Origin of the sequence: Pseudomonas sp. BIOMIG1BAC, assembly GCF_001705995.2 — a bacterium.
GTDB classification, from domain to species: domain Bacteria; phylum Pseudomonadota; class Gammaproteobacteria; order Pseudomonadales; family Pseudomonadaceae; genus Aquipseudomonas; species Aquipseudomonas sessilinigenes.
Map to the genome: position 1 here is coordinate 1,486,269 of NZ_CP049045.1, position 224,331 is coordinate 1,710,599.

General features: G+C 60.1%; 232 protein-coding genes, 2 tRNA genes and 5 pseudogenes (2 of these 239 running past the window's edge). 163 read left to right on the plus strand and 76 right to left on the minus strand.

Annotated features, from left to right (window positions below; genetic code table 11):
- The 4 genes from ATY02_RS06760 to ATY02_RS06775 form a co-directional block, all read left to right on the plus strand.
- A protein-coding gene (locus tag ATY02_RS06760) for a TetR/AcrR family transcriptional regulator (protein WP_068583701.1) crosses the window boundary here: on the plus strand, positions 1–370 show its 3' portion. The gene continues 347 nt to the left of window position 1, outside the view; the window shows 370 of its 717 coding nt (coding positions 348–717); its start codon lies beyond the left edge, outside the window; its stop codon occupies positions 368–370.
- A gap of 135 nt (positions 371–505) precedes the next feature.
- Complete coding sequence (locus ATY02_RS06765) at positions 506–1,783, plus strand: flavohemoglobin expression-modulating QEGLA motif protein (RefSeq protein ID WP_068583704.1); 1,278 nt, start codon at positions 506–508, stop codon at positions 1,781–1,783.
- Between the two features lie 131 nt (positions 1,784–1,914).
- Positions 1,915–2,841, plus strand: coding sequence for an alpha/beta hydrolase (locus tag ATY02_RS06770; RefSeq protein WP_068583707.1), 927 nt, complete (start codon positions 1,915–1,917; stop codon positions 2,839–2,841).
- Entirely contained in the window at positions 2,838–3,164 is a 327-nt protein-coding gene (locus tag ATY02_RS06775; protein ID WP_068583710.1) for a hypothetical protein, read from the plus strand. Before ATY02_RS06770 ends, ATY02_RS06775 begins: the two co-directional genes overlap by 4 nt.
- 86 nt (positions 3,165–3,250) lie before the next feature.
- Here ATY02_RS06775 and ATY02_RS06780 read toward each other — a convergent pair whose 3' ends face one another.
- The 3 genes from ATY02_RS06780 to ATY02_RS06790 all read right to left on the minus strand — a co-directional run bounded on the left by ATY02_RS06780 (position 3,251) and on the right by ATY02_RS06790 (position 5,124).
- Complete coding sequence (locus tag ATY02_RS06780; protein ID WP_068583713.1) at positions 3,251–4,033, minus strand: OmpA family protein; 783 nt, start codon at positions 4,031–4,033, stop codon at positions 3,251–3,253.
- Between the two features lie 49 nt (positions 4,034–4,082).
- Entirely contained in the window at positions 4,083–4,496 is a 414-nt protein-coding gene (locus ATY02_RS06785; RefSeq protein WP_068583715.1) for a DUF4398 domain-containing protein, read from the minus strand.
- Positions 4,497–4,779: 283 nt separating this feature from the next.
- A complete protein-coding gene (locus tag ATY02_RS06790; protein WP_068583718.1) occupies positions 4,780–5,124 on the minus strand; it encodes a pilin assembly protein in 345 nt (114 codons plus the stop codon).
- A 205-nt stretch (positions 5,125–5,329) separates the two neighbouring features.
- Here ATY02_RS06790 and ppc point away from each other — a divergent pair, with 205 nt between their 5' ends.
- From ppc to ATY02_RS06825, 7 genes are all read left to right on the plus strand, one after another.
- Positions 5,330–7,960: a phosphoenolpyruvate carboxylase gene (ppc, locus tag ATY02_RS06795; RefSeq protein WP_068583720.1), complete on the plus strand. Its 2,631-nt coding sequence runs from the start codon at positions 5,330–5,332 to the stop codon at positions 7,958–7,960.
- A gap of 289 nt (positions 7,961–8,249) precedes the next feature.
- On the plus strand, positions 8,250–8,897 hold the full coding sequence (gene adk, locus ATY02_RS06800) for an adenylate kinase (protein WP_068583723.1): 648 nt from the start codon (positions 8,250–8,252) through the stop codon (positions 8,895–8,897).
- Between the two features lie 90 nt (positions 8,898–8,987).
- On the plus strand, positions 8,988–9,662 hold the full coding sequence (tsaB, locus tag ATY02_RS06805) for a tRNA (adenosine(37)-N6)-threonylcarbamoyltransferase complex dimerization subunit type 1 TsaB (RefSeq protein WP_068583726.1): 675 nt from the start codon (positions 8,988–8,990) through the stop codon (positions 9,660–9,662).
- Between the two features lie 187 nt (positions 9,663–9,849).
- On the plus strand, positions 9,850–10,149 hold the full coding sequence (locus tag ATY02_RS06810; RefSeq protein WP_068583729.1) for a hypothetical protein: 300 nt from the start codon (positions 9,850–9,852) through the stop codon (positions 10,147–10,149).
- The gene (locus ATY02_RS06815; RefSeq protein ID WP_068583774.1) at positions 10,146–11,006 is read left to right on the plus strand and encodes a DUF72 domain-containing protein; all 861 of its coding nucleotides are present in this window, start codon (positions 10,146–10,148) and stop codon (positions 11,004–11,006) included. The genes ATY02_RS06810 and ATY02_RS06815 overlap by 4 nt, the downstream gene beginning before the upstream one ends.
- Positions 11,007–11,036: 30 nt before the next feature.
- Positions 11,037–11,870, plus strand: a complete 834-nt coding sequence (locus tag ATY02_RS06820; RefSeq protein WP_068583732.1) for an isocitrate lyase/PEP mutase family protein — start codon at positions 11,037–11,039, stop codon at positions 11,868–11,870.
- 12 nt (positions 11,871–11,882) lie between these two features.
- Positions 11,883–12,581, plus strand: coding sequence for an extensin family protein (locus ATY02_RS06825; protein ID WP_068583736.1), 699 nt, complete (start codon positions 11,883–11,885; stop codon positions 12,579–12,581).
- 9 nt (positions 12,582–12,590) lie between these two features.
- On the opposite strand, the gene ATY02_RS06830 is transcribed toward ATY02_RS06825, so the two are convergent.
- Positions 12,591–13,208 (minus strand): energy transducer TonB, encoded by a 618-nt coding sequence (locus ATY02_RS06830; protein ID WP_068583739.1) that lies wholly within the window; start codon positions 13,206–13,208, stop codon positions 12,591–12,593.
- Between the two features lie 94 nt (positions 13,209–13,302).
- Here ATY02_RS06830 and ATY02_RS06835 point away from each other — a divergent pair, with 94 nt between their 5' ends.
- On the plus strand, positions 13,303–14,085 hold the full coding sequence (locus ATY02_RS06835; protein WP_068583742.1) for a class I SAM-dependent methyltransferase: 783 nt from the start codon (positions 13,303–13,305) through the stop codon (positions 14,083–14,085).
- A gap of 21 nt (positions 14,086–14,106) precedes the next feature.
- Here the strand turns inward: ATY02_RS06835 and ATY02_RS06840 are convergent, their stop codons facing one another.
- Positions 14,107–14,751 (minus strand): TetR/AcrR family transcriptional regulator, encoded by a 645-nt coding sequence (locus ATY02_RS06840; RefSeq protein ID WP_068583744.1) that lies wholly within the window; start codon positions 14,749–14,751, stop codon positions 14,107–14,109.
- A gap of 93 nt (positions 14,752–14,844) precedes the next feature.
- Here ATY02_RS06840 and ATY02_RS06845 point away from each other — a divergent pair, with 93 nt between their 5' ends.
- Together ATY02_RS06845 and ATY02_RS06850 are read left to right on the plus strand one after the other, a co-directional pair.
- The gene (locus tag ATY02_RS06845; RefSeq protein WP_068583747.1) at positions 14,845–15,933 is read left to right on the plus strand and encodes an efflux RND transporter periplasmic adaptor subunit; all 1,089 of its coding nucleotides are present in this window, start codon (positions 14,845–14,847) and stop codon (positions 15,931–15,933) included.
- A gap of 6 nt (positions 15,934–15,939) precedes the next feature.
- On the plus strand, positions 15,940–18,996 hold the full coding sequence (locus ATY02_RS06850) for an efflux RND transporter permease subunit (RefSeq protein WP_068583750.1): 3,057 nt from the start codon (positions 15,940–15,942) through the stop codon (positions 18,994–18,996).
- 49 nt (positions 18,997–19,045) lie between these two features.
- On the opposite strand, the gene ATY02_RS06855 is transcribed toward ATY02_RS06850, so the two are convergent.
- The 3 genes from ATY02_RS06855 to plsB are packed head-to-tail and all read right to left on the minus strand — an operon-like array spanning position 19,046 to position 22,714.
- Positions 19,046–19,735, minus strand: a complete 690-nt coding sequence (locus ATY02_RS06855; RefSeq protein WP_068583754.1) for a DUF4197 domain-containing protein — start codon at positions 19,733–19,735, stop codon at positions 19,046–19,048.
- A 24-nt stretch (positions 19,736–19,759) separates the two neighbouring features.
- Entirely contained in the window at positions 19,760–20,158 is a 399-nt protein-coding gene (locus ATY02_RS06860) for a YbaY family lipoprotein (RefSeq protein ID WP_068583757.1), read from the minus strand.
- A 51-nt stretch (positions 20,159–20,209) separates the two neighbouring features.
- Positions 20,210–22,714: a glycerol-3-phosphate 1-O-acyltransferase PlsB gene (gene plsB, locus ATY02_RS06865; protein WP_068595522.1), complete on the minus strand. Its 2,505-nt coding sequence runs from the start codon at positions 22,712–22,714 to the stop codon at positions 20,210–20,212.
- A 247-nt stretch (positions 22,715–22,961) separates the two neighbouring features.
- Between plsB and ATY02_RS06870 the strand changes: the two genes are divergently transcribed.
- Entirely contained in the window at positions 22,962–23,171 is a 210-nt protein-coding gene (locus tag ATY02_RS06870) for a cold-shock protein (RefSeq protein WP_022642562.1), read from the plus strand.
- Positions 23,172–23,265: 94 nt separating this feature from the next.
- On the opposite strand, the gene ATY02_RS06875 is transcribed toward ATY02_RS06870, so the two are convergent.
- The 4 genes from ATY02_RS06875 to ATY02_RS06890 all read right to left on the minus strand — a co-directional run bounded on the left by ATY02_RS06875 (position 23,266) and on the right by ATY02_RS06890 (position 28,476).
- The gene (locus tag ATY02_RS06875; protein ID WP_068583779.1) at positions 23,266–23,643 is read right to left on the minus strand and encodes a hypothetical protein; all 378 of its coding nucleotides are present in this window, start codon (positions 23,641–23,643) and stop codon (positions 23,266–23,268) included.
- Between the two features lie 85 nt (positions 23,644–23,728).
- Complete coding sequence (locus tag ATY02_RS06880) at positions 23,729–24,538, minus strand: putative RNA methyltransferase (protein ID WP_068583788.1); 810 nt, start codon at positions 24,536–24,538, stop codon at positions 23,729–23,731.
- Positions 24,538–25,689, minus strand: coding sequence for a succinyl-diaminopimelate desuccinylase (gene dapE, locus ATY02_RS06885; protein ID WP_068583793.1), 1,152 nt, complete (start codon positions 25,687–25,689; stop codon positions 24,538–24,540). Before dapE ends, ATY02_RS06880 begins: the two co-directional genes overlap by 1 nt.
- Positions 25,690–25,884: 195 nt before the next feature.
- A complete protein-coding gene (locus ATY02_RS06890; RefSeq protein ID WP_068583796.1) occupies positions 25,885–28,476 on the minus strand; it encodes a glycosyltransferase in 2,592 nt (863 codons plus the stop codon).
- A 219-nt stretch (positions 28,477–28,695) separates the two neighbouring features.
- Here ATY02_RS06890 and tcdA point away from each other — a divergent pair, with 219 nt between their 5' ends.
- A complete protein-coding gene (tcdA, locus tag ATY02_RS06895; protein WP_068583815.1) occupies positions 28,696–29,505 on the plus strand; it encodes a tRNA cyclic N6-threonylcarbamoyladenosine(37) synthase TcdA in 810 nt (269 codons plus the stop codon).
- A 138-nt stretch (positions 29,506–29,643) separates the two neighbouring features.
- Here tcdA and ATY02_RS06900 read toward each other — a convergent pair whose 3' ends face one another.
- The 4 genes from ATY02_RS06900 to ATY02_RS06915 form a co-directional block, all read right to left on the minus strand.
- Positions 29,644–30,051 (minus strand): SufE family protein, encoded by a 408-nt coding sequence (locus ATY02_RS06900; RefSeq protein ID WP_068583799.1) that lies wholly within the window; start codon positions 30,049–30,051, stop codon positions 29,644–29,646.
- Complete coding sequence (locus ATY02_RS06905) at positions 30,048–31,253, minus strand: aminotransferase class V-fold PLP-dependent enzyme (RefSeq protein ID WP_068583801.1); 1,206 nt, start codon at positions 31,251–31,253, stop codon at positions 30,048–30,050. Before ATY02_RS06905 ends, ATY02_RS06900 begins: the two co-directional genes overlap by 4 nt.
- 81 nt (positions 31,254–31,334) lie before the next feature.
- Entirely contained in the window at positions 31,335–32,369 is a 1,035-nt protein-coding gene (gene dapD / locus ATY02_RS06910) for a 2,3,4,5-tetrahydropyridine-2,6-dicarboxylate N-succinyltransferase (RefSeq protein WP_068583804.1), read from the minus strand.
- Between the two features lie 33 nt (positions 32,370–32,402).
- Entirely contained in the window at positions 32,403–32,711 is a 309-nt protein-coding gene (locus ATY02_RS06915; RefSeq protein WP_241108959.1) for an arsenate reductase, read from the minus strand.
- 288 nt (positions 32,712–32,999) lie between these two features.
- Between ATY02_RS06915 and ATY02_RS06920 the strand changes: the two are divergent.
- Positions 33,000–33,206: pseudogene (locus ATY02_RS06920) on the plus strand (cation:proton antiporter); the annotation flags it as partial.
- A 318-nt stretch (positions 33,207–33,524) separates the two neighbouring features.
- Here ATY02_RS06920 and ATY02_RS06925 read toward each other — a convergent pair.
- From ATY02_RS06925 to ATY02_RS06945, 5 genes are all read right to left on the minus strand, one after another.
- Entirely contained in the window at positions 33,525–34,505 is a 981-nt protein-coding gene (locus ATY02_RS06925; RefSeq protein WP_010466230.1) for an IS5-like element IS1384 family transposase, read from the minus strand.
- A gap of 122 nt (positions 34,506–34,627) precedes the next feature.
- Positions 34,628–36,610 (minus strand): DUF3732 domain-containing protein, encoded by a 1,983-nt coding sequence (locus ATY02_RS06930; RefSeq protein ID WP_068576813.1) that lies wholly within the window; start codon positions 36,608–36,610, stop codon positions 34,628–34,630.
- On the minus strand, positions 36,610–37,116 hold the full coding sequence (locus ATY02_RS06935) for a three component ABC system middle component (RefSeq protein WP_068576815.1): 507 nt from the start codon (positions 37,114–37,116) through the stop codon (positions 36,610–36,612). Before ATY02_RS06935 ends, ATY02_RS06930 begins: the two co-directional genes overlap by 1 nt.
- 42 nt (positions 37,117–37,158) lie before the next feature.
- Positions 37,159–38,313: an ABC-three component system protein gene (locus tag ATY02_RS06940; protein ID WP_068576816.1), complete on the minus strand. Its 1,155-nt coding sequence runs from the start codon at positions 38,311–38,313 to the stop codon at positions 37,159–37,161.
- A gap of 391 nt (positions 38,314–38,704) precedes the next feature.
- Positions 38,705–39,187 (minus strand): helix-turn-helix domain-containing protein, encoded by a 483-nt coding sequence (locus tag ATY02_RS06945; RefSeq protein ID WP_228022253.1) that lies wholly within the window; start codon positions 39,185–39,187, stop codon positions 38,705–38,707.
- A gap of 802 nt (positions 39,188–39,989) precedes the next feature.
- Here ATY02_RS06945 and ATY02_RS06950 point away from each other — a divergent pair.
- Positions 39,990–40,487, plus strand: coding sequence for a hypothetical protein (locus tag ATY02_RS06950; RefSeq protein WP_068576818.1), 498 nt, complete (start codon positions 39,990–39,992; stop codon positions 40,485–40,487).
- Positions 40,488–40,555: 68 nt separating this feature from the next.
- Here ATY02_RS06950 and ATY02_RS06955 read toward each other — a convergent pair whose 3' ends face one another.
- From ATY02_RS06955 to ATY02_RS06970, 4 genes are all read right to left on the minus strand, one after another.
- Positions 40,556–40,942, minus strand: a complete 387-nt coding sequence (locus ATY02_RS06955) for a hypothetical protein (protein ID WP_083235634.1) — start codon at positions 40,940–40,942, stop codon at positions 40,556–40,558.
- Positions 40,943–40,997: 55 nt separating this feature from the next.
- A complete protein-coding gene (locus ATY02_RS06960) occupies positions 40,998–41,240 on the minus strand; it encodes a hypothetical protein (RefSeq protein WP_068576822.1) in 243 nt (80 codons plus the stop codon).
- A gap of 105 nt (positions 41,241–41,345) precedes the next feature.
- A complete protein-coding gene (locus ATY02_RS06965; RefSeq protein ID WP_141698176.1) occupies positions 41,346–42,494 on the minus strand; it encodes a hypothetical protein in 1,149 nt (382 codons plus the stop codon).
- Positions 42,495–42,556: 62 nt separating this feature from the next.
- Positions 42,557–43,165, minus strand: coding sequence for a hypothetical protein (locus tag ATY02_RS06970; protein WP_068576826.1), 609 nt, complete (start codon positions 43,163–43,165; stop codon positions 42,557–42,559).
- A 305-nt stretch (positions 43,166–43,470) separates the two neighbouring features.
- On the opposite strand from ATY02_RS06970, the gene ATY02_RS06975 reads away from it, so the two are divergent.
- Entirely contained in the window at positions 43,471–43,917 is a 447-nt protein-coding gene (locus ATY02_RS06975; protein WP_223290639.1) for a hypothetical protein, read from the plus strand.
- A gap of 87 nt (positions 43,918–44,004) precedes the next feature.
- On the opposite strand, the gene ATY02_RS06980 is transcribed toward ATY02_RS06975, so the two are convergent.
- Positions 44,005–44,973, minus strand: a complete 969-nt coding sequence (locus ATY02_RS06980; RefSeq protein WP_068576828.1) for a toll/interleukin-1 receptor domain-containing protein — start codon at positions 44,971–44,973, stop codon at positions 44,005–44,007.
- Positions 44,974–45,376: 403 nt separating this feature from the next.
- Between ATY02_RS06980 and ATY02_RS06985 the strand changes: the two genes are divergently transcribed.
- The 6 genes from ATY02_RS06985 to ATY02_RS07010 all read left to right on the plus strand — a co-directional run bounded on the left by ATY02_RS06985 (position 45,377) and on the right by ATY02_RS07010 (position 52,423).
- Positions 45,377–46,327: an ATPase gene (locus ATY02_RS06985; RefSeq protein WP_068576830.1), complete on the plus strand. Its 951-nt coding sequence runs from the start codon at positions 45,377–45,379 to the stop codon at positions 46,325–46,327.
- Positions 46,328–46,471: 144 nt separating this feature from the next.
- Positions 46,472–47,503, plus strand: coding sequence for a hypothetical protein (locus tag ATY02_RS06990; protein WP_064378992.1), 1,032 nt, complete (start codon positions 46,472–46,474; stop codon positions 47,501–47,503).
- 294 nt (positions 47,504–47,797) lie between these two features.
- Complete coding sequence (locus tag ATY02_RS06995) at positions 47,798–50,596, plus strand: SEC-C metal-binding domain-containing protein (protein WP_068576832.1); 2,799 nt, start codon at positions 47,798–47,800, stop codon at positions 50,594–50,596.
- A gap of 146 nt (positions 50,597–50,742) precedes the next feature.
- Positions 50,743–50,967, plus strand: a complete 225-nt coding sequence (locus ATY02_RS07000) for an MbcA/ParS/Xre antitoxin family protein (protein ID WP_083235635.1) — start codon at positions 50,743–50,745, stop codon at positions 50,965–50,967.
- A 133-nt stretch (positions 50,968–51,100) separates the two neighbouring features.
- Positions 51,101–51,973: a restriction endonuclease gene (locus ATY02_RS07005; protein ID WP_068576835.1), complete on the plus strand. Its 873-nt coding sequence runs from the start codon at positions 51,101–51,103 to the stop codon at positions 51,971–51,973.
- 84 nt (positions 51,974–52,057) lie between these two features.
- Positions 52,058–52,423: a histone-like nucleoid-structuring protein, MvaT/MvaU family gene (locus tag ATY02_RS07010; RefSeq protein ID WP_083235636.1), complete on the plus strand. Its 366-nt coding sequence runs from the start codon at positions 52,058–52,060 to the stop codon at positions 52,421–52,423.
- A 210-nt stretch (positions 52,424–52,633) separates the two neighbouring features.
- Here ATY02_RS07010 and ATY02_RS07015 read toward each other — a convergent pair whose 3' ends face one another.
- On the minus strand, positions 52,634–53,596 hold the full coding sequence (locus ATY02_RS07015; RefSeq protein WP_068576838.1) for a YiiX/YebB-like N1pC/P60 family cysteine hydrolase: 963 nt from the start codon (positions 53,594–53,596) through the stop codon (positions 52,634–52,636).
- Between the two features lie 61 nt (positions 53,597–53,657).
- Between ATY02_RS07015 and ATY02_RS35905 the strand changes: the two are divergent.
- From ATY02_RS35905 to ATY02_RS07025, 3 genes and pseudogenes are all read left to right on the plus strand, one after another.
- A pseudogene (locus ATY02_RS35905) lies at positions 53,658–53,771 on the plus strand (hypothetical protein); the annotation flags it as partial.
- A 52-nt stretch (positions 53,772–53,823) separates the two neighbouring features.
- Positions 53,824–53,907: pseudogene (locus ATY02_RS35910) on the plus strand (DUF4113 domain-containing protein); the annotation flags it as partial.
- A gap of 179 nt (positions 53,908–54,086) precedes the next feature.
- Complete coding sequence (locus ATY02_RS07025) at positions 54,087–55,103, plus strand: hypothetical protein (protein WP_141698177.1); 1,017 nt, start codon at positions 54,087–54,089, stop codon at positions 55,101–55,103.
- A 444-nt stretch (positions 55,104–55,547) separates the two neighbouring features.
- Here ATY02_RS07025 and istB (ATY02_RS07030) read toward each other — a convergent pair whose 3' ends face one another.
- Both istB (ATY02_RS07030) and istA (ATY02_RS07035) read right to left on the minus strand, forming a co-directional pair.
- Complete coding sequence (gene istB / locus ATY02_RS07030) at positions 55,548–56,351, minus strand: IS21-like element helper ATPase IstB (RefSeq protein ID WP_020300922.1); 804 nt, start codon at positions 56,349–56,351, stop codon at positions 55,548–55,550.
- Complete coding sequence (istA, locus tag ATY02_RS07035; protein ID WP_115284415.1) at positions 56,344–57,843, minus strand: IS21-like element ISPpu27 family transposase; 1,500 nt, start codon at positions 57,841–57,843, stop codon at positions 56,344–56,346. The genes istB (ATY02_RS07030) and istA (ATY02_RS07035) overlap by 8 nt, the downstream gene beginning before the upstream one ends.
- Positions 57,844–57,896: 53 nt before the next feature.
- Between istA (ATY02_RS07035) and ATY02_RS07040 the strand changes: the two genes are divergently transcribed.
- Positions 57,897–58,865 carry an IS5 family transposase gene (locus tag ATY02_RS07040; RefSeq protein WP_228022309.1) on the plus strand — a complete coding sequence of 323 codons (969 nt, stop codon included), beginning with the start codon at positions 57,897–57,899 and terminating at the stop codon, positions 58,863–58,865.
- Between the two features lie 910 nt (positions 58,866–59,775).
- Entirely contained in the window at positions 59,776–61,185 is a 1,410-nt protein-coding gene (locus tag ATY02_RS07045; RefSeq protein WP_141698205.1) for a hypothetical protein, read from the plus strand.
- A 147-nt stretch (positions 61,186–61,332) separates the two neighbouring features.
- Here ATY02_RS07045 and ATY02_RS07050 read toward each other — a convergent pair whose 3' ends face one another.
- The gene (locus ATY02_RS07050; protein ID WP_068585693.1) at positions 61,333–62,103 is read right to left on the minus strand and encodes a hypothetical protein; all 771 of its coding nucleotides are present in this window, start codon (positions 62,101–62,103) and stop codon (positions 61,333–61,335) included.
- 387 nt (positions 62,104–62,490) lie between these two features.
- Here ATY02_RS07050 and ATY02_RS07055 point away from each other — a divergent pair, with 387 nt between their 5' ends.
- Positions 62,491–64,134 (plus strand): Na+/H+ antiporter, encoded by a 1,644-nt coding sequence (locus ATY02_RS07055; RefSeq protein ID WP_068585690.1) that lies wholly within the window; start codon positions 62,491–62,493, stop codon positions 64,132–64,134.
- Positions 64,135–64,460: 326 nt separating this feature from the next.
- On the opposite strand, the gene istB (ATY02_RS07060) is transcribed toward ATY02_RS07055, so the two are convergent.
- The 3 genes from istB (ATY02_RS07060) to ATY02_RS07070 form a co-directional block, all read right to left on the minus strand.
- Positions 64,461–65,201 (minus strand): IS21-like element helper ATPase IstB, encoded by a 741-nt coding sequence (gene istB / locus ATY02_RS07060; protein ID WP_034055855.1) that lies wholly within the window; start codon positions 65,199–65,201, stop codon positions 64,461–64,463.
- Complete coding sequence (gene istA / locus ATY02_RS07065; protein ID WP_052169361.1) at positions 65,198–66,742, minus strand: IS21 family transposase; 1,545 nt, start codon at positions 66,740–66,742, stop codon at positions 65,198–65,200. Before istA (ATY02_RS07065) ends, istB (ATY02_RS07060) begins: the two co-directional genes overlap by 4 nt.
- A 265-nt stretch (positions 66,743–67,007) precedes the next feature.
- Positions 67,008–67,313, minus strand: a complete 306-nt coding sequence (locus ATY02_RS07070; protein WP_068585687.1) for a hypothetical protein — start codon at positions 67,311–67,313, stop codon at positions 67,008–67,010.
- 113 nt (positions 67,314–67,426) lie between these two features.
- On the opposite strand from ATY02_RS07070, the gene ATY02_RS07075 reads away from it, so the two are divergent.
- Entirely contained in the window at positions 67,427–68,497 is a 1,071-nt protein-coding gene (locus ATY02_RS07075; RefSeq protein WP_068585684.1) for a hypothetical protein, read from the plus strand.
- Positions 68,498–68,644: 147 nt separating this feature from the next.
- Here the strand turns inward: ATY02_RS07075 and ATY02_RS07080 are convergent, their stop codons facing one another.
- Positions 68,645–69,130, minus strand: a complete 486-nt coding sequence (locus ATY02_RS07080; RefSeq protein WP_034055851.1) for an Lrp/AsnC family transcriptional regulator — start codon at positions 69,128–69,130, stop codon at positions 68,645–68,647.
- Between the two features lie 224 nt (positions 69,131–69,354).
- Between ATY02_RS07080 and ATY02_RS07085 the strand changes: the two genes are divergently transcribed.
- From ATY02_RS07085 to ATY02_RS07100, 4 genes are all read left to right on the plus strand, one after another.
- Complete coding sequence (locus tag ATY02_RS07085; RefSeq protein WP_034055849.1) at positions 69,355–69,717, plus strand: Dabb family protein; 363 nt, start codon at positions 69,355–69,357, stop codon at positions 69,715–69,717.
- 32 nt (positions 69,718–69,749) lie between these two features.
- Entirely contained in the window at positions 69,750–70,172 is a 423-nt protein-coding gene (locus tag ATY02_RS07090) for a DUF2000 domain-containing protein (RefSeq protein WP_034055847.1), read from the plus strand.
- A gap of 13 nt (positions 70,173–70,185) precedes the next feature.
- The gene (locus ATY02_RS07095; RefSeq protein WP_228022254.1) at positions 70,186–70,710 is read left to right on the plus strand and encodes a hypothetical protein; all 525 of its coding nucleotides are present in this window, start codon (positions 70,186–70,188) and stop codon (positions 70,708–70,710) included.
- Positions 70,711–70,779: 69 nt separating this feature from the next.
- Positions 70,780–71,400 carry a LysE family translocator gene (locus tag ATY02_RS07100; protein ID WP_034055845.1) on the plus strand — a complete coding sequence of 207 codons (621 nt, stop codon included), beginning with the start codon at positions 70,780–70,782 and terminating at the stop codon, positions 71,398–71,400.
- Between the two features lie 5 nt (positions 71,401–71,405).
- Here the strand turns inward: ATY02_RS07100 and ATY02_RS35915 are convergent.
- The 3 genes and pseudogenes from ATY02_RS35915 to ATY02_RS07110 form a co-directional block, all read right to left on the minus strand.
- Positions 71,406–71,571, minus strand: a pseudogene (locus tag ATY02_RS35915) (IS481 family transposase); the annotation flags it as partial.
- A gap of 175 nt (positions 71,572–71,746) precedes the next feature.
- Positions 71,747–72,052: a hypothetical protein gene (locus tag ATY02_RS07105; protein WP_068585681.1), complete on the minus strand. Its 306-nt coding sequence runs from the start codon at positions 72,050–72,052 to the stop codon at positions 71,747–71,749.
- Positions 72,053–72,099: 47 nt separating this feature from the next.
- The gene (locus ATY02_RS07110; RefSeq protein WP_068605482.1) at positions 72,100–73,575 is read right to left on the minus strand and encodes a hypothetical protein; all 1,476 of its coding nucleotides are present in this window, start codon (positions 73,573–73,575) and stop codon (positions 72,100–72,102) included.
- 28 nt (positions 73,576–73,603) lie between these two features.
- Between ATY02_RS07110 and ATY02_RS07115 the strand changes: the two genes are divergently transcribed.
- On the plus strand, positions 73,604–74,632 hold the full coding sequence (locus tag ATY02_RS07115) for an IS30-like element ISPsp8 family transposase (protein WP_058182715.1): 1,029 nt from the start codon (positions 73,604–73,606) through the stop codon (positions 74,630–74,632).
- An 11-nt stretch (positions 74,633–74,643) separates the two neighbouring features.
- Here ATY02_RS07115 and ATY02_RS07120 read toward each other — a convergent pair whose 3' ends face one another.
- Genes ATY02_RS07120 through ATY02_RS07130 form a run of 3 tightly spaced genes read right to left on the minus strand, consistent with a single transcriptional unit; the run spans position 74,644 to position 78,467 of the window.
- A complete protein-coding gene (locus ATY02_RS07120) occupies positions 74,644–75,198 on the minus strand; it encodes a hypothetical protein (protein ID WP_068605590.1) in 555 nt (184 codons plus the stop codon).
- Positions 75,195–77,078 (minus strand): hypothetical protein, encoded by a 1,884-nt coding sequence (locus ATY02_RS07125; RefSeq protein ID WP_068585674.1) that lies wholly within the window; start codon positions 77,076–77,078, stop codon positions 75,195–75,197. Before ATY02_RS07125 ends, ATY02_RS07120 begins: the two co-directional genes overlap by 4 nt.
- On the minus strand, positions 77,079–78,467 hold the full coding sequence (locus ATY02_RS07130) for a site-specific integrase (RefSeq protein ID WP_164823630.1): 1,389 nt from the start codon (positions 78,465–78,467) through the stop codon (positions 77,079–77,081).
- 73 nt (positions 78,468–78,540) lie between these two features.
- Between ATY02_RS07130 and ATY02_RS07135 the strand changes: the two are divergent.
- Positions 78,541–79,986 (plus strand): annotated as a pseudogene (locus ATY02_RS07135) (Na+/H+ antiporter); the annotation flags it as partial.
- Positions 79,987–80,092: 106 nt separating this feature from the next.
- Here ATY02_RS07135 and ATY02_RS07140 read toward each other — a convergent pair.
- On the minus strand, positions 80,093–81,223 hold the full coding sequence (locus tag ATY02_RS07140) for an AAA family ATPase (RefSeq protein ID WP_228022255.1): 1,131 nt from the start codon (positions 81,221–81,223) through the stop codon (positions 80,093–80,095).
- 114 nt (positions 81,224–81,337) lie between these two features.
- Between ATY02_RS07140 and ATY02_RS07145 the strand changes: the two genes are divergently transcribed.
- Positions 81,338–82,366 carry an IS30-like element ISPsp8 family transposase gene (locus tag ATY02_RS07145; RefSeq protein WP_058182715.1) on the plus strand — a complete coding sequence of 343 codons (1,029 nt, stop codon included), beginning with the start codon at positions 81,338–81,340 and terminating at the stop codon, positions 82,364–82,366.
- On the opposite strand, the gene ATY02_RS07150 is transcribed toward ATY02_RS07145, so the two are convergent.
- From ATY02_RS07150 to ATY02_RS07160, 3 genes are read right to left on the minus strand one after another with little or no spacing between them, the layout of a single operon-like run.
- Positions 82,355–82,819 carry a hypothetical protein gene (locus ATY02_RS07150; protein WP_228022256.1) on the minus strand — a complete coding sequence of 155 codons (465 nt, stop codon included), beginning with the start codon at positions 82,817–82,819 and terminating at the stop codon, positions 82,355–82,357. The genes ATY02_RS07145 and ATY02_RS07150 overlap by 12 nt on opposite strands.
- A gap of 26 nt (positions 82,820–82,845) precedes the next feature.
- Positions 82,846–83,373, minus strand: a complete 528-nt coding sequence (locus ATY02_RS07155) for a 4Fe-4S single cluster domain-containing protein (protein WP_068580433.1) — start codon at positions 83,371–83,373, stop codon at positions 82,846–82,848.
- The gene (locus ATY02_RS07160; protein WP_068580431.1) at positions 83,374–84,003 is read right to left on the minus strand and encodes a DUF2997 domain-containing protein; all 630 of its coding nucleotides are present in this window, start codon (positions 84,001–84,003) and stop codon (positions 83,374–83,376) included.
- Between the two features lie 352 nt (positions 84,004–84,355).
- On the opposite strand from ATY02_RS07160, the gene ATY02_RS35920 reads away from it, so the two are divergent.
- Positions 84,356–84,589 (plus strand): hypothetical protein, encoded by a 234-nt coding sequence (locus tag ATY02_RS35920; protein ID WP_068607865.1) that lies wholly within the window; start codon positions 84,356–84,358, stop codon positions 84,587–84,589.
- Between the two features lie 116 nt (positions 84,590–84,705).
- Here ATY02_RS35920 and ATY02_RS35925 read toward each other — a convergent pair whose 3' ends face one another.
- The 4 genes from ATY02_RS35925 to map form a co-directional block, all read right to left on the minus strand.
- Entirely contained in the window at positions 84,706–84,987 is a 282-nt protein-coding gene (locus ATY02_RS35925; RefSeq protein ID WP_228022257.1) for a hypothetical protein, read from the minus strand.
- Positions 84,988–85,406: 419 nt separating this feature from the next.
- Positions 85,407–86,606: a succinyldiaminopimelate transaminase gene (gene dapC / locus ATY02_RS07170; RefSeq protein ID WP_068580429.1), complete on the minus strand. Its 1,200-nt coding sequence runs from the start codon at positions 86,604–86,606 to the stop codon at positions 85,407–85,409.
- Positions 86,607–86,645: 39 nt separating this feature from the next.
- Positions 86,646–89,348: a [protein-PII] uridylyltransferase gene (locus tag ATY02_RS07175; RefSeq protein WP_068580427.1), complete on the minus strand. Its 2,703-nt coding sequence runs from the start codon at positions 89,346–89,348 to the stop codon at positions 86,646–86,648.
- A gap of 48 nt (positions 89,349–89,396) precedes the next feature.
- Positions 89,397–90,179, minus strand: coding sequence for a type I methionyl aminopeptidase (gene map, locus ATY02_RS07180; RefSeq protein ID WP_068580424.1), 783 nt, complete (start codon positions 90,177–90,179; stop codon positions 89,397–89,399).
- A 405-nt stretch (positions 90,180–90,584) separates the two neighbouring features.
- Here map and rpsB point away from each other — a divergent pair, with 405 nt between their 5' ends.
- From rpsB to ispD, 23 genes are all read left to right on the plus strand, one after another.
- Positions 90,585–91,322: a 30S ribosomal protein S2 gene (gene rpsB / locus ATY02_RS07185; RefSeq protein WP_058434568.1), complete on the plus strand. Its 738-nt coding sequence runs from the start codon at positions 90,585–90,587 to the stop codon at positions 91,320–91,322.
- 202 nt (positions 91,323–91,524) lie between these two features.
- On the plus strand, positions 91,525–92,391 hold the full coding sequence (tsf, locus tag ATY02_RS07190; protein ID WP_022642576.1) for a translation elongation factor Ts: 867 nt from the start codon (positions 91,525–91,527) through the stop codon (positions 92,389–92,391).
- 208 nt (positions 92,392–92,599) lie between these two features.
- Positions 92,600–93,343, plus strand: a complete 744-nt coding sequence (pyrH, locus tag ATY02_RS07195; RefSeq protein WP_007924076.1) for a UMP kinase — start codon at positions 92,600–92,602, stop codon at positions 93,341–93,343.
- Positions 93,340–93,897: a ribosome recycling factor gene (frr, locus tag ATY02_RS07200; protein ID WP_022642578.1), complete on the plus strand. Its 558-nt coding sequence runs from the start codon at positions 93,340–93,342 to the stop codon at positions 93,895–93,897. Before pyrH ends, frr begins: the two co-directional genes overlap by 4 nt.
- Before the next feature lie 16 nt (positions 93,898–93,913).
- A complete protein-coding gene (uppS, locus tag ATY02_RS07205) occupies positions 93,914–94,669 on the plus strand; it encodes a polyprenyl diphosphate synthase (protein WP_068580422.1) in 756 nt (251 codons plus the stop codon).
- The gene (locus ATY02_RS07210) at positions 94,669–95,475 is read left to right on the plus strand and encodes a phosphatidate cytidylyltransferase (RefSeq protein ID WP_068580420.1); all 807 of its coding nucleotides are present in this window, start codon (positions 94,669–94,671) and stop codon (positions 95,473–95,475) included. The genes uppS and ATY02_RS07210 overlap by 1 nt, the downstream gene beginning before the upstream one ends.
- Complete coding sequence (gene ispC, locus ATY02_RS07215) at positions 95,472–96,662, plus strand: 1-deoxy-D-xylulose-5-phosphate reductoisomerase (protein WP_068580418.1); 1,191 nt, start codon at positions 95,472–95,474, stop codon at positions 96,660–96,662. The genes ATY02_RS07210 and ispC overlap by 4 nt, the downstream gene beginning before the upstream one ends.
- 49 nt (positions 96,663–96,711) lie before the next feature.
- Positions 96,712–98,064, plus strand: a complete 1,353-nt coding sequence (gene rseP / locus ATY02_RS07220) for an RIP metalloprotease RseP (protein ID WP_068580415.1) — start codon at positions 96,712–96,714, stop codon at positions 98,062–98,064.
- A gap of 74 nt (positions 98,065–98,138) precedes the next feature.
- Positions 98,139–100,529: an outer membrane protein assembly factor BamA gene (gene bamA, locus ATY02_RS07225; RefSeq protein ID WP_068580413.1), complete on the plus strand. Its 2,391-nt coding sequence runs from the start codon at positions 98,139–98,141 to the stop codon at positions 100,527–100,529.
- A gap of 45 nt (positions 100,530–100,574) precedes the next feature.
- Positions 100,575–101,078: an OmpH family outer membrane protein gene (locus tag ATY02_RS07230; RefSeq protein WP_068580411.1), complete on the plus strand. Its 504-nt coding sequence runs from the start codon at positions 100,575–100,577 to the stop codon at positions 101,076–101,078.
- 3 nt (positions 101,079–101,081) lie between these two features.
- On the plus strand, positions 101,082–102,137 hold the full coding sequence (gene lpxD, locus ATY02_RS07235) for a UDP-3-O-(3-hydroxymyristoyl)glucosamine N-acyltransferase (RefSeq protein WP_068580409.1): 1,056 nt from the start codon (positions 101,082–101,084) through the stop codon (positions 102,135–102,137).
- A gap of 109 nt (positions 102,138–102,246) precedes the next feature.
- Positions 102,247–102,687, plus strand: a complete 441-nt coding sequence (fabZ, locus tag ATY02_RS07240; RefSeq protein WP_068580407.1) for a 3-hydroxyacyl-ACP dehydratase FabZ — start codon at positions 102,247–102,249, stop codon at positions 102,685–102,687.
- Positions 102,684–103,460 (plus strand): acyl-ACP--UDP-N-acetylglucosamine O-acyltransferase, encoded by a 777-nt coding sequence (lpxA, locus tag ATY02_RS07245; RefSeq protein ID WP_068580405.1) that lies wholly within the window; start codon positions 102,684–102,686, stop codon positions 103,458–103,460. The genes fabZ and lpxA overlap by 4 nt, the downstream gene beginning before the upstream one ends.
- A 2-nt stretch (positions 103,461–103,462) precedes the next feature.
- A complete protein-coding gene (lpxB, locus tag ATY02_RS07250) occupies positions 103,463–104,593 on the plus strand; it encodes a lipid-A-disaccharide synthase (RefSeq protein ID WP_068580403.1) in 1,131 nt (376 codons plus the stop codon).
- An 11-nt stretch (positions 104,594–104,604) separates the two neighbouring features.
- Positions 104,605–105,237, plus strand: coding sequence for a ribonuclease HII (gene rnhB / locus ATY02_RS07255; RefSeq protein WP_068580436.1), 633 nt, complete (start codon positions 104,605–104,607; stop codon positions 105,235–105,237).
- 205 nt (positions 105,238–105,442) lie between these two features.
- Entirely contained in the window at positions 105,443–108,967 is a 3,525-nt protein-coding gene (gene dnaE / locus ATY02_RS07260) for a DNA polymerase III subunit alpha (protein ID WP_068580402.1), read from the plus strand.
- Between the two features lie 139 nt (positions 108,968–109,106).
- Positions 109,107–110,054, plus strand: coding sequence for an acetyl-CoA carboxylase carboxyltransferase subunit alpha (locus tag ATY02_RS07265; RefSeq protein WP_068580400.1), 948 nt, complete (start codon positions 109,107–109,109; stop codon positions 110,052–110,054).
- 134 nt (positions 110,055–110,188) lie between these two features.
- Positions 110,189–111,505: a tRNA lysidine(34) synthetase TilS gene (gene tilS / locus ATY02_RS07270; protein WP_068580398.1), complete on the plus strand. Its 1,317-nt coding sequence runs from the start codon at positions 110,189–110,191 to the stop codon at positions 111,503–111,505.
- Positions 111,506–111,779: 274 nt separating this feature from the next.
- Positions 111,780–113,411 (plus strand): CTP synthase, encoded by a 1,632-nt coding sequence (locus ATY02_RS07275; RefSeq protein ID WP_068580396.1) that lies wholly within the window; start codon positions 111,780–111,782, stop codon positions 113,409–113,411.
- 5 nt (positions 113,412–113,416) lie between these two features.
- Positions 113,417–114,262, plus strand: a complete 846-nt coding sequence (kdsA, locus tag ATY02_RS07280) for a 3-deoxy-8-phosphooctulonate synthase (protein ID WP_068580435.1) — start codon at positions 113,417–113,419, stop codon at positions 114,260–114,262.
- A 155-nt stretch (positions 114,263–114,417) separates the two neighbouring features.
- A complete protein-coding gene (eno, locus tag ATY02_RS07285) occupies positions 114,418–115,707 on the plus strand; it encodes a phosphopyruvate hydratase (RefSeq protein ID WP_068580395.1) in 1,290 nt (429 codons plus the stop codon).
- A gap of 172 nt (positions 115,708–115,879) precedes the next feature.
- Positions 115,880–116,158 (plus strand): cell division protein FtsB, encoded by a 279-nt coding sequence (gene ftsB, locus ATY02_RS07290; RefSeq protein WP_068580393.1) that lies wholly within the window; start codon positions 115,880–115,882, stop codon positions 116,156–116,158.
- The gene (ispD, locus tag ATY02_RS07295) at positions 116,155–116,862 is read left to right on the plus strand and encodes a 2-C-methyl-D-erythritol 4-phosphate cytidylyltransferase (RefSeq protein WP_068580390.1); all 708 of its coding nucleotides are present in this window, start codon (positions 116,155–116,157) and stop codon (positions 116,860–116,862) included. The genes ftsB and ispD overlap by 4 nt, the downstream gene beginning before the upstream one ends.
- 26 nt (positions 116,863–116,888) lie before the next feature.
- Here the strand turns inward: ispD and ATY02_RS07300 are convergent, their stop codons facing one another.
- Positions 116,889–117,788: a LysR family transcriptional regulator gene (locus ATY02_RS07300; RefSeq protein ID WP_068580386.1), complete on the minus strand. Its 900-nt coding sequence runs from the start codon at positions 117,786–117,788 to the stop codon at positions 116,889–116,891.
- 108 nt (positions 117,789–117,896) lie between these two features.
- On the opposite strand from ATY02_RS07300, the gene ATY02_RS07305 reads away from it, so the two are divergent.
- From ATY02_RS07305 to rpoS, 8 genes are all read left to right on the plus strand, one after another.
- Positions 117,897–119,009, plus strand: a complete 1,113-nt coding sequence (locus ATY02_RS07305) for an S-(hydroxymethyl)glutathione dehydrogenase/class III alcohol dehydrogenase (RefSeq protein ID WP_068580384.1) — start codon at positions 117,897–117,899, stop codon at positions 119,007–119,009.
- 90 nt (positions 119,010–119,099) lie between these two features.
- Positions 119,100–119,945 carry an S-formylglutathione hydrolase gene (gene fghA, locus ATY02_RS07310; protein ID WP_068580382.1) on the plus strand — a complete coding sequence of 282 codons (846 nt, stop codon included), beginning with the start codon at positions 119,100–119,102 and terminating at the stop codon, positions 119,943–119,945.
- Positions 119,946–119,996: 51 nt separating this feature from the next.
- Entirely contained in the window at positions 119,997–120,470 is a 474-nt protein-coding gene (ispF, locus tag ATY02_RS07315) for a 2-C-methyl-D-erythritol 2,4-cyclodiphosphate synthase (RefSeq protein ID WP_068580380.1), read from the plus strand.
- Positions 120,467–121,525 carry a tRNA pseudouridine(13) synthase TruD gene (truD, locus tag ATY02_RS07320; protein ID WP_068580377.1) on the plus strand — a complete coding sequence of 353 codons (1,059 nt, stop codon included), beginning with the start codon at positions 120,467–120,469 and terminating at the stop codon, positions 121,523–121,525. Before ispF ends, truD begins: the two co-directional genes overlap by 4 nt.
- On the plus strand, positions 121,513–122,262 hold the full coding sequence (surE, locus tag ATY02_RS07325) for a 5'/3'-nucleotidase SurE (RefSeq protein ID WP_068580375.1): 750 nt from the start codon (positions 121,513–121,515) through the stop codon (positions 122,260–122,262). Before truD ends, surE begins: the two co-directional genes overlap by 13 nt.
- 41 nt (positions 122,263–122,303) lie before the next feature.
- Positions 122,304–122,939, plus strand: a complete 636-nt coding sequence (locus tag ATY02_RS07330) for a protein-L-isoaspartate(D-aspartate) O-methyltransferase (protein ID WP_176719770.1) — start codon at positions 122,304–122,306, stop codon at positions 122,937–122,939.
- A gap of 208 nt (positions 122,940–123,147) precedes the next feature.
- A complete protein-coding gene (locus ATY02_RS07335) occupies positions 123,148–124,020 on the plus strand; it encodes a peptidoglycan DD-metalloendopeptidase family protein (protein WP_083235831.1) in 873 nt (290 codons plus the stop codon).
- 105 nt (positions 124,021–124,125) lie between these two features.
- On the plus strand, positions 124,126–125,133 hold the full coding sequence (gene rpoS / locus ATY02_RS07340) for an RNA polymerase sigma factor RpoS (protein ID WP_068580372.1): 1,008 nt from the start codon (positions 124,126–124,128) through the stop codon (positions 125,131–125,133).
- A gap of 526 nt (positions 125,134–125,659) precedes the next feature.
- On the opposite strand, the gene fdxA is transcribed toward rpoS, so the two are convergent.
- Positions 125,660–125,983 carry a ferredoxin FdxA gene (gene fdxA / locus ATY02_RS07345; RefSeq protein ID WP_007924025.1) on the minus strand — a complete coding sequence of 108 codons (324 nt, stop codon included), beginning with the start codon at positions 125,981–125,983 and terminating at the stop codon, positions 125,660–125,662.
- Between the two features lie 143 nt (positions 125,984–126,126).
- Positions 126,127–128,706, minus strand: coding sequence for a DNA mismatch repair protein MutS (gene mutS / locus ATY02_RS07350; protein WP_068580370.1), 2,580 nt, complete (start codon positions 128,704–128,706; stop codon positions 126,127–126,129).
- Between the two features lie 186 nt (positions 128,707–128,892).
- Here mutS and ATY02_RS07355 point away from each other — a divergent pair, with 186 nt between their 5' ends.
- From ATY02_RS07355 to ATY02_RS07695, 69 genes are all read left to right on the plus strand, one after another.
- Positions 128,893–129,636 carry a LexA family transcriptional regulator gene (locus tag ATY02_RS07355; protein WP_068580368.1) on the plus strand — a complete coding sequence of 248 codons (744 nt, stop codon included), beginning with the start codon at positions 128,893–128,895 and terminating at the stop codon, positions 129,634–129,636.
- 522 nt (positions 129,637–130,158) lie between these two features.
- Positions 130,159–130,509 carry a phage holin family protein gene (locus tag ATY02_RS07360; RefSeq protein WP_068580367.1) on the plus strand — a complete coding sequence of 117 codons (351 nt, stop codon included), beginning with the start codon at positions 130,159–130,161 and terminating at the stop codon, positions 130,507–130,509.
- Between the two features lie 95 nt (positions 130,510–130,604).
- Positions 130,605–131,216, plus strand: a complete 612-nt coding sequence (locus ATY02_RS07365) for a hypothetical protein (protein ID WP_228022258.1) — start codon at positions 130,605–130,607, stop codon at positions 131,214–131,216.
- A complete protein-coding gene (locus tag ATY02_RS07370; protein WP_068580363.1) occupies positions 131,213–131,803 on the plus strand; it encodes a phage baseplate assembly protein V in 591 nt (196 codons plus the stop codon). The genes ATY02_RS07365 and ATY02_RS07370 overlap by 4 nt, the downstream gene beginning before the upstream one ends.
- 43 nt (positions 131,804–131,846) lie before the next feature.
- Positions 131,847–132,032, plus strand: coding sequence for a hypothetical protein (locus ATY02_RS07375; protein ID WP_022643381.1), 186 nt, complete (start codon positions 131,847–131,849; stop codon positions 132,030–132,032).
- A gap of 4 nt (positions 132,033–132,036) precedes the next feature.
- Complete coding sequence (locus ATY02_RS07380; protein WP_022643382.1) at positions 132,037–132,363, plus strand: GPW/gp25 family protein; 327 nt, start codon at positions 132,037–132,039, stop codon at positions 132,361–132,363.
- Positions 132,360–133,241 carry a baseplate assembly protein gene (locus tag ATY02_RS07385; RefSeq protein WP_068580361.1) on the plus strand — a complete coding sequence of 294 codons (882 nt, stop codon included), beginning with the start codon at positions 132,360–132,362 and terminating at the stop codon, positions 133,239–133,241. The genes ATY02_RS07380 and ATY02_RS07385 overlap by 4 nt, the downstream gene beginning before the upstream one ends.
- Before the next feature lies 1 nt (position 133,242).
- Positions 133,243–133,848 carry a phage tail protein I gene (locus tag ATY02_RS07390; protein WP_068580359.1) on the plus strand — a complete coding sequence of 202 codons (606 nt, stop codon included), beginning with the start codon at positions 133,243–133,245 and terminating at the stop codon, positions 133,846–133,848.
- Positions 133,845–135,284 (plus strand): phage tail protein, encoded by a 1,440-nt coding sequence (locus ATY02_RS35930; protein WP_068580357.1) that lies wholly within the window; start codon positions 133,845–133,847, stop codon positions 135,282–135,284. Before ATY02_RS07390 ends, ATY02_RS35930 begins: the two co-directional genes overlap by 4 nt.
- Positions 135,285–135,293: 9 nt before the next feature.
- Positions 135,294–135,683, plus strand: a complete 390-nt coding sequence (locus ATY02_RS07400) for a hypothetical protein (protein ID WP_068580355.1) — start codon at positions 135,294–135,296, stop codon at positions 135,681–135,683.
- Between the two features lie 80 nt (positions 135,684–135,763).
- Entirely contained in the window at positions 135,764–136,930 is a 1,167-nt protein-coding gene (locus ATY02_RS07405; protein ID WP_068605581.1) for a phage tail sheath family protein, read from the plus strand.
- Positions 136,931–136,942: 12 nt separating this feature from the next.
- A complete protein-coding gene (locus ATY02_RS07410) occupies positions 136,943–137,452 on the plus strand; it encodes a phage major tail tube protein (RefSeq protein ID WP_022643387.1) in 510 nt (169 codons plus the stop codon).
- Positions 137,453–137,464: 12 nt separating this feature from the next.
- Complete coding sequence (locus ATY02_RS07415) at positions 137,465–137,770, plus strand: phage tail assembly protein (RefSeq protein ID WP_068580448.1); 306 nt, start codon at positions 137,465–137,467, stop codon at positions 137,768–137,770.
- Positions 137,771–137,905: 135 nt separating this feature from the next.
- A complete protein-coding gene (locus tag ATY02_RS07420; protein WP_068580451.1) occupies positions 137,906–140,494 on the plus strand; it encodes a phage tail tape measure protein in 2,589 nt (862 codons plus the stop codon).
- 9 nt (positions 140,495–140,503) lie between these two features.
- Positions 140,504–141,349: a phage tail protein gene (locus ATY02_RS07425; RefSeq protein ID WP_068580453.1), complete on the plus strand. Its 846-nt coding sequence runs from the start codon at positions 140,504–140,506 to the stop codon at positions 141,347–141,349.
- On the plus strand, positions 141,324–141,530 hold the full coding sequence (locus tag ATY02_RS07430) for a tail protein X (RefSeq protein ID WP_022643394.1): 207 nt from the start codon (positions 141,324–141,326) through the stop codon (positions 141,528–141,530). The genes ATY02_RS07425 and ATY02_RS07430 overlap by 26 nt, the downstream gene beginning before the upstream one ends.
- Positions 141,531–141,588: 58 nt before the next feature.
- Complete coding sequence (locus ATY02_RS07435) at positions 141,589–142,632, plus strand: phage late control D family protein (protein WP_068580454.1); 1,044 nt, start codon at positions 141,589–141,591, stop codon at positions 142,630–142,632.
- Between the two features lie 87 nt (positions 142,633–142,719).
- Positions 142,720–143,871 carry a glycosyl hydrolase family 18 protein gene (locus ATY02_RS07440; RefSeq protein ID WP_228022259.1) on the plus strand — a complete coding sequence of 384 codons (1,152 nt, stop codon included), beginning with the start codon at positions 142,720–142,722 and terminating at the stop codon, positions 143,869–143,871.
- 51 nt (positions 143,872–143,922) lie between these two features.
- The gene (locus ATY02_RS07445; protein WP_068580456.1) at positions 143,923–144,114 is read left to right on the plus strand and encodes a hypothetical protein; all 192 of its coding nucleotides are present in this window, start codon (positions 143,923–143,925) and stop codon (positions 144,112–144,114) included.
- A 91-nt stretch (positions 144,115–144,205) separates the two neighbouring features.
- Positions 144,206–144,697 carry a phage tail tube protein gene (locus ATY02_RS07450; RefSeq protein WP_068580458.1) on the plus strand — a complete coding sequence of 164 codons (492 nt, stop codon included), beginning with the start codon at positions 144,206–144,208 and terminating at the stop codon, positions 144,695–144,697.
- Positions 144,698–144,705: 8 nt separating this feature from the next.
- On the plus strand, positions 144,706–145,053 hold the full coding sequence (locus ATY02_RS07455; RefSeq protein WP_068580459.1) for a phage tail assembly chaperone family protein, TAC: 348 nt from the start codon (positions 144,706–144,708) through the stop codon (positions 145,051–145,053).
- Between the two features lie 29 nt (positions 145,054–145,082).
- Positions 145,083–145,337 carry a hypothetical protein gene (locus tag ATY02_RS07460; protein ID WP_031321344.1) on the plus strand — a complete coding sequence of 85 codons (255 nt, stop codon included), beginning with the start codon at positions 145,083–145,085 and terminating at the stop codon, positions 145,335–145,337.
- A 57-nt stretch (positions 145,338–145,394) separates the two neighbouring features.
- Positions 145,395–146,810, plus strand: a complete 1,416-nt coding sequence (locus ATY02_RS07465) for a phage tail tape measure protein (RefSeq protein WP_068580462.1) — start codon at positions 145,395–145,397, stop codon at positions 146,808–146,810.
- Between the two features lie 38 nt (positions 146,811–146,848).
- Complete coding sequence (locus tag ATY02_RS07470) at positions 146,849–147,187, plus strand: phage tail protein (protein WP_022643403.1); 339 nt, start codon at positions 146,849–146,851, stop codon at positions 147,185–147,187.
- Entirely contained in the window at positions 147,184–148,989 is a 1,806-nt protein-coding gene (locus ATY02_RS07475; RefSeq protein ID WP_068580465.1) for a pyocin knob domain-containing protein, read from the plus strand. Before ATY02_RS07470 ends, ATY02_RS07475 begins: the two co-directional genes overlap by 4 nt.
- A 51-nt stretch (positions 148,990–149,040) precedes the next feature.
- Positions 149,041–149,259: a hypothetical protein gene (locus ATY02_RS07480; RefSeq protein ID WP_068580466.1), complete on the plus strand. Its 219-nt coding sequence runs from the start codon at positions 149,041–149,043 to the stop codon at positions 149,257–149,259.
- Positions 149,260–149,406: 147 nt separating this feature from the next.
- Positions 149,407–150,759: a pyocin knob domain-containing protein gene (locus ATY02_RS07485; RefSeq protein ID WP_068580468.1), complete on the plus strand. Its 1,353-nt coding sequence runs from the start codon at positions 149,407–149,409 to the stop codon at positions 150,757–150,759.
- Entirely contained in the window at positions 150,759–151,145 is a 387-nt protein-coding gene (locus ATY02_RS07490; RefSeq protein WP_068580470.1) for a hypothetical protein, read from the plus strand. Before ATY02_RS07485 ends, ATY02_RS07490 begins: the two co-directional genes overlap by 1 nt.
- Positions 151,111–151,281, plus strand: coding sequence for a hypothetical protein (locus tag ATY02_RS07495; protein WP_164823631.1), 171 nt, complete (start codon positions 151,111–151,113; stop codon positions 151,279–151,281). The genes ATY02_RS07490 and ATY02_RS07495 overlap by 35 nt, the downstream gene beginning before the upstream one ends.
- 62 nt (positions 151,282–151,343) lie before the next feature.
- A complete protein-coding gene (locus ATY02_RS07500) occupies positions 151,344–152,027 on the plus strand; it encodes a phage minor tail protein L (RefSeq protein ID WP_053134540.1) in 684 nt (227 codons plus the stop codon).
- Between the two features lie 2 nt (positions 152,028–152,029).
- Positions 152,030–152,806, plus strand: coding sequence for a C40 family peptidase (locus ATY02_RS07505; protein ID WP_068580472.1), 777 nt, complete (start codon positions 152,030–152,032; stop codon positions 152,804–152,806).
- A gap of 55 nt (positions 152,807–152,861) precedes the next feature.
- Positions 152,862–153,497, plus strand: a complete 636-nt coding sequence (locus ATY02_RS07510) for a tail assembly protein (protein WP_022639480.1) — start codon at positions 152,862–152,864, stop codon at positions 153,495–153,497.
- 64 nt (positions 153,498–153,561) lie between these two features.
- A complete protein-coding gene (locus tag ATY02_RS07515; protein ID WP_068580474.1) occupies positions 153,562–154,170 on the plus strand; it encodes a tail assembly protein in 609 nt (202 codons plus the stop codon).
- Positions 154,171–154,230: 60 nt separating this feature from the next.
- Entirely contained in the window at positions 154,231–157,326 is a 3,096-nt protein-coding gene (locus ATY02_RS07520) for a host specificity protein J (protein WP_068580476.1), read from the plus strand.
- A gap of 286 nt (positions 157,327–157,612) precedes the next feature.
- Complete coding sequence (locus ATY02_RS07525; protein WP_141698276.1) at positions 157,613–157,969, plus strand: hypothetical protein; 357 nt, start codon at positions 157,613–157,615, stop codon at positions 157,967–157,969.
- Positions 157,970–157,982: 13 nt separating this feature from the next.
- Complete coding sequence (locus tag ATY02_RS07530) at positions 157,983–158,330, plus strand: hypothetical protein (RefSeq protein ID WP_141698275.1); 348 nt, start codon at positions 157,983–157,985, stop codon at positions 158,328–158,330.
- 245 nt (positions 158,331–158,575) lie between these two features.
- Positions 158,576–159,151, plus strand: a complete 576-nt coding sequence (locus tag ATY02_RS07535; RefSeq protein WP_068580478.1) for a hypothetical protein — start codon at positions 158,576–158,578, stop codon at positions 159,149–159,151.
- A complete protein-coding gene (locus ATY02_RS07540; protein WP_022642608.1) occupies positions 159,148–159,330 on the plus strand; it encodes a DUF2635 domain-containing protein in 183 nt (60 codons plus the stop codon). The genes ATY02_RS07535 and ATY02_RS07540 overlap by 4 nt, the downstream gene beginning before the upstream one ends.
- Entirely contained in the window at positions 159,330–160,826 is a 1,497-nt protein-coding gene (locus ATY02_RS07545; protein WP_068580480.1) for a phage tail sheath subtilisin-like domain-containing protein, read from the plus strand. The genes ATY02_RS07540 and ATY02_RS07545 overlap by 1 nt, the downstream gene beginning before the upstream one ends.
- A gap of 63 nt (positions 160,827–160,889) precedes the next feature.
- The gene (locus tag ATY02_RS07550; RefSeq protein ID WP_022642610.1) at positions 160,890–161,237 is read left to right on the plus strand and encodes a phage tail tube protein; all 348 of its coding nucleotides are present in this window, start codon (positions 160,890–160,892) and stop codon (positions 161,235–161,237) included.
- Positions 161,234–161,530 carry a phage tail assembly protein gene (locus ATY02_RS07555; RefSeq protein WP_031321005.1) on the plus strand — a complete coding sequence of 99 codons (297 nt, stop codon included), beginning with the start codon at positions 161,234–161,236 and terminating at the stop codon, positions 161,528–161,530. Before ATY02_RS07550 ends, ATY02_RS07555 begins: the two co-directional genes overlap by 4 nt.
- A gap of 130 nt (positions 161,531–161,660) precedes the next feature.
- Positions 161,661–163,622 (plus strand): phage tail protein, encoded by a 1,962-nt coding sequence (locus tag ATY02_RS07560; RefSeq protein WP_164823632.1) that lies wholly within the window; start codon positions 161,661–161,663, stop codon positions 163,620–163,622.
- Positions 163,609–164,847 carry a DNA circularization protein gene (locus ATY02_RS07565; protein WP_068580484.1) on the plus strand — a complete coding sequence of 413 codons (1,239 nt, stop codon included), beginning with the start codon at positions 163,609–163,611 and terminating at the stop codon, positions 164,845–164,847. Before ATY02_RS07560 ends, ATY02_RS07565 begins: the two co-directional genes overlap by 14 nt.
- A 3-nt stretch (positions 164,848–164,850) precedes the next feature.
- Positions 164,851–165,891: a phage baseplate assembly protein gene (locus tag ATY02_RS07570; protein ID WP_068580486.1), complete on the plus strand. Its 1,041-nt coding sequence runs from the start codon at positions 164,851–164,853 to the stop codon at positions 165,889–165,891.
- Positions 165,892–165,974: 83 nt separating this feature from the next.
- A complete protein-coding gene (locus tag ATY02_RS07575) occupies positions 165,975–166,484 on the plus strand; it encodes a phage baseplate assembly protein V (RefSeq protein ID WP_068580487.1) in 510 nt (169 codons plus the stop codon).
- A complete protein-coding gene (locus tag ATY02_RS07580; protein WP_022642616.1) occupies positions 166,484–166,882 on the plus strand; it encodes a phage GP46 family protein in 399 nt (132 codons plus the stop codon). The genes ATY02_RS07575 and ATY02_RS07580 overlap by 1 nt, the downstream gene beginning before the upstream one ends.
- The gene (locus tag ATY02_RS07585; RefSeq protein ID WP_068580489.1) at positions 166,872–167,912 is read left to right on the plus strand and encodes a baseplate J/gp47 family protein; all 1,041 of its coding nucleotides are present in this window, start codon (positions 166,872–166,874) and stop codon (positions 167,910–167,912) included. Before ATY02_RS07580 ends, ATY02_RS07585 begins: the two co-directional genes overlap by 11 nt.
- Entirely contained in the window at positions 167,900–168,499 is a 600-nt protein-coding gene (locus tag ATY02_RS07590) for a YmfQ family protein (RefSeq protein ID WP_068580491.1), read from the plus strand. The genes ATY02_RS07585 and ATY02_RS07590 overlap by 13 nt, the downstream gene beginning before the upstream one ends.
- 10 nt (positions 168,500–168,509) lie before the next feature.
- On the plus strand, positions 168,510–169,451 hold the full coding sequence (locus ATY02_RS35935) for a hypothetical protein (protein WP_068580493.1): 942 nt from the start codon (positions 168,510–168,512) through the stop codon (positions 169,449–169,451).
- 2 nt (positions 169,452–169,453) lie between these two features.
- On the plus strand, positions 169,454–169,852 hold the full coding sequence (locus ATY02_RS07600) for a phage tail assembly chaperone (protein WP_164823633.1): 399 nt from the start codon (positions 169,454–169,456) through the stop codon (positions 169,850–169,852).
- Between the two features lie 13 nt (positions 169,853–169,865).
- Positions 169,866–170,786 carry a hypothetical protein gene (locus ATY02_RS07605; protein ID WP_068580496.1) on the plus strand — a complete coding sequence of 307 codons (921 nt, stop codon included), beginning with the start codon at positions 169,866–169,868 and terminating at the stop codon, positions 170,784–170,786.
- Positions 170,786–171,304, plus strand: a complete 519-nt coding sequence (locus ATY02_RS07610; protein ID WP_068580498.1) for a phage tail assembly chaperone — start codon at positions 170,786–170,788, stop codon at positions 171,302–171,304. The genes ATY02_RS07605 and ATY02_RS07610 overlap by 1 nt, the downstream gene beginning before the upstream one ends.
- A gap of 138 nt (positions 171,305–171,442) precedes the next feature.
- Positions 171,443–172,372: a phage tail protein gene (locus tag ATY02_RS07615; protein ID WP_068580500.1), complete on the plus strand. Its 930-nt coding sequence runs from the start codon at positions 171,443–171,445 to the stop codon at positions 172,370–172,372.
- Positions 172,373–172,864: a hypothetical protein gene (locus tag ATY02_RS07620; protein ID WP_068580502.1), complete on the plus strand. Its 492-nt coding sequence runs from the start codon at positions 172,373–172,375 to the stop codon at positions 172,862–172,864.
- 82 nt (positions 172,865–172,946) lie between these two features.
- The gene (locus tag ATY02_RS07625) at positions 172,947–173,987 is read left to right on the plus strand and encodes a phage tail protein (protein WP_068580504.1); all 1,041 of its coding nucleotides are present in this window, start codon (positions 172,947–172,949) and stop codon (positions 173,985–173,987) included.
- Between the two features lie 7 nt (positions 173,988–173,994).
- Entirely contained in the window at positions 173,995–174,603 is a 609-nt protein-coding gene (locus tag ATY02_RS07630; protein ID WP_068580506.1) for a tail fiber assembly protein, read from the plus strand.
- A 12-nt stretch (positions 174,604–174,615) separates the two neighbouring features.
- Positions 174,616–175,179 (plus strand): glycoside hydrolase family 19 protein, encoded by a 564-nt coding sequence (locus ATY02_RS07635; RefSeq protein WP_022642626.1) that lies wholly within the window; start codon positions 174,616–174,618, stop codon positions 175,177–175,179.
- 30 nt (positions 175,180–175,209) lie between these two features.
- A complete protein-coding gene (locus ATY02_RS07640; RefSeq protein WP_053135643.1) occupies positions 175,210–175,725 on the plus strand; it encodes a hypothetical protein in 516 nt (171 codons plus the stop codon).
- Between the two features lie 18 nt (positions 175,726–175,743).
- A complete protein-coding gene (locus ATY02_RS07645) occupies positions 175,744–176,268 on the plus strand; it encodes a hypothetical protein (RefSeq protein ID WP_068580509.1) in 525 nt (174 codons plus the stop codon).
- A gap of 3 nt (positions 176,269–176,271) precedes the next feature.
- Positions 176,272–176,883, plus strand: a complete 612-nt coding sequence (locus tag ATY02_RS07650; RefSeq protein WP_068580511.1) for a phage baseplate assembly protein V — start codon at positions 176,272–176,274, stop codon at positions 176,881–176,883.
- A 10-nt stretch (positions 176,884–176,893) separates the two neighbouring features.
- The gene (locus ATY02_RS07655) at positions 176,894–177,226 is read left to right on the plus strand and encodes a phage baseplate protein (RefSeq protein ID WP_053135635.1); all 333 of its coding nucleotides are present in this window, start codon (positions 176,894–176,896) and stop codon (positions 177,224–177,226) included.
- Positions 177,223–178,218 (plus strand): baseplate J/gp47 family protein, encoded by a 996-nt coding sequence (locus ATY02_RS07660; protein ID WP_068580513.1) that lies wholly within the window; start codon positions 177,223–177,225, stop codon positions 178,216–178,218. The genes ATY02_RS07655 and ATY02_RS07660 overlap by 4 nt, the downstream gene beginning before the upstream one ends.
- The gene (locus tag ATY02_RS07665; protein ID WP_068580516.1) at positions 178,215–178,949 is read left to right on the plus strand and encodes a phage tail protein I; all 735 of its coding nucleotides are present in this window, start codon (positions 178,215–178,217) and stop codon (positions 178,947–178,949) included. The genes ATY02_RS07660 and ATY02_RS07665 overlap by 4 nt, the downstream gene beginning before the upstream one ends.
- Positions 178,946–179,482 carry a phage tail protein gene (locus ATY02_RS07670; protein WP_068580518.1) on the plus strand — a complete coding sequence of 179 codons (537 nt, stop codon included), beginning with the start codon at positions 178,946–178,948 and terminating at the stop codon, positions 179,480–179,482. Before ATY02_RS07665 ends, ATY02_RS07670 begins: the two co-directional genes overlap by 4 nt.
- 107 nt (positions 179,483–179,589) lie before the next feature.
- Positions 179,590–180,342: a hypothetical protein gene (locus tag ATY02_RS07675; protein WP_068580520.1), complete on the plus strand. Its 753-nt coding sequence runs from the start codon at positions 179,590–179,592 to the stop codon at positions 180,340–180,342.
- Positions 180,343–180,353: 11 nt separating this feature from the next.
- Positions 180,354–180,590: a tail fiber assembly protein gene (locus tag ATY02_RS07680; RefSeq protein ID WP_053135617.1), complete on the plus strand. Its 237-nt coding sequence runs from the start codon at positions 180,354–180,356 to the stop codon at positions 180,588–180,590.
- Between the two features lie 87 nt (positions 180,591–180,677).
- Positions 180,678–180,881: a hypothetical protein gene (locus ATY02_RS07685; RefSeq protein WP_022642635.1), complete on the plus strand. Its 204-nt coding sequence runs from the start codon at positions 180,678–180,680 to the stop codon at positions 180,879–180,881.
- 2 nt (positions 180,882–180,883) lie between these two features.
- Complete coding sequence (locus ATY02_RS07690; protein WP_022642636.1) at positions 180,884–182,050, plus strand: tail protein; 1,167 nt, start codon at positions 180,884–180,886, stop codon at positions 182,048–182,050.
- Positions 182,050–182,556 carry a phage major tail tube protein gene (locus ATY02_RS07695; protein WP_068580522.1) on the plus strand — a complete coding sequence of 169 codons (507 nt, stop codon included), beginning with the start codon at positions 182,050–182,052 and terminating at the stop codon, positions 182,554–182,556. Before ATY02_RS07690 ends, ATY02_RS07695 begins: the two co-directional genes overlap by 1 nt.
- A 27-nt stretch (positions 182,557–182,583) precedes the next feature.
- Here the strand turns inward: ATY02_RS07695 and ATY02_RS07700 are convergent, their stop codons facing one another.
- Positions 182,584–182,805 (minus strand): hypothetical protein, encoded by a 222-nt coding sequence (locus ATY02_RS07700; protein ID WP_068580523.1) that lies wholly within the window; start codon positions 182,803–182,805, stop codon positions 182,584–182,586.
- On the opposite strand from ATY02_RS07700, the gene ATY02_RS07705 reads away from it, so the two are divergent.
- The 13 genes from ATY02_RS07705 to recX all read left to right on the plus strand — a co-directional run bounded on the left by ATY02_RS07705 (position 182,804) and on the right by recX (position 191,301).
- The gene (locus tag ATY02_RS07705) at positions 182,804–183,373 is read left to right on the plus strand and encodes a phage tail assembly protein (protein ID WP_068580526.1); all 570 of its coding nucleotides are present in this window, start codon (positions 182,804–182,806) and stop codon (positions 183,371–183,373) included. The genes ATY02_RS07700 and ATY02_RS07705 overlap by 2 nt on opposite strands.
- A complete protein-coding gene (locus tag ATY02_RS36325; RefSeq protein WP_022642640.1) occupies positions 183,370–183,495 on the plus strand; it encodes a hypothetical protein in 126 nt (41 codons plus the stop codon). Before ATY02_RS07705 ends, ATY02_RS36325 begins: the two co-directional genes overlap by 4 nt.
- 6 nt (positions 183,496–183,501) lie before the next feature.
- A complete protein-coding gene (locus ATY02_RS07710) occupies positions 183,502–185,838 on the plus strand; it encodes a phage tail tape measure protein (protein ID WP_068580528.1) in 2,337 nt (778 codons plus the stop codon).
- Complete coding sequence (locus tag ATY02_RS07715) at positions 185,838–186,221, plus strand: phage tail protein (protein ID WP_068580530.1); 384 nt, start codon at positions 185,838–185,840, stop codon at positions 186,219–186,221. Before ATY02_RS07710 ends, ATY02_RS07715 begins: the two co-directional genes overlap by 1 nt.
- Positions 186,214–186,426 (plus strand): tail protein X, encoded by a 213-nt coding sequence (locus ATY02_RS07720; RefSeq protein ID WP_022642643.1) that lies wholly within the window; start codon positions 186,214–186,216, stop codon positions 186,424–186,426. The genes ATY02_RS07715 and ATY02_RS07720 overlap by 8 nt, the downstream gene beginning before the upstream one ends.
- 9 nt (positions 186,427–186,435) lie before the next feature.
- Positions 186,436–187,446 carry a contractile injection system protein, VgrG/Pvc8 family gene (locus tag ATY02_RS07725; protein WP_068580532.1) on the plus strand — a complete coding sequence of 337 codons (1,011 nt, stop codon included), beginning with the start codon at positions 186,436–186,438 and terminating at the stop codon, positions 187,444–187,446.
- Positions 187,447–187,510: 64 nt separating this feature from the next.
- Positions 187,511–187,687, plus strand: a complete 177-nt coding sequence (locus ATY02_RS07730; protein WP_083236101.1) for a Com family DNA-binding transcriptional regulator — start codon at positions 187,511–187,513, stop codon at positions 187,685–187,687.
- A gap of 17 nt (positions 187,688–187,704) precedes the next feature.
- Positions 187,705–188,067 carry a hypothetical protein gene (locus tag ATY02_RS07735; RefSeq protein ID WP_176719837.1) on the plus strand — a complete coding sequence of 121 codons (363 nt, stop codon included), beginning with the start codon at positions 187,705–187,707 and terminating at the stop codon, positions 188,065–188,067.
- 248 nt (positions 188,068–188,315) lie between these two features.
- Positions 188,316–188,498, plus strand: coding sequence for a hypothetical protein (locus ATY02_RS07740; RefSeq protein ID WP_068580533.1), 183 nt, complete (start codon positions 188,316–188,318; stop codon positions 188,496–188,498).
- A 213-nt stretch (positions 188,499–188,711) separates the two neighbouring features.
- Positions 188,712–189,074, plus strand: coding sequence for a hypothetical protein (locus tag ATY02_RS07745; RefSeq protein WP_068580535.1), 363 nt, complete (start codon positions 188,712–188,714; stop codon positions 189,072–189,074).
- Positions 189,075–189,188: 114 nt separating this feature from the next.
- Positions 189,189–189,689, plus strand: a complete 501-nt coding sequence (locus ATY02_RS07750) for a CinA family protein (protein WP_068580537.1) — start codon at positions 189,189–189,191, stop codon at positions 189,687–189,689.
- A gap of 83 nt (positions 189,690–189,772) precedes the next feature.
- Positions 189,773–190,825, plus strand: coding sequence for a recombinase RecA (gene recA / locus ATY02_RS07755; protein ID WP_068580539.1), 1,053 nt, complete (start codon positions 189,773–189,775; stop codon positions 190,823–190,825).
- Between the two features lie 8 nt (positions 190,826–190,833).
- Positions 190,834–191,301, plus strand: a complete 468-nt coding sequence (gene recX, locus ATY02_RS07760; protein WP_068580541.1) for a recombination regulator RecX — start codon at positions 190,834–190,836, stop codon at positions 191,299–191,301.
- A gap of 38 nt (positions 191,302–191,339) precedes the next feature.
- Here the strand turns inward: recX and ATY02_RS07765 are convergent, their stop codons facing one another.
- A complete protein-coding gene (locus ATY02_RS07765; RefSeq protein WP_068580543.1) occupies positions 191,340–192,458 on the minus strand; it encodes a TIGR00730 family Rossman fold protein in 1,119 nt (372 codons plus the stop codon).
- A 451-nt stretch (positions 192,459–192,909) separates the two neighbouring features.
- Here ATY02_RS07765 and ATY02_RS07770 point away from each other — a divergent pair, with 451 nt between their 5' ends.
- Positions 192,910–193,104: a hypothetical protein gene (locus ATY02_RS07770; protein WP_068580545.1), complete on the plus strand. Its 195-nt coding sequence runs from the start codon at positions 192,910–192,912 to the stop codon at positions 193,102–193,104.
- On the opposite strand, the gene ATY02_RS07775 is transcribed toward ATY02_RS07770, so the two are convergent.
- On the minus strand, positions 193,105–193,530 hold the full coding sequence (locus ATY02_RS07775) for a quorum-sensing-regulated virulence factor family protein (RefSeq protein WP_068580547.1): 426 nt from the start codon (positions 193,528–193,530) through the stop codon (positions 193,105–193,107). It lies immediately after the preceding gene.
- A 190-nt stretch (positions 193,531–193,720) separates the two neighbouring features.
- Between ATY02_RS07775 and ATY02_RS07780 the strand changes: the two genes are divergently transcribed.
- Complete coding sequence (locus ATY02_RS07780) at positions 193,721–194,431, plus strand: tRNA-uridine aminocarboxypropyltransferase (RefSeq protein WP_068580549.1); 711 nt, start codon at positions 193,721–193,723, stop codon at positions 194,429–194,431.
- On the opposite strand, the gene ATY02_RS07785 is transcribed toward ATY02_RS07780, so the two are convergent.
- Positions 194,415–195,323, minus strand: coding sequence for a DMT family transporter (locus ATY02_RS07785; RefSeq protein ID WP_068580552.1), 909 nt, complete (start codon positions 195,321–195,323; stop codon positions 194,415–194,417). The genes ATY02_RS07780 and ATY02_RS07785 overlap by 17 nt on opposite strands.
- A 237-nt stretch (positions 195,324–195,560) precedes the next feature.
- Between ATY02_RS07785 and erdR the strand changes: the two genes are divergently transcribed.
- Complete coding sequence (gene erdR / locus ATY02_RS07790; RefSeq protein ID WP_068580553.1) at positions 195,561–196,211, plus strand: response regulator transcription factor ErdR; 651 nt, start codon at positions 195,561–195,563, stop codon at positions 196,209–196,211.
- 68 nt (positions 196,212–196,279) lie between these two features.
- Positions 196,280–196,648 (plus strand): diacylglycerol kinase, encoded by a 369-nt coding sequence (locus ATY02_RS07795; RefSeq protein ID WP_176719838.1) that lies wholly within the window; start codon positions 196,280–196,282, stop codon positions 196,646–196,648.
- Here ATY02_RS07795 and ATY02_RS07800 read toward each other — a convergent pair.
- Positions 196,645–197,571 (minus strand): LysR family transcriptional regulator, encoded by a 927-nt coding sequence (locus tag ATY02_RS07800; protein WP_068580557.1) that lies wholly within the window; start codon positions 197,569–197,571, stop codon positions 196,645–196,647. The two genes, ATY02_RS07795 and ATY02_RS07800, sit on opposite strands and share 4 nt — an antisense overlap.
- A 119-nt stretch (positions 197,572–197,690) precedes the next feature.
- Here ATY02_RS07800 and fpr point away from each other — a divergent pair, with 119 nt between their 5' ends.
- Positions 197,691–198,470, plus strand: a complete 780-nt coding sequence (fpr, locus tag ATY02_RS07805) for a ferredoxin-NADP reductase (protein ID WP_003198368.1) — start codon at positions 197,691–197,693, stop codon at positions 198,468–198,470.
- A 67-nt stretch (positions 198,471–198,537) separates the two neighbouring features.
- Here the strand turns inward: fpr and tsaA are convergent, their stop codons facing one another.
- The 5 genes from tsaA to rimO form a co-directional block, all read right to left on the minus strand.
- Positions 198,538–199,233: a tRNA (N6-threonylcarbamoyladenosine(37)-N6)-methyltransferase TrmO gene (gene tsaA / locus ATY02_RS07810; RefSeq protein WP_068580559.1), complete on the minus strand. Its 696-nt coding sequence runs from the start codon at positions 199,231–199,233 to the stop codon at positions 198,538–198,540.
- A 12-nt stretch (positions 199,234–199,245) separates the two neighbouring features.
- The gene (locus tag ATY02_RS07815; RefSeq protein WP_068580561.1) at positions 199,246–199,707 is read right to left on the minus strand and encodes a DUF1456 family protein; all 462 of its coding nucleotides are present in this window, start codon (positions 199,705–199,707) and stop codon (positions 199,246–199,248) included.
- A 61-nt stretch (positions 199,708–199,768) separates the two neighbouring features.
- Entirely contained in the window at positions 199,769–200,479 is a 711-nt protein-coding gene (locus ATY02_RS07820; protein WP_068580563.1) for an rRNA pseudouridine synthase, read from the minus strand.
- 82 nt (positions 200,480–200,561) lie between these two features.
- Entirely contained in the window at positions 200,562–201,035 is a 474-nt protein-coding gene (locus ATY02_RS07825) for a GNAT family N-acetyltransferase (RefSeq protein WP_068580565.1), read from the minus strand.
- 108 nt (positions 201,036–201,143) lie between these two features.
- Positions 201,144–202,481 (minus strand): 30S ribosomal protein S12 methylthiotransferase RimO, encoded by a 1,338-nt coding sequence (rimO, locus tag ATY02_RS07830; protein ID WP_068580567.1) that lies wholly within the window; start codon positions 202,479–202,481, stop codon positions 201,144–201,146.
- Positions 202,482–202,838: 357 nt separating this feature from the next.
- Between rimO and ATY02_RS07835 the strand changes: the two genes are divergently transcribed.
- On the plus strand, positions 202,839–204,680 hold the full coding sequence (locus ATY02_RS07835; protein ID WP_416220675.1) for a potassium transporter Kup: 1,842 nt from the start codon (positions 202,839–202,841) through the stop codon (positions 204,678–204,680).
- A 282-nt stretch (positions 204,681–204,962) separates the two neighbouring features.
- Here the strand turns inward: ATY02_RS07835 and ATY02_RS07840 are convergent, their stop codons facing one another.
- The 4 genes from ATY02_RS07840 to ATY02_RS07855 all read right to left on the minus strand — a co-directional run bounded on the left by ATY02_RS07840 (position 204,963) and on the right by ATY02_RS07855 (position 209,521).
- Entirely contained in the window at positions 204,963–206,255 is a 1,293-nt protein-coding gene (locus ATY02_RS07840) for an AcvB/VirJ family lysyl-phosphatidylglycerol hydrolase (protein ID WP_068580570.1), read from the minus strand.
- The gene (mprF, locus tag ATY02_RS07845) at positions 206,255–208,894 is read right to left on the minus strand and encodes a bifunctional lysylphosphatidylglycerol flippase/synthetase MprF (RefSeq protein ID WP_068580572.1); all 2,640 of its coding nucleotides are present in this window, start codon (positions 208,892–208,894) and stop codon (positions 206,255–206,257) included. The genes ATY02_RS07840 and mprF overlap by 1 nt, the downstream gene beginning before the upstream one ends.
- 277 nt (positions 208,895–209,171) lie before the next feature.
- Positions 209,172–209,248 (minus strand) — tRNA-Met (locus tag ATY02_RS07850).
- Between the two features lie 196 nt (positions 209,249–209,444).
- A tRNA-Met gene (locus ATY02_RS07855) sits at positions 209,445–209,521 on the minus strand.
- Between the two features lie 297 nt (positions 209,522–209,818).
- Here ATY02_RS07855 and dinB point away from each other — a divergent pair.
- Positions 209,819–210,883 (plus strand): DNA polymerase IV, encoded by a 1,065-nt coding sequence (dinB, locus tag ATY02_RS07860; RefSeq protein WP_068608071.1) that lies wholly within the window; start codon positions 209,819–209,821, stop codon positions 210,881–210,883.
- A gap of 45 nt (positions 210,884–210,928) precedes the next feature.
- Here the strand turns inward: dinB and ATY02_RS07865 are convergent, their stop codons facing one another.
- The 4 genes from ATY02_RS07865 to ATY02_RS07880 all read right to left on the minus strand — a co-directional run bounded on the left by ATY02_RS07865 (position 210,929) and on the right by ATY02_RS07880 (position 215,707).
- Positions 210,929–211,882 (minus strand): hypothetical protein, encoded by a 954-nt coding sequence (locus tag ATY02_RS07865; protein ID WP_068595828.1) that lies wholly within the window; start codon positions 211,880–211,882, stop codon positions 210,929–210,931.
- A 17-nt stretch (positions 211,883–211,899) separates the two neighbouring features.
- A complete protein-coding gene (locus ATY02_RS07870; protein WP_068581826.1) occupies positions 211,900–213,615 on the minus strand; it encodes a proline--tRNA ligase in 1,716 nt (571 codons plus the stop codon).
- A 128-nt stretch (positions 213,616–213,743) separates the two neighbouring features.
- Positions 213,744–215,309 carry an AmpG family muropeptide MFS transporter gene (locus tag ATY02_RS07875; protein WP_068581829.1) on the minus strand — a complete coding sequence of 522 codons (1,566 nt, stop codon included), beginning with the start codon at positions 215,307–215,309 and terminating at the stop codon, positions 213,744–213,746.
- Between the two features lie 44 nt (positions 215,310–215,353).
- Positions 215,354–215,707: an MGMT family protein gene (locus ATY02_RS07880; protein ID WP_068581832.1), complete on the minus strand. Its 354-nt coding sequence runs from the start codon at positions 215,705–215,707 to the stop codon at positions 215,354–215,356.
- A 160-nt stretch (positions 215,708–215,867) separates the two neighbouring features.
- Between ATY02_RS07880 and ATY02_RS07885 the strand changes: the two genes are divergently transcribed.
- On the plus strand, positions 215,868–216,875 hold the full coding sequence (locus ATY02_RS07885) for a DUF481 domain-containing protein (protein WP_068581835.1): 1,008 nt from the start codon (positions 215,868–215,870) through the stop codon (positions 216,873–216,875).
- Positions 216,876–216,968: 93 nt separating this feature from the next.
- On the opposite strand, the gene ATY02_RS07890 is transcribed toward ATY02_RS07885, so the two are convergent.
- Positions 216,969–217,178 carry a cold-shock protein gene (locus ATY02_RS07890; protein WP_017902777.1) on the minus strand — a complete coding sequence of 70 codons (210 nt, stop codon included), beginning with the start codon at positions 217,176–217,178 and terminating at the stop codon, positions 216,969–216,971.
- A 351-nt stretch (positions 217,179–217,529) separates the two neighbouring features.
- Between ATY02_RS07890 and dcd the strand changes: the two genes are divergently transcribed.
- Positions 217,530–218,096 (plus strand): dCTP deaminase, encoded by a 567-nt coding sequence (dcd, locus tag ATY02_RS07895; protein WP_012313046.1) that lies wholly within the window; start codon positions 217,530–217,532, stop codon positions 218,094–218,096.
- 105 nt (positions 218,097–218,201) lie between these two features.
- Complete coding sequence (locus ATY02_RS07900) at positions 218,202–218,414, plus strand: hypothetical protein (RefSeq protein WP_083235678.1); 213 nt, start codon at positions 218,202–218,204, stop codon at positions 218,412–218,414.
- A gap of 56 nt (positions 218,415–218,470) precedes the next feature.
- On the opposite strand, the gene ATY02_RS07905 is transcribed toward ATY02_RS07900, so the two are convergent.
- From ATY02_RS07905 to ATY02_RS07930, 6 genes are all read right to left on the minus strand, one after another.
- A complete protein-coding gene (locus tag ATY02_RS07905; RefSeq protein WP_068581838.1) occupies positions 218,471–219,235 on the minus strand; it encodes an ABC transporter ATP-binding protein in 765 nt (254 codons plus the stop codon).
- Positions 219,236–219,248: 13 nt separating this feature from the next.
- Positions 219,249–220,367, minus strand: coding sequence for a succinylglutamate desuccinylase/aspartoacylase family protein (locus ATY02_RS07910; protein WP_068581840.1), 1,119 nt, complete (start codon positions 220,365–220,367; stop codon positions 219,249–219,251).
- Between the two features lie 24 nt (positions 220,368–220,391).
- On the minus strand, positions 220,392–221,102 hold the full coding sequence (locus ATY02_RS07915) for an ABC transporter permease (protein WP_068581843.1): 711 nt from the start codon (positions 221,100–221,102) through the stop codon (positions 220,392–220,394).
- The gene (locus ATY02_RS07920; RefSeq protein WP_068581847.1) at positions 221,099–221,827 is read right to left on the minus strand and encodes an ABC transporter permease; all 729 of its coding nucleotides are present in this window, start codon (positions 221,825–221,827) and stop codon (positions 221,099–221,101) included. The genes ATY02_RS07915 and ATY02_RS07920 overlap by 4 nt, the downstream gene beginning before the upstream one ends.
- A 56-nt stretch (positions 221,828–221,883) precedes the next feature.
- Entirely contained in the window at positions 221,884–222,666 is a 783-nt protein-coding gene (locus tag ATY02_RS07925; RefSeq protein WP_031321029.1) for a transporter substrate-binding domain-containing protein, read from the minus strand.
- Between the two features lie 327 nt (positions 222,667–222,993).
- Positions 222,994–224,331, minus strand: partial view of a penicillin acylase family protein gene (locus ATY02_RS07930; RefSeq protein WP_068581851.1) — the 3' portion only. Its footprint extends 1,092 nt past the window's final position; the window shows 1,338 of its 2,430 coding nt (coding positions 1,093–2,430); its start codon lies off the right edge, out of view — the gene reads right to left on this strand; its stop codon occupies positions 222,994–222,996.

A 224,331-nucleotide genomic window follows, 5' to 3' on the forward strand; every position in this document is an offset into this window, starting at 1 on the left:
CGACGGCAGCCTGGCTTGCCGTTCGCAACTGGCCGACGATATCGCGCGCATGACCGCCGACTACGTGCAGCGCCAGCTCAGCACTCGCCGCGAGCACTTGATGGCCGAGCAGGCATTTCGCCAGGAGGCGTTGCTCAACCCGCGCCTGGCGCAGCTGGTGCGCTCGCACCAGCAGATCCTGCTGCAGGGCACTTGCCAGTTCTTCCAGGTCCTGGGGTCGCGGGAGCCACAGCAAGACGCCAAGGTGTTGACGTCTATAATCGGCCGAATGGAATATCAGGGCCTGCTCAACGACGCCGAGCCACTGGCCGACGAGGAAATGCTCGGTATCCTGACCCGCTACATGCACCTGGTGCTGGCTTCCGTGTGAGGTAGCAGTCCCGACCGGGAACGGATCAACCAGGCTCCAGGTCAATTCAGGACCGGTAAGGTCTTTGTCGCAGCGGTACGCGTTCAGCGGGCCGCCCAGTCACAGGTTCGAGCGATTCAACAGAGGGAATTTCGGGTGGACGATTACCAGCAGACGATACGCACTTTGTCCGATCGCATAGTGCTGGCACAGACACCGATTCGCGTCCTGGATGCGGTGAAATGGGACGAAAGCATTCGCAAGGGATTTCTCAAGGCCAAGGGCAAGGAAATGCCGGCGGTGGACCGCGCCTATTACGAGGGGCGCCCGTTGTCCTTCGACTCCGGTGCGGTGAAGCTGGAGTTCCAGAACATCGAGCGCGACATCACGCGTCAACTGGGCCAGTTCAGCCCGGTGGGGCAGATCATGCGCCGCATGTGCAAGGAATACCGCATGGTGGTGCGCATGCTGGAGGCGCGGGGTACGGGTGATTTCGGCCTGATTTCCCAGGAGTTGTATGGTGCCGCCTCCGACGCCTTCCATGCTGGCGACCCGACCCTGGCGGACCTGGGCCTGATGATGTCCGACTACCTGAACAACATCGACGGGCGCGGCGATCTCAAGGACGAACCCAAGACCTTGAGCGCCAAGGATGCCGTCGGCTTGCTGCAAGGCCGGTTGAACAAGGTGTTCGGCGAAGCCGAGGAAACCATCCGGGTCTTCGAGTCCGACGGTATCGTCGCCGATGCGGCGGCAGGGGCCGACTACATCAAGATCCGCAGCGATGCGATGTTCAACGATCGTGATGTGCGCGCCCTGGAAGTCCATGAAGGCCTGGTGCATGTAGGCACCACCCTGAACGGCCTCAACCAGCCGATCTGCACCTTCCTGGCCAAGGGCCCGCCCTCGTCGACGGTGACCCAGGAAGGCCTGGCGATCCTCATGGAGATCATTACCTTCGCCTCCTACCCGAGCCGCCTGCGCAAGCTGACCAACCGTACTCGGGCGATCCATATGGTGGAGGAGGGGGCGGATTTCCTGCAGGTGTTCGAGTTCTTCCGCGAACAGGGTTTCGAGATGGCCGAGAGCTACGGCAACGCCAGCCGGGTGTTCCGTGGTTCGGTGCCCAATGGGTTGCCTTTTACCAAGGACTTGTCCTATCTCAAGGGCTTCATCATGGTTTACAACTACATTCAGCTGGCTGTACGCAAAGGCAAGCTGGAGCAGGTGCCGTTGCTGTTCTGCGGCAAGACCACCCTCGAGGACATGCGCACCCTGCGGCAGCTGGTCGATGAAGGGCTGGTGGTGCCTCCCAAGTACCTGCCCGAGCAGTTTCGCGACATGAATGCGCTGTCGGCGTGGATGTGTTTCTCCAACTTCCTCAACCACTTGAGCCTGGATCGGATCGAGGCGGACTACTCCAATATCCTGTAGACCTGCATGGGGCCGAACATGGATGTACTCACAGATACCTGTCGCTGCCGCAAGGCCTCGCAGGATGTTCCGCGACTTGCACGATGGCGTTCGTGTCGCGTTCGCTCGCCGCTCGCGACAAGAAATGCCCGATGAGCAGATTACTCAAGTGCTGTGCGGTTCTTGCCCTGTTGTTGGGCCTGCAGGGGTGCAGTTCGCTGCTGTTCTACCCGGAGCCTGGCCTGCCATTCACTCCCCAGCGAGCCAAGCTCGAGTACCGCGACGTGACCCTGACCACCGCCGACGGCCTCAAGCTGCGTGCCTGGTGGCTGCCTGCCAAGGCCGGAGTAGCGGTCAAGGGTACGGTGCTGCACCTGCATGGCAACGGTGGCAACCTGGCTTGGCACCTGGGTGGCAGCTGGTGGTTGCCGGAGCAGGGTTATCAGGTCCTGTTGCTGGACTATCGCGGCTATGGGGTGTCCGAGGGGGAGCCATCCCTCCCGGCGATCTACCAGGACGTCGACGCGGCCTTCAAGTGGCTGGACCAGGCCCCAGAGGTCCAGGGCAAGCCGCTGGTGGTGCTGGGTCAAAGCCTGGGCGGTGCGTTGGCCATTCACTATCTGGTGGAGCATCCAGAGCGCCAGGGCCAGCTCAAGGCGCTTGTCCTCGATGGCGTACCGGCCAGCTATCGGGATGTCGGGCGCTACGCCCTGAGCACCTCCTGGTTGACCTGGCCCTTGCAGGTGCCGTTGTCCTGGCTGGTGCCGGACGCCGACAGCGCCATCTACTCCATGCCGCGCCTGACAGGCGTGCCCAAGCTGATCTACCACAGCCTCGATGATCCGCTGGTGCCTCTTTCCAATGGCATCCGTCTGTATCAAGCTGCGCCGCCGCCACGGGTCCTGCAACTGACCCGTGGCGACCATGTGCAAACCTTTGCCGATCCGACCTGGCGCAGCGTCATGCTGCGCTACCTCGATGATCCGCAGCATTTCGACGGGTTGCGCCGCCTGGGGGAGATCCCCAATTACCCGGCGACACCGAATTCAGCAGTTGAACCTCCAGAGAGTCCGCAATGAGTGAAGAACGCAACGCCATCCCCATGATCATCACCGGTATCTGCAGCATCCTCGGCACCGTGGCCTGCCTGTGGTACTACGGCTACCTGCATTTCGCCAAGCCGGAGGATGCGTTGTTGCTCAACGACTTCACCATGCTCAAGACCGTGCCCGGCGAGGATTACAAGATCTCCCTGCAGCCCGCTGCCGAAGTGGCGCAGTGCATGGATGGCGTGCTGGTGTTGTTCGATACCCAGCAAAAAGGCCTGACTGGAGTTCTGGTCAACAACAAGAAGCAGGCTGTGCGCTGCATGGGCCAGGAGACGCCGCAGCTGGAGCAATGATCCTGGCTTGCGGGAATGAAAAACGCCGCGGACCTCAAGGTCCGCGGCGTTTTGTTTTCTCTGCCTCTATATAGGCAAAGGCAGGATCAGCGCACCGAAGAGCGCGGCGCCACAGGCTGGTTGTCGTTGGAAATGGTCACTTCCACGCGACGGTTCATGGCCCGGCCGGATACGCTGCCGTTATCGGCTACCGGGTATTCCTTGCCATAGCCCTGGGAGACGATGCGCGCAGGATCGACACCCATGCGGATCAGGGCCATCTGCACGGAACCGGCACGGCGCTCGGACAGCGACTGGTTGTAGGAGTCGCGACCGGTGCTGTCGGTATAGCCTTCGACGATCACCTTGCGATCCGGGTTCTGCTGGAGGAACTGCGCCAGTTTGGTGATGTTGGCCAGGCCGCTGGGCTTGAGGTCGGATTTGTTGAGGGCGAACAGCACGTCACCGAACGTCACCAGGGTACCGCGGTCGGTCTGTTTGGCGTTGAGGCTGGCCTGCAGCTGCTTGATCTGTGCATCGCGGGCGTCGAGGATGGCGCGGGCGCGTTGGTCACCGGCGTCCTTGAGCTTGATCTCGGCGGTGCGCAGGGCGATGGTTTCCTTGGCAACCTCAACCCGCTGGTTGGTCAGGTAGGCCAGCTGGTCGACCTTCTTCTCGTTTTCCTTGTCCAGATAAGCCTTGTCGGCCTTGTCCATCCAGTCGGAGGCGTCCTTGGTTTCCAGGGCGGCAAGCTTGCTGGCCTGTGGGTTGGCCTGCAGGGCCGAGAAGTTGGTGCGGGCATTTTCCAGGTTGGCGTTCGGCGGGGTGGAGCAGGCCGCCAGGGCTACGCTCATGGCCAACAGGGCAGGGATCATCAGTTGTTTGCGCATAATGTTCGTCCTTTCAATCGATTACGAGTACGTGGGAGTCGGCGGCGGCTTACTGCACGCTGCGCATACCTTCCTGACGCAGTTCCTGAACGCCTTTCTGCGAGTCCTTCAGCGCTTGCTCGGCCTTGGCGGCCTGGGCCTTGCGCTCGGCGACCCGGGCGTCCCACTCGGCTTGTTCTGCCAGGCGGCGAGCGTCGTCGTACTTCTTGTCATGCATGGCAATCTCGGCTTGCTTGAGCTTGTCCTGCGCCGATTTCATTTCTACAGCGGCAAATTCGGTGCCGCCCGCGCTCACTGCGCTATTGACCGCCGATTGGGTAACCGCGTACTGCTCGGAGGGCGGATTCCCGGCACAACCGGCCAGTACCATGCTGCTACCGAGGGCCAGCGCGGCCAGTTTCAGCCCGCGCAGAGAGGTGAACGAGGATTTGGCAGTGCTGATCTTCATGGTCTTCAACTCCATTGGGTAACTCCTGGGAAACATCAAAATCCACCCTGGTCCTGCGCCGTGACGCTGAGTGACTACAAGCGCTGATGGCAAAATTTGAAACGGCCGTTCCAGTGATGGCTAATGGGTGTGACCTGAGGCTTTTTTGAATAGTTCAGAGAAAGATGGCGACTGGCCCAAAAAAAATCTGACTGCTAGGACAACCCCAAAAACCGGGAACTTTTGCCGAGCGCAGGGGTATCCCCGGCACCTTTGAGTGCCGGGAATCAGGCTTTCAAGAAGTGAAAAGCATGGCCAGTCAGTGCTTCGGTTTATCGGCCTGGCTCGACATCAGGTGCAGGTGCTGGCGAGACAGGGCGAGGAAGCGCGGGGTCGGACCGATGTCCTCGTACAGCGGGTCGCCTTCCTCGTCGGTGGCGACCACATGCTGGCCCTGGACATAGGGGAAGCTGGCTTCGAGCTCTTCCAGGGCGGCACCGATCAGTTCTCCCAGCAGCTCCTCGGGCTGGCGCTTGGGGTACATCTCGGCAAGGGCCGCCAGGCGCGCGGCGGCCTCCATGTCCAGGTGGATCCGGTAGCCGGTCCGGCTCAGGCGGCCCTTGGCGTTTTCTTCCCAATGTTGCGCAAGTTCACGGATTTTCATGGTGACCTCAAGAAACCCCCGCTCGTGGCAGGATGAGTTGAGTGGCCCGGTGGGTGCCGGTGCATGGCCCTTGTACGGCCTATTCTTGAGACTAGCTCCGTTGCCGAAGCTTGGCGCCGGCTCGTCCCATGCTTGCTAAGGGGCGCGTGCTAGCGGCACTCTTGAGCCTTCCGTGCTGCCTTCTTGTCTGCTGGAGAACACCTCGATGACCGATATTGATGCGCGCTTGCGCGAAGACGTTCACCTCTTGGGGGAACTGTTGGGCAATACCATCCGGGATCAGTACGGGGAGGGCTTCCTCGACAAGATCGAGCAGATCCGCAAGGCGGCCAAGGCCGACCGGCGTGGCTCGACGGGCGCCGAGTTGAGCGCCAGCCTCGATCCGTTGCGCGACGATGAACTGCTGCCCGTGGCCCGGGCGTTCAACCAGTTCCTCAACCTGGCGAACATCGCCGAGCAGTACCAGTTGATCCATCGTCGCGATGAGTCCCAGCCTGCACCGTTCGAGGCCCGGGTGCTGCCGGAGCTGTTGAGCCGCCTGCGGGCCGAGGGGCATTCGGCCGAATCCTTGGCCCGGCAACTGGGGCGCTTGGAAATCGAACTGGTGCTGACGGCGCATCCCACCGAAGTGGCGCGTCGGACGCTGATCCAGAAGTACGATGCCATTGCGGCGCAACTGGCGGCCCAGGACCACCGTGACCTCAGCAGCGCCGAACGAGGGCAGATCCAGGAGCGCCTGCAACGCCTGATCGCCGAAGCCTGGCATACCGAGGAGATTAGGCGGACCCGGCCGACGCCCGTGGATGAGGCCAAGTGGGGCTTCGCGGTGATCGAGCATTCCCTGTGGCAGGCGATTCCCAACTACATGCGCAAGGCCGACAAGGCGTTGTTCAACGCGACCGGGCTGCGCCTGCCACTGGAGGCGGCGCCGATCCGCTTCGCGTCGTGGATGGGGGGAGACCGCGATGGCAACCCCAATGTCACGGCGGCAGTGACTCGCGAAGTCTTGTTGCTGGCACGCTGGATGGCGGCCGACTTGTACCTGCGGGATATCGATCACCTGGCTGCCGAGTTGTCCATGCAGCAGGCCAGTGCCGCGCTGTTGGCCAGGGCGGGGGATAGCGCCGAGCCTTATCGGGCATTGCTCAAGCAACTGCGCGAGCGCCTGCGGGCCACACGCAATTGGGCCCATGCGGCACTCAGCGCACCGGTGCCGGCGGGTGCCGAGGTGCTGCAGCACAACCGTGACCTGCTGGAGCCGTTGCAGCTGTGTTATCAGTCGCTGCATGAGTGCGGCATGGGGGTGATCGCCGATGGCCCGCTGCTCGATTGCCTGCGTCGGGCCGTGACCTTCGGCCTGTTCCTGGTACGCCTGGATGTGCGCCAGGATTCCAGCCGGCATAGCGCGGCCATGACCGAGATCACCGACTACCTGGGCCTGGGGCGCTACGAGGACTGGAGCGAGGAGGATCGCATCACCTTTTTGATGCGCGAGTTGGGTAATCGGCGCCCGTTGTTGCCCGGGTATTTCAAGCCCTCGGCGGACACTGCCGAGGTACTTGCGACCTGCCGCGAGATTGCCATTGCCCCGGCGGCGTCCCTGGGGTCCTACGTGATCTCCATGGCCGGTGCGGCCTCCGATGTGCTGGCGGTGCAATTGCTGCTCAAGGAGTCCGGAGTACTGCGACCGATGCGCGTGGTGCCTTTGTTCGAGACCCTGGCGGACCTGGATCATGCCGGGCCGGTCATGGAGAAGCTGCTGCACCTGCCAGGTTACCGCTCGCGCTTGCAGGGCCCGCAGGAGGTGATGATCGGTTACTCCGACTCGGCCAAGGATGCTGGCACCACCGCCGCTGCCTGGGCCCAGTACCGGGCCCAGGAGCGGCTGGTGGATATCTGCCGCGAGCAACAAGTGGAGCTGCTGCTGTTCCACGGCCGTGGTGGCACCGTGGGACGTGGTGGCGGCCCGGCGCATGCGGCGATCCTGTCGCAGCCGCCCGGGTCGGTCGCGGGGCGTTTCCGTACCACCGAACAGGGCGAGATGATCCGCTTCAAGTTCGGCCTGCCGGATATCGCCGAGCAGAACCTCAATCTCTACCTGGCAGCGGTGCTGGAGGCCACCTTGCTGCCTCCGCCCCCGCCGGAGCCGGCATGGCGCCAGATGATGGACGAACTGGCCAGCGATGGGGTGCATGCCTATCGCGCCGTGGTACGGGACAACCCGCAGTTCGTCGAGTACTTCCGCCAGTCCACGCCGGAGCAGGAGCTGGGCCGGCTGCCCTTGGGCAGTCGGCCAGCCAAGCGCCGGGCCGGAGGCATCGAAAGCCTGCGGGCGATTCCGTGGATCTTCGGCTGGACCCAGACCCGCCTGATGCTGCCGGCCTGGCTGGGCTGGGAGGCAGCCCTGAGCAAGGCGCTGGCCCGCGGCGAAGGCGAGTTGCTGGCGCAGATGCGTGAGCAGTGGCCGTTCTTCCGTACTCGTATCGACATGCTGGAGATGGTCCTGGCCAAGGCCGATGCGGATATTGCGCAATCCTATGACGAGCGTCTGGTGGAGCCGGAGCTGCTGCCGTTGGGGGTGCATTTACGCGACCTATTGTCGCAGGCGTGCGCGGTGGTCCTGGGCCTGACCGGGCAGTCGCAGTTGCTGGCCCACAGTCCCGAGACCCTGGAATTCATCCGCCTGCGCAATACCTACCTCGATCCCCTGCATTTGTTGCAGGCCGAACTGCTGGCGCGCTCGCGCAAGGAGGAGGCGCCCCAAGGAAGCCCCGTAGAACAGGCGTTGCTGGTCTCCGTGGCCGGTATCGCCGCTGGCCTGCGCAATACCGGCTGAGGGAGCAGGGGGCTGTCGGGCTATATAGGCAAGGCCCTTGTCGGGGTAAATCCAAGGTGTCGCTCAGATTCATCTGGCGACACTTTGTTATGGGGTTGCGACTTGTCCTACCTGGCCAAGCGGGCACGAAAACGCCGGGTTCTTCCGACTTTCGACTGCTTGTGTGGGCTGTGTCGGCTGTGTATCTTGATCAGCCTTTGGCCGTTTGGGCGGCTTTAACCCGATTTTTGAGATTGGCCCGACGAGGCGAATCCGAGCGTTTCTAAATAAAAAATTGAGGAGCACATCGATGCGCGTAATTCTGCTGGGAGCTCCCGGGGCCGGTAAAGGTACTCAGGCAAAGTTCATCACCGAGAAGTTCGGCATTCCACAGATCTCCACCGGCGACATGCTGCGTGCTGCGGTCAAGGCGGGCACCGAGCTGGGCCTGAAGGCCAAGAGCGTGATGGACAGCGGCGGCCTGGTTTCCGATGACCTGATCATCAACCTGGTCAAGGAACGCATCAGCCAGCCTGACTGCGCCAAGGGTTTCCTGTTCGATGGCTTCCCGCGCACCATTCCCCAGGCCGAAGCCCTGGTGAAGGCCGGTATCGAACTGGACCACGTGGTGGAAATCGCCGTCGACGACGAAGAGATCGTCCAGCGTATCGCCGGTCGCCGTGTGCACGAGGCGTCGGGCCGTGTGTACCACACCGTCTACAACCCGCCGAAGATCGCCGGCAAGGACGACATCACCGGTGAAGACCTGGTGCAGCGCAAGGACGACACCGAGGAAACCGTGCGTCATCGCCTGTCGGTCTACCACTCCCAGACCAAGCCGCTGGTGGAGTTCTACCAGCAACTGGCCGCCGCCCAGGGCAAGCCGAAGTACAGCCATATCCCTGGCGTGGGTTCGGTGGAAGTGATCACCGCCAAGGTGCTCGAAGCCCTGAGCTGAATGACCTGATCGTTTGATCGTTCAACGGCCCGCTTGCGGGCCGTTGCTGTTTATAATGCGTCACTTTTTTTCAATGCTATGGAACCCCCGATGAGCACCTTGCTGGCCCTGGACACCGCGACTGAAGCTTGCTCCGTTGCTTTGCTGCATGACGGCAAGGTCACGAGCCATTACGAGGTGATCCCGCGCCTTCATGCGCAGAAGCTGTTGCCGATGATCAAGGAGCTGCTGGCCAACGCAGGCACCACATTGCAGGCGGTGGATGCCATTGCTTTTGGCCGTGGCCCGGGAGCCTTCACCGGCGTGCGGATCGCTATTGGCGTGGTACAGGGGCTGGCCTTTGCCCTGGATCGCCCGGTGTTGCCGGTGTCCAACCTGGCGGTACTGGCCCAGCGTGCCTTGCGCGAGCATGGGGCGACCCAGGTCGCGGCAGCCATCGACGCCCGCATGGACGAAGTCTATTGGGGCTGCTACCGGGAAGTCGCCGGTGAAATGCGCCTGGTAGGTAACGAAGCGGTGCTGCCTCCCGAGATGGCCGCCCTGCCTGAAGGCAGTGGCGGCGACTGGTTCGGTGCTGGCACCGGCTGGGGTTATGCCGAGCGGATCGGCGTCGACCCCATAGGCCAGGACGCGAGCATGTTGCCCCATGCCCAGGACCTGCTCACCCTGGCCCGGTTCGCTTGGGAGCGGGGCGAGGCGATCCTTGCCGATGAAGCACAGCCGGTCTACCTGCGGGACAAGGTAGCCACTCCCAAGGCCCGCTGAATATCCCAACAGGCATGGGACGATGGGCTGGCTGACCTGCGCGGCCAGCGCCAATCGTCCGGTTTTTGACGCGGATCCTGCCCGGATTCAAACCTTTTGGCTTTTCTGTGTTCTAGTTAACACTCAGGCATTTGCTAAGTCGAAGCGGTGCCGCTAAATTGCCATCATCGACCCCGGGCTTTTCAGTATGCGCATAGACGGCATCTCATCCAACTCCTACCCCATCAAGCGCAAGCCTCGCAAAGGCCGGGTGCAGGTAGACGAGTCCCTGGACGATATCGATGCCGCCGATGTCCAACCCGAACCCGCCGCCCAAGGGCGCTCCCAGTCAGCCTCCCGTACCAGCAATCTTCCCGCCCGTCCCCAGGACATGATCTTCCAGCGCGCAATGAAAAGAAGCGTGGCCAATGCCCTGGCCAGCTACCTGACTACCGCCGGTTTCGTCGAGTGGGACATGGAAGTCGTGGGCCTCGACCTGCACATCTGATGCTGCCTTATTTTCTCGGTTGCCCTTCCTGGAGCGAAAACGCCTGGCGCGAGTACCTGTACCCGGAAGATGCCCGGCCCAATGATTTCCTCGGCCTGTACTGCCAGGTGTTCAATGCCGTCGAGGGTAATACCACCTTCTATGCCCGGCCCGCGCCCGCCACGGTGGAACGTTGGGCGCAGATCATGCCGGGGCATTTTCGCTTCACCGCCAAGTTCCCGGGTGATATCAGCCATGGTGGCGACCTGCGTGAGCAATTGCCGGCCGCCGAGAGTTTCATCCAGTTGCTCAGCCCCCTGGGTGAGCGGGTGTCGCCCTTGTGGCTGCAACTGCCGGCCACCTTCGCGCCACAGCGCCTGGGCGAACTGATGGAGTTCATCGATGGCCTGCAACGACCGTTGGCGGTGGAGGTCCGTCATCCGGAGTTCTTCGCCAAGGGCGATGCCGAGCGCATGCTCAACCGCTTGCTGCGCGAACGCGGTGTGGAGCGCATCTGCCTCGATCCACGAGCCTTGTTCAGCTGCACTTCCACGGCGCCCGCAGTGCTGCATGCCCAGTCCAAGAAGCCCAAGGTGCCGCCGCGCCCTGCGGCGTTCACCCAGTTTCCCCAGGTGCGCTTCATCGGCCATCCCGAGCTTGAAGCCAACGATCCGTTCCTGGTGCCCTGGCTCGATAAGGTCGCCGGCTGGATCGAAGAGGGGCGTACGCCGTATGTTTTCCTGCACACCTCCGACAACCGCATGGCCGCCGAACTGGCCCGGCGTTTTCATGCGCGCCTGATGCAACGTTTGCCTGGTTTACCCGCCTTGCCTGAGTTATACAGGGAACCCGCCGCGGAGCAGCTTGGCTTGCTCTGAGGTGCTTTCACAGCCTTCGAGGAGCGAGTAATGGACTGCGCACAAACCCTTCGTGCCAACGCTTTCAAGGCCCTGCATGAGCGTGCCGGGGCTTTCGTCATTCCCAATCCGTGGGATGCCGGTTCCGCCAGGTTGCTGGCTGGCCTGGGCTTCGAGGCCCTAGCCACCACCAGTGCCGGTTATGCGTTTTCCCTCGCGCGTCCGGATGCCGAAGGCGCCTTGAGCCTGGCCGATACCCTGGCCAATGTGCGCGGCATCGTCGGTGCCAGTGAGTTGCCGGTGGCCGTGGACCTGGAGAACGGTTTTGCCGACAACCCAGGGGAGTGCGCCCAGGCCCTGCTGCAAGCGGCGGCTAGTGGCGCGGTGGGTGGTTCGATCGAGGACGCCACCGGCCGTGCCGAAGAGCCCATCTACGATTTCCAGCTGGCAGTGGAGCGCATCGAGGCCTGCGTCGCGGCGGTGCGCAGCCTGCCGTTCACCTTCACCCTGACCGCCCGGGCGGAGAACCAGTTGCACGGCTGCAATGACCTGGCGGACACCATCCGCCGCCTGCAGGCCTATGCCGAGGCTGGCGCCGACGTGCTCTATGCCCCGGCGCTGCGCAGTGCGCAGGAGATCAGCCAAGTGGTGCGGGCGGTGGCGCCCAAACCGGTGAACGTGCTGATGTCCGGCGGCCTGGACCTGAGTGTGGCGCAATTGGCGGAACTGGGCGTCAAGCGCATCAGTGTCGGTTCGGCCTTGGCCCGGGCGGCCTATGGCGCGTTCTACCAGGCGGCGCAGGAGATCCGTGACCAGGGTCGCTTCGATTTCGCCGAGCGGGCGATTCCCTTCGGGCAGATCAATCAATTGTTCAAGCAGTCGTAAAAAGGAATTGGCGTGAGGGCAAGGAAGGTTGTGGGCGCCCTGGTGTTGCTGGGCGCCCTGTTGTTGATTGGCGTTCGGTTGGGCTGGCTGCCGCTGGCCGATGCCTGGAATCCCTGGGCGCCGCTGGATGTGCGGGCCAAGCCCAATCTGTTGACCCGCTTCAAGCTGTCACGACTGCAGGATGACCCACAGCTGTGCGACCAGGCCCTCGCGACCTCGGGCTTGCGCACCAGTCGGCAACCGGACAGTCGTGCCGACGTAGACTGCCCCTTGAGCAATACGGTGCGGGTGCAGGGCGGCGATATCGCCCTGAGCAGCAGCTTTCTAGCCAGTTGCCCACTGGCGGTGGCCTTTGCCCTGTATCAGCGTCATGGCTTGCAGCCGGCGGCGCAGCAGGTGTTTGGCCAGAGGGTGGTGCGTGTCGATCACCTGGGCAGTTTTGCCTGCCGCAACATGTATCACCGCAAGATTGGCTGGCGCAGCGAGCATGCCAGCGCCAATGCCCTGGATATCGCCGGTTTTCGCCTGAGTGACGGGCGCAGTATCAGCGTGCTCAAGGATTGGCCGAAGGACAGTGCTGAGGGGCGGTTTCTGCGGCTGGCCAGGGACGGCGCCTGCGACGCCTTCAATGTGGTGCTGGGGCCTGAATTCAACAGCGCCCATCGCAACCACTTTCATCTGGACCTGGGGCCACTCTGGCGTTGTCGATGAGGGGGTGGGTCAGGCGGCGATCCGCAGGTTCTGCAGGATCAATGGGCGGGCCCAGCCCATGTCGAAGTCCATCTGCCGCTGTTGCTCGATGAGCTCGTGCGCTGGGTAGGGTTCGGCCGGCTTGTCCAGCAGGTCCATCTCGAACTCGGCGATCGGCAGGTGCAGCGGTCGCGGTTCCGGTGCCGGGCCTGGAGCGGGTACGGGCTGGCCGGCGTTGAGCACGATCGGACGGACCCAGCCACTCTCGAAATCCTGCTGGCGTTGCTGGGCAATGATTTCTTCAGGCGGGAAGGGCGGGGCTGGCTTGTCCAGCAATTCCATTTCGAATTCGGCGATCGGCAGGAACAGTGGCTCGGGCGGACGTATTTCGGTGTCCTGCACATCGCAGCCACGTTGATTGACGATCTGGGCCAACAGTTGGGTGCCCCCAGTAGGCTCTACCGGCCCATCGACAGCCACCACAGGTGCTGCTTCAACGCTCGCGCCCTCTCCCCGTTGCTCGGCCAACGCCTGGGCAAAGAAGTCCTGCCACAGATGGCTGACGCCGCTCAGTGCCTGGGAATTGCGCAGGCCATAATCGCCGTGGGGCGAGATGTAGCCTATCGATGTGCGTTGAATGTCTGACATTGCTCTCGGTCGACGCTTGAGCTCTGGCAAAATGGCCGATAGTCCTGTTATCGGCAGTTTTTGCCGATCATTAATTTTTTGAGTGTGTTTTCAGATGAGTGAGCAACCTGCGGCCTGCCGCATCAACGTCGAGGCCCTGGATGCCGGGTTCGAGTCCGAGGCCCGGCAGTGGGCCGAGCGCCTGGGCCTGCCGTTGCAGATCGAGGACGCCGAGTTCGCCTTGCAGGTGGGCCAGCAGGGGTTGCAACTGCAGCAACTGGGGCCCGAAGCGCCAGGACCGGTACGGGTGGACTTCGTCGAAGGTGGAGCCGCTCACCGACGCTTGTACGGTGGCGGAAGCGGGCAGATGATCGCCAAGGCGGTGGGCGTGGCCCAGGGCATACGCCCACGGGTGCTGGATGCCACGGCGGGCCTGGGCAAGGATGGTTTCGTCCTGGCAACCCTAGGGTGCGAGATGAGCCTGATCGAGCGCCAACCCTTGATTGGCGCGTTGCTCGAGGATGGCCTGGCCCGTGCCGCACAGGACGCCGAAGTAGCGCCGATCGTTGCACGAATGCACTTGCTCAAGGGCAACTCCATCGAGTTGATGCGCAACTGGGAGGGGGAGCCGCCCCAGGTGATCTACCTCGATCCGATGTTCCCCCACCGGGAGAAAAGCGCCCTGGTGAAAAAGGAAATGCGCCTGTTTCGTCCACTGGTAGGGGATGACAACGACGCTCCGGCGTTGCTGGAGGCGGCTCTGGCGCTGGCCAGCCATCGGGTCGTGGTCAAGCGTCCACGCAAGGCGCCGTGCATCGACGGGCCCAAGCCCAGTCATGGCCTGGAAGGCAAGTCCAGCCGCTACGATATCTACCCGAAGAAGGCTCTCAAGGCCTGAGCCTCATCGCCGGGCCGGGGATCAGTCCGGCCCTGGACGATAGGCACGCATGAACAGCTCCACCACTTCCCTGACGTGCGCCTCCGCGGCAGCCCCGGTCAGTGGCTGGCCACAGCCGAAGAGCACGCGAAAATTCGCCCCGCCCTTGAGCATGCAGAAAAAGTGCTCGGCCGCATTGCGTGGCTTGTCGATGCGCAGGGTGCCCAACTGGTCGATCTTGCCCAGCAGCCGCTCCATGCCTTGCAACACCCGCTCGGGTCCTGCCTGGATGAACATCTGCGAGAGCTTGGGGTCCTGGCTGCCCAGCGCCATGATCAGGCGGTGCAGGTTGACCGACTCGTCGCTGTTGACCAGTTGATGAAAGCCCCGCCCGATGCTCAAGAGCAGGTTTTCCACGGAGGTGTCGGGTGGCAGCTCGAAGATCAGCGTAGGCAGCTGTTCCTCGCACTTGGCCACGACGGCGGCGGAGAACAGCGTCTCCTTGTCATTGAAGTGGCTGTACACCGTGAGCTTTGAAACGCCGGCCTCGGCGGCGACCGCATCCATGCTGGTACTGGCGTAGCCGTTGCTCAAGAACAGCTTCTTCGCTGCGTCGAGAATGGCTTGGCGTTTTGCCAGATCCTTGGGCCTGCCTGGCCCAACGTGTGCGGCATTATTGTCGGACATTTTTCGCTGTTAATACTGGACTGGTGAGTTTGCTATTAATAACATACTGGCCAGTATAAATATTCCAAGCACCATTAGCGAAAGGTCGCCGCCATGTTCCGCTATGCCCTGCCAGTCAGCCTGGCTTTTTTTCTGTCTGCTTGTGGGCACGAAGAGCCCGTCCAAATTGGCATCCGGCCAGCCATGGTGGTCCAGCCGGAGCCTTCGGCAAGGGCATTGGACAGCTATCCCGGCGAGGTGCGGGCCCGCTATGAGCCGGACCTGGCATTCCGTATCGGCGGCAAGGTCAGCCGACGGCTGGTAGAGGAGGGTGAGCGGGTCAAGGCCAATCAGCCCCTGGCCGAACTCGACCCGCAGGATGTACGCCTGCAACTGGAGGCGACCCGGGCCCAAGTCACCGCTGCCAGCGCCAACCTCGACCTGGTGCGTGCCGAGCGCGATCGCTACAAGGCCCTGCTGGACCGGCAGATGGTCAGCCGTTCCCAATACGATAATGCCGAGAATCTCTACCGCTCCGGCGAAGCGCGGCTCAAGCAGATCAAGGCCGAATTCGACGTAGCCAACAACCAGGCCGGTTACGCCGTGCTGCGCGCACCTCAGGATGGCGTGGTCGCCAAGCGTGCCGTGGAGGTGGGGCAGGTAGTGGCGGCGGGGCAGACGGTCTTCACCCTGGCCACCGATGGCGAGAGGGAGGTGCTGATCAGCTTCCCTGAACAGAACTTCGGTCGGTTCAAGATCGGCCAGCCGGTATCGGTGGAGCTGTGGACCCAGCCAGGGCAGCGCTTCGACGGACAGATCCGTGAGTTGTCCCCGGCTGCCGACCCACGCTCGCGAACCTTCGCCGCGCGCATTGCTTTCAACACGGGCAAGGTCCCGGCGGAACTGGGCCAGAGTGCCCGGGTATTCGTCCAGAGCGGCGAGCAAGTGTCGCTGTCGGTACCGCTGTCGGCCTTGACCGCCGAGGGCGGCGCCACCTACGTCTGGCGGATCGACGCCAATAACACCCTGCACAAGACCCCGGTACGGGTCGGCGCCTTCAACGAGAAGACCGTGCCGGTGCTCGAAGGCCTGAGCCCCTCCGACTGGGTAGTGGCGGCGGGCGTGCATGTGCTTCACGAGGGCCTGCAAGTGCGCCCAGTGGATCGCTCCAACCGTGTGGTCAACCTGGCGGCGAAGGAGTAATCCCCGATGGGTTTCAACCTTTCCGCCTGGGCGTTGCGCAATCGCCAGATCGTGCTGTTCCTGATGTTGCTGCTGGCCATTGTCGGGGCACTGTCCTATACCAAGCTGGGCCAGAGCGAAGACCCGCCCTTCACCTTCAAGGCCATGGTGATTCGTACCAGTTGGCCGGGGGCCACGGCCCAGGAAGTCTCGCGCCAGGTCACCGAGCGCATCGAGAAAAAACTCATGGAGACCGGCGAGTACGACCGCATCGTGTCGTTCTCTCGGCCCGGGGAGTCCCAGGTGACGTTCATCGCCCGCGACTCGATGCATTCCAACCAGATCCCCGAGCTCTGGTATCAGGTGCGCAAGAAGATCAGCGATATTCGCTACACCTTGCCACCCGGGATCCAGGGCCCGTTCTTCAACGATGAGTTCGGCACCACCTTCGGCAATATCTACGCCCTGACAGGCAAGGGCTTTGACTACGCCGTACTCAAGGACTACGCCGACCGCATCCAGATCCAGCTGCAACGGGTCAAGGACGTGGGCAAGGTGGAACTGCTCGGCCTGCAGGACGAGAAGATCTGGATCGAGTTGTCCAACGTCAAGCTGGCGACCCTGGGCCTGCCCCTGGCAGCGGTGCAGCAAGCCCTGGAAGAGCAGAACGCGGTATCCACCGCCGGGTTCTTCGAGACGCCCAGCGAGCGGGTGCAACTGCGGGTTTCCGGCAACTTCCAGACGGTGGAACAGATTCGCAATTTCCCGATCCGGGTCGCCGGGCGGACTTTCCGCATCGGCGATGTCGCCGACGTTCGCCGAGGTTTCAACGACCCGCCCGCGCCGCGCATGCGTTTCATGGGGGAGGACGCTATCGGCCTGGCCGTGGCCATGAAGGAAGGCGGTGACATCCTGGTTCTGGGCAAGGCCCTGGAGGGCGAGTTCGCGCGGCTGCAGAAAACCCTGCCGGCGGGCATGGAGCTGCGCAAGGTCTCCGACCAGCCGGCGGCGGTGAAGACTGGGGTCGGCGAGTTCGTCCGGGTACTGGCCGAGGCGCTGATCATCGTACTGCTGGTGAGTTTCTTCTCCCTGGGCATCCGCACCGGGATGGTGGTGGCCCTGGCCATTCCCCTGGTACTGGCGATGACTTTCGCCACCATGTATTACCTGGGCATCGGCCTGCACAAGATTTCCCTCGGTGCCCTGGTCCTGGCCCTGGGGCTGCTGGTGGACGACGCGATCATCGCGGTGGAGATGATGGCGATCAAGATGGAGCAGGGGTTCGACCGGATCAAGGCCGCCAGCTATGCCTGGACCAGCACCGCGTTCCCGATGCTGACCGGCACCCTGATCACCGCGGCGGGCTTCTTGCCGATCGCCACGGCCCAGTCGGGCACGGGCGAGTACACCCGTTCGATCTTCCAGGTGGTGACCATCGCCCTGGTGACCTCGTGGATCGCCGCGGTGGTGTTCGTGCCCTACCTGGGCGAGAAGCTGCTGCCGGACTTGGCCAAGCTCCATGCGGCCAAGCATGGCGCCGAGTCCAATCCCCACGGTACGCCGTTCTACCAGCGCGTACGTCGGGTGGTGGGCTGGTGCGTGGAGCGGCGCAAGACGGTGATCGTCCTGACCATCCTGGCATTCGTCGGCTCGGTGCTGTTGTTCCGCTTCGTCCCGCAGCAGTTCTTCCCGGCCTCGGGCCGCCTTGAATTGATGGTCGACCTGAAGCTCGCGGAAGGGGCTTCGCTGAGCAACACCGCCGATGAGGTCAAGCGCCTGGAGGCGATGCTCAAGGAGCATTCGGGCATCGATAACTACGTGGCTTACGTCGGTACTGGTTCACCGCGCTTCTACCTGCCGCTGGACCAGCAGTTGCCGGCCACCAGCTTTGCCCAGTTCGTGGTCCTGGCCAAGAGCATCGAAGACCGCGAGAGCCTGCGCAGCTGGTTGATCGACACCCTCAACGAACAGTTCCCGGCCTTGCGTTCACGGGTCACGCGCCTGGAGAACGGTCCACCGGTCGGCTATCCGGTGCAGTTCCGGGTGACCGGCGAGCACATCGAGGAAGTCCGAGCCCTGGCCCGCAAGGTGGCGACGAAGGTGCGGGACAATCCCCATGTGGTCAACGTTCACCTGGACTGGGAAGAGCCGAGCAAGGTGGTCTACCTGAACGTCGATCAGGACCGGGCCCGGGCCCTTGGCGTGAGCACCGCCAACTTGTCCAAGTTCCTCCAGAGCTCGTTGATCGGCTCGACCGTCAGCCAGTATCGCGAGGATAACGAGCTGATCGAGATTCTCCTGCGTGGAACCCGCGAGGAGCGTACCGAGCTGTCGTTGCTGCCGAGCCTGGCGATACCCACCGACAATGGCCAGAGCGTGTCGCTGTCCCAGGTAGCGACCCTGGAATATGGCTTTGAAGAAGGGGTGATCTGGCACCGTAATCGGCTGCCCACCGTGACCGTGCGGGCCGATATCTATGGCAAGGAGCAACCGGCGACCCTGGTCCAGCAGATCCTGCCGACCCTGGAACCGGTCCGTGCCGAACTGCCGGATGGCTACCTGCTGGAGGTCGGCGGAACCGTGGAGGATTCGACTCGCGGCCAGAACTCGGTGAAAGCCGGCGTACCGCTGTTCATCGTGGTGGTGCTGACCTTGCTGATGGTCCAGCTGCGCAGTTTCTCGCGCACGGCCATGGTGTTCCTCACCGCGCCGTTGGGCCTGATTGGCGTGACGCTGTTCCTATTGGTGTTCCGCCAGCCCTTCGGCTTCGTGGCGATGCTGGGCACCATCGCCTTGTCGGGGATGATCATGCGCAACTCGGTGATCCTGGTGGATCAGATCGAACAGGACATCAAGGCCGGGCAGAAGCCCTGGGATGCGATCATCGAGGCGACGGTACGGCGTTTCCGGCCTATCGTGCTGACTGCCCTGGCGGCGGTGCTGGCGATGATCCCGCTGTCGCGCAGCGTGTTCTTCGGGCCGATGGCGGTGGCCATCATGGGAGGGCTGATCGTTGCTACGGTGCTGACCTTGCTGTTCCTGCCGGCACTGTATGCGGCATGGTTCAGGGTCAAGAAGACGTGAGAGCGAGTAACAGGAGCCGGCAGTCCGGCTCCTGTGGGTGACGCGGGGGTTACAGGCTGCCGAAGACTTTCTTGGCCAGGCTGGTGGCTGCGGCGGCCGGGTTCTGGCGAATGGTTTCTTCCTGCTTGCCGATCATCTCGAACAGGCCATTGAGCGCCTGCTCGGTGACATAACCTTCGATATTGGCGTTCTTGGCGTCCAGCACGCCCAGGGTTGCAGCCTGGCCCGCGAAGGAGTTGTACTGCTTGGCCAGGCCGACCTGGTCGGTGGCCTGCTTGACGATGGGCAGGAACTTGGCGCGGATCTGCTCGCGGCTGCTCTTGTCCAGGTACTGGGTGGCGGAATCCTTGCCGCCGGCGAGGATGCCCTTGGCATCGGCCACGGTCATTTTCTTCACTGCATCCACCAACAGGGCCTGGGCCTGCGGCACCGCGGCTTCAGCGGCCTTGTTCATACTGGTTTCCAACTGCTCGACCTGTTCGCCCATGCCGAACTGCTTCATCTTTTTTGCCACTTTGCCGAGGTTGCCCGGCAACTCGATGCGTACATCGGGGTTGTTGCTGAAGCCGCCGGGGGTGCCCAGCTGCTTGACGGCGATCTGCGCGCCCTGGGTCAGGGCATCCTTGAGGCCGCCGTTGGCGTCACCCTGGGACAGGTCGCTCAGGGACAGGGCCAGGGCACTGGCGGAGATCATCAGGCCAGCGCACAGGCTGGTGAAACGGAGCGAGGTACGGAGCATGGCGGCTTCCTTGTGCGGTGAGGATTAACGGACAGCGTCGACACGGAGTTTCAATGGCTGCGCATCGCTGCCATCGAGTTTGACCCCGTTGTGTTCGGTGGTGATGAAGATCAACTGGCCATCGACCTCGATGCGCGCGCTGATCGAATAGGTATGGCCAGGCTTGACCTGGGCCGGATCGTAGTCGAGATGGAAGGGCAGTGGTACCTGGCCCTTGACCGGCCCTCGTTGCTCGGCCAGTACCCGTGCTGGCGCATCGGCCAGGGAGACGTCCTGCAGGGTCACGCTGAGCGTGGCGGCAGGCGGCAGGGCGATCCGTTGCAGGTAGAACACCTCACCGTCGAGGCTGGCCTTGGCCGCTGGCGATGTGGACTGACAGGCTCCCAGCAGTGCGGCAGTGGCCAGCAGGATGAGTCTTTTCATTGCGGTTCTCCCTCTTGAAGGCGCCGCCGATCAGGCGGCGCGGATCAGTATCTAGTCAGGCTGGGCCTCGGCTGCGTCCTGCTCGGCAGCATCTTCGCTGCGGTGCAGGGCGACCTGGCGGATCGACAGGCGAATCTCCGCGGGCAATACGCGCTTGGCGGCCCCTTCGGCCAGTTCTCCCAGCAAGTCGTGGTAGCTCAGCTTGCCGGCGTCGTCGCGCCGCAGCACATCCTGGTCCAGCAGGGTTTGGATGAAATGGCGGAACAGGCTCTTGTCGAAGAACTCCGGAGCGTTCAACCCATGCAGGATCGACAGGCGCTGGGCCATGACGGTACACAGGTCTTCGAGTTCTTCGGCGCTGATGCTGTTCTGGCCGCTGTTGAGCAACAGCGAAATGGCCATGTAGAAGCGCTGTAGGGTCTGGGCGATGCTCTTGGACAACAGGGTCAGCAGGACGAAGTGTCGCGAGCTGGGCGCCGGGCGCTGGTACATCTCTTTCTCGAAGCGCAGCAGGCCTTGTTCGACGAAGGCTTCCAGCCACTGGTCCACCACCGCGTCCAGTTCCTCCAGGGGCCAGCGGATGAACAGCTCGGCCTGCAGGTAGGGATACAGGGCCCGGGTGTAGCGCAGGATCTGCTCGCGGCTCATGCGCGAGGAGCTCTGGAAGAAACTCGCCAGCAAGGCCGGCAGGGCGAAGATGTGCAGCACGTTGTTGCGGTAGTAGGTCATCAGGACGGCGTTCTGCTCGTCCAGATAGAGGATCTTGCCCAGGGCGTCGCTCTGCTCGGCCAGCAACTGCATGTCTTTCACATGCTGGATCAGCGCCCGGCCATCACCTTCGGGCAGTGTGGTGTGGGGCGAGTAGGGCACGCGCCGCAGCAGGGCCAGGTACAGGTCCAGGACCCGGGCCATGGCACGGTCGTCCAGGGCCAGGCGGCTGGTGGAGAGCAGAGCCAGGGCCACCAGGTTCACCGGGTTGATCGCGGCGGCTTCGTTAAGGTGCTGCGCTACCCGTTCGCCCAGGCGATTGGTGGTTTCGTTGAGCCAGGCCGGGCGGTATTGCGGGCCCAGTTCCTGCGCGCGCCAGCCCGGTTGTTCCTGGTCGAGGAACTCTGCCAGCTTGATCGGTTCGCCGAAGTTCACCGCCACTTGGCCGAAACGCTGCTTGAGCGCGCCAATGACCTTGAAGATGTCGAAGATCGACTCCTTCTTCTTGCTGGCACCGCGCAGTTCGCCCAGGTAGGTCCGTCCTTCCAGCACGCGCTCGTAGCCGATGTACACCGGCACGAAGACGATGGGCATGCGCGAGGAACGCAGGAAACTGCGCAGGGTGATGGCCAGCATCCCGGTCTTGGGTTGCAGCATGCGCCCGGTACGCGAGCGGCCGCCCTCGACGAAGTACTCCACCGGGAAACCCTTGGTGAACAGGGTGTGCAGGTACTCGTTGAACACCGAGGTATAGAGCGGGTTGCCCTTGAACGTGCGGCGCATGAAGAACGCACCGCCGCGCCGCAACAAACCACCGATCACCGGCATGTTGAGGTTGATGCCGGCGGCGATGTGGGGAGGTGTCAGGCCATTGCGGAACAACAGGTAGGACAGCAACAGGTAATCGATATGGCTGCGATGGCAGGGCACGTAGATCACTTCGTGGCCCTGGGCGATCTTCTGCACGCCTTCGAGGTGGTTGACCTTGATCCCGTCGTAGATCTTGTTCCAGAACCAGCTCAACACCACTTCCAGGAAGCGGATCGCGGTGTAGGTGTAGTCCGAGGCGATCTCGTTGCCATAGCGCAGGGCCTGGGCCTTGGCCTTTTCCGGGGAAATCTTTTCGCGTTCGGCCTCATCCTGGATCGCCTGCTTCACCAGGGGCTGGTTGAGCAGGCCCTTGACCAGGTTGCGCCGGTGGGAAATATCCGGGCCGATGACCGCGGCCTTGAGGTTGCGAAAGTGTACCCGCAGGATGCGCTGGGCCATGCGTACGGTGCGCTCGTGACCCTTGTTGTGCTCGATCAGCTCCCGCAGATTGATTGGTGCCGAGAACTGCACCCGGGTCTTGCGCCCCAGGATCATGATGCTCAGCAGGCGACGCAGGCGCCCGGTGACGGCCCAGCTGTCGGCGAACAGCAGTTTCCAGGGGCTCGATTCGCTGTCCGGGGACTGGCCCCAGAACACGCTGACCGGAATGATCTGAGCGTCTTCGGCGGCATTCTGGGTCAGGGCACTGACCAGGCGGGTCAGGGTGGGCGGGGCTCCGCGCTTGTCCTGGCGGCCGAGCCAGTCCGGCTCCGGGGTCAGGTAGAAGAAGGCCGCAGGCTCCAGCAGAGTGCCCACCGACACGGGCAGCACTGGGCGGGGCAACCCGGCCTTGGTGCATTCGGTATCCACCACCGCAAGGTCGCTCAGGGATGGGTTTTGCAGGACGTAGAACACCGGCCGGCTGCGATCCAGGTCAAGGGTGAAGGACGACTGATTGATGGTTTCCGAGCGCACCCAGAGGTACAGCAGGCGGCGCAGGGTGCCAAACACGAGACGGCGGATCGGGGAGCGGGTCATACGGTTTCTGCGTGAGTGAATAGAAAACCGAGCAAGCGCTCGGGGAGAGTAGTGTGCCGGATTCGTCGAAAATCGGCAAAAACGCCGCTAAACAAGATTGAGTTGAGAGTTTTTGCGCCTGTCATATACTCGGCCAACTCTCCCGCGGTCTTGACGCTTGCACTCATAGAGAAGCACTCCAAGGGAAAGTTCTCCAGGTTTGGCGGCATAGCGCCAATCCAATAATAAAAAATTGAGGGATGGATTCATGACTACTCGTGAGACTGGCAGCGTGAAGTGGTTCAACGACGCCAAGGGCTACGGCTTTATCCAACGTGAAGGTGGCGCGGACGTGTTCGTCCACTACCGAGCGATTCGCGGTGAAGGCCACCGCTCGCTGACTGAAGGCCAGCAGGTGGAATACGCTGTGGTGGAAGGTCAGAAAGGTCTGCAAGCCGAAGACGTCGTCGGCCTGTAAGGGCTATGCCCTGTAGGAGCGAGGCGTGCTCGCGATAAACGCTATCGCGGGCAAGCCTCGCTCCTACCGAAATTGGAATCAGGCCTAAGCGCAATCAGGCGGTGCGCCAGGTAATCTCTTCCTCTCCATCGGCGCTGATGCGAATCCAGCGATCGGCGGACTCCTCACCTTCTTCCTCGACCCAACTGCCCGGCGCACAGCGCACTTCGACGTTGAGTGCGGCAAAGGCGGCGCGAGCGCAAGCGATGTCGTCATCCCAGGGTGTCTGGTCGCTTTCCAGGTACAGGCTGTTCCATTTGCCCACGGCCTTGGGCAACCACGTCACCGGAACCTCGCCAGCGGTGCATTTGTAGGTCTGGCCTTTCTGGACCCAGGCGCTGCAGGGGCCAAGCACGGTGCCGAGCCAGGCGGCGATGGCCTTGTAGTCGACGTCGGCGTCTTTCAGGTAAATCTCGATATCGGGCTGGCGCATGGATGTCCTCATTGCCGGTCTGAAAATCCATTCGCGGATTCATTCGACCCCGGGTCCATGCCCGAGGCCTTGGGTTCAAATAGGGTTATTGCAACACGAAGTAATCGTAGCGCATCGATACGCTGACCTCGAAAGGCTGCGGCTGTTCGATCACCGCGGCCCGGCGTTCGGCACTGGCGCGCCAGCCATGGGGCGTCATCGCCAGCAGGTTGGCGCGATCTTCCGGCCGTTCCAGGCTTAGCTTGAACTCCAGAACCTCGCTATGGGCCAAGGCCATGCCCTGTGGCACCAGGGCCAGGTGCTTGTCGTCAGTGTATTCACGGACTTCGTCGTACAGGCGTTCGCGCAGTTCCATCAGGTGGCCGCTGGTTGGCCCGACCTTCATCAGGCCGCCACCAGGGCTCAAGAGGCGCTTGGCTTCCTGCCAGTCCAGGGGACTGAAGACGCTGGCCAGGAACTGACAGCTGGCGTCGGCCAGGGGAATGCGCGCCATGCTGGCGACCATCCACGTCAGTTGCGGCGCCCGGCGACAGGCGCGCTTGACCGCCTCCCGGGAGATATCCAGGGCGTAGCCATCGGCGTCGGGCAGGGCCTGGGCCAGCTGCGCGGTGTAGTAACCCTCGCCACAGCCGATGTCGACCCAGCGCTGTGGTGCCCGTTCGGCAGCCAGCTCGGCCAGGCGCGCGGCCACCGGAGCGTAGTGCCCGGCGTTGAGGAAGTCGCGGCGGGCCTCGACCATGGCCTGGTTGTCGCCCGGGTCGCGGCTGTTCTTGTGCTGCACCGGCAGCAGGTTCAGGTAGCCCTGGCGGGCACGGTCGAAGCGATGCCCGGCCGGGCACACCACGCCGTTATCTTGGGTGTTCAGCGGTGCGCTGCAAAGAGGACAGGCAAGCATCAGGCGAGCAACCGGACCAGGGTCTGGTAGTAGATCTCGGTCAGCACGTCGAGGTCGCTGGCCAGGATCCGCTCGTTGACCTGGTGAATGGTGGCGTTGACCGGCCCCAGCTCCACGACCTGGGTGCCCAGGGTGGCGATGAAGCGGCCATCGGATGTACCGCCGCTGGTGGAGGCCTTGGTCTGGCGGCCGGTGACCTGCTTGATACTGGCCGATACCGCGTCCAGCAGGGCGCCGGGCTCGGTGAGGAACGGCAGGCCGGACAGCGCCCACTCCACATGCCAATCCAGCCCGTGCTTGTCGAGGATCGCCGCGACCCGCTGCTGCAGGCCTTCGACGGTGGACTCGGTGGAGAAGCGGAAGTTGAACAGGGCCACCAGTTCACCGGGGATCACGTTGGTGGCGCCGGTGCCGGAGTTGAGGTTGGAGATCTGGAAGCTGGTGGGCGGGAAGAAGGCGTTGCCGTCGTCCCAGTGCTCGGCCGCCAGTTCCGCCAGGGCCGCGGCGGCCAGGTGGATCGGGTTCTTGGCCAGGTGCGGATAGGCCACGTGGCCCTGGACCCCGCGGACCGTGAGCTTGGCGCCCAGGGAGCCGCGACGGCCGTTCTTGACAACATCGCCCACCAGGCTGGTGCTCGACGGCTCGCCGACGATGCACCAGTCCAGGCGCTCCTTGCGTGCCGCCAGGCGTTCGACCACGGCCTTGGTGCCATGGTGCGCCGGGCCCTCTTCATCGCTGGTGATCAGGAACGCCACCGAACCCTTGTGGTCCGGGTAATCGCCGACGAAGCGCTCGGCGGCCACCAGCATCGCCGCCAGGCTGCCTTTCATGTCCGCCGCGCCACGGCCGCAGAGCATGCCGTGTTCGTCGATCAGGGCCTCGAACGGATCGTTCTGCCAGGCCTGGACCGGGCCGGTGGGCACCACGTCGGTGTGGCCGGCGAAGCACAGCACCGGGCCCTCGTGCTTGCCATGGGTGGCCCAGAAGTTGTCCACGTCCTCGATGCGCATCGGTTCCAGCTGGAAACCGGCATCACCCAGGCGCTGCATCATCAGTTTCTGGCAGTCGGCATCGACCGGGGTCACCGAAGGGCGACGGATCAGGTCACAGGCAAGTTGCAGGGTCGGCGAAAGCTCGGCATGGGCCGTCATGGGAAACTCCGGAGACGTTATAGGTAGGAGCGAGGCTGGCCCGCGATGGTCGCGAAGCGGTTTGCCCAAGGCGCCGCAAAGGTTTCATCGCGGGTAAGCCTGGCTCCTACTGTAATGGGGGCAAGGCGCGCAAAATGGCGGATATCTTAAAGCAAAACGGCGGCCTCAGGCCGCCGTTTAGTGCTTTGCGTCGATTCAGGCCGCAGGGGCCGGTTCAGGCTCCGGCGCCGGCTTGGGCAGCGACGACAGGAAGGCCATGACCAGTGCCGCCACGTAGGGCAGCGACTGCACCAGGAGCATGGTCACCCAGAAGCGCATGTCGTTGCTCGGCAGGCCCTGGACCAGGAAGATCCCCAACGCCGCGCCCCACAGCAGCAGCATGATGAACAGCTCTTCCCGAGCCTCGGAAATCGCCACCCAGAAACCATGGCTGTTGGCGTTCTTCGGCGTGCGGAAGAACGGGATGCTGCTGGTGAAGAAACCGTACAGCACTGCCTTGGCGATGGTATGGGACAGGGCCAGGCCGGCCAGGGCCGCGCAGAAGGCATCCTTGAGGTTCACGCCTACCGCACGGCGGTAGAGGAAGATGATCTTGCCGACCTTGAACACGAACAGCGCCAGGGGCGGGATGGCGAAGATCAGCAGCGGCGGGTCCACCTGCTTGGGCACGATGATCATCGCCGCCGACCACAACAGTGCGCCGATGGTGAAGAAGATGTTCATGCCATCGGCCACCCACGGCAGCCAGCCCGCCAGGAAGTGGTAGCGCTGGCCACGGGTCAGTTCGGTGTCCTTGCCGCGCAGCAGGCTGGCGGTGTGGCGCTTGATGATCTGGATCGCGCCATAGGCCCAGCGGAAACGCTGCTTCTTGAAGTCGATGAAGGTGTCGGGCATCAGGCCCTTGCCGTAGCTTTCGTGGTGGTAGGCGGCCGACAGGCCCTTCTCGAACACCCGCAGGCCCAGCTCGGCGTCCTCGCAGATGCACCAGTCGGCCCAGCCCAGCTCTTCGAGCACCGAGCGCCGGGTCATGGTCATGGTGCCGTGCTGGATGATGGCGTCCCGGTCGTTGCGGGTGACCATGCCGATATGGAAGAAGCCCTTGTATTCGGCGTAGCAGAGCTTCTTGAAGGTGCTTTCGTTCTGGTCGCGGTAATCCTGGGGCGACTGCACGATGGCGATCTTCGGATCGGCGAAGTGCGGCACCATGTGCTTGAGCCAGTTGCGCTCCACGCAGTAGTCGGAGTCGATGACCGCGATCACCTCGGCGTCCTTGGCGGTATGCGGGATCAGGTAGTTCAGCGCGCCGCCCTTGAAACCGGCCAGGGGCGAGACATGGAAGAAGCGAAAGCGCGGGCCCAGGGTCTGGCAATAGGCCTGGACCGGTTCCCAGACGGCCGGGTCCTTGGTGTTGTTGTCGATGATCAGGACTTCGTAGTCCGGGTAATCGAGGTTGGCCAGGGCATCCAGGGTCTGCTTCACCATCTCTGGTGGCTCGTTGTAGCAGGGCACGTGGATCGAGACTTTCGGCCGGTAGCCGGAATCGCCTTCCACCGGCAGGAACTCGCGCCGGCGCTTGCGCACCCACACGGCCTCGGCCAGTTCGTGAGCCTCGGTGAGCAGGACGATGAACACCCCCAGGGCGCCCAGGGCCAGGAGGAAGCCCACGGTCAGGCTGAACCAGGTGCTGTATTGCTGGCTGTAGTCATAGCCGATCCAGACCAGCACCGAACCGCAGAGGAAGGCGATGAAGGTCAGGAACGTCCGGCCACGCTGGCGCAGGGCCGAGCCGTCGATCAGCAGGATTGCCAGGGACAGCATCGCCAGGACCACCGAGCCGATGGCCAGTACCCGCCATTGCGGGATGGCAACGACCGGGCCCTCGAAGTTGAATTTCTGTTGGCGGGAGGCGTTGAACACGCCCCAGTAGGCGCCTACCGAACCTTCGTCGCTGGCCTTCCACGGTTGGTCGAAGGCTTCGATGACGAAGTAGTTGTAGCCCTGGCGGTTGAGCTGGTTGACCAGGGTCCGCAGGTAGATCGCCTGGTCCGCCGGGCTGGCGTCAGCCCCTCCACGCATCCGGCCGTTGCTCGGCCAGCCCACTTCGGACAGCAGCAGCGGTTTTTTCGGGAACATTTTCTTCAGGTCGCGAGCCCGGTCGAGCACGAACTGCTCGGCCTTGTTCACTGGAATGAACTCCCAGTAAGGCAGGATGTGCGCGGCGATCAGGTCGACGTGCTGGGCCAGTTCCGGATGTTCTTCCCAGACGTGCCACTGCTCGGAGGTGGTGACGGGCACCTTCACCGCGGCGCGGACCCGGTCCAGGACCACGGACAGTTGGTCGGCGGTGATTTCCTTGCGGAAGATCGCCTCGTTACCCACCACCACCCGCACGACACTGCGTGAGGTATTGGCCAGCTCGATGGCACGCATGATCTCGCGTTCGTTGCGCTCCAGGTCCGGGCTGATCCAGATCCCCAGGGTTACCCGCAAACCGAACTCTTCCGCCAGCCGGGGAATGTCCTCCAGGCTGCCGTCCACCGAGTAGGTACGAATGTTGTCGGTCAGTTTGCTCATGATCTCCAGGTCGCGACGCATTTCATCGTCGGACGGGTACTGGTCCTTTTGTGGGAACTGACCCAGCTGGAAGGGCGAGTAGGAGAAACCGGAGATCTGTTCCGGCCAGTCGGGGGCCGAGACTGGGCGGTTGATCAACGCCCAGAAACCAGTGAACAGCGCGGCGATGGCCAGCACTATCACCAGGTTGAGTCCAAATTTACGCGATGACATAGCTATTTCGGGTTCCAAGAAGTGTGGAACGAGGGAAGGGGCGGCAGGCGCCAAAACGGCGCGCATCCTACACTGGCCCTCAACTGAGCGTACAGCGCACAGGGGACAGCGAGACCTTGGGCACCGTAATTGGGTTTAAGTTCTTTACTTGTAGCTTGCGACTTAAAACTTGTCGCGGCGAAGCCCTATAATGCGCGCCGGTTTTTTTGGGTGATGGTCATGAGTACAGAAGATCCACGGTTTGCTGGTGTCGCTCGTTTGTATGGCATCGAGGGCCTGGAGCGGCTGCGGGCGGCCCATGTGGCGATCGTTGGTGTCGGCGGCGTCGGTTCCTGGGCGGCGGAAGCCATTGCCCGTTGCGGGGTAGGGGAAATCTCGTTATTCGACCTCGACGATGTCTGCGTCAGTAACAGCAACCGCCAACTGCATGCCCTGGACAGCACCGTGGGCCGGCCCAAGGTCGAGGTCATGGCCGAGCGCCTGCGAGGCATCAATCCGGATTGCACGGTGCATGCGGTTTCGGATTTCGTCACCCGTGACACCATGGCCGAGTACATCACCCCAGATATCGATTGCGTGATCGACTGCATCGACAGCGTGAACGCCAAGGCGGCGCTGATCGCCTGGTGCAAGCGGCGCAAGATCCAGATCATCACCACGGGTGGGGCCGGCGGGCAGATCGACCCGACCCTGATCCAGGTCTGCGACCTGAACCGCACTTTCAACGATCCGCTGGCTTCCAAGGTGCGCTCTACGTTGCGGCGCGATTATGGTTTTTCGCGAACCGTGACTCGGCACTACAGCGTGCCTTGCGTATTTTCCACTGAGCAACTGCGCTATCCCAAGCCGGACGGCAGCATCTGCCTGCAGAAGAGCTTCGTCGGGGATGGGGTCAAGCTCGATTGTGCCGGTGGTTTTGGTGCGGTGATGATGGTGACCGCGACGTTCGGCATGGTCGCGGCGACCAAGGCGGTGGACAAGCTGGTAGCGGGCGTGCGCCGTCCGTCCGAGCGCAACAAGGCGGTGTAGCCTTGCGGCCATAGGCATCACGGACTGGCCCGTGTAACAGCTGCCGCAGGCTGTGTACGGGCGCGCAGCGGCCGCTGGGTCTTGAATCCGCTGAGGGTCCTTCGGGCCTTGTCGCAGCCTCGCGGGCTCGGCGGTGAGTTACACGCTGGCCAGTTCGCCCATCCGTTGCAACACGGCATTCAGGCCGTTGGCGCGCGATGGCGAGAGCTGGCGCGACAGCCCCAGCTGGTTGAACCAGTCCGCCAGGTCCACCTCGCGCAGCTCTTGCGCCGACAAACCGTTGACCCGCGCCAGCAACAGCGCCACCAGGCCACGGATCAGCCGGGCATCGGTGGCCGCGGCGAATTGCCAGCGGCCTTGATCCAGGGTCGCCACCAGCCAGACCTGGCTTTCACAACCGTGCACCCGATTGGCTTCGACCTTGGCGCTGTCGTCCAGGGCCGGCAGGCGTTCGCCCCATTGCATCAACAGGCGCGCCCGCTGTTCCCAGCCCGCGGCTTCCTGGAAGACCCGCAGCGCCGTGCTGGCCTCTTCCGGCAGGCTCATCGCAGCAGCTCCAGGGCCTGGTCCAGGGCTTCGAAGAAGCGCTCCAGGTCTTCTGAATCGTTGTACAGCGCCAGGGACACGCGGATCGCTCCATGCAAGCCAAGGCTCTTGAGCAAGGGCATGGCGCAGTGATGGCCGGCCCGCACGGCGATACCCTGCTCGGTCAGCAGGTGTGCCAGGTCGGCGCTGTGCACGCCGTCGACCACGAAGCTGATCAGCGCCAGCTGCGGCGTGCCCAGCAGCCGGATGCCGTTGCGCGCCTGCAGCCCGTGCAGCAGGTAGGCATGCAGTTTTGCTTCATGTTCGGCCACGGCTTGCTGGTCCAGGCCGCCGAGGTAGTCGAGGGTGGCGCCGAGGCCGATGACCCCGGCGATCGCTGGGGTTCCTGCCTCGAAGCCCAGGGGCGCCGGGCGGAACCTGGCGTGCTGGTAGTCGGCGTCCTGGACCATCTCGCCACCGAATTGCCAATGGCGCAGGCCCTTGAGCGCCGAATGACGACCGAAGAGCACGCCGACGCCTTCCGGGCCGTACAGCTTGTGGCTGGAGAACACATAGAAGTCGCAACCCATGGCCTGCACATCGTGCCGGCCATGGACCACGCCCTGGGCGCCATCGACCACGGTCAGCGCACCCTGGGCCCTGGCCATGGCCAGCAGCGGGGTCAAGGGTTGCCAGGCTCCCAGTACGTTGGACAGTTGGCTGACCGCCAGCAATCGGGTACGCGGGCCGATCAGGCGGCTCGCGGCGTCGATATCCACCAGGCCATCGGCGTCCAGAGGCAGGATCACCAGGCTCAGCCCGCGGCGTTGGGCCAGTTGCTGCCAGGGCAGCAGGTTGGCGTGGTGTTCCAGGGCGCTGACGACGATCTCATCGCCAGCCTCGAATTGATGCTCCAGGCCATAGGCCAAGAGGTTCAGCGCGGAAGTCGCGCCGTGGGTGAAGACCACTTGCCCGCTGTCACCGACATTCAGCCATTGCCCAACCTTGCTGCGGCTGTCTTCGAAGGCCTGGGTGGCATGGGCGCCGGGCAGGTGCTGGGCACGATGCACGTTGGCCGCGCCATTGGCGTAGTAGTGCGCCAGGGCGTCCAGCAGGGCCTGGGGCTTCTGAGTGGTGGCGGCGTTGTCCAGGTAGGTCTGGTCCTGGCGTTGCAGGGCGGCGATGGCCGGGAAATCGGCGCGCCAGGGGGAGGGTAAAAGCATGATGGCGAAACTCGTTCGAACAGGCCGGGCGCTGATGATAAGCGCCCGGCGGGTTCCGGTGGAACCGAGTGCTGGGCTCGCTTAGTTGTGAGCGTGCAGCGCTTCGTTCAGCTCGATGGCCGACTTGTGGGTCTTGCACTCCACCGCGCCGGTTTCCGAGTTGCGACGGAACAGCAGGTCAGGCTGGCCGGCCAGTTCCCGGGCCTTGAGGACCTTGACCAGCTGGTTGTTCTCGTCCAGCAGCGCCACCTTGGTCCCGGCGGTCACGTACAGGCCCGATTCCACGGTGTTGCGATCGCCCAGCGGGATGCCGATGCCGGCGTTGGCGCCGATCAGGCAGCCTTCGCCGACCTTGATCACGATGTTGCCGCCACCCGACAGGGTGCCCATGGTGGAGCAGCCGCCGCCCAGGTCCGACCCCTTGCCGACGAACACGCCAGCCGATACGCGGCCTTCGATCATGCCCGGGCCTTCGGTGCCAGCGTTGAAGTTGACGAAGCCTTCGTGCATCACTGTGGTGCCTTCGCCGATGTAGGCTCCCAGGCGGATCCGTGCGCTGTCAGCGATACGCACGCCGCTTGGCACGACGTAGTCGGTCATTTTCGGGAACTTGTCCACCGAGAACACTTCCAGCAGTTCGCCGCGCAGGCGTGCTTCGAGTTGGCGCTCGGCCAGTTCGGCCAGATCGATGGCGCCCTGGCTGGTCCAGGCGACGTTCGGCAGCAGCGGGAACACGCCGGCCAGGCTCAGGCCATGGGGCTTGACCAGGCGATGGGACAGCAGGTGCAGCTTGAGGTAGGCCTCGGGGGTGCTGGTCAGCTGGGCGTCTTCGGCCAGCAGGGTGGCGACCAGGGGCTTGTGGCTTTCGGCCAGGCGAGTCAGCAGGGCGGCCTGGGCGGCGTCGATACCCTTGAGGGCGTCGGCCATCTGCGCGGCCTGGGTGGTGCTGAAGGTGATGGCCTGGTTGCCTTCGCTGTAGCCGAGGATCGGCGCTACGGCGGCGACGATTTCAGCGGCTGGCTTGAGCAGCGGTGCTGCGTAAAACACTTCCAGCCAAGCGCCTTGGCGGTTCTGGGTGCCGACACCAAATGCCAGGCTGAACAGGGTAGTGGACATGCAGTTACCTCTTGCGAAATTGATTGAGCAGGCTTACTTGAGCGCCGCTGCGTAAAGGTCTGGCTTGAAGCCAATCAGGGTTCTGTTTCCGAGGTCGAGCACCGGACGCTTGATCATCGACGGTTGCGCGAGCATCAGTTCGACGGCCTTGGCCTGGTCGAGGTCGGCCTTGCTGGCGTCATCGAGCTTGCGAAAGGTAGTACCCGCGCGGTTCAGCACCACTTCCCAGCCGTGCTCGGCGCACCACTGGTTCAGGTGCTCGCGATCGATGCCGGAGGTCTTGTAGTCGTGGAAGTCATAGCTGACAGCGTGTTCATCGAGCCAGGTGCGCGCCTTCTTCATGGTGTCGCAGGCCTTGATGCCGAAAAGGTGCAACGTTTTGCTTGAAGCGGTCAAGGAATTGCCCCCTCTGGAGTGCTGGTAATCAAAGGTCCGGGATTATGCCACGACGGCGGCGCTTAGGCGTCGGCGGCGGCGGGGCTTTGTCGCATTGTGTTGCGCGGACCTGGGCGTTGCGACTTTCGTGCAGCGGTGTGAGTGCAGCTTAAGGGGCTAATATGGCACTTCTGCGGCGAATTGTTGCCGCGTTTGTGTGTCTGTTCTGAAAGTCCGAACCAGGAACCCCGCTTTATGCAAACCGCCTATACCGTCCTCATCATGCTGATGCTGGTGAGCCTCTCGCGTCTTGTCGGGCGGGTGATTCCACTGCCACTGCCCCTGGTGCAGATCAGTGCCGGGGCCCTGCTGGCCTGGCCGACCCTGGGCCTGCACGTGGCCCTGGACCCGGAGCTGTTCTTGTTCCTGTTCTTGCCGCCGCTGCTGTTTTCCGACGCTTACACCCCATTTGGGGTGACAAAATGGACACCATTTAATCTATATAAATCAATAGGTTAGGATTTTGAGTAGTGTCCATTTTTTTTCAAATTAAAATGGACGCCGAGGGACTGCAGAGCATGGAGCAAGGGCAGGCAAGGTTCATTCTGGGGTTTTCGACCTCACTGTTCATCTAGGGATGGTCTGAAGTAGCCATGTATTTCCCCGGCATACCACCTAGCGCAACTTTTAAACTCGCCAAATGATCAAAAAACAATCAATTCGACGAGTATTTCTTACGTTTTCGCCACCCGGACCCCACTCCGGTGGCCATTTCCCGCATTACAGGCGCACCTCTCCTGCATTCGTCAGTAAATGTCGGCGCGCCATCCACAGGTTCGACAGAGCGAACAGTGTCACCAGTTGCGCCGTGTTTTTGGCCAAGCCGCGAAAGCGCACCTTGGTGTAACCGAACTGGCGCTTGATTACCCGGAACGGATGCTCGACCTTGGCGCGCACCTGAGCCTTGGCCTTTTCAATCTTGCGCTTGGCTTTGTACAGCACGCTGCGCTTATCGAGTTTTTTGTAGGTGCTGCGGCGTGCCGCCACCTGCCAGATAACTTCACGTCCTTCATGCTCGGGCCGCTTTTCGACACCGGTGTAGCCTGCATCGGCGCAGACCACGTTTTCGTCGCCATGCAGCAATTTGTCCACCTGGGTGACATCCGCCACATTGGCCGCCGTGCCCACTACGCTGTGCACCAGACCCGATTCGTCATCGGCGCCGATGTGGGCCTTCATGCCAAAATAATACTGGTTTCCCTTCTTGGTCTGGTGCATTTCCGGGTCGCGCTTGCCGTCCTTGTTCTTGGTCGAACTGGGCGCATTGATCAGCGTTGCATCGACGATGGTGCCCTGGCGCAGCGACAGGCCGCGGTCGCCCAGATAGCCATTGATGACAGCGAGGATGCCGGCCGCCAGCTCGTGTTTCTCCAGCAAGCGGCGGAAGTTGAGAATGGTGGTTTCGTCGGGGATGCGCTCCAGGTTCAGCCCGGCAAACTGGCGCAGGATCGTGGTTTCGTACAGCGCTTCCTCCATCGCTGGATCGCTGTAGCCGAACCAGTTCTGCAGCAGATGCACACGCAGCATCGCCATCAACGGGTAGGCCGGACGGCCACCTTCACCTTTCGGATAATGTGGCTCGATCAAAGCAATCAAGCCCTTCCACGGCACCACCCGATCCATCTCGATCAGGAACAACTCCTTGCGGGTTTGCTTGCGCTTGCCAGCGTACTCGGCGTCGGCGAAGGTCATCTGCTTCATCGGGAAACTCGGTGGGTGGGGTCGCGGTATTTTGCCAAATCAGAAAGTCTTTTTCAGAGTTTCCCTAGATTTGCACGCATAGGCGAGCATGCTCCAGAAAAGGAGCATGCCCTAAACCCCAGTCAATCTTCGAAACGTGGTGGAACGAGCTTTTCTCCATCTCGCCATTCTTCGGCCAGGCTCACGCCTTCAATGCCTCCCCAGACTTCGCTGCCGGCGTGGTCGAGTACGATGATCTGCAAGTGACCCTTAGCGCGCTTCACGCCTCTTGCCAGGACGCTGAAGACCTTCCGAACGGCGTCACGGTCTTCGTCATCCAGAATGGGTTCAACCTCTTCTGCCCCTTCATCATTGCCCTTCCTCACAGCGCTTTTCACAGGGAAGTAGACTTGGCTCGGCTGGTCGAAGATAAGCAGGTGAGGAACTGAGTGATCTGGTTTTTTCAGGAAATAGAGTTGGAGCGCTAGCAGCGTTGCGATGTGGTAAGCCAGCCAGTTGGCTCCACTGCCGATTTCCCAAAGGAAATCCTCTCGACCATCGTGCTTCACCTTGATCGCCAGATCTGGAATCGACAGGGTAATTTTTGCCTCTGCCCACTCGGCATCGAGATGGGGAGTGATCAGCGCGCAGATATCGCTAATTTCCTGCAGGCTGTTCGTGGTCTTCAGCTTAACCGCCGCGTCAGAGACCTGTGGCTCCAATGCCTTGATCCGGGCTTCTAGAGCCTCTACACGCTCTGTGAGCTCCGAATCTGAGCGGGCTTCGGTGTAGGTCTTGATGGACTGCTGCATGCTACCGAGGAAGCGGTCAATCTCGGTCATCCGCAGTGCATGTTTGGCGCTGAGCTCATCCTTTGCCTCAATGCCCTTGATCTCGGTGCGGATGGCGGCCAGTGTTTCGCTGTCCTGCCGGATAAGGTTGCGAATCCGTACGATCTCTCCTTCCACTGAAGCCGATACTTTAGGCGCTGATCGGGCTACCCGCTCGATGTCTTCCAGTGCGTTGCACAACTCGGAGAGCTGTGACGATGGGTCGACTGTTGGAAAGGCCAAGGGATTTACGCTGTGGTTATTTTCGGCTAGCTCTCTGAGCCACTTCGAAAGAGAAAGACGCTCTTCCATCTTCACCAGAGATGATGAGTAGTTTGTCGCCTCGTCCTTGATTTCCTTGAGGTCATCAAGTTTTAACTTAGCTATGAGGATGTTCTCCGCAATCAATGTTTCGCGATTACGCAGCGCAATCAACACCTCTGTTGATGATTCGATAGCCATGGGAGTGACAACTGCGTCACGCGAAGATTTATAAGCTATTCCTCTAAGCTGTTCCAGCAAGTGCAACCACTCACTGTGTGGCTGGGTATCCTCCGCAGTCAGGCCGTATTCGCGGGAGCGGTAGAACCACACGTTGGCCTCGGCTTTCCACTGTTTCGACACAGCGTCAATTGCTGTGAGTTCGCTTTGAAGGATCTTAAGTTGCTTTCTCAGCTCCTTCAGCTCCCAGACGATCTGTAGCGTTTTCGATTCAATAGCGCCGAGGATGAATGGGAATATACTTTTAAGCTTTTCTCGATTCCCGTAGCTATCTGCTTTATAAAAAAGCACATCGGGGTTTGCTACGATATTTTGTGGCTGAAAAGTAAATGCCATTAAATCTCGGAAGCTTGGGCGGTTTTTGAAACCAAATTCGGACATGTCATCACCAAACCCAATGTTAGGCAGGCCTGACAGTCTGTTCAGTATCTCCTTGACATTGTTTCGGTTGGTATTTTTGTGTTCGATTATCTCGGGTATCTCAATTACCTGCCCCTCGATAATAAACATATCGTCGGTAGAGCGCTGGTTGCCAGGTTCAATCCGAGCTATGAGCTTTTGCCCTTCGTCAGTCTCTACCAATATCCCAAACCATTTGCAGGTCTTGCGTATCGTACCAACTGGGATTGCGCAAAGCTCGGAGCATAGGCAGTAATCAATAATAGGGATTACGGCTGATTTGCCAGCCTTGGATGAGCCACTGATGACGTTTACGTTACCTGGCTTGAACTCCAGCTCTCTGTATTTGCCGCCGTTTTTAGGCCAGAGAATTAGTTTCCGGATCTGTAGTTTCATCAGAGCTTAATCCTTAAAATTGCTTGGACTTCCTGTAAAGTCAACGTCTTGCACCAGTGGCCCAGCTTTTGTGCGGCCTTCATCATGTCTGCTGTCTTTTTTTGCAGGTCTGCGGGAGCTTTAGGTCGTAGACTCTCAACATGCGCATCAGATGTATTCAGGGATATCAAATTGCTTTGTATGGCGATCGATATTGATGCCAGGCTAACATCCCGTAGTTTGAGCATTCGCCCCTGAATGCCAAATAAGATTTCTTGTTCCGATTTAAACTTTCCAGCAAATACGCGCAGCCCAGATGAGGGGTTGGTTGTTATGGCTGCATTTCGAAGCTGCTCGTGAAATAGAATGGGTAGTACGATGAACAATAGTAGCATGGTTGGCAGTTGACCTTGCCCTTTTGGGGCGTAGCCTTCAGTGAATCTCCATATAAGTGCTGCTCCTAGCGCCGGATTCTGCATTAGATAGATTTCGCGGAGAACCGGCTTGGGTCTAATAATCTCTTCCATGGATTAATCATCTTTTGAATTTTTATGGTTGGTCTGGGCCTATTATTTGGGCAGAAGCGACATGTAGGATGGATGCCAGCCAATTATTCGTTCGTTTGCCAAATACTGGAAAGTTCCCCTGGACATATATTCTGGGGTCGCCTTTCCGTTTATTTGAGGGGTCAGGTTGTAGCATCGTAAGTATACGAATTCACCCTGTTGTTTCTGGGTGAGATTTGCAGAACTACCTGTAATGTCCAGGAAATTTTCCTTCCACAAATTTTCAAGGTTATCTATAAAATCTTCAAACTGTGATTCGACTACAAAACCAATCTCACCCCAGCGAGTCTTGCCTGTTTTTGAACGCATGAAGTTGGCCATTGCCTTGGTCTTGTCCCGTTCGCCGCGCCCAATCAGTTCAAGCTGACGCATCATTATCGGATGGTTCAGCATATTGGCCGCTACCTCAAGTGGGTCGGGTGCTGGTACGGAGTACGTTAGGAGGTAATCGAATGATAACTTAGAGCAATGCGTTGATAGCCAATCTGCGAATTCATCCTTGTGAATAATTGCAAGCTTGCGTGCTCCAATTAGTTCGTCAGACCGAATCTTGATCCAACCAATCACTGACCGGCATACATCGTCTAAGGCTGGCTCGGCCACGGTGTTGGAAAGAAAATCTTTGATTGGCTTGACGGGGTCGCTGTCTCCACACTCACAGGAAAACTGTATGACCAGTTGGCTGAGTTTTTCAGGGTCATAACTGAGAAACTTTTTCACATATTGCTTGCAGCCTTCTGGCTTTTCTTTGTTGAACCTTTTCTTGATTGTCTTTACGGTTTCAAGCGCAATTTCTTTTGTGTGAGAGAAGTGCAAAAGTTCCGCTAGCTCCCCTGATTTTTGCTGAACAATATGTAGGCGGAAACGGGTACGACTCAGATCGATGTGACCTCTCTCAATGGCATCGATCCAGTTTGAGAATGTCTTCCATAGATCGGTCGACCAGTCTGAAATGGGATTGGTGGCGAGCCCGCTCTTTGCCTGCTCAACCAAGACTTGATTGTCCGGCTGAACCACATCAGTGTCGTCCAATACTTCCAATGAAACGACGGATCCGGAAGGCGCCTGGAGGAGGTGGAAGCAGAGTCGAGTCGGCTGGATAGAAAATCCGTAGTACTGTCCAGGTGCCGAGGTGGGGTTCGATGAAAGGTTTTGCATGCCTCAGTGCTCTTCCTTAGCGAGTCGTGCCGTATCTAGGCAGCGTTAAGCAGCTCTGATGAAAGCTGCTGTCATCGATATGCATGATATCAGATTGCTACTCTTGGATTCATCCGTGTCTGCTTCACTTATCCTTTGTGAATAGCATGCTAAACGTGCTTAGTCTCGCCAGGCGAGCAAGTTCGTCCCCATCCCCTCGGGCTATCGAAGGAGGGGAGCCCGCAGGGCGATCTCATTAGTAGCTAATCACGTCGGGCCCTGGATAAATTGCTCCGTGTGCCTGCATGAGCCTCAGAGGCCGAGTTAGTTGGGCCTCATCGCCAGCCATTCTATTATCAAGAGATGCTTCTACATCGCCAAAATTGTGGAATTGCTTGGGATTGAACCCTGTTCAGTCTTCCGCAGGCACCGTCCTATCCCACAGGTAACCGACAGTAGAGCGGGTGAGATTTAGCTGCCTCGCGGTCTCGGCCTTACTCAAACCAGCGCCTCTGCACTCAAGTACTTTTCGCAGCTTTAGGATGTCGGCAGGCCGCGCGGCAGGCCGCTTCTGAATGGTCATACCCGCCAGGTGCGCCCTGATGTCATCAGTGCTGATCTTAGCCTCAAGGGCTTTCAAATCTTCGGTAGCCTTGGCGAGTACGTCGGCGGTGGAGATGTTGTCGCGGGTCGAGAGAACGAGCGCCATCAGTGCCACAGGGTTCAATCCGAGCGCCTCGGCCAGCTCTGCGAATTTCTCGATGGTCGGATTGGTCTCGGCGTTCTCAATCCTGCTCAGGTATGTCCGCGATGCCGCGTGAGCCAAGCTCTCCTGCGTGAAGCCCAGATTCTCTCGGATTGTCCGAACGACTGCCGCAAGCGCTTGCTTCAACAAGGCGATGTCCCCAAAAAGCGAGGATATAGCCACGTTAGCGTGTACAGTTACACATCACATAATGTATAAAACTGTACTTTGTGGTGTTGGCGGGATCGCTTGCGTTTCCTAGAGCGCTAGCCGATGACGTCCCAAGACGTGACGGGCTCAAGCCGCGCAGTCCTGGCTTTGAAGATAGTCATACGGGGCGTGGCTCCGGCTGGAGCTGCACGAGAGCCCCCTCAATTATTCGCTAAATCGCATCGCGCCCCGTCGACCTATCGATCGAAGAAGGCGGTGCGGCTAGGTTACATCCGCAGTGGTTTTGAATTGTCGGGAATGAAGCTGATGTCAAATCGTGAGTGGCCGGAAAGCCTTCAGAGGGGCGAAGAACGGCAGAGCGCCTGTCAAGGTTTGCCCTGTGAGGTCGTTCGGGCCCAGGGCGTCGACTGGTCGGTACACATTGACGCGTACTTGTTCAGCGCTGCCAGAGTGGGGGAGAGATACGTGGCGCTCGTATACAACGACCAATCGAGGAAGTCGGAGGACGGAATGACAGTTGCCACGCCCCCCGTGTGGTGTGTTGAAGAGAGGGAGGGCTTCAAGCTGGTGCGTACCGCCGGAGGAGATCATTACGTGATCTCCAGCGAGCAGAGCTCGTGACAGTCTTTTGCCCAGGTAGTCCTCGTGGCAATGGGAGGCGATTCCAGTGGCCGGTCGCCCCAGTCTCAGCCAGTGCCCCGTGAGCACGCCACCTGGCTGCTCATGATGGTTTGTACAAAAAAGTCGCGCCTGCCTAAAACTAATGCCTTAAGGACGAAAAATGGCTGACCTCGAAAAGATAACGGTGATTATCAAAAATTATGACGTGCAGGCAATTAGCGATCTTGATGCACTTTATAATCGCGTAAGACTTGAAGATGAGCAAGGCAATACTTTCTATTTTAAACAAGTGGTAGTTCCAAAGTACCTAAAAAATCATGGTGCCATGGCAACTGAAACTCCACGAACCTGGTATTTTAAGAGGCTTTCGAAAAAGACTATCGTTATTTTGGCTTTTGAAAACAAAAATGGGAAAGTCGAATACGACCTGGATGACGTCCGTTTGATTGCAAGATCAACAGTGTTAAAAGGTGTAGTATTTTCGCTTGCTTCAGTTCCAGCCGCTATTATTGCCGCTACGGCCACGTTTGGCATAGGGTTAGTGCTGCTCCCTATGGGCCTGTGGTATGGATACAGGAACATCTTCAAGCTACCCGCCATGTTGAGTCGCAAAACACTCTTAAGCGATTTCGCGCAGCATGGAATCGTAGTTCGCTAAATTAACAGCAGGTGGTTTTGCGTGAGGTATGGGTGCGGCCTTTACAGGCCGCTGACCTTTTGGATTGATTACTCATCATCAAATGCCGCACGGTGCTGCGCTACATGTGCGAGATCGCGTTGCCACGCGTCGAGAAAATCAATCCAATCCTGTAGGTAATATCCCTCCTCGACCCTGCCTGCGAGGCCGAGCGCAATGACAAAGCGGGATTTCCATGGTTCTGGGATGTCGCGTTCGCGCACGATCCAGCAGCCCACCGGATGAGCTTCTCTAGGCAGCTCTACCAGTTGATCCGGATCGAGATGGCATTCGCTCAATGGAGCGTCATGATCGAGCCGCTCAAGCTCTTCCAGCCTCTTCAAGACTGCCTGAGCGCCCCGGTCGCCAGGCATCAGATCAGCCAGTTGCCGGAGGGCCTTCCTTCTTTCTTGTTCTCGCAGCCAGATGTCGTTCATGAGCAATTCCATGGAGAGTACAAATGTATCCCTTGTGATTGGAGAGGGATGCTGGTCATAGGTTACCCATGCTTGAAGCTGTGAATCTAGGCTGCATAATCCATGCGCAGATCAGAGGGGGTTGGGCAGTATCCCGCGACGCCTTGGCGAGTTCCTCAGGGGGGGGCTCAAGGCGAATGCTGAGCCGCGTGAAGAGCGGGGATCTACCCCGCTCATAGCGTCCCATCTGGGCCTCTAGGTGGTTGGCAATTTCGCCGACGGTCTCCATGCGTTCGTCAAGCTCATCGAGCAGGTTCATGATACTTCCCTTAAACCGCAGGTCGATATCATAGCGTCGAGACCATTATGACTGATTTGCCCACCGCTGAAGCACCTACAAGGAAGCGCCTCTTAATAAGGGAATTTATCTTGCTGGCAGGATTTCAAGATTGCTTGCTCCCCTCCGCTTCAAATAAGTTTCAAACTTACTATCATGAAGTTTATGTACGGCGTTAGTGTTGAGTATATAGCTTGCTTTCAGCATCGCGTTGTCTACGGTGGACAAAATTATATTGTCCTCAATCAAGATGATTCCGGAAAGATGGCGAGATATGTCTGCAAGTGTAATGTCGGATTTAATTTTTTTATTCATGGTTTTGGCTTTGGTTTGAGCCGTAGTGGTTGTGTCGAAAAATATTGAGCCAAGATTGTGAATAAACTCTTGAGGTATGCCCGTTGTGCTAAAGAGCATGATTTTTTCACTGGCCCATGGAAATACGACAAAAATAATTAATGTAGGTTCTTTGCGCGAGAATTTTTTTGCATGTGTTACGAGTAAGCGCTGGTGATTTGCAGCGTGGGTTTTCGAGTCGTAACTACTTTCCGCGAATATTACACCAGCTTCCCATCCAAATCGGTAGGATAGGCCATCGATAACCTTGCTACGGAAGTGCGAGGGTCTTAAGGTTAAGTCGATTTCCTCAACCAGCTCCTTTAACAGGTTGGTACGTTCTTTTTGGAAAATGTCGTAATCCTCATCCTCTGGATATTCAGGTAGGATTGTGAGCTTATTTATGCCTTTAATAGATCGGAATTCTTCAAAAATTCCATCCAGAATTCCACCGCTCTTGTCTGAAAGGATTTTGAAGTCGGAAACGACACCCATTGAAGGGATACACAAGTCGTAGTTGATGTTTTTCATTCCGAAATCGGAGGCGATTGCGTCAGATGCTGCATAGGTAACATCTAGACTAATTTCTCCAGGCCCCGTCTCTGCGTCACTCAGGAAGTAATCCAGTGCCGCCAGTTCTGCATAGTAACCTTCCCATCCACCTAGTTTCGCGACGCCATTCACCGCATTAATGATAGGGGCGGAAATGTTCTGGTTAGTGTCAATGGCGCTTTTGAGTCTGTGAAGGCGTGCCGCGAAATTCCTCCTAAACACCTCAAAATCTGTAGTGCTAGCTACTGCTCCAACAATATTGTTCCATGTTGTAGCTTCGGTGTTGAAGGTTGTTGTTTCTGGGCCGAAAATATTATTTACTAAATCAGCGTAGCACTTCAATTTTGTCATGTGCAAACCTATGTTCTTTAGTTTTTAGAATCTATCGGGTAACTGCATGGCTGCCGCCGAACTCAAATATTGGCAAGCGCTGATTTCACGCCTTTTAGAACTGGTATCAATGTGTAAATATATTTTTTGTCACTTTCAATGCCTGTGAGAAAGCTTTCAAAGTGATAACGTTTTTCTTTGAAGAAATTATTGATTGCCTCAAGGAATTCCAGCATCTCATCTTGTGTCTGTATTTTGGCTGTTTCATCAGAAACTGCGTTGAGAATTCTATTCTGAGTGTCTTGATTTAGGTATTGATAGAGCTTTACCAGCTCATGGGATCTGAATTCTTTTTTAACCTCAAGGCGGCTGTGAAGAATTGTTACTACACCTGGCGAGTCATTCAGGTACTGCTCTATTGTAGTGACTATTTCATCGTCATCCGTCATTTGTATAAAGGCAGGATCGAAGACCCTTTCGACTAGCTGCGATTTGAAGTAAAGCTCTAGTGCTAATGCGCCGTTAGTGAAAAGTACATTTAGCCTTGGATCATCATAGGGGTTCAATTGTTGAGACAAGGCAATGGCTACATCCCCAAATGCAGAGGCACTCTCGATAATGTACGTGTGATCAATCCAGATTGTGGATTCAAAGCCCGGATTTGCTCGCTGGTGGCTTTTTGACTTGGGCATGACGCGTCCTTGATGACCTAGTCGGAGGTGCCATACTAACGATATCAATTTGACAGTGTCGAGTGAGTCGACTTGTTGCCGTATCTGATGGCCTAATGAAGTGAGCACCATTTTGGCTGGATCACGTTGGACTATCGTTCCCCCTTCATCGGGCCTTCGGATCGAACGCCGCCAGACGCTCCGGCTACGGTTAAGATTCACGTGCCAGGTGCAAATGAGCGCCTGGCAATGTGTGGTGTGATTACTCAGACAGTCGGCGTGCTGGGCGTCGTATCAACTAGGTGGGGGCAATTATGGAGAAGCGCATGGTCGCGTTGGAGCGCCACAACCTACCTGAGCTGGAGATTATCGAGCGCCTGGCAGCGACAGTAGGCCCTGAGGCGTTTGAGGCCGACGTGCGACGCCTATCGGAGCTGCATACTGTCGATCCTGAGTCAGCCATTCAATCGATCAGGCGCTTTACTCACCCCTCCATCATTGGGATGAGCGACACACCCTTTCAAATATTTCAGCGGTTGAGTGACGACCTGGTTATGCGAGCGCCTGCGTTGCTGCAGCGCCCAAGTTATCGGTACCGGCATGGCGATAACACAGCAGTCCCTTTCGAGCTCTGGTTGGCGATCGTCCGGCATGCCCGATCGCATTTTGACCCTGCGGGGTTGGATGCAGAATTCTTGATCACAAGAATGCGTGAGGGGCTTTCGAGCCAGGAGGCCTTCGATGCTCTTATTGCTTCAAAGCGCCGCAAATGATGCCAGGGATCGATAGAGGGCGGTAAGCCACTCGGACGTTGTCCGCCACTACTCCATCGCTATGACCCTGAGGTTGGCCAAGAGAGGTCATCTCCCGCGTTGCAATGGCGTGATGACGATGCTCCACAGCGCTTCCGCAGCACCTTCTTGAGACAGCTTCTGGTCGTGACCGGCATAGTGGGACATGCCCAGGGTTTTCAAGTACAGGGCTTGATCATCAGCGTTCACCGAGAGGGACTCGTTGTAGCTGTTGCCAGCAAACGAATCGCCTTGGCTGTAGTAAATCCCGGCACCCAGCTGACCCCCTGTAAATACCGTCCCCCTGGCAACGTCCTGTCCATCCTTATAGATCACTGCGGAAAAGCGATTGGCATCGATTCGACGGTACACCCCTTCATAGCCAGGATTGCGGGCTTGAAGCTCATGAAGCGAGTTCTCGAAGTAGCGAGCGATGTACTCGAAGCTGTCGAGCAAGAACTGATCTTTGTCCCGCTGGGTAAAGCTCTTAGCAACTCGTAGGTTACTCGACCGAGGGCCGGCAGGAGTTGACTGGCTGGACGGCTGTGTAATGACTGACGCCACGCGCTCGATTTGCGATGCAGGACTGGGCACAGCCTGGCGGCATCGTTCTGCAGCCTTGCGTACCGCCTGCGCCACCTGCAGGAAAGCTACATCCCGGTCGGGCCAAAGGGTGACCGGTTTACCATCCTCAGGCGTGGCAAGCAGCTTGCCGAAGGGAGCATGGTGCCAATCACACGCGCGCAGAATCACAGGGATGACGATCGCGTCCTTAGCCGCGTGGCGCTCCATGGCACGAGCCATCTCGATGTTGTAGCAATAATCTGAGGCGATGAAGTCCGGGCTCACTAGGAGAAGGATGATTTCGTCACTGTTGATGTGGTTGTCGATGGCCGCATCAATTTCCTGACCTGCACCAATCCGGCGGTCATGCCACGTGTCGATCACGCCCTGGCGTTTGAGCATCGAGAGCTGCTTTTCCAGCTGATCACGAAGCGCTTCATCGGCATGGCAGTATGAGAAAAATACGCTCGGCAAGATCGGCACTCCCTGGATTTGTGATGGCTTTAGATCTTAGGGGCTGTCCTATGACCAAGTACAGGCCCTAGCCACACTGGAGCGTCAGACCTAGACCAGGGAGCGGTACAAGCGTTGGAAGTCAAGCGCCTGATTGATCGGTTGATGACGTATCGAAACTGCATCAGCCTTTGAAGCATGGCGTAAGGCACAGCAACGCGATCCATCGACAGAGTGATCCTGTAAAGATCATTGCTCCTTTCCCCACAAGATAGAGCTGTCCGAGCCTGTCTATTTTGGGCCTTTGGCCGGTTTACAGACCGATTCAATCCCCATTATAAACCTACCTCCTGTGAGGCCTGGCTCTAAGGCGAAATTACCTTGGGCAAGTTAGGGCTTCGCCATCAAGATAGGACGTCAGGGAATGCCAGCAAAGATTCAAGTCTCGGAAGCTTACTGCCTAGAGCTTGGGGAAGTCGTTTCCATTACAGATGCACGCAGGGCCTACTTCTCGCAGCCTGAGCCCAGAGCTCGTTTCACGTTTCAGTGTTCCTACGCTGATTGCATGGCGTTGAGCAAGCGGCCCACGATCACGGCAGTGAACTATGCAAGCTTGCCACAGGATACCTATCGGGCAGCGCATTTTCGCGACCCCGGTGTGGGTCATGCGCTTGGTTGCCACTGGCAGGATGAGGAGCCCGCTGTAAGCGATCAAGACCCGGGAGGAGAGGCTGCGCATAAGGATCGAGAGGCCAAACGTAAGCTCCATGATTTCATTGATGAGTTCGATCCCACCGCCGTCAAACCGAAGGATGGAGATGGGGTGTCAGGGAATGCTGGATCAAAGTCAGCCGATGGTCGTGGGAAAGGCAGCAGTGGTGTTGCGAAAGGCAATTCCTTCTCAACCAGAAACCGCACTAGCAGTTTCGAGCGGCTCGTCGAGTACTATCGCAACGCGCACAAGGATCTTCCGAGCACCGAGTTCTTTGGCCTGCAACTGAAGGTTACGGGTGAGGGGGAGATGCCGCTTATCTCCTACTTTCCAAGCATATCGAAAGCGGCACCCGATTCACCCAGTCGGGTTATCCATGGCGGGGCTCGACTGGAGCCCCGCAAGGGTAGTGGGTTCATGTTTTGGTTCATCGATCGTGTCGATGGAAAGGGCGTTTACCTGAAGGTCACCAAGCAGGAAATGGATGCTTACCGGTTCCGAGGCTTCTTTAACGACATCCTCGCCGAAGATGACGCTGACTATTTCCGAGTGTTCGGTCTGGGGCGTCTGGTGCTTTCTGAGACCAAGAAAAGCTACAGGCTTGAGATTGAAGACCTCAACCGTCTGACGATTTTTGCGGTCAAGAAAAAGCAGTTTGCGTAATTTTTGACGGGCGGTGATCGCTGGTAGTCGGCTGATAACCTAATCGTTGTGTTTGGCGGGTAGCATGATGTCTGTGGGTTGTGGCATACAGGCAGTCGGCGCTTTCCGTTGGGCGCTGTCACTCATGAATACGCCAGGGACGACATGGAAGATATTGAACGTCGGATAGCTGATAAGCACTTCAAGCCAGGCGAGGGGTTTCTGCAGATTTATGCCGAAGACCCAGACGGACAGATGTATTGCTCGCTTCTGCGCCAGGGCAGGAAGATGTGCGCTTCACTGCCCGGCGATAAAGTGAGTCTCTACTTTGTCGATGGGGTCAGGCGCCAAGCCGGCGCGGATTCAGAGCTCAAGGTAGTGATGGTATGGAAGGGTATGCTTGATTTGATATTCAAGCTGGCGTCCTTAGTGACCGTGCATGCCCGGCCCATACCTTCAACCTACCAGGCTGCGCCTTTGCCGTGGCGTAACGACGTCAAGGTCTGGCTTAAAGATGGCGTCTTCGACTGGGAGAGCCCGGACTATTGGTGGTTACACGATCCTGAATACCGGGCAACCTTCGAAACATTTACGTTCGCTATCTTCTGCTTCATCGTTCTGCATGAAGTCGGTCATTTTCATAACCTCCACGCGGTTCGCCGGATGGAGCGAGGTGCACCACTGGAAGCTGAGTCGGCAGCCGATCGAGAGCGGCTGGAGCGGCACGCGAGAGAGGTCATCGCCGATACCTATGCGATGCAGTTCCTGATGGATGAGCTGAAGCAGAGGCAATTTGCCGACGAGACGCACTATCATCCTCAGAGACACATTGCGATTACCTACGCGTGCTTCACTTTCGCGCTCATTTCAGTATCGGCAACATTCTGGGGCTTTAGCGTAGCCATCCCCATGGATGAGTCGCACCAGGAGAACTTCTACCCTGGCCATGCCTTCAGGCTTCGCGCGATTCAGAGCACAGCGTTGGAGCATGGAATAAATGGACTCGAACCTAGCCTGGCTCACGTCCTCGTTTCAGAGGCAATGAAGCAGAGCTTTGAAATCCTGTCGGCTATGTCGGACGGTGATTTCGTAACGTGGGATCAACCGCTTCAAAACCCTATCCATGGTGCTCATTACGAAAAGGTGTGCGAGGAGGTCAGAAACTGGTCGAACCCGTTTTACGGCAGCAAAAATTGATTTGTCGCCCTCGACCCTGAACGCCTCGGGGCCGGAGCCCTAGCAGGCATTCCCAGATGCCTTGAGCGCCTTCGGATTCAACACGGTTGAGGCCTGGAAGTGTTAGCAAAGAGAGTGGCTACGTTCGCCTGAAAAACCTGGACGCCATCGGGCCTAGTGTTGGGATGCCGAGTCACGGTCGCTAGCGCTTCTGCTCGATCTTTTACACCGATCACCACAGAATGTTGCACCGTCACCAGTGCTCGGTTCTGCCTGAGCACAAAAGCCTTCTGTAAGAGCGAAGTGGAAGCCCCTATGCAATCTGACGACCAACTCAATACTGTGGACGTGCTCGATCCTGCCCAGCTCAAGCGCATCGAGTCTCTGCACAGAGGTTTCCTGTATCAGCACCTATATGGTGTGGGCTGCTTGCTCTTGGCGCAGGCTGCGGGCGTCAAAGAGGTGCTAGTCGAGCTTGATGAAGACATCGAGCTCAGTACCGATGCCGGACGAGTCTATGTCCAGGTCAAAACTCGTTCTCAGCCGCTGATGCCTGGCGACGTTGCAGGTGCATTGGAGCGCTTCGAGCAGATTCGGAAGTCGCATGGGCCGGAGGGTCGCTCTGGGAGCGCAAAGTTCGTGATCGTTGCGAACCAGCCTCTCGGCAGAGCGCTTCAAGAGCAGGTAGACGAGGAAAAGACGCCCTCGGATCTGACCTATATCTATCCCGGATCGAAGGCCCCGCCCCCCGAATACCTTCCGCCTGCGTGGGTGAAATTGGAGGAGGCGGCCCAGTGGTGCGTAGACCTGGCTGAAAAGCTGCAGTTCTCTCTTCTCTCACCTTCCGCGCTGACTTGGAAAATGGCGGGGTTGGTGATGCTGGCGTCCGCAGGCGGCAACGGAAACGCCAAGCACGTATTCCGCACTTCGGACTTGCCGGGCTTGTTCGAGCAACTGATCGTGCAGCTGCAAGATTTTCCTACGCCGCCTGCCTCCTATAGGCCTCAACAGAACGAACCTGCACTCGTATCGGCGGAGCGGGTACGGATCATTTGCGGTTTGTCCGGTGCTGGGAAGACGACTTGGGCATCCTACGCGGCTCTGCATAGCCCTGAACCATGTGCCTACTACGACGTTGGTGACCTCCCAGGGCCCGCGATTGCGAGCTCGATCGTGCGCGAGCTTGCCTCCAAGTACTCCCAAAAAGACCCCGAAGGTATTCGGAAGATTCTGTTGCCTGGTGCTAGCGGTTACGAAGCCATTCGGGCATTCGACCGATTTTTGGAGCAGGCTCAGGCGCCCTTGGTGGTTGTGATCGACAACGCACACCGCGTTCCAGTCGCCCACCTGCGAGATTTGCTGAACGCGACGCGCCACATCCGTTTCACTCTTCTGTGCCAGCCTCATGAAAACGTCCGTGAACTTGAAGCGGTCATGACGTTGCGGCGTGAGACGCTTCTCGGGTGGGATCTGGATACCGTGGCGCGGGTGGCTAGTGACGCCGGCGCGTTCGGCAGTGCTCAGGCATTTGAGGAGCTCCGAACATATTCCGGTGGGTTTCCGCTATACGTTGACAGCGCCGTTGCGGTTGCCATGTCGGAATATGGCGGCGACATCGAAGCGCTTTGTGTCGATCTCGGCCAGCAATCGAACGTAGTGGAAACGGCCCAGGAGGTCATCCTGGCTCGCGTTTACGATGGTTTCGATGAGGTTACCCAGAACACGTTAGCCATTGTCAGCCTTGCAGATACAGGGCTCACGCATGAGGAAGTCGTCCGTTTGCTATCGGCTACGCTCAAGCTGTCCCAAGGCGGCGCAGCAGCGGCCATCAAAAAAATCCAGGCGACAGGGACAGTTGAGGTGTTTGGCGCCAAGACACTCAAAGTCCATGACGCTGTCCGTACGTTAGGCCTACGTCACCTGGAGCTCATGGGCGAGCCCGTGATTACTGAGGCATTGGTAGCGCTGAAGGAGCTGCTGATCCGAAGCCTGGAAAAGAGTCGTGATGTTTCGCGGTTTTCGCTACTCACGCGTGTTTTCATCAGGCTCCACGATGTGATGACCCTGATCGGCCTCGCAGGCGAGGAACTGTTTTACGAGATGGGGATATCGGTCGACATCACCTCCAGCTTGAAGCGGGCACTTGATACGGACGAACTCAACCCACACGAGGCGTTCTGGGCGCTTGATGCCCTTGTGTTTTCCTACATGCGAGAAGGGCGCTTTGACGAGGCGGCTGAACCTCTCTCGATGATGCAGCAGCTTCTTGATACTCACGGATTCGAGGCCCGCGAGCAGATCGCATGGGCGATGCGAAAAGTGCTGCTGGCGTCCGACCAGGGCCGTGCGGACGAGGTTGAACAGGCGGTAGCGTACGCCACCCCGAAAATCCCTGACCCCGACTACCGCCGAGTATTCGATTACAACCACGCAGTCGCACTGTGGAAATTGAAGCGCCACAAAGCCGCTGAAGCGATGTGCGAGAAAGTGGTCAATGAATACTTCGAGATCTTGGGGCTGACGCCTAAAGCTGTGATGGGCAAAAATTCGGATGTCCTGTGGGAGGTCATCAAGCGACCACCAAATGTCCATGAACACATCAAGCACCTTGCGGACGCCCTGGAAGTGTACGCCAAAGCTCGCGAAGGCCAGGGATTGAAAGCGCCCTTGCAACGTATCCATGCCATGAAATTTTATGGAATGGTGGAGGGGTACGAGTCGATTGTGCGGGTCGGGCAAGACCTGGCCGATGAGTTTGTGGGGATCAAAGACTTCGTGGGTGCAAAGGAAGTCATGGAACAGCATGTCCTGCCGGTCGTTACTGGGGCAGGTCTTATCGGAAGGCTGGTTCAGGTCAGAAGTCAGTATGCGGTGATACTGGCTCGGTGTGGTGATCACCAAGGTGCAATCTCTGAAATCAGGCGGCTAGACCCCTACCTGGAAGGTGTGGAAGATTGGCAGAAGCAGGAGCTGCATGGCCAAACTCTACTGATTGGCAGCATCATCAGTGAAAGCAGGCGTGTGGCGTTCCGTTCCCAGGTGGGGGCAGTAGGTCGCAACGAGCAGTGTCCGTGTGGGTCAGGGCGGAAGTTTAAAAAGTGCCACGGGACATAAGCCCGTCGAGGACTGATGTGCCCGATAGCTACTCGGGCACGCATCTCTTGCCAAAGTTGGTCAGCTCAGGCTCGCTGACCAGTCGATCCGCAAATGGCGCATTTGGGGCTCCCAGTCCTCTCGCGGTTTTCTGGCAGCCGGCATACATGGAACCCTGCGAGCCAGGCGCTGCTCCGTCAAGGTGTACAAATGGAAAAAAAATTGATCCTGTCCTTCTAGAGGCCGCAATTCGAGTGTTCGGTAGCGAGGCGCTTGCAATGCATTGGCTGATGACCCAGGCAAGCGCTTTAGCCGACAAAAGGCCGGTAGATGCGACCGTTGAGGATGTATTGGAGTTACTGTCTCGCCTGGAGCATGGTTTTGGTGCTTAACGAACCGAGCCTCCGGCTATGATAGGTTTTCATGTCGAGGATTTCGGTCAGGATCATCGTATCGGTAGCCCGTTGGGTCTTTCACAGCGATGTCCTATGCTCGATTCGCTGTGCTTGATCAAGGACGCGTGGCATGCCCAAGATAAAACCGTTTGATATGAAGCTCCTGGATCTCATCTTCGAGATGGAAGGGGGGTACGTTTTGGATTTTTCAAACGCTACCTTCAGCCGGTTCTTCCTCGGGGAGTTGGAGATCGATATTGATGATCAACTCTTCACCGCCGATGGTACGTCCAAGGCCAAGCGTTTTCGCAGCTTCCTAAACCTTGCAGATACCCAGACGTGTGTACGAGCCTTGAAGGCCGTGTGGGCCCATCGACAAGCGCGCTTGTTGCACGAAGGTCGAGATGACCCAGTCGCAAGTGCGGAAGGGCGTTTTCTGACCCTGATCCAAGATTTGGAATCGGGAACCTCCAGTAGCGGCGTTGCAGGAGACCCATTTGCCGCAGTGCGCAAAGTCAGCATTGATGAGGCGGCCAAGCTCAAGCAGGCTCTGCTAGATATCCATAAGCTCGCGGCTCAGGCACGTGGTTATGCGTTTGAAACGTTCCTGCAGCAGCTGTTTCAGGCCTCCAATCTCCAACCACGTGCCCCATTCCGGAATACCGGGGAACAGATCGACGGGAGCTTCCTGTGTCGCGGTGACATCTACCTCGTCGAAGCGAAGTGGGTAACTAACCCCATTGGAGCTGGTGAGCTTCATGTCCTTCAGGGCAAGATCAACGAAAAGGCTGCATGGACACGCGGAGTGTTCATCAGCTACTACGGCTTCACGGATGTTGGACTAGAAGCCTTCGGTCGTGGGAAAAGCCTGGTATGTATTTCTGGCAAAGATATCCGCGACGCGTTCGACAAACAGATTCCGTTCGCCGACGTTATTGACCGCAAGGTTCGAGCTGCCGCAGAGACCGGATCGGTGTTCGTTGAGGTGAACAGCCTGTTTTAGATCGAGAGCTATCTTCAGTCCGGGATAGCAGTTAGGCGTTGACTGACTGTATTCTTGCCCCACCAACAACGTAGGAAGCTAACAATGTCTCGCCTTGCAGAATTCCGCCGTCTAGAGCAGCAGCTTGCCCAGCAACTCGCCGAGCTCGAAGCAATGAAAAATGATGGTTCTATCCAGGCTGAAATGCAGTTTGAAGACAAACTCCACGCGTTGCTTGGCGAATACGGATACAGCCTCCGCGATGTGATTAGCATTCTCGACCCGCAAGCTGGCACTCGACGTCAGGCTCCTCAGGTTCATGAGAAGTCCACCCGCAAGTCTCGTGAAGTCAAGGTCTATAAGAACCCGCACAATGGTGAAGTCGTACAGACCAAGGGCGGCAACCATGCTGTTCTGAAGGAATGGAAAGCTGAGCACGGTGCTGAGACCGTTCAATCGTGGCGTCAGTGAGCGTCACTTCTTGACGCAGCGAATGCTTGATAGGTAGCCTCATCTGGTATTTGTCCAGCACCATTTCCTCTCTGAGTAAAAGACCTCTTTAACGGCACCCTAAACCCCGTCGTGGAGAGCTGGAGACCCCGAGCTAGACATCAAAAACCGCCCCTGATGGCGGTTTTTTTCTGCCTGTTTTCAGGCTTTGATTGGCTGTATTGGCTGCCATCAACGCGGTATGGAGTCCCAGAACCGGAAGTTCATCTTTGATTCCAGGTTTTGAATCCCCTGGGCTAATTTGACCAGCGTTTCATGCGGCAGATTACCCGCCTTCGCTTGGGCCTGAGCCTCGGCAAGGAGCTCTTTTCGCTGCTTGTCGCGATAGCGATTCAGCTTCAGGCCGGCAACCATCGCATGAGCCTGCATGGCGATCATTTCCTTGTACTCCCGGAAGAAAGGAGCAAAGGGGCGCACGCTTTCGGTTATGTCCTGACACACCTCGCCCTTGTCAGCTAGACGATCAAAGTGACACGGGTTCACCATGACGCCTTTGGAAACCTTGATGGATCGTACCCCACTGTCTCGGTAGATCTTGTTGACCAGTTCTGAGCAGTAGGAAAATTTGGCGCCGGCCCCGTTGATAGGCCTAATGCTGTAGGGCTGCTGGAGGTAGTAAGCGCTTCGCAAAAGCATGCGCTCACGATGTTCGTCAGTCACCGTGTTGAAACGAATGATCCGCCAGTTGTCCTCAACATTACTCAGTACCTCTGCAATGGTGTGGTGCTTGACGCCGATACCCATGTTGGCATCGATGCAGACCACATTCGCGTGCACCATTGCAGCGTGGCTTGCCCTGGCTTTCGAGTAGAACGGGGTCTGGGCTGCCACCAAGGCTTTGGATTTAAATTTTTTGCCGGTTACCAGGATGACGTCGCCGGTCTGAAGAATCCCGCTGAGCTCTGCGATTTTGGAGGAATATTCGTTCTCCTCGCGTCTGACCATCGCTCGGTACACAGGGAACTGATGTTCAGGCACACCACTCATCCGGGCCACGAAATCAATGCTTTCGTCCGGAGCGGCAGCGAAGTCTTCGAACGCTTTGGCGGCTTTGCCCTCGTCCGCCATAAGCTTTAATACATCCGCCCGTGCGATGTTCCGAACCTCTTCCGCGAGCACCTCTAGACCCTTCATTCCTGCTTCCTTTGACTTGGATGGCACACTGCCGAACGCGGCAAGAGAATTCCACTTCTCCATCTCCGCGTCAAAGGCAGACGTTGTAGTGCAATGCTTGGAGAATGAAGGTGTCGAGTACTTGATTGGTATTCCTGGTGAGGAAAACCTCGATCTGCTGGAGTCAGCGAAGCGCTGAACGACGCCGCGCACTGGGACTTCACCCGCTTTATGGCCATGGGGGTCTTGGACAGTGGGGGCGCGGCACCCTGCGCCTGGTTAGCGTACCGGTCGATCCGTCCTGGGGCATGCGCCGGGAGTTGATGAGCTAAAGCCTCACGACCAAGTTGGATCAGCTTTGGACAGTGTTATGCAAGTGACCTGATAGGGAGCAAGGCAGCGGTAGCTGTCCTGGCAGGATCAGACATGCGGCGCCACAAGGGGGTAGCAGAAAGCCACTAAGCTGGCTACATTCCATTGCTGTTCATGGCCAGGGAGTTTTTCGAACGACTTGGCGCTGCTGGGGCGGCGTGACACTTATGCCAAGGCCTCGAAAATTCTGGTCAATTTGCTGCAAGGATTAGCAATCATGTTGGTTAAGGTTTCAGCGTTCGACATAGATCTCAACTCGGCGATATTTGACCATCAGGCAGTTGCGGATATTGCAGCTGGGGTAACTGGGATCGTCTTTGAAGAAAATCGTACATTCTACTTTGACACAGCCGCATTTCCAGGCTTCTGCGTTGGCGTGATAATTACGGTTAAAGACCAAAAGAGCTTCTGCACTCTGGATGTCGGCGGTGCAGCTGGGGCTGTAATTAAGGTGAACAACCTTGATGAGCATAACCAGATCATGGACTTCAACTTCTTTGCATTGAATATAGAAAATGGAATTGGGGTTTATCAACACTATCACCAGTCCGCTCCACTATCGGTGCTAGAGCGACTGCTGAAGGTACAAGTTCGAACAGAGAAAGAACGGAGAATCGCCGCAGCCGTCGCTGCCGAAGAAGCAAGGCTCGGCAAGCAGTTGAGTGCTAGTCAAGCTGGCAAAATCCAGCGTGCGCATAAAAGCTACCTCAAGGTTGGAGTAGTAGTCAGACCTGAAACGCTCAAAGCTCAATTGGAGGAGTATGCGAAAATCAAAGGCATGGAGTACACCTATACAGTCCTGACTCCTGAGGTATTAGAGGCAACCCCTCTGAGCAACCGAATAAAAAAGAAGAAAGAGACGCTTGTTTTCACAAATCCAAATATCGTAGACAGTTTGGCGCGTGAGATCTCTGCCGCCGTCAGGCAATTCGGCATTAACCGAGGCAAAGTTATTGTCGAAGATGATGAAGGTGTAACCCGCCATATCAAGATCATGGATATGCCTGAGGTATTGTGGGAGCAAGAGTACGAAACCGTGGTAGCTTTGATAGACGACATCAACCCAAACGACTTCGCCAACAATGACTACCTGAAATCTCTCGTAGATCTATTTGACCATGCCGACTACACTCACCTCCTGCGAGCCAACGTCTGATGAGTACCTTTGGAAAGAGCGATGGCTGGGTCTTCTTGATCAGCACCTTGGTAATGATTGCAGTATGCGTTATCGCAGCTTCTATACCAGGACTGGTCGCCTGTTACAAATCCGTGCTCACATGCCTAGGGAAACTCTGAAAAAGACTTTCTGATTTGGCAAAATACCGCGACCCCACCCACCGAGTTTCCCGATGAAGCAGATGACCTTCGCCGACGCCGAGTACGCTGGCAAGCGCAAGCAAACCCGCAAGGAGTTGTTCCTGATCGAGATGTGTCGGCGCTGATTGAAAACTGACCCACCCTGCCGATTGAAAATTGACCCAGGGCGGATTGCTGATTTTGGCATCAGCAATTGTGGATAAGCTTAGCAGTCGTGTCCCGGTGGAAGAGGCATTAAGCCCCCACCGCATGTGGGCATGCGGCAGGGTATTTTTGGTGCGGATCAAAACAGCTCATCGTCCTCGGCACCATCATTGTCTTTGCGCTTTCGTTCACGTGACATGATCTTCGTCTGGGCGACCAAGCTGCTGTGTTGCAGGCGGTAGGACTCGTTGCCCGTTTCGACGATGTGGCAGTGGTGTGTCAGCCGATCCAGCAACGCCGTTGTCATCTTGGCGTCACCAAACACGCTCGACCATTCCGAGAAGCTGAGGTTGGTGGTGATCACCACGCTGGTGTGCTCGTACAGCTTGGACAGCAGGTGAAATAACAGGGCACCACCGCTCTGGCTGAAGGGCAAATACCCCAGTTCATCGAGTATCACCAGGTCTGTTCGTAGCAGCCCTTGAGCGATGCGGCCCGTCTTGCCGTCGTACTTTTCGCGTTCCAGCAGATTGACCAGATCCACCGTGGAGTAGAAGCGCACGCGTTTGTGATGCGTCGTGATCCCGGACACAGCCAAGGCGGTGGCGAGGTGTGTTTTGCCTGTTCCAGGCCCGCCGATGAACACGACATTCTGCGCGGTATCGGTGAACTCCAGGTTGGACAGATCCCTGATCAGGCGGGCATCTGCGCTGGAAGCGCTGAAGTCGAAGCCGGCCAAATCACGATGCATGGGGAGTTTGGCCATGTTCATCTGGTGGTTCACTGAGCGCACCGCTCGATCCGCATGTTCTTGTTGGAGAAGATGCTCAAGTAGCCATTTCGAGGATGCCGTCGAAGCTTCTCCTTGCGAGGCTAGTTCTTCCCAGGCGCTGGCCATGCCATGCAGACGCAGTTCTTTGAGTTCCGCCATAAGATCACGCATTGCGAGTCTCCTCATCGGTGGTACGGAGCCGGTCGTAGCGTGCCGTATTGGCGACAGGCGCTATCTTGAGTTGAAGGCTGGTTTCGGCGGACGGAGGGGCTGCTGTCGATGTCAGTCGAGCCAGGACATTCAGGATGTGCTCAGCACTCAAGCTGCCTGATTCAAGTACCAACTCCACAGCCACCAATATGGCGTCGAGCCCGGCGATGGGAACAGCCGCCAGTACCTGCGTCATGACTCGATCACCATTGGCGTGACGCCTCAGACCGCGTTTTAGCAGCTGCAACGGCTTCGGCAGATCAGCAAACGGAGCGCCATTGCGCAGCGCTCCAGGCTTGCGCTCGATAAGCGGGATGTAATGCTGCCAGTCAAAACTGACCTGATCTCGATCAAACAGACGCTCGTGGCTGGCAATCGTCGTTTCATCGGCGATGACCACCACCCGGGAAGGATACAAACGGCTGCTGACCCACTGGCCGACCCGCTCACACGGCACCGAATAGCGATTTCGCGCCACGCTGATCAGGCAGGTGCTGGAGACCCGTACGGTGCGCTCGACGTAGCCATCAAAGGCAGTCGGCATCGGCATCAATTCAGCGCGTTCCAGCTCCAGGACGTCCGCCACGGTCAGCCCGTTGTACTGCGGGTGCAGCAGTTCGCCCCAGAGCGCACGGCAGCGTTGGCCGAGCCAGGCATTCAATTCCTCGAAGGTGTGGAACATGCAGTTTTGAGCATCGAGCCAGATGCGCCGTCGGCTGTCTTGGACGTTCTTTTCAACGATGCCTTTTTCCCAGCCGGAAGCGACGTTGCAGAAGTCCGGGTCGAACAGGTAGTGCGCACACATCACGGCAAACCGAGCATTGACCGTGCGGCCCTTACCCTTGTTGACCTTGTCGACAGCGGTCTTCATGTTGTCGTAGATGCCGCGACGCGGCACCCCACCTAACGCGCCAAACGAGCGGGTATGGGCATCGAACAACATCTCGTGGCCTTGGCTGGGATACGCAACCAACCAAAATGCGCGACTGGCGCACAGCTTCATATGGGAGACCTGGATGCGTCGGAACAGGCCGCCGATCAGCAGACCTTCTTCGCTCCAGTCGAATTGAAAGGCCTCCCCGAGTGCAAAGGTCAGCGGCACAAAGGCTCGTAAAGACTTGCCTTGCTCGCCGCGCCACGAGCGTATAAAGGCGGTGAGTTGGCTGTAGCCGCCGTCGTACCCCTCGGCCTTGATCTGTTCGAAGAGTGCTTTGGCACTCCTGCGGTTGTGCTTTGCCCGAAACGAATCGGCCTTGAGCGCCTGCTCCAGCGTCTCGTGAAATGGACTGAGTTTGTTGAAGGTTGCGCACCGTTGGTACGCCGGCTGGGTGGCTTCGGGTGCTCTGACCCATTTTCGAATGGTGTTTCTCGACAGTCCGGTACGCTTGGCTATCTGATGCAGCGAGAGCTTGTCGCGGAAGTACATCCGCCGGATTTTTCCCAACATTTCCATGCTGATCACCCTGTGTTCTCCTGCTCGAAAAGTGAGCAGAAGCAGTTGAACACCTGGGTCAGTTTTCAGTCGGCAGAACAGCCTTTACTGGGTCAGTTTTCGGTCAGCGGCAACACGAGATGGATCGGGTGGTGCCGTGGAAGGGCTTGATTGCTTTGATCGAGCCACATTATCCGAAAGGTGAAGGTGGCCGTCCGGCCTACCCGTTGATGGCGATGCTGCGTGTGCATCTGCTGCAGAACTGGTTCGGCTACAGCGATCCAGCGATGGAGGAAGCGCTGTACGAAACCACGATCCTGCGCCAGTTTGCCGGGCTGAACCTGGAGCGCATCCCCGACGAAACCACCATTCTCAACTTCCGCCGCTTGCTGGAGAAACACGAGCTGGCGGCCGGCATCCTCGCTGTCATCAATGGCTATCTGGGCGACCGCGGCCTGTCGCTGCGCCAGGGCACCATCGTCGATGCAACGCTGATCAATGCGCCCAGTTCGACCAAGAACAAGGACGGCAAGCGCGACCCGGAAATGCACCAGACCAAGAAGGGAAACCAGTATTATTTTGGCATGAAGGCCCACATCGGCGCCGATGACGAATCGGGTCTGGTGCACAGCGTAGTGGGCACGGCGGCCAATGTGGCGGATGTCACCCAGGTGGACAAATTGCTGCATGGCGACGAAAACGTGGTCTGCGCCGATGCAGGCTACACCGGTGTCGAAAAGCGGCCCGAGCATGAAGGACGTGAAGTTATCTGGCAGGTGGCGGCACGCCGCAGCACCTACAAAAAACTCGATAAGCGCAGCGTGCTGTACAAAGCCAAGCGCAAGATTGAAAAGGCCAAGGCTCAGGTGCGCGCCAAGGTCGAGCATCCGTTCCGGGTAATCAAGCGCCAGTTCGGTTACACCAAGGTGCGCTTTCGCGGCTTGGCCAAAAACACGGCGCAACTGGTGACACTGTTCGCTCTGTCGAACCTGTGGATGGCGCGCCGACATTTACTGACGAATGCAGGAGAGGTGCGCCTGTAATGCGGGAAATGGCCACCGGAGTGGGGTCCGGGTGGCGAAAACGTAAGAAATACTCGTCGAATTGATTGTTTTTTGATCATTTGGCGAGTTTAAAAGTTGCGCTAGGTGGTATGCCGGGGAAATACATGGCTACTTCAGACCATCCCTAGACCTTGAGGGCATGACAAAACTTGCAAAAGTCTATGACGACAAGCTACGGAGTGACTTCTTTGCCGGTTTCTTAGCCGTAGGTGCATTCTTGCTATCCCTTAAGACCTTTATTGTCATGACAATGAAGATCAATGTTTATGATACCAGCAACTACGAAGACACCTGGAAAAAGCAGTTTGCATTAGACCCTAGGGTCGGCCCACGCTACAAAGGTTTAAAGCGATTGAATGACTGCCTATTCAATTCAATATTAGCTTCATTAGTTGCAGCTGTGGCACAGGTCAGTATTGGATTAGTAGGAGGTGTAGTGATCACGATCCTCTGTGTGTGGCTTTGTGCGATCTCAGTCATATATCTGACATTCTGCTTGTATCTCGTAAAGCGAAACCTGGACTCTATAATACCTACCTCCTAAAATATATAGCGCACTGCATTAGCTGTTTTTTGAACCTTGCCACGATAAGATCTCTCCCTAAAACGGATAACAGACACCTGGCAATGTTATTAATGAGAGCATTGCCAGCCCGTGTGGGAATTCTAACGACACCCGATGATTGCCACTGCCGTGGTCGAGCCAGGCAAGGCCTGTGAGCTTCAGAGCGCAGTACACTCTGTCGAACTATCGGATTCAGAGGTGGCAAGTATGTCACGCGATGACTTCAAACAGAGCACCATAAAAAGACTTCGGGACAGGGTCGCACATCGGTGCTCGAACCCGAGCTGCAGAGTCGCCACGTCAGCCCCACAGGATGAGGAGGGGGTGACCAATGTCGGTAAAGCGGCGCACATATGTGCCGCCTCGCCTGGCGGTGCCCGCTTCGACGCTGGCATGACCAGTAACGAGAGGAAGGCCTTTTCAAATGGCATTTGGCTCTGCGCGATTCATGCCGATGAAATCGACCGGGACGTCAACACCTACACGGTCGAGTTGCTCCAAGGCTGGAAGAAACAAGCCGAAGCCACTGCTAAGGCCGAGCTCGGCAAACGCCAGCCCTCAGCTCAAGACGCACCCGATCTCTTGGCCATGACCCTGACTGGATTTCCAAAAAGCTTCTTGCCCACTGCGATTCAGAATGCCCATACAGCGACTGCACAAGTCCTGTCACAGACTGATCCTCGCTTCGATGTCATCACCAAGTACGATCCTCAACACGGTACCGTCTTCCAAGTGAGTGCGAAGGAAAACGTGCAGCTTGCCATGACGGTAGGGGGAAAGGATGCCCCAGTGGCTGCTACTGGTTTCAACGCGCTGTTTGAGCATGGCCAAAGCCTAGAGCTGGACATGACCAACGTCGCCATCCAGGGATCGCCACTGTTCGACGCGATCGTGGACATGACCAAAGGCGCGGGGGGAAAGATGCAGTTTTTTCGCCCTCCTACCCGTGTGATTCAGAAGATCATTCTGACGGATCCGGACACCCTAGAACCGCTGGTGTTGGACGATATGCCTGGAGAAATCGTGTGGGGCACCAAGTCGTTCCGCCTCAGGGGAAAATCCATGGCAGGGATGCTCAAGCTCGTTGCCGAGGTCGACGATGGGGGCGCGGTTTCCAATGTGAACTTCAACATCAGCGTTGAATGCTGGCAGTCGCGCCCGGTCAACCAACTGCCCTGGTTCTCGAAAATCGCGCAATTTGCTGAAGCTGCGCTCAACGGATGGAAGGTCTCCCTCATAGTTGAGCTCGATGGTGAGCGACTTTACGTCATGTCGATCAATTTGCGGCCTGAAGGCTTCAAGCGACTGACGACTTTGATGACCTATTTACAGTGGGCGAGACGCCTCACGGAGTTTCTGGGTATATCGATCAATGTTGACCTGACCTCTGGTCTCACAGATGAAGACTACGTTGAGCTGAAAGACAGTGTTGATGCCATTGATGGGTTCTACAAGCCGCTGGAGAGCATCAAATTCCCTATTCGAAGCGCGACGAGAATGGGTGAAGACGAGGCCAGCCAGTTCCAAAACCAGCGATATCGCTTCAAAGAATTCGACGCCACGGAGCAGAAAGGCATCAACGTATTTGGCCAGGCGGTTTCTTTACCCCCGGTTGACATCATGATCAGGAACGGGCTCTTGGAGCTGGTGAGTTACGAGAATTCGGTCGCCAGCTTTCATATCTATCCACTGCAGGACTTCGACGCGCACTGCCGGTTTGCACAGAAGCCATGAGAGGCGGCTCAGGGCTTGCTGATGCTTGGTCAGTCACCAAGGGCAGGAAGCAGACGAAATCTTGAATCGGCCTGTGCTTGCGAGCTGGAGGCTCTATTTACGGAGCCGTTCGCAAGCAGCTCGCGGCTGGAAGTGCTTGGTAGCCCATTACAATCTGAAAGCCTTTAGCACCATGCTCTCGACAAAGGCATGAACCGCATCATCACCCTCTTGCCGATCCAAAAGGTAGTTGGTGCTAACGTCGATTTCCTCAAAGGCGCAGGCGTAATCGGGCTTCAGTGCTCGACGACCCTCCGGCACTTCGTACTCCACGCGAATGATGACTTTCTGGTCGTTAGACAGATTCCAGAACTCAGAGAATGTCTGGGCTCGCGACTCGAACCAGAAGCGCACCCAGTTCGCGCGCAAAGGTTTTTTGCCTTTGCCTGCTACCGGTTTGAAGTCGCTGATCAGCATCAAGACGATGATGACCTCGTGCTCTTGGAGTGCGCGGTAGCGCCACACGTGTTCCTTATCGGCCACCTTAAGGGCATTGATGAAGTCCTTAATATCCACAAACCCCACGTGATTTCTGAATTGCAGCCAGTGGATACGCCAGTTCTTGAAGAAGCTATCCCGTAGCGCTTTCGTGCGCGCCGGGTCTTCGTCCACTGGGCAGAGCACTGTGTACTTGTGACTGGTACTAGCCTTGATGGGGCAGAAGGGCTTTGGCTGGCCGGGGGTAGCCGGGAAATGGCTGAAGGTGGAGTGATCCTGGGCCACGATCTCGCCCCGGATCAGTAGGTTTTGCCGGCAGCCAGGACAGGTAGCGGGCGGGCGATTGGCTTTGACGGTGCCGACAAAGGGCGGGCCAAACTCAGCGCGGTACTGAGAAATCGTGACGGGCTTGCCCGTCCAGGGATGTCTAGCGATCTTCATCAATAGATCCATCTAAAACGTCTGAGTGTCCTTGGAACGATCTGGAAACTCAAGGCGCATAGGTGGCTGTCAGCCCTATGATAGAGCCGTTGGTGACCCAAGCCGAAGGTCGCTGCTCAGGGGTAGCCTCAGCCGCGTCACTTTCTTCCTCGCTTACGTGCTGGCGGCGCAGTTAGGCCTACGCTTTCGTATCTGGATTCGCTTGAGACCAAGGCACACATCACCAGCTCAGAGCGGCTTCTGCAATAAACGGTTACAGATCCCGAATGCAGCTGCGACCATGGTGCAGCGGCCAAGCCGGGGCATCCGTCTTAACATATTGTTTCAAATGGCGATCCGACCTATTCGATCTCGCCGAGTTGTACTGGATTCAGAGGAAAATGCCGTATGCAGTCAGCCTATACCGTCCTAATCCTGCTGACGCTCGTGAGCGTCTCAAAGCTAGCTGGTCGGCTGCTCCCCATTCCGTTGCCACTGGTGCAGATCGGGGCAGGTGCTCTGCTGGCTTGGCCTAATCTGGGCCTACATGTCGTCCTCAACCCAGAACTTTTCCTTTTTTTATTCCTACCTCCGCTGCTTTTCGTCGATGGCTGGCGAATGCCGAAGCGCGAGCTCTGGCGGTTGCGCGGGCCTGTTCTGACCCTCGCCGTGGGATTGGTGTTGTTCACCGTAATCGGGGCTGGCTACTTCATTCACTGGATCCTTCCAACTATCCCCTTGCCAGTGGCGTTCGCCCTGGCGGCTGTGCTCTCGCCCACAGATGCGGTGGCCGTTTCGGCTATTACTCAAGGCAGGCTGCCCACGCCCTTGATGCATATGCTGCAGGGCGAAGCGCTGCTCAATGATGCATCGGGCCTGGTGACCTTCAAGTTTGCCTTGGCCGCAGCCATTACCGGGGTGTTCTCCCTTACCGATGCAAGCCTGACGTTCTTCCTTGTCGCGCTTGGCGGCCTGGCGGTGGGCGTCGCACTCAGCTGGCTGCTTGGGCGCCTGCGTATGTGGATGATTGCCCGTGGATGGGATGACCCGGCTACCCATGTGGTGTTCATGCTTCTGCTGCCATTCGCCGCCTATGTGCTGGCCGAGCGCTTGGGTGTTTCGGGCATCCTCTCGGCAGTGGCTGCCGGCATGATGCAGAGCTGGCTCGATCTATTGCCAAGACAGACCAGCACCCGGTTGCTCAACCGTAGCGTTTGGTCACTTCTCGAATTTGCTTTTAACGGGCTCATATTTTTACTGTTGGGCTTGCAATTGCCCGACATCATCAAGGCCGTGGTCAGCCACGAATCATCGCTCTGGCCCACGCTTGCATATCGCTGCTTGGACGTAATCGCGATATTTGCGGTGCTGGTATTACTGCGCTTCGTTTGGGTGCAAAGCACCTGGCGGGGTGTCGGTAAGATCCGTCGCTGGAGCGGGAAGCCCGAACTGGCGTTGTTACCAACAGCGCGTTCTTGCTGGCTACTGACTTTGGGTGGTGTGCGTGGGGCCGTAACCCTGGCGGGCGTTATGTCGGTACCGCTGCTCATTTCTCCTGGCGCGTCATTCCCCGAGCGCGATCTGCTGATTTTCATCGCTGCTGGCGTGATCCTGATGTCGCTGGTCTCGGCCTGCATTGCGCTGCCTTGGTTGCTCCGTGGGGTAGACAGAGGCCCGGATGAGGCCCTGGAGCAGGAAGTGCAGGAAACTTGGAAGCTCACTGCTGAAGCTGCCATCCACGCATTGGAGGCAGAAGACGTAGCTGTGCCAGGCGCAGCCTCAGATGCCGCTCAGGCTGCCATGGCTGCAGAGCTGAAAGGGCGCTTGATGGCTGAATACCGGGAAGAGCTGGAGAGCTACAACGACACTGCAGAGGCGCGCGCCTTGGCTCAACAAATGGATCAGCTTGAGCGCCGCCTGAGGTTGACGGCGTTGCGGGCGCAGCGCTTGGAGCTCTATAGCCTCCATCGTAAGCACCTGGTCGGGGATGACGTGGTGCGCAAGGTACTGGGCGAGCTGGACATGAGTGAGGCGAATCTAGGGCAGGGTTGATGATTATCGGATACCTCGCAAGGTCAGAGTGACACTGGACAGCCTCCAGATGTCACTCAGGCATATCACGACTTACCGCCTTTATCATTGCGAGTAGGTAGTCGGACAATTTTGGACGATTTGTATAGCTGCAACTGCGAAAACGCAGTGACCTGCACATCGAGTTGCATTCGCACTGAACACCCAATTGCAACGCCACTGAACAGCAGTTGCATTCAGTCTGAACAGCGATTGCACGATTTGCACACAGACCAAGGCCAGCCCTCGCTCAAATGAAAAAGCCGGTCACTGGTGACCGGCCTTAGGGTTGCAAGTGGCGGATGACGTCAGAGTTTCTTCCCTTTGCGCTTACGCATCGACTCGCCACTCAGTGGCAGCATGTGCGCGCGATGAACGATGCGATCCAGAATGGCATCAGCGATGGTTGGGTCACCAAACAGGTCGTACCATTTCTCCGTCGGGAACTGGCTGGTCAACAGCAGTGCACCGTTCATTGATTGCTGATCGATAATTTCCAGCAATGCAGGCCCGAGGTGCTTCTCGATTCCGCCAATGCCCAGGTCATCGATGATCAGCAATTGAGTCTTGATCAGCTGTCGTCGCAACTTGGGCAGAGAGCCATCGGCATGCGAACGGGCGATGTCTTCAAATAGCCGTGTGGAGGTGCAGTAGTAGGTAGTAAAGCCTTGGCGACAGGCCTGGTTGCCGAAGGCGCAGGCGAGCCAGCTCTTGCCAGTACCGGTGGCTCCCGTAAGGATCAGATTCTGCTTACGCCGAATCCACTCGCCTTCCGCCAACGCCATGACCTGGCTGTGATCCAGCCCACGATCACTTCTATATTCAACATCCTCAAGGGCTGCCTGGCTGAAGCGCAACTTGGCCGCCTTGAGGTAGCGCCCAATCTTACGGGTGTCGCGCTCCGCGGCTTCGAAATCCAGCAGATCGCCGAGCCGCACATCGAAGGCTTGGGTCTGGATGGCCGGCTGATCACGCTGACGCTCGTAGGCCATGGCCATGCCACGCAATCCCAATTCGACCAGCCGTTGAGTGGTATTGGCGGCAGTCATGCAGTTTCTCCAGGTTGGGTAATGTAATAGGCCGCACCGCGCAGGTTGGCGTGCTCAATCACGGGACTATCCGCTGCTGCTGGTCGGGTGCGATCTGCGCCGCTGCGCAGGATTGACCTCAGGCGGCCGTAGCCCAGGCAGTTCAGCTCCAGCGCGTAAGCGCAGGCGGACTCTAGGCGGTCATGCAGTTGTTCCTTGCGGGTATCACGCTGCAAGGCAATCACAGCCTTCAAGCCATTGGCAAAGTCCGGGCGCTCTTCCAGGTTGCGCCGTGCATAGTCATACGTGGCTGGACCGATGGACTCGGCCCAAGCCAGCAAGGCTTCTGGCTGGGTGTCCCGCTGATGACGGTGCTGGGGCGGCAGGTGCTCCGGCACCGTGGTAACGCCAACTCCTTGAGCCAGGGTATGACTGGCAATCTGGCGCCGCTGATGAAACACCATCAAGCGATCACTGTTGACCCGGATATCCACCAGCAGGTGGATGTATTGAAACGGTACCGAGTAGTGGTGACCGCTGTGCTCCAGGTGGTAATCGCTGGCCACCCGGATTTGGTAGCGCCACTGGCTATAGGCATAAGGCTCTGCCGGGAGGCTCTGGAGTTCCGGGGCATCCAGCTCCTGAAAGCGAACCAGTCGGTTTTTCGGGTAGGTTCTGGTCGTGCGCTCATTCAGACGCGCCATCCAATAGTCGAGGCGCTCATTCAGCTCTTCCAGCGAAAAGAAGGTGTGGTTGCGCAGGCGCGCCAACACCCAGCGTTGCACGATCTGCACGCCAATCTCAGCCAAGGACTTGTCCTGCGGGCGCCGGGGCCGAGCGGGATGAATGCTGAATCCATAATGCTCGGCGAACTCCTGGTAGGCAGGGTTCAGCTGAATGTGCTCTTTGCCACTTCGGAGTACCGCCGCCTTCAGGTTATCCGGCACTACATAGCGCGGCACACCAGCGAGATGCTCCAGAGCAAGACGATGGCAGTGCAGCCAGTCGGCTACGGTTTGGCTGGCCACGGCCGTGGCGAACAGGTAGCCCGAGGCCCCCAGGGTGCCGACGAAAACTTGCGCTTTGGAGACCTCCCCGGTGTCTTGATTGACGATGGGCATGGTGCGTCCGCAGAAATCCACAAACAGCTTGTCGCCGGGTTTATGGATTTGCCGCATGCTGATTTTCTGCTGGTTGCGCCAGGCCCGGTAGAGGCGAGTGAACTGCGCATAGGACACGCTATCCGGCTCGCCCACTCGGAACTCTTGCCAGAGCAGATCCAGCGTAACGTCCCGTTGCTGCAGTTGTTCATGAATATTCGCCCAATTGGGTGTGGCTCGGCGACTACCGCCCTCTGTGCCAGCGCTGAAACGGGCCTGCAAGGCAGAATCTTCTAAGTCGCGCAGCTGTTCCCAATCCTCACCCCGCTGGCTCAGCCGATCTCTCAGGCCGCGAACGGTATTGGGTGAAATCCCCACCAGACGAGCCACCGCCCGATGCGATAGCGAGGGGTTGCAGGCATGGCGCACGGCCTGCCGGAGTTGATCAATGGTCAATCTCATAGGTTCTCCCCGCGACAGGCGCGGTTACGCCTCGCCCGTCACGATCAATGCAAATTCATGGATGAATGGGCAGGCAGCCGGGTTGACGCCCGACACCGGGAAACACAGAATGAGAACGTCTGGGGTTCAACCTGACGTTTCTCGAAAGGCCTGGGGGCGCAATCCCCAGGCCTTTTGCATTTCCATGGCCTGTAACGCTACGAATCAGTCAGGGCTCATGGTGTTTCTCCTCGCTGTTCAGGTTATCCAGTGGTCGGGCACGTGCTCAGACGTCGCTCGATGGCATTGGTTGATCGCACGCACCATCAGGTTCGTTGCTCTGCACAGCGTGGCGCTGACAGGCAATCCAGGCGGCAATGTCTTTCGCCAGCGCGAACCTGCCACGTCGATTGGGCAGTATAAAAAACGGCACATCGATCATCCCTCTCGACAGCGCCACGCGAAATGCGGCCGGCGAGCGAAAACCCAATTCCCGCCACAGGGCATTGCTGCCCAGCATCACCCCATAGCGCGCCGTCAAGCCATGCTCCAATTCATTAGCCAGACGCTGGATAGGGTTCTGTTCGTTCATGACGCTCGCCGTTTCGCGTAGTTACGGATCATGGTAGAGAAATCGCTGGGGCGGCACGAGCCGTAACCTTTCAACCAACTTTTACTGTATTTGTGCGCGCCGGATGAAGCTAAGTGACTGAATTTCAACGCATCAATGCGCTGCTCGTGAGTTTTCGCGCGAGCATGCGAAACAAAAACCGCCGAGCAGCTCCGCCCGCCAAGCGCGATCAAGCTGACGTTTTGCGCGTGCGGTATTGGTATGAAGGACTGCGGCACCGCACCGGGTTGGCTACGGCCTATAAGCTCGAGCAGCACTTCGAGCCGGAGTCATTTCGCAAGCAGGACGGGATCACCAGTAACCGCTGCAAATGGCAGCGCTATGCGGCTGGCCGGCATACCCCGCAGGCCAAGCTGGCAGCCCGTATTGATGCCCAAGTACCAGGCTCATTGCAGGAGCTGCAGCATCCCCTTTGGGCCATCCTGAAACATCAGCCATCCCGCACCACGCTAAGCGAGGCGTTTCTGCAGCGCTTGAAGCCGGATGTGCAGGCGGTGCTGTTCGAGCCCGTCGGTGGTATCGAGGTTTACTGGCAGCGGGCCAGAGTCACCGTCGTGCTGATGAGAAAGCTGGAGCGCATTGCCAGCCTGGATGCTCTGGCGGCATTGACCTGGCTGCTGCGAGAAGCCATCGCGCAGGGCGGCCATAAGAGTGCAGAGCGCCTGGCAAACAGCATTTATACAGTGCTGTTAATCATGGGTATCGAGTGGCAAAACAGGGAGCTGGCAGAGCCGCTGCTCAAGCTATTTGCACAACGCATTTTGCCGCTGGGTTCGCCATCCCATCGGCGGTTCTGCATGAGCGGAAAGGACATGCTTGAATGCTCGGCAGCGCTCAATCTGATTGTGTACCAAACCACCGACGGCAGGCGTCGCAGCCTGACCTGGCTGCAGCGGGTGCACATCATGCGCCGGTTACTGGCTGGCATGACGGGCTTCGATGTGGTGCATGCCCTGGCGCCCCAGTACATGCCCGTGGGAACCGATGTGCCGGCGGAAATAATGCATCGGCTCGAACAAGATGAGCGCTGGCGACAATGGGGGTGGAGCAGCATTAACTCCGTCCAGCCAGAGCCCTTCCCGCCGCCTGAACTCTTGATTCCGCGGCGGGAGACAACTGCTGTCCCATCAACCTCGCCTGGGTGACCTGCTTGCGTGCTATTGATAGTGCCATGAGTCCAAGGGCAGTACGCAGCTTGGACGGCTACGCGTATGGGACTACATTGCGAGCGAGTCGAGCCGTTCCGTCGTCGAAGCTAAAACGCACAGGCGTTCATCACTACCTAGTCAACATTAACCCGTGTGGGGGCGTTTGACCGGGAACGATAAGAAGGGTTTGATCTCTTTGAGCACGAACATACTCTGCATTTCCTTGATGCCCGGTAACTGCCGAATAACGGTCATGGCGAAGTCAGCAAACGAATCGAGATCACGCGCCACTACCTGCAGGAGGAAGTCGGCGTCGCCGCCGATGCTGTAGCACGCCACAACATCCTCCAGCTGCATGACCTCCTGCTCGAATTTCCTTGCCTCGGCTTCACTGTGGCGATCGATGTTAATCCGTATGAACACCATGACTCCCAGCCCGATCTTGCGCCGGTCAAGCACCGCCCTGTAACCCTGGATGAAGCGATGTTCCTCCAACTGCCTGACCCTACGCCAGCAGGGCGAAGCAGACATACCAATGTGGTCGGCCAGGGTCTGGTTGGTGATCCTGCCGTCCTGCTGCAGGGCAGTAAGGATTCTGACATCCGTCAGATTTAGCGCTTGCTCGGTCATAAATTCCACCCGTCCATGAGAAATGGGAAGATTCTACCCTTTTCGATTTTGCAGGCAATTGAAATAGAAATTTTTTTCCCAATCAAAGGGCGTAGCATTTTTCCAACTTCTGAACATAAAAAGTTGCATTAATCTCGGCGCCATTATTTTGCGACTCAATATTCTGAGCCTATACCAGGCAACTAGATTGGTCGCCATTTCCATGGTCAATTCAAGGATGAAAAATGATCCTGCATCTTGTCTTCTTCAAGTTTCACGAGCCCTTTCAATGGTGTGACGATGAAGTGATCGATGCTGAGGCGTCGACACGCCAGCATCCACTTCATATCAGAGAAATACTGGGCTGGGCTTGCGGAAGAAATATCAGCCCGCGCAATAGAGCTGTGGACTTTGCGGTGATGGGTTTATTTGATAATCAGGATGCGCTGTCTGCATTTCTGATTCACCCCAATCACCAGCAAGGTGTATCGAAGTGGCAGAAAATTGCCAGCTGGCAAGTGGTCGATCTTGACATTGAAAGTGACACTACTAAATTTTTCGGACTTATCAATGACTGGGCCGACTCAAGTCTGACGCAGTTTGAATAGTTAAAGACTTTTTAATGAGCGTGGAGAATTCAATGAATTTCGATGCAACTATTCACAAGTGTGTAATCGTAGTCGACAGCGCATTGGGGGTCGGACATGCCGCCAATGCGGCCAGCGTCATCGGCGTCAGTCTAGGGCGTTCGGTGAGTGGCTTGGTCGGGCCGGATATGCAAAGCCGTGACAATGTGAATTACCCAGGCGTCATCTACGCGCCGTTGCCGATTCTGCTCACCAGCAACGAGCATTTGCAGTCTCTCCAAGAGAGGGCGCTGACGGATGAGGAAATCCACACCATGCCATTCAGTGCCTTGGCGCAATCCTGCAAAACTTATCAGGAGTATGAGGCCCGTATCTCTGGCACCGACAGCTCGGGCATCGAACTAGTTGCCATTGGGCTAATCGGACCGCAGAAAAAAATTAGCAAGTTGACAGGGAATCTTCCGCTGCTCAAATGACAAGGAGGTTGTCGTGTACGCTTTATTCAAACCTGAGCTTCTGGAGTTGGCTCGCACCGTTTATCAGCAACATGTCTTGTTTGAGCGTGGTGATATTGCAGCAGAAGAGCTGAATGGCATCCAACTCGAACGCCTCAAGCACACACTCAGGTATGTAAAGGCAGGCTCTCCCTTTTATCGAGATAAACTGCTTTCTCTATCCTCCAGCGCCATAGATTCGCTCGACTGGGATGTATTCCGCAAGCTGCCATTCACTACAAAGAACGATTTGCGCGAAGCGGGTCATGACATAGCCGCCGCGCCACTGCAGAAATCCTGGGTCTACTACGAAACCACGGGTACTACTGGTGCGGCGACACCCTGCCCGCGTAACGAACAGGATTCGATATTCAATAACACGCCACTGATACTTCGTTACGGCGAGTTGTTTCGTGCCCACGGTCAGCAACATATTGTCGGCGTCATGGGCCCTACGGAGTTGCACTCTACCGGCGATACGTTTGAAGTCGTCAGGCGATGGGCCACCGCCTCCCGTTGAAGTCGTGGGTAGTCTTGCGTGCGGAGTCGTGAGTCTCCATACACCAATAAATTACTTGAGGAGCGTGACATGCTCGATTTGACACAAGTACTTACCTATTCAGTGGCGCTGGGTATTGCCGCCGCAATTCCCGGCCCCGGTATGGCAGCGCTGGTAGCGCGGAGCGTTAGCGGTGGCACATTATCGGGCTTTTGCCTGCTGCTTGGATTGATCCTAGGTGACTTGACCTATCTGTCGTTCGCAGTCTTTGGTCTAGCAATGATCGCTGAACACTTCAACGCGCTGTTTCAACTGGTTCGCTGGGGAGCAGCACTGTATCTCTGCTATCTGGCTTGGCAGTTCTGGTTCGCCAACCACCAAGCTATAGAAGTGGGCAAGCCCGCGAAGAGGAAGGAACTACTGTCGGCGGCAATATCCGGACTGACCATTACCCTAGGCAACCCGAAGACCATCGCTTTTTATCTGGCACTTCTGCCGCTGGCGATTAATTTGGAGACGGTCTCGTTACAGACCTGGGCACTGGTGCTGGTACCGCTGACCATTCTGGTGTTGCTGAGTGTCGGAGCGTTGTTCATTTTCGCTGCCATGCGTATCCGGCACTTGCTGTCGGGTCAACGTGCTCAACAGCAGTTATTCCGCGGCGCGGCGACAATCATGGTGGCTGCAGCGGCATCAATGTTGATTCGCTGATTGGTTCCCATCGGAGTGTCGGCCGTTGTGATCCGCCTCCTCCACTTGTCCACCGTCTTTGGATTCAGTCAGTAGTGGGTGGCAAGGACTCGGGTACTCTCTATCGACGCCATGGAACTCGGCTCGGACACGCGGGGTCGTGCGGGAACAACCGTGAAGAATACTTCCCATGGGCATCCTCCTATTGGCGACTCGGGGATGATGCACCACTACAAGTTGGGACTACGCCTCGCGGCTGCACTCAACTCCTGCAACCGCCAGGGGCGGCGTCAACGCAATTTGGTGATCAGGAGCATTGCAATTGACTGCCCAAGTCGAATGCAATTAGGTGGTCAAGTGGATGCAATTACGCATGCAACTCAGCCTCAAGCTCGTGGAGCTTGTTGTGGAGCATTATCTCACGGCCAATTGAAGCTTCTAGTAATGCGCGTTGATGTTCTGCTTCAGATTTGTAGTCCTTTTTCACTGCAGGCTTAGTTTTTTTTAAGGTGCTCGCCTGGATTGCACGGGCCTCATCAATGGCTTGGATCAACAGGGTGTTGGACTCTCTGCCGCTTTTTATTGCACCAGGCTTACGTCCTGCCTCGACGGCAACGGAGTCATTGTTTATCAAAGTACCTTTAGGCACAACTATAGTGGTGTTGCTAAGCATTCGGCTTATTGCTTGGTAGTAATGGCCATGCTTTCTAGTGTTCTCGATCACTGGGTGACCTCTGCGTAGATTCGCTCTAAGTCGTTAAGTTGTGCGATCTCTGAGCGATACTCTAAAGAGGTTACGTCCAGAACAGAAATGAGTTTCTGTTGCTGAGTCATAACAGATTTTATCTTATCAGGAAGTATCGCAGCGTCGGGGCATCCATTGCCCGACACGCATCGTGTTAGGGTAGGGTGTGCTACCATTTCACAACCATTGATACTCGTACACCCGCCTGTAAAAGTCGGGCGCCACGCTTTCCTACCATTTTTGAATTCAGATAGAGTCTTTTCTTTGTCCGAGAGCGTGATCAGGATCGGCGCCCCATAACCTTCTGCGTGTAACACCTTAGCGTGTCCTCCTTTGACCTCATCATGACGCATAAGAACATCCCTGATGTACATGATAGAGTCCAGCTCCGCCAGGTTGTCTTTTGAAAAGTCGTGCATGATATGGTCAGGCGACGGGTTAAAAACGCTACGCACCCTGGACGAGCCGCGAGCATAATAAAGAGACATTTCTACTGAGAGGTGCTTGAGCTGCCTTCTGAGTGAGGAGTGCCGTACCAAGCCACTTTTAGCAGCGTAAACTGCTAGGGAGCGCCGTAGCTGGTGCAACGTAAATGGCCAGGGTTGCCCGACTGCAAAGTTTCCACCAATGTCCCAGTCTTGGAATGGTGCAACCTCTTTCAATTCGTCCAGATCGGCTTGCTGAATGATGATTGGCGGTAGATCTGAATCGTGGTCGATTGAGTTGAGCTTGGAGACTTTGTAGTCCCCGACAATCGATTGCTCAGATCGCGAATTGAGTGTACTGAAATTCAGATAACTCCTGCTAATAAACAGGGGTAGGTCATCGAGATCTGAGTCTTCGATATAAAGCGCTCGTGCTGCGAGCCGGCAAATAGACTGACCGGCCTTAATCGCCGGAACCACGTGTTTGCAGGTGATCCAAGAGGTTAAGAAGCGATGTCGTGTTAACTTCGTACTGATCCCGATTAGGTGCCGGATTCTTCCATAGGGACGCTTCTTAACCCTCAAGCAATTATACTTCAAGCTCTGGGCTTCGCCTCGGCGCATACCGGAATACGCCATTACCTGGAGTGACGCGCAGTACTGTACCAGGCCGAGGAAACCGCTCAGGCTGGCGGCAGAATTAATATTGTATTTTTCTGTCAGTTCAATTAACCCAAGTTCAATGGCGACTCGCTGAAAGTTAGTTGCAGATTTCACCATTGTGTCCGGCACATCGTAATGCCACTCATAGCCGGTGAGGTAGGAATGACAAAGAAGTGAGATGTTGTTGACGCGAACAATCGCTTCTTCGTTTCGAAGGTAGTCGTCAATTACCTCTTGAATGGAGGTCAGCTTTTCGAAAAGTATTCGTGATGGAATGACGGGGTGTTGAAAACCTTCTTGCTTCGGAGATTTCAGATACGGGATGACTTGTCCGGCGGCGGCGGCAAAAACTGAGTGCAACACCTGACCTTTCCGGTACGGTGCTGCCCCTATGTCATATACCGAACTCAGCGTTGAAGAACGCGCCACCATCCAAATCGGCCACGCCCAGGGCTTCAGCCTGCGCAGGATTGCTCGCCTGATCAATAGGTCTCCTTCGACCATCAGTCGAGAGCTGCGCCGCAATCGAGATGTCTGTGGCAGCTACTCGGCCCGCGCGGCCCAGGAGCAGATGAAGGCCCGCCGCCAAGTCTGTCGACCGAGCCGAAAGCTGCTGCCGGGGAGCGAGCGCTTCGAACTGGTGGTTCATATGCTGCGTGAGCGTTTGTCTCCCGAACAGATTGCCGGCAAGCTGCGCCACATGAACATACCTAGCCTCAGAGATGCCTACGTCTGTCGCGAGACGATCTACAACGCGATCTATGCCCTGCCAGTGGGTGAGCTGCGTAAGGAGCTGATCATCTGTCTGCGCCAAGGCAAGACGACGCGCCGGCCGCGCTCTGGTGGCGTGGATCGGCGCGGCCAGATCCCCGAGATGGTCAGTATTCATGTGCGCCCGCCGGAGATTGAAGACAGGCTGATGCCGGGGCATTGGGAAGGCGACCTCATCAAGGGTAAGGCCAACGCCTCGTCCGTCGGTACGCTGGTGGAACGCACCAGTGGGTACCTGATGTTGGTGAAGATGAACGACGCGACGGCGACTTCGGCGCTGGAAGGCTTCAGCGCCGCGCTCAATAGCATGCCGCTGGAGATGCGCAAGAGCATGACTTACGACCAGGGCCGGGAGATGGCGCGACACGCCGAGATCACCCAAAGAACCGGCGTGGCGATCTACTTCTGCGACCCGCACAGCCCCTGGCAGCGCGGCAGCAACGAAAACATCAACGGCCTGATTCGCCAGTACTTGCCCAAGGGCACAGACCTGTCGGTACATAGCCAGGAGGAGCTGGACGCCATTGCGCTGCAACTGAACATGCGACCGCGTAAGCGCTTCGACTTCAAATGCCCAATCGAAGTTATGGACGAGGTGATGCAGAAGGCCATGGCTATGCGGCATGATGCTCCAGTTTCAATTCAATGACCGTGTTGCACTCAGCTCCTGCAACCGCCGGCATTAAAATAATGGCCGAAATTCTCTATGGTGGCCCCACTGATCCTAGTCAGAATGCCTCGGAGTGTTGCGAGATCGCCGGCATATAATCCTTTAGTGATCTTGGTAAGCACGCTTGCGTCGGACAGTACCTCGTACAAGTTGAGACCTGATTCGAAGCAACGCTTCTTCAAACGGTTCAAAACACCATTTGCTGTATGCATGTAGGCGGTGGACAGGTGCTCGTGCCATGGCGAGAATTTCGATAACTGGATTGCGGCCAATATTGTCTTCTGCTGGTGGGTCAGGGCATCCCACTCTAGAGATTTTGGTGATTCTGGCCTTTGAAACCAGCAATTATTGGGGCCGTTAGCAGTAGGGGAGTAAGCCGCGTAGCTCCAGTAGTTATTAACGAATCTGGATAGCGGCTGACCCTCTCTGTCATAAGTCATTACGAAGTCAGGGTCAGGGTTGAAAAAATCAAACCCCTCGGCAGACGCATATACCAGCGACGCCCCAGTCAGTTCGGTCTTGCGTTTGGTATTTGCCCTGCTCACTGTATGACCTCCATCTGGACAAGCATATCGAGTTTGAACTGCCAGTATTCCGTAATCGCCTCGTGCTGAAAAACGTCATGCCGGATATCTTGGACAAGTTTATTCCGGGCTTCGTCGATCGAAGATATTTCTGTGAGTATCCAGTCGACTTTGCGTAACAGCCCGGAGAAAGCGTAATCGAAGCTTTCTTTTGACTTGGCTGCTGGTTCGGAAGCAAGAATCACATATTGCATGCTGATAATTTTACGGATGTCCTCGGCGTCTGCATGCAGCGAAAACTTATCACAGTTCAGACACCCTTCGAAATGTAAGCAGTCCGGTTGAAGAGATACTGTCGGTATTAACGACTTCGGGTCGTTTTCAGCGTTACAATGGCCAATTGGGATGGCTTTCTTTTTGAACTTTCTGAATTCTTTCGAGAAGGCGTTGAAGTATTCCGAAAAATCCTTCTCCCAGTTTTCAATGGTTCCCTTCGAATAGCTTCTGATGACGCTCCTTGGCGAATTTTGAAGTATGGTCGAAGCGGTTTCGGCGCCAACAGCATCGAAGGCGGTACTTCCGTTAATCGCTCGCCACTCGCGGTAATCAATGCCTACAAAATCTGGATAAAGCTGGGCCTGGATGCGCCGGTAGTGCCGGCGTAAAGCATTAACGGGAAGGCGCCGGACTTCGTTGTTCCGATACAGAGAAAGAAAAAGATATTTGTGCTCTCTTCCGTGGAGCAAAAACTTTCGTAGCTCCAGAAATTTTTCGAATGAGCTGAGAGTCTTGGCTCTGATTTCAAAGGAAACCTCTTTGCCATGAGCCCGATACTTAATGGTGCGTAGCTTAGGGGTTTTCTTGTAAATGCAATCCTTGAGTAGTAGGGAGTCGTCCCAAGTAAATGATATAATGGATTCTTCGTTGGCCGAGGTGTTTGCCGTAAACACTGTTAGGTAGGCATCATGCGCCCATTGAGCCAGGGTCACCCGTTGCCAGCAGGAAAAGTCACTATTGGCTTCTTTGAGCTTGAGGCTCTCTTTCTCTAACTTCCCAATGCACCGATCTATTGGTCGTTCCGAAGAGGTGAATGCCCATTGGGTAGCCTCCTCTAACGAATAGATTTGGCCCGTCTTGTAATTCCAGAATTTGCTCTTTCCCCATTCGGGCAGATTCGCGAGCATGCACTCCGTGGCGCCCCAAGATTTGTTGGGTAAAACCCAGACTTTTTCCCTGGGTAACGTAATCTGATGCGGAAATGATCTTTTATTTATGAGAAAGTCGGTGAGCTGATCAAACAGCTTTATGTTTAGAGCGTAGGATTCCCTTATGTCATGATAAGAGGGTGGCTCGGTGATTGAGTCAAGGTTCTTTCTGGATCGCTTGATGCGTTTGACGCCCTCCTGAAAATATGACATGGGCAAATCAAATATCCAGGAGCCTCCCATCATGCAGTGAGTTGTTTCAGTGGCCACCGTATGCTCACCTAATTTCCCATTCAGCAGTTCTTTGCGCAGGTGGCTCACCCGGCTGTCAACCGCATTTTTGTAGGAAGTTGCGTTTGACATTAGGTCAGGAAGATTATTGTTGTCAGCCCATCTTACTAAGTTGCAGAGATTGGAGACGATACCGGTTAATGACTTAGGCCTGTGGGCGCCTGTCAGAAACGATATGGAAATTGAAACCAGTAGTCTTCTTACTGCGTTGAATCTAGAGGGGCTCGAAGGCCTTTGATTGTCCGCAGCCTCAAAAGCGAAAAGGTAGGTGGGCAGCTTGACATCTTCAAATACTAGGTATGATTTTGTGAGGTTAAGGGTATTGATTAAATCCTCAATGTCCGCTAGCCCATGATGGGCTGGGCTAAATTCAATTAGTTTTTTGTAATAAGTTTGCTTGGCCATCTAGAATGATTCCATCAGCGTGGTTTCAATGGCCTCGTAGCCGGCGTTCAAATCTGCAGAAATAATTCGGTAATTCAGGTAGAGGAGAGTTGTCTCAATTTTTGAGTGCCCCATTCTGTCCTTAAGATTATTTAAGGCGCTAATAAAGCTCAATTCGTCCTTATTGATTCTCGCCCAGAGATCCTCTGCGTAGTTCATTCCAAAGGTAGCTCTCAGATCGTGGAAGCGAAATTTAAAGGGAGTGGGGCACTGATCGAGAAGGGGCTGAAGCTCTCGGCGTATGGTTTGTCTAAGCGCATCACCTTTGGGTATGTTCGTATAATCAGCCGTCGCGGCATCATCTTTCGCTGAATAATATGGGATGCCGTCATTGGTGATAAAAATATAGTCGTTCTCTTGGACGCTAGCCGACGCCTTGTTTTTTCGCATTAGGTATCTAGGCGAATCGATGTATACAGCTAGTCGATAATGTAACCACTCAGGAATGTAGAGTACATGTCTCTTGCTTTTCTTTGTGTCAATACCAGTCCCTCGCCCTACTGGCAGTGCAAATTTCCTAGTGCCGTTTTCCTTTGCGTCTCGACGAATATGGTGGGTTCTCAGCGTCAAAACGGTCTGAATTCGTCCACCACTAATGAGGCTAATTAGGCACATCAACTGTAGTTCGGTATTGCCTGTCTGAAGAAGGCAGTTAATGAGGTTCAGCTGTTCCTTTCGGGTGTGTGGTCGCAGAACTCCACCATCGTTAATAGTTCCGTCCTCGGAGGATTTTGCAATTGTCGACTTGGAGCCTCTAAGGCTGTTTTTTGTTATGACTTTTTGATGCTCAAAACCTTTGTCATCCAGATAGCTAACTATCTTTGTGGTTTCGTCCCAGAGCGAGTTTTCTGGTGAGAAGTCGTGCTGTCTACGAAGCCAAGTGTAGAATCCAAAAACGCATCCTAATTTCTTTTCTTTGGTGGACTCCCCCATCTCTCCCGCGTCAACTTTCCTGTTCAGTAAGGCGGCGTAATAGTAAGTCGGTCTTCTGAGTTTGCGAGTCGGGAACTCAAGGTAATTTAGCCCTGCGTCGTTCATTTCGGCCATGAATAGGCGAAGTTCGCGAGCGATGGTCATCAGCGTCTGGGCGTCCACCGTGCCGTTGTGATGGCTCGCTTCGATTTTGCTGAGGAGATACAAATTTCCGTGATGCCAAGGAGCGCCATCGCTCATCAGGAGGGCAGGGTAATGGGTGTACTCCGGTAGCTCTTCTCCTAGCCAGCTCACGAAGGGAAAAGGCTCTCCAGCTGTCCTGGGAAGCGGGTGCCCGTCAGCATCACGCGTCATCGCTGTGCTTAGCGCTAGTCGCCGTAGCTTAAGGATGTTGAGCTGGATGGGTTCGACGGACATTGTGGCTCCTCCTGATGTGTCCATAATGGCAGCACAGAATGGAGTACGATTCAGCCATCCTAAACTGGGGTGTGGCTGGCGCATGCCCAAGCGCGAGTTCTGGCGCTTGCGTGGCCCGATCCTGACCCTGGCCGTGGGGCTGGTGTTGTTTACCGTGGTCGGTGCCGGTTATTTCATCCACTGGCTGCTGCCGACCATCCCCTTGCCGGTGGCCTTCGCCCTGGCGGCGGTGTTGTCGCCTACCGACGCCGTGGCGGTCTCGGCGATTTCCCAGAATCGCCTGCCGACGCCGTTGATGCACATGCTCCAGGGCGAGGCGTTGATGAATGACGCCTCGGGCCTGGTGACCTTCAAGTTCGCCCTGGTGGCGGCGGTCACCGGGGTATTTTCCCTGGCCAATGCCAGCCTGACTTTCGTCCTGGTGGCGGTGGGTGGCCTGGCAGTGGGCGTGGCTCTGAGCTGGCTGGTGGGACGCCTGCGGGCCTGGATGATCGCCCGTGGCTGGGACGATCCGGCAACTCACGTGGTGTTCATGTTGCTGCTGCCGTTCGCCGCCTATGTGCTGGCCGAGCGCCTGGGGGCCTCGGGCATCCTTTCGGCGGTGGCGGCGGGGATGATGCAGAGCTGGCTCGACCTGCTGCCGCGCCAGACCAGCACCCGCCTGCTCAATCGCAGTGTCTGGTCGTTGCTGGAGTTCGCTTTCAACGGCCTGATCTTCCTGCTGCTGGGCCTGCAACTGCCGGACATCATCAAGGCGGTGGTCAGCCACGAGACTTCACTCTGGCCGACCCTGGCCTATCGCTGCCTGGATGTGGTGGCAATCTTCCTGGTGTTGCTGGTGCTGCGTTTCATCTGGGTGCAGAGCATCTGGCGCCTGTCGGGCCTGCTGCGGCGCTGGCGCGGCAAGGGCGAGCTGACCCTGGTGCCCACCGCGCGCTCCTGCTGGCTGCTGACCGTGGGCGGGGTGCGCGGGGCGGTGACGCTGGCCGGCGTGATGTCGGTGCCTCTATTTTTGGGCGCGGGTGAAGCCTTTCCCGAACGTGACCTGCTGATCTTCATTGCCGCCGGGGTGATCCTGCTGTCCCTGGTAGCGGCCTGCATCGCCTTGCCGCTGTTGCTGCGTGGCATCGTCAAGAGCCCTGACGACAAGCGTCGGGGTGAAGTGCGCGATGCCTGGCGCAAGACTGCCGAGGCGGCGATCCATGCGCTCGAAGCCGAGGAGGTCGCCGAGTCCGGCGAGGCTCCGGATGCCGCCCAGGCCGCCCTGAGCAGCGAGCTCAAGGGCCGGTTGATGGCCGAGTATCGGCACCAGCTGGAGGTCTACAACGATTCTGCCGAGGCCCAGGCCCTGGCCCAGCAGATGGACTTGCTGGAGCGGCGCCTGCGGCTCAAGGCCCTGCGGGCGCAACGGCTGGAGCTGTATCGACTGAGCCGCCAGCATCAGATCGGCGACGATGTGTTGCGTGAAGTGCTGGCGGAACTGGATTTGAGCGAGGCGAACCTGGGGCAGGTGAAGTGACTTGCATTTGATGCCGAGCATGGGCTGGGTGGTGATGTTGGCTTGGTGTCGATAGTGTTTGCCTGCCGCCCTTTCCATGAAAGTGGGCGGCAGGCACTAAAGGCCGTCAGAAATCTATCCGGCGTCCCCCCATCTGTGTTTCAGCACCCTCTTCACCGAGGGGTGCCCCTGAGGCGCTGATCGCATTCTGGTTTGCCCATTCCCGCAGCTTTGCAAACTCATCCTTGCGCACTTTACTCATGGGGACCATGCGTGAAATCGTTGCTTCGAAGTCGCTCATCGCCAAATCCTCCGAGGTACTGGAATGACTGACGCGTCTTGAGAAGGCTTCGATCAGGGAGTCAGCTACCCAGGCTTCCAACTCGGCACCGGAAAGCACAACGTTGTTTCCGAAGTTCGCCTCTCCCGCCAGGTTTGCCAGGCGATCCAGGTCAAACCTGCCAGGGTCGCGCTTTAGCTTCTTCAGGTGTATTTCAAGAATCTTTTTCCTTTCCACCGCCGAGGGGAAGTCGACGAAGAATATTTCGTCAAAGCGACCTTTCCTCAGCAGCTCAGGTGGGAGATTGGCAAGGTTGTTGGCCGTGGCGAACACGAAAACCGGTGCGGTTTTCTCTTGCATCCAAGTCAGCAGCGTGCCAAACACCCGAGTGGCGGTGCCGCCATCAGAAGAGCCGCTGGAAGAGCCAGAAAGGCCTTTTTCAATTTCATCGATCCATAGGATGCAAGGTGAAACGGCCTCGGCGGTTTGAAGGGCAGAGCGAATGTTCGATTCTGACGAGCCCACGATGCCTTGGAATATCTTGCCCATATCCAGGCGCAACAACGGCATGTTCCATGATGAAGATACGCATTTTGCAGTCAAGGATTTGCCACAGCCGGGAACACCGGTAAGCAGCAAGCCCTTGGGGGTTCCTACGCCGAACTCTTTGGCGGCCTGGCCAAAACATTGGCCACGTAGATGCAACCACTTTTTTAATGTAGCCAGCCCGCCAACATCGTCGAGGTTGAGCTGGGAGTCTATGTATTCCAGGATGCCGGTCTTGCGGATGATCTGTTTCTTTTCCGCAAGTAGGTCCTTGACTGTATTTTGATCCAACGTCAGGTTGGCGACGAGAGATCGCGACAAGGAGTTATCAATCTCCAGGCTTGTCAGCCCCAATGCCGCGTCAATGAGTTTTTCCCTGTTCTCCAGGGACAGCTCGATCTTGACGTTGTCATTGCTTTTCCAAGTGTCCACGAAACTCTCAATCTGGACTTTTACTTCATCCCTGGAGGGGAGTGGAAAATCAATGAGGGGGCGGCGGCAAAAACTGAGTGCAACACCTGACCTTTCCGGTACGGTGCTGCCCCTATGTCATATACCGAACTCAGCGTTGAAGAACGCGCCACCATCCAAATCGGCCACGCCCAGGGCTTCAGCCTGCGCAGGATTGCTCGCCTGATCAATAGGTCTCCTTCGACCATCAGTCGAGAGCTGCGCCGCAATCGAGATGTCTGTGGCAGCTACTCGGCCCGCGCGGCCCAGGAGCAGATGAAGGCCCGCCGCCAAGTCTGTCGACCGAGCCGAAAGCTGCTGCCGGGGAGCGAGCGCTTCGAACTGGTGGTTCATATGCTGCGTGAGCGTTTGTCTCCCGAACAGATTGCCGGCAAGCTGCGCCACATGAACATACCTAGCCTCAGAGATGCCTACGTCTGTCGCGAGACGATCTACAACGCGATCTATGCCCTGCCAGTGGGTGAGCTGCGTAAGGAGCTGATCATCTGTCTGCGCCAAGGCAAGACGACGCGCCGGCCGCGCTCTGGTGGCGTGGATCGGCGCGGCCAGATCCCCGAGATGGTCAGTATTCATGTGCGCCCGCCGGAGATTGAAGACAGGCTGATGCCGGGGCATTGGGAAGGCGACCTCATCAAGGGTAAGGCCAACGCCTCGTCCGTCGGTACGCTGGTGGAACGCACCAGTGGGTACCTGATGTTGGTGAAGATGAACGACGCGACGGCGACTTCGGCGCTGGAAGGCTTCAGCGCCGCGCTCAATAGCATGCCGCTGGAGATGCGCAAGAGCATGACTTACGACCAGGGCCGGGAGATGGCGCGACACGCCGAGATCACCCAAAGAACCGGCGTGGCGATCTACTTCTGCGACCCGCACAGCCCCTGGCAGCGCGGCAGCAACGAAAACATCAACGGCCTGATTCGCCAGTACTTGCCCAAGGGCACAGACCTGTCGGTACATAGCCAGGAGGAGCTGGACGCCATTGCGCTGCAACTGAACATGCGACCGCGTAAGCGCTTCGACTTCAAATGCCCAATCGAAGTTATGGACGAGGTGATGCAGAAGGCCATGGCTATGCGGCATGATGCTCCAGTTTCAATTCAATGACCGTGTTGCACTCAGCTCCTGCAACCGCCGGGTTATTTCCTTTTGCAGGTCGTTGGCAACTTCAAAGTTAGGTGAAACGATGATGCAGTTGCTTCTATAACCCTGCGAGCGGATATTAATTGCCAAGTCTTTCAGGCGGCGGCGATAAATGGGGTTGGAGCTGGTTGTAAGGTAATTGTGAGCATCGAGGAAGACGAAGATGTTCTTGCTGTTTTCTTCTTTCGCCCTTTCTTCACAGAAGTCCAATGCCAGCTTCAGGTCAAAGGTCTTGTCTCCAGCAACGGCACCGTTTGTCTGGATGCCTAGTGTCGAGTTCCAGAGAAATAAACGATGATTGAGCGACTTGGCGATCTCGCCAAGTTCTGCCACAACACGCTCTTCTTCAGAGGATTCAATGACCAGAATCGCATAGCGTGCTTTTAGATAGTTGGTGATTTGCTGGGTGCGGTTCATGTTGGGCATCTCTTCACTGCCTTGTGCTATTTCTGCTGTATAGGGAGACCGGTCTTGGTCATGCTGAGACCCGAAACAACGAACTCAACGGTTCTTGTTGTTCTAAAAAAATCAATATCTATTCGGTCGGTGGTTTTGATGAGTTGCTTGCTTTGATAAGGATGTATGGCATTGCTGTTATAGCGTCCGGCGAGTGTCAGATCCACGGCCTTGACCACGCGTGTCATGGCCGCGTCTCGAAAGATTTCCTTGGGGGCGTAACCTGTGTAAAGCACCCAATTTTTTCCTCGATGGACGGAGCTGATGAGAGCCTCTATGGCCTGGGCCTGATCGAGTGGTTCCCCGCCGGAGAGGGTCACTCCATCGATTGAATCCAAGGCGTTTATCTGATTGGCCAGATCACTTACAAGAATAGATGTGCCTGTCTTTGAGTCATGGGTGTTTTGATTGAAACAGCCCTTGCAGTTCAACCCGCATCCTTGTACCCACACGACCATTCGCAGTCCGGGGCCGTTGGCACGACTCAGCTCGGTATGATGCAAATGGAGGTACATTTAGAGTCTCGCGCTCAGTATTTGCAGTGTCTGTTCCTCATGTACCACCGTGTATTCTGGTTTCCATTCGGTCAACAGTTCGGCCGTAGGACTGGCCAGCAACGACTCAAGCTCTTCGGTAAGCTTCGTACATATATCGCCTTTTACGCCAAATACCTCTTCTTTGATTTCATTGCCGGAGAGAGTTACGCGGATTCGGTATTCGTAGTTTGAACCGAACTCGATATCAAAGTTGTCTTCTGATTCTTTTAGTCGCGTTGGAATTCCGGAGGCTTCTATGCGCTGCATGGTGTTTTCGATCGCAGCGCTGATATAGGCTCGTTGAAAGCGAGAAGCAAGATTTTTTGTTGTGGATTCATCTTTTTTAAAGAGAGAGGCATGTTCAATGATTAATTTGTAAACATTGTTTTCCATTTTGCATGCGAAGTAGTTGTAGCCACCGTCTGTGGGTGCGCTGATAGCGCGAAATTGGCTACTTCCCATGTAGCCCAAAAGCCGAATTGTTAGTTTGCTGAGAATATTGTATTCGCCAATCAACTCGGTTGTTGGTGTGAGGCCGAGTTTTGTAAATGCTTTTACTATTGTTTCTTCGTCAGTGTAGGTGAACTCGAATTTTGTGCAGTGTGACATGTCATAGCTCCAGTTTTCTACCTGGTCTGATTTCTTCGGCGTTTTTTATGTCGTTCAGAGTGGCGGCCGAAATTTCTATATTTCGGGGGGGCACCGCTGTTTCGGGCTCGACCGAGGGTATTGGGGGCTGTATTGCACCTTGAGGCACAATCACCCGGCGTCTCTGAGAGGCTTTTGCTGCGCTATGATCGCCAAGTAAGCTGGAATCTATCACTTCAAGCAGGCGTTTTATAATCAGGGCTGGGGCTGAAGTAAGCTTTTCATAGAGACTGATGTGCAGCAATGCATCGGTGCCGTCATCGAAGATTAACTTGACGAAGTAGGTCTGGGATTCGTTGCCAACGATGCCTATGTGAGTAATCTGATTAAGCTCGCGCGAATGTTTTTCCCAGCGCTCGCCGTCGAAGAAGGCGATGATCAGCTTGGTTGCTGTGATGATAAAAGCGTTACTACCTCTTCGGATGTCATCGTCATGAAAATTCTGGTAGCTCGCCAGTACTTTTTCTCCAGGGACGACTTGCAGAGAAGATGCGAGGTATTGATTGGCCGAGAAGTCTATATCTTCATGGAGCTTTATAGATTTTGAGTAATGGTAGAGGGTAATTAATGCGCCAATGGTGCTCAGGCTAATTACTATGTAGCTGGAAGGAGTGATAAATATAAGTCCGGCTGCAAGTAAGATTATTGCCCAGAGACTATATTTTACAAGTTTCTGAATTTTGGCTTGTTTTGATCGATAGCCTGAAAATGACTTGCTTGGAATATATTTGCGTCCTGGGATAAACGTAATAACTGCACCCAGGCCAAAAAAATTGCAGTGATAAGGCCAAGTGTCGCAGTTCTGGCTTTATCGATCTGCAAGCCTTCAAGAAACATCAGGGCGCCACCAGCACATAAAACAGGAGAGGTTGCAGCAATGGCCAAGCCATAGACCTTTCCCTTTGTTTCTATGAGCATCTTCCATAGGGGAATAGTTGTTATCACTCCCTCTCTCCTTGATGGGAAAAATTAGCGTTTTTGATGTGATGATTTCGCGTTAAATACCTGGCGTATTTTACACAGAGAGATAATAAAAAGAATGGGGGCTGGCACCCGGTATCGGTAATGGAAGCTACGAAAAAGTGTCGATATCAATCAGACCGTGATGCTCGCCTTCAAGGTGTACTGGCTAGAGGTCGCTATTGATGGCCGAGATTGCAGGCCGGTGTCCGGTGGCTGGATGTGGGGGCAGGCTCAGGAGCAATGTTCAGATGGTGCTGGGGGAAGGGGCTCACGAACAGGTCCGTGAGAACGCCAGCAGCCTTTTGGAAAGAGGGGCTATCGGAGAAGGCGCTCTGGCGGGCAGTCAGGGGCGCACCAGGCGCTTCTCGGGCGAGGCCTTCTACAACAGGGTGTATCTCATATCACTTGCGGCGTAACACGAAATCGCGAATCCGCTCGGCAGCCTCGACGCATTCGGCCAGTGGTGCCACCAGGGCCATGCGCACGCGGCCGGCGCCGGGGTTGGTGCCGTCCACATCGCGGGAAAGATAGGAGCCCGGGACCACGGTCACGTGTTCCTGTTCGAACAGGTCGCGGCAGAACGCTGCGTCATCACCGGCCACGTTCGGCCACAGGTAGAAACTGCCGTCCGGGCGCTGCACGTCCATCACTGGTGTAAGGATTGCCAATACCGCATCGAATTTCTCGCGGTACAGCGCACGGTTGGCCCGCACGTGGACTTCGTCGTTCCAGGCGGCGACGCTGGCCAGTTGGGTCTGCACCGGCATGGCGCAGCCGTGGTAGGTGCGGTACAGCAAGAAGCCCTTGAGGATCTCGGCATCGCCGGCGACGAAGCCCGAGCGCAGGCCTGGCAGGTTGGAGCGCTTGGACAGGCTGTGGAACACCACGCAGCGCTTGAAGTCCTTGCGGCCCAGCTCGGCGCAGGCGCTGAGCAGGCCGGGCGGCGGCGATTGCTCGTCGAAATACAGTTCGCTATAGCATTCGTCGGCGGCGATCACAAAGTCATGCTCATCGGCCAGGGCGATCAGCTTCTTCAAGGTCGCCAGCGGAATCAACGCGCCGGTGGGGTTGCCCGGCGAGCACAGAAACAGGATCTGGCAGCGTTGCCAGATCTCGGCCGGTACCGCGTCGAAGTCCGGGTTGAAGCCGTTCTCGTCCAGGCAGGGCAGGTAGTGCGGCTTGGCCCCGGCCAGGAAGGCCGCGCCCTCGTAGATCTGGTAGAACGGGTTGGGGCTGACCACCAGGGCGTCCTCGCCACGGTTGACCACGGTCTGGGTGAAGGCGAAGAGCGCCTCGCGGGTACCGTTCACCGGCAGCACGTTACGCGCCGGGTCGATCCAGCCCTCCGGCACGCCGAAGCGCCGCTCGCACCAGGCGCCGATGGCTTCGCGCAGGGCGGGGATGCCCAGGGTGGTGGGGTACACCGCCATCTGGTCGAGGTTGTTGGCCAGGGCCTCGGCGACGAAGCTCGGCGAACGGTGCTTGGGTTCACCAATGGATAGGGCGATGGGCCGCTTGCCAGGGTTGGGAGTGACGCCGCCGAGCAAGGCGCGGAGCTTTTCGAACGGATAAGGTTGCAACTGGTTCAGAGCGTTGTTCATCGATGCGGGGTCTCAATCAAAGCGTCGGTTCATGACCTGTCAGATGCTCAGGCGGGTCATTTCGATAGTCGGTTCATGGCTGACGCTCAACTGGCTGACGATCGCATCCTGCAGGCGACTGCACAGCTGGGGGTCGGAAAGGGGCTGGTTGTGCGCGTCGGTAATGAAGAACACGTCTTCCACGCGCTCGCCCAGGGTGGCGATCTTGGCGTTTTGCAACGACAGGTCGAATTCCAGGAAGATCTTGCCAATGCGCGCCAGCAGGCCTGGGCGATCGGGAGCGCTGAGCTCGAGCACCGTCACCGGACGCTGGGCGTCGTTGTGGATGGTCACCTCGGGAGCAAAGGCGAAGTGCTTGAGTTGGCGCGGCACCCGGCGCTTGATGATGGTCGGGTAGTCGTCGGGGTTGCGCAGGGCATCGGTCAGGCCCTTGCGGATCTGCTCGACCCGCTCTGGGTTATTGCCGATGGATTCGCCGTCGTTGTCCAGGACGATATAGGTGTCGAGGGTGAACTGGCTGCTGGAGGTGATGATCCGGGCGTCATGGATGTTCAGGTTGAGCTGGTCCATGGCGGCCACGGTCACCGCGAAGAAGTCGTGCTGGTCGGGCGCGTAGATGAAGATCTGGGTACCGCCTTCGAACTCGCGTTGGGTGATTTCCTTGATCAGCACCAGCGGGCCGCCGTCGGCCGGTTGCTGGAGGATGGCGTCACTGTGCCAGGCGACGTCGCCGGCGGTATGGCGCAGGAAATAGTCGTCCCCCAGTTGCGACCAGAGTTGTTCCACTTCGTCCGGGTCGGTGCCATTGCGTACCAGGATGTCCAGGGCTGCGCTCTGGGTCTGGCGGATCTGTTCCTCGCGATCCACCGGGTTTTCCAGGCCGCGACGCAGGGCGCGCTTGGTCTCGGTGTAGAGCTGGCGCAGCAGACTGGCGCGCCAGGAGTTCCACAGGGTCGGGTTGGTGGCGTAGATGTCGGCCACGGTCATGACGTAGAGGTAGTCCAGGCGAGTCTGGTCCACCACGATCTGGGCAAAGTCGTGGATCACCTGCGGATCGGACAGGTCCTTGCGCTGGGCCGTGGTGGACATCACCAGGTGGTTCTGTACCAGCCACACGATCAGCCGGGTGTCCCACAGTGGCAGTTGGTGGCGGATGCAGAAGGCCTCGGCATCCACGGCACCGATTTCCGAGTGATCGCCGTGACGGCCCTTGCCGATGTCGTGATAGAGGCCAGCCAGGTAGATCAGCTCCGGCTTGGGCAGCTTGCCCATGAGCTTGCTGGCCAGCGGGAATTTCTCGGAAATGGGCGTGTACTGCAGCTTGCGCAGGTGCTTGATCAGGTTCAGCGTGTGGGCGTCCACGGTATAGATGTGGAACAGGTCGTGTTGCATCTGCCCGACGATGAAGCCGAACTCGGGCAGGTAGCGTCCGAGAATGCCGTAGCGGTTCATCCGGCGCAGGTTGCGATGGATGCCGATCTCGCATTTGAACAGTTCGATGAACAAGCTGGTGTTGCGGATATCGTGGCGGAAGTCGTCATCGATCAGGTGCCGGTGCTCACGTAGCAGGCGGATGGTGTCGGCGCGCACACCCTTGATTTCCGGGTGCTGGGCCATCAGCACGAAGATCTCCAGCATGGCGAATGGCGTGCGCTTGAACACGTTGTCGTTGATCGCCTCGATATAGCCATCGTGCAGTTGGAAGCGCGCGTTGATCGGTTGTACTGGCGCGGCATCCTCCGGGGCGAGGATCACTTCTTCGAAGTGCTGGATGATCAGGTCGCTCAGTTGGGCGATGCTCATCACCACGCGGTAGTACTGTTGCATGAAGCTTTCGATGCTCTGCTTCGCGTCGTCGCCTTCGAACCCCAGGAGGGAAGCGATAGAGCGCTGGTGATCGAGCAGCAGGCGGTCCTCGGCGCGTCCGGCGAGCATGTGCAGGGCGTAGCGTACGCGCCACAGGAATTCCTGGGAGGCGGCCAGCAGCGCATTCTCGTTTTCCAGCAGGAATCCTTCTCCCGCCAGGGCTCGCAGGTTCAGGGTGCCGTACTGGCGCCTGGCGACCCAGAGAATGGTCTGGATATCGCGCAGGCCGCCGGGCGAGCCCTTGACGTTGGGTTCCAGGTTGTATTCGGTGTCGTTGTACTTGTGGTGGCGAGCCTTCTGTTCCGCGCGCTTGGCGAGGAAGAAATCCTTGCTTGGCCACATGTGTTCGGTGCTGGTGACGTCCAGCATGCGTTGGCGCAGGCGCTCGGGGCCGGCGATGGTGCGGCTTTCCATCAGGTTGGTGATGACCGTCAGGTCCGAGCGGGCCTGTTCGGCGCACTCGTCCACCGAACGCACGCTTTGCCCGACTTCCAGGCCAATGTCCCAGAGCAGGGTGAGGAAGCGTTCGATGGAGTCGCGAAAGATTTCATGATCGGCCTGGTCCAGGAGGATCAGCAGGTCGATGTCCGAATAGGGGTGCAGCTCGCCGCGACCGTAGCCTCCGACAGCCACCAGGGCAATGTCGGCCTCTTCGCTCCATTTGAACTGATCCCAGGCCTTTTGCAGGATGTTGTCGATGAACCAGGCGCGATCTTCGATGAGCCGGCGGATTTCCCGACCGCTGCGAAAGCGGTTGTCGAGCACTTCCCGTGCCTGGCGGATGGCTTTCTTGAAGGCCGCGATGGGGCTGGCCTTCAGGGCCAGTTCCGCCTGGAACTGGCCGCGGTCGAAGAGTTCGGGATCCACCTGCGGCATCGATTGGCTTTCCTTTCTATCTATAAGGTCGGGACGCGGCGTGTTGGGTCAGGCGGACACTCGGGCAATGGTGTCGTCGCTGCGCAAGGTAAAGATCTCGTAGCCGGTCTCGGTCACCAGCAGCGTGTGTTCCCACTGCGCCGACAGCTTGCGGTCCTTGGTGATGGCGGTCCAGCCGTCGCCCAGGACCTTGGTGTCGGCCTTGCCCTGGTTGATCATGGGTTCGATGGTGAAGGTCATGCCAGCCTTGAGTTCCATGCCGGTGCCCGCGCGACCGTAGTGCAGGATCTGTGGTTCTTCGTGGAATACCTTGCCGATGCCGTGGCCGCAGAATTCGCGAACTACGGAGAAGCCGTTCTTTTCCGCGTGCTTCTGGATCACTTCGCCGATATCGCCCAGGCGGCAGCCCGGCTTGACCAGCTCGATGGCCTTGTACATGCATTCCTGGGTGATCTGCGACAGGCGTTCGGCCCAGACGGGTACGGTGCCGACGTGGAACATGCGGCTGGTGTCACCGTGGTAGCCGTCCTTGATGACGGTGACATCGATGTTCAGGGTGTCACCGTCCTTCAGCGGCTTCTCGTTGGGAATACCGTGGCACACCACGTGGTTGATCGAGGTGCAGATGGACTTCGGGAAGCCCTTGTAGTTCAGGGGGGCCGGGATCGCACCCTGCACGTTGACGATGTAGTCGTGGCAGATGCGGTCCAGTTCTTCGGTGGTGACGCCGGGTTTGACATGCTCGGCAATCATTTCCAGCACTTCGGCGGCCAGTTTGCCGGCGACACGCATTTTAGCGATGTCCTCGGGAGTTTTGAGGGTGACGGTCATACAGGCTCTCTTGACGCTCAGGGCGCGGTAAACACGGAATGGCTAGAAAACTCGCCTGCCCAAGGCTCGGCCCGAGGCTGGACAGCGAGGTTTCAGAAGCCGCAAAGATGAGATTCTAACAGAGGCACGGCCTAAATCTGAGGTTCTGCCGGCGCTTGCTTCTATACAGTGTTGCATTTGAGGCGAACCCAATGGCCGTGCAAAAGAACAGGCTGATCGGTGGGTGCGAATCCGGGTTCCGTTTTCGCCCTTGCTGTGGTATAAAATGCGCCGCTTTCCGGGGATGACCTCGAAAAGCACAAACCCACACACGTGTCGACACGATGACCTGGGTGCCCTCAGCCTAAGCTGTTGGTTGGTCATTGGGATACGTGGAGGCCTAACCCGACTTATTAAGGAACTATCATGTCCCAAGTCAACATGCGCGATATGCTGAAGGCCGGTGTGCACTTCGGTCACCAAACCCGTTACTGGAATCCGAAAATGGGCAAGTACATTTTCGGCGCGCGCAACAAGATTCACATCATCAACCTGGAAAAAACCCTGCCAATGTTCAACGAGGCTCTGACCTTCGTAGAGCGTCTGGCCCAGGGCAAGAACAAGATTCTGTTCGTCGGCACCAAGCGTTCCGCTGGCAAGATCGTTGCTGAAGAAGCAGCACGTTGCGGTTCGCCGTACGTCGATCACCGCTGGTTGGGCGGCATGCTGACCAACTACAAGACCATCCGTGCCTCGATCAAGCGTCTGCGTGACCTCGAAGTCCAGGCTGAAGACGGTACTTTCGCCAAGCTGACCAAGAAAGAGGCGCTGATGCGCTCTCGCGATCTGGAAAAGCTGGATCGTTCCCTGGGTGGTATCAAGGACATGGGCGGTCTGCCTGACGCGCTGTTCGTAATCGACGTTGATCACGAGCGCATCGCGATCACCGAAGCCAACAAGCTGGGTATCCCGGTCATCGGCGTTGTCGATACCAACAGCAGCCCAGAAGGCGTTGACTACATCATTCCAGGTAACGATGACGCCATTCGCGCCATCCAGCTGTACATGGGTTCGATGGCTGATGCCGTGATCCGTGGTCGCAACAACGTTGCTGGCGGCACCGAAGTGTTCGAAGAAGCTGCAGCACCGGCGGCTGAAGCCTGAGTAACTGACGCTTAGCGTTTACTCAGTACGCAAAAAGGGGGCTTGGCCCCCTTTTTGCCAACTCGAAAATCATTTCGTCGTAGCGCCCCGACAGTATCTGTAATGCGCGGCTGCTATGAAGTGATTCGGGGTAGTGCCCAAGAATTGAGCGCCCGTTCGATCGGGTGGAATGGTTGAAAACCTATCCAAGAGGATTTTGAAAATGGCAGAGATTACTGCAGCGCTGGTTAAAGAACTGCGCGAGCGTACCGGCGAAGGCATGATGGACTGCAAGAAAGCCTTGACCAAGGCTGGCGGCGACATCGAGAAAGCCATTGATGACATGCGTGCTTCCGGCGCGATCAAGGCTGCCAAGAAAGCAGGCAACGTTGCTGCTGAAGGCGCTATCGCCATCAAGGACGACGGTAAAGCCGCCGTTCTGCTGGAAGTTAACTCGCAGACCGACTTCCTGGCTCTGCAGGATGACTTCAAGGCATTCGTCGCTGCCAGCGTTGAAAAAGCCTTCGCTGACAAGCTGACCGATGCAGCTCCGCTGATCGAAGCTCAAGAAGCTGATCGCCTGATCCTGGTTGGCAAGACTGGCGAAAACGTCAACATCCGTCGTCTGGCTCGCGTTGAAGGTGACGTGGTCGGTACTTACCTGCACGGTAACAAGATCGGTGTTGCTGTTGTCCTGAAAGGCGGTTCCGTAGAACTGGCCAAAGACATCGCCATGCACGTAGCTGCCAGCAACCCTGAGTTCCTGCTGCCATCGCAAGTTTCCGCCGAAGCCATCGAGCGCGAAAAAGGCGTCTTCCTGCAGTTGAACGAAGACAAGATGAAAGGCAAGCCAGCCGACATCGTTGAAAAAATGATCGCTGGTCGTATCAGCAAGTTCCTGGCCGAGGCCAGCCTGGTTGAGCAAGCTTTCGTCAAGGATCCAGAAGTCACCGTTGGTGCTCTGGCCAAGAAAGGCGGCGCTGAAATCGTTTCCTTCACTCGCTTCGCCGTAGGCGAAGGCATCGAGAAGAAAGAAGACAACTTCGCCGAAGAAGTTGCTGCACAGCTGGCTGCTGCCAAGCAACAGTAAGACGGTTTTACAACTGTCGCCCGAAAGAGGCTGCCCGCTCACGCGCGCAGCCTCTTTTCAAATGGGCGGGGCAATTTAGTTTCCCGCTCCCGGAACCGGCCCGCAAAGTCGTGTTCTGATGGCGCTGTGACAGCGTCAAGCTAGAGTGAAAGCTGACTGAAAACAGTCCGCAAAGAATTTTTTAAATACGCCGCAGGAGAGATTCGCAATGGCTCAGCAGGGCAGTGGTTATCAAGCTCGCTATAAACGCATTCTACTCAAGCTTAGCGGCGAGGCCCTGATGGGCTCGGAAGAGTTCGGGATCGACCCCAAGGTGCTGGATCGCATGGCGTTGGAGGTCGGTCAACTGGTTGGCATCGGCGTCCAGGTCGGCCTGGTGATTGGTGGTGGCAACCTGTTCCGTGGTGCCGCCTTGAGTGCTGCCGGTATGGATCGGGTCACCGGTGACCATATGGGAATGCTGGCCACCGTGATGAACGGCCTGGCCATGCGCGATGCGCTGGAACGTGCGAATATCTCGGCCATCGTGATGTCGGCTATTTCCATGGTTGGCGTGACCGATCACTATGACCGTCGCAAGGCGATGCGCCACCTGAACTCCAAAGAGGTGGTAATTTTCGCGGCTGGTACTGGTAACCCGTTCTTTACCACCGACTCTGCAGCCTGCCTGCGGGCCATTGAGATCGACGCCGATGTCGTGCTCAAGGCCACCAAGGTCGATGGTGTTTACACCGCAGATCCGTTCAAAGACCCGCATGCCGAGAAGTTCGATCATCTGACTTACGATGAAGTGCTGGATCGCAAGCTGGGCGTGATGGACCTGACGGCTATCTGTCTGTGCCGCGACCATAAGATGCCATTGCGCGTATTTAACATGAACAAGCCCGGCGCCCTGCTGAACATCGTGCATGGTGGCGCTGAAGGAACCCTGATCGAGGAAGGCGAACAATGATCAACGAAATCAAGAAAGACGCTCAGGAGCGCATGAAGAAGTCCTTGGAGTCCCTGGCCCATGCATTTGGCCAGATCCGTACTGGCAAGGCGCATCCAAGCATCCTGGGCAGCGTGATGGTGCCTTACTATGGTGCCGACACTCCGTTGAGCGGCGTCGCCAACGTTACTGTAAAAGATTCCCAGACCCTGCAGGTCGTGCCATTCGAGCGCAACATGCTGGGGGCGATCGACAAGGCCATTGGCAGTGCCGGCCTGAACCTCAACCCGACCAACCTGGGTGAGCTGCTGCTGATCAAGATGGCGCCGCTGACCGAGGAGACCCGCAAGGGCTTCACCAAGCAGGCGCGTGCCGCCGCTGAGGATGCCCGGGTTGCAGTGCGCAACATTCGCCGCGATGCCTTGGGCGAGCTGAAGAAACTGTCCAAGGACAAGGCTATCAGTGAGGACGAGGAGCGCCGCGCAGGTGCCGAAATCGACAAGCTGATCAAGGAGTTCGAGGGCCAGATCGCCAAGGCGACCGAGGAAAAAGAAAAAGACCTGATGGCCGTATAAGGATCAGGACGTTTTCATGGAAAAGACCAAACAGCCTGTGCCGTCTTCGGTGCCGCGCCACGTCGCGATCATCATGGATGGAAACAACCGCTGGGCAAAGAAACGCTTCATGCCGGGCGTTGCCGGGCACAAGGCGGGTGTTGATGCGGTACGTGCAGTCATCGAAGTGTGTGCCGAGGCCAAGGTCGAGGTTTTGACCCTGTTTGCCTTTTCCAGTGAAAACTGGCAGCGCCCAGCTGATGAAGTCAGCGCCTTGATGGACCTGTTCTTCAAGGCGTTGCGTCGTGAGGCCAAGCGCCTCAACGACAACAACATCAGCCTGCGGATCATTGGCGACCGTTCGCGCTTTCACCCTGAATTGCAGGCTGCGATGCGTGAAGCTGAAGCCATTACGGCTGGCAGTGATCGTTTTATCCTGCAGATCGCCGCCAATTACGGTGGACAGTGGGATATCGCCCAGGCTGCCCAGCGCCTGGCACGTGAGGTCCAGGCCGGTCATTTGCGCCCGGAAGACATTACCCCGGGACTGCTGCAGACCTGTCTGGCCACTGGCGACCTGCCGCTGCCGGACTTGTGTATCCGTACCGGCGGCGAGCGTCGCATCAGCAACTTCCTGTTGTGGCAGCTGGCTTATGCCGAGTTGTACTTCTCCGACCTGTTCTGGCCGGACTTCAAACACGATGCCATGCGCGATGCGCTGGCCGATTACGCATCTCGCCAGCGGCGCTTCGGTAAGACGAGCGAGCAGGTCGAGGCTGGAGCCCGGAGTTAATGCTTAAACAACGAATCATTACTGCGCTGGTTTTGCTGCCAATCGCCTTGTGCGGTTTTTTCCTGCTCGAAGGGTCCAGCTTTGCCTTGTTCATTGGCTTGGTCGTGGCTCTGGGAGGCTGGGAATGGGCGCGCCTGGCAGGTTTTGACGCGCAGCCGGCTCGAGTGCTCTATGCGCTGGTGGTGGCGGCCTTGCTGTTCCTGATGCACCTGGTTCCGGGCGTTGCACCTTGGGTTTTGGGAGCGGCGGTGCTGTGGTGGGGAGTAGCGACGTTCCTGGTGCTGACCTATCCGCGCACTCGCGAGCAGTGGTCTGGCGCAGCCCCCAAGCTGCTGATCGGCCTGTTGATCCTGTTGCCGGCCTGGCAGGGGTTGGTCTTCATCAAGCAGCTTCCTATGGGTAACTGGTTGATCATGGCGGTCATGGTACTGGTCTGGGGGGCGGATATCGGTGCCTATTTTTCGGGCAAGGCCTTTGGCAGGCGCAAGCTGGCCCCGCAAGTCAGCCCAGGCAAAAGCTGGGAAGGTGTGTATGGAGGCCTGGCCTTGTGCCTGGTGATCACCGCAGTGGTCGGCTTGGTGCGTGGTTGGAGTTTTGCGCAGCTCTTCATGGGGTTGCTGGGGGCGGCTGTGGTGGTCTTCATCTCGGTGGTCGGCGACCTGACCGAGAGCATGTTCAAGCGCCAGGCTGGTATCAAGGACAGCAGCAACCTGCTGCCGGGTCATGGCGGTGTCCTGGATCGGATTGACAGCCTGACGGCCGCTATCCCGGTATTTGCTGTGCTGCTGTGGATGGCTGCGCCGTGAATGCCGTGCAACAGATTACCGTGCTGGGGGCCACCGGCTCCATTGGCCTGAGTACGCTGGATGTCATCGCTCGTCATCCTGACCGTTATCGGGTGTTCGCTCTAACAGGTTTCAGCCGTCTGGCCGAGTTGTTGGCGCTATGTGTACGTCATGAACCCCGTTACGCGGTGGTGCCTGATGCGGCGGCAGCCAGGCTCCTGGAGGAGGGGTTGCGGGCGGCCGGTTTGCCAACGGGTGTGTTGGTAGGCGAGCAGGGGCTTTGTGATGTCGCAGCTGCCCCCGAAGTCGATGCCGTGATGGCTGCGATTGTCGGTGCTGCAGGCTTGCGCCCGACTCTGGCGGCCGTGCACGCGGGCAAGAAGATCCTTCTGGCCAATAAAGAAGCGCTGGTGATGTCTGGCGCGTTGTTCATGCAGGCGGTAAAGCGCAGCGGTTCGGTGCTGCTGCCGATCGACAGTGAACACAACGCGATCTTTCAATGCATGCCAGCAGACTTTTCCCGTGGTTTGAGTCAGGTTGGCGTGCGGCGGATTCTCCTGACCGCGTCGGGTGGCCCATTTCGCCAGACTCCACTGGCCGAGCTTGAGCACGTTTCGCCGGAGCAGGCTTGTGCCCATCCGAACTGGTCCATGGGGCGCAAGATCTCGGTGGATTCGGCAAGCATGATGAACAAGGGCCTGGAGCTGATCGAGGCTTGCTGGCTGTTCGATGCTCGTCCTGCACAGGTCGAAGTGGTCGTGCACCCGCAAAGTGTGATCCACTCGCTGGTGGATTATGTCGATGGGTCGGTGCTGGCTCAGTTGGGGAATCCTGATATGCGCACCCCGATCGCCAATGCCCTGGCCTGGCCGGAACGTATTGACTCTGGGGTGGCACCGTTGGATCTGTTCGCCATTGCGCGCCTGGATTTCCAAGTGCCTGACGAGCAGCGCTTCCCTTGTCTGCGCCTGGCGCGCCAGGCGGCCGAGGCCGGGGGCAGTGCGCCGGCAATGTTGAATGCCGCCAATGAGGTGGCTGTCTCGGCGTTTCTCGATCAGCGTATTCGTTATCTGGAAATCGCGAGTATCATCGACGAGGTTTTGAGCCGCGAGGCTGCGGTCGCAGTCAATGAGCTGGACGCAGTATTCGCGGCGGACGCCAAGGCTCGGGTCCTGGCTGAACAATGGCTGCAACGTAACGGGCGATAGGATTCGCGACCCGCACGAGTGACGGCGAATAGGATTGCGGAGAAAGTAGATGAGCGCTCTCTATATGATTATCGGCACCCTGGTAGCCCTGGGCGTGCTGGTCACCTTCCATGAATTCGGTCACTTCTGGGTCGCCCGGCGTTGTGGCGTCAAGGTGCTGCGTTTCTCCGTGGGCTTCGGCATGCCTCTGGTTCGCTGGAGCGATCGTCAGGGTACCGAGTTCGTTATCGCCGCCATCCCCCTGGGTGGCTACGTGAAGATGCTGGACGAACGTGAGGGTGAAGTGCCCGTCGGTGAGCTCGACCAAGCCTTCAATCGCAAGTCCGTTCGTCAGCGTATCGCTATCGTCGCTGCCGGCCCCATTGCCAACTTCCTCCTGGCGCTGGTTTTCTTCTGGGCCCTGGCGATGCTGGGCAGCCAGCAGGTCAAGCCGGTCATTGGCGAGGTCGAGGTCGGTAGTCTCGCCGATAAGGCTGGTTTGAGCTCAGGTCAGGAAATCGTCTCCATCGACGGTGAGCCGACTTCCGGTTGGGCGGCGGTGAACCTGCAGCTGGTACGGCGTCTTGGCGAGAGTGGAACCTTGCAGTTGGTGGTCCGGGAGCAAGGGGCTACCGCGGATTCGCCGCGCCAACTGGTTCTGGACAAATGGCTCAAGGGAGCCGATGAGCCGGATCCGATTCGTTCCCTGGGGATTCGTCCTTGGCGTCCTGCCTTGCCGCCGATCCTGGCGGAGCTGGACCCGAAAGGGCCGGCCCAGGCCGCTGGTCTGAAAACAGGCGATCGCCTGCTGGCGCTTGATGGCAAGCCCCTGGATGACTGGCAGCAGGTCGTCGATTGGGTGCGCGTGCGCCCGGATGCCAAAGTCGTGCTGCATGTCGAGCGCGATGGCGCTCAACTCGACATCCCTGTAACCCTGTCCAGTCGCGGCGAAAGCAAGGCGCCAAATGGATACTTGGGCGCTGGTGTGAAGGCCGTGGATTGGCCGCCACAGATGCTTCGCGAGGTCAGTTATGGGCCGATCGAGGCGATCGGCGAAGGTGCCCGGCGTACTTGGACCATGAGTGTCCTGACCCTCGAATCTCTGAAGAAAATGTTGTTCGGCGAGCTCTCGGTAAAAAACTTGAGTGGACCGATAACCATTGCTAAAGTGGCGGGCGCTTCTGCCCAGTCGGGCATTGCTGATTTCTTGAATTTCCTTGCTTATCTGAGTATTAGCCTGGGCGTTCTGAATTTGTTGCCCATCCCGGTGTTGGATGGGGGGCATTTGCTGTTTTATCTGATCGAGTGGGCGCGTGGTCGTCCCTTGTCGGATCGGGTGCAAGGTTGGGGGGTACAGATCGGTATCAGCTTGGTGGTCGGAGTCATGCTGCTTGCTCTGGTCAACGATCTGGGTCGTCTGTAATGCTTCGCTGAATTGCGAATCTGCCGCATTTTGCGGCAGTTTGTTTATTGCCAGTTGGAATAAGAAAGGACTTCATGAAACGTCTGCTGCTAACTGCGGTTCTCTCCGTATTGATGATCGCCGAAGTTCACGCCGAGTCCTTCACTATCTCCGATATTCGCGTCAACGGCCTTCAGCGCGTTTCCGCGGGTAGCGTCTTTGGTGCCTTGCCGTTGAACGTCGGCGAACAGGCGGACGACCGTCGCCTGGTGGAATCCACTCGTGCGCTGTTCAAGACCGGTTTCTTTCAAGACATCCAACTGGGGCGTGAGGGCAATGTCCTGGTCATCACGGTAGTGGAGCGACCATCGGTCGCCAGTATCGAGATCGAAGGCAACAAGGCGATCTCTACCGAAGACCTGATGAAAGGCTTGAAACAGTCTGGCCTGGCCGAAGGCGAGATCTTCCAGCGTGCGACCCTCGAAGGGGTGCGTAACGAGCTGCAGCGTCAATATGTCGCCCAGGGACGTTACTCGGCTACCGTTGAAACCGAGGTGGTTCCGCAGCCACGCAACCGTGTCGGCCTGAAGGTCAAGATCAATGAAGGCACCGTCGCGGCCATCCAGCACATCAACGTGGTGGGCAACACCGTTTTTCCCGACGAAGACCTGATCGGCCTCTTTGAACTCAAGACCACCAACTGGTTGTCGTTCTTCAAGAACGATGACAAGTACGCCCGTGAAAAGCTTTCCGGTGACTTGGAGCGCCTGCGTTCCTACTACCTGGACCGTGGCTATATCAACATGGATATCGCTTCGACCCAGGTGTCCATCACCCCGGATAAAAAACACGTCTACATCACCGTCAATATCAACGAAGGCGAGAAATACAGCGTTCGTGACGTCAAGCTCAGCGGTGACCTGAAAGTGCCTGAGGACCAGGTCAAGGCGCTGTTGCTGGTAGAGAAAGGGCAGGTGTTCTCGCGCAAGCTGATGACCACCACTTCCGAGTTGATTACCCGTCGCCTGGGTAACGATGGCTACACCTTCGCCAACGTCAACGGCGTGCCGCAGCCTCACGATGACGATCACACCGTCGATATCACCTTCGTGGTGGATCCAGGCAAGCGTGCCTATGTGAATCGCATCAACTTCCGCGGCAACACCAAGTCCGAGGACGAAGTGCTGCGTCGCGAAATGCGTCAGATGGAAGGTGGCTGGGCATCGACCTACCTGATCGATCAGTCCAAGACCCGTCTTGAGCGCCTGGGTTTCTTCAAGGAAGTCAACGTCGAGACTCCGGCTGTTCCGGGTGTCGACGATCAGGTCGACGTCAACTATGCCGTGGAAGAACAGGCCTCCGGTTCGATCACCGCCAGTGTCGGTTTCGCCCAGAGCGCAGGTCTGATCCTCGGTGGTTCCATCACCCAGAACAACTTCCTGGGTACCGGTAACAAGGTCAGCATCGGTCTGACCCGCAGTGAGTACCAGAGCCGCTACAACTTCGGTTATGTCGACCCCTACTGGACTGCCGATGGCGTGAGCCTGGGCTACAACGCTTTCTATCGCACCACCGACTACAAGGAACTTAATTCCGACATAGCCAGCTATGCGGTGGACAGCCTGGGTGCCGGCGTCAATGTGGGCTACCCAATCAGCGAGACTTCGCGCCTGACCTTCGGTCTTAGCGCGCAGCAAGACAAGATCAAGACGGGTCGTTACACCGTCGACGAAATCTTCGACTTCGTGAACAAGCAGGGCAAGAGCTACCTGAACTTCAAGGCGTCTGCCGGCTGGTCCGAGTCGACCCTGAACAAAGGCGTACTGGCGACTCGCGGTCACTCGCAAAGCCTGGTGCTGGAAACCACGACGCCGGGTAGTGACCTGTCGTTCTTCAAGCTCGATTACCGTGGCCAGTTGTTCACTCCGTTGAGCGACAACTACACCATGCGCTTCCATACCGAGCTGGGTTATGGCGATGGCTTTGGCGATACCAAGGGCTTGCCGTTCTACGAGAACTACTATGCCGGTGGTTTCAACTCGGTTCGTGGTTTCAAGGACAGCACCCTGGGTCCGCGCAGTACGCCTAGCCGTGGTGTGGGTGTGACTGGTAACGCCGGGACAATCAATGATTCGGATCAGAATCCGTTGCCGTTCGGTGGTAACGTGTTGATTCAGGGCGGCGCCGAGTTGTTGTTCCCGCTGCCGTTCGTCAAGGATCAGCGTTCCCTGCGTACCTCGTTGTTCTGGGATGTGGGTAACGTCTTCGACTCTCGTTGCGAGAGCACGTCCAACACCATCCCTTCGTCGAACCTGAAACGTAAGTGCGACGATATCAGCTTCACCAACCTGGCCAGCTCGGTGGGTGTCGGTGTGACTTGGGTAACCGCTCTGGGGCCATTGAGTTTTGCCCTGGCGATGCCAATCAAGAAACCGGACGACGCTGAAACTCAGGTGTTCCAATTCTCTCTCGGCCAGACCTTCTAAGCGCCTGACCCAAGATAACGACAATGGATTTTGTAGGAGTGCATCGTGCGTAAGTTGACTCAATTGGTTCTCCTGGCCTCCGTTCTGGTCGCGAGCCCGGCATTTGCCGAAATGAAAATCGCCGTCCTGAACTATCAGATGGCCCTGTTGGAATCGGACGCAGCGAAGAAGTACGCCGTGGATGCCGAGAAGAAGTTCGGTCCTCAGCTGAACAAGCTCAAGACCCTGGAAAGCAGTGCCAAGGGCATCCAGGATCGTCTGGTGGCCGGTGGCGACAAGATGCAGCAAGGCGAGCGTGAGCGCCTGGAGCTCGAATTCAAGCAGAAGGCCCGCGACTTCCAGTTCCAATCCAAGGAACTGAACGAAGCCAAGGCCGTGGCTGACCGCGAGATGCTCAAGCAGCTCAAGCCAAAGCTGGACAGCGCTGTTGAAGAAGTCATCAAGAAGGGCGGTTTCGACCTGGTCTTCGAGCGTGGCGCAGTGATTGATGTCAAGCCTCAGTACGACATCACTCGCCAAGTTATCGAGCGCATGAATCAGCTGAAGTAAGACATGACTGTAACCATGAAACTCGGCCAGTTGGCCGAGTTCCTCGGTGCCACATTGCATGGCAACGGGGAAAAGGAAATCACTGGGCTGGCTACCTTGCAGGAAGCCGGCCCAGCTCAATTGAGCTTTTTGGCAAATCCCCAATACCGCAAGTATCTGGCCGATAGTCAGGCCGGTGCTGTGTTGTTGAAGGAAGCCGAAGCGCAGTCCTATTCCGGTGATGCACTGGTGGTGGCGGACCCTTACCTGTCTTATGCCCGTGTTTCCCACCTGTTCGATCCCAAGCCCAAGGCGCCAGCCGGCATTCATCCCTCGGCGGTAGTCGCGGCTGATGCCGTGGTGGACCCGACAGCCAGCGTTGGTGCGTTCGTAGTGATCGAGAGCGGCGCTCAGATTGCGGCCGACGTAACCATCGGCGCTCATTGCGTGATTGGTGCTCGTAGCGTGATCGGCGAAGGTGGCTGGTTGGCGCCGCGCGTGACCTTGTATCACGATGTGCGCATCGGCAAGCGCGTGGTCATCCAATCCGGGGCCGTACTGGGTGGTGAAGGCTTCGGCTTTGCCAACTCCAAGGGCATCTGGCACAAGATTGCCCAGGTCGGCGGCGTGACCATCGGCGATGATGTGGAAATCGGCGTCAACACGGCCATCGACCGTGGTGCCCTGGCCGATACCATCATCGGCAACGGTGTGAAGCTCGACAACCAGATCCAGATCGCTCACAACGTCCAGGTCGGTGATCACACTGCGATGGCTGCGTGCGTAGGCATCTCCGGCAGTACCAAGATTGGCAAGCACTGTATGCTTGCTGGCGGCGTCGGCCTGGTTGGGCATATTGAAATCTGTGACAACGTGTTCCTCACCGGGATGACCATGGTGACCCACTCGATTACCGAGCCGGGTGCCTACTCTTCCGGTACAGCCATGCAACCGGCTGCCGAGTGGCGCAAAAGCGCGGCACGCATCCGTCAGCTCGACGATCTTGCGCGGCGTTTGCGCCAGTTGGAAAAGCGTGTTGGGGACGTGACCCCCGACGGCAATGCTTCATCAGATGGCTGATACCATTTCCACATCAAGTGTGCACAGCCGCTAGACTGCCTCCTTGATTTGCTAGAGGAGCGTGCGTTAACCGCGTGCTCCCAATCTTTACTACAGGCTTCCCCCCGAAATGATGGACATCAACGAGATTCGCGAATACTTGCCTCACCGTTACCCTTTCCTGTTGGTGGATCGGGTGGTGGACCTGGATGTCGAGGGCAAGAGCATTCGTGCCTACAAGAATGTCAGCATCAACGAGCCATTCTTCAATGGCCACTTCCCTGCGCACCCGATCATGCCGGGCGTGCTGATCATCGAGGCGATGGCCCAGGCTGCGGGCATTCTTGGTTTCAAGATGCTCGACGTGAAGCCGGCTGATGGCACCCTCTACTACTTCGTAGGCTCCGATAAGCTGCGCTTCCGCCAGCCGGTACTGCCGGGCGATCAACTGATCCTCGAAGCCAAGTTCATTAGCTGCAAGCGCCAGATCTGGAAGTTCGAGTGCCAGGCATCGGTTGATGGCAAGCCCGTTTGTTCCGCCGAGATCATTTGTGCGGAACGCAAACTATGAGTTTGATTGACCCTCGCGCAATCATCGATCCGACGGCCATCCTGGCCGACGACGTTGAGGTTGGCCCATGGTCGATCGTCGGCGCTGGTGTGGAAATCGGCGAGGGTACAGTGATCGGGCCCCATGTGGTTCTCAAGGGGCCAACCCGGATCGGCAAGCACAATCGCATCTACCAGTTTTCATCGGTAGGCGAGGATACGCCCGACCTTAAGTACAAGGGTGAGGAAACTCGCCTGGTGATTGGCGATCACAATGTGATCCGCGAAGGCGTAACCATTCACCGTGGCACCATCCAGGACCGTTGCGAGACCACCCTGGGCGACCACAACCTGATCATGGCCTATGCCCACATCGGCCACGACAGTGTGATCGGCAACCATTGCATCCTGGTCAACAACACCGCATTGGCCGGCCACGTGCATGTGGATGACTGGGCGATTCTTTCCGGTTTCACCCTGGTGCATCAGTACTGCCACATCGGTGCCCACAGCTTTTCCGGCATGGGTACCGCCATCGGCAAGGACGTCCCGGCGTTCGTCACCGTGTTCGGCAACCCGGCCGAAGCCCGCAGCATGAACTTCGAAGGCATGCGCCGTCGTGGTTTCAGCGATGATTCGATCCACGCCCTGCGTCGCGCCTACAAGGTGGTCTATCGCCAGGGGCTGACGGTGGACCAGGCCCTGGCCGAATTGGCCGAGTCGGCCGAGCAGTATCCTGAGGTCGCACTGTTTCGTGACTCGATCCAGTCTTCGACCCGCGGCATCACCCGCTAATCATGAGCACTCTGCGTATTGCGCTGGTAGCTGGCGAAGCTTCCGGCGACATTCTCGGCGCCGGTCTCATGCGCGCCCTCAAGGCCCAGCATCCGGCGGTGGAGTTCATCGGTGTCGGTGGTCCGTTGATGGAGGCCGAGGGGCTTGTTTCCTATTTCCCCATGGAGCGCCTGGCGGTCATGGGGCTGGTGGAAGTTCTTGGGCGCCTGCGTGAACTGCTGGCGCGGCGCAAGAAGCTGGTCCAGACACTGATTGCAGAAAAGCCGGATGTGTTCATCGGTATCGACGCACCGGACTTCACCCTGAACATCGAGCTCAAGCTGCGTCAGGCCGGGATCAAGACGGTGCACTATGTGAGCCCGTCGGTGTGGGCCTGGCGGCAGAAACGGGTGCTGAAGATCCGCGAGGGTTGCGATCTGATGCTGACCTTGTTTCCTTTCGAGGCCAAGTTCTACGAAGAGAAAGGCGTGCCGGTGAAATTCGTTGGCCACTCGCTGGCCGATGCCATTCCTCTGGATGCGGATCGTGCCGGGGCTCGTGCTGAACTGGAATTGCCCGAGGGCCCCTTGGTGGCTCTGATGCCTGGCAGTCGGGGCGGCGAAGTCGGGCGCCTGGGCAGCCTGTTCCTGGATGCCGCCCAGCGCCTGCTGGCCTTGCGCCCTGGCGTGCACTTCATCTTGCCATGTGCCAACGCCCAGCGTCGTGCGCAGTTGGAAGAGATGCTGGCGGGGCGCGACCTGCCATTGACCCTGCTCGATGGGCAGTCGCACAAGGCCTTGGCAGCTTGTGATGCCGTGCTGATCGCCTCTGGTACCGCGACGCTCGAAGCCCTGCTCTACAAGCGACCGATGGTGGTGGCCTATCGTCTGGCGCCGCTGACGTTCTGGATTCTCAAGCGCATGGTCAAGAGCCCCTATATTTCCTTGCCGAACCTTCTGGCCCAGCGCTTGCTGGTGCCTGAATTGCTGCAAGACGATGCGACGGCCGACGCCCTGGCTGCGACGCTGTTGCCATTGATCGATGGGGGCCAGGAGCAGACCAGCGGTTTCGACCAGATTCACCGCACCTTGCGGCGAGATGCATCCAACCAGGCCGCACAAGCGGTACTCGGACTGATAGGTAAAGCCCAATGAGCAACTCCAAGATGCAGATGGGGCTGGATTTCACCCTGGTCGCCGATGCCGAAGACCTGGTCGCCGGTGTCGATGAAGTCGGGCGTGGCCCGCTGTGTGGGGCGGTGGTTACGGCGGCGGTGATTCTCGATCCGAAGCGGCCGATTCTCGGTCTCAACGATTCCAAGAAGCTCACCGAGGCCCGTCGTGAGCAGTTGTTCGACGAGATTTGCGAAAAAGCTCTGAGCTGGTGCATTGCGCGGGCGGAAGTCGAGGAAATCGATGAGCTGAACATCCTCCACGCCACGATGCTGGCCATGCAGCGGGCGGTCGAGGGGTTGAGCGTGACTCCCAAGCTGGCCATGATCGATGGCAATCGTTGCCCAAGGCTGGCGATGCCGGCCGAGGCGGTGGTCAAGGGCGATAGCAAGGTTCCAGCGATCGCCGCGGCGTCGATTCTGGCCAAGGTCAGCCGCGATCGGGAGATGGCGGCTTTCGAGCTGATCTACCCAGGGTATGGCATCGGCGGCCACAAGGGTTACCCGACGCCTGTGCATCTGGAAGCCTTGGCGCGCCTGGGGCCAACACCGATTCACCGGCGTTCCTTCGCTCCCGTACGTCTGGCCTATGAGGCGCGAGAAGCGCTGGGCCAGGTTCAGCCCTGAGGCTGATGTTTTAATTAAGGCCCGGTACAATCCGGCTGCTTTAAAGCTCCAAGAACGACGGCAAGAAAAACACTGGCGATAAAGCGCACCTGGCCTCGGTCGATGAGCGTTTACGCGGGTTGGCCTGCGCGGTAGCGCCGAGTTCGAGTCTTTAAACCGCCCGATGTCCGGGCCTTGTTGTTTTCGCGCTATTTACAGGATCACTATGCCGGCTTCATTCGTTCACCTGCGCCTGCACACTGAATTTTCCCTGGTCGACGGCCTTGTGCGGATCAAGCCGTTGGTCAAGGCCCTGGCTGGCATGGGCATGCCAGCGGTAGCCGTCACTGACCAGAGCAACATGTGCTCCCTGGTCAAGTTCTACAAAACCAGCATGGGGGCTGGGATCAAGCCGATCTGTGGTGCCGACCTGTGGCTGTCGAGCAAGGATCAGGACGGCCCCCTCAGCCGTATCAGCCTGCTGGCGATGAACGCCGAGGGCTATCGCAACCTCACCGAACTGATTTCCCGTGGCTTTACCGAGGGCCAGCGCAATGGCCTGACCATCATCGAGCGCGAGTGGGTGGCACAAGCGGCCGAAGGCCTGATCATGCTGTCGGCAGCCAAGGAGGGCGAGATCGGCATGGCCCTGGTGGATGGTGACCTGCAGGTCGCCGAGGCCCTGGCCCTGGAGTGGATGGCTGTTTTCCCGGATCGCTTCTACCTGGAAGTGCAGCGCACCAGCCGGCCCAATGACGAAGAGCAACTGCACGGTGCGGTGGCTCTGGCCGACAAGATCGGCGCGCCCCTGGTGGCGACCAACGATGTGCGTTTCATCAAGCAGGATGACTTCGAGGCCCACGAGACCCGGGTATGCATCGGTGAAGGCCGTGCCCTGGATGATCCGCGCCGCTCGAAGAATTACAGCGACCAGCAATACCTCAAGAGCGCCGAGGAAATGGCCGAGCTGTTCAGCGACCTGCCAGAGGCGCTGGAAAACACCGTGGAGATTGCCAAGCGCTGCAATATCACGGTGCAGCTGGGCAAGTACTTCCTCCCTGACTTCCCGACGCCCAACGGCATGGGCATCGACGATTACCTGCGCCACGTGTCTCACGAAGGCCTGGAAGAGCGCCTGGCGGTGCTCTGGCCCAAGGACACTACGCCCAACTATGAAGAGAAGCGCCAGCTCTACCTGGATCGCCTGAAGTTCGAGCTGGATATCATCATCCAGATGGGCTTCCCAGGTTACTTCCTGATCGTTATGGACTTCATCAAGTGGGCCAAGAACAACGACGTCCCCGTCGGTCCGGGCCGGGGGTCGGGTGCCGGTTCCCTGGTGGCCTATGTGCTGAAGATCACCGACCTCGACCCGCTGGCCTATGATCTGCTGTTCGAGCGTTTCCTCAACCCCGAACGTATTTCCATGCCCGACTTCGACGTCGACTTCTGCATGGACGGCCGCGACCGGGTGATCGACTACGTGGCCGAGGCCTATGGGCGTAACGCAGTAAGCCAGATCATCACCTTCGGCACCATGGCCGCCAAGGCGGTGGTGCGCGACGTGGCGCGGGTCCAGGGCAAATCCTACGGACTGGCCGATCGACTGTCGAAGATGATCCCCTTCGAGGTCGGCATGACCCTGGAGAAGGCCTACGAGCAGGAGGAGATGCTGCGCGACTTCCTCAAGACCGATGAGGACGGCCGCGAGATCTGGGACATGGCCTTGAGGCTCGAAGGGGTTACCCGCGGTACCGGCAAGCATGCCGGCGGCGTGGTAATCGCGCCGACCAAGCTCACCGACTTCTCGCCGATCGCCTGTGACGAAGAGGGCGGCGGCCTGGTGACCCAGTTCGACAAGGACGACGTCGAGGCGGCGGGCCTGGTGAAGTTCGACTTCCTCGGCCTGCGGACCCTGACCATCATCAAATGGGCGATGGAGACCATCAACCGCGAGCAGGCCAAGAGCAACCTGCCCGACGTCAACATCGACTTCATCCCGCTGGATGACAAGAAAACCTACGAGCTGCTGCAGAAGGCCGAGACCACGGCCGTGTTCCAGCTCGAATCCCGCGGCATGAAGGAGCTGATCAAGAAGCTCAAGCCCGACTGCCTGGAAGACCTTATCGCACTGGTGGCGCTGTTCCGTCCGGGCCCTCTGCAATCGGGCATGGTGGACGACTTCATCAACCGCAAGCACGGCCGTGCCGAACTGGCGTATCCGCATTCGGACTATCAGTACGAAGGCCTCAAGCCCGTATTGGCGCCCACCTACGGCATCATCCTGTACCAGGAACAGGTGATGCAGATCGCTCAGGTCATGGCCGGCTACACCCTGGGTGGTGCGGACATGCTGCGTCGAGCCATGGGTAAGAAGAAGCCCGAGGAGATGGCCAAGCAGCGCGGTGGTTTCATCGAGGGTTGTGTAGCCAACAACATCGAAGCGGACCTGGCCGGTAACATTTTCGACCTGGTGGAAAAATTCGCCGGTTATGGCTTCAACAAATCCCACTCGGCGGCCTATGGCCTGGTTTCCTACCAGACCGCCTGGCTCAAGACCCACTACCCCGCGCCGTTCATGGCCGCGGTACTGTCGGCCGATATGCACAACACCGACAAGGTGGTCGTGCTGATCGAGGAAGTGCGCAGCATGAAGCTGCGCCTCGATGCGCCGGATGTGAACAGCTCCGACTTCAAGTTCACGGTCAACGACGATGGTCGTATCGTCTATGGCCTGGGGGCGATCAAGGGCGTGGGCGAAGGCCCGGTGGAAGCGATTGTCGAGGCCCGGGCCGAAGGCGGTCCGTTCAAGGACCTGTTCGACTTCTGCGACCGGGTCGACCTCAAGCGCATCAACAAGCGCACCCTGGATGCGCTGATCCGCAGTGGCGCCCTGGACCGCCTGGGGCCTTACTTCCATGACGAGCTCAAGGCCTACCAGGCCAATATCGACCGCAACCGCGCGGTATTGCTGTCGGCCCTCGAGGAGGCGATCAAGGCGGCCGAACAGACTGCCCGGACCGCCGATAGCGGCCATGCCGACCTGTTCGGCGGGTTGTTCGTCGAGGAGGATGCCGACGTCTATGGCAACCACCGCAAGGCTCGCGAACTGACCCTCAAGGAACGCCTGCGGGGCGAGAAGGACACCCTGGGCCTGTATTTGACCGGCCACCCGATCGACGAGTACGAGGGCGAGATCCGCCGTTTCGCCCGCCAGCGCATCATCGACCTGAAGCCGGCGCGCGACACCCAGACCGTGGCCGGGATGATCATTGCCCTGCGGGTGATGAAGAACAAGAAGGGCGACAAGATGGGTTTCATCACCCTCGACGACCGTTCCGGGCGGATCGAAGCCTCGTTGTTTGCCGACTCCTTCATGGCCGCCCAGGCCTTGCTGCAGACCGACGCCATGGTGGTCGTCGAGGGCGAGGTCAGTAACGATGACTTCTCCGGTGGCCTGCGCCTGCGGGTCAAGCGGGTGATGAGCATGGAGGATGCACGGACCAACCTGGCCGAAAGCCTGCGCCTGAAAGTCCACAGCGATGCCCTGAAGGGCGATCAGCTACGCTGGCTGGGCGATCTGCTCAAGCGCCATCGCGGCGCGTGCCCGATTTCCATGGAGTACAGTCGCGACGATGCCAAGACCCTGCTGCAGTTCGGCGAGGCCTGGCGCATCGATCCGGCGGACAGCTTGATTCAGGCCTTGCGTGACCAGTTCGGGAAAGACAACGTCTTCCTGCAATACCGATGACGGTGAGGTGCCATCAGTGCGCCTCGTCGTTACTTGAATTTTTAATATCGACCTCATCGCGCCTGTCCCTTAAGGTAGGGCGCGAACAGATAACCGGCCGGCCCCAGCTTCACTGGATGTCGACCCCAGACGGACGCCTATGAACCCGAATTTTCTTGATTTCGAACAGCCGATCGCCGACCTGCAAGCCAAGATCGAAGAGTTGCGCTTGGTCGGTAATGACAATTCGCTGAATATCGGCGATGAGATCTCCCGCCTGCAGGACAAGAGCAAGACCCTGACCGAGGACATCTTCGGCAAGCTCACCAGCTGGCAGATCGCTCGTCTGGCGCGTCACCCGCGTCGTCCCTACACCCTGGACTACATCCAGCACATCTTCACCGAGTTCGACGAGCTGCATGGCGATCGCCACTTCTCCGACGACGCCGCGATCGTCGGTGGCGTTGCCCGCCTGGACGAGCAGCCGGTGATGATCATCGGCCACCAGAAGGGCCGTGAAGTACGCGAGAAGGTTCGCCGCAACTTCGGCATGCCGCGTCCGGAAGGCTACCGCAAGGCCTGCCGCCTGATGGAAATGGCCGAACGCTTCAAGATGCCGATCCTGACTTTTATCGACACCCCGGGTGCCTATCCAGGCATCGACGCCGAAGAGCGTAACCAGAGCGAAGCCATCGCCTGGAACCTGCGGGTCATGGCGCGCCTGAAGACCCCGATCATCGCCACCGTGATCGGTGAAGGTGGTTCCGGCGGTGCCTTGGCCATCGGTGTGTGTGACCAACTGAACATGCTGCAGTACTCCACCTATGCGGTGATTTCGCCTGAAGGCTGCGCCTCCATCCTGTGGAAAACCGCAGAAAAGGCTCCTGATGCCGCCGAGGCCATGGGTATCACCGCAGAGCGTCTCAAGGGCTTGGGCATTGTCGACAAGGTGATTGCAGAGCCACTGGGTGGCGCTCATCGCGATCCGGCGGCGACTTCCGCGCTGATCCGTGCCGAGCTCAGCTCGCAGCTGGCCATGCTCAAGGAAATGGATAACGACACCTTGCTGGCTCGTCGTTATGACCGCTTGATGAGCTACGGTCTCTGATCGACCGCTACCCTGCATTGCAGGAGTAGGCATGCTGGAAACCTGGCGCCGTTGATCGACTCGATCACGGCGCCATGTTATTTGTGGGACCAGCGCAAGGTTGCCCGATCGCTCATGCAGGTCCTGATAGCGTGATGACTTCTCTTTCCAACACTGTGCTGCGAAACCTGGCGCCCTGGCGTGAAGCCGCTGCCTGGCGCATTGCGTTCTCGGGTGGGCTCGACTCCACCGTTTTGCTGCATGTGCTTGCCGGCCTGGCATCCGAACATTCCCTTCCGCCCCTCTCGGCCGTGCATGTCCACCATGGCCTGCAAGGGGTGGCCGATGCCTGGCCGCCGCATTGCCAGGCAATTTGTGAGGCCCTGGGTATTCCTTTGCAAGTCGTGCGGGTGCAGGTGCGGGGCGGTGCCAGTCTTGAGCGGGCGGCACGTGAGGCGCGCTACTCGGCTTTCGAGGAGGTCCTGGCTCCCCGTGACCTGCTGCTGATGGCACAGCATCGGGACGACCAGGCCGAGACCCTGCTGTTTCGTCTGTTGCGAGGCGCCGGAGCCCGCGGGCTGGCAGCGATGCCGCGGAGTCGTGCGCTGGGGGCCGGGCATCTGCTTCGGCCCTTGCTCGACGTGCCGCGTGCCGAGCTTGAGCGCTATGCTGCCGAGCACGGTCTGGAGTGGGTCGAGGACCCTTCCAATGCCGACCAGCGGTACTCGCGTAACTACCTGAGGCATCAAGTCTTGCCCATGCTGCACGCGCACTGGCCCCAGGCTGCGGCGAGCATGAGCCGTAGCGCCGAGCACTTTGGCGAGGCCCAGGGCTTGCTCGACGAGTTGGCCCGGATGGACCTGGCAAGCGCGGCCCAATGTCCTGAGTTTTCCTGGCTCGGCCTCCCTGCCTTGGCCCTGGAGCCACTGCGACAGTTGTCACCAGCGCGCCAGCGCAATGCCTTGAGCCACTGGTTGAGCGGGTTCACGCGCTTGCCGGATACCGATCATTGGCGAGGCTGGGAGAGTGTGCGCGATGCCCGGGAGGAGGGGCGACCGATCTGGCGCTTGGCGGATGGCGAATTGCATCGTGCTGCGGGAAATGTCTGGTGGCTTCGCGGTCCCTGGCTGCGACCGGTCGGGGAGGAGGTTGAATGGAACGACCCATCTTGCCCATTGCTGTTGCCCGGGAATGGCCAGGTCTCGCTGATCGGACCTAGGCCCGAGGGGGCATTGTGCATTCGCTATCGCCAAGGGGGCGAAGTCATGCAACTGGCCGGGCGTGGCCATCGTGATCTCAAGCGGCTGTTGAACGAAGCCAGGGTGCCGGGATTCGTCCGTGGCAGATTGCCGCTGCTGTATGCGGGCGATCAACTGCTGGCGGTGGCGAACCTGCCGATGGCTGGCGTGAATACCCAGGCAGGCTGGCAATTGCATTGGCGACCACCGACCAGCGATCAAGGTTTGAGCTGAAAGGGGCTTTCCGGTAGACTACGCTCCCTTCTTGATACAACTTCTGTGGATTCGCCTGAATTGCAGGAGTTGCCGATTACCAAGCAGTCTTTGCTGGGCGATTCCAAAAAATGTGTAGCGAGCAACGTACCGGTGTTTTTGCATCCGGTCTGTCACAACGCGGCGGTTTTTTTGAAAGATGCACTGTGATTAATGCAGGTGATCGGGGGCTTCGGCCTTCCTTCGCTTTCCCCGGCGGCACTGACCGCTTTAACGCAGACTTCTAGGGTTTTTCATGACGCGCTACATATTCGTCACGGGCGGTGTTGTTTCTTCATTGGGGAAAGGCATTGCCTCGGCTTCATTGGCGGCCATCCTGGAGGCGCGGGGACTTAAGGTCACCATGCTCAAGCTGGACCCGTACATCAACGTCGACCCGGGCACCATGAGCCCGTTCCAGCACGGTGAAGTGTTCGTCACCCATGACGGCGCCGAGACCGACCTGGACCTGGGCCACTACGAGCGGTTCATCCGCACGACCATGACCCAGAACAACAACTTCACCACCGGCCGTGTCTACGAGCACGTGCTGCGCAAAGAGCGCCGCGGTGACTACCTGGGCGCCACCATCCAGGTGATCCCGCACATCACCGACGAAATCAAGCGCCGCATCATCAAGGGCGCCGGCGATGCCGACGTGGCCCTGGTAGAGATCGGCGGCACTGTGGGCGACATCGAGTCGCAACCGTTCCTCGAAGCCATTCGCCAACTGCGGGTCGAAGTCGGTTCCAAGCGTGCGATGCTGATGCACCTGACCCTGGTTCCGTACATCGCCACCGCTGGCGAGACCAAGACCAAGCCAACCCAGCACTCGGTCAAGGAACTGCGCTCTATCGGCCTGCAGCCTGACGTGCTGATCTGCCGTTCCGACCACCCGGTCGATGCTTCGTCGCGTCGCAAGATCGCGCTGTTCACCAACGTTGAAGAGCGTGCGGTGATCTCCCTGGAAGACGTCGACACCATCTACAAGATTCCTGGCGTACTGCACGCCCAGGGCCTGGACGACTTCGTCGTCGAGCGCTTCGGCCTACAGTGCAACAGCGCCGACCTGTCCGAGTGGGACAAGGTCGTGGACGCCAAGCTGAACCCCGAGAAAGAAGTCACCATCGCCATGGTCGGCAAGTACATGGAGCTGCTGGACGCGTACAAGTCGCTGATCGAAGCGATGAGCCACGCCGGCATCACCAACCGTACCAAGGTCAACCTGCGCTACATCGACTCCGAGGACATCGAGAACCAGGGCACCGGCCTGCTGGAAGGCGCTGACGCCATCCTGGTTCCAGGCGGTTTCGGCCTGCGTGGCGTGGAAGGCAAGATCACCGCGGTGCAATACGCCCGTGAGAACAAGGTTCCGTACCTGGGTATCTGCCTCGGCATGCAGGTGGCGGTCATCGAGTTCGCCCGTAACGTGATGGGCTGGAAAGACGCCAACTCCACCGAGTTCGATCGTGCCAGCGGCCATCCGGTCGTGGGCCTGATCACCGAATGGTCCGACGCCACCGGCGCGGTCGAGACCCGCACCGAAGCCTCCGACCTGGGCGGCACCATGCGCCTGGGCGCGCAGGATTGCCAACTGGCTTCCGGCTCCAAGGTCCACGATTGCTACGGCAAGGATGTGATTACCGAGCGTCACCGTCACCGCTACGAAGTCAACAACGTCCTGTTGCCGCAACTGGTCGAAGCCGGCCTAGTGGTTTCGGGCCGTTCCGAAGACGGCGCGCTGGTCGAAGTGGTCGAGTCGAAGGATCATCCATGGTTCGTCGCCTGTCAGTTCCACCCGGAGTTCACTTCCACCCCGCGTGACGGTCACCCGCTGTTCAGCGGTTTCGTCAAGGCGGCCCTGGCTCAACACCAGAAGAAGGCGTGAACCTGATGGCGCAGAAGATCATCCGCGTAGGCAGCATCGAGATCGCCAACGACAAGCCCATGGTGCTGTTCGGCGGCATGAACGTGCTGGAAAGCCGCGACATGGCCATGCAGGTTTGCGAGGAATATGTACGGGTGACCGAGAAGCTCGGTATCCCCTACGTGTTCAAGGCCAGCTTCGACAAGGCCAACCGTTCGTCGGTGACCTCGTACCGTGGTCCGGGCATGGAAGAAGGGCTGAAGATCTTCGAGGAGATCAAGAAGACCTTCAACGTGCCAGTGATCACCGATGTGCATGAGCCTTACCAGTGCGAGCCGGTAGCCAAGGTATGCGACATCATCCAGTTGCCGGCCTTCCTGTCGCGTCAGACCGACCTGGTCGTGGCGATGGCCAAGACCGGCGCAGTGATCAACATCAAGAAGGCCCAGTTCCTTGCACCCCAGGAAATGAAACACATCCTGGCCAAGTGCGAGGAAGCGGGTAACGATCAGTTGATCCTCTGCGAGCGCGGTTCCAGCTTCGGCTACAACAACCTGGTCGTGGACATGCTCGGCTTCGGCATCATGAAGCAGTTCGAGTACCCGGTGTTCTTCGATGTGACCCACGCCCTGCAGATGCCGGGTGGTCGTGCCGATTCGGCCGGCGGTCGCCGGGCCCAGGTCACCGACCTGGCCAAGGCCGGCATGAGCCAGTCCCTGGCCGGCCTGTTCCTCGAGGCCCATCCGGATCCGGACAACGCCAAGTGCGATGGCCCTTGCGCCCTGCGGTTGGACAAGCTCGAGCCGTTCCTGGCCCAGCTCAAGGCCCTGGACGAGCTGGTCAAGAGTTTTCCGACGGTAGAAACCGCGTAAGACCGGTTTCTCCGGTAAAGTACCGCACGATTATTGCTCAGGCCCCCGGGCCTGAGCCTTATCGTCTGCAAGACTGCCTGCTTTCCCTACCTTGCCGACGGTAGAAGATTTCCTACAGCTGCGTCGTTTTCGTCAACTTTGGAGTGTTTACAACAATGGCAAAAATCGTCGACATCAAAGGTCGTGAAGTTCTCGACTCCCGTGGCAACCCCACTGTCGAAGCGGACGTGCTTCTCGACAACGGCATCATCGGCAGCGCTTGCGCTCCGTCTGGTGCTTCCACCGGTTCCCGTGAAGCACTGGAACTGCGTGATGGCGACAAGAGCCGCTACCTGGGCAAGGGTGTGCTCAAGGCGGTAGCCAACATCAACGGTCCGATCCGCGACCTGTTGCTGGGTAAAGACCCGATCGACCAGAAGGCGCTGGACCAGGCGATGATCCAGCTGGACGGTACCGAGAACAAGGCCAACCTGGGCGCCAACGCGATCCTCGCCGTATCCCTGGCTGCCGCCAAGGCCGCCGCCCAGGACCAGGACCTGCCGCTGTACGCCCACATCGCCAACCTCAACGGTACCCCTGGTGTCTACTCGATGCCGGTACCGATGATGAACATCATCAACGGTGGCGAGCACGCCGATAACAACGTCGACATCCAGGAGTTCATGGTGCAGCCGGTTGGCGCCAAGTCCTTCTCGGAAGGTCTGCGCATGGGCACCGAGATTTTCCACCACCTCAAGGCTGTGCTGAAGGCTCGTGGCCTGAACACCGCTGTAGGTGACGAAGGCGGTTTCGCTCCGAACCTGGCTTCCAACGAAGACGCCCTGAAGGTGATCTCCGAAGCCGTGGCCAACGCCGGCTACACCCTGGGCACCGACGTGACCCTGGCCCTGGACTGCGCTGCCAGCGAGTTCTATGAAGACGGCAAGTACAACCTGGCTGGCGAAGGCCAAGTGTTCACCAACGAAGGTTTCGCCGAATACCTCAAGGGCCTGACCCAGCGCTATCCGATCATCTCCATCGAAGATGGCCTGGACGAGTCCGACTGGGCTGGCTGGAAGATCCTGACCGACAAGATCGGCGACAAGGTGCAACTGGTGGGCGACGACCTGTTCGTGACCAACACCAAGATCCTGAAGGAAGGCATCGACAAGAAGATCGCCAACTCCATCCTGATCAAGTTCAACCAGATCGGCAGCCTGACCGAAACCCTGGAAGCTATCCAGATGGCCAAGGCCGCTGGTTACACTGCCGTGATCTCCCACCGTTCCGGCGAAACCGAAGACTCCACCATCGCCGACCTGGCCGTGGGTACTGCAGCTGGCCAGATCAAGACCGGTTCGCTGTGCCGCTCCGATCGCGTATCCAAGTACAACCAACTGCTGCGTATCGAAGAGCAGTTGAACGGCAAGGCCAAGTACAACGGTCGTAGCGAGTTTCGCGGCTAAGCAGTAGATGGTAAAAAGACACCGGATTGTGTCGAGAAAATCGCTACAGCGAGTTTTTTGCCACTAATCTGATGCCTTAAGAGCACAAGCCTGGTTCTTCCAGGCTTCGTGCTATCAGTAGGACCGAAGTTGTAGGCATGGCTGTCTTTTTTCACTGGATACCCGATATTCGATGCGCAGTCCCAATTGGTTGTTCCTGGTCTTGCTCTTGCTGCTGGCTGGCTTGCAGTACCGCCTGTGGGTGGGGAATGGCAGCTTGGCCCAGGTAGCAGAACTGACCCAGCAGATTGCCGACCAGCACGCTGAAAACGAGCGCCTGCTGGAGCGTAATCGCGTACTCGATGCGGAAGTCATGGAATTGAAGAAGGGCATGGAGACCGTCGAAGAGCGGGCTCGTCATGAACTGGGCATGGTCAAGGAGGGCGAGACCCTCTACCAGTTGGCCCAATGAGCGAGTTGTCGCCGGCCTTCTGGGCCGTGATTCCTGCCGCGGGCGTGGGTGCCCGTATGGCTGCGGACCGCCCCAAGCAGTATCTGCAATTGGGCGGGCGCACTATTCTCGAACACAGCCTCGGCTGCTTTCTCGACCACCCCGGTCTCAAGGGGCTGGTCGTCAGTGTGGCACCGGACGATCCCTACTGGCCGACCCTGGCTTGTGCCCAGGACGCGCGGATCCAGCGGGTCGATGGTGGCGCGGAGCGATCTGGCTCAGTGCTCAATGCCCTGCTTCACCTGCATGCCCAGGGGGCAGCCGATGATGACTGGGTGCTGGTGCATGATGCGGCACGACCGAACCTAGCCCGCTCAGACCTGGACAAGCTACTGCTTGAGCTGGCTGACGATCTTGTGGGCGGCCTGCTCGCAGTGCCGGCCCGGGACACTCTCAAGCGCATCGACAAGCATGGCCGGGTCCTGGAAACCGTGGATCGCAGCTTGATCTGGCAAGCCTATACCCCGCAGATGTTCCGTCTCGGCGCCTTGCATCGAGCCCTGGCCGATAGCCTGGTGGCTGACGTCGCGATCACTGACGAAGCGTCGGCGATGGAGTGGGCCGGGCAGGCACCGCGCCTGATCGAAGGACGCTCCGACAACCTCAAGGTCACACGTCCCGAAGACCTGGAGTGGTTGCGCCAGCGTTGGGCCAACCGCCGCTGATCCCCCCTGTAGCCAGCCTGTTGCGTCTACCGCTCCTGGTATTCCGGACGCCGGGCCAGGCCCTCCTTGAGATAGTCCACCAGCTTGCGCACCTTGGGCGACAGGTGCCGTTGTTGCGGGTAGAGCGCCCACACTGCGGTATTGGGCGGCTGATGGGCTTCGAGCAGGGAAATCAACGCGCCACTCTGCAGATGTTCCAGCACGTAGTAATCCGGCAACTGGCATAGTCCGACCCCCTGCAGAGCAGCATCCAGCACCGCTTGCCCACTGTTGCAGCGCCAGTTGCCTTGCACCCGCTGCGCGAACTCCCGACCGTCCAGTTCCAGTTGCCAGATATCCGAGCTACCGATCAGGCAATTGTGGCGGCTCAACTCTGAAAGGCTATGGGGGCGTCCGTAACGCTCCAGGTAGGACGGCGAAGCACACAAGTACATGCGCCGTGGCGCCAGCCTTGCGGCCACCAGTCGCGAGTCCTGCAGCCGCCCGAGGCGAATCGCCAGGTCCAGCCCTTCATGCACCAGGTCCAGGGTGCGGTTACTCAGCTCGATGTCTACCCGCAATTGTGGGTAGAGGCCCATGAAGCTGGTCACCAGCGGCACGATGAAGCGCTCGCCGTAGGCTACCGCACAAGTCATGCGCAACATGCCCTTGGGTTCGCTGCCCAGGTCACCTACCGCACGTAGCGCTTCTTCGCGTCCATCCTGCAGGCGCTGGCAATGCTGCAAGAACGTCTGACCGGCCTCGGTCAGCGTCACCCGCCGGGTGCTGCGGTACAAGAGACGCGTCTGCAGGCGCTCTTCCAGGCGAACGATCTGTCGGCTGATATGGGAGGGGGAGACTCCAAGGCGCTCCGCTGCTGCGGTGAACTGACAGCACTCGGCAACGGCGACGAACTCATCGATGCCTTCCCAGCGGCTTTCGCTCATGTCGATTATCCCTGTATGGCAATAATGTTTTGCTTTTGTCCGGATTATTCCCTCACAGGGCGCTGTTTTACACTCCCTGTCTCGTTTTTATTCACTGGAGGACCCAGGATGATCAAGTCGCGCGCTGCCGTTGCCTTCGAGGCCAAGAAACCCCTTGAGATCGTTGAAGTCGATGTCGCCATGCCCAAGGCCGGTGAGGTGCTGTTGCGGGTCGTGGCTTCCGGGGTCTGCCATACCGACGCCTACACCTTGTCGGGTGCCGACCCGGAAGGGATCTTCCCGTCGATTCTCGGCCATGAAGGTGGCGCAGTAGTGGAAGCGGTGGGCGAGGGCGTGACCTCGGTGGCCGTGGGGGACCACGTTATTCCGCTGTACACCCCGGAATGCGGCAAGTGCAAATTCTGCCTCTCGGGCAAGACCAACCTCTGCCAGGCGATCCGCGCGACCCAGGGCAAGGGGCTGATGCCGGACGGCACTACCCGGTTCTCCTACAAAGGCCAGCCGATCTTCCACTACATGGGCACCTCGACCTTCTCCGAGTACACCGTGCTGCCGGAAATCTCCGTGGCCAAGATCCAGAAAGAAGCGCCGCTGGAGAAGGTCTGCCTGCTGGGCTGCGGCGTGACCACGGGTATTGGCGCGGTGCTCAATACCGCCAAGGTCAAGCCGGGTGACACCGTGGCGATCTTCGGCCTGGGTGGTATCGGCCTGTCGGCGGTGATTGGCGCCGTGAAGGCCAAGGCATCGCGCATCATCGCCATCGATATCAACCCGGCCAAGTTCGAGATCGCCCGCCAGCTGGGCGCTACCGACTGCATCAACCCCAAAGACTACGATCGCCCGATCCAGGAAGTGATCGTCGATCTCACCGATGGCGGTGTGGATTTTTCCTTCGAGTGCATCGGCAACGTGCAACTGATGCGGGCAGCGCTGGAGTGTTGCCACAAGGGCTGGGGCGAGTCGGTGATCATCGGCGTGGCCGGTGCCGGCCAGGAAATCGCCACCCGTCCCTTCCAACTGGTGACCGGTCGGGTCTGGCGCGGCTCGGCATTCGGTGGCGTACGTGGCCGCTCCGAGCTGCCCAGCTATGTGGAAATGTCCGAGAAGGGCGAGATCCCGCTGGATACCTTCATCACCCATACCATGGGCCTGGAGGATATCAACAAGGCTTTCGACCTGATGCACGAAGGCAAGAGCATCCGTACGGTCATCCACTTCTAAGAGCGGCGTCAAGCTGCAAGCCATGGGCTGCAATAGGGTTCGCTACCTGCTTGCAGCTTGACGCTTGCGGCTTGTGGCTGGAGGTCTGCCATGAGTCTGGAAAATCTTTCCTGCCAGAAAAGCTTCGGCGGCTGGCATAAACGCTACAAGCATCATTCCCAGGTGCTGGGCTGTGACATGGTGTTCGCTGTCTACCTGCCTCCCCAGGCCGAGCAAGGTGGCAAGCTACCGGTGCTGTATTGGTTGTCCGGGTTGACCTGCACCGACGAGAACTTCATGCAAAAGGCCGGTGCCCAGCGCATGGCGGCAGAGTTGGGGCTGATCATCATCGCTCCGGATACCAGCCCTCGCGGTGCCGGGGTGCCTGGCGATCCGGACGGAGCCTGGGACTTTGGCCTTGGCGCCGGGTTCTATCTCAACGCGACCCAGGCGCCATGGGCCCAGCACTATCGGATGCACGACTACGTGGTCAATGAGCTGCCGGAGCTGGTGGAAGCTCATTTTCCCGCCTCGAACAAGCGAGGTATCAGCGGACACTCCATGGGCGGGCACGGAGCCTTGGTGTGTGCGTTGCGTAATCCAGGTCGTTACCAATCGGTGTCGGCGTTTGCCCCCATCAGCAATCCCATGGATTGCCCCTGGGGACAGAAGGCATTTTCCCGTTACCTGGGCGAGGAGCGCTCGCGCTGGCGCGAGTGGGATGCCAGTGTCTTGATCTCTGAGGCCAGCGAGAAACTGCCACTGCTGGTCGATCAAGGCGATCGGGATGATTTCTTGACGAGCCAGCTCAAGCCCGAGGCCCTGCAACAGGCGGCGAAGAATGCGGGGCATGCGCTGACACTGCGATTGCAGCCGGGCTACGACCACAGTTACTTCTTCATCGCCAGTTTCATCGACGACCACCTACGGCACCATGCACGCGCTCTTAACGCCTAATGCTCGCCAAAGCAGGTAGAATCACGCCCTGACTTTTTCGGGGCGTTTTTTATGCGTATTGGCCACGGCTACGATGTGCACCGTTTCGCTGAGGGCGAGTTCATCACCTTGGGGGGTGTGCGTATCGCCCATCATTCCGGGCTATTGGCCCATTCTGATGGCGATGTGTTGCTGCACGCACTCAGCGACGCCTTGTTGGGCGCCGCCGCGCTGGGCGATATCGGCAAGCACTTTCCTGACACCGACCCTCAGTTCAAGGGGGCCGACAGCCGTGTCTTGCTGCGGCATGTTGTCGCCCTGATCCATGCCAAGGGCTGGAAGGTCGGCAATGTCGACAACACTATCGTTGCCCAGGCTCCGAAGATGGCGCCCCATATAGAAAGCATGCGGGCCTTGATTGCCGCCGACCTGCAGGTCGAGCTCGATCAAGTGAACGTCAAGGCGACGACCACCGAGAAGCTTGGCTTCACCGGTCGAGAGGAAGGGATCGCGGTACATTCCGTGGCCTTGTTGCAACGCACATGAACGAACTGCAACTGTTGGGCCCACTGGCCTATGGCGAGGCCCTGGGAAGCGCTGTGCTCAAGGCTACGGCCGAGGATTTCCAGGTTGATGAAGTCCTCGATATCCCACTTAGCGGCGATGGCGAGCACCTGTGGTTGTGGGTGGAAAAGCGCGGCTTGAACACCGAGGAAGCGGCACGCCGGATCGCCAAGGCGGCCGGGGTGCCATTGCGCACGGTCAGCTATGCCGGGCTCAAGGATCGACAGGCTTTGACCCGTCAGTGGTTCAGTGTGCAATTGCCCGGCAAGGCCGATCCGGATCTTGCCGCCGCTGAAAACCACACCCTGAAGATTCTCAAGGCCATGCGCCACAGGCGCAAGCTGCAGCGCGGAGCCCATGCGGCTAACGGCTTTACCTTGCGTCTGACGGAGCTCAAGGCCGATCACGCGGCCATCGATGAGCGCCTGAAACTGATCGCCGAGCAGGGGATTCCCAACTACTTCGGTGCCCAGCGTTTCGGTCATGAAGGCGGTAACCTGGTCGATGCTCGTGATTGGGCGGCACGCGAGGCCTTGCCAGAGCAACGCAACGTTCGTTCACGATTGCTTTCGACGGCCCGCAGCTACGTATTCAATCAGGTATTGGCAACGCGAGTGGCCGACGGCAGTTGGCGGCGAGCGCAAGTGGGGGACTTGTTGGCATTCACCGACAGCCGCAGCTTTTTCATGGCCGGACAACCCGAGTGTTCGGACCCGCGGCTGGATATCCTCGACCTGCATCCCACCGGGCCGTTGTGGGGCGAGGGCGACTCCCCTGCCGGGGGCGCAATCCAGGCAGTGGAGCAGGGCGTTGCCGATCGCGAGCAAGCGTTGTGCAAATGGTTGATAAAAGCTGGTATGGCGCACGAACGACGCATCCTGCGGCTGCCCATTGGCGGTTTGACGTGGCATTATCCCGTGCCTGATATTCTGCAACTGGAATTCGTCCTTCCGGCCGGATGTTTCGCCACCGCCTTGGTGCGCGAGCTCGTCGATCTGGTGCCGGCAGGGCAGACGGACAGCCCATGCGTATTCTGATTTCTAACGATGATGGGGTAACTGCACCCGGTATCGCCGCGCTGCATGCTGCGCTGGCTGATCACGCCGAATGTGTGGTTATCGCACCGGACCAAGACAAAAGCGGCGCCAGCAGCTCGCTCACGCTCGACCGCCCGTTGCACCCGCATACTCTTGGCAATGGCTATATCAGCATCAACGGCACGCCCACCGATTGCGTTCACCTGGGGCTTAATGGCCTGTTGGAGCATGAGCCGGACATGGTGGTATCGGGTATCAACCTGGGGGCCAACCTCGGGGACGATGTGCTGTACTCGGGAACCGTTGCTGCGGCCTTGGAAGGGCGCTTCCTGCAACGCCCGGCCATTGCCTTTTCGCTGGTATCGCGGCAGGTGGAAAATCTTGCCACCGCCGCTTATTTCGCGCGCAAGCTGGTTCAAGCACAAGGTTTGCTGGACTTGCCACCACGGACGGTGTTGAACGTGAACATTCCCAACCTGCCTCTCGATCATATTCGTGGCATCCAACTGACTCGCCTGGGGCATCGAGCCCGTGCCGCCGCCCCCCTGAAGGTGGTGGACCCCCGCGGCAAGGCCGGCTATTGGATCGCCGCTGCTGGCGACGCCGAGGATGGCGGTCCTGGTACCGACTTTCATGCCGTGATGCAGGGGTACGTGTCCGTCACGCCATTGCAGCTGGATCGCACCTTCAATGATGCATTCAGGAGCCTGGATGGCTGGTTGGAGGGGCTGCGCTGATGGCCCGCGAGCAAGACGATCTGTTACGGCGGGGGATCGGTATGACCTCCCAGCGCACCCGTGAGCGCTTGATCCAGCGGCTTTATGATGAAGGGCTGTCCAATCCCCAGGTGCTGGAGGTTATACGGCGTACACCGCGACATCTGTTCGTCGATGAGGCCCTGGCCCATCGTGCCTATGAAGACACGGCGCTACCTATTGGCCATAACCAGACCATCTCCCAGCCCTATATGGTGGCACGCATGAGCGAGCTGCTGTTGGAGGCCGGCCCGTTGGACAAGGTGATGGAGATCGGTACCGGATCGGGCTACCAGACGGCAGTACTGTCGCAGTTGGTGGAACGGGTATTTTCGGTTGAGCGGATCAAGGTTCTGCAGGATCGGGCCAAGGAGCGCCTGCAGGAGCTTAACCTGCGCAATGTGGTGTTTCGCTGGGGTGATGGTTGGGAGGGATGGCCGGCACTGGCGCCCTATAACGGTATCATCGTGACTGCCGTGGCTACCGATATTCCCCAGGCTCTGCTCGATCAGCTCGCTCCCGGCGGGCGGATGGTGATTCCGGTCGGCGCTGGCGAGGTACAGCAGTTGATGCTGATCATTCGTGAAGAACACGGTTTTGCCCGGCATGTCCTGGGAGCAGTGCGTTTTGTGCCCCTGCTCAATGGCCCTCTGGCCTGAGCATTTCTCGGGGCGGGGTGAATTCTCTCCGATTGGCTGTGTCTTACTGGCGTATTGATCGTCAATGAGTGGGGCTACGACCCGTAACAAACACTGGTTGTGTCGTACGCTGTGCCGGCGGTAAAGCGCTGGCACCCGGTTATACTTGCGTCATTTCGTGCCTGAGCCAGGCAATCTATATCGTCAAACACCAGAAAGGGAGCGGCGGGTGAGTCTCACAGTCATTGCGCAGCGTATGGGTACAACAAGCTTTCAGCGACTGATGATTGGCCTTGTCTTGAGTTCCTTGTTGGTCGGTTGCTCCAGCACCAAGTCCAGCAGCATGGGTGTGGTTGATCGCAACAGTAATGCGGCGCCGCAGCGTCCGACTGTAACGACTGGCCAGTATGTGGTGCGTCGCGGCGATACGCTGTTTTCCATCGCTTTTCGCTACGGCTGGGACTACAAGGCGTTGGCGGCCCGTAACAATATTGCCGAGCCCTACACCATTCATCCGGGGCAAACCATTCGCTTTGATGGGCGTACTGGTACAGCACCGGCGACCGTGGTGACCAGCACCCAAACCAGTGCTTCCTCTTCCAGCAAGACGACGGTCATTCGTCGTCCGGCGACAACGACTACACCTCCTGCAACAGGTGCCAATTCCAGCCCCGCTGGCAAGCCCGCACCAGCTCCGGCGCCCGTTCCAGCGGTGCCCGCAGGCCCTGCGCCGACAGGTTGGGGCTGGCCTTCGAGTGGCGTTCTCATTGGAAAATTTTCTTCAAACGGTAGTTTGAATAAAGGCATTGATATCGCCGGGGATTTGGGACAGCCTGTTTTAGCTGCGTCTGATGGGACGGTGGTTTACGCCGGGAGTGGCTTAAGGGGCTACGGCGAATTAGTCATCATCAAACACAACGAAACCTACGTCAGCGCTTATGGTCACAATCGTAAGCTACTGGTTCGGGAGGGGCAGCAGGTCAAAGTCGGACAGACAATTGCCGAGATGGGATCAACTGGTACAGACCGGGTGAAACTGCACTTTGAGATTCGCCGACAAGGTAAACCTGTAGATCCGCTGCAATTCCTGCCACGTCGTTGATCCGTTACCAGCCTGTTCCGTCACGTAGAGGGAACAGGTTCCAGCGATGCCAAGGATAAAGGCGCCGCTTGAGCCTGAGGTCGAACTCACCAAAGGACTATAACAATGGCTCTCAGTAAAGAAGTGCCGGAGTTTGACATCGACGATGAAGTTCTCCTGATGGAGAGCGGAATCGATATGGATTCGATGTCGAATAATGAGGGGGCAACTCCACCTTCCGTTCGCACCAAATCCAAAAGCTCCGCTGCAGTAAAGCAACACAAATATATTGACTACACTCGTGCGCTCGATGCGACACAGTTGTATCTCAATGAAATCGGCTTTTCTCCATTGCTCTCTCCCGAAGAGGAAGTGCACTTTGCGCGTCTGTCGCAGAGTGGCGATCCCGCCGGGCGAAAACGCATGATTGAAAGTAACTTGCGACTGGTGGTTAAAATCGCCAGGCGCTATGTCAATCGCGGGTTGTCGCTGCTGGACCTGATCGAAGAGGGCAACCTGGGCCTGATACGGGCGGTGGAGAAGTTTGACCCGGAACGCGGCTTTCGCTTCTCGACCTATGCCACCTGGTGGATTCGTCAGACTATCGAACGGGCGATCATGAATCAGACCCGGACCATCCGGTTGCCGATCCATGTGGTCAAAGAACTCAACGTCTACTTGCGCGCCGCTCGTGAGTTGACGCAAAAACTCGATCACGAACCCTCTCCTGAAGAAATTGCCAACCTGCTCGAGAAGCCGGTGGCAGAAGTCAAACGTATGCTTGGCTTGAATGAGCGAGTGTCTTCGGTGGATGTCTCGCTGGGGCCGGATTCGGACAAGACCTTGCTGGATACGTTGACCGACGAGCGCCCGACGGATCCTTGTGAACTGTTGCAGGACGACGACCTTTCGCAAAGTATCGATCAATGGCTCTCCGAGCTGACCGAGAAGCAACGCGAGGTCGTGGTGCGCCGTTTTGGCTTACGCGGCCATGAGAGCAGCACTCTTGAAGATGTTGGCCTGGAGATTGGTCTGACCCGTGAGAGGGTACGGCAGATCCAGGTGGAAGGCCTCAAGCGCTTGCGTGAAATTCTCGAGAAGAACGGTTTGTCCAGTGAGTCGCTGTTTCAGTAGCCTCTGAACCGGCCGACAAGAAGCCCCGACTGGCATTACGACTGGTTCGGGGCTTTTTCATGGGCGGTATGAAAGCGCGTTGCCAGACGCTAGGGGTGAGAAACGGAAGTGTTCTTAATCGCTATGTAAGCCAAAGATTACTTTTTCGTAATCTATTGGTTTTTTGCGACTTCTGAGTTGTCTAGATAAGCTTGAGGTATTTTTTATCTTGTTGATTTAAAAGGATTTTTTGTTTTGTATTGAACTGGTTGGACAAAGTTTCCCGCTGATAGTGCGATTGCCGTTATCTGGGAAATCTCTAATATCAGCCCTGTGTCGACGGATAGACACAGCCATCAAGGACGATGGTCAGGACATCGCAAGAAGCGATTCATCAGGACGATGACAAGGAACACAGGGACTAGGGAAAAAATGTGGGCGGGTCATACCGCCCCTTTTTTCGCCTGTAGAAAAGTGGCTCGCAGAATTCCAGGTCCCAGAAATGCAAAAAGGCCCGCAAGGGGCCTTTTCAGGAACGCGGCAGCAATTAGCGTTCGAGATCCTTGATCTTGCCTTTGACGCCATCCCACTCTTCGGCATCGGGCAACGAATCTTTCTTTTCAGTGATGTTCGGCCAGATCTCTGCCAGCTCGACGTTCAACTGAATGAATTCTTGCATCTCTTCCGGGACTTCATCCTCGGAGAAGATGGCTACAGCAGGGCATTCAGGCTCGCACAGCGCGCAGTCAATGCACTCATCCGGGTGAATTACCAGGAAGTTCGGGCCTTCGTAAAAGCAGTCCACCGGACAGACTTCTACGCAGTCGGTGTACTTGCACTTGATGCAGTTGTCGGTGACGACGAAGGTCATTTCTAATTTTCTCCTCAGGCGGCGGCAGCGGAGCCCCTACAGGATTGGGGTCGCCAGGTTTGGGAGCGATAGTCTGTGGACCAGGCTAATAGTCCACAGCATCCCAAACCGCGCGAGATTCTAACAGCTTGAAGGCGTTCGCGTTAGATGCGTGTCTTCAATGTATAGAGCATTTCCAGTGCCTGGCGGGGTGTCATGCCATCCAGATCCAGTTTGGTCAGGTCTTCCAATACCGGGTGCGGCAGGCTAGCGAATAGATCGCTTTGCTGCGGAACCGAGGCTTTTCCAGGAGTCTGCTTGGGGGCCTCATGGGGCAGGCTCGTAGTTTCCAGGCGGCTCAAATGCTCTCGTGCGCGCGTGATCACAGCGCTCGGAACCCCAGCCAGCTGGGCTACGGCCAGGCCATAGCTCTGGCTGGCAGGTCCGGGTAGCACATGGTGCAGGAAGACGATTCGTTCGTTGTGCTCGGTGGCATTGAGGTGCACGTTGGCCACCAACGGTTCGTTTTCCGGCAGTACCGTCAGCTCGAAATAATGGGTGGCGAACAGCGTATAGGCCCGCAGGTGGGCGAGACGTTCTGCCGCAGCCCAGGCCAGGGAAAGACCGTCGAAAGTACTGGTACCACGACCGACTTCGTCCATCAGCACCAGGCTGCGCTCGGTGGCGTTATGCAGGATGTTGGCGGTTTCGCTCATTTCCACCATGAAGGTCGAGCGCCCGCCGGCCAGGTCGTCGCTGGAGCCGATCCGGGTGAAGATCCGGTCCACCAGGGACAACTCGCAACTTGCCGCCGGCACGAAACTACCGATATGGGCCAGCAGCACGATCAGCGCGGTTTGTCGCATGTAGGTGGATTTACCGCCCATGTTCGGCCCCGTGATCACCAGCATCCGGGTGCTGTCGTCCAGGCTCAGGTCGTTGGCCACGAACGGCGTGGTCAGCACCTGTTCCACCACCGGATGACGGCCCTGGCTGATGCGCATGCAAGGCTCGCTGACGAAACGCGGGCAGTTGAGATCCAGGTTCAGCGCCCGTTCGGCCAGGTTGCTCAGCACATCCAGCTCAGCCAGGGCCCCTGCGGTGTCCTGCAAGGGAGGCAAATGGCTGATCAGGGTTTCCAGCAGCGCGTCGTAGAGCATCTTCTCGCGCGCCAGGGCACGGCTCTTGGCCGACAGTGCCTTGTCTTCGAAAGCCTTGAGTTCAGGCGTGATGAAGCGCTCGGCACCCTTGAGGGTCTGGCGCCGGATGTAGTCCGCAGGGGCCTGTTCGGCCTGCTTGCTCGGCAATTCGATGAAGTAACCGTGGATGCGGTTGTAGCCGACCTTGAGGTTGGACAGTCCGGTCCGGGCCTTTTCCCGAGCTTCCAGGTCGATCAGGAACTGGCCAGCGTTCTCGCTCAGCGATTGCAGCTCGTCGAGTTCGCTGTCGTAGCCGGTCTTGAGCACGCCGCCGTCGCGGATCACCGCTGGCGGGTTGTCGATGATGGCTTTCTCCAGCAGAGCCGCCAGTTCCGGATAGGTAGCGGTGGTGATGGCCAACTGCTTGAGGTGGGGCGCTTCCAGCTCGGCCATGGCTACTTGCAGTTCCGGTAGCGCGGCGAGAGCGTCCCGAAGGCGGGCCAGGTCCCGTGGCCTAGCGTTGCGCAAGCCGATCCGCGCGAGGATCCGCTCGATATCACCGATTTCCTTCAACTGCGGCTGCAGGCGTTCGAAGCGATAGCCATCGAGCAGGCAGGTGATAGAGGACTGGCGCGCCTCCAGGACCTTCAGGTCACGCAGCGGTCGGTTCAGCCAGCGAGTCAGCAAACGGCTGCCCATGGCGGTCTGGCAGCGATCGACCACCGATTGCAGGGTATTGTCGCGCCCGCCCGCCAGGTTGGTATCCAGTTCCAGGTTGCGTCGGCTGGCGCCGTCCAGCACCACCGTATCGTCCAGGCGTTCATGGCGCAGGCTGCGCAAGTGGGGCAGGGCGGTGCGTTGGGTTTCCTTGGCATAGCTGAGCAGGCAACCGGCGGCGCCGATGGCCAGGGTCAGGGTCTCGCAGCCGAAACCTTTGAGGTCCTGAGTGGAGAATTGCTGGCAAAGGCTCTTGTGCGCCGAGTCGCGCTCGAAGTCCCAGGGAGCACGCCGCCTTGTGCCACGGCGCTTTTCCGCTGGCAGGCCCTGTGGCCAGTCGTCCGGGATCAGCAACTCCACCGGATTGATGCGCTCCAGCTCGGCCAGCAGGTTCTCCCAGCCCTTGATTTCCAGGACGCTGAAGTTGCCGCTGGTGATATCCAGCACGGCCAGGCCGAACAGGCGCTCGTCACCCAGTACCGCAGCGATCAGGTTGTCCCGGCGCTCGTCCAGCAACGCCTCGTCACTTACGGTCCCCGGCGTGATGATACGCACGACCTGGCGCTCCACCGGGCCCTTGCTGGTGGCCGGGTCGCCCACCTGTTCGCAGATCACCACCGACTCGCCAAGCTTGACCAGCTTGGCCAGGTAGCCCTCGGCGGCATGGTAGGGGATGCCGCACATGGGAATGGCCTGGCCTGCCGACTGTCCCCGTGCGGTCAGGGTGATGTCCAGCAGCTTGGCGGCCTTCTTCGCGTCTTCGTAGAAGATCTCGTAGAAGTCGCCCATGCGATAGAACATCAGCTGATCAGGGTGTTGATTCTTGAGACGCCAGTACTGTTGCATCATTGGCGTGTGGGAAGACAAGTCGGAGGTATTTTTACTCATTGGTATATAGGCGGATTCGTTGAATGGCTGACGCAAAGGGGCCCCAGGAGCCCGGCTTTTTGCTGATGGCGGCAAGGTTACCACGGGTTCCCGCGGCCTCGCAGGCGCCAGGGGAAGCTACGCTTGTCGGGCAAATGCATTAAATATGCAAATCAGCATTTGTCTTCCCTTGAAAGTTCGCGCAATATGCGCTTTATGCAAATACGCAACGTTTCTACCGTCTTAAGAGAACTGCTGGATCGCGATGGGATCTCCCCCACGGAGCTTCACCGTCGCACCGGCGTTCCTCAATCCACCCTCTCGCGGATTCTCAGCGGGAAGATCGTCGATCCCTCGGATAAACACATCTCCCGGATCGCCGAGTACTTCCAGGTGAGTACCGATCAACTGCGTGGACGTGCGGCTATTGCGCCGGTCCGCAGTGCGGTGCGCGACGAGATTCATTCGGAACTCAAGGACATAAGCCTGTGGGACGATGACACCCCCGTCGATGACGACGAGGTGTCGGTTCCCTTTCTGCGCGAGGTTGAATTGGCTGCTGGATCAGGAAGATTCGTTATCGAGGAAAGCGAGCGCGCCAGCCTGCGCTTCGGCAAGCGCAGCCTGCGGCACAACGGCGTGCAGTTCGACCAGGCCAAGTGCGTGACGGTACGCGGCAACAGCATGTTGCCGGTGCTGCGTGATGGCGCCACGGTCGGGGTCAATGCCGGTAAATGTGCCATTGGCGATATCGTCGATGGCGACCTGTATGCCATCAATCACAATGGCCAGTTGCGGGTGAAGCAGTTGTACCGCCTGCCCACCGGTATTCGCCTGCGCAGCTTCAACCGCGATGAGCACCCTGACGAGGACTACAGCTTCCAGGATATCCAGGAAGAGCAGATCAGCATCCTCGGTCACGTCTTCTGGTGGGGCATGTACGCCCGCTAACCCGTCACCTGCAAGCCAAGCCCGCTCCTGAGCGGGCTTTTTTTTGTCCTGAAAAACCCCTTCACCCCCAGTGTCTATGCGGCCTCCATGCATGGGAGCAAGAAATTCGCATAAATAAATGCATTTACGCATTGACTGCATATGCATGAATGCATAATATTCGTCTCAAGCCGTTCGAAAACGGCTGCAACAACGCTCTTTAGTGGCACAAGCAAAAGGCAGCGATGAACCGGCCTCGACGGTTCAGAGGGTTGGCAACTGACCCGGGTGTGCAGCGTAAAGCACCAGAAGCAGTTATCCGGCGGACAGGGGTCGCGGTCGGAGGAACAATTTAAATGGGTCCGTACCGCGCCAGTAGCGCCGAAAGACCAAGGATTGCATTACTGAAAAGCCCGGGCGACCGGGCTTTTTGGAATGCCTGCCTAACGTGGGCCGCCAATAGACAGGGACCCCTTGAATCATCGTTTCGAGTTTTTCATCAACCGGCCGCTTCTTTGGCCCCAATCCACACGGGAGACCTGAATGACAAACGAGCAACAAGCGTTGCTGGATATGCCGATCTGGATGGTCATCGTCCTGGCGCTGCTGGGTGGCGTGTCCGGTGAAATGTGGCGTGCCGACAAGGAGGGCGCCCGAGGCTGGGCACTGCTGCGACGCCTGGTGCTGCGTTCTGGAGCCTGTGTGATCTGCGGTGTCTCGGCGATCATGCTGCTGTATGCCGCCGGCGTCTCGATCTGGACCGCCTGCGCCTTCGGTTGCCTGACCGCCATGGCCGGCGCCGACGTCGCCATCGGCCTCTACGAGCGCTGGGCGGCCAAGCGCATCGGTGTGTGCGAGGTGCCCGAGCGTGACTCGAACTCCGATCGATCCTGAACGGTTTTTCATCAACCCCATTTGCACCTGCCGGCAAGCCCGGGCGGGTGCACCTTGCCTGTGCTTGGCCGGTCGAGCGCCGGCCGGCGCTTTTCATGCGTCTTGATCGACAGTGGTACCAGCGCGCCGGCCTGCGGGCCAGGTCTTCGCCGGTGTCGCCGTCGGCCCGATTCCAGGACTGGACAATGAGCGAACTGACGATATTGCACGACGCTATCGCCGCCACGATCAAGGCGGCGATGCCCGCTGTCCGAGCGGTGGAGGCGTTTCCCGAGACACCCGATGGCCTGGCCAGGCCGGCAATCGTCTTTGCCATCACCGCCATGGACCCGGGGGCTGATCCGGGCGATGGCCGTAGCTGCGTGAAGACCACGTTCGAGGCCAGCATGCTGGTGGACGCCAACCTGCCAGGGGCCGCGTTGCAAGCTGTCGAACTGGCGGCGCAAATGGCCGACCTATTGCATTGCCAGCATTGGAACCTCGATTTCGTCGAGGGCACCACCAGCGTGCGGGCCAAGCCTGCCGACGCCACCAGCGAGTCGTGGCGCAAGAAGGCCTGGACCGTGCAATGGCAGCAGTTGGTGTACCTCGGCCAGGAACAGTGGCCCTGGGACAACCAGGGGCCGGGATCGCTACTGCTCGGTTTCAGCCCTGACACCGGACCCGGCAAGGAAGACGGCTACTTCTCTCCGGAGCAGCTGGCATGAGCTTTGTCGCCGCGACTCACGATCGCATGCTCGCCGGCCTGATCATTCCTTGCAGCGTGGTCGGGGTCGACCTGGCCGCCGCCATGGTGCGGGTCTCCGACGGCGCCGGCTGGACCAGCGCCTGGGTGCGCTGGCACAGCCAGGCCGCTGGCAAGGCCCGACACTGGCGGGCGCCGAGCCTGGGCGAGCAGGGGGCCTTGATCAGCCCCAGCGGCGAGCCGGCCCAGGGCACCTTCGTCCCGGGGCTGTATGGCAACGCCGGGACCCAGCCGGACAACCGCGACCACGTCGAGGTCTGGCGCTTCGACGATGGCGGCTCGCTGGTCTACGACTGGCAGGCCAAGAGCTACAGCATCAGCCTGCCCAGCGGCACCGTGACCATCCAGGTGGCCGGCAGCTCGGCGGTGATCAGCGATAGCGCGATCACGGCCAAGGCCGACACCATCAGCCTGACCGGGCACATCACCTTGAACGGTGATGTGCAGATCAACGGCGCCAGCTTGCAGCACAACGGGGTGAACGTCGGTTCCACCCATACCCATCCGGGCGTGATGCCCGGCGGTGGCTCGACTGCCACGCCGCAATGACCACCCGCCCGCCACCGCGGGCTTTTTTATGCCTGGAGCAACCATGAGCAGCAAGAAAAAGAACACCGGCCCGGTCGTGTTCCGCGACACGGTCTACACCTCCCGCGTCCTGGTCCTGCCCGATGGGCGGATGCTGAACGTCGCCAATGGCCAGGTCGCGGTCGAGGCCAGTGACAACCTCGCTCGGGATTACCTGGGCCAGCACCCGGATCTGCAAGCGCAGGAGTGACGCGATGATCGGAATGGATCGCCGCACCGGCCAGTCGTTGTCGGGCATCGCCCATGTGCGCCAGTCCATCGAGGACATCCTGAGCACGCCCCTGGGCAGCCGGCGCATGCGCCCGGAATACGGCAGCAACCTGCGGCGCTTCGTCGACCTGCCAGTGACCGGTGGTTGGAAAAGCGCGGTACAGGCCGAAGTCGCCCGGGCGCTGTTGCGCTGGGAGCCGCGGCTGAAGCTGGAGCACGTGCAGGTGGTTTCGGTGGTGGCGGGCCAGATCACCTTTCAACTGACGGGCCAGTACCTGGGCAATAGTGCGATTTTGGAGGTGACGGCATGAGCACCCTGGATTTATCGGCGCTACCGGCGCCACAGGTGCTGGAAGCCCTGGATTTCGAAGCGCTGTACCAAGACAAGCTGGCGACCTTCCGCCAGCACATGGGCGGCAACTGGAGCGCCGCCCTGGAGAGCGACCCGGTGGTCAAGCTGCTGGAACTGGCGGCCTACCGCGACCTGCAATTGCGAGCCCGGGTCAACGATGCGGCCAAGGCCCTGCTGCTGGCCCACGCCCAAGGCAGCGACCTCGACCAGCTTGCGGCCAACGTGAAGCTCAAGCGCCTGGTCATCCGCGCGGCCGACCCGCAGGCGCTGCCGCCCACGCCGGAGGTCAAGGAGACCGACGACGCCCTGCGCGAACGCATCCAGCTGGCCTACGAAGGCCTGACCACCGCCGGGCCGCGCAACAGCTACATCCTGCATGCCCGCAACGCTTCGGCCCTGGTGGCCGATGCTTCGGCAGAAAGCCCTTCTCCGGCCTGCGTCACCGTCACCGTACTGGGGCTGGAGGGCGATGGCAGTGTCGCCGCCGAACTACTGGCGACGGTGGCTACCGCCCTCAATGACGAGGACGTGCGGCCCCTGGGCGATCGGGTCACGGTACAGAGCGCCCAGGTGCTGCCCTACCGGGTGGATGCGGTATTGCATATGAAGGGCCCGGGCCCGGAAAGCGATGCCGCGCTGGTGGAGGCAGAGCGTAGGTTCAAAGCCTGGATGAACCCACGCAAGCGATTAGGGGTTGAAGTCGCTCGCTCGGCTATAGATGCCCAGTTACATGTCGCCGGCGTGGCCCGGGTGGAGTTGCTGGGTTGGCAGGACATGGCCCCAACCCCGGCCCAGGCGGCGTATTGCACGGGCTACAGCATCAAGCTGGGGACCTGATATGCCGAGCTTACTACCTATCAATAGCACGCCATTGGAGCGTGGTCTGGAGGCCGCCAGTACCCGGGACACGGCCAGCATCCTGCGCACGCTGTACAACCCCGACACCTGTCCGGCGCACCTGCTATCGCAACTGGCCTGGGCCTGGTCGGTGGATCGCTGGGATAACAAATGGTCGGAAGCCGTCAAGCGCTCGGCCATCCGCTCGGCGTTTTACGTGCATGCCCACAAGGGCACCATCGGCGCGTTGCGCCGGGTGGTGGAGCCGCTCGGTTACCTGGTCGAGGTGCTGGAATGGTGGCAGACGACGCCAAAGGGTGTGCCGGGCACCTTTGCCTTGAAGGTCGGTGTGCTGGAAACCGGTATCACTGAGGAGATGTACCAGGAGCTGACCTGGCTCATTGATGACGCCAAACCGGTCAGTCGGCACATGACGGGGTTGGCGATCAGCCTGGAAAGCACAGGCAAAGTGTTTGTCGGCGTCAGCGTTTATGAAGGCGACGAACTCAGTGTTTATCCACCGACTCAGCGTGACATTGACGTCAGCGGCTACCTTGCCGCTGGTGGCCGCGAACATCATATCGATACGATGGACATCTACTCATGACTGACCAAAACAGCCAGTTCTTTGCAATTCTCACCGCTGTGGGCGAGGCCAAACAGGCAAACGCTGATGCGCTGGGTATTCCCTGGACGTTCACTCAAATGGGCGTCGGGGATGCTAATGGCTCCGATCCAATGCCAAACCGTACGCAAACCAAACTGATCAATGAGCGCCGACGTGCGCCGCTGAACCAGGTCAAGGTTGATCCGAAAAATGCCAACGTCATCATCGCCGAGCAAATCATCCCGGAAAATATCGGCGGTTGGTGGATTCGGGAAATCGGCCTCTACGACGCCGCCGGCGACCTAGTCGCCATCGCCAACTGTGCACCGACATTCAAGCCTCTGCTAACCCAGGGCTCGGGACGCACGCAAGTTATTCGAATCAACCTGATCGTCAGCAGCACATCGAACATTGAACTGAAAATTGACCCGTCGGTAGTTCTGGCAACACGTGAGTATGTGGATACGTGGTTTCTCAACGTACTGCCAGAAACCCGGCAAGAGGGCAGGTACACACGGGTAAATATCAACAAGCGGGGCATCGTCGTTGGCGGCGATAACCCTTCGACATTCCAAGAGATGGGCCTCCTGGGCGGAACCTTGTCGGATTCCATCAACCTGGCTGATGCCAAGGCGATCTATGTTCAGCCTGTGGCGTCACCGTCCTGGGCGAGCGGTCTCATCGCTGGGAGCAATGGCGGTGAAAAGGGCGGGCTCGGTTTTACCGGGAGCTACAACACCATCACTTCGATTTTCATGGGTATCGGCTCGGTGCCCTGGGCGGCCGGTAATGGGATTCGCGTCACCTCCGGCGGCGTAGATATTACCGGTGCGATCAGCGGGGTCGGCTCGGGCCTGACCGGGCTCAAGTATTCGGCCTTAACAGGGACCCCCAACACACTGGCAGGGTACGGGGTTCCATTTGCCAGCCAGGTAGAAGCCGAAACAGGCGAAGACACAAATAAACCGATGAACGCTCTGCGCGTCTTTCAAGCGATTGCCGCGAAGGTCATTCAGGCCACAGAGAGTGTCTTAGGGCTTGCGCGGATTGCGTCTCGGAACATGGTCGAAGCCGGCGACGATGACACGACAATCGTGACGCCGAAAAAACTGCGATGGGGGTTCAGGATCTTGATCGGCCGCGTCGGCTACATTGTGTTCCCGACTTGGCTCAAGGGCTGGATCGTTCAATGGAACGTGGGGATTACCCTCAAGGGCTCAGCCATCAACACCACCTTCTTCCCCATCCCATTTCCAACTGATGTCGGCGCTGTAGTTGTGGGGGCCTACAACAACAACGCATCGGGCGACTATAACGTGCGCCTGAGCGACGGCAGCGGCGGCGCGTCGGGGGCGGTGTACTCCGATCGGTTTACGACCTATAACAACGGTGTCACTGGTTCCGCAGGCCTGAGCTACATCGCGGTAGGTACTTGAGGAAAAACCATGAATTACGCAACGTTTCATCCCGATGGGACGCTTCACTTGCGTCTGATCAAAGGCATGCACCAGATCCCAAAGGATGCTGTCGAAGTCGACGACGCGCTATGGCAGAGGCTCATTCGAGAGAACGACGGCATCTGGTCGATTGATGCTGATGGGAAGATCACTAAGCAATTGTTCTCCTCTATTCCCCTGACTCGAGCCGACATAGAGCGCCTGCGGCTTGCAGCTTATGCCGAGCCTATTGTGGGATCTGACCGCTACTTCGCCGAAGCCAACCGGATGCAGGTTATGGGAGAGGCAGGCTGGGAGGCGGTAAGGAGCACAGGCATTGCCCGTTTCAACGAAATCCAAGCGCGTTTTCCGTGGGCTGAGGATGCTTCGTCAACCTGATTCTTAACCCTTCGAATTTTCTACAACTGATATGACCCCCCGACCCCTTCTTGGGGTTTTTTTATATCTGGAGTTTATCCATGAGTGGTTTTTTCCACGGCGTCACCGTCACCAACGTGGACACCGGCGCACGCACCATCGCGCTGCCCACGTCCTCGATCATCGGCTTGGTGGATACCTTCACCGAGGGCCCGGGCGTCAGCGCCAAGGCCAATGACCTGCTGCTGATCACCAGCGAGCGCGAAGCCATTGCGGCCTGGGGCCCGAATGCCGCGATCACCAAGGCCTGCCAGGCCATCTACCAGCGGGCCAAGGCGGTGATCGTCGCCTGTGGCGTGACCAAGGTCGAGGATGCCGAGCAGCAGGCTTCGGCGATCATCGGCGGCGTCCTGGCCAACGGCAAGCGCACCGGCCTGCAAGCGCTGCTGGACGGCAAGAGCCGTTTCAACGCCCAGCCACGCCTGCTGGTGGCGCCCAAGCACAGTGCCACCCAGGCGGTCGGTACGGCCCTGGTGGGCCTGGCTGACAAGCTGCGCGGCCTGGCCATCATCGACGGCCCCAACAGCACCGATGAAGCGGCCATGGCCTACGCCAAGAACTTCGGCGCCAAGCGCGCGTTTATGGTCGATCCGGGCATCCAGTATTGGGACACCGCCGCCAGCGCCACCGTCGATGCCCCGGCCTCGGCCTGGGTCGCCGGCCTGTTCGCCTGGACCGACAACGAGTACGGCTTCTGGGCCTCGCCTTCGAACAAGGAGTTCGTCGGGGTCACCGGTACCTCCCGGGCCATCGAATTCCTGGATGGCGACGAGAGCTGCCGGGCCAACCTGCTGAACAACGCCAACATCACCACCATCATTCGTGATGCCGGCTTCCGCCTGTGGGGCAACCGCACGCTGTCCAGCGACCCCAAATGGGCCTTCGTCACCCGAGTGCGGACCATGGACATTGTCATGGACGCCATCCTCTACGGCCACAAGTGGGCAGTGGACCGCTCCATCACCGCCACCTACGTCAAGGACGTCACCGAGGGCCTGCAGGCCTTCATGCGCGATTTGAAGAACCAGGGCGCGATCATCAACTTCGAGGTCTATGCCGACCCTGAGTTGAACACCGCCAGCCAGCTGGAGCAGGGCAAGGTGTACTGGAACATCCGCTTCACCGATGTACCGCCTGCCGAGAACCCGAATTTCCGCGTCGAAGTCACCAACCAGTGGCTGACCGAAGTCCTCGATAAAACCGCTTAAGGAGCTGCAGCAATGGCAATGATTCCCGAAACCCTGGCGAACATGAACCTGTTCGTCGATGGCATCAGCTTTCAAGGCGACGTGCCGAGCCTGACCCTGCCCAAGCTCACCCTCAAGACCGAGGAACACCGGGTCGGCGGCATGGACCTGCCCATCGAGCTGGACATGGGCATGGAGAAGCAAGAGGCCGGCTTCACCACCACCGGTGTACGCCGCGAATCCCTCAAGCTGTTTGGCCTGACCGACAGCAGCGCCTTCAACGGCGTGTTCCGTGGCGCCTTCAAGGGCCTCAAGGGCAAGACCACCCCGGTGATCGTGACCCTGCGCGGCCTGCTCAAGGAAGTCGACATGGGCGATTGGAAGTCCGGTGACAAGGCCGAGATCAAGCACAACGTCGCAGTGAGCTACTACAAGCTGGAAGTCGACGGGCGCCTGATCTACGAGATCGATGCCCTGGGCATGAAACGCGTGATCAACGGTGTCGACCAGCTCGCCGCCCAACGTTCGGCCCTGGGCCTGTAAGGAACTTCCTCGATGTCTGAAGCAATCAATGGCACGCCGTCCTGGATGGTGTTGAGCCCCGAGAACGTGGTGATCAGCCTCAGCAAGGCGGTGTCGATGAACGGCGTGCAGTGCGACAAGCTCACTCTGCGCGCCCCCACCGTGCGTGATATCCGCGCTGCCAACAGCGTGGCGGCCGGCGATGACGAACAGCGCGAGCTGATGCTGTTCGCCAGCCTGGCCGAGGTCGGCAGCAAGGACCTGGAGGGCCTGACCCTCAAGGACTACCAACGCCTGCAGGCCGGTTATTTTCGCCTGGTGCAAGACGACGAGCTTTGACCCGGCAGTGATGAAGGTGGCGGCGAAGCGGCTCGCTCGCGAGCTGCATTTTTGCGCTGAGGAAATCATGACCATGCGCTATTGCGACATGGTCTGGTGGCTCACGGATTGAGCCTGTCACCACGGGGGCGGCAAATGGCGAACAACACGCTGGTATCGACAGTGATAAAGATCGGCGGCGCCCTGGACGCGACCTGGGCTGCTGCCACCAAGACGGTGGAAGACCGGATCAAGGCGCTCGACGAGCAGGCCAGCAAGGCCCGGGGGCTGGCGACGGCCATCGGTGAAACCCAGCGCCTGCGCCGGGAGCTGAACCAGGCCCGCAAACAAGGCGCGCTCTCGGTTGGTGACTTGCAGGCCAAGCTGGACAGCAGCCTGGACGGATTACGCAAGCAGGGCATCCAGGTACGCAAGCTGAACCAGGAGTACCAGGCCCTGGGCCGTGCGGCCCGGAGCCTTGAGCTCAGGGCCACGGGCCAGCGGCAGATCGAGCAGGGCAAGACGGACCTCAAGTCCAGCTACGAGCTGGCGAAGAAAGCCGTTGGGGTGCTGGCGGTGCCGGTCAAGATCAACGCCGACTACCAGGCGACGATCCGCGACATCGCCATCAAGGGCAATATCGCCAATACCCCGCAGGAGGCGCAGCTGGCACGCAATGTCCTCCAGGTTTCCCGGGACTCCGGGCTGGGTCGCGGCGAGGTCGCCAGCCTCATCGCCGGGATGACCGCCAATGGCACGTCGTTGGACAAGGCCCAGCAGTATGCCGGGCTGGCGGCCAAGTTCGTGGTTGGCCAGGGGGCCGACGTCGGCGACACCGCGACTCTGATCCGGGCCCTGGAGACGCAGGCCGGGATCACCGATCCCAAGACCCTGGAGCGGGCCCTGGAGGCCATGGCCTTGCAAGGCCAGGCGGGCAACTTCGAGGCGGCCGACATGGCCCGCTTGCTGCCCGACCTGCTCAAAGGCGCCAAGGACATGAAACTCACCGGCATGGATGCGGTGAGCCAGGTGGGGTCGATGCTGCAATTGCAGATGTCGACGGCCAACGGCGCCGATGAGGCCGCCGGCAACCTGAAGAACTGGATGGGCGAGATTCGCTCACCGGCCACTGCCGCGGCTTATGCCAAGGCTGGCATCGACTATGAGGGATCGCTGCAGACCGGCCTGGAAAAAGGCATGTCGACCCTGGAGGCGAGCTTCGCCCTGGCCATGAAGTACATCCAGGTCACCGACCCGGCCAAGGCCGCGCAGATGACCGCGGCCCAGGCGCAGATCAGCCAGCAAACCGATCCGCAGAAGGCCCAGGCGATGCTGGCCGCCCTGGCGCAGTCGCTGCGCGGCGACAACCTGTTCGCCAACATGCAGGTCAATGCGGCGTTGCAGGCTTACGCCCAGGGCCAGGATGGGTACCAGAAGCTCAAGCAGGACTCGCTGACGGCCTCCGGTGTGCTGGACAAGAACCAGGCCGAGCGCCGGGGGACGTCGGCGCAGATCTGGAAGGAAGCCGATGGCGCGGTCGACAACCTGCAACAGGCGTTCGGCCAGGCCCTGACCCCGGCCACGGACCGCTTGGGCCAGAGCCTCACCTGGCTGGCGAACGGCATGACCGAGCTGACCCACCAGGCCGCTCCGGCGGTACTGGGGGTGACCGTCCTGGCCGGCAGCCTGCTGGCGCTGAAGAAGTTGCAAGCGGCCTACACCCTCGGCAAGGGCCTGTTCAACGTGGCCCGGGGCTCGATGATGGGCAACCCGGACTTCATCCAGAAGGTGCTGGTCACCAACCCGGGGGCACTGGGTGGCGGTGACTACGACATCGACACCAGCCGTGACAAGAAAGGTGGCAAGGGACGCAGGGGGGGGCGGGGCGCAAAACCCAAGGGTGGCTTGGCCACCAAGGCCGTCCAGAAGTTGAAGGACCTCCTTGGTTCAGGTAATGCGGGCAGGGCAGGCAAGGCGAGCAAGGGCGCCCTGGTCTTGGAAGCAGGAATCTCGGCGGTTAAAAACAGCGGTAATGTGATCAAGCCGCTGATCAAGGGCGGCAGCGTCCTGTCCGTGGCCGGCGCTGTCTATCAGGCAGCAGACACCTACCAGAATGCCAAGACCCGGGACGAGAAAGCCGAAGGTTATGGCAAGGCTGCCGGAGGCCTGGCCGGTGGCGTGCTGGGTGCAGCGGCAGGTGCTGTGGCCGGTGTTGCCGCCTCCGCCATGACCGGTGCCATGGTTGGCTCCGCGGTACCGGTACTCGGGACGGTCGTTGGCGGCATCGTTGGGGCTGGGGTGGGAATCCTGTCGGCCTGGGCTGGAACCGAAGCAGGTGGTTACCTGGGCAAGAAACTGTTCGGCGGCGATGACTCGCTCAAGTCGATGCCCGCCGCCGGCCCGCTGATGATGCGTGACGCCGGCAAGAACATTCCGCCGGTCATGGACGATATCGCCAACTCCTTCAAGAGCGGGCAGACCCCGCCGCTGATGGGCCAGGTGGTGCGTTCCATGCCGTCGGCGCCCGGCACGTCGAGCACCCTGGCCGAACCCTTCAAGGCCCCCTTGGCGCCGGCGATCGAGCAGCAGTTCAGCTTTGCGCCGGCGATATCGGTCACGGTCCAGGGTGATGTCAAGGACCCGGCGCAACTGGCCCGGGAACTGGAGCCCTACCTGCGTTGGCAGTTCGACGAGTACAGCCGCCAGGCCTCGGCTCGCCAGCTGTCCGATGCACCTCACGTTTAAGGAGACGCCATGGCCTATATGGAACAGCTGCAATCGGGGTTGCAATCCCTGGTGGCGGCAGCGGAGGCGGGGCGGCGCAGCGCGGACGAGATGCTGGGCCCCATGAACGGGGCCATCGGCGATATCACCGGCGCCGCCCTGGAGCTGGAGAACCTGCCCGTGGTCGGGCCGCAAGTCGGCACCCGGCTGCGCCGCATCCTGCGCGGTATCGACGCCGCGCAAAGCCGGGTCGGCGAGGTGGCGGCCCAGTACAACCAGGCCGTCACGGTAGCCGGGCAGGTGCAACAGCGCCTCGGCGCCTTGCAAGAGCAGACGGCCAAGGTCGGGGCGGCGATCAACCGTATTGGCGGGCAGATCAGCCCGGCCCTGGGCACGATCTTTCCCAGCAGCCTGTTCGCTGCCAAGGAAACGCCCACCGCCGAAGCGGTCAAGCCGTTCCCGCACCTGCTGATCCTCCAGCCCCTGGGGGCTGCTTCCCAACCCTATTACTTCAACCTGGACACGGCGGCCTTCGATGAACTGCGGCGCCAGACCAGCTTTCGCTGGACTGGCCAGGAGCGCCTGGGGCGCAGCAGTGCCCAGCAGGCGGTGGGCCTGGGCGACGAACGCATCAGCCTCAAGGGTGCGATCTTCCCCGGGTTCAAGGGCGGACTGGGGCAGTTGCAGGCCTTGCGCAGCATCGGCCGGCAATTGCGCCCCTTGAGCCTGACCACCGGCTACGGCGAGGTCCTGGGCACCTGGTGCCTGACCAGCATCGACGAAGACCAGGGCCATTTGCTGGCCGGCGGCATTCCACGCAAACAGGCCTTCTCACTGGAGTTCGTAAGCTATGGCGACGACTTGCAGAACCTCTGACGGCGATCTGCTCGACACCTTGTGCCAGCACTATTACGGGCATTTGAACGGCACCGTCGAGGCAGTGTTGGATGCCAACCAGGGTCTGGCCGACGAGCCCCAGCCATTGCGTGCCGGGGTGCTGATCCTCTTGCCGGACCTGCCGGCGCCGGAGCAGGCGCTGGTCCAGCTATGGGACTGAGCCCTGGTCTCGCTTCTGCAAATTCCTTTACTGATCGGCACCCAGTGCGAGGCGTTTTATGACCCCAGAGTTTCGTATCGTTGCCGATGGCCGGGACATTACCAGCCAGATCAACGAGCGGTTGCTGTCCCTGCGCACCTCGGACAAACCCGGCATGGAGTCGGACGAATTCGAGCTGCGCATCGACGACCGCGATCGTGCAGTGGCGCTGCCCAGCCGTGGCGCCAGCATCGAGGTGTTCATGGGGTATGCCGGCCAGGGGCTGACCCGCCTCGGGCGCTACACCGTGGATGAGGTGGTGGTCTCCGGGCCACCGGACACCCTGGAGATCCGCGGCAAGGCCAGCGACATGCGCGGCAGTGGCAAGACCACCCGCAGCGGCAGTTGGGAAGACGTACCGCTGCAACAGGTGGTCCGCGACCTGGCGGCCCGTAACGGCTGGACCCCGGTGTGCCCGGTGGCGATCAAGGTCCTGCGGGTCGACCAGCTTAACGAGTCCGATTTCAACTTCATCACCCGTCTGGCCCGGCAATACGACTGCACCGCCAAGGTCGCCGAAGGCAAGTTGCTGGTGCTGCCGCGCCAGGCGGGACAGAGCGCCAGCGGCAAGGCCCTGGGCAAGGTCACCATCCACCGCCACGAGGTGAGCCGCTATCAGTTTCGCCTGGGCGACACCAGCAGCCACAAGGCGGTGCAGACCCGTCACCAGGACAAGAAGAGCGGCAAGCTGCAGGTGATCGAACTGGGTAACGACAGTGCCCCGGCCGGGGTGCCCGCGGTGCACACCGACCGGCATATCTACCCGAACAAATCCGCGGCAGAGCAGGCCGCCAAGGCGCGCCTGGCGGCGTTCAACCGCAGCACCGCGGCCCTGCGCCTGGATCTGCCCGGGCGCATCGACCTGTTCGCCGAACGCCTGATCGACGCCCAGGGTTTCAAGGCCGGGCTGGATGGCGAGTACCTGGTGGATTCGGTGGAGCAGGTCTTCAGCCCGTCGGGCTGGAGCACCACGGTGGAGTGTAATGGCGGCAAGCAGGGCAAGGCCCGGGCCAAGGGCAAGCCGAAACCCAAGGCCAAGCCGCTGAAGGTGCTGCAACTCTAGGTCGGCGGCGTCCGCTGCGAGCCTTTGGACGGCCCCTTTGCGGACGTCCGGTTTTTTTCCCGATGCGGTTCACCCGCAGGAGATTTCATGAATTCCAACTTCATCCAGCCGGCCTCGACGCGAGGCATCCGGCGGTTCTTGCGTGGCCTGCTTGGCGGCTGCGCCCTGGCACTGGCCAGTGCGGCCCAGGCCGCGCCCTTTGTCCTGGCCTACACCGACGGCCAGGTCGAGACCTCCTACAGCAACCTCAAGGCTTTTTATCGCAACCTCTCGGCCGTGGGCCTGGGCAGCACCTACGGCCTGACGGTCACCGGCCAGTTGCACCAGGAGGGCATGAACGACACCACCCGGCAGATCATCGCGTTCGCCAAGTCCAAGTCCTTGCCGCTGTACCCGACGGTATCGGACTACAACCAGGACATCGCGGCCTTCGACCCGGCCATTTCCCACTCCATCGTCAACAGCAAGGCCTTGAGTGCCAGCACCATCAAGCAGTTGGTGACGCTGGCCCGGGATAACGGGTTCGCCGGTATCAACCTGGACTTCGAACAGGTGGAACCGCGCAACGCCAAGGCGTTTTCCGCCTATGTCAAAGCCCTGGGCCAGGCCCTGCATGCGCAAGGGCGCAAGCTGATCATCAGCGTGCCGCCCAAGGTCGACGACCAGCAGCCCGAATACCTGCAAGGCTACGACTACAGGGCCCTGGCAGCAGCGGTGGATTACTTCCAGCTGATGACCTACGACCAGGTGGGCCCGGGCTGGAGCAGCGGCGGCTTCCACGGCGAAGTCTGGCCGGGCCCGGGCTCGGGCCTTGACTGGCAGCAAGCGCTGCTGGCCTACGCGGTAACGCGAGTACCGGCCGGCAAGCTGCTGTCCGGGCTGGCGGCCTACGGCCAGGACTACAGCATCGGCAATCGGGTGCACTGGTCGGCCTATGAGGAAATCATCGCCGAGCACAACGCCGTCACCCACCTGGACGCCCCCTCGGCCACTCCTTACGCCACCTGGGGTTCGGTCAACAGCTTCGCCGACGGCGTCGAGTGGAGTGCGGAGCGAGCGCAGCCGGTGCTCTGGTATGACGACGCCCAGAGCATTCGCAGCAAGGCCGCCCTGGTCGGGCGCCTGGGCCTGGGCGGCACCAGCGTCTGGGCCATGGGCTACGAAGACGCAAGTTTCTGGAGCGCACTGCAGGCCGGCCTGGCCAAGGCCCCGGCGTTGCTGCCCAGCGGACGCGAATGACGCAGTCCCGCGCTCGCCCAATAACCTTCGATGGATACGGAGCACCCAGCCATGAATGACGAAGAACTGGCGGCCATCAATCGCCTGATCGCCGCCCTCCAGGCCCAGGCCGATGGCCAGTTCGCCTTGAACGGCGCGATCCGCCTGCTGGCGCAGAGCAACCAGGCCCTGGTGGACCTGATCAAGAGCCGAGAGCCGGACCCCAACGCGCCACCCTACCTGGACGGCTCGCCAACTCCTTGAGCCCTGGCCCCGGCGCCTTTGGTCCGCACCCGAGCAACACACCCTCGACCCGCCAACCGCGGGTTTTTCATTGTTTTCTGGAGAACACCCGATGTCGATTCTTACCCAAGGTACGCAAATCTTCGCCCTGGTCCCGCCTGTGACCGGCAGCGGCCCCTACACCGTGCTGGAAGTCGAGCACGTCACTTCCTTCGAGCCCGGCGGCGCGCCTGCCGAGCAGATCGAGGACACCACCCTCGACGCCCAGGAGCGCAGCTACAAGAAAGGCCTGCGTACCCCTGGCACCGCCAGCCTGGGGCTCAACGCCGACCCGGCCAATGCCAGCCATGTGCGCCTGCACCAGCTGTCCGAAGCCAATGGCGAGACCAGCATCAAGTGGGTCGTGGGCTGGTCCGACGGCAAGGGCGTCGCGCCGACCGTCAACACCAAGGGCGATAACTTCGAGCTGCCCACCACCCGCACCTGGTTCGCCTTCGACGGCTACGTTTCGGACTTCCCGTTCAACTTCGCCCTCAACGCCGTGGTCACCACCACCGTGACCATCCAGCGCACCGGTGGCTCCACCTGGATCAAGAAGGCCTGAGCATCGCCATGAACCTCAAGCAACTCAAAGCCAAGGGCGGCATCGTCGATGTCCTGCCCGTGAAGAAGCAGGTGAGCTGGACTCACCTGGACAGCAAGACTGGCAAGGAGGTGACCGACACCTTCACCTTGCACATCCGCCGGCAGTCCTTCGGGGTCATCGAGCGGCTGTTCGCCGACAGCGACAACGAGCAGAGCCGCAACGCCCGCTACATCGCCGCTTCGGTGGCACTGGGCACCGATGGTGGCGAGGCCCTGAGCTACGAGGATGCCTACGGCCTGGAGCCGACCCTGGGGTTTTTGATCCTCAATGCGGTCAATGAGGTCAACGGCACCGGCGGTGCGGCAAAAAACTGACGGCCGCCGATGAGTTCTGGCACGAGTTGGTGCTGAACGGAGTCGGCGGCCGGACGATTGCCGAAGCCAAGGAACGCATGACCTACCACGAAGCCCTGGCATGGGGACGCTATATCGACCGATATGGCTCCTTGCATACCGGTAGGCGGCTGGAGGCGGGCAGCGCCCTGGTGGCGCTGCAGACCCACCGGCTGGGCGGGGGCGTGGCGGAGTTGTTGGACTTCATGCCCCATGAACAACGTTTGGGCCTGTCGCTCGAACGCGCGATGAACGAGTGGCGCTGATCCCAGGCCACTTTTCCCGAACCCGTTTCGACGGGTTTTCATGACCCGGAGAACCCCATGGCAACAGCTTCCCAAGGGCTGGACCTGAGCGGCCTGGAGCGGGCCCTGGACAAGGCCCAGCGCATCACCGACCAGGCCATGCGCAACATGCAGCGGCGCATCGACGAGGCCGGCAAGAAAATCGCCGAGTCCATGACCCTGTCGTCCGCCTCGGCGCTGGACGCCAGCGCCAGTGCCTTCGACGACATGCGCAAGGCCTATGACCCGGCCACCACCGCGGTCGACCAGTACATCAAGAAACAGGGCAGCCTGGCGGCGTTGCTCAAGCAGAACAAAAGCGCTGAAACCGACTACGCGCAGACCCTGGAAAAATCGGGGAAAAAACTCGCGACGTATTCCGACGAATTCGACAAATTGCGCAGCGACGGCGCGCTGGCAGCGGCCCAGGTGGGCATGGGCGCGCGGCAGAAGGAACGGGCCAAGCTCCTGAGCGACAACGACCTGAAGTATGCCCAGGCCCGCAAGGCCCTGGATGCCCAGTTTCCAAAGGGAGCGACCCAGGCGCCGGCCACCTATGCCGACCAGGCCGGGATCAAGTTCCCCTCCGGCGATGCCTACGGAAAAGGCGGTGAGCAGGGTGACGAATACGCCACCAGGCTCGAAGAGCTCAAGACCAAGCACAGCGAAACCGCACTGCAGATCCAGAGCAACTACCAGCAGATGACGGAGGCGATGCAGGACTGGAAGAACGGCGCCTCGGAAGCCTTCGACGACTACATGAACGCCTCCGACAACACCGCAGCCCAGTCGAAGGCCGTGTTCGCCAACGCCTTCGACAAGATGGGCGCGGGTATCGTGCAGTTCGCCACCACCGGCAAGTTTTCCTTTTCCGACTTCGCCAGTTCGGTACTCAAGGACATGGCGATGCTGGCGGCCAAGACGGCCGCATCGCGGGCGTTGAGCTCGTTGTTCAGCATGGCCGGCTCGGCCCTGATGAGCCTGTGGCCGGGTTCTGCTGCTGCGACTCCTGCTGCCCAGCAGTTCAAGGTGGGGGATGCCACCACTGTCTTCAACTCACAGATTGACACTTCGAAAATGCCGATGCCGGTATTCGCTAATGCCAAGGGCGGGGTCTTCAGCAACACCGTGGCCAGCGCTCCGACCCTGGCGCCCATGGCCTTGTTCGGCGAAGCCGGGCCCGAGGCGATCATGCCCCTGAGCCGGGGCGCCGATGGTTCCCTGGGCGTGGTGGCGCTGGGGGGCGCACCGGCCGGCAGCACCAGCAACCAGCAGGTGGTGATCCAGCAGACCATCAACGTCGGCGAAGGCCAGGGCGCTGCCCAGGGAGCCGGCGCCAACCAGCAGAACCTCGCCAACGCCTATGCCAGCGCCGCCCGACAAGGCGCTGCCGAACAGATCGCCCGTGACCTGAAGCCGGGCGGCCAGATCTGGTCCGTCATCAACGGCCGCTGATACCCAGCGGCCGCGACGGCTCACGCCCGGAGAAAAGCATGACCATCGAAACCTTCGCCTGGGTGCCCAAGGTGGAACCCGTGGGCACCGTCGAATTCCGCCTCAAGTCGGCCCGCTTCGGCGACGGCTACCAGCAGGTGGTCCAGGACGGCATCAACAACAAGACCCAGTCCTGGCCGCTGACCTTCGTCGGCGATGAAAGCCGGATCAAGCCGATCATCGCCTTCATCGACGCCCATCGTGGCGCCACGCCGTTCTACTGGACCCCACCCCTGGGAGAACAGGGACTGTACCGCTGCAAGACCTACCAGCCCTCGCCGTTGGGCGCAGGGATGTACACCCTCAGCGCCACCTTCGAACAGGCCTTCCATCCATGACCCTCAAAACCATCAAGGCGGGCGCCCAGCCCAACGATGGCACCGGCGACAACCTGCGCAGCGGTGCCCAGATCATCAATGAGAACTTTGCCGAGCTGGATCAGCGAGCGGCGCAGGCCAGTGCCCAGCTCAACTCGATCGAAACGGGGGCGACCAAAAACCGGCCGGATGCCGAGCTGCTCGATCGCGCGAACCACACTGGAACCCAGCTAGCATCCACGATCAGCGACTTCTCAAGGGCTGCGGTCAAGCGCGTGATCGTATCTACCGGCTCTATCGACGACATCAAGACTCCCGGTCAATACGCCATCATTGGCCCTGGAAGTACATCTTTGCCTGGTGCTCCTGTGCTCGAAGGTGTTCCGCGGGTCAATGGGTTTCTTGACGTAACTTCCCTTGAACAAGTATCGGGGGCGCCTCTGGATACAATCATGCAGGAGTGGCACGCGCCCGCCGCAAAGCCGTCTTGGGTTCGCCATTGGTCCTCTGCCCAGGGATGGTCAGCGTGGACTCGGGTTCTTTACGAGGGCGATTGTGGCGTTGGCGCAAAAAGCAACGCTCCATTCCTTGGCGTAAACCTAAATCCTGACAGGTATCTAACCGGCGGTTATGTGGTGGGACAGTTCGACATCGCTCCCCATGGCCTGCGTACTGGCGCCCTTATCTCTCAGGCGGGCAGTAACGAGACCGTCTGCTCTCAGCAGTTCGTCGACTGGGCGGACGGCCGCATTTATACCCGTACCATGCAAAGCAATGTGTGGAATGAATGGAAGAAAGGCTTGTTAGCTGGCGATAGTGGTCTGGGAATTGCGGATGGCATCCCTATTGTTTCGGACTGCGACACGGCAAGAACCCAGGGCGTCTACCGCTGCAACCCTGGCGCACTTCACGCGCCAAGGACCACGACTTACGGCACGCTTGAGGTTAGCGTCCACTCCAAGGATTCAGGGTGCCAAACGTACACAACGACACGTGGGCACGCCGAGGGTGAGCAGAAGTTCTTCCGCACATTCTCTGGTACGGGAGGCATGTTTAGTCGCTGGTTCGAGATACTGAAAGAGGGCGATTATGGTATTGGCGGAAGGAGCGCAGTAACCATCGGAAGCGCGGATGCGGTCCCGGCAAATGGAATTTTCCGGATCACCGACGGCACACCTGGCGGCCCAGGGTTCTTCGGGACGCTTACCCACCACCAACACGATGACAGCTCATTCATTCAGACCGCTATCAACGTCAGCACGGGCATCATGTGGGTCCGACAGCGCCTTGGAGGAACTACCGGTCAGTGGAAGCGAGTAAATATGGAAGGCACCTACCTGCCTCGTAACGCGCAGGGTAGCTTGACCGACCTAAACGCCATCACTGGACGACAGGTATTGTGGGCTGACGGCTCCGTAAAAAACATACCGCTACCCGGAGACTGGTACGTCGAAGTTTTCGGGCTTGAAGCCGGGGCGGTTGGTGATTACTGCATGCAGCGGGCATCACTCCTGAGCGTTGACAGCCCAGTCTGGACGAGGAAAAAAATCAATGGTGTCTGGTTTGCTTGGACCCAGGAGCATGCAGGGAGCGGCTCGATACGCATGCACGATCTGAACGCCGTGGTAGGTGGCGGAACGTATCGTTACGACCCGAACTCGCTCAATACTCCGTCCGCCGGCACCTACGGGACGTTGACGATTGCAATGTACGACGCTACGAACTGGACGCAGACCGCCCTGACTACCGCTGCGCACGAAATGTGGGTAAGGGGCTGCACCAACGGCAGTATCTGGCCGTGGCGCCGAGTGACACTGACTTGATAACAGAACCGGCTCATCGAGCGGGTTTTTGTCAATTGGCTTGCATGGCAGTTGATATCCCCACCAGCCCGCCCCGTAACTCCAACCGTCGAGGACGACCTGGACTTCTCGCTGAGCAAGAAAACCCTCACTGGGCTGGACCAGAAAGCCAACGAGGCCCGGGAGTACCTGCGCCAGACCGACTGGCTGGTGGTGCGAAAACTTGAGACCGGAAAAGAAGTCCCGGCAGATGTCGCAGAGAAGCGCGCAGAGGCCCGCAGCCTGATCTAGGCGCAGCCAGCATCCATCCCACCCGCCAGCGTGCGGGTTTCTTTTTGCCTTGTGCACAGTCTTGGTGACCATCTTCGGACTGGCCTTCTGCTCGGCTGCTCCTGACGGCAAGCTCCTCAGTACCCATCTTTAACAGGCTGTTCATCCATGACCCTCAGAACCATCAAGACGGGCGCCCAGCCCAACGATGGCACCGGCGACAACCTGCGCACCGGTGCCCAGATCATCAATGAGAACTTTGCCGAGCTGGATCAGCGAGCGGCGCAGGCCAGCGCCCAGCTCAACTCGATCGAAACGGGGGCGACCAAAAACCGGCCGGATGCCGAGCTGCTGGCTCGTGCGAACCATACTGGCGCACAACCGGCCAGCACGATCAGCGACTTTTCGCCCACAGTAAAGACAATCCTCCAGCAGTACGGGTTGACGGAAAAAATCCGGGATATACCTGAGGGTCAATTAAACGGCCTTTCCGCGAATACCTTCACGTTTTGCAGGCCGGCTGGCGCCGGGGTTCTCCCTTCACAGGTAAACCATTACGTCATTCATCTGCAATTGAACGACGCGGGATTTGCCATGCAAATCGCTGTGAATTTCTTGAGCGGGAAGTCCTATAGCAGAATCAAAGATAACGGGAATTGGCAGGCCCAATGGGTCGCCGGAATCGCCAAGGGGGATTACGGTGTTGGCTCCAAGGATGATGCTCCATTCGTAGGGGTGAATCAGAACCCCGATACATATCTAACCGGTGGGTACGCGGTGGGGCAGTTCACCATCCTAGGTGCAAGTTTGACCGGCGTGCTCATTACCCAGGCTGGTAGCAACGCCACGGCGGCATCCCAGCAGTTCGTAGACTGGGCGTCTGGAAAAATGTACTCGCGAGGGAAAAGCTCAAATGCCTGGAGCCCGTGGCGCAGCCTGCTAGCTGCCGGAGACTTTGGCGTTGGCGCAACCAACCTTGTGACCTGTACGGACGCCAACGCAGTAGCCGCCAACGGTGATTTGTTGGTGTATCCAGGGACGCTAAACGGCCCGAACCCTGGCGTGTACGGAACGCTAAGGACGTCGTTCTATGACAAGAGCACCGGAAACTGGACGCAGCTGATTCTTAGCACGGCTAACAACAAGATGTTTTATAGGGGCTGTGTCAATGGCGCAATCCAGTCGTGGATGCAGGTCAACGAGGAGTTCATCACGAATGCAAACGGCAGTGCGATAAAGTTCTCTGATGGAACGATGATTTGTTGGAATATCGCGCCTACGCGGTCAGCTACCACCATAGGTGCTGGGAACGTATGGGTTTCACCGACGTTTGTTTTCACATTCCCGGCTGCTTTTGTTGTCGCCCCGCTTATCTCAGTAGGGGCTGTAAATAGTCCAAACGGGTCCGCCTGGGGCTCAAGCTCGTACTCTACTGCTACAGAATGTAGAGGAGCGATGTTTTCCGCATACAACGGTCTTGAGGCATACCCTCAATATATTGCCATCGGGAGGTGGCGGTAATGGTCATTATCAAGTTTTCTCCCGTGTATACGGACAGGCTACCGACACTCGAATCAGTTTCAGTCAAGGGGTATGCCATCACCGTCAACGGCGAGCTGTTCGACTTCTCGCCGCTTGAGCCAGGGTATGAGTTGGAACCCGAGGCCATCGGCTCGAAGTTGTTCGCCGACAAGGCTGCAATGTCCGCTGATGGCGTCCTGTCGATCACGCTGCTCATGCCCTACGACGAAGCCACGGCCACCGACGCCATCCGCTTCCCTGAGCCTGTGACCGTCACCGCCGACGGCCCGGTGGATATCCCCACCGATCACCCCGCACAGCCCCCCGTAACTCCAACCGTTGAGGACGACCATGGACTTCTCGCAGAGCAAGAAAACCTTCACTGAGCAGGACCGGAAAGCCAACGAGGCCCGGGAATACCTGCGCCAGACCGACTGGCTGGTGGTGCGAAAACTTGAGACCGGCAAAGAACTCCCGGCAGATATCGCAGAGAAACGCGCAGAGGCCCGCAGCCTGATCTAGGCGCAGCCAGAGCCCACCCCACCCGCCATCGCGCGGGTTTCTTTTTGCCTTGAGGAAACACGATGCCAATTACGGCCGATATCCAGACCCTGGAGCCTGGCGCGTGGGTGGAGCTTTTCGAGCTCGACGCCACCAGCCTCGGCGCCGAACTCTACCGTTTTCACGGTTACCCCCAGCAGTCGTCGATCTTCTGGCAGGGGCTCGAGTATTCCCCCTGGCCGATCCAGGCCGAGGGCTTCGAAATGACCGGCAAGGGCTCGCAGCCGACCCCGACCCTGTCGGTGGGCAACGTCGATGGTTTCATCACCGCCCTGGTGCTGTATTTCGAAGACCTGGTAGGGGCCCGGCTGATTCGTCACCGGACCCTGGGCAAGTACCTGGACGGCCAGCCCGAGGCCGACCCCGAGGAAGAGCTGCCGCCGGACATCTGGTACGTCGAGCGCAAGGTCGCCGAAGACAACGAGGTGGTGCAGTTCGAGCTGTCCAGCGCCCTGGACTTCAACGGCGTGCAGCTGCCACGGCGGCAGATCGTCGCCAACGTCTGCTGGTGGCTCAGCTGCGGCGGTTATCGCGGCCCTTACTGTGGCTACAACGGCGGCCCGGTGGCGGACGTCAACGACGTGATCGTCACCGATGCCGCCAAGGATAAATGCGGCGGGCGCCTGAGCAGCTGCAAGCTGCGTTTCGGCGAGAACAACCCGCTGCCCTACGGTTCGTTTCCTGCGGCGGGCCTGCTACGGAGCTGAACATGAACAAGGCGAACCTTGCGGCCATCGAGCGCCACGCCCTGGCCGAATACCCCCGCGAGTGCTGCGGGTTGCTGATTCGCGAGGGCCGGCGGCGGGTCTATGTGCCGTGTCGCAATACCGCCGCCACCCCCAGCGAGCACTTTCGCCTGGCTCCCGCGGACTACGCGGCAGCCGAGGAGCGTGGCGAGGTGCTGGCGGTGATCCACAGCCACCCGGATTACCCGGCCACGCCCAGCGAGGCGGACCGGGTGGCCTGCGAGGCCTCCGGGTTGCCCTGGCACATCGTCCAGGTGCTGGCGGACGACGCCGGCCAGCCGCGCATTGGCCAATGGGCCCAACTGGCACCCAGCGGCTATCAGGCACCCTTGGTTGGCCGGGCCTTCGCCCATGGCGTGCACGACTGCCTGAGCATCATCCTCGACTATTACCGGCGCGAGCTGGGTATAGAACTGGGCAACTACCAGCGCGAGGACGGCTGGTGGGACAAGGGCGGCAACCTCTACCTGGAGCACTTGCCCGAGGCCGGTTTCGAGCGGGTAGGGGACCTGCGCCAGGGCGACGTGGTGTTGATGCAGATCCGCTCGCCAGTACCCAACCACGCGGCCATCTACCTGGCCGACGGCGTGCTCAAGAGTGAGCCTGCGCACTACCCGGCGCCGGGCTCCATCCTGCACCACCTCTATGGCCGCGACAGCAAGCGCGACACCTATGGCGGCTACTGGGACGAGGTCACGGTCAGCATCTGGCGCCATCGCCAGCTCATGGCGTCGGCTTGAGGCCGCTGCCTTTCCCGGCTGCCAACCGGGGATCTTTCTTCCTGGGAGTCATGTGATGAATCAGCAAAAAGTTCGGGTCGTGCGTTTGTACGGCTCGCTGGGAGCCCGCTTCGGCCGGGTGCATCGGTTGGCGGTGGGCAGTGCTGCGGAGGCGATCCGCGCCTTGTGCGTGCTGGTGCCGGGATTCGAGGCCTTCCTGATGGAGTCCAAGGATCGCGGGGTGACCTATTCGCTGTTCCTCGGGCGCGACAACCTGGGCCAGGATCGCCTGCATGCTCCCTGCGGCAACAGCGATATCCGCATTGCCCCGCTGCTCATCGGCAGCAAGCGCTCGGGCGGGTTGCAGACCATCATCGGCGTCGCCCTGGTGGTGGCAGCCTCCTATTTCACCGGTGGCATAGCCGCCACTGGCAGTACCGCCTCAGGCCTGATCGGCACCGGCGCTTCCAGCGGCTGGACCTTCGCCGCCAGCATGGGTATTTCCCTGGCCATGGGCGGGGTGATGCAGATGATGTCGCCGCAGCTCAAGGGCCTGGGGGCCATGGACCGTCCCGACAATCGTGCCAACTACAGCTTCAATGGCCCGGTCAACACCACGGCCCAGGGCAACCCGGTGGGCCTGCTCTATGGCCAGTTGATCGTCGGCAGCTCGGTGATCAGCGCCGGCATCTACGCCCAGGACCAGCTCTGAAACAGCGGTCTGCGTTGTCCATCCCAACCCGCCGCAGCGGGTTTTTTATCGCCAGGAGAACCCCATGGGCTTGGCCGTAGAACCACAAAAGATGCAAACCGTGCTGCTGTCCGGCTCCCTGGCACGGCAGTTCGGGCGTGAACACCGGGTGGCCATCAGCGCAGGCTTCAAGGACGTGATGGGTTACTTCCGGCAGTTCCCGGGTTTTGAGCGCTACATGGTGCAAAGCGCCGACAAGGGCCTGCGCTTTGCCGTGTTCAACGGCCGGCGCAACCTGTCCGAGACCGATATCCACCAGCCCCTGGGCAAGCAGGTGATCCGCATCGCCCCGGTGCTCGGCGGCTCCAAGCGCGCTGGGGGCCTGCAGACCATCCTCGGCGCGGTGTTGATGGCCGTGGCCTACTACAACCCCTTCGGCTTTCTCACCGGCCCGGCAGTCACTGCCATGATGATGACCGGGGCGACCTTGGTGATGGGCGGCGTGACGCAGATGCTCGCGCCCATGCCCAAGGGCCTGGGCGCCCAGGAGCGCCCGGAAAACCGCCCCAGCTACAGCTTCAACGGGCCAATCAACACCACGGCCCAGGGCAATCCGGTGGGCCTGCTCTATGGCCAGTTGACCATCGGCAGCACCGTGATCAGCTCCGGCATCTACGCCCAGGACCAACTCTAAGCATTCCCGTCTTCCACCTGCCTGCGATGCCGCGGGCCTCATTTCGCCTGAAGGAAAGCCATGACCGACCCCATTCTCGCCGGTAGCAAGGGCGGCGGCGCCAAGCCGCCCCGTCCCTCCGTGGAAGCCCCGGACAGCCTGCACAGCACGGCCTATGCCCGGATCCTCGATCTCGTCAGTGAAGGCGAGATCGTGGGCCTGAAGAACGGCAAGCGCTCGGTGTTTCTCAACGAGACGCCCCTGGCCAACGCCGACGGCAGCCTGAACTTCTCCGGGGTCAGCCTCGAGACTCGCAACGGCAGCCAGGACCAGACCTACATCCCGGGCTTTCCGGCGGTGGAGAACGAGTCCCAGGTGGCGGTGGAACTGCGCAGCGACCAACCCTGGACCCGCGCCATCACCAACCTGCAACTGTCGGCGGTGCGCATCCGCCTGGCGGTCTCGCGCCTGGCCCAGACCAACACCAGCAACGGCGACACCAACGGCTACACGGTGCGTTACGTCATCGAGCTGTCCACCGACGGCGGGGCGTTCGTCGAAGTGCTGCAATCGGCCTTCAGCGGCAAGAGCTCCAGCAAGTACGAGCGCTCCCACCGGGTCGATCTGCCAGCGGCCAAGGCCGGCTGGAGCGTGCGGGTGCGGCGGCTGACGGCGAACTCCAGCAGCGGGGCGATCGCCGATACCACCAGCGTGGAGTCCATCACCGATGTGATCGACGCCAAGTTGCGCTACCCGGGTTCGGCGATCATCGGCCTGCAGTTCGATGCCTCGCAGTTCCAGTCGATTCCCAACCGCTCCTTCGAATTGCAAGGGCGGATCATCCGCGTGCCGAGCAACTACGATCCGGCCTCCCGGACCTACAGCGGCGTGTGGGACGGCACCTTCAAGTCGGCCTGGACCGACAACCCGGCCTGGATCTACTACGACCTGCTGCTGCACCAACGTTATGGCCTCGGGCACCTGCTCAACGCCGGCCAGGTGGACAAGTGGGAGCTGTACCGCATCGGCCAGTACTGCGACCAACCGGTGTCCGATGGCAAGGGCGGCACCGAGCCGCGCTTTACCTGCAACCTCTATCTCTCGGTGCGTGCCGATGCGCTGAAAGTGCTGCAGGACCTGGCCACCACCTTCCGCGGCATGGCCTATTGGGGCGCAGGCTCGGTGATGGCGGTGGCCGACATGCCGGAAGACCCGGTGTACACCTACAGCAACGCCAACGTGATCGACGGCAAATTCGTCTACGGCGGCTCGGCGAAAAAGACCCGCTACAGCGTGGCCCTGGTGAGCTGGAACGACCCGGCGGACTTCTACCGGCAGAAGGTGCAGTACGTCGACGATCCGGAAGGCATCGCCCGTTATGGCGTGCAGCAGACCGAGATCACCGCCACCGGCTGCACCTCCCAGGCCCAGGCCCAGCGCATCGGCAAATGGGCGCTGCTGACCAACCGCCTGGAAACCGAAAGCGTGAGTTTTTCCGTGGGCTTGGACGGCACCCTGGTGCGTCCGGGGCAGGTGATCCGCGTGGCGGACAACGACCGGGCCGGCCGGCGGATCGGCGGGCGCCTGCGCTCGGCGACCCTGGACGCCCTGGTGCTGGATGCCGACGTCAAGGCCTACCCCGGCGATACCCTGACCCTGATCATGCCCACCGGCAAGGCAATCTCCCGGGTGATCAAGTCCGTGGGTTATCCACTGACCTGGGACAGCACCGGCATCACCTGGGACAGCGGCGCGATTACCCTCGACACCACTGGCTTTCCCGCTGAAGTGCAGCGGGTGGTGCTGGAGAAAAAACTCGAGGAGCTGCCACCGGTGCACTCGATGTGGGCCATCGACTCGCCGACCCTGGCGGTCCAGCAGTTTCGCGTGTTGTCGGTGGCCGAGGATTTTTCCGGCTCGGCGATCAAGTACAGCATCAGCGCGGTCAAGCATGTCGCCGCCAAGTTCGCGGCGATCGACAACGGCGCGCGCATCGACCAGCCACCGGTGACGGTGATCCCGCCGAGCGTGCAGAACCCGCCGAAGAACGTGCGGGTGCGCAACGAGCATTTCGTCGACCAGGGCAGCGCGGTCGGGGTCATGACCATCGATTGGGAACGCCCGGACAACGCCATCGCCTACGAGGTGCACTGGCGCAAGAACGACGGGGACTGGGTGTTCGCCGGACGTACCGGGGGCAACGCCTTCGAAGTCAGCGGTATCTATGCCGGGCGCTACGTGGCCAAGGTCCGGGCGATCAACGCCCTGGACATCGGCTCGGTGTTCGCCACCTCGGTCGAGACCGTGCTCAGTGGCAAGACCACACCGCCGCCAATGGTGGCTTCCTTCAACGCCGAGTCGATCGTGTTCGGCATCAAGCTCAAGTGGAGCATCCCGGCCGGGCTGAGCACCGCCGACCTGCAACGGACCGAGATCTGGTACAGCCAGAGCAGCGACGTGGCGACCGCCACCAAGTTCGGCGACTACGCCTACCCGCAGACCGACCTGACCATCATGGGCCTGGCCGCTGGCGTACGGTTCTTCTTCTGGGCGCGCCTGGTGGACAGGATCGGCAACCAGGGTGCCTTCCATGGGCCGATCACCGGACAGTCATCCTCGGATGCCGGGCCGATCCTCGAATACCTCAGCGACAAGATCAGCGAGACGCAACTGAGCCAGCACCTGCTGCAGAAGATCGAGTCCGGCGGCGGCGCCCAGGTCGAAGTCGAGACCATGAAGCGCGAGCTGGCGGCGATGTACTCGATCAAGACGCAACTGACGGTGGATAACAAACCCTATCTGGCGGGGATTGGTGTTGGGGTCGAGAACGATAAGGGCGTTATTACCAGTCAGGTATTGGTTGCGGCTAATCGGTTTGCGGTTGTCGATCCTAATACTGCCAAGGCGATATCCCCGTTTGTTATTCAGAATGGTAGTACCTATATAGACTCTGCATATATTGCTAAGGGCTCGATAACCACTGCTCATATTGGTGAGTATATCGAGTCTGATGATTATGAGGCAGGTAGTCGAGGCTGGCGTTTAGATAAGGCGGGGAACCTTGAATTTAATGGGTCTATATCTGGCGGTGGTCATCTAAGTATAACTAATCGCTCAATCAAGGTTATCGACTCTAATAATAAGCTTCGAGTGCATATAGGAGACTTGACGGCATGAGTTTCGGGTTTGCGATATATGACTCTGATCAGAAGCTCGTTAACACGATGACTGGTCAGTCTTTGCGTGTGGTAGAGCGTTTTTCAGTCGGAAAAATTGAGGCTGGAGAAAAAAGCGTCCCCGGTTATGGGCCACATAATGCGTACGTATACTCCATACCTAAAGGAGATCCTTCACAGGTTGGTGTCTCGGTATATCTCATGGATGGGAAAATAGTCTGGAGTTACGCCTGGTATTATCGACCAGCCTACATGTGCCCTAGCGAAATAGTTTTGGTGGTAAAAAAATGAACTATGGGATGATTATAAAAAATCCTGATGGAGATACTCTCGTAGACTCTAACTTTCTTAATTATTCTCTAGGTTCTTCAGGAGTGACGGACTGTGGAGTTGGCGTTACTCAAGTTTCATTCAAGGCTTCTATCAACTCGGCTAATCTACCTATCATTTGTGTTGCTCAATGGTCAGGGGCAGGACTGATTGGGGGTATTACCGTTTTAGGTGCGCCTGGAGCTTGGACGGGAATTTCAGTCAGGGTAAGAGGCGCAGCAATCAAGTTGGATTGGCAAGTATATGCCACCGACTTGCCTCCAGGAGAACGATGGACACTTTCTGTCTTCAATGAAAAGGATAAATGTATTTGATGCTGGTCGGAGAATGCTCACGTTTTCAGGAGAAATATCCGGAGAAACATCTGGCTGGGTTAAAGCTGGTGGAAGCCCGTTTGTTAACGGTCGTGACGATCTATTTCACTATGGGACGTCGCCGGTTAAGAATGGTCAGTATGTTGCATTAGGCTTGCTGGCGTTCGCTTTTTTTGGGCTCACCAATAGTAACTTTGGTCCGGTTTCTGTGGTGACTGAAGTGGGTTTTGGGTGGGAATCTGCAGGCAGGCCTTTACTTTTTCTAGAGTCGTTTATGGATGCTCCGGCAGGGATGTTTCCATACGGAATCCCAGGGGCCGTATTCTTTGACTTGCCTTCAATGCCGATTCTAAATGTTTAAATTTTATATGCTTTATTGAAATCATCAGGTCTGATGAATACCAGTTGAAAAGACTTTGTGTCGAGGGTGGCTCCCTGCTTTTTTAGATTGGTGTTGTTTCGGCTCTAATGTATTGGGTGTCGTGGGATTATGTAAAGAGCTTTGTAGACGTCCGTTTTTACGGGGCTTGGCTCTCCACATAGCGCAGTAATATCCCTTTGGAACATAAATGACTTATGGGGCTTTAATAGTTATTAGGAAACCTGATGAATATTACCGCTGTTGCCAAACAGCTGCGTAATCAATGTCCGAGTATTGCCGAACATGTGATAGCAGGTCCGGTACCTGCAGCAGCTGCCATATCCTCCCTCGTAGTTGCTTACATTCTGCCTGTGGCGGACCTCGCCACCCCCTCCACCGCACAAAACACCTTCCGCCAGATCATCCGCGACCGCTTCGAAGTCGCCTTGCTCCTCGATGCCACTCACCCGCAACAGGCCCTGGACCAGCTCCATGACCTGCGGGCCGAGGTCTGGCGCGCGCTGGTGGGTTTCAAGCCCGGGGCCGAGTACAGCCCGATCCAGTACGAGGGCGGTGAGCTGGTGCCGGTGGGCAATGAGCGGTTGCTCTATCGCCTGCGCTTTTTCGCCGAGTTCCAGTTGGGGCGCAATCGTTCCGGGCAGCCGGCGGAAACCTGGCATGAACGTGAACTCGACGGCTTGCCGTCCTTTACCGGGGTCACGGTGCGGGTCGATGCCATCGATCCGGCGGACCCCAATTTGAAAAGCCCGGGTCCCGATGGGCGCCTGGAGCTGACTTTCTCAGGAGAGCTGAAGCAATGAGCAAACGCATCACCGTGCTGCCGGCCGCTGGCCGTGCCGTACCCGATCCGGAAGCGGGCGACCTGCTGCCGGTCACCGGCCGTGAAGTCACGGACAACGCCTGGTGGCGTCGCCGTCTGGCCGATGGCGATATCACCATCAACGCCGTGCAAGCGGCACAACCGAAGGGAGCCCAATAATGGCGATCGGATTCAGCAATATCCCCGCGGACATTCGTGTTCCGCTGTTCTATGCCGAGATGGACAACTCGGCGGCCAATAGCGCCTCGTCGGCCATGCGCCGCCTGATCGTCGCCCAGGTCAACGACAATGTGCCCGCCAGCGACGTGGGCAAGCTGGTGCTGGTGTCCAGCGTGGCCCTGGCCAAGAGCATCGGCGGCCAGGGTTCGATGCTGGCCTCCATGTACGAGACCTTCCGCAAGACCGACCCGGTCGGCGAGATCTGGTGCCTGCCGCTGCACAACAGTGAAGGCAGCGTGGCCAAGGGCACTTTGACCCTGACCGGCAGCGCCACCGAGAGCGGCGTGCTCAACCTCTATGTGGGCGGCGTGCGGGTCCAGGCCGCCATCGTCAAGGGCGCCACCGCAGCCCAGGCGGCCACCGCCCTGGTGCAGAAGATCAACACCTCGGCCGACCTGCCGCTGAGTGCCAGCGCCGCCGAAGGCGTGGTGACCCTGAACGCCAAGTGGACCGGCGACAGCGGCAACGACATCAGCCTGCAGCTCAATCGCCTGGGCAAGAGCAACGGCGAGAGCACCCCGGAAGGCCTGGCCATCGTCATCGGCAAGATGGCCGGTGGTGCCGGCGTGCCTGACCAGGTCGCCGCGGTCGCTGCCCTGGGCGATGAGCCGTTCGAGTTCATCTGCATGCCCTGGACCGACGTCGCCAGCCTCAACACCTGGCAAGCGGTCATGGATGACAGCGTGGGTCGCTGGTCCTGGGCCAAGCAGCTGTTCGGCCATGTCTACACCGCCAAGCGCGGCACCGTGGGCACCCTGGTCGCCGCCGGGCAGGCGCGTAACGACCAGCACATGACCATCCAGGCCCTGGAACCGGGCGTTCCGCAACCGGCCTGGGTCCAGGCTGCGGCACTGGCCGCGCGCACCGCGGTGTTCATCTCCGCCGATGCCAGCCGTCCGACCCAGAGCGGCAGCCTGCCAGGCCTGGACCCGGCCGCGGCCAGCGAGCGCTTCACCCTGACCGAGCGCCAGTCGCTGCTCAACTACGGCATCGCCACCGCCTACTACGAAGGCGGCTACGTGCGCATCCAGCGTTCGATCACCACCTACCAGAAGAACGCTTTCGGCCAGGCGGACAACTCCTACCTGGACAGCGAGACCTTGCACCAGTCGGCCTACATCGTGCGCCGCCTGCAAAGCGTGATCACCAGCAAGTACGGGCGCCACAAGCTGGCCGCCGACGGCACCCGCTTCGGCGCCGGCCAGCCGATCGTCACCCCGAGCACCATTCGCGGCGAGCTGATCGCCCAGTACGCCAAGCTGGAGCTGGAAGGCCATGTGGAAAACGCCGAGCTGTTCGCTGAGCACCTGGTGGTGGAACGCGATGCCCGGGACCCGAACCGCATCAACGTGCTGTTCCCGCCGGACTACATCAACGGCCTGCGAGTGTTCGCGCTGCTCAACCAGTTCCGCCTGCAGTACGACAACGTCGCCTGAACGCACGTTCGACTGTGAATCCAGCCCACCTTGCGTGGGCTTTTTATTGAAGGGAGAAACACCATGGGTCAAGTGATTGCGGGCACCTGCTACGTCAAGGTCGACGGTGCTCAACTGACGATCAACGGCGGCTGCGAGGCGCCGCTGATGTCCACCAAGCGTGAAACCGTCGTGCCGGGTTTCTACAAGGAAGTCGAGGTCACCCCGACGTTCAAGGTCACGGCGCTGCACACCCCGGACTTTCCGCTCAAGCAGCTGGTGGCCGGTACCGACATGACCGTCACCTGCGAATTCAACAACGGCAAGGTCTTCGTCCTGGCCGGCGCCTACCTGGTGGACGAGCCGGTATCCAAGGGCGACGACGCCAGCATCGCGCTGGTGTTCAACGGCGTGAAGGGGACCTGGCAATGACTCAAGTCGTGAAGCTGCAAGTGGCCATCGAAGCCCACGGCGAAACGCTCGACGAACTGACCCTGCGCCGCCCGACGGTGCAGGAGGTGCGCAACATCAAGGCGCTGCCGTATCGGATCGACAAGAGCGAGGAAGTGAGCCTGGACATGGATGTCGCGGCCAAGTACATCGCGGTCTGCGCCGGTATCCCACCGTCCTCGGTGAACCAGTTGGACCTGGCCGACCTCAACGGCCTGAGCTGGGCCGTCGCGAGTTTTTTCATGAGTGCGGCGTCGCAGCCATCGGCGACCTGATCGCGGCCGCCTATGACCTGGCCTGGTTCTGGAAGGTTGACCCCGAACAGATGATGGCCAGGCCATTGGATGTGCTCCGCGAGTCACTGGAGCACGCGCAACGGATCAATGCGATGCAGCAGGTGCAGTGATGGCGAATATTCAACAAAGCATGAGCCTGACGAACATCCAGACCACGGTGCACATGTCCGTGGTGGTGCTCGGCGCACAGAAACTCGAAGCCCAGATGTCGGGGATCCGCGCCAGGATCGGCGCCTTCAAGAAGAGCATCGAGGACAGTGGCCTCGGCTCCCTCGACCTGGGCGGCTTCATCAAGGGTGGCGGTTTGCTGGAGCCGTTCATCCATGGCATCAAGCAGGCGATCAAGGCCGAGGACGACCTGCAAGCCAGCAGCCAGCAACTCACCCAGCTCAAGGCACCGCAAGTGCCCCTGGGTGAAACCTCGGCCCACCTCAAGCAGTTCGACGACGCCTTGCAAGGGGTGTCGCTGAAGATGGGCCAGGCACTGCTGCCGGCGGTCAACAACTTGATCACCGGGCTGACCCCGCTGATCAGCAGTGTCGGTGCCTTCGTCGCCGACAACCCGGCCCTGGTGGAAGGCTTGGCCGCAGCGGCCGTGGCTTTCACCGTGGTTACCACCGGGGCCATGGGCCTGGCGGCGGTGGTCGGCCTCTTGGCCTCGCCGGTGGGCATCGTGGCGGCGGCGATCGCCGTGGCCGCCGGTTTGATCGTGGCCTACTGGGAGCCGATATCCGAGTTCTTCAGCGGGATCTGGAACAGCCTGCAGCAGGCGGCGCAAGTGGCCTTCGCCACCTTCAAGAGTCTGTTCGGCTGGAGCCCGTTGCAGGCCCTGGCCGGTGCCTGGGGCGCGCTCACGGGGTTCTTCTCCGGGCTCTGGAGCTCGGTGGTCGGCGAGGCGACCCAGGCCTGGGCGCCGCTCAGCGAGTTCTTCAGTGGCTTGTGGCAGGGCATCCAGGCCCTGGCGTTGCCGCTGTTGGACTTCTTCAAGACCTTGTTTTCCTGGAGCCCGCTGGGGCTGGTGATCGATAACTGGCAGCCATTGACCGGGTTGTTCTCGGCGCTGTGGGAGCTGTTGCGGGCACTGTCGGTGCCGGTGATGAGCTTCTTCAAGACCCTGTTCGACTGGTCGCCCCTGGGCCTGGTGATCAATAACTGGCAGCCGCTGCTGGGCTTTTTCGGGCGTTGCTGGGATGGCTTGCGGGCGCTGTCGGAACCGGTGCTGGGCTTCTTCAAGACCTTGTTCGACTGGTCGCCCCTGGGCCTGGTGATCAATAACTGGCAGCCGCTGCTGGGCTTTTTCGGGCGCTGCTGGGATGGCCTGCGGGCCCAGGCGGAACCGGTGTTGGGGTTCTTCAAGACCCTGTTCGACTGGTCGCCCCTGGGCCTGGTGATCAATAACTGGCAGCCGCTGATGGACTTCTTTTCGGCCACCTGGGACCAGTTGCTGGCGCTGAGCGCGCCGGTGGGCGAGTTCTTTAGGGCGCTGTTCGATTGGTCGCCGATGCCGCTGATCAATGGGGCCTGGGAGCCCGTAGCCGGATTCTTCAGTGGCTTGTGGGACTCGCTGCTGGCGATCACAGCGCCGGTCCAGGGGTTCCTCCAGGAGCTGTTCAACTGGTCGCCCATGGACATGGTCACGGCCAACTGGCAGCCGATCGCCGACTGGTTCTCGGCGTTCTGGGACAAGCTCAAGGGCACCCTGGGCGGCATCCGGGAAATGCTCGGCGGCAGCTTTGGCGGCTTCATCGCCAAGATCACCGGCAAGGTCGAAGGCCTGACCGAGGCCCAGCAGCGGACCAACGCAGAAGGCAAGGGCCAGTTGGCCCCGGCATTCTTCGGTGCCGAGGCTTCGCCGGCGGCGCGCAACCTGAACCAGGGCTCTGGTGCGTTGGTGCAACAGAGTGCGGCCAACAACCGCACGCAACTCGAAGGCGGCCTGACGGTGCGCTTCGAAAACGCCCCGGCGGGCATGCGCACCAGCCAGCCGCAGACCAACCAGCCGGGCCTGGCGGTGACTCCGCGCATCGGCTATCGCTCACTTTCCCTAGGAGGTTCCAATGAGCTGGCGTGATCGGTTATTGCCGGCGTCGTTTCGCGGCGTCGGTTTCTGGGTCGACCAGGCCAAGACCCCGGTGGGCCAGAAGGGCCAGTTGCATGAGTACCCCCAGCGCGACCAGCCCTTCTACGAAGGGCTCGGCCAGCAGGCCAAGGTCCACGACCTGACGGCCTTCATCGTGGGCGAGAACTGCCTGGAGCAGCGCGACCAGCTGCTCCAGGCCCTGGAGCAGGGGGCCGGGGAACTGGTCCACCCTTGGCTGGGACGGATGCAGGTCAAGGTCGGCGAGTGCGAAATGACCCATACCCGCCAGGACGGCGGCCTGGTGACGTTCGCCCTCAAGTTCCACCCCGACCAGCCGTTGCTGTTCCCCACGGCGGTGGTCAACTCCCGCGAGCAATTGCTGGTGGCCGCCGACAGCCTGCTGGGTTCGGCGGTACGGCGCTTCGAGGAGGCCATCAGCCTGATCAAGGCCGCACGGATCGCCGTCAAGGAACTGCGCGATTGCCTCAAGGACGTCTACGCGGTGATCGAGCATGAGTTCAAGGAACTGATCGACACCTACAAGGACCTGCGCCAGCTGGTGCTGGCGCTCAAGGAGTTGCCCCGGGAGGTCAGCGCCGAGTTCAAGGGCTTGCTCAAGGACATCCGCGAGCTCAAGGACTTCGCCCGCGAGGGTTATCGCGGGGTGCTGGCCAATGCTTCGCAACAGGTCGAGGCGGCGAAGAAGATCGACACGCCCAAGCTCACCACCGGCAAGGACACGGTGGCCGCGGCCCAGGCCATGGCCAACCTGGTGCAGGACATGCTGCTGGTGAAGCTCGGCTACCAGGTCGCGCAGATGCCGGCGGCGGCGCCGGTGGTCAAGCTCAACTCCACGCCTTCGGTGGCCCAGCAGGCGGTCCAGCCGGTACGCCGCCTGGATGTGCCGGTGGCCGAGGATGTGCTGAGCCTGCGTGATGCCCTCAATGAGGTGATCTGGCAGGCCGCGCTCAAGGCCGATGCCCTGCATTACCAGGCGCTCAACAGCCTGCGCCAGCAGTTGTTCGGCCATCTCACGGCGGTGTCGTCCACCGGAGTGCGGCTGCTGACCCTGTCGCCCAAGCAGAGCCTGCCGGCCCTGGTGGTGGCCTACCAGCGGTTTGGCGATGCCACCCGGGTGGGGGAGGTGAGCCAGCGCAACAAGGCAGTGCATCCTGGCTTCCTGCCGCCGGCCGATCTGAAAATCGCCGAGGTGTAGGCCATGAACCCAGCACAAGATGCCGTCACCCTGACCGTTGACGGCCTGGACTACGGCGGCTGGAAAAGCGTCGAGATCAGCGCGGACCTGGAGCGCCAATTCCGCAGCTTCAGCCTCAACATCACCTGGCAGTGGCCGGGGCAACTGGAGGTCAAGCCGATCAAGCCCGGCTCGCGTTGCCAGGTGCGTATCGGCAGCGACCTGGTGCTCACCGGCTACGTGTACAAGGCGCCGGTCAGCTATGACGTGCACCAGGTCAGCCTGAGCATCGAAGGCAGTTCGTTGACCCAGGACCTGGCCGACTGCGCAGCCATCAACCGCCCGAGCCAGTGGCAGGAGCAGAGCCTGTTGAGCATCGTCCAGGCCCTGGCGGGCGCCTATGGCGTGGGCGTGGTCAGCGAGATCCCGCAGACCGCCAAGCTCGGCAAGCACAGCATCGTGCCCGGGGAGACGGTGTTCCAGTCCATCGACCGGTTGCTGACCCTGTACCGGGTGTTCTCCACCGACGATGCCGAGGGCCGCGTGCTGCTGGCCAAGCCCGGCAGTAGCGGGCGGGCCAGCGATGCCCTGGAGCTGGGCAAGAACATCCTGTCGGCCAATGCGCCGATGGATTTCAGCCAGGTGTTCTCCGAGTACCGGGTCATCGGCCAGCACAAGGGCAGCGACCAGAAAAGCGGCGCTGCGGTCGCCGAGGTCTCGGGCCAGGCCCGGGACCCGAGCATGGCGCGCAAGCGGGTCACGGTGATCAGCGAAAGCGCGCAGCTGACCCCCGAACTGGCCCAGCAGCGGGCCGACTGGGAGAGCGCCACCCGCATGGGCAAGGCGCTGACCACCAGCTATCGGGTCCAGGGCTGGCGCCAGGGCAACGGTGATTTGTGGCGGCACAACACCCTGGTGCGGGTGATCGACAAGGTCCTGGGTTTCGACCAGGACATGCTGATCTCCAAGGTCACCTATTCGCTCTCCGAACAGGGCTCGATCACCACCTTGCAAGTGGCGCCGCCGCACACCTTCGACGCCAACCCCGTCCCCGCGAAAACCTGAGCCGCCCCCGGCGGCGTACAGGCCACCGGGGCCTGCCATTGCCTGCCCGATGCGTCGGGCCCGGGCCAGCCAAGGAATCCACCATGAGCCTACTGACACGCCTGTTGGCGCGCGGCACCGTCGTGCTCGCCAACTCGGCCAACAAACTGCAATCGCTCCAGATGCGCCTGACCGCCGGCGAGGTGAATGACGACATGGAGCATTTCGAGCCCTACGGTTTCACCAGCAATCCGCTGGCCGGGGCCGAAGGCATCGCCACCTTCCTCGGTGGCGACCGCTCCCACGCCGTGGTGCTGGTGGTCGCTGACCGCCGCTACCGCCTCCAGGCCCTGGCGCCTGGTGAGGTGGCGATCTACACCGACGAAGGCGACAAGGTGCACTTCAAGCGTGGCCGGGTGATCGATATCCAGACCGACACCCTGAACATCCGGGCGGCCACGGCGGTGAACATCGATACGCCGACCCTGACCCAGACCGGCAAGATCGTCTCCCAGGGCGACCAGGTGGCCGGCGGCATCAGCCAGATGCGCCACCCGCATGCCGGCGTGCAGCCGGGCCCCGGCCAGACCGGCGCACCGGTGGGAGGCCCATGATGTTCCTCAGCCACGACCTCAAGACCGCGCTGACCCGCGCGGTGCTGATCAGCCTCTACACCTGGCGCCGCGCCGCCGACGATGATGTGCTCGACGATGACGAGCGCTTCGGCTGGTGGGGCGACAGTTTTCCCACGGTGGCCGACGACCGCATCGGCTCGCGGCTGTGGTTGCTGCGCCGGGTCAAGCTGACCCGCCAGACCCAGCTCGATGCCGAGTTCTACGCCCGCGAAGCCCTGCAATGGCTGATCGACGATGGCCATTGCAGCGCCGTCGACATCAGCAGCGAACGCCTCGACGCCCAACGCCTGAACCTGCGCATCGTGCTGGTACTGGCCGGTGGCGAGCGCCTGGACATCAACCCCGAACACAGTTGGCAGGTGACCTATGCCGTTTGAAACGCCTTCGCTGCCGGTGCTGATCAAGCGCACCCAAAGCGACCTGGCCAGCGATTCGCTGCGCCAGTCCGATGCCCAAGTCCTGGCCCGAACCCTCAGCGGCGCCGCCTTTGGCCTGTATGGCTACCTGGATTGGATCGCCGAGCAGATCCTGCCGGACAAGGCCGATGAGTCGACCCTGGAACGGATCGCCGCACTGCGCCTGAACCAGCCACGCAAGGCCGCCCAGGCGGCCAGCGGCAACGTCAGCTTCATGGCGTCGGCCGGGGCGGTGCTGGATGTCGATACGCTGCTGCAGTCCAGCGATGGCCGCAGCTACAAGGTGACCGCCGCGCGGACCACCAGCAGCGGCCTGAACAGCACCAGCATCGCTGCCCTGGATGCCGGTTCCCTGGGCAATGCCGAGGCCGGCCTCAGCCTGATCCCGGTGCAGCCGATCCAGGGCATCAGCGGCAGCTTCACGGTGCTGGCGCCAGGGCTGGTGGGCGGCGTTGCGCGCGAAAGCCTGGAGTCGCTGCGTTCGCGGGTGATCCGTTCGTACCGGGTCATTCCTCACGGCGGCTCGGCCCAGGACTACGAGACCTGGGCCCTGGAGTGCCCCGGCGTGACCCGCGCCTGGTGCCGCGGCAGCTACCTCGGGCCGGGCACCGTGGGCCTGTTCGTGATGCGTGACGATGATCCGCACCCGGTGCCGGATGCTGCGCAACTGGCCGAGGTGCAAGCGCATATCGAGCCGCTGCGGCCGGTGACCGCCGAGGTCCACGTACTGGCCCCGGTGCAGCAGCCGGTGACCTATCGCCTGCGCCTGAGCCCGGACACCAGCGCCGTGCGCGCCGCGGTGGAAGCGCAGTTGCGCGATCTGCACCACCGTGAAGCCGGTCTCGGCGAAACCTTGCTGCTGACCCATATCGCCGAAGCCATCAGCAGTGCCACCGGCGAGAACGACCACAAGCTGATGGCGCCCAGCGCCGACGTACCGGCCGCCAACAACCAGCTGCTGACCTTCGGAGGTTGCGTATGGCTGGAATGAGAAGCGCGGCCCAGTACCAGGAACAACTGCGCAGCTTGCTGCCCAGCGGCCCGGCCTGGGACCCGGAGCACGTACCGGAACTGGAGCAGGTGCTCGAAGGCATCGCCCAGGAACTGGCGCGCCTGGATGCCCGGGCCGCCGACCTGCTCAACGAGATGGACCCGGCCGGGGTCAGCGAACTGGTGCCGGACTGGGAGCGGGTGATGGAGCTGCCCGACCCCTGCCTGGGGGCCATGCCGCTGTTCGACGACCGCCGCCTGGCGGTGCGCCGGCGCTTGCTGGCGGTGGGTAGCCAGGCGTTGAGCTACTACGTGGAAATCGCCCGCAGCCAGGGTTACCCCAACGCCACCATTACCGAACTGGAGGCTCCGCGCATGGGCCGCGCCCGCTTCGGTTCGGCGCACTTCGGCACCTGGCAGGCGCAGTTCATGTGGACGCTCAACACCGGCGGCCGACTGCTGCTCGGGCGGCGCTACGGCGCCAGCTACTGGGGCGAACGCTTCGGCATGAACCCCGGATCGGCCCTGGAGTGCCTGATCCACCGCAGCGCCCCGGCTCATACCCGGGTGCATATCAATTACGACTAGAGGGCAGGTGATGGACTTTCCCAGAAGTGTGCCCAGCGCGGGACTGGTCAACGGCCGGTTCGCCGACGAAAACCCGCTGACCGGGACGCCCGGCTCGTTGATCACCGCCGCCTGGGGCAATGGCGTGACCGAGGAGTTGCTCAATGTGATTCGTGCGGCGGGCATCACGCCAGCCGAAAGCGAATCAGACCAGCTGCTCAGGGCCTTGAAGGGCGTACTGGCCCAGGATGCCCAGCCCCTGGCCGCGTTGGCCTTTCCCACCGTGGCCACGGCCGACGGGCGTATCGCGGTGACACCGGGTACGGCTGCGGCGGGCGGCACGGTCATGGTGCCCGGCGGGGTGCTGGTCAGCCTGGGCGAAGAAGCCCTGGTGGGCATCACCGCCCGTCCGCGGGCGCTGTACAGCGTGCCCTGGATTTCCCCAGACCTGGATATCAACAGCACCTATTTCTTGCGCATGCAGGTCATGGGTGGGGCGTTGGGTTGCTACCTGCAAAAGGGCACCGACAACGATGCCGTTCCCTCTGCGCTCAAGGGCGCCGCCGGCGCCTCCGGAGGCGGTTTCGATTCCACCTGCATCGACATGCTCCTGGCCAAGGTGGTCACCGCCGGTGCCGGGACCTTGCCCAAGCTGACCTTGCTGGCCAACAAGGCGCGGCTGGAAGCCGTGGGGGTCTGGTCCGGAGCAAGCGGCAGTTACTCGCTGCCCCTGAACTGGGCCAGGAAACCTCGGGCCTACGTTGCGGGAATGATGGACTACGACGACTACGTCAAGACCGACTACACCATCGTGGCCGAGGACACTGGTCATAACTACAAGACAGCGACATCGGCCATGCCCGAAGGAGGTTTCAGCGATCGCTACATGGGGCGCGTGCTGATCCTGTCCTGGGCGCAGAACGTCACAAGCATCGTCGGGTTGATCAACGCCCGTGTCAGATGGGAGGCCTAGGAATGAAAGCCTTTATCGAACAGGGCGTCGTGACGGCCCTGGTGAGCGGCGATATCGACGGTGGCGTCGAGCTGCCGCCAGGCCTTGCGGTGACCGTCGGCTGGCGCTACCAGGATGAGCTGTTCAGCCCGGCTCCGGACAGCCTTGGCGCCGAACCACAGCAGCCGCTTTTGCAAGCCGAACGCGACTGGCGCCGCACGGCCCTGGCCGGGACCGATTGGCTGGTGGCCCGCCACCGCGATGAACTCGACGCCGATGCCCCGGCGACCCTGGGGCGCAAGCAGTTCGCCAAGCTGCTGGCTTACCGCCAGGCCCTGCGGGACTGGCCGGCCTCGGCCGGCGAGTCGCAAACCCAAGCGCGACCCGAGCCGCCCAAGTGGCTGGCGAAGTTGCCCCACTGACAGGACATGAACCATGGATTACCCGAAAAGCGTACCCAGTGCGGGCCTGGTCAATGGCCGCTTCGTCGATGAAAACCCGTTGACCGGCTCGCCGGGATCGCTGATTCCCGCCGACTGGGGCAATGGCGTCACCCAGGAAATCCTCAACGTCATCAAGGCGGCTGGCCTGGTGCCGGATGAACGCAAGACTGACCAGCTGACCCAGGCCATTGGCGAGTTGCTCGACTTCAAGCGCTTGAAGAACACCCCCACCACCCTGGGCGGCTACGGCATTAGCGATGCCAGCGGACGCCTGTTGGCGGTGAAGCAGTTCGAAACCGTGGGCATCACCCTGTACCGACCCGACCCCAGGGCCAAGCGCATTCGCGTACGCCTGGTGGGTGCTGGTGGTTCCGGCGGCGGCTGCCAGCCGGTGCCCGCAGGTAGTTTCTCCGTGGGCGGTGGCGGTGGTGCCGGCGCCTATGCCGAGGGCTTGTTCGACGTGACCCCACAGATGCTCTCGGGGGTGCCTATTACCCTGGGTGCCGGTGGCGAGGCGCGAACGGCGGTGGGCGCCAGCGGCGGTAGCGCCTCTTTTGGCAGTTACATGAGCGCCTCTGGAGGTACGGGTGGCCAGGTGATCACCTTTGTTTCGACTGCCCCTGGATTCGTCCAGGGGGGCGTAGGCGGCGGCGTGGTGACGGGCGGCAACCTTTCCAGTGCCCGTGGCATACAGGGCGGTTATGCCATGAGCAATCCGAACTGGGGCACGTTGGCGGGCTGCGGCGCAGCCAGTCCGTTCGACGGCGGTGCTGGCGCCACTGGCCTGAACACCACGGGCCTCGCCGGGGTGCGGGGTTCGGGCGGTGGCGGTAGTTGTTCATACAACGCCAGCGCTGCCTGCTTGAGCGGCGCCGGTGGCGGTGCCTTTTGTGAAATCTGGGAGTACGCGTGATGGCCCGTTATGTCCGTGTGGAAGAGGGCGTGGTGGTCGAGTTGATCGAGACCGGCGACTACGCCATCGCTGATTTGTTCGCCCCGCAGTTCCTCGCGTCAATCCACCCTGCGCCCCCGGGGCGCGAAGTGCGGGTGGGCATGGAGTTGCAGGCCAGCCCTGTGCCGGCTTCGGTGGCTGAGGCAAGTGAGCCGGTGGCTGCGCCGCTGGCGACACCGCCAGGCGACAAGCTGGAGGCCGTGGCCCGGGCCCATGTGGCCGAGGTGGTGGCCCAGGGGGCGGAAGCCCGGGAGCGCCAATGGCGCAGCGACAGCCTGGAAGCCAGCCAGTGGCTGGCGGCCCGGCACCGCGATGAACAGGACCTGGGCCGTGGCACCAGCCTTAGCGCGCAGCAGTACCTGGAGTTGCTGGAGTACCGCCAGGCCCTGCGCGAATGGCCCGGTTGCCAGGGGTTTCCGGCCGTTGCGGCGCGCCCGCAGGCCCCCCAATGGTTGCCAGGCAACCTGCCTGGCCAATGACCGGCGCGAATCCTTCGAGCCGTTTTCAATCATCTCAAGACGCCTGCCCGCCACCCGGGTGCCGACGTTGTCTGGCCGCTGGCCGAGCCGCGTCGCACCCGGGACGTAGCGGTGGGCGTCCTTATCAGGACATCACCTGTGGACTATCCAAAAAGCGTGCCCAGCTCCGGGCTGGTCAATGGCCGGTTCATCGATGAAAACCCGGTTGCCGGCACACCGGGGTCGCTGATCCCGGCCAGCTGGGGCAACGCGATCACCGATGAAATCCTCAATGTGCTGTCGGCCGCGGGCATCGCTCCGCTGGAAGGCAGCAACAACCAGCTGATCACCGCGCTGCGCAGCGGTGCGCTGTTCCAGACCAAACCGCAGTTCGACAACGGCAAGTCGGCGGCCACCACCGAGTTCGTGCAACGCGCCCTGGGCTCGCTGCGCGATGTGGCGGTCTACAACGCGGCCACCACCCTGACCGCCGCCGATATTGGTCGTTGCGTGCGCTTCGGTTATGGCGGCTACAGCATCACCTTGCCCGCGGCCGGACCGGCCATCGCCAATGGCAGCGCCCTGTACCTGATGAACACCGGCACCGGGGCCATGACCGTGGTGGTCAATGGTGGCGACAAGATCGCCGTCGGCAACGGCTACCTGAGTAGCTTCGAATTCGGCGTGGGCGATTCGGTGGTGCTGGTCAAGCATCTCAATGGCGAGTGGACGGCGCTGCTGGGCAGCGTACCGATGCGCTACATGCCGGGTTTTGCCTGTTCATTGAACACCACGGGTTATCAGAAATTGCCCAGTGGCTTGATCGTGCAGTGGATCGCCGGTGGTTCCGACAGCAATGGCAACATGATCGTCTCGTTGCCTATCCAGTTTCCCAACGCGGTACTGGGCGGCATTGCCAACGAACTCAATCCCCTGGGCTGGGGTGCCACGGGCCGGACCACGGTCTGGGCCTTCGACCTGCCCAGCAGCAACAAGGCGGTGGTGGTGGCCAAGTCCCGGGACATCATCGGCAACAACGTACCGGTGCCCAATCCCATTGGCGGCCGCATCCTGGTTTGGGGGTATTGAATGAGCAAGTATTTTCTAGCGCAGACCTTGGGGTTCCTGTGCTCCGACGAGCATGAACCGGCGCTGCTGGAGCAGGCGGTGAAGATCACCGACCTGGAGTACCAGAAGCTGTTCGAGGGACAGGCCCAGGGCCAGGCCATCGCCGCCGACGAGTTGGGCCGGCCGATCCTGGTGGAACGCCCCGGGCCTTCGGCCGAGACCTTGGCGCTGATCGAGCGCGCCTGGCGCGACGGCCAATTGCAGGAGACCGACGGCGTGGTGGCGCGCCATCGCGATGAGCTGGACGCCGGTGGCGCCACCAGCTTGTCGGCGGCTCAATTCCAGGGCCTGCAGGATTATCGGCGGCTGTTGCGCCAATGGCCGGCCCAGGACGAATTCCCCGCTAGCGACAAGCGCCCCGTACAAGTGATGCCGGCACCGGCAGCGGCTCCCGCGGTGAAGCGCACCCGGGCCAGAAAGCCCGCGCAACCGGCACCGGAAGCTTCGTCCTGATGCGGGCCAGCAGGCGTCGTGAGGCCGATGGGGCGGCATGCCCAGGCCTTGTTCATTGGAAAAAACATGCAGGAGTAGAACAGTGGATTATCCCAAAAGCGTTCCTGGCATAGGCCTGCTCAACGGCAAGTTCGTCGATGAGAATCCTGTGGCCGGAACTCCCGGGTCGCTGATCCCCGCCGCCTGGGGCAACAGCATTACCCAGGAGCTGTTGACGGTGATTGGCCGCGCCGGGCTTGTACCGGATGAAGCGGATACCGCTCAGCTGCTCAAGGCGTTGCAGGTCATGTTGGCCAACGCCAGTCCCATGCTTTCGCGCGTACTCCAGATCAACCATTCCAGAAGCCTGGCCGCGCAGGACCTGGGTCTGGTGATGGTCAACGGCGCACAGGAACCGATTACGCTGACGCTACCTGCGGCGGACTCGGTACTGGGTGTGCGCGACGTGATCGTGCGGAGGCTCGATAACGGTGGCAACCGGGTACTGGTGCAATGCACGGGGGCTGACACCATCAAGTTCCACACCCATCTGCGTGCCGCAGGGTACGGTTTCCTGGTGTTGATGGGCGCTGGTGATTTTTGGCATCTGCGCAGTGATGGGGCGGGAGGCTGGTGGCCGGTCGGGCGCTATGACAACGCTGCCCTTGGGCGAATGTTCTTCGAGACCACGACCCAGTTCAGCCCGGGTGGATATGGCGCCTTGAACGGCAAGTTGCTGAACCGCGCCGACTGGCCCTGGTTGTGGGATCACGCGAAGCAATCGGGCATGTTGCGCCCCGACAACGATCGTGCGGGGGGCTGGAGCTACGGTGATGGTGTATCGACTTTTCGCCTGCCCGAGGCCCAGGGCGAATTCCTGCGGGTACTTGACGAGGATCGTGGGGTCGATGTCGGGCGTGGGGCGGGCAGCTGGCAAACCGGGACCAATATCACCGGCGACAACGGCCAGTCCCCGGCGGTGCACGGTATTGGCGAACTGGCTAACGTGGGGGTCGATCCGACCTCGTTCAATGGAATGATCTATTACAACGCTGCGGGTGCGACGCAGGTGATCTCCAGTATCTACTGGGGCATGGTGCGTCCGCGAAACATCGCCTATCCCGGCCGTATCAAACTTATCTGAGGTTCTCATGCCTGAATATCTTGTGAGCCCTGCCGGAGCGTTGATCGGGCCGGTGGTATTTCCTGTGGTTCCCGGGCTGGGTGTGCAGTTGCCGGCCAATGCCGTGGAATTGCCCAGCGAGTTGAGTCCGCCCGAAAAGGGATTTGCCTGGGCCTGGGTCGATGGTGCTCCCCAACTGTTGCCTGATCATCGCGGCCAGGTATTCCAGATCCATGGTGGCGCGGCAAGTACCTGGGAGCGCCTGGGTGATCTGCCCGAGGGACTGACCACCCAGCCCCGTCCCGATCCCTATCACGTTTGGCACGATGATCGCTGGCAGCTTGACCGGGAGGCCCGGGAGTCCGCGACTCTGGAACAGCTGCTGTTGGAGCGAGACAACCGTTTGCGTGAGGCAGCTATCCGCCTGGCCCCCCTGCAGTACGCCGTCGACCTTGGAGAGGCCTCTACCGAGGAGAAAAACGCCTTGCTCGATTGGAAGCGCTATTGCATCGCCTTGAATCGTATCGAACAGCAGCCCGGATATCCGTCCGAGATCGAGTGGCCGGTACTGGCGCCTTCCGTATTGAAGGCGCCATCCAACCCACTGTTCGCGCTGTTTCGTGGGAAGAACAAATGAAAGGAATCCTCTATGTCGATCACTGAAGAGCAGTTGCTCAAGATCATGCCGAACGCCCGCCGCCAAGCGGGCGTTTTCGTATCCCCGCTCAACGCTGCCATGGCTCGCCGGCAGATCGATACGCCCAAGCGCCAGGCGGCGTTCCTGGCGCAGATCGGCCATGAATCGGGGCAGTTGCAGTACGTGCGCGAGCTGGGCAACGACCAGTACCTGAGCAAGTACGACACCGGCACCCTGGCCGCGCGGCTGGGCAATACCCCCGAGGCCGATGGCGACGGCCAGCGCTATCGCGGGCGTGGGCTGATCCAGGTCACCGGGCGCAGCAACTATCGCCAGTGCAGCCTCGGCCTGTTCGGCGACGAGCGCCTGCTGGAGTTGCCCGAGCTGCTGGAGCAGGCGCAATGGGCCGCCGAATCGGCAGCCTGGTTCTGGGAGCGGGCGGGGCTCAATGCCCTGGCCGATCGTGATGAGTTCAACGCCATCACCCGGCGCATCAATGGCGGCCTGAACGGCCTGGAAGATCGCCGCCAGCTCTGGGGCCGGGCGCGCTCGGTACTGGGCCTGCCGGCCGCCTGAGGCCGCCGGCGTGCGCCAAGGAGAATCAGCATGAACATTCGCAGTTGGCTGGCCGTGGCGGTCATGGCCGGGCTGCTCTATGCCCTGGGCTATATCACCGGGGTCGGCAGCGAGCGTAGCCGCAACCACGTCCTGGACGAGGCGCGCCTGCGCCAGTCCTTCGAACAGGGCCAGGCCCTGGGTACGGTCAAGGAGAAGGTGGTGGTCGAGTACGTCGACCGCATCGTCAAGGTCTACCAGGCGGGCGCCACGATTACCAAGGAGGTCCCTATCTATGTTTCCCAAGCCGCTGATAGTGCTTGCGTGGTGCCTGCCGGTTTTGTCCGGGTGCACGACGCCGGCGCCCACAACCTGCCCGTGGCCGGAGGCCCCCGCGGCACTGATGGCGCCGCCTCGGGCCTTGCACTCTCTACCGTCGCCGCCAGCGTCGTCGACAACTACAACCAGTGCCACGCCAATGCCGAGCAACTGAAGGCGTTGCAGCAGTGGGTGCGCGAGTCCCAGGCCCTGCTGCAGGGCGCCCCAGCGGTGGCCCGGCATCCCTGAGGGGAACAGGAGACTTTCATGTCCGTACCGGATATTCGTAAACCTTCCGAACTGCTGCAGGCCATCGAGCGAGGCTTGCGCCAGGCCGAACCAGGCCTGCAGGTGGGCACGCGCCAGGACTTCGGCAACACCTCCGGGCAGCCGTGGTTTTTGCTGGATATCGAGCGTAACCAGCAGGCCCCGCGTTCCTCCCTGGGGCGCCAGGTGCAGTTGCTGCGCATCGTCCTGCAGCTGTGTGTGCCGCGCCATGCGGGTTCGACCCAGGCCGCCTGGGACCTGGCCAGCCGGCTGCTGACGGTGTTGGCGGATAACCGCTGGGGCTGGTCGGCCGAGCAGTGTGGCGCAGCGGGCAACATCGTCGCGCAGCCTTTGCCGGTGACCGATCCGCAGCCGACCCATGACGCCTGGAGCTTGAGTTTCGACCAGGCCATCTACCTGGGGCCGGCGCTGCTGGATGACCCTGTGGGCAAGCCGTTGTTCGCTCGTACCTGGGAAGTCTCCAGCATCGACGATCCGAGCCGATACCGAGCCCTGGAGGACTGAACCATGTTCGATGCCTTCCTTAGGGTGCAACTGGCCCCGATCATCGAGCGCCTGGCCGAGATGGAAACCGAGCTGGACGACCTGCATCGGCGTGCCGAGAGTTTCTGCCGGATCGGCATTTGCCATTCGGTGGACGCCGCCAGCAATACCTGCCGGGTCAGCCATGGCGACCTGCTGACCCCGGCCATCCGTTTCTTCAACCCCAGCGCCGGGGAGCAGAGCGAGTCGCGCATTCCTTCGGTGGGCGAGCAATGCCTGTTGCTCAACCATGGCGCGGGGGAGGGCGGGGGCCAGTCGGTGGCTTTGTTCGGCCTCAACAGCCAGCGCTTTCCCCCGGCCGCCACGGTCGCCGGCCTGACCCGTCGGCAATACCGCGACGGCAGCCAGAGCAGCTACGACGACACCAGCCACACCCTGAACTGGAGCAACGGCCCGGCGGCATTCAGCGGCAGCCGTGAGGCGCTGGAGTTGAGCCTGGGCAATGCCCGCCTGGTGATGACTGCCGATGCCGTGGACCTGAGCCTGGGCGCCAGCGGCCTGCGGCTGGATGCCGAGGGTGTGCACTTGCGCGGCCCGCTGGTGGAGCACCAGGGCCGAGTCATCAGTACCGCATAAGGAGTTCGCCATGATCGGCGTTGATAGACACACCGGGGCAGCGGTCGATGACTGGCTGCAATTTGTCCAGCGTGCCACCCGGGCGCTGACCACCCCTTTGGGCACCCGGCAGAAGCGGCCACTGTACGGTTCGCTGATTCCCCAGTTGCTGGGGCGCAATCTTGGCGACGACCTGTTGGTCCTGGCCCAGAGCCACGCCGCCGAGGCGTTCTACAACAAGGCTAACGGCATCGCCGACTTCGAGCCCGAGGTTATCGTCGCCAGCCGCCAGGGCGCGGGCTTGCTGCTGCGCTTCGCCGGGACCTGGAACAACCGCCGGCAATCCTTCGAGGTGGTGACATGAGCATGCTGATTCCCGGGCAGAACCAGCTCGAAGAACCGGAGATCGTCAAGGTCGATGAGTTCGAGCCGTTGCTGGCCGAGTTCAAGGCCTTCGTCCTTGACTATGTGGCTGCCCGTTCCCCGGAGCAGGCGACCAAGTTGCGCACCAGCCTGGACAACGAAAGCGAACTGCTGACCATGGCCCTGGAGGCCTTCTGCGTGCGCTTGCAGACCCACGAGCGCAAGTACAACGCGCGGATCCGCCAGATGCTGGCGTGGTGGGCCACTGGCAGCAACCTGGACGCGCGCCTGGCCGACATGGGCCTGGAGCGCCAGCTGCTGGTGCCGGGCGACGACCAGGCCTTTCCGCCGGTGCCGCCGGTATACGAAAGCGACGACGATGCGCGGCTGCGCTACTACCTGGCGCCCCACGCGCCAGCGGCTGGTTCGCGCATGCAGTATCGACGGGAGATCTTCACCCTGGGGGAGCGGCCGGTGGTCAAGGTCGACTCCGGCGCCGCCGGGGTGGTGACGGTCACCTACACCTTCGACCCGGATGGCTTCGCCGCCCAGGTCAAGGATGGCAACGCCCGGCGCACGGCACCGGGGGAGGTGATGGTGACGGTGCTGTCGCGCTCCGGGGATGGCACGCCATCGGCAGAGTTGCTTGATGGCGTGCGCAGGCACTTCGCCCGCCCGGATGTGAAGCCGGAAACGGATCGGGTCACCGTCCAGGCAGCGCAAATCTTGCCCTACCGGATTCGCGTGGTGGCCAAGATCAATCCGGGACCCGATTCCGGATTGACCAAGGTCGCAACACAGCAACAGCTCCAGGCCTACGCCGACAGCTGTCACCGCCTGGAGGGGCGGGTCGACCCGAGCTGGATCGATTTCACCTTGCACAAGGCTGGCGCGGTGCAACTGGAGATCCTCGAACCTTTGCAGCCCATAGTCACCAGTGCATTCCAGGCGCCTTATTGCCTGGGGGTTGAAGTGGAGGTGCGGATTCTATGAACGAAGACAATGCACCTTCGAGCTTGCTACCGAGCAACAGCTCGGCACTGGAAAAGGCTCTCGACCTGGGGTTTGCCCGGTTGCTGGAGCGTGTGGCACCGCCGTTTCCCCAGTTGATGGACCCGGCCCGTACCCCGGCGCAGTTCCTGCCTTACCTGGCCGCAGACCGTGGGGTCAACGAGTGGGATGCCGGAGCCGGTGAAGCCGAAAAGCGCCTGACCGTGGCGTTGTCCTGGCAGATCCAGCGCCAGGCCGGGACCCACAAGGCCTTGAGTCATGCGGTCGAGTCCCTGGGCTTTAAGCCCAATATCGCTGCCTGGTACGAACAACGGCCCCAGGCACACCCCTACACCTTCGATGTGCAGGCCGTCATCGTGCGGGACTGGTCCAGTGGCGATCACAACCGCTTGATACGGCGCATCAACGCCGCCAGGAGCGAGCGCGACGAGGGCACCATCACCGTGGTTCACCAGACCGCTGCCGGCCTGGGCGTGGCTGCGGCGGCCGAGCCGGGCCTGAGCATCGGCGACGACAGCCACCCGGGCGCATTGCCGCAGATCCGCCTGCATGGGGCTTTGGGCCTGGGCGCTGGGGCCGCTACGCCATTGAGCGATGGCGAGCTGTGCCTGGCCGGCGTGCTGCCTGAATTCGGGCTCGATGCCCGACTCAACAATGCTGGGGTTGCCCAGCACTACACCATCAACGACTACGACCTCAGGGCGCAGCTATGACAGAAGACATTACGCGCTTGGTTCGCTTCACTTCCGCCGGTCTGGAGGAAGTGCTGGCGGCCAAGAACCAAGGCTTGAAAGGGCAGATCACCCACATCGGCGCCGGTACCGGTCGCTACGATCCGAGCGGTTCGCAAACCAGCCTTCGCGATGAGCGGCAACGGGTGGCAATCGTGGATTACGAGGACCTGGGTTCGAACCAGCTACGGATGGCGGCGCTGTTCGATGGCGCGGACGAATACGAGATTGGCGAGTTCGGTTTCTACCTGGCCAGCGGTACGTTGCTGGCGGTGTATTCGGTGGCCGGCAAGCTGCTGACGTACAAGGCCGCCGCTGCCCGGGTGCTGCAGAAATTCACCCTGGATATCTCGCCGTTGCCGGCCCAGAGCGTGACCGTGGTGGTCGGGAGCGAGAATCTCAACATCTTGCTGGCAGATGAGCTGGCCACGCTCTCGGCGGCCAGCATCGACCATATGAACCGGGGCCTCGACGTGCTGTTTCGCCTGCGAGCCCTGGAAAAAAGGACCGTCTGACGGGCCTCGAATCAGGCTTGCAGGTGCCAGTGAAGTGGTTCAGTCACTGGTGCTGAATGGGCAACGTCGTTGTGAACAGTCGCAACGCAATCTAAGGAGTTAGGACTTTGAGTACAGAACAGCAACTGGCCGCGGTGGTAAACGCGGCGAACAACTTGACCAATACCGTCACGGGCAAGGTCGGCGAGATCGACCAGGCCATTGCCAAGGCTCGCCAGCAATATGACTCGCAACTTGCGGATCTCCAGGGTCGCCTGCCACGCCTGGCCGTTACCAAGAACTTCACCCTTTTACCCAACTCGGCCGGGACACTGATCGACAACTGGGGCATTCATGCCCAGGTCACCACGACTCAACTGCGTGCCATTTCTTCGGTGTCCCAGGCAACGGGGCGCCCGGTTGCGGATGTCGACTTCATGCTGAAGGTGCAGGCGGATGTCCGGGAGCAGTATCCGAATTTCGATATCCGGGCATCGGACTATTGGCGCGGGGCGATCAACGTCTGGCAAATGAAATGGACCCAGATCGACTCCAGCCCCTGGTTGGCCTTTCCCTACGCCAGCGACCAGGCATTGGCGAACGGTGCCGCTGCGGTACCGCTGAACACCTCGCTGACCCTGGGTGCTTTCGTGCGAGTGATTGAAGGGTCGATCGCTGGCGCCTGGAGTCACGGTGCCGAGAAGGGCAAATGGCGCTGGTGCTCGACCGTGATGTCTCCTTCGGCGTTGTTTGGAGCCTATTTCCACTTGCATCCAATGCGAACTTCGTCCAACGGACTGATTGAAATCATGCTGGCCGGTGCTTGCACCGGCGCGGTCACCAATCCAGGTGACTGGGGCACCATGCTGGCCATTAGCTAAGGAACAACACCATGAAACCTACCTTTGTACCTGCCGAGCTGCATCCGATCATCAAGTGGGAAATGATTCGCAAGGCGCGCGATGAAGACCTGGCCGCCAGTGACTATGCCGCCATGCCCGACTACCCCATGGGCGAAGCCAATCGTCCGGCGTTCGCCGCCTACCGCCAGGGGCTGCGGGATATTCCCGAGCAGGGCAGCGATCCGGATGCGGTCGCCTGGCCGGCCAAGCCGGAATTCCTCAAGTAACTCTTCCGCCGCGCAAGCGGTTTTTTTACGCCTGAACAAAGCCCCGTCCCGGGGTTTTTGCGTTTTTGTCTCTGGAGAAACATGCATATGGCTATCCGCCAGAAATACACCGTGCTCGTGCCATTCCCCACCGGTGGTGGGCACTGGTCGAGCGTCGGCGAAGAACTCGACCTGCTCGATGTCCAGGCCAGCGCGCTGCGCAGTGCCGGGCGCCTGGAGCTGACCAGCGTCCTTGCGGCGCAGACCCCATCCACCAAGGCCGCCAAGGCCGCGACCAAGAAGGCTGACTGACCATGGCTGAGGTTTTGAACTTCGAGCACAACGGCATTACCGTCAATGCCAGCGAATCCCCCGAGGCCATGGGTGGCCTGGGCGACAACGTCATCGGCCTGGTGGGCACCGCGCCCAACGCCCATGCCTCGCTGGCCAAGAACACGCCGATCCGCATCAGCAACTTCAGCACCCAGGCGTTGCTGGACCCCACCGGCGCCGAGGCCGGCACGCTGTTCCAGGCGGTGCTGCAGATCCTCAAGGTGGTCAAGGTGCCGGTCTACGTGGTGATCGTCGACGAGGGCGCGACCCCGGCCGACACCCTGAACAACGTGATCGGCGGCGACGAGGCGGTGACCGGGCGCAAGCTGGGCCTGGCGGCCCTGAGCAGCGTGCCCGAGGACCTGACCATCATCGGCGCCCCGGGCTTCACCGGCAGCAAGGCGGTGGCCGGTGAGTTCGCCGCGTTCGGCAAGCGCATCAAGGCGCGGGTGGTCCTCGATGGCAAGGATGCCTCGGTGGCCGACCAGGTGGCGTACAGCAAGGAACTGGGCGGCGCCGACCTGGGCTTCGACCGTTGCCTGGTGGTGCACAACCTGCCGGCGGTGTACTCCAAGGCGGCCAAGGCCAATGTGTTCCTGGCCCCGTCGAGCCTGGCCATCGCGGCCCTGGCCAAGGTCAAGCAGTGGGAGAGCCCGGGTAACCAGGTGACCTTCGCCGAAGATGTTTCGCGCAGCGTGGAATACAACATCCTCGACACCTCCACCGAGGGCGACCTGCTCAACCGCTACGGCATCAGCTACTACGCACGCACCGTGCTGGGCGGCTTCTCGCTGCTGGGCAACCGCTCCATCACCGGCAAGTTCATCAGCTACGTCGGCCTGGAGGACGCCATCAGCCGCAAGCTGGTCAAGGCCGGGCAGAAGGCCATGGCCAAGAACCTGACCAAGTCGTTCATGGACCAGGAGGTCAAGCGCATCAACGACTGGCTGCAGACCCTGGTGGCCGACGAGACCATCCCGGGCGGCAAGGTCTACCTGCACCCCGAGCTCAACAGCGTCGAGAAGTACAAGAACGGTACCTGGTACGTGGTCATCGACTACGGCCGCTACGCGCCGAACGAGCACATGATTTATCAACTCAATGCCCGCGATGAAATCATCGAGCAGTTCCTGGAGGACGTTCTCTAATGTTTACCAACCGAGTCAGACAGGCCATCGCGGCCACCCTGCAAGGCCTGCCGCTGTCGGCGACGGTGGAGGAGTTCACGCCACCGAAGATCGAGTTCGAGATGCAGGAAATGCGTGGTGGGCGTTTCATCGGCGAGGAAATGGCCAAGGGCGGCAAGGTCCTGGGGGCCAAGCTGGTGCTGCAGGGCGCAGGTCCGGAAATCATGCTGGCCCTGGGCGTCAGCGTGGGTGACGACATCCTGCTCAACGTCCGGGAAGCCGGGCAGGACCAGGACGGCAACACCTACTTCATCTACCACACCGTGGGCGGCAAGTTGAAGTCGCTGGAAGAGGCTCCGCTGAAGATGGGCGAGCAGCCCAAGACCACCCTGGAATTGAGCTGCCGTACCTACAACCGCCTGGAAAACGGCGTGCCGGTGATCGACGTCGATGTGCGCACCCAGAAGTTCATGCTCAACGGGGTCGACATCCTCGGCGCAGCGCGGCGTGCGGTGTTGCTGCCCTAAAAGGCGCGACCCTTCTGCCAATGCCAGTCAGTCAAGCGCGGTGATCCCCTGTAGGAGCAGCCAGTCGACGCTCGATTGCTCGCGAGGGGCGTTAAAGCCAGTGGATAAACCCAGCGCTCTGGCGTCCATCGCGGGCAAGCCTCGCTCCTGCAAGTTCCCCAACTGATCGGCATTGCCCTTCCATGCCTCCGGTGCCTGACGTGTTCTGCCGCCGGCGGCGTTTTTGTTTTTCCAAGGAATTGATCTCATGTCCTGGACACCTCCGGTCCATGTGCTGCTGGCGCCGATTACCGGCGACGATGGCAGCACCCTTGAGCGGATCACGCTCAAGCCTTTGTTCTACGCTGCGCAAAAAGACGCCCTGGCCCGTGCCGGGGATGATGAAGACGATCAGTTCTTCGCCCTGGCCAAGCTCGCCACGGGGCTGTCCGACAAGGAGCTGGACCAGCTCAAACGTCCGGACTACGTGAGCATTGCCCAGTACGTACACGATATGTCGACCCGTCCGACTTCCTACTTCTTGGAGCAGGACGAGCAGGCCGACCCGGACCAGGTACCGCTGCTGTTGCCGCTGGACCTGGCCGGCCAGGGCCGGACGTCGCTGACCCTGGAGATGCCAGCGCTGCGCGCGACCAGGGTGATGAAGAAACTCGCGACGCCCAAGGAACGGGCCGAGTTCATCACCGCCCATTGCACCGGTCTGATGATCCCGGACCTGGCCATGCTGACCGTGCCGGACTGGACCCAGTTGCAGGTGCGCATCGACGATTTTTTAAACAAACCGGCGGACTTCTTTCGCAGCGCGACATCGAAGTGATCCTCGATGTGGTGCCGCTGATCTACTCGGTGACCGAGGCCGAGATCCTGGAGTGGGACGCCGGCAAGGCAATGCGTCGCTACGACATAGCGATGACCCGCCTGGGCCTGAACAAGGAGTAGCGTGCGATGGCACAAGGTAACTTTTCCCTGAGGTTCGCCGCGGTGCAGCAGGCTGGCGGGTTGTCCGCCGATGTTGCAGCGACGTTGCAGTGGTCGGCCCCTTTGCCGGAGCGCGATGGCGCCCTTGGCGGCGGGCTCAGGCAGCTGGTTCGCGGGCAGGAACGACTGCTGGCGGTGGTCGAATCCCTAAGGGGCGTGCTGGTCTCCCAGCGTTCGTTGCTGATGACCCTCAATGACCGCCAGGTCCTGGCCGCACCTGCTGCGACGCAGCCAGCCAAGGCCTCGGTGCTGGACAACAAGCCCCTGAGCCATCTCAAGCCGGCCATCGGCCTGGATACCGCGATGGTGGAGCTCAAGCGGGTGCTGCCGCTGACCGCCGAGCAGCAGCGGCAGATGGTGGAGCAGCACATCAAGCTGGCCAACGAACCCTTGGTGGCGCCCACCGGTGCCACGGCCACCGACCTGGTGCGGGTCGGGCTGGCGGCGGCCAAGGCCGGGGTCGGCGTCGAGGGTTCGGGCGCTTCGGCCCAGTACCAGCCGCAGCAGGTGCTGGACTTTGCCCGGGATGCGGCGCTGGTCGGCTCCGGCCTGGAGTTGAAGGTCAAGCAGGCGGGGGACTTGCTGTTGGGCTGGCGCAGTGCGATGCAGCTCGACCGCGGCCAACGCCTGGACCTGGCCGATGCCACCCAGCACTTGGGCAGCGGGCTCAAGGTCTCGGCGGCGGACATCGGTTCGATCCTCGGCCGTTATGGTGGTAACGCCATGGCCGCGGGCATGAGCCCGGAACAAGCGGCCGCGCTGCTGGCCGCCTTGCTCAAGTCGGGGGCCGACCAGGCCAGTGCCGGAGTGGCATTGGCCCAGTTCAGTCAGGCCCTGGTCCAGGGTGACAAGGCCTCGCCGGAGCAGCTTGCGGCCTGGCGTGAGCTCAAGCTCGATCCACGAGCCGTGGCTCGCGATATGCAAACCCAGGCGCCGCAGACGATCCAGGCGGTGCTCGCGGCGTTGCAGGCGCAACCGGCCGAACGCCAGGGCGCCATCGCCGCGCAGCTGTTCGCCGACAATGGTGCGTTGCAGGCGCTGTTGCCACGCCTGGACGGGCTGGCCCAGGCCTTTGCCCTGGTGGCGGACAAGCCGCAGTACGCCAGCTCGCTGCGGGATGGCCAGGGGGCGGTGGCCAAGGCTGCCCAGGAGGCCGCGCAAACGCCTCAGGCCCAGTGGAACCGCCTCGATGCCCAGGTCGATGGCTTCAAGAGCTCCGTGGGTTCGGCGGTGCTGGCCGACTATGGCAGTTCGTTGACCGGCGCTGGGGCGGTGCTGCAGAAGTTCGGTGAGCTGGCGCAGATGTTCCCTCATGTGGCCGCTGCCCTGGCGGTCTCGGTGGCTGCGGTTTCGGCGCTGGTGAAGCTCAAGGGCCTCTACACCGATGTCAGTGACCTGTTCTCGTTGGGCAAGAAGCCTCGCGGGCCCCAACCTCCGGCGGGAGGGGCGGGTGGCGGTGGTATTCGCTCACGGCTGGGCCCGGTGTTCTCGCGCATGGCGGGCATGGTGTCGAACCTGGCTGGCAGGAGCGCGGCCGCCGTGCAAGCGGCGGGCAGGGGGCTGGGCGCGGCGGTGTCTGGCCTCGGGACCCGGTTGGCCACGATGACCCGGCAGGCTTCTGCCAGGGTTGGGGCCAGCGCCGGCCAGCTGTCATCGCGGTTGGGAACCGCGATGGCCGGGTTGGCCACCCGAGCGACAGCCATGGCGCGCCTGGCCGCTGAGCGGGTGGGTTCCACGATGGGCCGGCGTTTTTCCGGCGGGGCGCCGCGACTTCCAGGAGGGGCCGGGGGCAAGCTGATGGGCAAGCTATTCCGCCCCTTGAGCCTGATCGAGGCTGGAGTCGAGCTGGTACAGGGCTGGCGCGAGGGTGACTCCGGCAAGGTCGGGGCCGCCGTGGGTTCGGTCGGCGGTGGCTTGGCGGGCACGTATGCCGGGGCCAGCACCGGAGCGGCGATCGGCACGCTGATCTTCCCGGGTGTCGGTACTGCCATCGGTGGCCTTTTGGGTGGCGCCCTGGGCGGTCTGGCCGGCGGCGAAGCCGGTACCTGGCTCGGTGACAAGCTTGGGCGCCAGGCGGACCGCCTGGCCGCGCCGGCGGCGGTCAGCCAGAACCTGGCGGCAGCCCAGGCGGAGAACCGGCAGATCAACTTTGCCCCGGTGGTGCATATCCACGGCCAGGACCAGGCCAGTGCCCAGCAACTGGCTGACCGGGTGGTTCAGCAACTGCAGGCGCAGTGGCTGCCGCTGATGGGCGATTCACTGGCCGTGCGGCGTGGCGCGGCGTTGACCGATGGAGTGGCGTGATGAAACAGCAGATGGCATTGGGAGATTTCATCTTCGGCCTGTCCCGCAGCTTTGCCTATGACTCCCTGGTGCGCACCACCGACGGGGGCTGGAAGCCCCTGAACATCCTGGTGAGCAAACCGCGCACCAACCAGGGCGGGCAGGGCCTGGAAACCTTGAAAATCACCGGCAAGGCCATGTACGGCGTGGCCATGGCGCGCCTCGACGAGTTGCGCGCCTTGCAGGCCCGCCGCGTGCCGCTGCCGTTGATCGACGGTGTGGGGCGCAATTGGGGGCGTTGGGTGATCAAGAGCGTCACCGAAACCCAGAGCTCGGTCATCGACGACGGTACGGCGATGCTGATCGATTGGGTGCTGGATCTGGAGGAGTTCGTCAATGCGTAGGGCTCGAAGCATCGCCGGCGATTCGGCGAACCTGTTGTTGTACCGCGAATTGGCCCGCAGCGACGACGAGGTCGAGGAGGCGTTCTGGCGCCTCAATCCCGGTCTCGCGGAGTTGGGGCCTGTGTTGCCGGCCGGAGTCTGGGTGCTGCTGCCGGAAGTGGAAGCGCGGCCGCGGGCGCTGGCGCCGGTTTCGGCCTGGGATTGAGGAGGCCACATGACACTTGGATTTACACCCGTGGTGGAGATCTACGGCGCCAACTCGGAGCTGATCATGCAGCGCTTGCTGGATTGGCAGCATGTGGATGCCGCGGGCATCGAGTCCGACCAGCTCAAGCTGACTCTGGACATCGAGGGCCTGGAGGGCCTGCCGAGCCTGGGCGGGAAGATCGGCTTGCGGGTCGGCTATCGGGAAACCGGGTTGGTGGACAAGGGCTTGTTCGTGGTGAACCAGCGCACCCCGTTGCTGTTCCCCATGCGCTTGAAGCTGGTGGCCACCGCCGCGCCCTTTGGCGCGGCCGATGAGAGTGGTTTCCGCCAGCGTCGCAGTGCCAGCCATGGGCCAACGACCCTGGGCGCACTGTTTCGCCAACTGGTCAGCCGCCATGGTTTTTCGCCTCGGGTGGCCCCGGAGCTCGAAGGCAAGGCCATCGAGCACATCGACCAGTCCAACGAGACCGACATGGGCTTCCTGACGCGCCTGGCTCGGCGCTACGACGCGGTCACCAAGCCGATCAACGGGCTCTATGTGCTGGCCCGCAGCGGCCAGGTCAAGTCCCTCTCGGGCAAGCCGCTGGAAGATGTGACGCTGAGCGTGACCCGTGACAACCGACCGGGGGACCGGGCCTTCATCACCGCCTCACTCGATGAGGAAGCACGGATGAAGTACAGCGGTTGCATCACGGCCTGGTGGGACGCTGCGGCGGGTCAGGAGCAGCGGGTGAGCCTGGGGATCAAGCCGTTCAAGACCTTGCGCCAGCGGTATCAGAGCGAGGCCGAGGCGCGGGCAGCGGCGGAAGGCGAGATACGCAAGCTGGAGCGGGCGGCGCGCAAGGTCAACATCGACTGCCCGGGCAATCCCGCCCTGGCGGCCGAAGGCTTGCTGCTGCTGGACTCAAGCTGGCCGGGGTTCATGCAGGGGCGCTGGTCGATCGACAAGGTGACGGCCAGCGGCAGCCACGAGCAGAGCTATCGCTGCCTGGTCAACGCCAGCTGCCTGGGTGACTAGGGGCGGGGTGGCGCGTGGCCTGGGCGTTGCGGGCCAGGACGGTTGAAATCAAAGGAGTTGAGAAATGCTCAAAGAATGCAGATGCGGTAGTTGCAAACGACTGCTCGCCCGGGTGGGCGAGTTTACGGAGCTCCAGATCAAGTGCTCGCGTTGCGGCACCTTGAATCATGTGAAGGGCTTGAACCTCGGGCGATCGCCATCGAGCGACATGGCTGCGCAATCCAGCGCGCCAGATCATTGAACTCAATAGGTGAAACTGTGGAAGCTGCAAAAATCGGTAAACACTTTCGTGCGCTGTACCCCAACGGGAGCGTGGTGCAATTGGTCGCCCCTTCGGAGAACACCGACGGCCTGTGCATTCGCTACGCCAACGCCGCTGCCGGCAACGGCTATGTGAACCTCTATGCCTCGCCCAAGGCACCTTCTAGCCCGGGCGATATCGACACTCGTATCGTCTTTTGCAGCAACAACCCGGGGCGTGCCGGCGAGCAGTCCCAGGTGTTCCTGCCCTATCCGCTGCTGATTCCGGCAGGGCACGGTATCTGGGCCAGCAGCGGCAGCTTCCAGGCTGGCGCGGCCCCCACCGGTGGCCTGGGGCTGTCGTGGGATTTGCTGGGCTGACGCCTGGGGCGGGACCGTCCTCTATGTGCGGATAACGGCTTGGCTACTGAAGCTGTTGGATGCCGCACGATCTTGCCGCGACAGGCGGCCAAGGCTATTGCCCCAAGGCCGATTGGCCGGGCGGTAGCTCTCTGTTTTGTGCCATTAACGACCGCTGGGGCGGTGATTTACCGCGTGGCTGGTCGGGTGCAAAAAACTTCCCGGGCAAGGGTGTCCGGGGAGCATTTCAATCACAAGGAGAAACAAACATGGCTGAGAAATACATTTCGGTGACCGCCGTGAACGGTCAGGCAGCGCTGGTTTCCGTGGGCAGCGTTTCCAAAGTGATCGACCAGGGTAACTACCCCGTGATCTACCAGGGATCGGACACCAACAACTACCAGGTCACCAACACCCTGGCGGCGCTGAAGGTGGCGTTGAACGCGGTGTAGGTTGCCGTGGCAGGCAGCGTTCCGTGAGTGTGGCAGTCCTGTGTGGTTGCCATCGAACGCTACGGATCAGAGCCCTGCGCAAGCTGTGGCGTGCACTGGGCACGGGACACCCGGCACAGTGGTAAACGAGAGAGCCTGGAGCTCCGCCTTATCGCCTTTGAGCGACAGACCCTGCGCAATCCTGCGCAGGACAATCGACTTCAAGGTGAAAAAATGGAAGCAGTTCCAGTGGGTAACCACTTCGTATCGATCTATCCGATTCCTGCCGGTATCACCACCATCGTGGACCCGGCCAAGAACACCCATGGCGTCACCCTTCGCACGGGGTACATCGCGCCATCCAACGGCGCCGTCGACCTCTACTGTGGCCAGGTGGCGCCGACGATCCCCGGCGACAGGACCGTGCCCATCATTTTCTCGGGCAATGGCAATAGCGCCGCTGGGTCGCATTCGGAAGTCGTGCTGCCCTATCCGTTGTTCGTTCCTGCGGGTAAAGGGCTGTGGCTGGGGACTTCGGTGCCTGCCAGTACCCCACGACCCGCTGGCATTGCCCTGACCTGGGACTTCCTGGGTTGATCTGCCCCAGGACCTGGGCCTCACGAGGGTTGAGGGCCCTGGGACGGCTTGTCACTTGCAAGCCATGGGGCCTGGTGTAGGTTAGGCACATGCCCGCCTCATCAGGAGATCAATGTGAAAGAAATCACTCAGCTTGCCGCGGAACTTGGCCGTCGCCTGCAGGTTCTCAATGCCCACGTCAGCACGGCAGAGTCTTGTACCGGGGGCGGGATCGCCGAGGCGATCACCCGGATTCCAGGAAGCTCGGCCTGGTTCGAGGCAGGCTACGTGACCTATTCCAATCGCCAGAAGACCGAGCAACTGGGGGTGTCCAGCGGGCTTTTCGAGTCGGTGGGGGCGGTCAGTCGCGAGGTGGTGGAGGCCATGGCCCGTGGTGCCCAGGTTCGTAGTCGTGCGCGTTTTGCCGTGGCGGTCAGTGGCGTTGCCGGGCCGGATGGCGGTTCACCGCACAAGCCCGTGGGCACGGTGTGGCTGGCCTGGGGCGTGGGGGATAGGCTGATTACCGAGTGCCGGCACTTTCCGGGGAACCGGGACGAGGTCCGCCGACAAACGGTGAAGGCCGCCCTAGAGGGGCTGCTGCAACATGCGGCGGCAGAAATCGCAAATCAGGGGTAGGCGATCCTCGAACGCTGTGGAATAATACTGGCTACTTATACAGGTGTTGGCCGTCAGGCCTTATTGATTACGTGAGGACTTTAATGGACGACAACAAGAAGAAAGCCTTGGCTGCGGCCCTGGGTCAGATCGAACGTCAATTCGGCAAGGGTGCCGTAATGCGTATGGGCGATCACGACCGTCAGGCGATCCCGGCCATTTCCACTGGCTCTCTGGGTCTGGACATCGCTCTGGGCATTGGCGGTCTGCCGAAAGGCCGTATCGTTGAAATCTACGGTCCTGAGTCGTCCGGTAAGACTACCCTGACCTTGTCGGTCATTGCACAGGCGCAGAAAGCCGGCGCCACTTGTGCGTTCGTCGACGCCGAACACGCCCTCGATCCAGAATACGCTGGCAAGCTGGGCGTCAATGTCGACGACCTGCTGGTTTCCCAGCCTGACACTGGCGAGCAAGCCCTGGAAATCACCGACATGCTGGTGCGTTCCAACGCGGTTGACGTGATCATCGTCGACTCCGTGGCGGCCCTGGTGCCCAAGGCCGAGATCGAAGGCGAAATGGGTGACATGCACGTGGGCCTGCAGGCTCGCCTGATGTCCCAGGCGCTGCGCAAGATCACCGGCAATATCAAGAACGCCAACTGCCTGGTTATCTTCATCAACCAGATCCGTATGAAGATCGGCGTGATGTTCGGTAGCCCGGAAACCACCACCGGTGGTAACGCCCTGAAGTTCTACGCTTCTGTTCGTCTCGACATCCGCCGTACCGGTGCCGTGAAGGAAGGCGACGAGGTGGTGGGTAGCGAGACCCGGGTCAAGATCGTCAAGAACAAGGTGGCTCCACCGTTCCGTCAGGCTGAGTTCCAGATCCTCTACGGCAAGGGTATCTACCTTAACGGCGAGATCATCGACCTGGGCGTGCTGCATGGTTTCCTGGAGAAATCCGGCGCCTGGTACAGCTACCAGGGCAACAAGATTGGCCAGGGTAAGGCCAACTCTGCCAAGTTCCTGCAGGACAACCCTGAGATCGGCAATGCCCTCGAGAAGCAGATCCGCGACAAGCTGTTGAGCGGTTCGCCGGACCTCAAGTCCAACCCGGTCAAAGAGACCGAAGACGACATGGCCGACGCTGACTTCTGATTGACCCCATGATCGCCGTACTCGATACCCTCGTCGCTGTGCGGCGAGCTGCAATGGACCTGCTCGCGCGACGCGAGCATGGTCGAGTCGAGCTGACGCGTAAACTGCGTCAGCGCGGCGCCTCTCCTGAAATGATCGACACTGCCCTTGACCGCTTGACGGAAGAAGGCTTGTTGTCTGAATCCCGTTATCTTGAAAGTTTCATCTCTTATCGAGCCCGTTCCGGTTATGGACCGATGCGGATCCGTGAGGAACTTGGCCAGCGTGGTTTACAGCGTGTTGATATCGAGCAGGCCTTGCGCGAGTGCGGAGTCGACTGGCAAGAGCAATTGCGGGATGTCTGGCAGCGCAAGTTTTCCGGACAGTTGCCAGCAGATGCTCGGGAGCGTGCCAAGCAAGGACGTTTCCTGGTTTATCGCGGGTATTCCATGGACATGATCAACCGCTTGCTGAGTCGTCGCAGCCTGGATGATTGAGGCAGTGCCCACTGCAGGGTGCAGTGGGCGGTCGCCGATCAGTTGACCTTGCTGGTTTCCCTTTCCCGTTGAGTTGGTCGGGGCTGATGCCTGGGCCCGTTTTCCGGCAGGTTGATGAAGTCGATCAACTCCCGCAGACGACCATTGTCCCGAGCATTGAAGGCGAATGACAGGCGCGTCAGGTGACTGAACTGTGCCTCATCCTGTTCCTCAGGGTTGTAGACCTGCTGCTGGAACTGGCCACTCAGGCACAGATCGGCGAATTCGTCCTGCATGACAGCCAATGCTTGCTCATTGAGGGGGTGGTTCATGCGGATGACGAATTGCTGCTTGAGCCAGCGGCTGGAGTGGAAATTGGCATAGAACTGCTGGATTTCCTGCACCGCTTCTTCGGTGCTGTGTACCAGGCGCATCAACTTCATGTCGCTGGGCAGGATATAGCGATTGGCTTCCAGCTGGTCGCGGATGAAGTTCAGCGCGCCTTGCCAGAATTGCCCGCCAGGGGTATCCAGCAGCACCACCGGTACCAACGGGCTCTTGCCGGTCTGGATCAGGGTCAGCACTTCCAGGGCTTCATCGAGGGTGCCAAAGCCCCCAGGACAGAGGACCAGCGCATCGGCTTCCTTGACGAAGAACAGTTTGCGGGTAAAGAAAAAGTGGAATGACAGCAGGTTTTCCGTCCCACCTACGGTCGGGTTGGCGTGCTGCTCGAATGGTAGGGTGATGTTGAAGCCCAGGCTATGTTCCAATCCGGCGCCAGCGTGGGCTGCCGCCATGATGCCGCCACCGGCTCCGGTAATGACCATCAGGTCGGAACGAGCCAAGGCGGCCCCCAATTCCTTGGCCATGGCATACAGCGGGTGTTCGCTGGGGGTGCGTGCCGAGCCGAAGACGGTCACCTTGCGCCGCCCTTTGAACTGTTCCAGCACCCGAAAGGCATGTTCCAGTTCGCGCAGCGCCTGCAGGACGATCTTGGCATTCCAGCGATTGAGATCCTCTTCCGCCATGCGCAGGACAGTAAGGACCATATCGCGGTAGAGGGGGAGATTCGGGCTGTTGGGAGCAACCCGCTTGAGTTGTTCTTCGACCTGGCCTGTGAGGTCGACGCCGTTGCTTTGAAAATGACGGGCCAAGAGGTCATTCGTTTGGTAGGGCATTCAGCTTCTCCTTCTGCACAGAACCTTGCGCACGCTCGACATGTTCGAGCGCGCCACGACACTGCCTGTGTCGCTGCCTGCCTGGTCCAACGCCCGAGCAGTGTTTCGAGCCGATCACCGGTGGGTCGTTGGGTGTGCCCGGCTCATCCTCAGAGGTTCTGCTTTCCTTTATGTGAGAAAAACGTGCACTCAAGACTCAGGTGGCGGACTCCTGGGCCGCCGTTGGGCAGTTGATGGGAACCTTCGAACATGACTTGATCATGTGCCCATAAAGTCTTGGCTGGCAACCGTTTCTTGCTGGGTTTTCAAGGGATGAACGCCGCTTATCAGAACGGGCGGCAACCCTCTGAGGCTCTGATTTACTGAGCTGTAGCGCTTGGCTCGGAAGCGGTATCCGGGAGGCGGTCCAGGTCGCTCTTGTCGGTACAGGCCAAGGGCATGGAGGCGATGGATGACCACTGTGGTGCTGGAAATCGATCCACAGCTTTACCTGCTGTTGCAAGAAGCTGCGCTGGCCCATCGATTGAGCCTGGAAGAGGAGTGCCGGCGCCGATTGGCGGGAGAGGAGCGGCCCTCGATATACCTGCAGGCCTTGGTAGCGGAGTTGCGCGCCGATGATCAACAGCGGCGCGCAACCCGTACATGATTATTTCTTCTTGGGTGCGCTCTGCGAAGGGCAGTCCGACTCTTGGAAACGCGCCGAAGCGACTGGACGGTTGGTTCGGTTCTCGGTGAACTCGTAACGCATGACCGCGCCCTTGGCCATCAGCTTGCGATAGTTGGGGTTGCGGCAGACGCTGGCGCCCAGTTGCAGGTAAACCGCCTTGGGGTTGGCGCGCATTTCGGCAGCATGCCCGGCCTGGACGCTGAGGTGGTTGATCAGCTCCTTGCCATCAACGGTATAGCCTTGATCGAGGATATTCTCGTTGATTTCCCGAGGAGTGCCGATGTTGCTCTCTTCTGCGACCTTCTCCAGCATCTTGCTCAGTTCGAACTCTTGCAGGGATGCGGCCTGGACGCCCAGGGGCAGGGCCAGCAGAAGGGCGACGGTAGGAATGGTAAAGCGCAACATGAAACTCTCCTGGTGCAGTGACTGATGCTTCGACCAGTCACTCGACTGTGCGTTCAGTGGCGACGGATTATAGGGGGAGAGTCGGGAAGGCGGTACAGGTTTGCATGGACGGCTCTGATAAACTTCTCGGACTTTTCTTTTCTCGAGTCATTTTCGTGTCGAATCTCTCCCTCCTTTGGTGCGGCCAGCAATGAGCCATGCGGTTTCCCGTTTGCGCGACCAGCGCATGGCTCGTGTGGTCAAGCCCTTTTTAGCCAGGGGTTCCCGGGCTGAGCGTTGCCCTCGTTGCCGGGTGATTCCCACTCATTGCCTGTGTGCCTGGCGGCCAAACGTCAGGAGCGATTCGGCCATGTGCCTGATCATGCACGATGTCGAACCGCTCAAACCGAGTAATACCGGTTGGCTGATTGCCGATGTGGTCACCGATACCTCGGCCTTTCACTGGTCACGTACTGAGGTCGATCCGCAGTTGCTAGCCCTGCTCGCCGATCCGCAATGGCAGCCCTACATCGTGTTCCCGGGAGAGTTCGTGGCCCCTGAGCGAGTCGTCAGCGAGGTCAGCCGGGAAGAGGGCAAGCGTCCGTTATTCATCCTGCTGGACGCGACCTGGAGCGAGGCGCGGAAGATGTTCCGCAAGAGTCCTTACCTGGAACACTTGCCGGTCTTGAGCCTTTCGTCCGAAAAACTCTCGCGCTACAAGCTACGGCGTTCCAAGCGTGATGATCATTTCTGCACCGCGGAAGTTGCAGCCTTGTGCCTGGAGTTGGCGGGGGATGAGCAGGTCAGCCAGGTCCTGGATGCCTACCTTGATGTATTCAGCACCCATTACCTGTCAGCGAAGTTCCAGAAAGCGATCGACCCGGATGATGAGGTTCACACTCGACTCAAGCCTTTTGTGTAGAGCTGCCTGCCTGGGATGGTTTTTGTGGCCATAGCTGGGCAACCAGCATTCCGCTGAGCATCAAGGCGCAACCCATGTAGCCGCGCATTTGCAGGGACTCATCCAGCAACCAGGCTCCGGCGATGGCGGCGAATACCGCTTCCAGGGACAGGATGATGGCCGCGTGGGAGGCGATGGCGTGCTTCTGGGCGATGACTTGCAGGGTGTAGCCGATGCCAACGGCAACGACGCCACCATAGAGAATGGCCGGACCGGCACCGACGATGGCCGGCCAATGGATCGGCTCAAGGCACAGGGCAAGGATCAGGCTCGCTGCCGAGCAGGTGGCAAATTGCAGGAAGGCTAGGCGGATCGGGTCATGCCGGCTGGCGAACAGGCTTACCAGGATCACGTGCCCACCCCAGACGAAAGCCCCGATCAGCTGCAACCAGTCTCCGGAGGCGACATGGAAACCCTCGCCGACACTCAGGAGGAACATGCCCACCACCGCCAGCACCGCCCCAAGCCAGGTACCCAGTGCCGTCCTGTGGCCAAGCAACAGGCCCAGTAGCGGCACTACAATGACGTAGAGACCGGTAATGAATCCGGCATTGGTGACGCTGGTGAACATCAGCCCGACTTGTTGCAGGTTGATTCCCAGGGCCAGGGCCAGCCCCATGAGCATGCCCCCCCTTAATAGGCCCGGGGTAAGAAAGGGTTCGGCTGGGCGATCGGTTGCAGGCCTACGTAGCACCAGCGGTAAAAGGCACAGTGAGCCCAAGGCAAAACGCAAGCCGGAATAAAGGAAGGGACCGATGTGATTCATGCCGGAGGTTTGTGCGACAAAAGCCGAACCCCAGATCACTGCGGTAATCAGCATCAGGACATCGGCACGCAAGGCTTGGTTGCGCATGGGAGCTCTCTTATTAGTTAGCGGGCCAAGATGCCGCAAAGCTTGAAACTTGACCACCCCGGCTTCGCTGGGCATGCTTGGCGCCGGTTAGGGCGCCAGCGCTGTTTGAACCGCCTTTTTACTCAGGCTTTTCGCGGCGTTCTTGCTCTTTGGGTACCGCATTCTGGCGAGTACCCTGATTGTTTTGGCCTGGGCTGAATGTATCGGCCCAGCCATGAAAACAGGATCATCTGAAAAATGGCCACATACGAAATCCTGATTGCCGATGACCACCCGCTTTTTCGCAGTGCGCTGCACCAGGCCGTTACCTTGGGCCTGGGGCCTGATGTGCGACTGGTAGAGGTGGCGAGCATCGCCGAACTGGAAACCCGCCTTACCGAAAAAGCCGATTGGGACCTGGTCCTTCTGGACCTGAACATGCCCGGCGCCTATGGCTTTTCCGGGTTGGTGCTACTGCGAGGCCAGTACCCGCAGATTCCGGTTGTGATGGTCTCGGCCCAGGAAGAAGCATCCGTCATGGTCCGTTCCCGCGAGTTCGGTGCCAGTGGCTTCATTCCCAAATCCAGCTCCCTGGAGGTTATCCAGCAAGCCGTGCGCAACGTGCTGGATGGTGATGTCTGGTGGCCGCCGCAAGCCTTCGAAGAAGTCAGCGTCTCGGAAGAGGCCAAGGCCGCTAGCGAAGGTCTGGCGAGCCTGACACCCCAGCAGTTCCGGGTTCTGACCATGGTGTGCGAAGGTTTGCTGAACAAGCAGATCGCTTATGAGTTGAGTGTGTCGGAGGCGACGATCAAGGCCCATGTGACCGCGATCTTTCGCAAGCTGGGGGTTCGTACCCGTACCCAGGCTGCTTTGCTCCTGCAACAACTTGAGTCAATTTCCGGTCATTGATCGGCGGTTCGTTCACGCTTTTTTGACTTTTGTTGAACTAGTTTCCTCACTCCTTCTTTTCAGTTGCTCTGCTTATGTCGCCTTTCAAAGGTCAAACCGGTCTTAAACGTATCCTCAATGCCGCAGGTTATTCCTTCGATGGCTTGCGCGCGGCTTTCACAGGCGAGGCGGCCTTTCGGCAGCTGGTACTGCTCAATGTGATCCTCGTCCCCCTGAGCTTCCTGCTCAACGTCAGTCGGGTCGAGCGGGCGTTGTTGATCGCCGTGTGCCTGCTGGCGCTGATCGTGGAACTGCTCAACTCGGCGGTAGAAGCGGCCATCGACCGGATTTCCCTGGATCGTCACCCCTTGTCGAAGAACGCCAAGGATATGGGCAGCGCCGCGCAGTTCGTCGCCCTGAGCATGATCACGATCGTCTGGGCGGTCATCCTGATCTAGGGAATGCTTGGCAGGACGATCTCGTCGCTGCGTCGCACGCCTGCCGTGAACGAACGGCACAGCTCCAGGAACTCACGCATGGCCGAGGTCTGGTATTTCTGCTTGTGCCAGATGAAGTAGAACTGCCGGGCCAGGTCCAGGCCCGGTGTCTCCACCGGTACCAGGCTGCCGCGACGAAACGCATCGCGCAGCGCCAGCCGGGAAATACAGCCAATCCCCAATCCTGATTCCACGGCGCGCTTGATGGCCTCGGTGTGTTCGAGCTCCAGGCGAATATTCAGCGCACTACGGTGGTGACGCATGGCCTGGTCGAAGGTCAGGCGTGTTCCCGAACCCTGTTCGCGAAGGATCCAGGCTTCGCGAGTCAGCTCCTCCATGGTGGCGTGGCCGCGTTTGGCCAAGGGGTGTTGCGGTGCGCAGAACACCACCAGCTCGTCCTCGACCCAGCTTTGCACTTCGATGTCCGGGTGATTGCAGTCGCCTTCGATTAGACCCAGATCAATTTCGTAGTGGGCAACCTGTTGCACGATATGCGCAGTGTTCTGCACATGGAGCTTGACCTGGCTCTCCGGGTGCACCTGCATGAAGCTGCCGATCAGCAGGGTTGCCAGGTAGTTGCCGATGGTCAGGGTCGCGCCCACCGACAGCGAGCCGAAGCCGGACTTGCCATTGAGCAGGTCTTCGATTTCCTTGGCCTGGTCCAGCAGCGCCACGGCCTGGGGCAGCAATTGCTTGCCCAAGGCATTGAGACTCAGGCGCTTGCCCGCCCGGTCGAACAATTGGCAACTGGACTGGCGCTCGAGTTCGGTGATCGAGGTACTCGCCGCCGATTGCGACAGGGCCAATAGCCCGGCAGCCCGGGAAACGCTCTCTTGCTGGGCGACGGCGACGAAGACTTGGAGTTGACGGATAGTGAATCGCATATCGATATAACCGATAACCCTTATCTTAATAATCCAGTTAACAGATATTGTCGCCGCCATTAGAATGCTGTGCAATTGCGCTCATGGTCAGCGCAGGCAATTTCTAGGAGTCCCCGTACATGAGCAACATGAACCACGAGCGTGTCCTCAGTGTTCATCACTGGAACGACACTCTGTTCAGCTTCAAGTGCACCCGCGATCCGGGCCTGCGCTTCGAGAACGGTCAGTTCGTGATGATCGGCCTGCAACAGCCCAACGGCCGTCCGCTTATGCGTGCCTACTCCATTGCCAGCCCGAACTGGGAAGAGCATCTCGAATTCTTCAGCATCAAGGTTCCTGACGGTCCGCTGACTTCCCAGCTGCAGCACCTGAAGGAAGGCGACGAGATCATCATCAGCAAGAAGCCAACCGGTACCCTGGTACTGGATGACCTGAAGCCAGGCAAGCACCTCTACCTGCTCAGCACCGGTACCGGCCTGGCACCGTTCATGAGCGTAATCCAGGATCCGGAAACCTACGAGCGTTTCGAAAAAGTGATCCTGTGCCACGGCGTACGCTACGTCAATGAAGTCGCCTACCGCGAGTTCATCACCGAGCACCTGCCGCAGAACGAGTTCTTCGGCGAGGCCCTGCGCGAGAAGCTGATCTACTACCCCACCGTGACTCGCGAACCGTTCGAGAACGAAGGCCGCCTGACCGACCTGATGCGCAGCGGCAAGCTGTTCCGGGATATCGGCCTGCCGCCGATCAACCCTCAGGACGACCGCGCCATGCTGTGTGGCAGCCCGAGCATGCTGGATGAAACCAGCGAAGTACTCAACAGCTTCGGCCTGACCGTCTCGCCACGCATGCGTGAGCCAGGCGACTACCTGATCGAGCGCGCTTTCGTCGAGAAGTAAGCACCCGTATCAGATAAAAAGCCCGCGTTGCCTTTCCAGGCAACGCGGGCTTTTTTGTTTTCGGGTTTCAGTTGGCGGGCACGGCTTCCAGCACCCGGATTAGCCCCGGCTCGGGGTAATGCCAACGTACGTCCAGGTCCCAGAACTGGGCGCCGTATTCTCGCTCGGGGCCAGGTGTCTGGTAGGCCGGGCGAGGGTCCTGGGCCAGGCATTGCTCGATCAGCTCCACCAACGGTTCCTGAAGTCGCAGGGCGTGCATCTTCGCCTGCTCCAATGCCTGGTCTTGCCATTGCACTGGAATGAGCTGCGGCGCGGCGCTGGCGATCTCGTTGTGGGCCCCGCTGACGATGTCGGCATAGGGCACGTAGGGCTTGATGTCCAGGATGGGCGTGCCATCGAGCAGGTCGATGCCGGAAATCCAAAGGCGTCCCGCTTCGACCTTGTCCAGCTTGACCACCGACTGGCCGATGCCATTGGGCCTGTGGGTGGCTCTTGTGGCGAAGACGCCCATGGACTTGTTGCCCCCGAGGCGCGGTGGGCGCACCTTGAGCCGGGGTTTGTCTTCCAGGGCCTGGTGGAACAGGAATAGCAGCCAGACGTGGCTGACCTGCTCCAGGCCCTGCACCGCCTCACCTTGATCGAAGGGCGCCACCAGTTCCAGTACGCCGCGGGCCGCCGGGGCCAGTTGCGGTTGGCGTGGAATGGCGAACTTCTCCTTGAAGCAGGAGCGCACGAAGCCAATGGGGGAGACGCTGTAGGCCATGGTCCGGGAAGCTCAGCCGCGTACGCGCAGGGTCAGGCCCTTGAGGAAGTTGCGCAGCAACTGGTCGCCGCAAGGACGGTAGTTGTTGTGGCCGAACTTGCGAAACAGTGCGCTCAGCTCGGGCTTGGATACCGGGAAGTTGGCAGCCTTGAGCACAGCGTGCAGGTCATCTTCCTTGAGTTCGAAGGCGACGCGCAGTTTCTTCAGGATGATGTTGTTGGTCACTGGCAGTTCGACAGGCAGCGGCGGGCGGCTTTCGTCCTTGCCCCGCTTGAAGATCACCAGGCCATCGAGGAAATACGCCATGACCTCGTCAGGGCAATGCACGAAACCTTCTTCCTCGTCTTTCTTCAGGTAGCTGACGATCTGTTCCAGGCTGACGTCGAAGCCGGTGAGCTTGATGATCTCGACGACTTTCTTGTCGCTGATATCGAGCATGTAGCGCACGCTGCGCAGTACATCGTTATGAATCATGTTGGGGTCCTGGTCTATGCGCATGGAGCGCCCGCGCAAGGGCACGGGGCAGGGAAGGCGTTCAGAATTTCTCTTTGGTCGACAGGTAGCGCCACTGGCCCAATGGCACCTTGCCAATGGACACGCCACCGACACGAATACGGCGCATGGCCACGACCTTGAGGCCGACGGCCTGGCAGAGCAGGGCGATCATCCCGGGCTGAGGGTTCTTCAGGGCGAATCGCAGGCGGTTTTCACTCTGCCAGCTGGCTTTCACAGCAGGCAGCTCGCGACCCTTGTAGCTCAGGCCGTGGCTCAGGCGATTGAGGCCATGCTCGATCATTTGCCCGGACACCTCCACCACATACTCCTGCTCGATCCTGGCGGCATCGGCGGTGAGCTTGCGCAGCACTCGCCAATCCTGGGTGAACACCAGCAGGCCACTGGCGTCCGCCTGCAGGTCCTCACTGGCGCTCAGGCGCACGAAGTGCCCACGCAGCGGACGCTTGCCGAAGCGGTGTTCATCCGACAGGCTGGCGGCATTGATCGAGAGCCGGGCGCTGTCCAGATCCTGGCCAGCCGGTACGTTGAGCAGGATGGTGACCGGTTCCGGTGCCGTGGCTTTGGCTTCGGGGTCTAGCGCTACCTTTTGTGTTCCGACCTTGAACTGTGGCTCATCGATGACTTCACCATCCACGGTGACCCAGCCACCTTCGATGAACAGTTCGGCCTCCCGGCGGGAGCAGCCAACCAGTTCGATAAGGCGTTTGGAAAGGCGAATCGGGTCAGTCATGATGCAAACCATTGCAAAAGAGGGCGACTATTGTACCTGCCTGGCGTCGGTTAATCGCGAGTCCATTTGCGGGCTGTGGCCATTAGCCGCGTCCGACCTGCAACTGCGCAGGTTTCAGGCGCATGTGCAGCAGGGGATAGGGCTGGCCCATGCCGTCCTGCGCCGAACGCCCGACGATCTCGAAGCCCTGCTTGAAGTAGAAGCCCAGGGCCTGAGGGTTCTGCTCATTGACGTCCAGTTGCCGGGCATTCAGGTGCTCCACGGCATAGTTCAGCAACTGTCGCCCCAGGCCCAGGCCGCGGTGGGCGGGATGGATGAACAGCATCTCGACCTTGCCTGCCGCGACGCCGGCGAAACCGGTGATGCGTTGCCGCTGGTCGCGGGTGCAGATCAGCATCACGGCATCCAGGTAGCGGGTCAGCACCAGCTTTCGCAGTTGCTCGATGTAGCTGTCGGGAAGAAAGTCGTGGGTGGCGCGTACGGAGGCTTCCCAGACCTGGGTCAGTTCTGCGTAGTCACTGAATTTCGGAGTCTGGATGACCGAATGTTGGCGCATGCCGCCTGCTCCTGGGTTAAGGATTGACGCGTAGTCCAGAGCAAACGATAGACCTAAAAAAGCCCCGCATCTCGTCGCGAGAGCGGGGCTTGGCGGTTTTTTTACGCCTTACAGGATCTGGGCCCAGAGATCGTACTCGTCGGCGTCGGTCACCCGGCAGCGGACCTTGTCGCCCGGCTTCAGGTGGCTGGCATTGTCGATGAACACGTTGCCGTCGATCTCCGGGGCATCGAAGAAGCAGCGGCCTACGGCGCCTTGCTCGTCGACTTCGTCGATCAGTACTTCGATTTCCTTGCCGACGCGCTGTTGCAGGCGCGCCGAGCTGATTTCCTGCTGGTGCGCCATGAAGCGCTCCCAACGATCCTGCTTGACGTCGTCCGGCACCACTTCCAGGTCCAGGTCGTTGGCCGGGGCGCCTTCTACCGGCGAGTACTGGAAGCAGCCGACGCGGTCCAGCTGGGCCTCGGTCAGCCAGTCCAGCAGGTACTGGAAGTCTTCCTCGGTTTCGCCGGGGAAACCGACGATGAAGGTGGAGCGGATGATCAGCTCGGGGCAGATCTCGCGCCAGTTCTTGATCCGGGCCAGGGTCTTGTCTTCGAAGGCCGGGCGCTTCATGGCCTTGAGCACTTTCGGGCTGGCGTGCTGGAACGGGATGTCCAGGTACGGCAGGATCTTGCCGGCGGCCATCAGCGGGATCAGCTCGTCGACGTGCGGATACGGGTAGACATAGTGCAGGCGGACCCAGACGCCCAGGGTGCTCAGGGCTTCGCAGAGTTCGGTCATGCGGGTCTTGACCGGTGCGCCGTTCCAGAAACCGGTGCGGTACTTGACGTCGACGCCATAGGCGCTGGTGTCCTGGGAAATCACCAGCAGTTCCTTGACCCCGGACTTGACCAGGCGCTGGGCCTCGTCAAGCACGTCGCCCACCGGGCGGCTGACCAGCTTGCCGCGCATCGACGGGATGATGCAGAAGCTGCAGCTGTGGTTGCAGCCTTCGGAAATCTTCAGGTAGGCGTAGTGCCGTGGGGTCAGCTTGATACCTTGTGGCGGCACCAGGTCGATCAGCGGGTTGTGGTCCTGCTTGGGCGGTACCACTTCATGCACGGCGCTGACGACCTGCTCGTACTGCTGTGGTCCGGTTACAGCCAGCACGCTGGGGTGCACATCACGGATATTGCCTTCTTCCACGCCCATGCAGCCGGTCACGATGACCTTGCCGTTTTCCTTGATCGCTTCGCCGATCACTTCCAGGGATTCGGCCTTGGCCGAGTCGATGAAGCCGCAAGTGTTGACCACCACGACGTCGGCGTCCTGGTAGGTGGACACCACGTCATAACCTTCCATGCGCAGTTGAGTGAGGATGCGCTCGGAGTCGACCAGAGCCTTGGGGCAACCCAGGGAAACGAAGCCGACCTTGGGGTTGGCTGGCGCAGTAGGGGTGGACATGTCTAACCTCGGTATAGGTGTCTGGCCGCTCGGCGATCTGGATGGATGCGCTGGCGGTGAACGGGCGCTTTGGGCGCCTCTGATCAAAAAGTGCGCAATTCTAGCGATGAGCAGCGCACTTGACCAGCTTTATGCGGGGAAATACGACGAGTGCTGCGCTATGCTTCGCGCCGTTGCATGCATGAGAATTCTTGCAGTCAATCAAACGTCTGTAACAACAAGTAAAGCCGCACATGCTGCAATACCAAAGCATAGCGTTTCATTCTAAAAAGCCGGGTCTGGAATCAGGAGTATTGGATGGGTCAGGCAAGTAGTCAGGCGGCGGGCGCCGAGCATTCGGCCGCACGGCCGTTGAGCATGCTGGTCGCCGCGGTAGGGGTGGTTTATGGCGACATCGGTACCAGCCCGCTCTATACCCTCAAAGAAGTCTTTTCCGGCAGTTATGGTGTCCAGGTCAACCACGATGGCGTATTCGGCATCCTGGCGCTGATCTTCTGGTCGCTGGTCTGGGTCGTTTCGATCAAGTACGTGCTGTTCATCCTGCGCGCCGACAACCAGGGCGAGGGCGGGATCATGGCCCTGACGGCATTGGCCCGTCGGGCATCGGCGTCGTATCCGCGACTGCGTTCGGTGCTGGTGATCCTTGGCCTGATCGGCGCCTCGTTGTTTTATGGCGACAGCATGATTACCCCGGCGATCTCGGTGCTCTCGGCGGTCGAGGGGCTGGAGCTGGCGTTCAGTGGCCTGGAGCATTGGGTCGTGCCGTTGGCGTTGGTGGTCTTGGTGGCACTGTTCCTGATCCAGAAGCACGGTACCGACCGCATCGGCAAGCTGTTCGGTCCGGTGATGGTGGCCTGGTTCCTGGTCCTTGGGGGCTTGGGTATCCACGGTATCGCCCAGCATCCGGAAGTGCTGCAGGCGTTGAACCCGGTATGGGCCGTGCGCTTCTTCATCTCCCATCCGGGCATGGGCGTGGCGATCCTGGGGGCCGTGGTACTGGCCCTGACCGGTGCTGAGGCGCTGTATGCCGACATGGGCCACTTCGGGCGCAAGCCCATTGCCCGGGCCTGGTTCGCCCTGGTGCTGCCGGCGCTGGTACTGAACTACTTCGGCCAGGGCGCGTTGCTGCTGGAAAACCCCGAGGCGGCACGCAACCCGTTCTACCTGCTGGCACCGGGCTGGGCCCTGATCCCGCTGGTGGGGCTGGCGACCCTGGCCACGGTGATCGCCTCCCAGGCGGTGATATCCGGGGCCTTCTCCCTGACCCGCCAGGCCATCCAGCTGGGGTACATCCCGCGGATGTACATCCAGCACACTTCCAGCGCCGAGCAAGGACAGATCTACATCGGTGCGGTGAACTGGTCGCTGATGGTCGGGGTGATCCTGCTGGTGCTGGGCTTCGAGTCCTCCGGCGCCCTGGCCTCGGCCTATGGCGTGGCGGTGACCGGCACCATGCTGATCACCAGCATCCTGGTGTCGGCGGTGATGCTGTTGCTGTGGAAGTGGTCGCCGGTACTGATCATGCCGATCCTGCTGGGCTTCCTGCTGGTGGATGGGCTGTTCTTCGCCGCCAACGTACCGAAGATCGTCCAGGGCGGTGCCTTCCCGGTGCTGGCGGGGATCGTGCTGTTCGTCCTGATGACCACCTGGAAACGCGGCAAGGAGCTGTTGGTGGATCGCCTGGACGAAGGGGGGCTGCCATTGCCGATCTTCATCGGCAGCATCCGCGTGCAGCCACCGCATCGGGTACAGGGCACCGCGGTGTTCCTCACTGCTCGTCCGGATGCCGTGCCCCATGCCTTGCTGCATAACCTGTTGCACAACCAGGTGCTGCATGAGCAAGTGGTGTTGCTGACAGTGGTCTACGAGGATATTCCGCGGGTGCCGACCCAACGCCGGTTCGAGGTGGACTCCTACGGCGAAGGCTTCTTCCGGGTGATCCTGCACTTTGGTTTCACCGACGAGCCGGATGTGCCCGAGGCCCTGAAGCTGTGCCACCTGGACGAGCTGGACTTCAGCCCGATGCGCACCACCTATTTCCTCAGCCGCGAGACGGTGATCGCCTCCAAGCTGGTGGGCATGGCCCGCTGGCGCGAAGTGCTGTTCGCCTTCATGTTGAAGAACGCCAACGGCAACCTGCGCTTCTTCAAGCTGCCGGTGAACCGGGTGATCGAGCTGGGAACCCAGGTCGAGATCTGAGGCCGCCCAAACAAAAAGCCCCCGCCTGGCTCAGTGTAGGAGCGAGGCTTGCCCGCGATGGACTTCAGAGCGCTGCGTTTACCCAGTAGACACGCGCTACGACCATCGCGAGCAATCGAGCGTCGACCGGCTGCTCCTAAACGGGATCAAGCACTACCACCTGGCGGGGGCCTTTTTGTGCCTGCCTATAGGGCGGGCGATGTTGTACCAGACGAAAAAAAGCCCTCGCTGGGAGGGCTTCTATTTTGCGGGTGTCACCGTGTCCGGTGACCCGGGTGCCACTTAGTTGCTGGCGTTTTCCTTGCCCTGGCGCTTCTCGATGATCTCCACCAGGCGCTTGGCCAGGGCTGGGTAGTTCTCGTCGAAGTGGTGGCCGCCTGGCAGCTTCATCGCTTCGCCAACCGCGGTCTTGTCGGTGCAGCCACTCTCGTTGACTTCTTCAACGCCGTAGATGCACACCACCTTGGCTGCTGGCAGCTTGGCCATTTCCGGCCCGGTGGCGGCTTCTTTGCCGGCGTTGCCCAGCCAGCCCTCTACTTCGATCTCGAAGCTGCCGGTGCGGGCGAAGGCCAGCAGGATAATGGCGTCCACTCGTTGCTGCTCGGCTTCCGGCAGGCGATTGTAGATAGCTGGCAGTACGTCGGCGCCGAAGGAGTAGCCGGTCAGGACGAAGCGCTTGGTGCCCCACTTCTGCCGGTAGTGCTGCATCAGCTCGGTGAGGTCGGTGGCGCTTTGTTCCGGAGTCTTGTGCTGCCAGTAGTAGCGCAGGGTATCGATACCCACCACCGGATACCCGATCTTGGCCATTTCCCCGGCTACGTCGCGGTCCAGGTCGCGCCAGCCGCCGTCCCCGGAGAGGAACAGGGTCACGGTGTCCTTGGCCTGGCCGGCCGGGACTTCCACCACCGGGATGTTCAGCCCGCCATTGTCCGAACCTACCAGCAGCTTGCGCAGTTCGTTGTTCAGTACTTGTGGCAGGTGGATATCGTAGTCGCTGATGCTGGTGGTGGCGTTGGGGGTGTCGCGCACGAAGCCGGCGCTCTCGTCGTCCGGGTTGTCGTTCCAGGCGACCAGCCAGTGGCCGTGGGCCAGGGTCTTGGGCAGTGGGTCGGTGCAGCCGGGTGCCGGGTTGATGGTGAAGCCCACCGATACCGCCTGGGCCTTGTCGTCGCTTTGGGAGGCGATCCAGCGCCAGGCCAGGGCCGCGCCCGGGCCGATACCGCTGACCAGGGTAGCGGGGCCGTTGAGTTGCGGCAGGGCGTTTTGCAGCGCTTGCTCCTGCAGCTTGCAGTCATCCTTGGGCAGGACTACCTGGACGATTTGCGCCGCGCCACTACGGCTCAGGGCCAGCAGTTGCTTGTCGCTCAGGGTCGAGTCCGGCAGTACCGCCACGATGACGCGGGCCTTGGTAGTGGTGCCGGGGGTTACGCGAGTCAGGGTCGAGCCGTCGGCCTGGGTCAGTTGCTCCAGGGCTGGTTCCGGTGCCGGGCGGTTCCACCACCAATAGCCGCCACCCGCAATCACAGCCAGGACCACCAGGGTGGCCAGCAGATACCGCAAAGAACGTTGAATCATCAGCGTTTCACCAATCCAGTCAGGCCGCCCGCGATCAGGGCGGCGGTGTCGGCCAGTGCGACCAGCGGGTCCAGCCCTGCTGGCACGGCCATGTAACGGGGTTCCCAGTCAGGCTGGAACTTGTCTTTGAAGCGGCGCAGGCCCTGGAAGTTGTAGAGCTGCTCACCGCGGCGGAACACCATCGAGCCCAGGCGTTGGGTCAGCGGTGCTCCACGGCGCGGTTGCAGGCCGGAAAGGGGCACCATCCCCAGGCTGAAGCGGGCATATCCATGATTTTTATAATGTTGGATCAGGCCGACCATCATGAACTCCATGGTCAGCTTTGGAGCATCCGGGTGCGCGCGCATCAGGTCGAGACTGGCCAGGTCATGGTTGTAGGTCTCGAGCAGGTTGGCAAAGGCCACCGGGCGTCCTTCAAAACGAATGATCGCGATACGGAAATACTTGAGGTATTCGTCGCTGAAGCGGCCCAGGGAGAAGCCTTTCTCCCGGACGTTCTTGCCGGTCAGCCAGGCATCGGAGATGACCTTCAACTCGTCCATCGGCGCTTGCCCGGCGTCGTGGATCTCCAGCGACAGGCCGTCGCGGGTTCCACGGTTCCAGGTGTAGCGCAGGTCCTTCATCTCCTTGCCCTTGGCCTCGAGGTCGAAGCGCTTGAGATCGACCCGGGCTTCTTCGCCGAGCTTGATCGCCGTCAGGCCGATGTCCATGTAGTAAGGCAGGTTTTCCGCCCGCACCTGGTAGAACACCGGGCGCGCGTGATGCACATCGCACAGGTCGCGGAACTGCCAGATCATCTCGGCGCGTTGCTGGGTCGGACCGATCGGATCGTACAGCGCTACCAGGCTGCGGCCACGACGGGCATACATCAGGAAGGCATCGTCGTTGGGATGGAACAGCAGCGCCTTGTCGCCGGTCAGTGCCAGGCCGCCATCGGGTTGGGACGAGGCCATGAGGACCTTCGCCGCCTTGTCCAACTCCTCGCTCGTGGGCAGGTGGATCACGGGGCGCGCGGTGCGCAGCAGCCAGGTCAGGGATACCACCAGCAACAGCACCGCGGCTCCCAGCAATGAGCGCAGGCCACGGGGCGCATCGGCATCCAGGGTGAATTGCCACCACAGCTGGTGGCTGTAGGGGACATCCTGGTAGGCGAACAATAGCAGCCAGATGGAGGCCCCCAGCACGCAGAAGCTGGCCACCAGGTACAGCGGTGAGAAGGGCAGTTCGGTCAGGCGGCTAGGGCGATAGAACGAGCGACGGAAGACCGCCAGCAGACTGGCGGTCAGCGTCATCAGGCAGGCTTCCTCCCAGTCAAAACCCTTGAGCAGCGAGAGCAGGGCACCCACCAGCAACAGGATGGTGGTGAGCATCCAGGCGGCCGACAGGCGCCGGCGCAGGCCCTGGGCCAGTAGCAGGCAGAGTACGCCGATCAGGCTGGCGCCGAAGTGCGAAGCATCCACCAGGCGGTGGGGAATCAGGAAGCCAACATGTTGCAGGCGTGTGTCGATTTCCGGAGTGGCGCCGGAGAACAGCAAGACGACGCCGGAGAGGAACACCAGCACAGCAAGGATAGGCGCAGCAAGGCCGGAGGCCACCCGTAGCGATTGCCGGGTCTGGAACAGGCGCTGGGCCTCATTGATCAGCAACAGCACGCAGGCCACGAGCATGGGCAGCACTACGTAGATCAAGCGATACAGCAGCAGCGCGGCGGCCAGGGGAGCGGCACCGAGCTTATCGGCGAACGCCGCCAGCAGGATCGCTTCGAATACCCCGACACCGCCAGGAACATGGCTGAGCACCCCGGCAGCCAGGGCCAGCAGGTAGACCAGCAGGAAGGCGCCGAACGGTGGGGCTTCAGGCAGCAGCAGGTAGAGCACGGTGGCGGCTGCGGCTACGTCCAGGGCGGTGATGATCAACTGCAGGAAGGTCAGGCGTGGCCCGGGCAGGCGCAGGGTACGGCGTCCGACTCGCACCAGCAGGTTGTCGCGCAGGGGCTGTTCGGGCAGGCGCCGCCGATAGATACCGATGGCCAGGACGGCGCCGAGTAGCAGGACCGCCAGTGCAATGCCCGCCAACAGGCTTTCAGGCAGGTGCAGGGCCACGGAGGCCGCCGGCAGGTTGCTCAGGGTTGCTAGGGCCGCGAGGGGCGGCAAGGCACAGCCCAGGGAAAGGCTGGCGAACAGGGTCATGTGGGCGACGTCGGAGGCCCCCAGGCCATGGCGCGCATAAAGGCGGTAGCGTACCGACCCGCCGGAGAGCAGCGACAAGCCGATGGCGTTGCCAATGGCGAAGGCCGTGAAACCACCCAGGGCCAGGGTGCGTCCACTCAGGCTGACACCGGCGTACCGGCTGGCGGACCACTCGTAGCCCAGCAGGATGATGAAGCCTGCGATGGTTGCGCCCAATGCACCGAGCAGGGTTGGCTTGGGTACTTCCAGGATTGAATCGTGGAGTGCGTAGAAGTCCAGTTCGCTGAGCAGGTGGCGGCAGGCGATCAAGGCAATGGCGAACAGCAGGAGTGTCACCACCAGCCCCAGTGGTTGGCGATATTTGCTCAACAGGTCCAGCCAGCGCAAACGAGTGGCTGCAATGGGTTGTACGGTATCGGTGTCTTGTGAGTCAGACGTGTTGGCGCGCATCAATCACCTCGTGGATTGTGCGCGACAGGATGGGGGTATCCAGCCAAGTTACCAATCCCTGTAGAAAAAATAATTTCAAATATTAACGCGTCTCACCGTGGCCCGGCGACCTTGTGCGACCAGCAACAAGGCAGGTACTCGAGACAGAGCATAGCTCGCATACTGAAGAGTCGAAGTATCGCTGAAGGTTCGTAATACTTTTGCAGGTCATTGTTGCGAAAGGATTTTTTCACACACACAAAAAAGGCCACTCTTTCGAGCAGCCTTTTTTGATATATGGTTGCGGGAGCCGGATTTGAACCGACGACCTTCGGGTTATGAGCCCGACGAGCTACCAGACTGCTCCATCCCGCGTCTGTGGGGCGGCATTCTACAGGCGAACCGTCGAGTGTCAACCGTTAATGCCCAAAAGGGTCAAATAAGTGTCGAATGCCCCGGTTCGCTCTCTAACTGAAGGCCAGGCAAAGAGTTTATCGCTTGGGTCAGTGAGTTTTTGGAAAACGAACACGCAAAAAAAAGGCCACTCAAAGAAGTGGCCTTTTTCTATATCTGGTTGCGGGAGCCGGATTTGAACCGACGACCTTCGGGTTATGAGCCCGACGAGCTACCAGGCTGCTCCATCCCGCGTCTGATGTGGCGGAATTCTACAGAGGATTTTAAGTGTGTCAATCATTAAATTTTAAAAAAGGCTTCCTGTTCAAATGCTTAGCACTCGATCAAGGGCTTTTCAAATGGCTTGGGGCCAGGTGGGGCGGGGCTTTCAGCTCTATTGGAGGCTGTGAGGCCATTGAGCGAATAAATTTCATCTGGTTCGCCTGTGTTGCCTGGCGATGATGCAAGGTACTGGTGCTATATACAGGTGTGGGTAGATACTTGTTCCTGTTTCCACTCAAGCCCCCGTCTTTTCATGATCCCTGCCTTCATATGATGCAACGCAAAATCATCCACATCGATTGTGATTGCTTCTATGCGGCCATCGAAATGCGCGATGACCCGCAGCTGGCCCGCAAGCCTTTGGCAGTGGGCGGCTCAGCAGAGAGGCGGGGAGTGATCGCTACCTGCAATTATGAGGCGCGGGCGTACGGTGTGCGATCGGCCATGTCATCGCGGCATGCGCTGGCCTTGTGCCCGGACCTGGTCATCGTCAAGCCGAGAATGGATGCCTATCGTGAGGCATCGAAAGAGATCCATGGGATCTTTCGCGACTACACCGACTTGATCGAGCCGTTATCGCTGGACGAAGCCTACCTGGATGTCTCCGACAGCTTGAGTTTTTCCGGTAGCGCCACGCGCATTGCCCAGGACATTCGTCGCCGGGTCTCCAACCAGTTGCATATCACGGTGTCGGCCGGTGTCGCGCCGAACAAGTTTCTGGCCAAGATCGCCAGCGACTGGAAAAAGCCCAACGGACTGTTTGTGATTACCCCGGATCAAGTGGAGGATTTCGTCTCCGAGCTGCCGGTGGGAAAATTGCACGGCGTGGGCAAGGTGACTGCGGACAAGCTGGGGCGGCTGGGCATTGCCAACTGCTTGCAACTGCGGGACTGGGGCAAGCTGGCGCTGGTGCGCGAATTCGGCAGTTTTGGCGAACGGCTTTGGGGCTTGGCCCGGGGTATCGATGAGCGACCGGTACACAATGACAGCCGCAGGCAATCCATCAGCGTGGAAAATACCTACGATGTTGACCTGCCGGATCTAGAGAGCTGCCTGGAGAAATTGCCCGAGCTGATGGCAACCCTGGCCGGGCGGATAGAGCGCATCGATAGCAGCTATCGGCCAGGCAAGCCGTTCGTCAAGGTGAAGTTCCATGACTTTACCCAGACCACCCTGGAGCAGGCCGGGGCCGGGCGTGACCTGGACAGTTATCGGCAGTTGCTCAGCCAGGCCTTCAAGCGTGGTGGCAAGCCCGTGCGCTTGCTGGGGATTGGTGTGCGTCTGCATGACTTGCGCGGTGGCCATGAACAGCTGGAGTTGTTCCAGGGTCAGTAGCGGGCGTTGGGTGCCATGGCGGGTCCATGGCACGGGGGGGGAGGGTCAGTTGCTGCCGGGGTCGGCTACCAGGCGGCCTGCATTCTTGGTCAGTGACTTGAGAAACTCTTTTTGCAGCTCAGGATCGTTGCGAGTCAGCTCGATCAGGCTCTGCTCCAGTTCGCTCGCTTCTTCTTCCAGGCCCAGCTGCGACAGGCGCTTGACCCGGTGTACCCATTCGCTCACTTCGTCGTCTTCAAGGTCGTCGTAGATCAGGGCGTGGGCCTCCAGCAATTTGCTGCGCAAGCCATTGCTGATGCTCAGGGATGAGTCCGAATGCACTTCATCCTGTGCATCCTCGACGCTGATCTGCAGCTTGCCGATTTGCTTCAGGTCCTGTTCGGAAAAAGGATCGTCCAACAGGTTCAGGCGCAAGATGCCATTGCGATCGGTGCTCAACTCATAACTTTGCTTGCCGACCTTGACCTGTACCGGGCGTTCGCTCCAGGGCAGGCTCGAATATTCCACGCGTTTGTCACGCTGGACTTCGTCGATCGCCGCCAGGTTCTGCTGGGCACGACCATGGGATGGCATGTTCATGAACGGGTTGAGCCCGGATACGCCGTAGCTGAGCCAGTCCTTGGTGACGCTGTCCGGCAGGTTGCCCAGGGCGAATACATTGACCACGTTGGCGCCAGCACCGGCCACCAGGGCTACTGCGCCCAGCGGGATCTCGTAGACCTTGCGCCAGGGCTGGTAGGGCGTATAGCGGTCGTAGCGGCGCGTGACTTCGAACTCGGTCACTTCGAAAGTCTTTTGCTCGTGGATGCGTACCCGGCGTTGCGGCAGCTCAAGCACCTTAGGCTCACCGACATCGATTTGCAGGCTGTGGTCGAGCAGTTTGCGCTCGATCCGCTCCTCGTGTTCGCTGCGTTGCGACATTTGGTTGGCGCAGCCGCTGACCAGCAGGGCGCCGCACAAGGCGGCGCCACCGAGGCTTAAGGTGTTTCGCTTGAGCATGACGTCTCTATCTGGTTTCAGCGACGGATACGGGCTTGGAGGAAGGACAATACGTCGGCTGCAGGCAGCGCTTGTGCCTCGGCCTCGGTACGGCTCTTGTACTCCAGGTTGCCATCGGCCAGGCCGCGGTCGCTGACCACGATCCGGTGTGGAATACCGATCAGTTCCATATCGGCGAACTTGATACCCGGGCTGGTCTTCTTGTCGCGATCGTCCAGCAGGACCTCGAAGCCGGCGGCGGTGAGCTGCTCATAAAGCTTGTCGGTCGCTTCGCGAACCAGATCGGTTTCATAGCGCAGAGGAACCAGGGCGATCTGGAATGGCGCCAGGGTATCGCTCCAGATGATGCCTTTCTCGTCGTAGTTCTGTTCGATGGCGGCAGCGACCACGCGGGAGACGCCAATACCGTAGCAGCCCATTTCCAGGGTGACCGGCTTGCCGTTCTCGCCCAGCACTTCGCACTTCATCGCCTGGCTGTACTTGTTGCCCAGCTGGAAGATGTGCCCGACTTCGATGCCGCGCTTGATTTCCAGCACGCCCTTGCCGTCCGGGCTTGGATCGCCGGCTACCACGTTACGCAGGTCGGCCACGGCTGGGACCGGCAGGTCGCGTTCCCAGTTCACGCCGAAGTAGTGTTTGTCGTCGATATTGGCGCCCACACCGAAGTCGCTCATCAGCTCCACGGAGCGGTCGATGATGATCGGCAATGGCAGGTTCACCGGGCCCAGGGAACCGGCGCCAGCGCCGATGGCGGCGCGCAGCTCGGCCTCGGAAGCCATGACCAGCGGATCGGCAACGCCAGATTGCTTGGCGGCCTTGATTTCGTTGAGTTCGTGGTCGCCACGGATGATCAGGGCGATCAGCTTGCCTGGCTCTTCGGCATGCACCACCAGGGTCTTGACGGTCTTCTCGATCGGCAGGTTATAGCCTTCCACCAGTTGCGCGATGGTCTTGGCGTCAGGAGTGTCTACCAGGCGCATGGCTTCGGTTGGTGCAGGGCGCGAGGTTTCACGAGGCAGGGCCTCGGCTTTCTCGATGTTCGCCGCGTAGTCGGAGCCATTGCTGAAGATGATGTCGTCTTCGCCGGATTCGGCCAGTACGTGGAACTCGTGGGAGCCGGCGCCGCCGATCGAACCGTTGTCCGCTTCCACTGGACGGAACTTCAGGCCCAGGCGGGTGAAGATATTGCAGTAGGCCTGGTGCATGCGGTCGTAGGTGACCTGCAACGACGCTTGGTCGGCGTGGAAGGAGTAGGCGTCCTTCATGATGAATTCACGACCGCGCATCAGGCCGAAGCGTGGACGAATCTCGTCACGGAACTTGGTTTGGATCTGGTACAGGTTCAGCGGCAACTGCTTGTAGCTGCTCAGCTCGTTACGGACCAGGTCGGTGATCACTTCTTCGTGGGTCGGGCCGGCGCAGAAGTCGCGGTTATGGCGGTCTTTCAGGCGCAGCAGCTCAGGACCGTACTGTTCCCAGCGGCCGGACTCCTGCCACAGCTCCGCGGGCTGGATGCCCGGCATCAACACTTCAAGCGCACCCGCGGCGTTCATTTCTTCGCGAACGATGGCTTCGACCTTGCGCATTACCCGCAGGCCCATCGGCAGCCAGGTGTACAGGCCGGAAGCCAGTTTGCGGATCATGCCGGCGCGCAGCATCAGCTGGTGGCTGATCACGACCGCGTCGGAAGGCGTTTCTTTTTGTGTGGCGAGCAAATATTGACTGGTGCGCATGGTAGGCCGTTGTCGGTTGCTTAAGACTGGAAGTGACGGAGCATTGTACGGGCGAGTTCCGTTGGCGTACAGAACTGTGCTTGGAGGGGGGGTAAGGGGAGCGAAAAGCCCGCAACCCCCGGGATTTTCTAGGATTCTTCGCCGACGGCATTGCCGTTGGTGGTGGTTTCGGCTTCAGGCTTGGGACCGTCGCGACGGCTTTCCTGGAACCAGTGCACGGCGATCAGGATCAGTGTCGGTACTCCGAGCATCGCAGTGATGAAGAAGAAATCGTGATAGCCGAACTTCTCCACCATGACTCCCGAATAGCCGCCGATCAGGCGTGGCAGCAACAGCATGATGGAGCTGAGCAACGCATATTGGGTCGCCGAGAACTTGAGGTTGGTCAGGCTCGACAGGTAGGCGACGAATGCTGAAGTGGCCATGCCTGAACTGAAGTTGTCCAGGGAAATGGTGACGATCAGCATCTTCAGGTTCGGCCCCATGTCGGCGAGCATGAGAAACAGCAGGTTGGTCGCGGCGGACGCGGCGCCACCGATGAACAGGATCGGCAGGATGCCGAAGCGCACGATCAGCAGGCCGCCCATGCCGGCACCGATCAGGGTCATGATCAGGCCGAAGATCTTGCTGACCCCAGCGATCTGGTCCTTGGTGAATCCCTGGTCGATATAGAACACGTTGGCCATGACCCCCATGACGGTGTCCGACATGCGGTAGGTGGCGATCAGCCCCAGCAACAGGAAGGCTTGCCAGCGGTAGCGCAGGATGAAGTCGTTGACGGGCGTCAGCACCGGTGCCAGGCCTCGACGGCCCATGGCCGACAAGCACAGTGCAGTGAGGGTTATGTAGAGAATGGCGCGCAGGAAGGCCCGGTCTTCCAGCAGCAGGTCCAGCAGGCTGACGCCGTGGAAGATCACGCTGGCGAAGTCGGTGTTGTACAACTGGGTGAAGGTGGCGGGCACGGAAACCAGCAGCACGATCAATACGAATACCGAGATCAACTGGTGGGCGAAGCTGTAGCGCCCGGCCGATAGCTGGGTGCGCAACGGCACCGCCGGTTCACGCATCAGCAAGGTGGTGACCAGGGCCGGGATCATCAGGACCCCGAACAGCACATAGGTGCCGGTCCAGGCCGAATGTTTGTAGCTGAAGCCGGTGGAGCCGAAGCCCTCGGCAAAGAACAACGCGCCAGCGGTAGCCAGCAGCACCGCTACCCGATAACCGGACATGTAGCTGGCTGCCAGGGCCGCCTGGCGGCTATCGTCGGCGATCTCCAGGCGGTAAGCGTCGATGGCGATGTCCTGGGTGGCCGAAGCGAAGGCTACGACCACGGCGATGGCGATCAACCAGGAAAGATGCTTCTGCGGATCGCAGAAACCCATGCCGATCAGGCCGAGAATCACCAGCGCTTGTGCCAGCACCAGCCAGGAACGTCGTCGCCCCAGTTGGCCCAGCAACGGCAGGCGCCATTGGTCGAGCAGGGGCGACCAGACCCATTTGAAGGCATAGGCCAGGCCGATCAGGCTGGCATAACCGATGGTCTCGCGGGCCACACCGGCCTCGCGCAACCACACTGAAAGCGTCGAGAACACCAGCATGTAGGGCATGCCGGCAGCGAAACCAAGCAGCAACAGCACGAGCGTCGAGGGGCTGGCATAGGCGGCAAGTGCGGCGCGCCAGGTTTTACGGGGCATGGGCTGGAGTCTGCCTCAAGAATTACGGAAACAAAGCGCGCACTCTAACCGCTGTGCTCTACCGGGCGCCAGCCATGACGTTGAATATCCACGCGATTGTTGCGTACAGGGACTCCCTCGTCGCGCAGTCGCGCGCGCTGTTCGTCGCCTGATGGGCTACCGGCCGGCAGGCTGATGCGGCCGCCGGCACCCAGCACCCGGTGCCAGGGCAGGCTGGTGTCTTCGGGTAGTTGGCTGAGGGTACGGCCTACCCAGCGGGCCGCCCGTCCCAGGCCCGCCATTTCTGCCAGTTGGCCATAGCTGACCACCTTGCCCTGGGGAACCTGGGCAAGGGTCAGGTACAGCGCCGTGCGTCGGATTTGTGCCGGGGTTTGTGGCGCTTCGGTGGGCTCGGTCACATTCGCGGTTCCAGATAAAAGGAAGAGGCCCTGCTCGATTGTGCTGATGAAAGGCAAATGAGGATTGAACTCACTCTCAATACCCTGGTCAGTCGTGATTAAGGCATTATTCGGTGGGAATAATGCCGCTTTTTTGCAAGATCGAGTCCTGTATTTACTTATGTTGTCTAGAACTTTGCTGTGTTTCGCGGTACTCGGCGCCTCCATGCCGGTTTGGGCCGATACCGTGTGGTTGAAAAATGGCGACCGCCTCAGTGGCAAGATCAAGGTTTTCGATGGTGGCAAGCTACTGATCCAGACTGATTATGGCGGCGCCATCTCGATTGACTGGAAGCAGGTCAAGACCCTGGAGAGCGACCAGGAACTGCTGGTCAAGCAGGACGCCTACTCCGGAGAGAAGGCCAAGTCTTTGCAGCCGGCGGCAGAGGGCAAGGTCACCCTGGCCAATGGCGAAGCGCCCAGGACCGTGGAACTGGCGAGTATCCAGCAAATCATGAAGCCCAAGCCGCTGGTGGAAGACATCGTGTGGAAGGGCAATGTCGACCTTGCCCTGGACTACAAGCGGGCGGAAAAGGATACCGATCGTTATGACATCGACTTCAAGACCTCGGCGCGCCACGGTGCCTGGAGGCATAACGCCGAAGGCGAGTACAACCGCGAATTCCAGAACAAGGTGGTGACCACTGATAACTGGAGCGCCGAGTACGCCCTGGACCGTTTCATTACCCAGCAGTGGTTCTGGCAGGGGCGCTTGACCTACAAGCGCGACAAGGTCGAGGAGCTCAAGCAACAGCGGGTGGTGGGTACCGGTCCCGGCTACCAGTTCTGGGACGATGAACTGGGCGCCTTCTCCCTGGGGTCGTTGCTCAACCGGACGGACTACGCCTATGCCAGTGGCGGCAAGGACAACTTCTATTCCCTGGCCATGAAGTGGGACTATAACCGTTACCTGATTGGCAAACGGGTCGAGTTCTTCACTGGTGGCGAGGTCAGCAAGCCGCTTTCCGGGGTGGCCGACTATGCCCTCGATGCCGAATTGGGGTTGCGTTACAAGGTCACTGACTGGGCTTCGCTGAACCTCAAGGCCGAAAAGGACCTGATTCGTGGTACGCAAAGCAGCGACCTGGACAAGACCCGCTACACCGTAGGTTTCGGCGTGGCTTGGTAAGTTCGGATCTGCTGGCCTGCGGGGGAGGGGAAACCTGCAGGTACAAAAAAGCCCCGCTGATGAGAGCGGGGCTTTTTACTGGATCAGTGCAAGTTAGATAACTTGTACTTCTTCAGCTTGCATGCCTTTCTGACCGCGGGTAGCGATGAAAGAAACCTGCTGGCCTTCTTTCAGGGTTTTGAAACCGTCAGCCTGGATGGCTTTGAAGTGTACGAACAGGTCGTCACCGGATTGTGGGGTGATGAAGCCGAAGCCTTTTTCATCGTTGAACCACTTAACGGTACCGGTTTGGCGATTAGACATGGTGTATCTCCTTGGACAAAGTTAACTGCGACTCAGGAAAAGCCTGGGCCGAGACTGAGTGCAAAGAGCAGGAAAAATTCTTGGAGATGGTTGGATCGAAATTCAACATCGTGTAGAGATTCTCAGTGACACAAGCAGCACAGTGGCGCCACCTTAACCCTTTTTCCTGAACGTGCCAATGGTCAGTGCGAAGGTTTCTCAGTTTTCGTGATCGATGGCTGGGTGACTGCCTTCCAGCCCTTGAAAATCGTGGGATGGAGCAAGAAAAGCCCCCTGGACTTTGAACCCTGCCTCGCGCCCCGGTAAGATGCCGTTCAGAATTTTTCACCTCGTTATTTCAGGACATCCGCCATGAGCATCAAATCGGACAAGTGGATTCGCCGCATGGCGCAAGAGCACGGCATGATCGAACCGTTCGTCGAGCGCCAAGTGCGTGGCGAGCACGACAGCCGGGTCATTTCCTTCGGCGTTTCCAGCTACGGCTACGACGTACGCTGCGCCGATGAATTCAAGGTATTCACCAACATCAATTCGGCCACCGTCGACCCGAAGAACTTCGACGCCGGCAGCTTCGTCGATGTGAAGAGCGATGTCTGCATCATCCCGCCGAACTCTTTCGCCCTGGCCCGTACCGTCGAGTACTTCCGTATTCCGCGCAACGTACTGACCATTTGCCTGGGCAAGAGCACCTATGCCCGTTGCGGCATCATCGTCAACGTGACCCCGCTGGAGCCGGAGTGGGAAGGCCACGTGACCCTGGAGTTTTCCAACACCACGACCTTGCCGGCGAAAATCTACGCCAACGAAGGTGTGGCGCAGATGCTCTTCCTGGAGTCGGATGAAGAGTGCGAAGTGTCCTATAAGGATCGTGGCGGCAAGTACCAGGGGCAACGTGGCGTGACCCTGCCGCGCACCTGAATCCGTTCGTCTGACGAACAGCGGGAATTCCTGGGCAGGCAGACACTCTATTGGAGTGTCTGCCGGTACGCGCAAGGCGTACCGGGTACAGCCCAGGAGTGCCCCATGAAGATAGATCCTCTAATAAGTGCCACTTTGGCGAGGTTGGAACCCAATCAGGTTGGGGTACTGGCCTGGACCCTCCTGGCGCACCCTCCTGTCAGCATGGCCGGCGGTATTCCTGGCCAGCCAGATCCTGATTCCCCCCAGCCTCCCGAACCCCACGAACCGGGCGAACCGACATTGCCGGACGAGCCGCCACCGGTCCCCGTGGCCTGACTCTTCCTTGTGTCCTTGCCCGTGTCCAAGTTGTGAATACGGGCAAACCTTGGCTGCTACTTCAGGTTGCCGCTGAGAAACTGCTGGAGTCGCTCGCTCCTGGGATTGCCCAGTACGTCTTCGGGGGCTCCTTCTTCCTCCACCAGGCCCTTGTGCAGGAACAGCACCTGGCTGGAGACCTTGCGGGCAAAACTCATTTCGTGGGTCACCATGATCATCGTCCGGCCCTCTTCCGCGAGGCCCTGGATCACCTTGAGCACTTCTCCCACCAGTTCCGGGTCCAGGGCCGATGTGGGCTCATCGAACAACATGACCTCCGGTTCCATGGCCAGGGCCCGGGCAATGGCTACCCGCTGTTGCTGGCCGCCGGAGAGAAAGGCCGGGTACTGGGTGGCGACCCGGGCCGGTAGGCCGACCTTGTCCAGGTAGCGTCGGGCCCGTTCCTCGGCCTCCTGGGTGCTGACCCCCAGCACCCGGCGCGGGGCCATCGTGATGTTCTCCAGCACGGTCATGTGGCTCCACAGATTGAAATGCTGGAACACCATGGCCAACCGGGTGCGTATTCGCTGTAGCTCAGCGGGATCGGCCACATGCATACCATGGTGGTCCTTGACCATGCGGATCTGCTGGCCGTCCAGGCTCATGGCGCCATCGTTCGGGGTCTCCAGGAAGTTGATGCAACGCAGGAAGGTGCTCTTGCCCGAGCCGCTGGCACCGATCAGGCTGATCACGTCGCCAGTCTTGGCCTTGAGGGAAACCCCCTTGAGCACTTCATTATCGCCATAGCATTTATGCAGGCCTTCAACGGTCAATTTGTACATGGGGCGTGCATCCTCAAGGCGAAAGTAGATAGCCGCTGCGATAGGCCGCATGGCCTGCGACATGGGCGATCGCCATGCCGGCCGTGGCCATGCGGCGCAGGGAGCGGGCGTACATGAGCCCGGCATTGGTGCAATGTATGGGAGTGACCCGATCATTGATCGGGTCGATGATTTCGGCCAATTGCTGTCCGGCTTCCAGGTACTGCCCTGGCAAGGCCGTGAAGACCAGCAGGCCGCCCACTGGCGTCACCACCGGCTCGACCCCGGCCAGGGGCGTGGCCGGGAATGGCAGGTCGGGCAGCTCCGGCGCCTGGCCGTCAATGGCGCCGTAGTGGGTCAGGTAGTCCAGCAGGGCCTGGCAGTCCTGGCTGGCGGTGGGGTGATCGACATCGCCCTGGCCACGCAACTCGAGTGTGACCGCAAAGCTTCCAGGAGCAATGGCGAAGCGCTCGCCAAAGCGTTGTTGCAGCCGCCACCAGAACAGGGTGAAGCATTCGTCGAATGACTGGCCCCCTGAGTCGGTGGCCAGCAGGCTGGCCTGGGAGCCGATATAGCGGGCCAGGGGTTCCACGTGTGTCCAGGCTTCGGGAGTGGTGTAGAGGTGCTCAACCGCTTCGAAGTCGCAATGCAGGTCCAGCACCATCTCGGCATCGCAGGCCAGCCGCTGCAGGACCAGGCGCAGGGATTGCAATTGTGTCTCGGTGTGCTGGCGCGACAGGGCATCGGCCAAGTGTCGGCGGATCAGCTCGAGGTTGTGCCGCGGGTCGTCGTTGAGCAGCCCGGCGACGGCGTCACCCACCTGCTCGCTCAGGTCGCTGAACCAGCGATTGAAGTTCTGTCCGCTCTCCTGTTCATAGCGTCCCAGGGGAACGTCCATCAGTACCTGTTCCAGGCCGATGGGATTGGCCACCGGTACCAGGACGATCTGATGGCGCAGGCGGCCACTGGCCTCGAGTTGTCCCAGGCGTTGCTTGAGATGCCAGGCCACCAGCATGCCGGGCATTTCGTCGGCATGCAGGGAGGCCTGGATGTAGATCTTGCCCGGGGCCTGGGCGGGGCCGAAGTGAAAGCTGTGGACCTGCCGCGCGGTGCCCGGCAATGGGGCGAGCAGGTCGTGGATTTCATGACGCATTGCTTGGGTTTCCTGCTGCAAGTCCTAGTGAGCCGGGCCGAGAAAGGCCAGCCAGCGACGTTCGGCCAGGCGGAACAGGCCCACCAGGGTGAAGGTCACGCACAGATAGATGAGGGCGGCGATGCCGAACGACTGAAAGGTCAGGAAGGTCGCCGAGTTGGCGTCGCGAGCGATTTTCAGCACGTCGGGAATGGTCGCGGTGAAGGCCACCGTGGTGGAGTGCAGCATCAGGATCACTTCATTGCTGTAGTAGGGCAGCGAGCGACGCAGGGCCGAGGGCATGATCACATGGGCATACAGCTTCCACCCGCTCAAGCCGTAGGCCTTGGCGGCCTCGACCTCGCCATGGGCCATGCTGCGGATCGCCCCGGCGAAGATCTCCGTGGTATAGGCGCAGGTGTTCAGGGCGAAGGCGAGGATGGTGCAGTTCATCGCATCGCGAAAGAACGCATCCAGTACGGGCTGGGCGCGGACGGCGGCGATGCTGTAGATGCCGGTGTAGCAGATCAGCAACTGGATATAGAGCGGCGTGCCGCGGAACAGGTAGGTGTAGAACTGCACCGGCCAGCGCACCAGGCGCCGGGGCGAGACCCGGGCGATCGACAGCGGGATCGACACCAGGAAACCGATGGCGATCGAGGCCGTGAGCAGCCACATGGTCATGGCCAGGCCGGTGATGTGGTAACCGTCGCTATAGAGGAACGGGCGCCAGTATTCCTGCAGGAGTTCGATCATCGCACGGCCTCCCGAGCGCCTGCGGCATAGCGCCGTTCAAGCCGACGCAGGACGAAATTGGAAGCGCTGGTGATCAGCAGGTAGATCAGCGCCGCCAGGATCAGGAAGTAGAACAGCTGGTAGGTACTCTTGCCGGCATCCTGGGCGGCCTTGACCAGGTCGGCCAGGCCGATGATCGACACCAGGGCCGTAGCCTTGAGCATCACCATCCAGTTGTTGCCGATACCAGGCAGGGCAAAGCGCATCATCTGCGGGAAGACCACGAAGCGAAAGCGTTGGCCGCGCTTGAGGCCGTAGGCGGTGGCCGCTTCCACCTGGCCTCGGGGCACGGCGAGAATCGCGCCACGGAAGGTCTCGGTGAAATAGGCACCATAAATGAAGCCCAGGGTGATCACCCCGGCGCTGAACGGATTGATCTCGATGTATTCCCACTCCATGAAGTCGGTGAAGGAGGTCAACCAGGTCTGCAGGCTGTAGAAGATCAGCAGCATCAGCACCAGGTCGGGCACGCCGCGGATCAAGGTGGTGTAGAGCTGGGCAGGTATGCGTAGCAAGGCAAGGCTGGAGAGTTTGGCGCTGGCACCGATCAGGCCCAGCAGCACGCTGACCAGCAGCGACAGGACCGACAATTTGACGGTCATCCAGGTACCTTCCAGCAGCAAGGGGCCGAAACCCTTCAGGCTGAACGCGGAAAGCCCCAGGTTCGTTAGGAGTTGTTCGAGCATCGATCAGTGACCTGTGACGATAAAAAAGGCGCCCATCGAGGATGGGCGCCGGCAGGTTATTTACCGCTGTAGAGGTTCAGGTCACCGAAGTGTTTTTTCTGGATGGTGGCGTAGGTGCCATCATCGTGTAACGCTTTGATACCTTTATCCAAGAGCGCTTTCAGCTCTTTGTTACCTTTCGAGATACCCACTGCAGTCTTGGCCGGCAGCAGGGGGTCGTCCACGGGTTTGCTGATCTCATAGTCGGCGCCCTGGGGCGATTTGAGGAAGCCCAGCTCGGCTTGCAGCATGTCCTGGATCGAGGCATCCAGGCGCCCGGAAGTCAGGTCGGCATAGACCTGGTCCTGGTTCTGGTAGGCCTGGGTCTTGATCCCGGCCTTGTCCAGCACGGCCTTGGCGTAGGCTTCCTGGATGGTGCCCTGCTCGTAACCGATGGTCTTGCCCTTGAGCGAGGCGGTGTCTTCGCTCAGCCCCGAGCCTTTCTTGAACACGAAGGCGGTGGGGCCCGAGAACAGCTCGTTGGAGAAATCGATCACTTTTTCCCGGGCCGCAGTCACGGTCATGGACGAGATCACACCATCGAACTTGTTGGCCTTGAGGCCCGGGATCATGCCGTCGAAGTCGCTTTCGACCCATTTGCACTTGACCTTCAGCTCGGCGCAGATGGCGTTGCCCAGGTCGATGTCGAAGCCCACCAGGCTGCCGTCCGCGGCTTTGGACTCAAAAGGGGCGTACGAGGGATCGACGCCGAAGCGCAGTTCCTTGTACTCCTTGGCCAGGGCCGAGCCGGCGGCCATGCACAGAGCCAGTGCAGAAAGGGTCAGCAATGCTTTTTTCATTATTCAATCCCTAAGAGCCGATATGAGCGCTTGTGGCGCATGGGTGCTGTTACTGCAGCGTATGAGACTTAATGAAAGTAGCAATTTCCGAACCAGAGTCCCGAACAGGTGTTTTAAAAGCTCGGGCTGAGCGGCGGACAAGCAGCGGCGTGCGTTGAAAGAGGGCGGTTTTGGGGAGGGGCCAGGACGGTGCGGGGTGCAGGCAGAGCGTGCTCCACGGGCGCGCGATGCGGTGCCAGGGGCGGATGTTGCCCTGGGTTGGTGCGGCTGGTTATCGAGGCACAACCGCCTGCGCAGGGCGCAGGCGGGAGAGTCTGGCCTGCGGTGTTACTTGCCAGGAACCAGGGTCAGGCGGGTCTTGCCGTAGCTACGGTCGAAGTTTTGCGGTTGCATCGGGAGGCTCAGGTACTGGGCCTTGAGCCAGCCATCGATACCGTTGGCATAGTTCGGGCTGACCGGGTTGCCGGACTGGCCACTGCTATTGAGGCCCATCAAGGGTTCGCTGAGGCCGAAGTCGACGATGAAACGCAGGGCCGGAGTCGCCGTGATGGTGAAATCCTGTCCCCAGTGGTACGGCGCCGCGTTGAGGGTATTGTGGTCGCCCCCGGCCTGCAGCGGGCCACGGATGGCTTTGCCGTTGTCGTCGGTCCAGCGATAGCTGTGCAGCTTGCCCCACTGCCAGGACTTGCGATCGCTGCTCAGCAACTGCTCGCCCTTGGTGATGCTGGCGGCCAGGCTGCGGGCCAGGATCGCCGGTTTATCCTCCTTCTGCGGGGTGCGCGAATCGTCCCAGAATGGGCTGTCTTCCCGGCCCAGCAGATGATCGGCCTGGGCGGCGTAGGACTGCTCGCCATTGGCGATGAAGGCCTGCCAGGGCGCTGCGGATTCCGGGCCCAGTTTGTCGAGGAAGATCTGCCGGGCGCTTTCCTGCAGGAACAACTCATAGAGCGCTGCGTCCGCCGAGCCCGCGCTGATCTTGCCGTCGAACGCCATCAACCGGCTGTAGGCCTCGCGAGCCTTGGCCCGCTCGGCGTCGGGCAGGGCCTCGATGGCTTTCTTCAATGGCTGGGCCATGCCGGGGGCTTCGAACATGGTCTTCAGCTTTGCGGCGAACAGGCTGGTCTGGTCGTATTGCAGGGCGATCAGGCTGCGACTGTCCTGCTTGCCGCTGGAGGCCAGTGCCGCCATGCGCTCGGCGCGTTCCGGGGCGTACCAGGAATTGGACAGCTGCATGCCGTAGCCATGGGGGATCACTCGCTGGTTGGCAATGGCGATCCAGCCCTGGGGCGGGTCCTGGTCATAGGGGTGGAGCATCGGGTCGGCATAACCATCCCAATCGTAGCGGCCGTCCCAGCCCGGGGAGGGCAGCAGGCCTTCGCCTTCACGGCGATTGGGGAAGCGGCCGGTGACTTGCCAGCCGATGTTGCTGGCATCGGCGAACACCAGGTTCAGGGCAATGGCCCGGATTTCCCGGCTGGCGTCCGAGGCCTTCTCGGCATTCTGGGCCCGGGACAGGTCGAAGAAGGCGTCCAGGGTGCGGTCGTCCTTGAGTTCGGGGGTCTGCAGCGCCAGGCCCAGGCCGTTGGCCAGTGCATACCCCTGGACACTGTTGAGCAGCGGGCCGTGGCGGGTTTCGTACACCGCCTCGCGAATCGGCCGCTGGCC

Coding starts and splice junctions, on each gene's coding strand:
- ATY02_RS07105 (WP_068585681.1), bottom strand. CDS start 72,052: ATGCTTAGCAACACCACTATAGTTGTGCCTAAAGGTACTTTGATAAAC.
- erdR (WP_068580553.1), top strand. CDS start 195,561: ATGGCCACATACGAAATCCTGATTGCCGATGACCACCCGCTTTTTCGC.
- ATY02_RS07560 (WP_164823632.1), top strand. CDS start 161,661: ATGGCGAATATTCAACAAAGCATGAGCCTGACGAACATCCAGACCACG.
- ATY02_RS07265 (WP_068580400.1), top strand. CDS start 109,107: ATGAACCCGAATTTTCTTGATTTCGAACAGCCGATCGCCGACCTGCAA.
- ATY02_RS07700 (WP_068580523.1), bottom strand. CDS start 182,805: ATGAGATCAATTCCTTGGAAAAACAAAAACGCCGCCGGCGGCAGAACA.
- surE (WP_068580375.1), top strand. CDS start 121,513: ATGCGTATTCTGATTTCTAACGATGATGGGGTAACTGCACCCGGTATC.
- dapE (WP_068583793.1), bottom strand. CDS start 25,689: ATGACGGCCCATGCCGAGCTTTCGCCGACCCTGCAACTTGCCTGTGAC.
- recX (WP_068580541.1), top strand. CDS start 190,834: ATGATCGCCGTACTCGATACCCTCGTCGCTGTGCGGCGAGCTGCAATG.
- ATY02_RS06965 (WP_141698176.1), bottom strand. CDS start 42,494: ATGACAAAATTGAAGTGCTACGCTGATTTAGTAAATAATATTTTCGGC.
- ATY02_RS07645 (WP_068580509.1), top strand. CDS start 175,744: ATGTCCGTACCGGATATTCGTAAACCTTCCGAACTGCTGCAGGCCATC.
- dinB (WP_068608071.1), top strand. CDS start 209,819: ATGATGCAACGCAAAATCATCCACATCGATTGTGATTGCTTCTATGCG.
- ATY02_RS07525 (WP_141698276.1), top strand. CDS start 157,613: ATGAACTATGGGATGATTATAAAAAATCCTGATGGAGATACTCTCGTA.
- ATY02_RS06860 (WP_068583757.1), bottom strand. CDS start 20,158: ATGAAAAGACTCATCCTGCTGGCCACTGCCGCACTGCTGGGAGCCTGT.
- ATY02_RS07600 (WP_164823633.1), top strand. CDS start 169,454: ATGAAAGCCTTTATCGAACAGGGCGTCGTGACGGCCCTGGTGAGCGGC.
- ATY02_RS07925 (WP_031321029.1), bottom strand. CDS start 222,666: ATGAAAAAAGCATTGCTGACCCTTTCTGCACTGGCTCTGTGCATGGCC.
- ATY02_RS07300 (WP_068580386.1), bottom strand. CDS start 117,788: ATGAGCGAAAGCCGCTGGGAAGGCATCGATGAGTTCGTCGCCGTTGCC.
- ATY02_RS07620 (WP_068580502.1), top strand. CDS start 172,373: ATGAGCAAGTATTTTCTAGCGCAGACCTTGGGGTTCCTGTGCTCCGAC.
- ATY02_RS07905 (WP_068581838.1), bottom strand. CDS start 219,235: ATGTACAAATTGACCGTTGAAGGCCTGCATAAATGCTATGGCGATAAT.
- ATY02_RS07420 (WP_068580451.1), top strand. CDS start 137,906: ATGGCGAACAACACGCTGGTATCGACAGTGATAAAGATCGGCGGCGCC.
- ATY02_RS07100 (WP_034055845.1), top strand. CDS start 70,780: ATGCTCGATTTGACACAAGTACTTACCTATTCAGTGGCGCTGGGTATT.
- ATY02_RS07465 (WP_068580462.1), top strand. CDS start 145,395: ATGGCAACAGCTTCCCAAGGGCTGGACCTGAGCGGCCTGGAGCGGGCC.
- eno (WP_068580395.1), top strand. CDS start 114,418: ATGGCAAAAATCGTCGACATCAAAGGTCGTGAAGTTCTCGACTCCCGT.
- ATY02_RS06845 (WP_068583747.1), top strand. CDS start 14,845: ATGTTCCGCTATGCCCTGCCAGTCAGCCTGGCTTTTTTTCTGTCTGCT.
- istB (WP_034055855.1), bottom strand. CDS start 65,201: ATGACTGCCGCCAATACCACTCAACGGCTGGTCGAATTGGGATTGCGT.
- ATY02_RS07015 (WP_068576838.1), bottom strand. CDS start 53,596: ATGAAGGGTCTAGAGGTGCTCGCGGAAGAGGTTCGGAACATCGCACGG.
- ATY02_RS07145 (WP_058182715.1), top strand. CDS start 81,338: ATGTCATATACCGAACTCAGCGTTGAAGAACGCGCCACCATCCAAATC.
- ATY02_RS07055 (WP_068585690.1), top strand. CDS start 62,491: ATGCAGTCAGCCTATACCGTCCTAATCCTGCTGACGCTCGTGAGCGTC.
- ATY02_RS07775 (WP_068580547.1), bottom strand. CDS start 193,530: ATGTTGCGCTTTACCATTCCTACCGTCGCCCTTCTGCTGGCCCTGCCC.
- rpoS (WP_068580372.1), top strand. CDS start 124,126: ATGGCTCTCAGTAAAGAAGTGCCGGAGTTTGACATCGACGATGAAGTT.
- ATY02_RS06855 (WP_068583754.1), bottom strand. CDS start 19,735: ATGCTCCGTACCTCGCTCCGTTTCACCAGCCTGTGCGCTGGCCTGATG.
- ATY02_RS07725 (WP_068580532.1), top strand. CDS start 186,436: ATGACACTTGGATTTACACCCGTGGTGGAGATCTACGGCGCCAACTCG.
- lpxA (WP_068580405.1), top strand. CDS start 102,684: ATGAGTTTGATTGACCCTCGCGCAATCATCGATCCGACGGCCATCCTG.
- ATY02_RS07415 (WP_068580448.1), top strand. CDS start 137,465: ATGTCTGAAGCAATCAATGGCACGCCGTCCTGGATGGTGTTGAGCCCC.
- ATY02_RS06775 (WP_068583710.1), top strand. CDS start 2,838: ATGAGTGAAGAACGCAACGCCATCCCCATGATCATCACCGGTATCTGC.
- ATY02_RS07565 (WP_068580484.1), top strand. CDS start 163,609: ATGAGCTGGCGTGATCGGTTATTGCCGGCGTCGTTTCGCGGCGTCGGT.
- ATY02_RS07160 (WP_068580431.1), bottom strand. CDS start 84,003: ATGTCACACTGCACAAAATTCGAGTTCACCTACACTGACGAAGAAACA.
- istB (WP_020300922.1), bottom strand. CDS start 56,351: ATGCGTGATCTTATGGCGGAACTCAAAGAACTGCGTCTGCATGGCATG.
- ATY02_RS07390 (WP_068580359.1), top strand. CDS start 133,243: ATGCCGAGCTTACTACCTATCAATAGCACGCCATTGGAGCGTGGTCTG.
- ATY02_RS07485 (WP_068580468.1), top strand. CDS start 149,407: ATGACCCTCAGAACCATCAAGACGGGCGCCCAGCCCAACGATGGCACC.
- truD (WP_068580377.1), top strand. CDS start 120,467: ATGAACGAACTGCAACTGTTGGGCCCACTGGCCTATGGCGAGGCCCTG.
- ATY02_RS07825 (WP_068580565.1), bottom strand. CDS start 201,035: ATGCGCCAACATTCGGTCATCCAGACTCCGAAATTCAGTGACTACGCA.
- ATY02_RS07740 (WP_068580533.1), top strand. CDS start 188,316: ATGGCTGAGAAATACATTTCGGTGACCGCCGTGAACGGTCAGGCAGCG.
- ATY02_RS06875 (WP_068583779.1), bottom strand. CDS start 23,643: ATGCGCCAGCCCGATATCGAGATTTACCTGAAAGACGCCGACGTCGAC.
- istA (WP_052169361.1), bottom strand. CDS start 66,742: ATGAGATTGACCATTGATCAACTCCGGCAGGCCGTGCGCCATGCCTGC.
- ATY02_RS07590 (WP_068580491.1), top strand. CDS start 167,900: ATGGCTGGAATGAGAAGCGCGGCCCAGTACCAGGAACAACTGCGCAGC.
- ATY02_RS07435 (WP_068580454.1), top strand. CDS start 141,589: ATGACCCCAGAGTTTCGTATCGTTGCCGATGGCCGGGACATTACCAGC.
- rnhB (WP_068580436.1), top strand. CDS start 104,605: ATGCAGATGGGGCTGGATTTCACCCTGGTCGCCGATGCCGAAGACCTG.
- ATY02_RS07710 (WP_068580528.1), top strand. CDS start 183,502: ATGGCACAAGGTAACTTTTCCCTGAGGTTCGCCGCGGTGCAGCAGGCT.
- tcdA (WP_068583815.1), top strand. CDS start 28,696: ATGAGTACAGAAGATCCACGGTTTGCTGGTGTCGCTCGTTTGTATGGC.
- ATY02_RS07900 (WP_083235678.1), top strand. CDS start 218,202: ATGAAGATAGATCCTCTAATAAGTGCCACTTTGGCGAGGTTGGAACCC.
- tsaA (WP_068580559.1), bottom strand. CDS start 199,233: ATGGCCTACAGCGTCTCCCCCATTGGCTTCGTGCGCTCCTGCTTCAAG.
- ATY02_RS06925 (WP_010466230.1), bottom strand. CDS start 34,505: ATGAAGCAGATGACCTTCGCCGACGCCGAGTACGCTGGCAAGCGCAAG.
- ATY02_RS06985 (WP_068576830.1), top strand. CDS start 45,377: ATGCCAGCAAAGATTCAAGTCTCGGAAGCTTACTGCCTAGAGCTTGGG.
- tsf (WP_022642576.1), top strand. CDS start 91,525: ATGGCAGAGATTACTGCAGCGCTGGTTAAAGAACTGCGCGAGCGTACC.
- ATY02_RS07305 (WP_068580384.1), top strand. CDS start 117,897: ATGATCAAGTCGCGCGCTGCCGTTGCCTTCGAGGCCAAGAAACCCCTT.
- ATY02_RS07150 (WP_228022256.1), bottom strand. CDS start 82,819: ATGAACCGCACCCAGCAAATCACCAACTATCTAAAAGCACGCTATGCG.
- frr (WP_022642578.1), top strand. CDS start 93,340: ATGATCAACGAAATCAAGAAAGACGCTCAGGAGCGCATGAAGAAGTCC.
- ATY02_RS07635 (WP_022642626.1), top strand. CDS start 174,616: ATGTCGATCACTGAAGAGCAGTTGCTCAAGATCATGCCGAACGCCCGC.
- ATY02_RS07715 (WP_068580530.1), top strand. CDS start 185,838: ATGAAACAGCAGATGGCATTGGGAGATTTCATCTTCGGCCTGTCCCGC.
- ATY02_RS07470 (WP_022643403.1), top strand. CDS start 146,849: ATGACCATCGAAACCTTCGCCTGGGTGCCCAAGGTGGAACCCGTGGGC.
- ATY02_RS07630 (WP_068580506.1), top strand. CDS start 173,995: ATGCCTGAATATCTTGTGAGCCCTGCCGGAGCGTTGATCGGGCCGGTG.
- ATY02_RS06870 (WP_022642562.1), top strand. CDS start 22,962: ATGACTACTCGTGAGACTGGCAGCGTGAAGTGGTTCAACGACGCCAAG.
- ATY02_RS07530 (WP_141698275.1), top strand. CDS start 157,983: ATGCTCACGTTTTCAGGAGAAATATCCGGAGAAACATCTGGCTGGGTT.
- ppc (WP_068583720.1), top strand. CDS start 5,330: ATGACCGATATTGATGCGCGCTTGCGCGAAGACGTTCACCTCTTGGGG.
- ATY02_RS07380 (WP_022643382.1), top strand. CDS start 132,037: ATGATCGGAATGGATCGCCGCACCGGCCAGTCGTTGTCGGGCATCGCC.
- ftsB (WP_068580393.1), top strand. CDS start 115,880: ATGCGCAGTCCCAATTGGTTGTTCCTGGTCTTGCTCTTGCTGCTGGCT.
- ATY02_RS07865 (WP_068595828.1), bottom strand. CDS start 211,882: ATGCTCAAGCGAAACACCTTAAGCCTCGGTGGCGCCGCCTTGTGCGGC.
- ATY02_RS07870 (WP_068581826.1), bottom strand. CDS start 213,615: ATGCGCACCAGTCAATATTTGCTCGCCACACAAAAAGAAACGCCTTCC.
- ATY02_RS07155 (WP_068580433.1), bottom strand. CDS start 83,373: ATGTACCTCCATTTGCATCATACCGAGCTGAGTCGTGCCAACGGCCCC.
- ATY02_RS07360 (WP_068580367.1), top strand. CDS start 130,159: ATGACAAACGAGCAACAAGCGTTGCTGGATATGCCGATCTGGATGGTC.
- ispF (WP_068580380.1), top strand. CDS start 119,997: ATGCGTATTGGCCACGGCTACGATGTGCACCGTTTCGCTGAGGGCGAG.
- ATY02_RS07840 (WP_068580570.1), bottom strand. CDS start 206,255: ATGATTCAACGTTCTTTGCGGTATCTGCTGGCCACCCTGGTGGTCCTG.
- ATY02_RS07820 (WP_068580563.1), bottom strand. CDS start 200,479: ATGACTGACCCGATTCGCCTTTCCAAACGCCTTATCGAACTGGTTGGC.
- ATY02_RS06995 (WP_068576832.1), top strand. CDS start 47,798: ATGCAATCTGACGACCAACTCAATACTGTGGACGTGCTCGATCCTGCC.
- ATY02_RS07050 (WP_068585693.1), bottom strand. CDS start 62,103: ATGAAGATCGCTAGACATCCCTGGACGGGCAAGCCCGTCACGATTTCT.
- ATY02_RS07495 (WP_164823631.1), top strand. CDS start 151,111: ATGGACTTCTCGCAGAGCAAGAAAACCTTCACTGAGCAGGACCGGAAA.
- ATY02_RS07275 (WP_068580396.1), top strand. CDS start 111,780: ATGACGCGCTACATATTCGTCACGGGCGGTGTTGTTTCTTCATTGGGG.
- dapD (WP_068583804.1), bottom strand. CDS start 32,369: ATGTCCACTACCCTGTTCAGCCTGGCATTTGGTGTCGGCACCCAGAAC.
- ATY02_RS07430 (WP_022643394.1), top strand. CDS start 141,324: ATGGCGACGACTTGCAGAACCTCTGACGGCGATCTGCTCGACACCTTG.
- fdxA (WP_007924025.1), bottom strand. CDS start 125,983: ATGACCTTCGTCGTCACCGACAACTGCATCAAGTGCAAGTACACCGAC.
- ATY02_RS07910 (WP_068581840.1), bottom strand. CDS start 220,367: ATGCGTCATGAAATCCACGACCTGCTCGCCCCATTGCCGGGCACCGCG.
- ATY02_RS07130 (WP_164823630.1), bottom strand. CDS start 78,467: ATGTCCGTCGAACCCATCCAGCTCAACATCCTTAAGCTACGGCGACTA.
- ATY02_RS07705 (WP_068580526.1), top strand. CDS start 182,804: ATGTCCTGGACACCTCCGGTCCATGTGCTGCTGGCGCCGATTACCGGC.
- ATY02_RS07505 (WP_068580472.1), top strand. CDS start 152,030: ATGAACAAGGCGAACCTTGCGGCCATCGAGCGCCACGCCCTGGCCGAA.
- ATY02_RS35930 (WP_068580357.1), top strand. CDS start 133,845: ATGACTGACCAAAACAGCCAGTTCTTTGCAATTCTCACCGCTGTGGGC.
- ATY02_RS06970 (WP_068576826.1), bottom strand. CDS start 43,165: ATGCCCAAGTCAAAAAGCCACCAGCGAGCAAATCCGGGCTTTGAATCC.
- ATY02_RS07080 (WP_034055851.1), bottom strand. CDS start 69,130: ATGACCGAGCAAGCGCTAAATCTGACGGATGTCAGAATCCTTACTGCC.
- ATY02_RS07550 (WP_022642610.1), top strand. CDS start 160,890: ATGGGTCAAGTGATTGCGGGCACCTGCTACGTCAAGGTCGACGGTGCT.
- ATY02_RS07510 (WP_022639480.1), top strand. CDS start 152,862: ATGAATCAGCAAAAAGTTCGGGTCGTGCGTTTGTACGGCTCGCTGGGA.
- ATY02_RS07680 (WP_053135617.1), top strand. CDS start 180,354: ATGAAACCTACCTTTGTACCTGCCGAGCTGCATCCGATCATCAAGTGG.
- ATY02_RS06810 (WP_068583729.1), top strand. CDS start 9,850: ATGCGCATAGACGGCATCTCATCCAACTCCTACCCCATCAAGCGCAAG.
- ATY02_RS06830 (WP_068583739.1), bottom strand. CDS start 13,208: ATGTCAGACATTCAACGCACATCGATAGGCTACATCTCGCCCCACGGC.
- ATY02_RS07650 (WP_068580511.1), top strand. CDS start 176,272: ATGTTCGATGCCTTCCTTAGGGTGCAACTGGCCCCGATCATCGAGCGC.
- ATY02_RS07490 (WP_068580470.1), top strand. CDS start 150,759: ATGGTCATTATCAAGTTTTCTCCCGTGTATACGGACAGGCTACCGACA.
- ATY02_RS06930 (WP_068576813.1), bottom strand. CDS start 36,610: ATGAAACTACAGATCCGGAAACTAATTCTCTGGCCTAAAAACGGCGGC.
- ATY02_RS06905 (WP_068583801.1), bottom strand. CDS start 31,253: ATGCTTTTACCCTCCCCCTGGCGCGCCGATTTCCCGGCCATCGCCGCC.
- ATY02_RS07410 (WP_022643387.1), top strand. CDS start 136,943: ATGGCAATGATTCCCGAAACCCTGGCGAACATGAACCTGTTCGTCGAT.
- ATY02_RS07770 (WP_068580545.1), top strand. CDS start 192,910: ATGACCACTGTGGTGCTGGAAATCGATCCACAGCTTTACCTGCTGTTG.
- ATY02_RS06960 (WP_068576822.1), bottom strand. CDS start 41,240: ATGAACCTGCTCGATGAGCTTGACGAACGCATGGAGACCGTCGGCGAA.
- ATY02_RS07440 (WP_228022259.1), top strand. CDS start 142,720: ATGAATTCCAACTTCATCCAGCCGGCCTCGACGCGAGGCATCCGGCGG.
- ATY02_RS06915 (WP_241108959.1), bottom strand. CDS start 32,711: ATGAAGAAGGCGCGCACCTGGCTCGATGAACACGCTGTCAGCTATGAC.
- recA (WP_068580539.1), top strand. CDS start 189,773: ATGGACGACAACAAGAAGAAAGCCTTGGCTGCGGCCCTGGGTCAGATC.
- rseP (WP_068580415.1), top strand. CDS start 96,712: ATGAGCGCTCTCTATATGATTATCGGCACCCTGGTAGCCCTGGGCGTG.
- ATY02_RS07355 (WP_068580368.1), top strand. CDS start 128,893: ATGCGCTTTATGCAAATACGCAACGTTTCTACCGTCTTAAGAGAACTG.
- ATY02_RS06785 (WP_068583715.1), bottom strand. CDS start 4,496: ATGGAGTTGAAGACCATGAAGATCAGCACTGCCAAATCCTCGTTCACC.
- ATY02_RS07695 (WP_068580522.1), top strand. CDS start 182,050: ATGTTTACCAACCGAGTCAGACAGGCCATCGCGGCCACCCTGCAAGGC.
- ATY02_RS07005 (WP_068576835.1), top strand. CDS start 51,101: ATGCCCAAGATAAAACCGTTTGATATGAAGCTCCTGGATCTCATCTTC.
- ATY02_RS07670 (WP_068580518.1), top strand. CDS start 178,946: ATGACAGAAGACATTACGCGCTTGGTTCGCTTCACTTCCGCCGGTCTG.
- ATY02_RS06770 (WP_068583707.1), top strand. CDS start 1,915: ATGAGCAGATTACTCAAGTGCTGTGCGGTTCTTGCCCTGTTGTTGGGC.
- mprF (WP_068580572.1), bottom strand. CDS start 208,894: ATGCGCGCCAACACGTCTGACTCACAAGACACCGATACCGTACAACCC.
- ATY02_RS07915 (WP_068581843.1), bottom strand. CDS start 221,102: ATGATCGAACTCCTGCAGGAATACTGGCGCCCGTTCCTCTATAGCGAC.
- map (WP_068580424.1), bottom strand. CDS start 90,179: ATGACCGTCACCCTCAAAACTCCCGAGGACATCGCTAAAATGCGTGTC.
- ATY02_RS35935 (WP_068580493.1), top strand. CDS start 168,510: ATGGACTTTCCCAGAAGTGTGCCCAGCGCGGGACTGGTCAACGGCCGG.
- dnaE (WP_068580402.1), top strand. CDS start 105,443: ATGCCGGCTTCATTCGTTCACCTGCGCCTGCACACTGAATTTTCCCTG.
- ATY02_RS06990 (WP_064378992.1), top strand. CDS start 46,472: ATGGAAGATATTGAACGTCGGATAGCTGATAAGCACTTCAAGCCAGGC.
- ispD (WP_068580390.1), top strand. CDS start 116,155: ATGAGCGAGTTGTCGCCGGCCTTCTGGGCCGTGATTCCTGCCGCGGGC.
- ATY02_RS07575 (WP_068580487.1), top strand. CDS start 165,975: ATGAGCCTACTGACACGCCTGTTGGCGCGCGGCACCGTCGTGCTCGCC.
- ATY02_RS07405 (WP_068605581.1), top strand. CDS start 135,764: ATGAGTGGTTTTTTCCACGGCGTCACCGTCACCAACGTGGACACCGGC.
- ATY02_RS06950 (WP_068576818.1), top strand. CDS start 39,990: ATGGCTGACCTCGAAAAGATAACGGTGATTATCAAAAATTATGACGTG.
- ATY02_RS06890 (WP_068583796.1), bottom strand. CDS start 28,476: ATGTCATCGCGTAAATTTGGACTCAACCTGGTGATAGTGCTGGCCATC.
- ATY02_RS07555 (WP_031321005.1), top strand. CDS start 161,234: ATGACTCAAGTCGTGAAGCTGCAAGTGGCCATCGAAGCCCACGGCGAA.
- ATY02_RS07610 (WP_068580498.1), top strand. CDS start 170,786: ATGGCCCGTTATGTCCGTGTGGAAGAGGGCGTGGTGGTCGAGTTGATC.
- ATY02_RS07920 (WP_068581847.1), bottom strand. CDS start 221,827: ATGCTCGAACAACTCCTAACGAACCTGGGGCTTTCCGCGTTCAGCCTG.
- tsaB (WP_068583726.1), top strand. CDS start 8,988: ATGAGCACCTTGCTGGCCCTGGACACCGCGACTGAAGCTTGCTCCGTT.
- ATY02_RS07425 (WP_068580453.1), top strand. CDS start 140,504: ATGGCCTATATGGAACAGCTGCAATCGGGGTTGCAATCCCTGGTGGCG.
- ATY02_RS07780 (WP_068580549.1), top strand. CDS start 193,721: ATGAGCCATGCGGTTTCCCGTTTGCGCGACCAGCGCATGGCTCGTGTG.
- ATY02_RS07125 (WP_068585674.1), bottom strand. CDS start 77,078: ATGGCCAAGCAAACTTATTACAAAAAACTAATTGAATTTAGCCCAGCC.
- ATY02_RS07365 (WP_228022258.1), top strand. CDS start 130,605: ATGCGTCTTGATCGACAGTGGTACCAGCGCGCCGGCCTGCGGGCCAGG.
- ATY02_RS07875 (WP_068581829.1), bottom strand. CDS start 215,309: ATGCCCCGTAAAACCTGGCGCGCCGCACTTGCCGCCTATGCCAGCCCC.
- ATY02_RS07540 (WP_022642608.1), top strand. CDS start 159,148: ATGAGCAAACGCATCACCGTGCTGCCGGCCGCTGGCCGTGCCGTACCC.
- lpxB (WP_068580403.1), top strand. CDS start 103,463: ATGAGCACTCTGCGTATTGCGCTGGTAGCTGGCGAAGCTTCCGGCGAC.
- ATY02_RS07375 (WP_022643381.1), top strand. CDS start 131,847: ATGAGCAGCAAGAAAAAGAACACCGGCCCGGTCGTGTTCCGCGACACG.
- ATY02_RS06820 (WP_068583732.1), top strand. CDS start 11,037: ATGGACTGCGCACAAACCCTTCGTGCCAACGCTTTCAAGGCCCTGCAT.
- ATY02_RS06850 (WP_068583750.1), top strand. CDS start 15,940: ATGGGTTTCAACCTTTCCGCCTGGGCGTTGCGCAATCGCCAGATCGTG.
- fpr (WP_003198368.1), top strand. CDS start 197,691: ATGAGCAACATGAACCACGAGCGTGTCCTCAGTGTTCATCACTGGAAC.
- dcd (WP_012313046.1), top strand. CDS start 217,530: ATGAGCATCAAATCGGACAAGTGGATTCGCCGCATGGCGCAAGAGCAC.
- fghA (WP_068580382.1), top strand. CDS start 119,100: ATGAGTCTGGAAAATCTTTCCTGCCAGAAAAGCTTCGGCGGCTGGCAT.
- mutS (WP_068580370.1), bottom strand. CDS start 128,706: ATGAGTAAAAATACCTCCGACTTGTCTTCCCACACGCCAATGATGCAA.
- dapC (WP_068580429.1), bottom strand. CDS start 86,606: ATGAACAACGCTCTGAACCAGTTGCAACCTTATCCGTTCGAAAAGCTC.
- ATY02_RS07370 (WP_068580363.1), top strand. CDS start 131,213: ATGAGCTTTGTCGCCGCGACTCACGATCGCATGCTCGCCGGCCTGATC.
- ATY02_RS07690 (WP_022642636.1), top strand. CDS start 180,884: ATGGCTGAGGTTTTGAACTTCGAGCACAACGGCATTACCGTCAATGCC.
- ATY02_RS07730 (WP_083236101.1), top strand. CDS start 187,511: ATGCTCAAAGAATGCAGATGCGGTAGTTGCAAACGACTGCTCGCCCGG.
- ATY02_RS06835 (WP_068583742.1), top strand. CDS start 13,303: ATGAGTGAGCAACCTGCGGCCTGCCGCATCAACGTCGAGGCCCTGGAT.
- ATY02_RS07655 (WP_053135635.1), top strand. CDS start 176,894: ATGATCGGCGTTGATAGACACACCGGGGCAGCGGTCGATGACTGGCTG.
- ATY02_RS07815 (WP_068580561.1), bottom strand. CDS start 199,707: ATGATTCATAACGATGTACTGCGCAGCGTGCGCTACATGCTCGATATC.
- ATY02_RS07665 (WP_068580516.1), top strand. CDS start 178,215: ATGAACGAAGACAATGCACCTTCGAGCTTGCTACCGAGCAACAGCTCG.
- ATY02_RS06940 (WP_068576816.1), bottom strand. CDS start 38,313: ATGCAAAACCTTTCATCGAACCCCACCTCGGCACCTGGACAGTACTAC.
- ATY02_RS07090 (WP_034055847.1), top strand. CDS start 69,750: ATGAATTTCGATGCAACTATTCACAAGTGTGTAATCGTAGTCGACAGC.
- lpxD (WP_068580409.1), top strand. CDS start 101,082: ATGACTGTAACCATGAAACTCGGCCAGTTGGCCGAGTTCCTCGGTGCC.
- ATY02_RS07000 (WP_083235635.1), top strand. CDS start 50,743: ATGGAACCCTGCGAGCCAGGCGCTGCTCCGTCAAGGTGTACAAATGGA.
- ATY02_RS07445 (WP_068580456.1), top strand. CDS start 143,923: ATGAATGACGAAGAACTGGCGGCCATCAATCGCCTGATCGCCGCCCTC.
- ATY02_RS06935 (WP_068576815.1), bottom strand. CDS start 37,116: ATGGAAGAGATTATTAGACCCAAGCCGGTTCTCCGCGAAATCTATCTA.
- ATY02_RS07720 (WP_022642643.1), top strand. CDS start 186,214: ATGCGTAGGGCTCGAAGCATCGCCGGCGATTCGGCGAACCTGTTGTTG.
- ATY02_RS07010 (WP_083235636.1), top strand. CDS start 52,058: ATGTCTCGCCTTGCAGAATTCCGCCGTCTAGAGCAGCAGCTTGCCCAG.
- pyrH (WP_007924076.1), top strand. CDS start 92,600: ATGGCTCAGCAGGGCAGTGGTTATCAAGCTCGCTATAAACGCATTCTA.
- uppS (WP_068580422.1), top strand. CDS start 93,914: ATGGAAAAGACCAAACAGCCTGTGCCGTCTTCGGTGCCGCGCCACGTC.
- plsB (WP_068595522.1), bottom strand. CDS start 22,714: ATGACCCGCTCCCCGATCCGCCGTCTCGTGTTTGGCACCCTGCGCCGC.
- ATY02_RS07535 (WP_068580478.1), top strand. CDS start 158,576: ATGAATATTACCGCTGTTGCCAAACAGCTGCGTAATCAATGTCCGAGT.
- ATY02_RS07455 (WP_068580459.1), top strand. CDS start 144,706: ATGAACCTCAAGCAACTCAAAGCCAAGGGCGGCATCGTCGATGTCCTG.
- istA (WP_115284415.1), bottom strand. CDS start 57,843: ATGGAAATGTTGGGAAAAATCCGGCGGATGTACTTCCGCGACAAGCTC.
- bamA (WP_068580413.1), top strand. CDS start 98,139: ATGAAACGTCTGCTGCTAACTGCGGTTCTCTCCGTATTGATGATCGCC.
- ATY02_RS07520 (WP_068580476.1), top strand. CDS start 154,231: ATGACCGACCCCATTCTCGCCGGTAGCAAGGGCGGCGGCGCCAAGCCG.
- rimO (WP_068580567.1), bottom strand. CDS start 202,481: ATGTCCACCCCTACTGCGCCAGCCAACCCCAAGGTCGGCTTCGTTTCC.
- ATY02_RS07450 (WP_068580458.1), top strand. CDS start 144,206: ATGTCGATTCTTACCCAAGGTACGCAAATCTTCGCCCTGGTCCCGCCT.
- tilS (WP_068580398.1), top strand. CDS start 110,189: ATGACTTCTCTTTCCAACACTGTGCTGCGAAACCTGGCGCCCTGGCGT.
- fabZ (WP_068580407.1), top strand. CDS start 102,247: ATGATGGACATCAACGAGATTCGCGAATACTTGCCTCACCGTTACCCT.
- ATY02_RS06840 (WP_068583744.1), bottom strand. CDS start 14,751: ATGTCCGACAATAATGCCGCACACGTTGGGCCAGGCAGGCCCAAGGAT.
- ATY02_RS07785 (WP_068580552.1), bottom strand. CDS start 195,323: ATGCGCAACCAAGCCTTGCGTGCCGATGTCCTGATGCTGATTACCGCA.
- ATY02_RS07545 (WP_068580480.1), top strand. CDS start 159,330: ATGGCGATCGGATTCAGCAATATCCCCGCGGACATTCGTGTTCCGCTG.
- ATY02_RS07330 (WP_176719770.1), top strand. CDS start 122,304: ATGACCTCCCAGCGCACCCGTGAGCGCTTGATCCAGCGGCTTTATGAT.
- ATY02_RS07890 (WP_017902777.1), bottom strand. CDS start 217,178: ATGTCTAATCGCCAAACCGGTACCGTTAAGTGGTTCAACGATGAAAAA.
- ATY02_RS07765 (WP_068580543.1), bottom strand. CDS start 192,458: ATGCCCTACCAAACGAATGACCTCTTGGCCCGTCATTTTCAAAGCAAC.
- ATY02_RS07605 (WP_068580496.1), top strand. CDS start 169,866: ATGGATTACCCGAAAAGCGTACCCAGTGCGGGCCTGGTCAATGGCCGC.
- ATY02_RS07570 (WP_068580486.1), top strand. CDS start 164,851: ATGAACCCAGCACAAGATGCCGTCACCCTGACCGTTGACGGCCTGGAC.
- ATY02_RS07500 (WP_053134540.1), top strand. CDS start 151,344: ATGCCAATTACGGCCGATATCCAGACCCTGGAGCCTGGCGCGTGGGTG.
- adk (WP_068583723.1), top strand. CDS start 8,250: ATGCGCGTAATTCTGCTGGGAGCTCCCGGGGCCGGTAAAGGTACTCAG.
- ATY02_RS06975 (WP_223290639.1), top strand. CDS start 43,471: ATGGTCGCGTTGGAGCGCCACAACCTACCTGAGCTGGAGATTATCGAG.
- ATY02_RS07745 (WP_068580535.1), top strand. CDS start 188,712: ATGGAAGCAGTTCCAGTGGGTAACCACTTCGTATCGATCTATCCGATT.
- ATY02_RS07660 (WP_068580513.1), top strand. CDS start 177,223: ATGAGCATGCTGATTCCCGGGCAGAACCAGCTCGAAGAACCGGAGATC.
- ATY02_RS07685 (WP_022642635.1), top strand. CDS start 180,678: ATGGCTATCCGCCAGAAATACACCGTGCTCGTGCCATTCCCCACCGGT.
- ATY02_RS07885 (WP_068581835.1), top strand. CDS start 215,868: ATGTTGTCTAGAACTTTGCTGTGTTTCGCGGTACTCGGCGCCTCCATG.
- ATY02_RS06900 (WP_068583799.1), bottom strand. CDS start 30,051: ATGAGCCTGCCGGAAGAGGCCAGCACGGCGCTGCGGGTCTTCCAGGAA.
- ATY02_RS07085 (WP_034055849.1), top strand. CDS start 69,355: ATGATCCTGCATCTTGTCTTCTTCAAGTTTCACGAGCCCTTTCAATGG.
- ATY02_RS07835 (WP_416220675.1), top strand. CDS start 202,839: ATGCTGGTCGCCGCGGTAGGGGTGGTTTATGGCGACATCGGTACCAGC.
- rpsB (WP_058434568.1), top strand. CDS start 90,585: ATGTCCCAAGTCAACATGCGCGATATGCTGAAGGCCGGTGTGCACTTC.
- ATY02_RS07070 (WP_068585687.1), bottom strand. CDS start 67,313: ATGAACGAACAGAACCCTATCCAGCGTCTGGCTAATGAATTGGAGCAT.
- ATY02_RS07385 (WP_068580361.1), top strand. CDS start 132,360: ATGAGCACCCTGGATTTATCGGCGCTACCGGCGCCACAGGTGCTGGAA.
- ATY02_RS07400 (WP_068580355.1), top strand. CDS start 135,294: ATGAATTACGCAACGTTTCATCCCGATGGGACGCTTCACTTGCGTCTG.
- ATY02_RS07515 (WP_068580474.1), top strand. CDS start 153,562: ATGGGCTTGGCCGTAGAACCACAAAAGATGCAAACCGTGCTGCTGTCC.
- ATY02_RS07585 (WP_068580489.1), top strand. CDS start 166,872: ATGCCGTTTGAAACGCCTTCGCTGCCGGTGCTGATCAAGCGCACCCAA.
- ATY02_RS07475 (WP_068580465.1), top strand. CDS start 147,184: ATGACCCTCAAAACCATCAAGGCGGGCGCCCAGCCCAACGATGGCACC.
- ATY02_RS07210 (WP_068580420.1), top strand. CDS start 94,669: ATGCTTAAACAACGAATCATTACTGCGCTGGTTTTGCTGCCAATCGCC.
- ATY02_RS07640 (WP_053135643.1), top strand. CDS start 175,210: ATGAACATTCGCAGTTGGCTGGCCGTGGCGGTCATGGCCGGGCTGCTC.
- ATY02_RS06780 (WP_068583713.1), bottom strand. CDS start 4,033: ATGCGCAAACAACTGATGATCCCTGCCCTGTTGGCCATGAGCGTAGCC.
- ATY02_RS06790 (WP_068583718.1), bottom strand. CDS start 5,124: ATGAAAATCCGTGAACTTGCGCAACATTGGGAAGAAAACGCCAAGGGC.
- kdsA (WP_068580435.1), top strand. CDS start 113,417: ATGGCGCAGAAGATCATCCGCGTAGGCAGCATCGAGATCGCCAACGAC.
- ATY02_RS07580 (WP_022642616.1), top strand. CDS start 166,484: ATGTTCCTCAGCCACGACCTCAAGACCGCGCTGACCCGCGCGGTGCTG.
- ATY02_RS07175 (WP_068580427.1), bottom strand. CDS start 89,348: ATGCCGCAGGTGGATCCCGAACTCTTCGACCGCGGCCAGTTCCAGGCG.
- ATY02_RS07115 (WP_058182715.1), top strand. CDS start 73,604: ATGTCATATACCGAACTCAGCGTTGAAGAACGCGCCACCATCCAAATC.
- ATY02_RS06955 (WP_083235634.1), bottom strand. CDS start 40,942: ATGAACGACATCTGGCTGCGAGAACAAGAAAGAAGGAAGGCCCTCCGG.
- ATY02_RS06880 (WP_068583788.1), bottom strand. CDS start 24,538: ATGCTTGCCTGTCCTCTTTGCAGCGCACCGCTGAACACCCAAGATAAC.
- ATY02_RS07800 (WP_068580557.1), bottom strand. CDS start 197,571: ATGCGATTCACTATCCGTCAACTCCAAGTCTTCGTCGCCGTCGCCCAG.